At 66.2% G+C, this 194189-nt stretch carries 170 protein-coding genes, 6 tRNA genes and 1 pseudogene (1 of these 177 only partly in view); 107 read left to right on the top strand and 70 right to left on the bottom strand.

What is annotated here, in order from left to right; genetic code table 11:
- Positions 1-209: 209 nt before the first annotated feature.
- The 5 genes from gloA2 to ACUXVE_RS05275 all read right to left on the bottom strand — a co-directional run bounded on the left by gloA2 (position 210) and on the right by ACUXVE_RS05275 (position 5203).
- Positions 210-614 (bottom strand): SMU1112c/YaeR family gloxylase I-like metalloprotein, encoded by a 405-nt coding sequence (gene gloA2, locus ACUXVE_RS05295; protein WP_445513951.1) that lies wholly within the window; start codon positions 612-614, stop codon positions 210-212.
- Positions 611-1681, bottom strand: a complete 1071-nt coding sequence (locus ACUXVE_RS05290) for a serine hydrolase domain-containing protein (RefSeq protein WP_445513950.1) — start codon at positions 1679-1681, stop codon at positions 611-613. Before ACUXVE_RS05290 ends, gloA2 begins: the two co-directional genes overlap by 4 nt.
- Before the next feature lie 16 nt (positions 1682-1697).
- Positions 1698-3641: a DUF885 domain-containing protein gene (locus ACUXVE_RS05285; protein ID WP_222388615.1), complete on the bottom strand. Its 1944-nt coding sequence runs from the start codon at positions 3639-3641 to the stop codon at positions 1698-1700.
- Positions 3642-3737: 96 nt separating this feature from the next.
- A complete protein-coding gene (locus ACUXVE_RS05280) occupies positions 3738-4523 on the bottom strand; it encodes a queuosine precursor transporter (protein WP_025879090.1) in 786 nt (261 codons plus the stop codon).
- Positions 4520-5203 (bottom strand): DUF502 domain-containing protein, encoded by a 684-nt coding sequence (locus ACUXVE_RS05275; protein WP_132824507.1) that lies wholly within the window; start codon positions 5201-5203, stop codon positions 4520-4522. Before ACUXVE_RS05275 ends, ACUXVE_RS05280 begins: the two co-directional genes overlap by 4 nt.
- Before the next feature lie 84 nt (positions 5204-5287).
- Between ACUXVE_RS05275 and ACUXVE_RS05270 the strand changes: the two genes are divergently transcribed.
- Positions 5288-6559: a hypothetical protein gene (locus ACUXVE_RS05270; RefSeq protein ID WP_445513949.1), complete on the top strand. Its 1272-nt coding sequence runs from the start codon at positions 5288-5290 to the stop codon at positions 6557-6559.
- Between the two features lie 7 nt (positions 6560-6566).
- Here ACUXVE_RS05270 and ACUXVE_RS05265 read toward each other — a convergent pair whose 3' ends face one another.
- From ACUXVE_RS05265 to trxA, 5 genes are all read right to left on the bottom strand, one after another.
- Positions 6567-7286 carry a hypothetical protein gene (locus ACUXVE_RS05265; RefSeq protein WP_093821147.1) on the bottom strand — a complete coding sequence of 240 codons (720 nt, stop codon included), beginning with the start codon at positions 7284-7286 and terminating at the stop codon, positions 6567-6569.
- 53 nt (positions 7287-7339) lie between these two features.
- Positions 7340-7792: a DUF4442 domain-containing protein gene (locus ACUXVE_RS05260; protein WP_032975063.1), complete on the bottom strand. Its 453-nt coding sequence runs from the start codon at positions 7790-7792 to the stop codon at positions 7340-7342.
- An 89-nt stretch (positions 7793-7881) separates the two neighbouring features.
- A complete protein-coding gene (locus ACUXVE_RS05255) occupies positions 7882-9516 on the bottom strand; it encodes a CHASE2 domain-containing protein (RefSeq protein ID WP_093821151.1) in 1635 nt (544 codons plus the stop codon).
- Positions 9513-11213 carry a FecR domain-containing protein gene (locus tag ACUXVE_RS05250; RefSeq protein WP_445513948.1) on the bottom strand — a complete coding sequence of 567 codons (1701 nt, stop codon included), beginning with the start codon at positions 11211-11213 and terminating at the stop codon, positions 9513-9515. The genes ACUXVE_RS05255 and ACUXVE_RS05250 overlap by 4 nt, the downstream gene beginning before the upstream one ends.
- A 106-nt stretch (positions 11214-11319) precedes the next feature.
- Positions 11320-12177 (bottom strand): thioredoxin, encoded by an 858-nt coding sequence (gene trxA, locus ACUXVE_RS05245; protein WP_222388618.1) that lies wholly within the window; start codon positions 12175-12177, stop codon positions 11320-11322.
- Positions 12178-12330: 153 nt separating this feature from the next.
- Here trxA and ACUXVE_RS05240 point away from each other — a divergent pair, with 153 nt between their 5' ends.
- From ACUXVE_RS05240 to ACUXVE_RS05200, 9 genes are all read left to right on the top strand, one after another.
- Positions 12331-12939: a DUF998 domain-containing protein gene (locus ACUXVE_RS05240; RefSeq protein WP_445513947.1), complete on the top strand. Its 609-nt coding sequence runs from the start codon at positions 12331-12333 to the stop codon at positions 12937-12939.
- Positions 12940-13044: 105 nt separating this feature from the next.
- Positions 13045-15684, top strand: coding sequence for a leucine--tRNA ligase (leuS, locus tag ACUXVE_RS05235; RefSeq protein ID WP_093821193.1), 2640 nt, complete (start codon positions 13045-13047; stop codon positions 15682-15684).
- A gap of 139 nt (positions 15685-15823) precedes the next feature.
- Positions 15824-16384, top strand: coding sequence for an LPS-assembly lipoprotein LptE (locus tag ACUXVE_RS05230; RefSeq protein ID WP_445513946.1), 561 nt, complete (start codon positions 15824-15826; stop codon positions 16382-16384).
- 12 nt (positions 16385-16396) lie between these two features.
- Positions 16397-17434, top strand: coding sequence for a DNA polymerase III subunit delta (gene holA / locus ACUXVE_RS05225; RefSeq protein WP_222388620.1), 1038 nt, complete (start codon positions 16397-16399; stop codon positions 17432-17434).
- 3 nt (positions 17435-17437) lie between these two features.
- Positions 17438-18103, top strand: a complete 666-nt coding sequence (nadD, locus tag ACUXVE_RS05220) for a nicotinate-nucleotide adenylyltransferase (protein WP_222388621.1) — start codon at positions 17438-17440, stop codon at positions 18101-18103.
- A 58-nt stretch (positions 18104-18161) separates the two neighbouring features.
- Positions 18162-18575: a ribosome silencing factor gene (gene rsfS, locus ACUXVE_RS05215; protein ID WP_025879295.1), complete on the top strand. Its 414-nt coding sequence runs from the start codon at positions 18162-18164 to the stop codon at positions 18573-18575.
- Between the two features lie 63 nt (positions 18576-18638).
- A complete protein-coding gene (rlmH, locus tag ACUXVE_RS05210; RefSeq protein ID WP_025879294.1) occupies positions 18639-19109 on the top strand; it encodes a 23S rRNA (pseudouridine(1915)-N(3))-methyltransferase RlmH in 471 nt (156 codons plus the stop codon).
- Positions 19110-19131: 22 nt separating this feature from the next.
- Positions 19132-19208, top strand: a tRNA-Asn gene (locus tag ACUXVE_RS05205).
- Between the two features lie 159 nt (positions 19209-19367).
- On the top strand, positions 19368-20318 hold the full coding sequence (locus ACUXVE_RS05200) for an alpha/beta hydrolase (protein WP_445513945.1): 951 nt from the start codon (positions 19368-19370) through the stop codon (positions 20316-20318).
- Positions 20319-20337: 19 nt separating this feature from the next.
- Here the strand turns inward: ACUXVE_RS05200 and arcD are convergent, their stop codons facing one another.
- The 4 genes from arcD to ACUXVE_RS05180 all read right to left on the bottom strand — a co-directional run bounded on the left by arcD (position 20338) and on the right by ACUXVE_RS05180 (position 26490).
- Positions 20338-21759: an arginine-ornithine antiporter gene (gene arcD / locus ACUXVE_RS05195; protein WP_222388622.1), complete on the bottom strand. Its 1422-nt coding sequence runs from the start codon at positions 21757-21759 to the stop codon at positions 20338-20340.
- A 108-nt stretch (positions 21760-21867) separates the two neighbouring features.
- On the bottom strand, positions 21868-24660 hold the full coding sequence (locus ACUXVE_RS05190) for a TonB-dependent receptor (protein WP_445513944.1): 2793 nt from the start codon (positions 24658-24660) through the stop codon (positions 21868-21870).
- A gap of 216 nt (positions 24661-24876) precedes the next feature.
- Positions 24877-25533 carry an energy transducer TonB gene (locus tag ACUXVE_RS05185; RefSeq protein WP_222388624.1) on the bottom strand — a complete coding sequence of 219 codons (657 nt, stop codon included), beginning with the start codon at positions 25531-25533 and terminating at the stop codon, positions 24877-24879.
- 219 nt (positions 25534-25752) lie between these two features.
- A complete protein-coding gene (locus tag ACUXVE_RS05180) occupies positions 25753-26490 on the bottom strand; it encodes an SIMPL domain-containing protein (RefSeq protein WP_222388625.1) in 738 nt (245 codons plus the stop codon).
- Between the two features lie 130 nt (positions 26491-26620).
- Between ACUXVE_RS05180 and ACUXVE_RS05175 the strand changes: the two genes are divergently transcribed.
- The 4 genes from ACUXVE_RS05175 to tldD all read left to right on the top strand — a co-directional run bounded on the left by ACUXVE_RS05175 (position 26621) and on the right by tldD (position 34118).
- Complete coding sequence (locus tag ACUXVE_RS05175) at positions 26621-27229, top strand: Maf family nucleotide pyrophosphatase (protein WP_222388626.1); 609 nt, start codon at positions 26621-26623, stop codon at positions 27227-27229.
- The gene (gene rng, locus ACUXVE_RS05170) at positions 27222-28709 is read left to right on the top strand and encodes a ribonuclease G (protein ID WP_025879287.1); all 1488 of its coding nucleotides are present in this window, start codon (positions 27222-27224) and stop codon (positions 28707-28709) included. Before ACUXVE_RS05175 ends, rng begins: the two co-directional genes overlap by 8 nt.
- Before the next feature lie 30 nt (positions 28710-28739).
- Positions 28740-32609: a YhdP family protein gene (locus ACUXVE_RS05165; protein WP_222388627.1), complete on the top strand. Its 3870-nt coding sequence runs from the start codon at positions 28740-28742 to the stop codon at positions 32607-32609.
- Between the two features lie 63 nt (positions 32610-32672).
- Positions 32673-34118 (top strand): metalloprotease TldD, encoded by a 1446-nt coding sequence (tldD, locus tag ACUXVE_RS05160; protein ID WP_445513943.1) that lies wholly within the window; start codon positions 32673-32675, stop codon positions 34116-34118.
- A 41-nt stretch (positions 34119-34159) separates the two neighbouring features.
- On the opposite strand, the gene yjgA is transcribed toward tldD, so the two are convergent.
- Positions 34160-34750, bottom strand: coding sequence for a ribosome biogenesis factor YjgA (yjgA, locus tag ACUXVE_RS05155; RefSeq protein ID WP_093821183.1), 591 nt, complete (start codon positions 34748-34750; stop codon positions 34160-34162).
- A gap of 68 nt (positions 34751-34818) precedes the next feature.
- Between yjgA and pmbA the strand changes: the two genes are divergently transcribed.
- Positions 34819-36186 carry a metalloprotease PmbA gene (gene pmbA, locus ACUXVE_RS05150; RefSeq protein WP_445513942.1) on the top strand — a complete coding sequence of 456 codons (1368 nt, stop codon included), beginning with the start codon at positions 34819-34821 and terminating at the stop codon, positions 36184-36186.
- A gap of 88 nt (positions 36187-36274) precedes the next feature.
- Positions 36275-36637 carry a DUF4870 domain-containing protein gene (locus ACUXVE_RS05145; protein WP_445513941.1) on the top strand — a complete coding sequence of 121 codons (363 nt, stop codon included), beginning with the start codon at positions 36275-36277 and terminating at the stop codon, positions 36635-36637.
- Between the two features lie 123 nt (positions 36638-36760).
- Here ACUXVE_RS05145 and ACUXVE_RS05140 read toward each other — a convergent pair whose 3' ends face one another.
- The 5 genes from ACUXVE_RS05140 to ACUXVE_RS05120 form a co-directional block, all read right to left on the bottom strand.
- Positions 36761-37639, bottom strand: a complete 879-nt coding sequence (locus ACUXVE_RS05140) for a polyprenyl synthetase family protein (RefSeq protein ID WP_093821187.1) — start codon at positions 37637-37639, stop codon at positions 36761-36763.
- The gene (locus ACUXVE_RS05135; protein ID WP_006381978.1) at positions 37629-37889 is read right to left on the bottom strand and encodes an exodeoxyribonuclease VII small subunit; all 261 of its coding nucleotides are present in this window, start codon (positions 37887-37889) and stop codon (positions 37629-37631) included. Before ACUXVE_RS05135 ends, ACUXVE_RS05140 begins: the two co-directional genes overlap by 11 nt.
- 36 nt (positions 37890-37925) lie before the next feature.
- Positions 37926-39212, bottom strand: a complete 1287-nt coding sequence (tilS, locus tag ACUXVE_RS05130) for a tRNA lysidine(34) synthetase TilS (protein ID WP_445513940.1) — start codon at positions 39210-39212, stop codon at positions 37926-37928.
- Between the two features lie 459 nt (positions 39213-39671).
- Positions 39672-40217, bottom strand: a complete 546-nt coding sequence (locus ACUXVE_RS05125; RefSeq protein ID WP_222388631.1) for a WG repeat-containing protein — start codon at positions 40215-40217, stop codon at positions 39672-39674.
- Positions 40214-41920, bottom strand: a complete 1707-nt coding sequence (locus tag ACUXVE_RS05120; RefSeq protein ID WP_445513939.1) for an alkaline phosphatase — start codon at positions 41918-41920, stop codon at positions 40214-40216. Before ACUXVE_RS05120 ends, ACUXVE_RS05125 begins: the two co-directional genes overlap by 4 nt.
- 154 nt (positions 41921-42074) lie before the next feature.
- On the opposite strand from ACUXVE_RS05120, the gene ACUXVE_RS05115 reads away from it, so the two are divergent.
- From ACUXVE_RS05115 to ACUXVE_RS05085, 7 genes are all read left to right on the top strand, one after another.
- Positions 42075-43409, top strand: coding sequence for a dicarboxylate/amino acid:cation symporter (locus ACUXVE_RS05115; protein ID WP_093820690.1), 1335 nt, complete (start codon positions 42075-42077; stop codon positions 43407-43409).
- A 230-nt stretch (positions 43410-43639) separates the two neighbouring features.
- The gene (locus tag ACUXVE_RS05110; RefSeq protein ID WP_445513938.1) at positions 43640-44179 is read left to right on the top strand and encodes a hypothetical protein; all 540 of its coding nucleotides are present in this window, start codon (positions 43640-43642) and stop codon (positions 44177-44179) included.
- On the top strand, positions 44176-44790 hold the full coding sequence (locus ACUXVE_RS05105; protein WP_222388634.1) for a hypothetical protein: 615 nt from the start codon (positions 44176-44178) through the stop codon (positions 44788-44790). The genes ACUXVE_RS05110 and ACUXVE_RS05105 overlap by 4 nt, the downstream gene beginning before the upstream one ends.
- Positions 44791-44834: 44 nt before the next feature.
- Complete coding sequence (locus tag ACUXVE_RS05100; protein ID WP_093820684.1) at positions 44835-46217, top strand: adhesin; 1383 nt, start codon at positions 44835-44837, stop codon at positions 46215-46217.
- A gap of 140 nt (positions 46218-46357) precedes the next feature.
- Complete coding sequence (locus ACUXVE_RS05095; RefSeq protein WP_025876073.1) at positions 46358-47062, top strand: C39 family peptidase; 705 nt, start codon at positions 46358-46360, stop codon at positions 47060-47062.
- Between the two features lie 13 nt (positions 47063-47075).
- Entirely contained in the window at positions 47076-47828 is a 753-nt protein-coding gene (locus ACUXVE_RS05090) for a hypothetical protein (RefSeq protein ID WP_222388635.1), read from the top strand.
- Positions 47829-47873: 45 nt separating this feature from the next.
- Entirely contained in the window at positions 47874-49163 is a 1290-nt protein-coding gene (locus ACUXVE_RS05085; protein ID WP_093820680.1) for a transporter, read from the top strand.
- An 85-nt stretch (positions 49164-49248) separates the two neighbouring features.
- On the opposite strand, the gene ACUXVE_RS05080 is transcribed toward ACUXVE_RS05085, so the two are convergent.
- The 3 genes from ACUXVE_RS05080 to ACUXVE_RS05070 all read right to left on the bottom strand — a co-directional run bounded on the left by ACUXVE_RS05080 (position 49249) and on the right by ACUXVE_RS05070 (position 52281).
- On the bottom strand, positions 49249-50601 hold the full coding sequence (locus ACUXVE_RS05080; RefSeq protein ID WP_445513937.1) for a sigma-54 interaction domain-containing protein: 1353 nt from the start codon (positions 50599-50601) through the stop codon (positions 49249-49251).
- Between the two features lie 231 nt (positions 50602-50832).
- On the bottom strand, positions 50833-51609 hold the full coding sequence (locus ACUXVE_RS05075) for a C40 family peptidase (RefSeq protein WP_033831682.1): 777 nt from the start codon (positions 51607-51609) through the stop codon (positions 50833-50835).
- 132 nt (positions 51610-51741) lie between these two features.
- On the bottom strand, positions 51742-52281 hold the full coding sequence (locus ACUXVE_RS05070) for a C40 family peptidase (RefSeq protein WP_222391120.1): 540 nt from the start codon (positions 52279-52281) through the stop codon (positions 51742-51744).
- A gap of 111 nt (positions 52282-52392) precedes the next feature.
- On the opposite strand from ACUXVE_RS05070, the gene ACUXVE_RS05065 reads away from it, so the two are divergent.
- The 6 genes from ACUXVE_RS05065 to ACUXVE_RS05040 all read left to right on the top strand — a co-directional run bounded on the left by ACUXVE_RS05065 (position 52393) and on the right by ACUXVE_RS05040 (position 58059).
- A complete protein-coding gene (locus tag ACUXVE_RS05065; protein WP_093820710.1) occupies positions 52393-52875 on the top strand; it encodes an FKBP-type peptidyl-prolyl cis-trans isomerase in 483 nt (160 codons plus the stop codon).
- Positions 52876-52974: 99 nt separating this feature from the next.
- Entirely contained in the window at positions 52975-54219 is a 1245-nt protein-coding gene (locus tag ACUXVE_RS05060) for a DUF418 domain-containing protein (RefSeq protein WP_222388638.1), read from the top strand.
- Between the two features lie 171 nt (positions 54220-54390).
- Positions 54391-55749: a glutathione-disulfide reductase gene (gene gorA / locus ACUXVE_RS05055; protein WP_093820670.1), complete on the top strand. Its 1359-nt coding sequence runs from the start codon at positions 54391-54393 to the stop codon at positions 55747-55749.
- A gap of 286 nt (positions 55750-56035) precedes the next feature.
- Positions 56036-56956, top strand: coding sequence for a DMT family transporter (locus ACUXVE_RS05050; protein ID WP_059064791.1), 921 nt, complete (start codon positions 56036-56038; stop codon positions 56954-56956).
- On the top strand, positions 56863-57291 hold the full coding sequence (locus ACUXVE_RS05045; RefSeq protein WP_394122484.1) for an MGMT family protein: 429 nt from the start codon (positions 56863-56865) through the stop codon (positions 57289-57291). Before ACUXVE_RS05050 ends, ACUXVE_RS05045 begins: the two co-directional genes overlap by 94 nt.
- Positions 57292-57384: 93 nt before the next feature.
- Entirely contained in the window at positions 57385-58059 is a 675-nt protein-coding gene (locus ACUXVE_RS05040; protein WP_025876091.1) for a rhomboid family intramembrane serine protease, read from the top strand.
- A gap of 113 nt (positions 58060-58172) precedes the next feature.
- On the opposite strand, the gene ACUXVE_RS05035 is transcribed toward ACUXVE_RS05040, so the two are convergent.
- Both ACUXVE_RS05035 and ACUXVE_RS05030 read right to left on the bottom strand, forming a co-directional pair.
- Positions 58173-59759, bottom strand: a complete 1587-nt coding sequence (locus ACUXVE_RS05035; protein ID WP_445513936.1) for a phytoene desaturase family protein — start codon at positions 59757-59759, stop codon at positions 58173-58175.
- The gene (locus ACUXVE_RS05030) at positions 59756-60238 is read right to left on the bottom strand and encodes a VOC family protein (protein ID WP_080148336.1); all 483 of its coding nucleotides are present in this window, start codon (positions 60236-60238) and stop codon (positions 59756-59758) included. Before ACUXVE_RS05030 ends, ACUXVE_RS05035 begins: the two co-directional genes overlap by 4 nt.
- Positions 60239-60363: 125 nt before the next feature.
- Between ACUXVE_RS05030 and ACUXVE_RS05025 the strand changes: the two genes are divergently transcribed.
- Positions 60364-62019: a DUF4166 domain-containing protein gene (locus ACUXVE_RS05025; protein ID WP_445513935.1), complete on the top strand. Its 1656-nt coding sequence runs from the start codon at positions 60364-60366 to the stop codon at positions 62017-62019.
- Between the two features lie 93 nt (positions 62020-62112).
- Here ACUXVE_RS05025 and ACUXVE_RS05020 read toward each other — a convergent pair whose 3' ends face one another.
- Positions 62113-62403 carry a hypothetical protein gene (locus ACUXVE_RS05020; protein WP_222391145.1) on the bottom strand — a complete coding sequence of 97 codons (291 nt, stop codon included), beginning with the start codon at positions 62401-62403 and terminating at the stop codon, positions 62113-62115.
- Between ACUXVE_RS05020 and ACUXVE_RS05015 the strand changes: the two genes are divergently transcribed.
- Positions 62339-65368: a TonB-dependent receptor gene (locus ACUXVE_RS05015; RefSeq protein ID WP_222388641.1), complete on the top strand. Its 3030-nt coding sequence runs from the start codon at positions 62339-62341 to the stop codon at positions 65366-65368. The two genes, ACUXVE_RS05020 and ACUXVE_RS05015, sit on opposite strands and share 65 nt — an antisense overlap.
- Positions 65369-65500: 132 nt before the next feature.
- Here the strand turns inward: ACUXVE_RS05015 and ACUXVE_RS05010 are convergent, their stop codons facing one another.
- From ACUXVE_RS05010 to ACUXVE_RS04980, 7 genes are all read right to left on the bottom strand, one after another.
- The gene (locus ACUXVE_RS05010) at positions 65501-67507 is read right to left on the bottom strand and encodes a M13 family metallopeptidase (protein WP_117310950.1); all 2007 of its coding nucleotides are present in this window, start codon (positions 67505-67507) and stop codon (positions 65501-65503) included.
- A 282-nt stretch (positions 67508-67789) separates the two neighbouring features.
- A complete protein-coding gene (locus tag ACUXVE_RS05005) occupies positions 67790-69895 on the bottom strand; it encodes a M13 family metallopeptidase (RefSeq protein WP_080148338.1) in 2106 nt (701 codons plus the stop codon).
- Positions 69896-70083: 188 nt separating this feature from the next.
- Entirely contained in the window at positions 70084-73014 is a 2931-nt protein-coding gene (locus ACUXVE_RS05000; protein ID WP_445513953.1) for a TonB-dependent receptor domain-containing protein, read from the bottom strand.
- A gap of 523 nt (positions 73015-73537) precedes the next feature.
- A complete protein-coding gene (locus tag ACUXVE_RS04995; protein ID WP_222388644.1) occupies positions 73538-76390 on the bottom strand; it encodes a TonB-dependent receptor plug domain-containing protein in 2853 nt (950 codons plus the stop codon).
- Between the two features lie 183 nt (positions 76391-76573).
- Entirely contained in the window at positions 76574-78607 is a 2034-nt protein-coding gene (locus ACUXVE_RS04990) for an alpha/beta hydrolase family protein (protein WP_093820704.1), read from the bottom strand.
- 160 nt (positions 78608-78767) lie between these two features.
- A complete protein-coding gene (locus ACUXVE_RS04985; protein WP_445513934.1) occupies positions 78768-81572 on the bottom strand; it encodes a TonB-dependent receptor domain-containing protein in 2805 nt (934 codons plus the stop codon).
- 396 nt (positions 81573-81968) lie between these two features.
- A complete protein-coding gene (locus ACUXVE_RS04980; RefSeq protein WP_222388646.1) occupies positions 81969-84764 on the bottom strand; it encodes a TonB-dependent receptor plug domain-containing protein in 2796 nt (931 codons plus the stop codon).
- A 214-nt stretch (positions 84765-84978) separates the two neighbouring features.
- Here ACUXVE_RS04980 and apbC point away from each other — a divergent pair, with 214 nt between their 5' ends.
- Both apbC and dcd read left to right on the top strand, forming a co-directional pair.
- Positions 84979-85833, top strand: a complete 855-nt coding sequence (gene apbC / locus ACUXVE_RS04975; RefSeq protein WP_025876115.1) for an iron-sulfur cluster carrier protein ApbC — start codon at positions 84979-84981, stop codon at positions 85831-85833.
- A gap of 77 nt (positions 85834-85910) precedes the next feature.
- Entirely contained in the window at positions 85911-86477 is a 567-nt protein-coding gene (gene dcd / locus ACUXVE_RS04970; RefSeq protein WP_025876117.1) for a dCTP deaminase, read from the top strand.
- A 98-nt stretch (positions 86478-86575) separates the two neighbouring features.
- Here dcd and ACUXVE_RS04965 read toward each other — a convergent pair whose 3' ends face one another.
- Genes ACUXVE_RS04965 through ACUXVE_RS04955 form a run of 3 tightly spaced genes read right to left on the bottom strand, consistent with a single transcriptional unit; the run spans position 86576 to position 87849 of the window.
- Complete coding sequence (locus tag ACUXVE_RS04965; RefSeq protein WP_025876120.1) at positions 86576-86743, bottom strand: LiaI-LiaF-like domain-containing protein; 168 nt, start codon at positions 86741-86743, stop codon at positions 86576-86578.
- 15 nt (positions 86744-86758) lie between these two features.
- Positions 86759-87181: an HIT domain-containing protein gene (locus tag ACUXVE_RS04960; protein ID WP_032975033.1), complete on the bottom strand. Its 423-nt coding sequence runs from the start codon at positions 87179-87181 to the stop codon at positions 86759-86761.
- On the bottom strand, positions 87178-87849 hold the full coding sequence (locus ACUXVE_RS04955) for a dienelactone hydrolase family protein (protein WP_445513933.1): 672 nt from the start codon (positions 87847-87849) through the stop codon (positions 87178-87180). The genes ACUXVE_RS04960 and ACUXVE_RS04955 overlap by 4 nt, the downstream gene beginning before the upstream one ends.
- Positions 87850-88051: 202 nt before the next feature.
- Between ACUXVE_RS04955 and rimO the strand changes: the two genes are divergently transcribed.
- Together rimO and ACUXVE_RS04945 are read left to right on the top strand one after the other, a co-directional pair.
- Complete coding sequence (gene rimO, locus ACUXVE_RS04950) at positions 88052-89413, top strand: 30S ribosomal protein S12 methylthiotransferase RimO (RefSeq protein WP_025876127.1); 1362 nt, start codon at positions 88052-88054, stop codon at positions 89411-89413.
- Positions 89410-90237 carry a DUF3025 domain-containing protein gene (locus ACUXVE_RS04945; RefSeq protein ID WP_445513932.1) on the top strand — a complete coding sequence of 276 codons (828 nt, stop codon included), beginning with the start codon at positions 89410-89412 and terminating at the stop codon, positions 90235-90237. Before rimO ends, ACUXVE_RS04945 begins: the two co-directional genes overlap by 4 nt.
- Positions 90238-90280: 43 nt before the next feature.
- On the opposite strand, the gene greB is transcribed toward ACUXVE_RS04945, so the two are convergent.
- Entirely contained in the window at positions 90281-90796 is a 516-nt protein-coding gene (gene greB / locus ACUXVE_RS04940) for a transcription elongation factor GreB (RefSeq protein WP_445513931.1), read from the bottom strand.
- An 84-nt stretch (positions 90797-90880) separates the two neighbouring features.
- The gene (locus ACUXVE_RS04935) at positions 90881-92386 is read right to left on the bottom strand and encodes a helicase HerA-like domain-containing protein (RefSeq protein WP_445513930.1); all 1506 of its coding nucleotides are present in this window, start codon (positions 92384-92386) and stop codon (positions 90881-90883) included.
- A gap of 122 nt (positions 92387-92508) precedes the next feature.
- Here ACUXVE_RS04935 and ACUXVE_RS04930 point away from each other — a divergent pair, with 122 nt between their 5' ends.
- Together ACUXVE_RS04930 and ACUXVE_RS04925 are read left to right on the top strand one after the other, a co-directional pair.
- The gene (locus ACUXVE_RS04930; RefSeq protein ID WP_222388652.1) at positions 92509-94119 is read left to right on the top strand and encodes a transglycosylase SLT domain-containing protein; all 1611 of its coding nucleotides are present in this window, start codon (positions 92509-92511) and stop codon (positions 94117-94119) included.
- 23 nt (positions 94120-94142) lie between these two features.
- A complete protein-coding gene (locus ACUXVE_RS04925; protein WP_093820646.1) occupies positions 94143-94490 on the top strand; it encodes a ribonuclease E inhibitor RraB in 348 nt (115 codons plus the stop codon).
- A 92-nt stretch (positions 94491-94582) separates the two neighbouring features.
- Here ACUXVE_RS04925 and asd read toward each other — a convergent pair whose 3' ends face one another.
- Together asd and ACUXVE_RS04915 are read right to left on the bottom strand one after the other, a co-directional pair.
- On the bottom strand, positions 94583-95425 hold the full coding sequence (gene asd, locus ACUXVE_RS04920) for an archaetidylserine decarboxylase (protein ID WP_025876139.1): 843 nt from the start codon (positions 95423-95425) through the stop codon (positions 94583-94585).
- Complete coding sequence (locus ACUXVE_RS04915) at positions 95422-96072, bottom strand: SCO family protein (RefSeq protein ID WP_025876141.1); 651 nt, start codon at positions 96070-96072, stop codon at positions 95422-95424. Before ACUXVE_RS04915 ends, asd begins: the two co-directional genes overlap by 4 nt.
- A 123-nt stretch (positions 96073-96195) precedes the next feature.
- Between ACUXVE_RS04915 and prmB the strand changes: the two genes are divergently transcribed.
- From prmB to ACUXVE_RS04850, 13 genes are all read left to right on the top strand, one after another.
- A complete protein-coding gene (prmB, locus tag ACUXVE_RS04910) occupies positions 96196-97125 on the top strand; it encodes a 50S ribosomal protein L3 N(5)-glutamine methyltransferase (protein ID WP_025876143.1) in 930 nt (309 codons plus the stop codon).
- Complete coding sequence (aroC, locus tag ACUXVE_RS04905; protein WP_080148350.1) at positions 97122-98225, top strand: chorismate synthase; 1104 nt, start codon at positions 97122-97124, stop codon at positions 98223-98225. The genes prmB and aroC overlap by 4 nt, the downstream gene beginning before the upstream one ends.
- Positions 98218-99255 (top strand): 2-hydroxyacid dehydrogenase, encoded by a 1038-nt coding sequence (locus ACUXVE_RS04900; RefSeq protein ID WP_445513929.1) that lies wholly within the window; start codon positions 98218-98220, stop codon positions 99253-99255. The genes aroC and ACUXVE_RS04900 overlap by 8 nt, the downstream gene beginning before the upstream one ends.
- A 90-nt stretch (positions 99256-99345) precedes the next feature.
- Positions 99346-100374 (top strand): aspartate-semialdehyde dehydrogenase, encoded by a 1029-nt coding sequence (locus tag ACUXVE_RS04895; RefSeq protein WP_025876149.1) that lies wholly within the window; start codon positions 99346-99348, stop codon positions 100372-100374.
- 105 nt (positions 100375-100479) lie between these two features.
- Positions 100480-102468: a FimV/HubP family polar landmark protein gene (locus ACUXVE_RS04890; RefSeq protein WP_445513928.1), complete on the top strand. Its 1989-nt coding sequence runs from the start codon at positions 100480-100482 to the stop codon at positions 102466-102468.
- Positions 102469-102491: 23 nt separating this feature from the next.
- Positions 102492-102851 carry a VOC family protein gene (locus ACUXVE_RS04885; RefSeq protein ID WP_025876153.1) on the top strand — a complete coding sequence of 120 codons (360 nt, stop codon included), beginning with the start codon at positions 102492-102494 and terminating at the stop codon, positions 102849-102851.
- A 32-nt stretch (positions 102852-102883) separates the two neighbouring features.
- Entirely contained in the window at positions 102884-103654 is a 771-nt protein-coding gene (gene truA / locus ACUXVE_RS04880; RefSeq protein WP_025876154.1) for a tRNA pseudouridine(38-40) synthase TruA, read from the top strand.
- Positions 103651-104307, top strand: a complete 657-nt coding sequence (locus ACUXVE_RS04875) for a phosphoribosylanthranilate isomerase (RefSeq protein WP_025876155.1) — start codon at positions 103651-103653, stop codon at positions 104305-104307. Before truA ends, ACUXVE_RS04875 begins: the two co-directional genes overlap by 4 nt.
- A 168-nt stretch (positions 104308-104475) precedes the next feature.
- Complete coding sequence (locus ACUXVE_RS04870) at positions 104476-105150, top strand: YqiJ family protein (RefSeq protein ID WP_222388656.1); 675 nt, start codon at positions 104476-104478, stop codon at positions 105148-105150.
- A complete protein-coding gene (locus ACUXVE_RS04865; RefSeq protein ID WP_445513927.1) occupies positions 105147-107165 on the top strand; it encodes a hypothetical protein in 2019 nt (672 codons plus the stop codon). Before ACUXVE_RS04870 ends, ACUXVE_RS04865 begins: the two co-directional genes overlap by 4 nt.
- 82 nt (positions 107166-107247) lie before the next feature.
- Positions 107248-112629 (top strand): DNA repair ATPase, encoded by a 5382-nt coding sequence (locus tag ACUXVE_RS04860; protein ID WP_445513926.1) that lies wholly within the window; start codon positions 107248-107250, stop codon positions 112627-112629.
- A gap of 5 nt (positions 112630-112634) precedes the next feature.
- Positions 112635-113333: a hypothetical protein gene (locus ACUXVE_RS04855; RefSeq protein ID WP_445513925.1), complete on the top strand. Its 699-nt coding sequence runs from the start codon at positions 112635-112637 to the stop codon at positions 113331-113333.
- 43 nt (positions 113334-113376) lie between these two features.
- A complete protein-coding gene (locus tag ACUXVE_RS04850) occupies positions 113377-114486 on the top strand; it encodes a toxic anion resistance protein (protein WP_445513924.1) in 1110 nt (369 codons plus the stop codon).
- Positions 114487-114671: 185 nt separating this feature from the next.
- On the opposite strand, the gene ACUXVE_RS04845 is transcribed toward ACUXVE_RS04850, so the two are convergent.
- The gene (locus tag ACUXVE_RS04845) at positions 114672-115559 is read right to left on the bottom strand and encodes a LysR family transcriptional regulator (RefSeq protein WP_445513923.1); all 888 of its coding nucleotides are present in this window, start codon (positions 115557-115559) and stop codon (positions 114672-114674) included.
- A gap of 96 nt (positions 115560-115655) precedes the next feature.
- Between ACUXVE_RS04845 and trpB the strand changes: the two genes are divergently transcribed.
- The 5 genes from trpB (at position 115656) to glmM (ending at position 120810) form a co-directional block, all read left to right on the top strand.
- Positions 115656-116873 carry a tryptophan synthase subunit beta gene (gene trpB / locus ACUXVE_RS04840; RefSeq protein ID WP_032975005.1) on the top strand — a complete coding sequence of 406 codons (1218 nt, stop codon included), beginning with the start codon at positions 115656-115658 and terminating at the stop codon, positions 116871-116873.
- The gene (locus tag ACUXVE_RS04835; protein WP_445513922.1) at positions 116870-117550 is read left to right on the top strand and encodes a hypothetical protein; all 681 of its coding nucleotides are present in this window, start codon (positions 116870-116872) and stop codon (positions 117548-117550) included. The genes trpB and ACUXVE_RS04835 overlap by 4 nt, the downstream gene beginning before the upstream one ends.
- Position 117551: 1 nt before the next feature.
- Positions 117552-118361, top strand: coding sequence for a tryptophan synthase subunit alpha (gene trpA / locus ACUXVE_RS04830; RefSeq protein WP_445513921.1), 810 nt, complete (start codon positions 117552-117554; stop codon positions 118359-118361).
- 209 nt (positions 118362-118570) lie between these two features.
- The gene (gene accD, locus ACUXVE_RS04825) at positions 118571-119446 is read left to right on the top strand and encodes an acetyl-CoA carboxylase, carboxyltransferase subunit beta (RefSeq protein ID WP_093820622.1); all 876 of its coding nucleotides are present in this window, start codon (positions 118571-118573) and stop codon (positions 119444-119446) included.
- Entirely contained in the window at positions 119446-120810 is a 1365-nt protein-coding gene (glmM, locus tag ACUXVE_RS04820; protein WP_222388663.1) for a phosphoglucosamine mutase, read from the top strand. Before accD ends, glmM begins: the two co-directional genes overlap by 1 nt.
- A gap of 72 nt (positions 120811-120882) precedes the next feature.
- On the opposite strand, the gene galE is transcribed toward glmM, so the two are convergent.
- The 4 genes from galE to ACUXVE_RS04800 all read right to left on the bottom strand — a co-directional run bounded on the left by galE (position 120883) and on the right by ACUXVE_RS04800 (position 125854).
- Positions 120883-121890, bottom strand: coding sequence for a UDP-glucose 4-epimerase GalE (galE, locus tag ACUXVE_RS04815; protein ID WP_093820618.1), 1008 nt, complete (start codon positions 121888-121890; stop codon positions 120883-120885).
- 70 nt (positions 121891-121960) lie between these two features.
- Positions 121961-122818: a polysaccharide deacetylase family protein gene (locus ACUXVE_RS04810; RefSeq protein WP_093820616.1), complete on the bottom strand. Its 858-nt coding sequence runs from the start codon at positions 122816-122818 to the stop codon at positions 121961-121963.
- A complete protein-coding gene (locus tag ACUXVE_RS04805) occupies positions 122811-123950 on the bottom strand; it encodes a glycosyltransferase family 4 protein (protein WP_445513920.1) in 1140 nt (379 codons plus the stop codon). Before ACUXVE_RS04805 ends, ACUXVE_RS04810 begins: the two co-directional genes overlap by 8 nt.
- A 20-nt stretch (positions 123951-123970) precedes the next feature.
- Complete coding sequence (locus ACUXVE_RS04800) at positions 123971-125854, bottom strand: DUF3413 domain-containing protein (RefSeq protein WP_222388666.1); 1884 nt, start codon at positions 125852-125854, stop codon at positions 123971-123973.
- 154 nt (positions 125855-126008) lie between these two features.
- Here ACUXVE_RS04800 and ACUXVE_RS04795 point away from each other — a divergent pair, with 154 nt between their 5' ends.
- The 27 genes and pseudogenes from ACUXVE_RS04795 to ACUXVE_RS04665 all read left to right on the top strand — a co-directional run.
- A complete protein-coding gene (locus ACUXVE_RS04795; protein WP_445513919.1) occupies positions 126009-126986 on the top strand; it encodes an isopenicillin N synthase family dioxygenase in 978 nt (325 codons plus the stop codon).
- 822 nt (positions 126987-127808) lie between these two features.
- Positions 127809-128564: a triose-phosphate isomerase gene (tpiA, locus tag ACUXVE_RS04790; protein ID WP_140226407.1), complete on the top strand. Its 756-nt coding sequence runs from the start codon at positions 127809-127811 to the stop codon at positions 128562-128564.
- 50 nt (positions 128565-128614) lie between these two features.
- Positions 128615-129052, top strand: coding sequence for a preprotein translocase subunit SecG (secG, locus tag ACUXVE_RS04785; RefSeq protein ID WP_025876192.1), 438 nt, complete (start codon positions 128615-128617; stop codon positions 129050-129052).
- A gap of 51 nt (positions 129053-129103) precedes the next feature.
- Positions 129104-129188: transfer RNA gene (locus tag ACUXVE_RS04780), tRNA-Leu, on the top strand.
- A gap of 112 nt (positions 129189-129300) precedes the next feature.
- The gene (locus tag ACUXVE_RS04775; protein ID WP_005414075.1) at positions 129301-129657 is read left to right on the top strand and encodes an NADH-quinone oxidoreductase subunit A; all 357 of its coding nucleotides are present in this window, start codon (positions 129301-129303) and stop codon (positions 129655-129657) included.
- Positions 129648-130202: a NuoB/complex I 20 kDa subunit family protein gene (locus ACUXVE_RS04770; protein WP_025876198.1), complete on the top strand. Its 555-nt coding sequence runs from the start codon at positions 129648-129650 to the stop codon at positions 130200-130202. Before ACUXVE_RS04775 ends, ACUXVE_RS04770 begins: the two co-directional genes overlap by 10 nt.
- A 33-nt stretch (positions 130203-130235) precedes the next feature.
- A complete protein-coding gene (locus ACUXVE_RS04765; RefSeq protein WP_445513918.1) occupies positions 130236-130982 on the top strand; it encodes an NADH-quinone oxidoreductase subunit C in 747 nt (248 codons plus the stop codon).
- Positions 130979-132286 (top strand): NADH-quinone oxidoreductase subunit D, encoded by a 1308-nt coding sequence (locus ACUXVE_RS04760; protein ID WP_445513917.1) that lies wholly within the window; start codon positions 130979-130981, stop codon positions 132284-132286. The genes ACUXVE_RS04765 and ACUXVE_RS04760 overlap by 4 nt, the downstream gene beginning before the upstream one ends.
- 97 nt (positions 132287-132383) lie before the next feature.
- On the top strand, positions 132384-132911 hold the full coding sequence (nuoE, locus tag ACUXVE_RS04755; RefSeq protein ID WP_025876204.1) for an NADH-quinone oxidoreductase subunit NuoE: 528 nt from the start codon (positions 132384-132386) through the stop codon (positions 132909-132911).
- A 4-nt stretch (positions 132912-132915) separates the two neighbouring features.
- Positions 132916-134256, top strand: a complete 1341-nt coding sequence (nuoF, locus tag ACUXVE_RS04750) for an NADH-quinone oxidoreductase subunit NuoF (RefSeq protein ID WP_025876206.1) — start codon at positions 132916-132918, stop codon at positions 134254-134256.
- Positions 134253-136487 (top strand): NADH-quinone oxidoreductase subunit NuoG, encoded by a 2235-nt coding sequence (gene nuoG / locus ACUXVE_RS04745; RefSeq protein WP_445513916.1) that lies wholly within the window; start codon positions 134253-134255, stop codon positions 136485-136487. The genes nuoF and nuoG overlap by 4 nt, the downstream gene beginning before the upstream one ends.
- Complete coding sequence (gene nuoH / locus ACUXVE_RS04740) at positions 136484-137578, top strand: NADH-quinone oxidoreductase subunit NuoH (RefSeq protein ID WP_080148362.1); 1095 nt, start codon at positions 136484-136486, stop codon at positions 137576-137578. The genes nuoG and nuoH overlap by 4 nt, the downstream gene beginning before the upstream one ends.
- A 3-nt stretch (positions 137579-137581) precedes the next feature.
- Positions 137582-138070, top strand: coding sequence for an NADH-quinone oxidoreductase subunit NuoI (nuoI, locus tag ACUXVE_RS04735; protein WP_005417924.1), 489 nt, complete (start codon positions 137582-137584; stop codon positions 138068-138070).
- 9 nt (positions 138071-138079) lie between these two features.
- Positions 138080-138739 carry an NADH-quinone oxidoreductase subunit J gene (locus ACUXVE_RS04730; RefSeq protein WP_222388670.1) on the top strand — a complete coding sequence of 220 codons (660 nt, stop codon included), beginning with the start codon at positions 138080-138082 and terminating at the stop codon, positions 138737-138739.
- Positions 138736-139047 carry an NADH-quinone oxidoreductase subunit NuoK gene (nuoK, locus tag ACUXVE_RS04725; RefSeq protein WP_032951897.1) on the top strand — a complete coding sequence of 104 codons (312 nt, stop codon included), beginning with the start codon at positions 138736-138738 and terminating at the stop codon, positions 139045-139047. Before ACUXVE_RS04730 ends, nuoK begins: the two co-directional genes overlap by 4 nt.
- Positions 139048-139054: 7 nt before the next feature.
- Positions 139055-141214, top strand: a complete 2160-nt coding sequence (gene nuoL / locus ACUXVE_RS04720) for an NADH-quinone oxidoreductase subunit L (protein ID WP_445513915.1) — start codon at positions 139055-139057, stop codon at positions 141212-141214.
- A 23-nt stretch (positions 141215-141237) separates the two neighbouring features.
- Positions 141238-142746 (top strand): NADH-quinone oxidoreductase subunit M, encoded by a 1509-nt coding sequence (locus ACUXVE_RS04715; RefSeq protein WP_025876221.1) that lies wholly within the window; start codon positions 141238-141240, stop codon positions 142744-142746.
- Positions 142747-142761: 15 nt separating this feature from the next.
- Positions 142762-144222: an NADH-quinone oxidoreductase subunit NuoN gene (gene nuoN / locus ACUXVE_RS04710; RefSeq protein WP_445513914.1), complete on the top strand. Its 1461-nt coding sequence runs from the start codon at positions 142762-142764 to the stop codon at positions 144220-144222.
- A 128-nt stretch (positions 144223-144350) separates the two neighbouring features.
- Positions 144351-144427, top strand: a tRNA-Met gene (locus tag ACUXVE_RS04705).
- A gap of 400 nt (positions 144428-144827) precedes the next feature.
- Positions 144828-145418: a ribosome maturation factor RimP gene (gene rimP, locus ACUXVE_RS04700; RefSeq protein ID WP_093820596.1), complete on the top strand. Its 591-nt coding sequence runs from the start codon at positions 144828-144830 to the stop codon at positions 145416-145418.
- A gap of 4 nt (positions 145419-145422) precedes the next feature.
- The gene (gene nusA / locus ACUXVE_RS04695; RefSeq protein WP_093820594.1) at positions 145423-146934 is read left to right on the top strand and encodes a transcription termination factor NusA; all 1512 of its coding nucleotides are present in this window, start codon (positions 145423-145425) and stop codon (positions 146932-146934) included.
- Positions 146935-147026: 92 nt separating this feature from the next.
- Positions 147027-149669, top strand: a complete 2643-nt coding sequence (infB, locus tag ACUXVE_RS04690) for a translation initiation factor IF-2 (protein WP_093820592.1) — start codon at positions 147027-147029, stop codon at positions 149667-149669.
- A gap of 92 nt (positions 149670-149761) precedes the next feature.
- Positions 149762-150145 (top strand): 30S ribosome-binding factor RbfA, encoded by a 384-nt coding sequence (rbfA, locus tag ACUXVE_RS04685; RefSeq protein WP_025876229.1) that lies wholly within the window; start codon positions 149762-149764, stop codon positions 150143-150145.
- A 109-nt stretch (positions 150146-150254) separates the two neighbouring features.
- Complete coding sequence (gene truB / locus ACUXVE_RS04680; RefSeq protein ID WP_445513913.1) at positions 150255-151163, top strand: tRNA pseudouridine(55) synthase TruB; 909 nt, start codon at positions 150255-150257, stop codon at positions 151161-151163.
- Positions 151164-151340: 177 nt separating this feature from the next.
- Positions 151341-151601, top strand: a complete 261-nt coding sequence (gene rpsO, locus ACUXVE_RS04675; RefSeq protein WP_005410445.1) for a 30S ribosomal protein S15 — start codon at positions 151341-151343, stop codon at positions 151599-151601.
- A 147-nt stretch (positions 151602-151748) separates the two neighbouring features.
- Positions 151749-153857 carry a polyribonucleotide nucleotidyltransferase gene (gene pnp / locus ACUXVE_RS04670; RefSeq protein WP_093820588.1) on the top strand — a complete coding sequence of 703 codons (2109 nt, stop codon included), beginning with the start codon at positions 151749-151751 and terminating at the stop codon, positions 153855-153857.
- Positions 153858-153990: 133 nt separating this feature from the next.
- Positions 153991-155109, top strand: a pseudogene (locus ACUXVE_RS04665) (winged helix-turn-helix domain-containing protein); the annotation flags it as partial.
- Between the two features lie 417 nt (positions 155110-155526).
- On the opposite strand, the gene ACUXVE_RS04660 reads toward ACUXVE_RS04665, so the two are convergent.
- Both ACUXVE_RS04660 and ACUXVE_RS04655 read right to left on the bottom strand, forming a co-directional pair.
- Positions 155527-156591 carry a serine hydrolase domain-containing protein gene (locus ACUXVE_RS04660; protein ID WP_025876243.1) on the bottom strand — a complete coding sequence of 355 codons (1065 nt, stop codon included), beginning with the start codon at positions 156589-156591 and terminating at the stop codon, positions 155527-155529.
- A gap of 114 nt (positions 156592-156705) precedes the next feature.
- Positions 156706-157689, bottom strand: a complete 984-nt coding sequence (locus ACUXVE_RS04655; RefSeq protein WP_445513912.1) for a hypothetical protein — start codon at positions 157687-157689, stop codon at positions 156706-156708.
- Positions 157690-157894: 205 nt separating this feature from the next.
- On the opposite strand from ACUXVE_RS04655, the gene ACUXVE_RS04650 reads away from it, so the two are divergent.
- Positions 157895-159085, top strand: coding sequence for a glycoside hydrolase family 18 protein (locus ACUXVE_RS04650; protein ID WP_222388684.1), 1191 nt, complete (start codon positions 157895-157897; stop codon positions 159083-159085).
- 103 nt (positions 159086-159188) lie between these two features.
- Positions 159189-159581 (top strand): VOC family protein, encoded by a 393-nt coding sequence (locus ACUXVE_RS04645; protein ID WP_025876247.1) that lies wholly within the window; start codon positions 159189-159191, stop codon positions 159579-159581.
- A gap of 25 nt (positions 159582-159606) precedes the next feature.
- Here ACUXVE_RS04645 and ACUXVE_RS04640 read toward each other — a convergent pair whose 3' ends face one another.
- From ACUXVE_RS04640 to ACUXVE_RS04630, 3 genes are read right to left on the bottom strand one after another with little or no spacing between them, the layout of a single operon-like run.
- Positions 159607-161166, bottom strand: a complete 1560-nt coding sequence (locus ACUXVE_RS04640; protein ID WP_445513911.1) for a PepSY-associated TM helix domain-containing protein — start codon at positions 161164-161166, stop codon at positions 159607-159609.
- A 10-nt stretch (positions 161167-161176) separates the two neighbouring features.
- Complete coding sequence (locus tag ACUXVE_RS04635) at positions 161177-161440, bottom strand: hypothetical protein (protein WP_025876252.1); 264 nt, start codon at positions 161438-161440, stop codon at positions 161177-161179.
- Entirely contained in the window at positions 161440-161736 is a 297-nt protein-coding gene (locus ACUXVE_RS04630; protein ID WP_025876254.1) for a hypothetical protein, read from the bottom strand. Before ACUXVE_RS04630 ends, ACUXVE_RS04635 begins: the two co-directional genes overlap by 1 nt.
- Positions 161737-162155: 419 nt before the next feature.
- On the opposite strand from ACUXVE_RS04630, the gene thrS reads away from it, so the two are divergent.
- The 11 genes from thrS (at position 162156) to ACUXVE_RS04575 (ending at position 170610) form a co-directional block, all read left to right on the top strand.
- Positions 162156-164057 (top strand): threonine--tRNA ligase, encoded by a 1902-nt coding sequence (gene thrS, locus ACUXVE_RS04625; protein WP_093820576.1) that lies wholly within the window; start codon positions 162156-162158, stop codon positions 164055-164057.
- Positions 164058-164106: 49 nt separating this feature from the next.
- The gene (infC, locus tag ACUXVE_RS04620) at positions 164107-164649 is read left to right on the top strand and encodes a translation initiation factor IF-3 (protein ID WP_025876259.1); all 543 of its coding nucleotides are present in this window, start codon (positions 164107-164109) and stop codon (positions 164647-164649) included.
- Between the two features lie 273 nt (positions 164650-164922).
- Positions 164923-165120, top strand: a complete 198-nt coding sequence (gene rpmI, locus ACUXVE_RS04615; protein WP_002811096.1) for a 50S ribosomal protein L35 — start codon at positions 164923-164925, stop codon at positions 165118-165120.
- Positions 165121-165130: 10 nt separating this feature from the next.
- Entirely contained in the window at positions 165131-165490 is a 360-nt protein-coding gene (gene rplT, locus ACUXVE_RS04610) for a 50S ribosomal protein L20 (RefSeq protein WP_005410435.1), read from the top strand.
- 194 nt (positions 165491-165684) lie between these two features.
- On the top strand, positions 165685-166680 hold the full coding sequence (gene pheS / locus ACUXVE_RS04605) for a phenylalanine--tRNA ligase subunit alpha (protein WP_222388687.1): 996 nt from the start codon (positions 165685-165687) through the stop codon (positions 166678-166680).
- An 83-nt stretch (positions 166681-166763) separates the two neighbouring features.
- Positions 166764-169145, top strand: coding sequence for a phenylalanine--tRNA ligase subunit beta (gene pheT, locus ACUXVE_RS04600; RefSeq protein WP_445513910.1), 2382 nt, complete (start codon positions 166764-166766; stop codon positions 169143-169145).
- Between the two features lie 27 nt (positions 169146-169172).
- Positions 169173-169472, top strand: a complete 300-nt coding sequence (locus ACUXVE_RS04595) for an integration host factor subunit alpha (protein WP_005410432.1) — start codon at positions 169173-169175, stop codon at positions 169470-169472.
- Positions 169453-169809 (top strand): MerR family transcriptional regulator, encoded by a 357-nt coding sequence (locus ACUXVE_RS04590; protein ID WP_005410431.1) that lies wholly within the window; start codon positions 169453-169455, stop codon positions 169807-169809. The genes ACUXVE_RS04595 and ACUXVE_RS04590 overlap by 20 nt, the downstream gene beginning before the upstream one ends.
- Positions 169810-169876: 67 nt before the next feature.
- Positions 169877-169953 (top strand) — tRNA-Pro (locus tag ACUXVE_RS04585).
- A gap of 118 nt (positions 169954-170071) precedes the next feature.
- Complete coding sequence (locus tag ACUXVE_RS04580; RefSeq protein ID WP_025876303.1) at positions 170072-170275, top strand: hypothetical protein; 204 nt, start codon at positions 170072-170074, stop codon at positions 170273-170275.
- Positions 170269-170610: a low molecular weight protein tyrosine phosphatase family protein gene (locus ACUXVE_RS04575; RefSeq protein WP_093820570.1), complete on the top strand. Its 342-nt coding sequence runs from the start codon at positions 170269-170271 to the stop codon at positions 170608-170610. The genes ACUXVE_RS04580 and ACUXVE_RS04575 overlap by 7 nt, the downstream gene beginning before the upstream one ends.
- Here ACUXVE_RS04575 and ACUXVE_RS04570 read toward each other — a convergent pair.
- The 3 genes from ACUXVE_RS04570 to ACUXVE_RS04560 are packed head-to-tail and all read right to left on the bottom strand — an operon-like array spanning position 170580 to position 171948.
- Entirely contained in the window at positions 170580-171029 is a 450-nt protein-coding gene (locus ACUXVE_RS04570) for a GNAT family N-acetyltransferase (RefSeq protein ID WP_445513909.1), read from the bottom strand. The two genes, ACUXVE_RS04575 and ACUXVE_RS04570, sit on opposite strands and share 31 nt — an antisense overlap.
- On the bottom strand, positions 171026-171379 hold the full coding sequence (locus ACUXVE_RS04565; RefSeq protein ID WP_093820566.1) for a DUF6713 family protein: 354 nt from the start codon (positions 171377-171379) through the stop codon (positions 171026-171028). The genes ACUXVE_RS04570 and ACUXVE_RS04565 overlap by 4 nt, the downstream gene beginning before the upstream one ends.
- Positions 171380-171438: 59 nt before the next feature.
- Entirely contained in the window at positions 171439-171948 is a 510-nt protein-coding gene (locus tag ACUXVE_RS04560; protein ID WP_088101307.1) for a DUF3011 domain-containing protein, read from the bottom strand.
- Between the two features lie 273 nt (positions 171949-172221).
- Between ACUXVE_RS04560 and ACUXVE_RS04555 the strand changes: the two genes are divergently transcribed.
- On the top strand, positions 172222-172590 hold the full coding sequence (locus ACUXVE_RS04555; protein WP_258954381.1) for a hypothetical protein: 369 nt from the start codon (positions 172222-172224) through the stop codon (positions 172588-172590).
- 51 nt (positions 172591-172641) lie between these two features.
- On the opposite strand, the gene ACUXVE_RS04550 is transcribed toward ACUXVE_RS04555, so the two are convergent.
- Positions 172642-173334, bottom strand: a complete 693-nt coding sequence (locus tag ACUXVE_RS04550) for an aspartate/glutamate racemase family protein (RefSeq protein ID WP_445513908.1) — start codon at positions 173332-173334, stop codon at positions 172642-172644.
- A 137-nt stretch (positions 173335-173471) separates the two neighbouring features.
- On the opposite strand from ACUXVE_RS04550, the gene ACUXVE_RS04545 reads away from it, so the two are divergent.
- The 3 genes from ACUXVE_RS04545 to ACUXVE_RS04535 all read left to right on the top strand — a co-directional run bounded on the left by ACUXVE_RS04545 (position 173472) and on the right by ACUXVE_RS04535 (position 175123).
- Positions 173472-174104: a cation transporter gene (locus ACUXVE_RS04545; RefSeq protein ID WP_445513907.1), complete on the top strand. Its 633-nt coding sequence runs from the start codon at positions 173472-173474 to the stop codon at positions 174102-174104.
- Positions 174105-174203: 99 nt separating this feature from the next.
- A complete protein-coding gene (locus ACUXVE_RS04540) occupies positions 174204-174845 on the top strand; it encodes a LysE family translocator (protein WP_032978625.1) in 642 nt (213 codons plus the stop codon).
- 104 nt (positions 174846-174949) lie between these two features.
- Positions 174950-175123, top strand: coding sequence for a DUF1328 domain-containing protein (locus ACUXVE_RS04535; RefSeq protein ID WP_025876319.1), 174 nt, complete (start codon positions 174950-174952; stop codon positions 175121-175123).
- A 25-nt stretch (positions 175124-175148) separates the two neighbouring features.
- Here the strand turns inward: ACUXVE_RS04535 and ACUXVE_RS04530 are convergent, their stop codons facing one another.
- From ACUXVE_RS04530 to ACUXVE_RS04515, 4 genes are all read right to left on the bottom strand, one after another.
- Complete coding sequence (locus ACUXVE_RS04530) at positions 175149-175481, bottom strand: SMR family transporter (RefSeq protein WP_088101305.1); 333 nt, start codon at positions 175479-175481, stop codon at positions 175149-175151.
- A gap of 294 nt (positions 175482-175775) precedes the next feature.
- A complete protein-coding gene (locus ACUXVE_RS04525) occupies positions 175776-176531 on the bottom strand; it encodes a transporter (RefSeq protein WP_222388695.1) in 756 nt (251 codons plus the stop codon).
- A gap of 70 nt (positions 176532-176601) precedes the next feature.
- Positions 176602-176835, bottom strand: coding sequence for a DUF1653 domain-containing protein (locus tag ACUXVE_RS04520; protein ID WP_222388696.1), 234 nt, complete (start codon positions 176833-176835; stop codon positions 176602-176604).
- A gap of 11 nt (positions 176836-176846) precedes the next feature.
- On the bottom strand, positions 176847-177110 hold the full coding sequence (locus ACUXVE_RS04515) for a hypothetical protein (RefSeq protein WP_093820557.1): 264 nt from the start codon (positions 177108-177110) through the stop codon (positions 176847-176849).
- A 416-nt stretch (positions 177111-177526) separates the two neighbouring features.
- On the opposite strand from ACUXVE_RS04515, the gene ACUXVE_RS04510 reads away from it, so the two are divergent.
- The 3 genes from ACUXVE_RS04510 to ACUXVE_RS04500 all read left to right on the top strand — a co-directional run bounded on the left by ACUXVE_RS04510 (position 177527) and on the right by ACUXVE_RS04500 (position 178805).
- Positions 177527-177733 carry a hypothetical protein gene (locus ACUXVE_RS04510; RefSeq protein ID WP_093820553.1) on the top strand — a complete coding sequence of 69 codons (207 nt, stop codon included), beginning with the start codon at positions 177527-177529 and terminating at the stop codon, positions 177731-177733.
- A gap of 130 nt (positions 177734-177863) precedes the next feature.
- Positions 177864-178427 (top strand): DUF3011 domain-containing protein, encoded by a 564-nt coding sequence (locus ACUXVE_RS04505; protein WP_222391124.1) that lies wholly within the window; start codon positions 177864-177866, stop codon positions 178425-178427.
- Positions 178428-178601: 174 nt separating this feature from the next.
- Positions 178602-178805, top strand: a complete 204-nt coding sequence (locus tag ACUXVE_RS04500; protein ID WP_032978640.1) for a hypothetical protein — start codon at positions 178602-178604, stop codon at positions 178803-178805.
- 150 nt (positions 178806-178955) lie between these two features.
- Here ACUXVE_RS04500 and dxs read toward each other — a convergent pair whose 3' ends face one another.
- The 6 genes from dxs to ACUXVE_RS04470 form a co-directional block, all read right to left on the bottom strand.
- On the bottom strand, positions 178956-180863 hold the full coding sequence (gene dxs / locus ACUXVE_RS04495; protein ID WP_222391126.1) for a 1-deoxy-D-xylulose-5-phosphate synthase: 1908 nt from the start codon (positions 180861-180863) through the stop codon (positions 178956-178958).
- A gap of 105 nt (positions 180864-180968) precedes the next feature.
- A complete protein-coding gene (locus tag ACUXVE_RS04490) occupies positions 180969-181634 on the bottom strand; it encodes an HNH endonuclease (protein WP_025876340.1) in 666 nt (221 codons plus the stop codon).
- A 396-nt stretch (positions 181635-182030) separates the two neighbouring features.
- Positions 182031-183821: an acyl-CoA dehydrogenase C-terminal domain-containing protein gene (locus ACUXVE_RS04485; protein ID WP_445513906.1), complete on the bottom strand. Its 1791-nt coding sequence runs from the start codon at positions 183819-183821 to the stop codon at positions 182031-182033.
- Positions 183822-183886: 65 nt separating this feature from the next.
- Entirely contained in the window at positions 183887-184363 is a 477-nt protein-coding gene (locus ACUXVE_RS04480) for an NDR1/HIN1-like protein (RefSeq protein WP_025876342.1), read from the bottom strand.
- 163 nt (positions 184364-184526) lie between these two features.
- Positions 184527-185078, bottom strand: a complete 552-nt coding sequence (locus tag ACUXVE_RS04475) for a lipocalin family protein (RefSeq protein WP_088101752.1) — start codon at positions 185076-185078, stop codon at positions 184527-184529.
- Between the two features lie 173 nt (positions 185079-185251).
- Positions 185252-185327: transfer RNA gene (locus ACUXVE_RS04470), tRNA-Phe, on the bottom strand.
- Between the two features lie 336 nt (positions 185328-185663).
- Between ACUXVE_RS04470 and ACUXVE_RS04465 the strand changes: the two genes are divergently transcribed.
- Positions 185664-186683 (top strand): NADP-dependent oxidoreductase, encoded by a 1020-nt coding sequence (locus ACUXVE_RS04465; protein WP_445513905.1) that lies wholly within the window; start codon positions 185664-185666, stop codon positions 186681-186683.
- Between the two features lie 9 nt (positions 186684-186692).
- Here the strand turns inward: ACUXVE_RS04465 and ACUXVE_RS04460 are convergent, their stop codons facing one another.
- Entirely contained in the window at positions 186693-187535 is an 843-nt protein-coding gene (locus ACUXVE_RS04460) for a bifunctional transcriptional activator/DNA repair enzyme AdaA (RefSeq protein WP_093820543.1), read from the bottom strand.
- A gap of 131 nt (positions 187536-187666) precedes the next feature.
- Here ACUXVE_RS04460 and ACUXVE_RS04455 point away from each other — a divergent pair, with 131 nt between their 5' ends.
- Positions 187667-188428, top strand: a complete 762-nt coding sequence (locus ACUXVE_RS04455; RefSeq protein WP_222388701.1) for an SDR family oxidoreductase — start codon at positions 187667-187669, stop codon at positions 188426-188428.
- Positions 188429-188434: 6 nt separating this feature from the next.
- On the opposite strand, the gene ACUXVE_RS04450 is transcribed toward ACUXVE_RS04455, so the two are convergent.
- Positions 188435-188920: a hypothetical protein gene (locus ACUXVE_RS04450; RefSeq protein WP_093820539.1), complete on the bottom strand. Its 486-nt coding sequence runs from the start codon at positions 188918-188920 to the stop codon at positions 188435-188437.
- 199 nt (positions 188921-189119) lie between these two features.
- On the opposite strand from ACUXVE_RS04450, the gene ACUXVE_RS04445 reads away from it, so the two are divergent.
- A complete protein-coding gene (locus ACUXVE_RS04445; RefSeq protein ID WP_162887676.1) occupies positions 189120-189293 on the top strand; it encodes a hypothetical protein in 174 nt (57 codons plus the stop codon).
- Positions 189294-189347: 54 nt separating this feature from the next.
- Here the strand turns inward: ACUXVE_RS04445 and ACUXVE_RS04440 are convergent.
- The 4 genes from ACUXVE_RS04440 to ACUXVE_RS04425 form a co-directional block, all read right to left on the bottom strand.
- Positions 189348-189423, bottom strand: a tRNA-Ala gene (locus tag ACUXVE_RS04440).
- A gap of 137 nt (positions 189424-189560) precedes the next feature.
- Positions 189561-190475, bottom strand: coding sequence for an alpha/beta hydrolase (locus ACUXVE_RS04435; RefSeq protein WP_445513904.1), 915 nt, complete (start codon positions 190473-190475; stop codon positions 189561-189563).
- A complete protein-coding gene (locus ACUXVE_RS04430; protein ID WP_222388704.1) occupies positions 190465-191358 on the bottom strand; it encodes an alpha/beta fold hydrolase in 894 nt (297 codons plus the stop codon). The genes ACUXVE_RS04435 and ACUXVE_RS04430 overlap by 11 nt, the downstream gene beginning before the upstream one ends.
- Before the next feature lie 20 nt (positions 191359-191378).
- A complete protein-coding gene (locus ACUXVE_RS04425; RefSeq protein WP_059064684.1) occupies positions 191379-192434 on the bottom strand; it encodes a sugar phosphate isomerase/epimerase family protein in 1056 nt (351 codons plus the stop codon).
- 101 nt (positions 192435-192535) lie between these two features.
- Here ACUXVE_RS04425 and ACUXVE_RS04420 point away from each other — a divergent pair, with 101 nt between their 5' ends.
- Complete coding sequence (locus ACUXVE_RS04420; RefSeq protein ID WP_093820531.1) at positions 192536-193126, top strand: TetR/AcrR family transcriptional regulator; 591 nt, start codon at positions 192536-192538, stop codon at positions 193124-193126.
- 154 nt (positions 193127-193280) lie between these two features.
- A protein-coding gene (locus tag ACUXVE_RS04415) for a TonB-dependent receptor (RefSeq protein ID WP_033831598.1) crosses the window boundary here: on the top strand, positions 193281-194189 show its start. It continues 1422 nt past the right edge of the window; the window shows 909 of its 2331 coding nt (coding positions 1-909); it begins with the start codon at positions 193281-193283; the stop codon falls past the right edge of the window.

Raw genomic sequence — 194189 nt, 5'->3', positions numbered from 1 at the left:
AGTACGGTTGCGGGGGACGCTGCAAGTACGTCCCTGTAAGCTCGGTCGCGCCATCCATGGCGCTCACGCCCCCGCAACCGGACCCACCCCGCCTTCGACAGGTTCCCGCGATCGGTTGGAATGGCGTTGCCTGCTCTTGGTGGGTGTCGACCTTGGTCGACACGTAGATCCACGCCATGCGTGGATGAATTTCCGCGATTGAAAATCGCTCAACCGGTCTCGTACAGCTCCAGCGGCAGGTCGTCGGGGTCGGCGAAGAAGGTGAAGCGGCGGCCGGTGTATTCGTCCACGCGGATCGGTTCGCATTCCACGCCGTGGCGCGCCAGGCGTTCGATGAAGGGCTCCAGCGCGGCTACCCGGAACGCGAGATGGCGCAGGCCCTGGGCTTCGGGGCGGCTGGGCCGTGCGGGGGGCGAGGGGAAGGAGAACAGCTCCAGCTGGCCGCCATCGGGCAGGGCCAGGTCCAGTTTCCACGAGTCGCGTGCCGCGCGGTGGTTCTCGGCCAGTATGTGCAGGCCCAGCACGCGCACGTAGAAGTCTTTCGAGCGGGCGTAGTCGCTGCAGATCAGTGCGGCATGGTGGATGCCCAGCAGGCCGGTGGTCGTGGTGGTCATTGCAGGGTGTCCAGCCAGCGCTGGGCGATCTTCAGCGCCAGCGGATAGGGTTCGGGGGCGTTGCGGTTGCTCAGCACGATGACTGTCAGGTGCTTGTCCGGGTAGCGCAGGATCACGTTGCGGAAGCCGATGCTTTCGCCGCTGTGCCAGTGCATGCGGCCATTCAGGCGCCAGCCGAAGCCGTAGTGCGGTACGTCCGCTTCGGTGGTGGCGGTGGCCGGGCTGAACATGGCCTTGCGTGATGCGGTCGACAGCAGGCGGTCGTCGTACAGGGCCGCGTCCCAGCGGGCGAGGTCGTCCAGCGAGGAGTAGATGCCGCCGTCGCCGAGCACGGCGCTGGTGGTGCTCTGGTCGGTACGTTGCCAACGTCCGTCAACTTCGCTGTAGCCATAGGCACGCTGCGCGACCTGGTCGATCCCGTCCTGGTGGGCTACGGTATGCGCCATGCCCAGCGGCTGGAAAATGCGCTGCTGCAGGAAGCTGGCAAAGTCGCTGCCGGCGGCGCGGCCGACGATCAGCGCCAGCAGTGCGTAGCCGCTGTTGCTGTAGCGGTACTGGCTGCCGGGTGCGAAGGCGAGTCGATCTTCGCGGGCCAACAGCGCCAGCACATCGGTGTCGTGCACCTGCCGGCTGTCGGCAGGGTCCATCAGGTCTTCGTAGTCCAGCATGCCGCTGGTGTGCGACAGCAACTGGCGCAGGGTGATGCCGGCAGCAGCGGGTGGCAGCTCCGGCAGCCAGCGCCGCGCGGGCTGGTCCAGCGCCAGGCGGCCGTCCTCGACCAGCAACAGCACCGCCGCAGCGGTGAACTGCTTGCTGACCGAGGCCAGGCGGAAGTTGCTGGCCGGCGTCACTGCACTGCCATCTTCAACCACGGCCAGGCCGTAGCCGCGACGGAACACCGGCTGCCCGTCGTGCAGCACCAGCACCGCCGCGCCCGGCACCTGGCCGTCGTAGGCCTCCATCAGTCCATCGATGCCTGCATCCGGCGGTGCCAGCAGTGCCGCTGCCAATGCTATCGACGGCAGTAGAGCGAGAACCGTGGCACACAGCAGGGCGGCAGGGCGCATGGCAGCTCCGTGGCGGTCAGGGCGCGGGCGCAGGCGTTGCAGCGGCCGGCTGCGCCAGCCAGCGCTCGATCTTGTGGTCCAGTACATCCAGCGGCATCGAACCGTCCTTCAGCACTTCGGCATGGAAGCGGCGCAGGTCGAACGCAGCGCCCTGGCGTGCCTTGGCCTTGTCGCGCAGGGCGATGAGCGTGGTCAGGCCGGCGACGTTGGACAGCGCCTGCCCAGGCTGGGCCATGATCCGTTCCACTTCCGCGTTGGCATCGTCAGCGCTCATGTCCACGGTTTTCTGCAGATAGGTCACGGCCTGCTGCTTGCTCCAGCCCTGCGCATGCACGCCGGTATCGGCGACCACGCGCGCGGCGCGCAGCAGGCGCGAATACAGATAGCCGATGCGGTCGTACGGATCGGTGTACGCGCCGAGCTCGTCGCCCAGGGTTTCCGCGTACAGGCCCCAGCCTTCGACGAAGGCGAGGTCACCGCCGAGGCGGCGGAAGCGCGGCAGCTTGGTCAGTTCCTGCTGCAGGCCCAGCTGCACATGGTGGCCGGGAATGGCTTCGTGCAGGTACTGCACCGGCACGTTCCAGCGCTTGCGGCTGGGCAGGTCGCGGGTGTTGACGAACAGCACGCCGGGTTGTCCCGGCGGCGACGGCTGGTAGGAGGCTGCGGCGGCGGTCATGGCACGCTCCGGTTCCACTGCACGGATCTGCAGCGGCGCCTTCGGCAGGGTGTCCAGTACCTGCGGCAGGCGTGCATCGACCTGCTGCTGCACCTGCCGGTAACGGTTGAGCAGCGCGTTGGCATCGCTGTACTGGAACTGGCGGTCGTTGCGCATGCTGCGCAGCAGCTTGGCCTGCGAACTGCGCAGCTTGCCGTCGCGCATCACCGTGGTGATCTGCGCCTGCAGCTCCTGTACACGCTGCTCGCCCAGCGCATGCAGCTGCGCGGCGGTCTGCTGGCTGGCGGTGGTCTGCACGATCAGGTTGGCGTACCAGGCCTGGCCGTCGGGAAGTGCGCCAAGACCGCTGCTGCTGCGCGTGGCAGGCAGGTATTCGGTGGCGATGAAGCCACGCAGGGCGCGGTAGGCCGGCATGATGCGCAGTTCGATCATGCGCTTGTACTCGGCGCTGATGCGCGCCTTGTCTTCGGCGGAGATGGACTCGGGCATGGTCCGGATCGGCGACCAGAAGATGCTCTCTTCGGCGGTCGGCTTGATCACCGCGTCCAGCTGCGGCAGTACCTTTTCCATCAGGTCGCGCGGCTGCACCACGCCGGCCTTCATGCCCTGGCGCATGTTGTCGATGGCCTGCTCGAACAGGTCGGGGATGCCCAGCGAGCGTCGCGACCAGGTGTCGTAGTCCTTGGCCGTATTGAATGGCTGTGCGCCAGCACCGGCGCCGAGGATGGCCATGATGCTGCCGACGTTGTAGTACTGGCTGATCGGCATCATCCAGCTCGGATAACGCTCGGCGGCCAGCGATGCGCGGGCATCACGCACGAAGATCTCGTAGCTGAGCAGGTCCTGCCCCTGCAGGCCGTCGCTGCCGATCTTCTCGACCTTGCCCAGCCATTCGGTGGTGAAGTCGTGCGATTGCTGGCGCCACGCGGCGGACAGGATGTTGGGCAGCTGGTCGTTGTAGCGCGGCTCGCCCTGGAAGGTGGCCTGCAGCGGGTTCAACCGCATGGAGGCATCCCAGTATTCGTCGTACAGCCGCTCCAGCTGCACCTGCTTGGGCACCGCACGGGCAGGGGCGACCGGGCGCGGCGCGGCGCGGCGCGCCGAGCTGCCGCGGGCGGGCGTGGTGGCACGTGTGCCGGCGCGGGCCTTCGGCTTGGCCGCCTGGCGGGTCTGCGCGGCGGCGGGGCGGCTGCCCTTCTTCTTCGCTGCTTCGGCCGGCGGAACGGCGCTGAACAGGAACAACGCGGCGATGGCGGCGGCCAGGACGCGGGGGGAATACGGCATCAAGAAGCTTCCGTGGAACACAGACCGTGGAGCTTGCACGATCCGCGCGCGTACGGCCAGCGTGGGGGCGCAGTCAGCTTGCGCGTCGCTGGGGCTTCAGTCAGCCGCGGCCGCAGCGCGCAGGTCGGCGGCGCGGTGTTCGCCCAGATAGCGGGTGATTGCACGCCGCATCAGGTACAGCAACGGAATCAGGGCGATCGCAAAGCCCATCTTGTAGACGTAGTTGACGCTGCTCACTGCCAGGAACAGCGATGTCGGCCAGTGCTGCGGGCCGAGCACGAAGGCGATCCAGATCACCACGAAGCTGTCCACCAGCTGCGAGACCGCGGTGGAACCCGTGGCACGCAGCCATACATGGCGCTCGCCGGTTGCCTGGCGGATGCGGTGGAACACCGCCACGTCGATCAACTGGCCGAACAGGAACGCCACCAGCGAACCGGCGATGGTCCACATGCCCTGTCCGAACACCGCCGCGAACGCGGCCTGGTAATCGGGCACGCCGTGGGCATCCATCGAGGTCACCCACCAGCTGGCCGGTGCCAGCGAGATCGCCGCGAAGGCGAACAGGAAACCATAGGCGATCAGCACCACCGCCAGCCACGAGATGAAACGCACCCCGCGCTTGCCGAAGAATTCGTTGATGGTGTCGGTCATGATGAACACCACCGGCCACAGCAGCGTGCCGGCGGTGAAGCTCAACGAGCCGGTCTGGCCGAACAGGTTCCAGTTCAGCGGGTCGATGCCGAGGGTGTCTTCCAGGGCGAAGATCTTCACCCCGATCAGTTCGGCCAGCACCGCGTTGCCGCAGAAGAACGCAGCCAGCACGATGAACAGCAGGACCGCGCGGTCCTGCAGCGGGCGCGCGTGCGACGCCTCGCTCATCCGGAACGATCGCCGGCGCGGGTGAACGGAACGCTGGCTGGTGCCACTGCACCGCCGGAAATGATGAAGCTCATCGCCTGGTCCACCGTCCAGTCGGTCGGGGTGAGCAGTTCGACAGGCACGATCTCCAGATAGCCGGAGGTCGGGTTCGGCGTGGTCGGCACATAGACGGCCGCCAGTTCGCGGTCGGTGCCCTGTTCCTTGATGACCCGGGTGACCAGGCCCACCGACTTCATGTCGCGGTGCGGGAAGTCGATCAGCACCACGCGCTGGGTACTGCCCGGTTCGGTCTGCAGCATGTCCAGCAGCTTCTTGGCGCTGTCATAGATGATGCTGGCCAGCGGAATGCGCTTGATGACCGCGCCGACCCAGCGCAGCAGGCGCTGGCCGACCACGCGGCGGCTGGCCACGCCCACCGCCAGGATCACCAGCAGGGTGGCCAGCAGGGCAATGGTGTTCTGGATCCATTCGGCGCGGACCCAGCCGAGGTAGTGCGGGAAGCTGGTCGCGATCTGTTCGGACAGCGGCACCACCAGCGGGCTGGAGATGCCCGACAGCAGCACGAACACGAATTTGACCACCACCCAGGTCAGCCAGATCGGCAACAGGGTCAACAGGCCGGTCAGGAACAGGCGCTGCAGGGAGGGACGGGGAACCAGGGCGGGGGCATCGAGCGACATGCGCGCATTGTAGCGGTCGCGGCCGCTCGTTTACGCTGCCCGTTGGCGGCGCTGGCCATGCGGGGAAGGGATGCTGTGTTGAGGATGCTGCGGTGGTTGGGCTGGGCAATGCTGGGTCTGCTGGTGATCGCCATCGCGGCATGGCTGCTGTCGAGGTTCTGGCCGTTGTCGGCCGCCCAGCAGGAGGATGTCGGCCTGCTTGAAGCCGCGCATCGCAGCGAGGGCAGGAACGGCTTCGCTTTGCTGTGGACGCTGCCCTTCGATGGGCTGGACCTGGCCCAGCGTGAGGCGGTATTGGCCGAAGATCTGCAGCGCTGGCAGACGACGCCCACGCAGGCGTCGCATGCGTCGGTGCTGGCCGCCAGGCACGCGCCGTTGAATCTGGACCGGTCAGGTCGTTGTGCAGTCGGGCCGGTCGGCTGCCTGGCCCAGGTACGCGCTGATCCGCAGCGCTTCGCTGACGCCCACGCCGGGCATGCCGGCCTGCACGAGCGGCTGGCCCGGATGGCGGACTACGATCGCTTCGATTCCCCGTTCCGGCCCAGCGGAAACGAGCTGCTGCCTCTGCCGGCCTACGCGCCGCTGCTGGATGGGGCAAGTGCACAGGCATTGGCCTATCTGCAGGGCGATGTTGCCGGTGCCATCGAGGGCAGCTGCAGCGCGGTGCGGTTTGGCCGGCGGATGATGCGGACCGGCAGCACGCTGGTGGACAGCATGATGGGCGCCGCCGTGGTGCGGACCCATGCCGCACTGCTTGGCGAGATGCTGGTCGAGCAACCGCCGGATTACGCGCTGCCCGTCCCCTGCGAGGCGGCGCTGCAGCCACTGGACGCGGACGAACAGAGCCTGTGCCAGGCAATGCAGGGCGAATTTGCGATGAACAAGGCAGCGGTGGAAGCGTCCACGCAGACAACAGGCAGTCGTCTGCTGCTGGATCGCGACCACACCCTGGCCCGGATCGCCGGCAATTTCGGCTGGGCATGCCGGCCTGCTGCAGCCACGGCGCTGGCGGCCGACGTCCCGCTCCCTGTCTCGCCACCACTCGGATGGGATGTGCGCTGCATGGCCAATCCGCTGGGATGCACATTGAGTGCCATCGCCGGGCCGTCCTATGCGCCGTACGCGGCGCGCAGCCAGGATACGGCGGCGATGATCCGCCTGCTCGGCGCGCAGCGGTGGCTGCGGCAGCAGCCCGGGCCCGCCGACGAGGCGCTGGCGCGGTTGCCGGCGCAATGGCGTTCGCACGCCCGCACGCCCGAGGTGTCTGCCGATGGCCGCTACCTGCAGGTGCTGCGGCGCGGACCTGCGCGCGACGGCGAAGGCCCGCATCTGTCGATGCCGTTGCGGGCGGATTGACCCGCGCTCAGCCGCCGTCACCGAGCGGATTGAACGCCCAGCCATCGCCGACGCTGTCCAGCGTCCAGGGCTTGCGGTCACGCAGGGTCTGCCAGCGCACCTGTTCCTTGTCGTCCTGCATGCTGCCTTCGGTCAGCTTCACCTTGCCGGTGGAGTAGTTCACGCTGAGGCCCTCGGTCTGCCCGGAATTGCGCATCATCGTGTTGCGGTCGTAGCCGATCAGCGCGAAGTTGCCTTCCTGCCAGCGGAACGTGAACGTGGTGGTGCCCATCGACCAGCTGCCCGCGCTGGAGAACGAGTACAACCCAACCCGCAGTGCGCCGCGCTGGATCGACACGCCAGTGCCTTCGGCCAGCGCATCGCTGAGCACGGGCGAGTCCGGCCGCGGAATGAGCGTGTGGTTCTGCGCGGCCAGCACGTAACCGGACGGTCGCGCGAAGGCGATGGCGAGGATGCGCGGGTTGCTGTCATAAGGCGAAGGACCAAACCCATCGTGTTCGATGATGTTGCGCGGGTCCTGCTGGCGCAGCACCAGTGCGAGGTCTGCGCGCCCGTCCTGGTCGAGGTCGCCTTCGATCCTGTATTCCAGCGTCCAGCCGGCAGGTACGAAACCCTCGGCCGTGGCGGCCTGCGCGGGCACGGCGGGATAGCGCACCGGCGGCACGTCCAGTGCAGTGGCGGCGAAGGGCAGGGCGGTCAGTGCCGCAGCAAGAAAGAAAAGGCGCATTGCAGCCTCCATGGCAGGGCTGCAGAGGATAGCCGGGCGTGCGTCGGCCCGCTTTACCGTGCGTGTGGCTTCAGGCGCACGTAGACCTGCTTGCGTACCTGCGCAACCACCTCGCCGGCTTCGTCGACCACGTCGTTGCTGAACCAGCGCAGCACTTTTTCGCCACCGGCTGCCGCCGTGCGCAGTTCATCCAGCAGAGCGTCGTCGATGCGGAAAGACGTGCGCACCGTTCCACGACCGGGCTTGAGGAAATCGATCGCGCCGGCGCGATCCCAGACGTAGTAGTCGCGACCCAGCGTGTGCATCAGGCCCAGCATCCAGAACGGATCGGTCATCGCAAACAGGCTGCCACCGAAGTGGGTGCCGACGTAGTTGCGGTTCCAGGGGCGCAGACGCAGTTCCACGTCGATCTGCCGGTAGTCCGGGGTGATGCGGGTGACATGGATACCGGTGAACAGGAACGGTGGCCACAGGTTGATGCCGAAGCGGAAGGTGCTGGCTTTCATGCGGGAAACGGGCAGGGGACGGGGCGCCCAGTCTAACCATTCGCATGCGTATGCTGTAGCCCGCTGCGCCCCGACAGGCCTGCCGGGCGCTACGGCGCGGGCGTGCCGCCGTCGATCACATAGCCGTCGCGGCCATTGTCCTTGGCCCGGTACAGCGCGTTGTCGGCGCCTTCGACGAAATGATGCGGTTGCAGGTCGCCGTCAGGCACACGGGTGTAGACGCCGATGGTCAGGGTGACGCCTGTGTCGCTGCCATCGCCGGGCGGCGGCAAGGCACGGATGCAGGAGATCAGGTCTTCGATCACCTGCCGCGCGCCTTCAACCGGGGTGTCGGGCAGCACCAGTGCGAATTCGTCGCCGCCGTAGCGGGCAGCCATGTCGCGCGGGCGCCGGGCATGTGCCTGGATCAGGCGGGCCACTTCGCACAGCACGCGATCGCCGACCTGGTGGCCATGACGATCGTTGTGGTGCTTGAAGTGGTCGACGTCGATCAGGGCCAGGGTCAGTGGCTTGCCACTGCGGCGTGCCGCATCGCATTCCTGTTGCAGCGACTGTTCGAAGCGCAGGCGGTTGCCCAGTCCGGTCAGCGCATCACGGTTGGCCTGGCGGTGCCAGGAGGCGATGCGCCAGGTCGCCCACGCCGTCAGCACCAGCACGATGCCGAGCAGCGCGCTGGCCGGCGCCCACCAGAGGCTGCCGGTGCGCAGCAGCAGCCAGCTCAGCAGTGGCGCGGCCGGCAGCGAGCACAGCGCTACCACCCAGGGCAGGCGCAGCCCGAGCAGCAGCACGCACATGGCCACCAGCAGGCCGGCCAACGCGTCCTGCCAGGTGCGGGGCAACACGTCGATCTGCTTGTCCTGCAGCAGCATCGAGGCGATGTTGGCCTGGTACTCGCTGCCGCTCATCCAGTATTCGCGGGTGGTGGGGGTCAACAAGCGGGTGGAGATGCCGCTGGCCGTCATGCCCACCACGATGCGCCTGCCACGCAGCATCGAGGCATCCACGCGCCCTTCCAGCACATCGGCGTAGGACACCTGTGGCAGGCGTTCCGGTGGCCCGGCATAACGCACGCGCACGTAATCATTGCGGCGCCATTGATAGGGCGAGTCCAGCGCCGGGTCGGGGTCGGGCAGGCCCTGCGCGCGTTGCGGCGGCAGTCCGGTCAGCGCCAGGCCGAGCGCCGGCCAGTGCGCTTGGCCGATGCCGGCGTGCAGGTAGATCCCGCGGGCGACACCATCGCCGTCGACTTCAACGTCGCTGTGGCCGATGGCGGCTGCGCTGGCGGCAATCAGCGGGATCGGCAGCATTTCCTCGGCCATGCGGTCGCCGGCGGCCGGCGCGGCCAGCACCGGCAGCACCACGCGGCCATTGCGACGGATCGCCGCTGCCAGCTCGGCATCCTGCCGCGCATCGCGACGGTCGGGTTCGGACAGCATGAGGTCCAGCGCAACGCGCTCGGCACCGGCGTCGGTCAAGCGGTCAAGCAGGCGGGCATGCACCGAGCGCGGCCACGGCCACTGGCCCAGCCGCTGCAGGCTGCCTTCGTCGATGGCCACGATCAGCACGCTGGGGTCGGGGCGGTAATCCCAGCTGCCGACCATCAGGTCGTACGCGGTCTCGTCCTGCCGCCACAGCCACTGGCCATGGCTGACCACCGCCGTCGCTACACCTGCCAGCAGGGCCAGCAGGATCCGTCGCGACCACGGCAGCGGCGAGCGCCTCACAACAACAGCCACAGCAGCAGGGCCCCGCCGCTGGCGCCGTAGCACAGGCGACACGGCAGCTTGACCTGCTGGGCGGGCGAGAACGGGCCAGCATGGCCGTCGTCATCGATGTACTGCACGCGGATGTGCAGCGTGCCGCGCCACGGTCGCCTGAAGCTGACCTGTGGTTGGTCGACGGTGGTATCGAGCAGCGGCGCGCTGAAGTCGCCGCGACGATCGACCTGCACCCGGTAGCGCTGCCCATCGCTTCCCGCCTGCCAGCGCAGGGTCAGTTCGCCATCGGCGGCTTCGGGCGGCTGCAGGGCCGGGTCTACCGGTTCATCGGTCAGTTGCAGCGCCACGGCCTGGCCATAGCGACCCTGGTGGCCCTGGCCATCACGCGAAGCGATCCGCCAGTAGTACTGGCCGGGAGGCAGCGGCTCGCCCAGGCGCAGGTCGGTGCCGCCGGTGCTCTGCTCGAGCAGCGGCTGCAGGAACTGCGGCTCGTCGGCCACCTGCAGCACACTGCTGCTGGCACCGGGTGCCTGGCTCCAATGGAAGCGGGGACGGTCGCTGTTGACCGCCTGTCCCTGCAGCGGGGAAATGGTCAGCGGCGGTGGCGGCTGGTCGTTGAGGACGAAATCCTCGCTGGCATCCAGGCCTTCCACGCCCTGTGCATCCACCGCGCGCAGCAGCAGGCGTAGCGTTCCCGGCGGCAGCTCGCCGATCACCAGCCGGATGTCGGCGGTGTCGGCGGCAAACAACAGGATTTCCGGGGTGGCGGCCTGCACGACTTCCACCCGGTAGTGATCGGCGCCGGTCACCGGCTCCCATGCGAGCCGGGCCGGCAGGGCGCCCAGGCGGGTCGCATCGGCACGCAGGCGCGGTGCCGGCAGCAAGCCGGAAACCGCTTCGGGCGCCATGCCGTTGCCGGCGCTGCGGCTGGCCTGGCCAGGGTGCACCAGGCGCTGGCCATGCGGGTTGCCGACCTGCACTTTGCCTTCCAGCACTTCGGTGGCGCCGGCATGGGCATCATCGCCGGCACTGACCCGGAACACGGTGCCGCGCACGCTGCTGGTGGCCGTGGGGGCATCGATGATGTAGCGAGAGGCCGGCCCGCGCGCAGGGGTGACCCGGTTGCTGGCGCGCCCCTGCTGCAGGCGCAGGCGGGTATCGACCATGCCGGTACGGCCATAGCGGCTGAGCTGGTCCAGGCGCAGGCGAGAGTATTCGCGCAGCTGCAACCGCGACGCATCGGCGAACTCAAGGGTGATGCTGGAATCGGCCTTGGTCTGGATCGCATCGCCGATGTGCAGCTGTTCGCCTGCGCGCACGGCGCGGCTGCTGCTGCCATCGGCCGCGCTCAGTTCAACCTGCCCACGCACGGCCAGTACCCGCGCCGGGGCGGGCTCAACGCGCAGCCAGCCGATCGGGAAGCGCAGCAGTTCACCCGGCGGCAGCCGGTACGGGTTGTCGATGCGGTTGTGCTGCTGCAGCTGCTGCCAGCCGACGCTGGGCTTGAGGTAGGCCGCGCCGAGATCCCACAGGGTATCGCCGGGGCGGACCCGGTAGTTCCAGTCCTGCGCGCCGGCGAGCGCCGGCCACAGGCAGAGGGCACACAGCAGCGTGCGCAGGAAATACTTGATGAAAGACGACGAGCGGCCAACGGTCACGGATAGCTGTCCCGGCAAAGCGGGGGCGCAGCAGCAAGACCCCATGGCCCCGACCTCATCCCCCCGAACGGATCGTGGCGGCCCTGGGGCCACCATCGCGGGCATTATTGCCCGCGTTCAGTGCAGGGATTCTGAACGATGCCGGTGCCGTTCAGAACAGCAGGGAGGCCATCCGGCGCCGCGAACGGCCGACCAGGTCTTCATCAGAGATGACATTGAAGGCGTCGATCAGGGCCTTGCGCGGCAGTCCGTCCTGGAAACCGCGGTCGATCCGCAGCATCTCCAGGAACTGTTCCAGTGCCGCTTCGTCCTCGCCGGCCAGCAGCAGCTGCACACCGCGCAGGTGGCGTGCCTGCAGATCCTTGCCGTCGGCGGCGATGCGCGCATCCAGCTCCTCGGCTGGCGGCGCGTCCTTCAGCGCGGCGGCGAAGGTGAGCCGGGCGCGGCCACGCACGGCGCGGTCGTCGGTGGCCAGGTTGGCGGGCAGGGCATCGATCAGGGTGCCGGCTTCGTCCACGCCGCCGACCTGCAGCAGCGCCAGGGCCAGGTCGAGCTTCAGCTCATCCTTGTCCGGCTCGGCGGCGATCTGCGCACGCAGCACGTCCACCTGCGCCTGCGGGTCCAGCGGCGCTTCGTCTTCGGCGATGGTGTCGCCGACATCAGCCGGCACAACGCCGTGCTGGGCCAGGAATTCACGCAGCTGGCCTTCCGGCAGGGCGCCGGGGAAGCCGTCCACCAGCTGTCCACCCTTGACCAGGAATACGGTGGGCACCGAACGGATCTGGAAGGCCGCCGCGATCTGCTGTTCCTTGTCCACGTCGACCTTGGCCAGCTCGAACGCGCCGTTGTATTCGCCGGCCAGCTTCTCCAGCATCGGGCCGAGGGTCTTGCACGGTTCGCACCAGGTCGCCCAGAAATCCACCAGGACCGGCGTCTGCAGCGACTTCTGCAGCACTTCCGCCTCGAAGGTGGCAGTGGTGGCATCGAATACGTAGGTCGTCTCGGTCATGGGGCATCGTTCGGCATCTGGAGACCGATTCTATGGTGACGAACCTTGCCGGTCTCAACCCTGCGGCCGCGCCCACCATGAAATCGCGGACGGCTTGGCGCAGGTGCCGGCTGCCGTGACAATGGCCTGATGTTCTCCTGAAGAGTGGCTGCAATGTCCGTGGTTCGGCTGGATCGTTGGGTAGGCATGCTCGCCGCAGCCCTGTTCGTGCTGTCGGTGGCCGGCTTCGGTGCGGCCCTGCCGGACTATTCGCAGGCGATGCATCCGGTGACCTGGCTGGGCGCACGCGGCATCCCCCATGCGCTGGGCTTCAACCTGCTGGGCCTGGTGCTGCCGGGTGCACTGGCGGTGGTCGTGGCCGAGCGCCTGCGCCGGCAGCTGCCGGTGGACGCTGCCTGGACGGCACGCGTGGGCAGCCAGATGCTGCTGCTGGCCGGTCTCGCCTTCATCGCGATGGGCCTGCTGCCGCTGGATTTCGAAGACCAGATGGACATGCAGGGCCCGGCCAGCAAGCTGCACGCCAGCGTGTGGATGGTCTGGGCATTGGCGTTTGTCGCCGGCAGCGTGATGCTGGGTGCGGCGCGGCTGCGGCATTCCGGCGGGCGCAGGCTGGGCCTGCTGTCGCTGGCCTGCGGAGTCGGTGCCGGTCTGCTGGCGTTCGGCCTGCCGGGGGTACTGCCGGCGGCGCTGGCGCAGCGGTTGGCCTTTGCCTGCTGGGCGCTCTGGCTGGCCCTGGCCATGCCCCTGTCGCGCGGGCGCTGAGACGCTTCCCGCAGCCGCACCGCGCGCTGGTCCGGCAGGCAGGATTGGAGCCATTTGCCGCACTGCGGTACGCTGTACCGCTTTGCCGCCGCAACCGCGTGTTACATGACCAGCGTCGAACCCAACGTTTACGATCCGCAGCAGGTTGAATCCGCCGCCCAGCAGTACTGGGATGCTACCCGTGCCTTCGAGGTCGATGAAGCCTCGGACAAGCCGAAGTACTACTGCCTGTCGATGCTTCCGTATCCGTCCGGTGCGCTGCACATGGGCCACGTGCGCAACTACACGATCGGCGACGTGATCAGCCGCTACAAGCGCATGACCGGCCACAACGTCCTGCAGCCGATGGGCTGGGACGCGTTCGGCCTGCCGGCGGAAAACGCCGCGATCAAGAACAAGACCGCGCCGGCCGCCTGGACCTACAAGAACATCGACCACATGCGCAGCCAGCTGAAGTCGCTGGGCTATGCCATCGACTGGTCGCGCGAGTTCGCCACCTGCCGCCCGGACTACTACGTCCACGAGCAGCGCATGTTCACCCGCCTGATGCGCAAGGGCCTGGCCTACCGCCGCAACGCCGTGGTGAACTGGGACCCGGTCGACCAGACCGTGCTGGCCAACGAGCAGGTCATCGACGGCCGTGGCTGGCGCTCCGGCGCGCTGGTGGAAAAGCGCGAGATCCCGCAGTGGTTCCTGCGCATCACCGACTACGCCCAGGAACTGCTGGACGGCCTGGATGAACTGGACGGCTGGCCGGAGTCGGTCAAGACCATGCAGCGCAACTGGATCGGCCGCTCCGAGGGCCTGGAAATCCAGTTCGATGTGCGTGATGTCGATGGCACCGCACTGGATCCGCTGCGCGTGTTCACCACCCGTCCGGATACCGTGATGGGCGTGACCTTCGTGTCGATCGCGGCCGAGCACCCGCTGGCCCTGCATGCGGCGAAGAACAACCCGGAACTGGCTGCGCTGCTGTCGGAAATGAAGCAGGGCGGCGTGTCCGAGGCCGAGCTGGAGACCCAGGAAAAGCGCGGCATGGATACCGGCCTGCGCGCCATCCACCCGGTCACCGGCGAGAAGGTGCCGGTGTGGGTCGCCAACTTCGTGCTGATGGGCTATGGCACCGGCGCGGTGATGGCCGTACCGGGCCACGACCAGCGCGACAATGAATTCGCCAACAAGTACAACCTGCCGATCCGCCAGGTCATCGCGCTGAAGTCGCTGCGCAAGGACGAGGGCGCCTACGACGCGACGCGCTGGCAGGACTGGTACGGCGACAAGACCCGCGAGACCGAACTGGTCAACTCCGACGAATTCGACGGCCTGGACTTCCAGGGCGCCTTCGAAGCGCTGGCCGAGCGTTTCGAGCGCAAGGCCCAGGGCCAGCGCCGGGTGAACTACCGTCTGCGCGACTGGGGCGTGAGCCGCCAGCGCTACTGGGGTTGCCCGATTCCAGTGATCTACTGCGACAAGTGTGGTGCGGTGCCGGTGCCGGAAGACCAGTTGCCGGTGGTGCTGCCCGAAGACGTCAACTTCGTCGGCACCGGTTCGCCGATCAAGGCCGATCCGGAATGGCGCAAGACCACCTGCCCGGACTGCGGCGGCGCGGCCGAGCGTGAGACCGACACCTTCGACACCTTCATGGAGTCGAGCTGGTACTACGCCCGCTACACCTCCCCGGGCGCCCGCGATGCGGTCGACAAGCGTGGCAACTACTGGCTGCCGGTGGACCAGTACATCGGTGGCATCGAGCACGCGATCCTGCACCTGATGTATTTCCGCTTCTACCACAAGCTGCTGCGCGACGCGCGGATGGTGGACAGCAACGAGCCGGCGCGGAACCTGCTGTGCCAGGGCATGGTGATCGCCGAGACCTACTACCGCCCGAACCCGGACGGCTCGAAGGACTGGATCAACCCGGCCGATGTGGAAGTGCAGCGCGACGAGCGCGGCCGCATCACCGGCGCGACCCTGATCGCCGATGGTCAGCCGGTGGTGGTCGGTGGTACCGAGAAGATGTCCAAGTCGAAGAACAACGGCGTGGACCCGCAGGCGATGGTCGGCAAGTACGGTGCCGACACCGTGCGCCTGTTCTCGATGTTCGCTGCACCGCCGGAACAGTCGCTGGAATGGAATGAAGCCGGCGTTGACGGCATGGCCCGCTTCCTGCGTCGCCTGTGGGCGCAGGTGCACAAGCACGCTGCCGACGGCGCCGCACCGGCGCTGGACGCAGCCGCGCTGGATGCCAGCCAGAAGGCCCTGCGCCGCAAGACCCACGAGACCATCGGCAAGGTCGGTGACGACTACGGCCGTCGTCACAGCTTCAATACCGCGATTGCCGCAGTGATGGAGCTGATGAACGCGCTGGCCAAGTTCGAGGACGGCAGTGAACAGGGGCGCGCCGTGCGCCAGGAAGCGCTGCAGGCCATCGTGCTGCTGCTCAACCCGATCACCCCGCATGCCAGCCATGCCCTGTGGCAGGTGCTGGGCCATGGCGAAACGCTGCTGGAAGACCAGCCGTTCCCGCAGGCCGACGGCAGTGCGCTGGTTCGCGACGCGCTGACCCTGGCCGTGCAGGTCAATGGCAAGCTGCGCGGCACGATCGAGGTCGCCGCCGATGCCGCCCGCGAACAGGTTGAAGCGCTGGCGCTGGCCGAGCCGAACGCGGCCAAGTTCCTGGAAGGCCTGACGGTGCGCAAGATCATCATCGTCCCCGGCAAGATCGTGAACATCGTCGCCGCCTGATGTACCCGGCACCGGCCGCCACCATGGCGGCCGGTGCATTGTCGCCACGCCGGGCGCGCCCAGCCGATGGCCCTGCGTTCACGCGGCCTCGGGCACCCTGTCTGTTGCCGTGATCGCCCGGCTCCGCCAGACTGTCTCCATGACCCGAATCCTGCTTGCCCTCGTTCTCGTCCTCGGCCTCGCCGGCTGCGGTTTCCACCTGCGCAACAAGTTGATGCTGCCGACCGACACGGCCCCGGTGAAGGTGGTCTCCACCGCGCCCTACAGCGAGCTGGTCAAGCTGTTGAACCGCAGCCTGCTGGCATCCGGTGCACGCTTGGCCGATGAGGACAGCAAGGGCCCCAATGCCCAGCTGCAGGTGCTGTCCGAACGCTGGGGCGACCTGCCCATCGCGATCGACTCGCAGGGCCGCGCGCAGGAATACAGCCTGCGCTATGCGGTGATCTTCATCTTCCGCCGCGAAGACGGCAGCGAGCTGGTGCCGCAGCAGGTGATCGAACTGTCGCGCGACTACGTGTCGCCGCCGACCGACGCCACCGGTACCACCACCGAACGCGAGATCCTGGCCGATGAACTGCGCCGGGAAATGTCGGCCTCGATCATCCGCCGCATCGACAGCGTGGTCCGCGCCGAACTGGAAAAGGGCGGCAGCCTGTCGGCGCCGAAGCCGGTCGAGCCCGCACCCGCCGTCCAGCACTGAGCCGGGCGCCCGATGGAACTGCGACCGGAACAGTTGGCCGGCCAGGGCGCTGACACGGCGCTGGCGCCGGTCTACCTGATCGCCGGTCCGGAAACGCTGCGTGTGCTGGAGGCGGCTGATGCCGTGCGTGCCCGTGCACGTGCGGCCGGCATCGACGAGCGCGAAGTGTTCGATGCCGATGGCCGTGATTTCGACTGGAACCAGCTCGACGCCAGCTTCAATGCCCCCAGCCTGTTCAGTGCCCGCCGCCTGGTGGAAGTGCGCCTGCCCAGCGGGAAGCCGGGCAAGGATGGCAGTGAGGTGATCAGCCGGTTCTGCGCCAACCCGGCGCCGGACGTGATCCTGATGATCACCGCCAATGAATGGAGCAAGGCCCACCAGGGCAAATGGGCCGAGGCGGTGAACCGCGTCGGCGTGCTGTCGGTGGCCTGGGCCATCAAGCCGCATGAGCTGTCGGACTGGATCGAACGCCGCCTGCGCAGCAGGGGCCTGCGCGCCGAACCGGCGGCCGTGCAGCGCTTGGCCGAACGCGTGGAAGGCAACCTGCTGGCGGCTGCGCAGGAGATCGACAAGCTCGTATTGCTGGCCGACGGCCAGACCCTGGACGTGGAACGGATGGAGTCGCTGGTGGCCGATGCCGCCCGCTACGACGTGTTCCGGTTGGTGGAAGCCACCTTCTCCGGCCAGCCCCAAGCGGTATTGAGGATGCTGGCCGGGTTGCGCGGCGAAGGCGAGGCCGTCGCCGCGCTGATGCCTATCGTGATCCGCGAGCTGTTGGCCGGTGCCGGCCTGGCACGGGTACAGGCACGTGGCGGCAATCTGGCGGCGGAGATGAAATCCCGCGGTATCTGGGAATCGCGGCAGGCGCCCTACAAGCGCGCGCTGCAGCGGCACCCGGAAGGCAAGCGCTGGGAGCGTTTCGTGGCCGAAGCAGGGCTGGTTGACCGCATCGCCAAGGGCCGCGCAGACGGTGATGCCTGGCTTGCACTTGAGCGCCTGCTGGTGGCGGTGGCCGAGGCACGTGCGGTGCGCCTGCTCGCCCGGGCCTGATCCATGAGCCTGCGGATCTACTACGGGGGCACCTTCGACCCGGTGCATCTGGGCCATCTGGCAATCGCGCGCGCCGCACGGGATGAGCTGCAGGTGGCGGTGCGCATGTTGCCTGCTGCCGATCCGCCGCATCGGCCAGCGCCCGGCGCCAACGCCGAACAACGCTGCAACATGCTCGGCCTGGCCATCGGCGATGAGCCGGGCCTGCTGCTGGACCGGCGCGAGCTGGATCGGGCCGAGCGCTTCCCTGGCCGACCGTCCTATACCGTCGATACCCTGCGCGAACTGCGTGCCGAACTGGGCCCCAGCCGCCCGCTGGCGTGGCTGGTCGGGGCCGACAGCCTGCTGGGCCTGCCCAGCTGGCACGAGTGGCAGGCGCTGTTCGGTCTGGCTCATTTCATCGTTGCCGAGCGGCCCGGCAGCCCGCTGCGGGCCAGTGTCGACGGCGCGCTGGGCCAGGCCACCGAGGGGCGCTGGGCCGACAACGAGCAGGCCCTGTTCACCAGCCCGGCTGGCCGCATCCTGCGCCTGCACCATCCGTTGCGGGTGGAATCGGCCAGTGCCGTGCGCGCCCAGATCGCCGCGGGCGGCCCTTGGCGGGCCATGCTGGCGCCAGCGGTGGCCGACTATGTTTCTGGCCATGGCCTGTACCGCTCCCGCACCTCGTGAATACGGTTGCCGCGCTGTGCCCGTATAATCGCCCCCACGTTTATCGAGTCGACCCGCTTTGAGCAACCAGACCCAGCCCCAGACCATCAAGGTCGATCTGCCCAGCCCGCCGCCCTCCGTGCCGGAACTGCTGGCCAGCGTCCGTCAAGCCACCGAAGACCTGAAGGCCAAGGACCCGGTCGAGATCGACGTACGCGGCAAGTCCAGCGTCGCCGACTACATGGTGGTCGTGTCGGGTACTTCGACCCGCCATGTGAAGTCCATCGCCGACGAAGTCGTGCGCTTTGCCAAGAACATCGACGTCATGCCGCTGGGTGTTGAAGGCGAGCGTGAAGCCGAATGGGTGCTGGTCGACCTGGGCGACGTCATCGTGCACGTGATGCTGCCGCGCGTGCGAGAGTTCTATGCGCTCGAGCGCCTGTGGACCGTTGGCGACCAGCCGCCGTCCTACGATGACGACGAAGTGGCCTGAGCCATTCGTTGATGCGGTTTTCGACGGCGCCGATGGCGCCGTCGACGTTTTGGAGGAATGTGGATGAAAGCCCGCCTGATCGCCACCGGCGAACGCGCGCCCAGCTGGGTGGCGCAGGGGTTTGCCGAGTACCAGAAGCGGCTCTCGCACTGGCTGCCCTTTGAACTGGTGGAGATCGAGCCCGGCCTGCGTGGCAAAGGGCGCGATGCACGCCGCGCCACCGAGGACGAGGGCAAGCGGGTGATCGCTGCGTTGCCGAAGAATGCCTATGTCGTTGCGCTGGACGTACCGGGCCGCCAGCTCAGTTCCGAACAGCTGGCGCAGCGCCTGGAACACTGGCGTGGACAGGGCAGGGACCTGGCGTTCCTGATCGGCGGCCCGGAAGGGCACTCGCCGGAAGTGTCTGCGCTGGCCGACGAAAAGTGGTCGATCGGCCCGCTGACGCTGCCGCACATGCTGGTGCGGCTGGTGGTGGCCGAGCAGTTGTATCGCGCTGCTGCGATGTTGGCCAATCACCCCTACCATCGCGCGTGAAGAGTCGTTATACTGGCGGTCTGCCCGAATAGCTCAGCCGGTTAGAGCACTTGACTGTTAATCAGGGGGTCGTTGGTTCGAGTCCAACTTCGGGCGCCACATTCAAGAGGCCTGCATCGCAAGATGCAGGCCTTTTTTGTTGCGTCGTGCCGTGCAGCCGCGTGCGGCGGTGGATCCACGCCATGCGTGGATGCATTGCGCGCGATCTTTGGAGCGGACTCGACTCTACACTGCAGGTCCATCACGTGGATGTTGACGATGCGCGCTCGCTTTGCATTTCGCCTGCTGATGGCCCTGCTGCCATTTACCGCATCGGCCGCCGCGCCTGCCACCTGGCAACCGCCGGCCGGTACCACCGAATTCCCTCTGTGGCCCGATGGGCAGGTGATGGCGCCACCGAAGCTGAAAGGCCGCGAGCAGGTCAGCGAAACCGTGTCCAGGGCCAGTGGCGAGCGCTGGATGATGTTGCAGAATGTGGCCGTGCCCACGCTCACCGTGTTCCCGGCGAAAGGCTCGCCCAACGGCACGGCAGTGATGGTGATACCGGGTGGTGGCTACAACGTGCTGGCGATCGACCTGGAAGGCAGCGAGATCTGCGATTGGCTGACCGAGCAGGGCGTCACCTGCGCACTGCTGAAGTATCGCGTACCGGCGTCGGGACCGAACTGGGATCGCGAATGCAACTGCCGCGACATTCCGGCCGTGCCGATGGCCTTGCAGGATGCGCAGCGGGCAATGGGCCTGCTGCGTGCGCAGGCCGCGCGCTGGAAGATCGATCCACAACGGTTGGGCGTGATCGGCTTCTCGGCCGGCGGCCATGTGGTGGCGGGGGTGAGCACGCATGCGCAGCGCAGCTATGCACCGCTGGATGCGGCCGATGTGCAGTCCAGCCGGCCGGATTTCGCGATGCTGCTGTATCCAGGGCATCTCTGGGTACGCAAGGATGATTCGCTGGAAAAAGACATCGTGGTCGACGCAAAGGCGCCGCCGACGTTCATCGTGCAGGCCGCCGATGATCCGACGGACGATGTCCGTCACGCACTGGTCTATCACCGCGCACTGATCGGGGCCGGCGTGCCGGTTGAAATGCATCTGTTCGCGCACGGCGGCCACGCGTTCGGCCTGCGCCTGAAAGATGCACCGGTGTCGGCATGGCCCAGCCTGGCAGAACGCTGGATGCATGACATCGGCATGCTGACGAAGCACTAGCGTCGGGCGTGGCTCGGCCTTACAAGGTCAGCGCGTCACGGGCGAACGCCACCAGCGTCGCGATCGCCACCACCAGGATCGCACCGAACAACACCCCTTCCCACTGTGTGAAAACCCGCTCGCCACGCTGGCGCCGGGTCAATGCGTACAGCACTACGCCTGGCACATACAGCAGTACCGACAGCAGCAGGTTGTCCAGGCCACCGGCATACACCAGCCACAACGCATAGGCGCTGGCCAGCAGCGCGACGATGAAGTCGCGCCAGCGGGCACCGGCCGCGCTGGCGTATGCCTCGCCCCGCCAGGCCAGCTTCACGCCGAATGCGCTGGACAGGAAGTACGGCACCAGGCTCATCGACGCCGCCAGCAGCACCAGGCTGGTGTAGCTGCCCGAGTTGAACAGCACCAGCAGCAGGAACAACTGGATGAGGCCATTGCTCAACCACAGCGCATTGGCGGGCACGCCACGCGCGTTCTCGCGGCCGAGGAAGGCCGGCATCGTGCCATCGCCAGCGGCGGCAAACAGCACTTCGGCGCACAGCAGCACCCACGCCAGCAGCGCGCCCAGCACCGAGATGATCGAGCCGATGATGATCACCGTCGCGCCCCATTCGCCAACGATCGCGCGCAGCACATAGGCCATCGAGGGATTGGGCAGACCGGCCAGTTCGACCTGCGACAACACGCCCATCGACAGCAGGCTGACCAGCACCAGCAGCAGCCACACGCCGAGGAAGCCGATCACCGTGGCGCGGCCGACATCGGCGCGTCGTGCCGCGCGCCGCGAATAGATGCTGGCACCTTCAATGCCGATGAACACCCACACGGTGACCAGCATCATGCCGCGCAGCTGCTGGCCCATGTCGCCCAGCGCGGGGGCGCCAAAGAAGTCGGCGCGGAACACGTCCATGCGGAATGCGCCGGCTGCCAGGATCAGGAACAGCGCAATCGGCACCAGCTTGGCCACGGTGACCAGGCCATTGATGATCGCCGCGGTGCGCAGGCCACGCAGTACCAGCAAGTGCACGGTCCACAGCAACAGCGACGATGCGGCGATGGCGGCCGGTGTATTGCCTTCGCCGAACACCGGTGCGAAGTGGCCGAGACCGCTGAAGATCAGTACGAAGAAACTGGCGTTGCCGAGCACCGAAGCGACCCAGTAGCCCCAGGCGGCGGAGAAACCGATGTAGTTGCCGAAACCTTCGCGCGCATACGCATAGATGCCGGTGTCCAGGTCGGGGCGACGATTGGCCAGGGCCTGGAACACGAAGGCAAGCATCAGCATGCCGGCACCGCTTACCGCCCAGCCGATCAGCGCGGCGGCCGGGCCGGCGCTGCGCGCCACGTTCTGCGGCAGCGAGAAGATGCCGGCGCCGACCATCGAACCGACCACCAGTGCGGTCAGTGCGGCCAGGCCGAGGCGTTGGTTGGATGAGGGCATCACGTGCGGCGCAGGTGTCGGGATGCCCATGATGGACGCTGTCGCGTGTGGAAAAAAGCAAAGGCCCGGGCGTGAGCCCGGGCCTTTGCAGGTGAAGCGGCAGCGGTATTACTTGAAGGTGTACTTGAAGCCGACGGTGTAATAACGGCCCAGCGCACCGGAGAAGTGCATCGGGTTGTAGTTCACGCCGCCGTAGGTGGTCGGATCGAGCGGGGCGATGCGGTCGAACACGTTCGCCACCGAGGCGTTGAGTTCGAACGAATCGTTGATGCTCCAGCGACCGGACAGGTCCATCGTGGTGAACGAAGAAATCTTCTTCACCGGCTCGCCATCGGCGTAGAAGGCCAGGTAGTCGCCGCCACGCTTGTCCTTGTTCTCCATCTTGCTGATGTAGTTGGCAACGGCGCTGACGCTCCACGGCCCCTGCTTCCAGGTGGTGCCGAAGTTCACCTTGTCCTTCGGCGTGCCGATGCAGTTGGTGACATCGCAGTTGCCGTGGGTACCCACGTAGTCAACCGTGTCGCCACCTTCGGTACGCTCGAACTTCAGGATGTGGCTCCACTGCAGGTCCAGCTCCAGCTGGCCCGGGCCGATATCGAAGGTCTGGCGGATATCGGTATCGATACCGCGCACGCGCGACGAGCTGGCATTCACGTAGGCGGTGTTGACTGCCAGGATGGTGCCGCTGTTGGCCACGCCATTGAGATCGTTGCTGTCACGCAGGACGTTGCCGGCGAGGATCGCCGCCGAAGTGCTGCCCTGCACGATTTCGTTGGTGCGCTTGATCTGCCAGGCATCGACGGTCATCGAGGTGGACGAGGTCGGCTGCAGCACGATGCCGACCGAGTAGCTCTTGGACTCTTCCGGCTTCAGCAGCTTGTTCGGCTTGGTGATGATCGCCACCGAGTTTGCGCCGCACTCCGCTGCGTTGTTGCCGCTGATCTGGCAACGAATCGGGTCGACCGCGGTGGAGAAGGCCGCCAAGCCACCGTCACCGTTCTCGGCCGGGTTCGGCGCGCGGAAGCCTTCGGCGTAGCTGGCGCGCAGGGCGATCCAGTCGGCCGGGGTCCACTTCACGCCCAGCTTCGGCGTGGCCTTGCCTTCACCGCTCTCGTACTTGTCGTAACGCATGGCGGCCGACAGCTCCAACTGCTCCAGCACCGGTGCGGACAGTTCGACGTAGCCTGCGTACACGTTCTGGGTGCCGTCGTAGGCCGAATAGCCCAGGCCGATGATGTCGCCGGTGTCGGTGAAGGTCTGCGGGGTCAGGCTGTTGCTGGTCTTGCGCCATTCGGTGCCGAACGCCAGGCCCAGCGGGCCACCCTTCAGGTCCATCAGGCTGCGCGACATGGTGAAGTCGAACATGTCCAGGCTGGACTTGGCGCGTGCACTGATCATCGGCGAGATGAAGTCGTACAGTGCCTGCGAGTTCTGGCCGGCGTTGTCGCCGATGCGCCACACGCCACCGGCGCAGTTCGGGTTGGCCAATGCACAACGCACGTTGTCGTAGTTCAGGAAGCCGGTGCGCTTGTTGGTCAGGTCGGTGCCCGAGTGCAGGTAGGCGGTGTCGTAGCTCCAGTCACCCCAGTTGCCCTTCACGCCAACCAGGAAGCGGTTGAACTCGTTGGTGTTGTCGGTAACGCGCGGGCCGACGTCCCAGGCCGAGTAGCGCAGGCGCACCGGCGCACCGGTCGGGTTGTCCGGGTGGGTGGCACCGAGCGTAGTGGCGCCCGAGCCGCTGTTGGCGTTGACCGGACCGCCGGGATAGCCCCAGCCGCCGGATACGCCGGACGGGGTATTGCTGAAGATCGTCTGCTTCTTCGAGTAGCCGATCTCGGTGTAGACCTCGCCGCCTTCACCGAAGGCGAAGCTGGCGCGACCGAACACGTTGACGTATTTCTCTTCCGGAATCAGGTCGCGGTACTGCTGCGCCGGATCGAACAGGCAGCCGTCGGTGGCGATGCTGGCAGGGGTCTGGCCACCGATGGTGGTCAAGCCCGCGCAGCCCGGCAGCGGGACCAGATGACCGGTCGCGTCCAGGTAGGAGCCGTTCGGACCGGAACCGCCCGAGGTGCCGCCACGGGTGTACGCGCCGCCCAGGAACTGCGCGGTCTTGTCATAGCCCCACTGGCGGGTGTCGCCCGTGCCGATCCACTTGCGGTTCTTGCGGTCGCTGATCTTGATGGCGTCGGTCTTGCCGACGTCCAGGCTGAAGAATGCATTCCAGCCGTCGCTGGCCAGGTCGCCGGTACCCGCGGTCAGGGTCGCCTTCCTGGCGTCGCCGTCGCTGTCGCCGGACAGGCCGTAGGAACCGCGCAGGATCACGCCCTGGAAGTCGCTGCGCAGGATGATGTTGACCACGCCGGCGATGGCGTCGGAGCCGTAGATCGCCGAGGCGCCGTCCTTCAGCACTTCAACGCGTTCGACAGCGTCGAGCGGGATGGTGCTGAGGTCGGTGAACACCTTCTGGCCGTCATCGGCCAGGCCATAGGTGGCCATGCGGCGGCCGTTCAACAGCACCAGCGTGGAGCCGGCACCCAGGCCGCGCAGCGAAATGCCGGCGCCGCCACCGGCGAAGCCGTTGCCGAAGGTCTTGGGAATGGAGCCGGCACCATCAGCGGTGATGGTCTGCAGGTACTCGGCCAGCGAGGTCTTGCCGGTGCGATCGATTTCCTGGCGGGTCACCACCTGCACCGGCGACGGTGTCTCGGTGTTGGTGCGCGGGATGTTCGAACCGGTGACGGTGATCCGGTCAAGGTTGGTGGCCTGTTCCTGCGCGAAAGCAGAAGAGGAAGCCACGGCCCCGGCGAGCAGCAGGGCACCGCCGGTGAGGATATGGGTGATGGACGTTGCCAGGTGGTTGCGGCGGCGGCTGGCGGGCCGTTGGATCGGGTGTTTCACAGCTTCTCTCCTGACTGGAAAACTCGAGCATTGAGGGCTGTCTCCGGTGTGTCCCGGGACGCGTCAATCTAGGTTTCCGGCAGGTGACGAAGGTGTGAAGTTTTACTAAATTCGTAACGGTTTTCCAACGAAGTTCAAATAACCGGGCAGCTTGGCCCTGTTCGGGCCCATTCACCGTTGTGACCGGCCCGGCGTGCTGCCGGGCCGGTCCGTGGCTCAGTCGGGCAGGGAGAACTGCACGGGCACCATGCCGATGGCGGGAACGGCCATGCCATCACGCTCGGCCGGCACGAAACGCCAGTGGCGCAGCACCTGCTGGCGGGCGGCCTGGTCCAGGCTGCGCGAGCCGCTGCTGCGTTCGATGCTGACGTTCACCGGCTGGCCACTGGGGTCCACTTCCACCCGCAGCAGCACCGTGCCCTGCTCGTGATTGCGCAGGGCCTGGATCGGATAGCTGGGCGGCGGGTTGCTGCGGTACTGCAGCTGGGCGCCGGCCAGCGGCGTGGACGGGGCAATGGTCGGCGCAGCCTGCACTGCGGTCGGCTCGGCCGCCGGCAGGATGATGCCCTGGGCCTCCTCGACGGTCGCGGTGGGCGTCGGCAGCGTTGCAGGCACCGGCGTGGCCTGCCGCTTGTGCACCACCTCCACCTTTTCAGGCTTGGTCGGTACCGGCAGCGGCTCGATCGGCTTGGGCTCTTCCCTGGGAATGAACCGTACCGTGGTCTGATCGCGCGGCAGCGCGGTGATGGCCTGGTAGGTCGCCGGGATCAGCAACAACAGGAACGCGAGCAGATGCAGGGCGATGGCCGCACTCCAGGCGGCAACGCGGGCGGGATCGAAGTGCAGGGGTACTACGGGATACGTACGAACCATGGTCCACCTCCATGCCAGTGTCGAAGTCCTCAACGCACCAGGGCCGCCATCGGGGTTGCCGCACGCGGCTGGCAGTCAATCATTAGCGCGCCGCCTCCACCACTGCCTAGAGGCAGGGGCGGCAGCGTTGGGCTGCCCTTCATGTAACGCTGCCGGCACGGCGGCGGTGGAAACGAAAACGGCGCCCCGCAGGGCGCCGTCGGTTGAACGCAAGGCGCCTCAGCGGCCCAGTTCGAACACCACGTCCAGGTTCACCGAGACGGTCGACTCACCCGGGGCGACCGGGGTGGCCTTGTCCATTGCCATGCCGGCGGCCTGCGCACGCATCATCGGCATCGGGCGGAAACCGCCACCGGCGTTCTCGGAAATGCTGACAATGCGGCGCACCTGCAGGCCAAGCGACTTCGCATAGGTCTGCGCACGGGCCTGGGCCTTCTTCAGTGCCGCCAGGCGCGCTTCGTCATAGACCGGCTCGGGCTGGTCGATCTCGAACTGCGGGCCGTTGATCTGGTTGGCACCCTGCGCGGCCAGCGCGTCCAGCACCTTGCCGAGCTTGGCGATGTCGCGGACCTTCAGGCTGACGGTGTTGCTGGCCTGGTAGCCGGTGATCTTCGGGGCTTCGTTGTCGGCATAGCGGTACTGCGGGTTGAGGCTGACGCCGCTGGTCTGCACGTCGCGCTCGGCGATGCCGGCGGCCTTGATCGCAGCCAGTACCTTGTCCATCTGCTGGGCGTTCTGGCGCATGGCGCTGTTGCCGTCGGTGGCCTGGGTGACCACACCGGCCGACAGCGTGGCCACATCCGGCACCCGGGTGGCTTCGGCGTTGGCCGAGATGTTCAGCAGGGTGCCTTCGGCCGCGGCGGCGATCGACGGCGACGACGGGGCGGCATGGGCGGTCATCGAAGCTCCAAGAGCGAGGGACAGGGCAAGCAGCAGCGGGGTGGCGGTGCGGCGCATGGGATCTCCTTGTTGTGGCAGTGAGGGTGGTGTCGTAGCGATGAACGCGTTGTGAGTCCGTTCGGGGTTGCAGGCGCCCAGGGAGGATTGTCCGACGATTCAGGTACCGGCGTCAGGTTATGCTGTGTCGATGCTCTATCTTGCTTCCCGCTCCCCCCGACGCAACCAGCTGCTGGCCCGACTCGGACACCCTTTCCAGGCATTGGACCTGGAGGTCGCCGAGCAGCGCGCGGCCTCTGAAAGTGCCCAGGACTATGTCTGCCGGGTTGCCGCCGACAAGGCGCGCGCCGGCCTGGCGCGGGTGCTGGCCGATGACCCGCAGGCGCGGGTGCTGGGCTCGGATACCGAAGTGGTGCTCGATGGCGAAGTATTCGGCAAGCCGGCCGACGCGGCCGACGCGCGGGCGATGCTGGCACGGCTGGCCGGGCGCACCCATCAGGTGATGACCGCCGTGGTGGTGGTGGATGCGCGCGGGCTGGACAGCGAACTGGTTGTTTCCGAGGTCACCTTCGCCGCCATCGAGTCCGCCGACATCGCTGCCTACGTCGCCACCGGCGAGCCGCTGGACAAGGCGGGTGCCTATGCCATCCAGGGCGGTGCCGAGCGCTGGATCGAACACCTTTCCGGCAGCTACTCCGGTGTCATGGGGCTGCCGTTGCTGCATACCGATCGTCTGCTGGCCCGCTGCGGCGTGCTGGCCCCAACTGCTGATGCCGCCAGGGAGGCTGCCGATGTCTGAGGAAATCCTGGTCAATGTGACCCCGCGCGAAACCCGGGTCGCGGTGATCGAGAACGGCATGCTGCAGGAGCTGCACATCGAGCGCGGTTGGCGCCGGGGTGTGGTCGGCAACATCTACAAGGGCAAGGTGCAACGGGTCATGCCGGGCATGCAGGCGGCATTCGTCGAAGTGGGCCTGGAGCGCGCCGCGTTCCTGCACGCCAACGACGTGGTGCGGCCGGCGCCGGTGGCCAGCGCCGATACCGAGAACACGACCCTGCCGCCGCCATCCAGCGTGCCGATCGTGGAGCTGCTGCGCGACGGCCAGGACATCGTGGTGCAGGTGGTGAAGGATCCGATCGGGACCAAGGGCGCACGCCTGACCACCCAGATCAGCATTCCCTCGCGCTACATGGTGCTGCTGCCGCAGTCGAAGGTGGTGGGCGTGTCGGCGCGCATCGAGGACGAAGGTGAGCGCGCGCGGCTGAAGGCGCTGGTGACCGAGCTGTCGGCCCAGCACGGTGGCTACGGCTACATCGTGCGCACCAATGCCGAGGGCCAGCCGGCCGAGGCCATTGCCGAAGACATCGCCTACCTGTCACGGGTGTGGAACGTGGTCGAGCGCCGCGGCCGCGAGGCGGCGTCGTGCAGCAACATCTATGAAGACCTGAGCCTGCCGCTGCGTTCGGTGCGCGACCTGATCCGCAAGGACGTGGACAAGGTGAAGGTGGACTCGAAGGAGACCTTCGCCCAGCTGCAGGCGTTCGTGGCCAAGTACATGCCGGTGCTGGCAGAGAAGATCGAGCTTTACAGCGGCGATCGTCCGATCTTCGACATGTTCGGGGTCGAGGACGAGATCGGCCGTGCGCTGGACAAGCAGGTACCGCTGAAATCCGGTGGCTACCTGGTGATCGACCAGACCGAGGCGATGACCACCATCGACGTCAACACCGGCTCGTTCCTCGGCCAGCGCAACCTGGAAGAGACGGTGTTCCGCACCAACCTGGAGGCCGCGCAGGCGGTGGCCAGGCAGCTGCGCCTGCGCAACCTGGGCGGCATCATCATCATCGACTTCATCGACATGGATGACGCCGAGCATCGCCGCCAGGTACTGCGCACGCTGGAAAAGGCGCTGGCCCGCGACCATGCCAAGACCACGGTGTACGACTTCTCGCCGCTGGGCCTGGTGGAGATGACGCGCAAGCGCACGGTGGAAAGCCTGGAGCGCCAGCTGTCGGAAACCTGCCCGCAGTGCAGTGGCCGCGGCACCATCAAGACCACCGAAACGGTGACCTACGAGATCTTCCGCGAGATCACCCGCGCGGTGCGCCAGTTCGATGCCGCGCGCCTGCTGGTTATCGCGTCCAGCAAGGTGGTGGCGCGGATCACCGATGAAGAATCCACGGCCGTGGCCGAGCTGGAGGAGTTCCTCGGCAAGAGCATCCGCTTCCAGGCGGACGAGCAGTACCTGCAGGAGCAGTTCGATGTTGTTCTGCTCTGATCCAGGCCGACTGTCTGCTTTCGGTGGCCGATGAGCGCGCCGCCGCGCCTGCGACTGCGAAGGATCCGCCGTCATTTCATCGCCGCATGCGCGGTCGGCCTGGTCGGGCTTGCCCTGCTGGTCGGTACCCTCAGCCAGCTGTTGCCGCTGGCTGAGCGCCATCCGGACCGGATCGCAGCCTGGCTGAGCACGCGCGCCGGGCAACCGGTGCGCTTCGAACGCCTGGACACCGCCTGGACCCGACGTGGTCCACTGCTGCAGTTGAAGAGCCTGCGCATCGGCGCGGGCCAGGGCCTGGCCATCGGCGATGCCGAGGTGCTTGTGTCGATGTACAGCGGCCTGTTGCCGGGCCGCTCGCTGACCGAACTGCGCCTGCGCGGCCTGGCGCTGGACCTGCAGCAGGCCGCCGATGGCCGCTGGTCGGTGCGCGGCCTGCCGCAGTCCCGCGCTGGCGGCGATCCGCTGGATGCGTTGCGCCGGCTGGGCGAACTGCAGGTGATTGGTGGCCGCCTCGGCGTGCATGCGCCAGCGCTGGGGCTCGATGCCACCCTGCCACGTATCGACCTGCGCCTGCGCGTGGATGGCGACCGCCTGCGGGTGGGCGTGCGTGCCTGGGCACAGACCGACGCCTTGCCGCTGACGGCGGTGCTGGACCTGGATCGCCAGCGCGGCAACGGCCAGGCTTGGGTAGGCGCCGATCCGATCGATTTCCGTGCTTGGGCGCCGTTGCTGGCGGCCGGCGGCATGCGCCTGCGCGAGGGTAAGGGCGAGCTCAACCTGTGGTTGACGCTGCGTGATTTCGCCCCGGTGGCGCTGATCACCGATTCGGACCTGCGTGATCTGCGTGTCGAAGGCGCGCCGATGCCTGGCGTGGCGCGCCCGCAGATTCAATTGCAACGGCTGCAGGCGCGCCTGCGTTGGCAGCGGACGGCAGAAGGCTGGGCGCTGCAGGTGCCGCGCCTGCGCCTGCAGGCCGATGGCAGCCAGCAGCAGCTGGACGGGCTGCAACTGCGGGTGGGCAAGCAGATGCAGGTGCAGGCCGCAGCAGCGCAGGCGGGTACCGCGTTGCGCGCGCTGGCGCTCAGCGACCGCCTGGACGCGGGCCTGCGGCATTGGCTGTACCTGGCCAAGCCGCAGCTGGACGTGGCGCAGCTGCAGTTGCGCGGCCAGCAGGATGGCCCGTTGTGGGTGCAGGGCGAGCTGCAGTCGCTGGGCTTTGCCAGTGTTGGCAACTCGCCGGGCCTGCGCGGCCTGGGCGGCCGCTTCGAGGGCGATGCCGACGGCTTCAGCCTGCAGCTGCAGCCCCAGCGCCAGCTGCAGTTCGATTGGCCGACCGGTTTCGGCGTGCGTCACGACCTGCACCTGGCCGGGCAGATCGTCGGTTGGCGCGACGAGGCCGGTGGCTGGCGCATCGGCACCCCGGCAATGCGTGTGGAAGGCACCGACTACGCTGCCGACGTGCGCGGTGGTCTCTGGTTCCAGGGCGATGGCACCCGACCGTGGATGCAGCTGGCGGCCAAGCTGGACGACGTACCGATGACCGCGGCCAAGCGTTTCTGGATCCATTCCAGGATGAGCAAGGGCGCCACCGACTGGCTGGACATGGCCTTGGCCGGCGGCCAGGTGCGCAACGGCATCGGCCTGGTCAGTGGTGACCTGGACGACTGGCCGTTCGACAACAACGATGGCCGCTTCGAGGCCACCGGCCACATCAGCAACGGTGACATCCGCTTCCAGCACGATTGGCCGTTGATGGGCCAGGTCGATGCCGATGTCGCCTTCATCGGCCCGGGCTTCCACATGCAGGGAAGCGGCGATCTGGCCGGCGTGGCGGTACAGACGTTCGAAGCCGGCATCCAGGATTTCGGCCAGCAGCCACTGTACGTGCGCGCCGACAGCCAGGGCGACGCCGGCAAGCTGCTGGCGATGCTGCGGCAGAGCCCGCTGCACAAGGAATACGGCGACACCCTGGACAACCTGGCGGCAAGCGGGCCGACCAACGTGCATTTCGACCTGTTGCAGCCCCTGCATCATGACCAGGGCGGTGGCCACCTGCAGGGCACGGTGGACCTGGCCGGGCTGAAGCTGGTCGACAAGCGCTTCCAGCTGGAATTCGACAACATGCGCGGGCAGGCCCGCTACAGCAACGCCGGCTTCGCCGCCGAGGAACTGGCCGTGCGCCACCTCGGCCAGGACGGCCGGCTGAGCCTGCGCGCCGGTGGTTTCGTGCGTGACCCCAAGCTGGCCTTCGAATCGGAACTGGCCGCCACGCTCGATGCGGGCGTGCTGATCGACCGCGCACCGGAAATGGCCTGGCTGAAGCCCTACATCAACGGCACCTCGCCGTGGACCATCGCGGTGAACCTGCCGAAGGTCGCGCCGGGTACACCAGCGCCGCCCAGCGAGCTGCGCCTGCGCTCGGATCTGCTGGGCACCCGCCTGGACCTGCCGGCACCGCTGCAGAAGCCGGCCAACGAATCGCTGCCGACCACCGTGGCCGCACAGCTGCCGATGGGCGCCGGCCGAATCGACGTGGCGTTCGGCCAGCGCCTGGCGCTGGCCGCGCGCAGCCACAACAACCAGACCGGCGTGCAGGTCACCCTGGGCAGCGACCACGTTGACCGCGAACCACCGCCCAGCGGGCTGACCATCAATGGCCGCAGCCCGACCCTGGATGCGCTGGAATGGATCGGCCTGGCCCGTGGCGCCGGTGGCGATGGCGACCCGATGCCGCTGCGCGCGGTGGACGTGCAGGTCGGCCAGCTGATGCTGATCGGCGGCGTGTTCGAGCAGACCCGCCTGCAGCTGCACCCCGGCCCGCAGGCGCTGGACGTGCGCCTGGATGGCCCCTCGCTGGCCGGCAAGTTGACTGTACCCAACGCCGATGGCGGCACCATCAGCGGCCAGCTCGAGCGCGTGTACTGGCAATCGCTGCCGACCCTTCCCGGAGTCACGGCGGCACCGGCGCGGGTGCAGGCCGGTGCCGACGACATGGACCCGGCCAAGCTGCCGCCGTTCGCACTGGACATCGCCGACCTGAAGTTCGGCAAGGTCGTGCTGGGCCAGGCCGTGCTGCGTACGCGGCCGATCGCCAACGGCCTGAGCGTGGAACAACTGCAGTTCCGCGCCCCCAGCCAGGAGATCGACATCCGTGGCCGTTGGCTTGGCAAGGGGGGCGGTTCGCGAACCGCACTTGATGCGCAGGTGCGCAGTGAAGACCTGGGCGGGTTGTTGCAGAACCTCGACTACGGCGGCCAGCTGCGCGGTGGTTCCGGCCACGCCCAGCTGCAGGCCTCGTGGCCCGGCGGTCCGTCGGACTTCCAGCTGGGCAACCTGCAGGGCCAGCTCGATGTGAATGCCCGCAATGGCCAGCTGCTGGAGCTGGAGCCGGGGGCCGGCCGCGTGCTGGGCCTGCTCAGCGTCACCCAGCTGCCGCGGCGGCTGATGTTCGACTTCCGCGACTTCTTCTCCAAGGGCTTCGCGTTCAACCAGGTCGAGGGCAGCGTGCAGTTCGGCGAGGGCATGGCCCGTACCGACAAGGTGTTGATCGAAGGGCCGGCAGCGAACATCACCATCCGTGGCCAGGCCGACCTGCGGAAACAGCAGTTCGACCAGACCATCGACGTCAACCCGCGCGCCGGCAACCTGCTGACCGTGGTCGGCGCGGTGGCCGGCGGCCCGGTGGGCGCAGCGCTGGGTGCAGCCACCAATGCGGTATTGTCCAAGCCATTGGGCGAGATCGGTGCCCGCACCTACAAGGTGACCGGCCCCTGGAAGGAGCCCAAGGTGGAGGTGATCGAGCGCAGCCGCGAACGTGCGCCAGTGCCCGCACCGCCGCCGCGCCTGCCGCCGTTGCCGGCCGTGCCGCCGACGGTCACCGAACCTCCGCCACCGCGCTGAGCGCGGCCCTCGTTTCCCCAGGGCGGCCTTGCCTGGCCGCCTTCACACCCCCAGATCGAGACCATGACTGACAACGCCCTGACGCTTGCCCAAGATCGCCTGTTGCGCCCCGGTGGCCTGGATACCGCTGGCCTGGAGCGCACCTTCGGCCAACTGCTCGGCCCCGGTGTCGACTTCGGCGACCTGTATTTCCAGCACGCCCGGCGCGAAAGCTGGAGCGTGGAGAACGGCATCGTCAAGGACGGCGCCCATTCCATCGAGCAGGGCGTGGGCGTGCGCGCGATTGCCGGCGAGAAGACCGGCTTTGCCTATTCCGATGACATCCATGCCGGTGCATTGCTGACCGCAGCGCAGTCGGCACGTGCGATTTCGCGCGAAGGCGGCGCACAGACCGGGCGCTCGCTGCTGCGCGGCGATGCGCGCGTGCTGTATCCGGCGCTGGATCCGATCGACGGCATCGGCAACGAAGCCAAGGTCGAGGTGCTCAAGCGCCTGGATGGCTACCTGCGCGCGGCCGACCCGCGCGTGAAGCAGGTGATGGTCAGCCTGTCCGGTGGCGTCGATACCGTGCTGGTTGCCCGCACCGATGGTGTGCTGGGCGCCGACGTACGCCCGCTGGTGCGGTTGAACGTGCAGGTGATCGTCGAGCAGAACGGCCGCCGTGAGTCGGGTTATGCCGGCGGCGGCGGTCGCTACGGCTATGAAGCGCTGTTTGCCGATGGCCGCCCGGAAGCCTTTGCGCGCGAGGCGCTGCGGCAGGCCCTGGTGAACCTGGAAGCGGTACCGGCGCCGGCTGGGGTGATGCCGGTGGTGCTGGGCCCGGGCTGGCCGGGCGTGCTGCTGCACGAGGCGGTCGGCCATGGCCTGGAAGGTGACTTCAACCGCAAGGGCACCAGTGTCTACGCCGGCAGGATCGGCGAGCGCGTGGCCGCCCCGGGGGTGACCATCGTCGACGACGGCACCCTGGACGGGCGCCGTGGTTCACTCAACATCGATGATGAAGGCCACCCGACCCAGTGCACCACGCTGATCGAGGACGGCATCCTGGTCGGCTACATGCAGGACAGCCTCAACGCGCGGCTGATGGGCGTGGCGCCGACCGGCAACGGCCGTCGCGAGTCGTTCGCGCACATGACCATGCCGCGCATGACCAACACCTACATGCGCGCCGGCCAGCATGACCCGCAGGAAATGATCCGTTCGGTGAAGAAGGGCCTATACGCGGTCAATTTCGGCGGCGGCCAGGTCGACATCACCAGCGGCAAGTACGTGTTCTCGGCCACCGAGGCCTACCTGATCGAGGACGGCCGGATCACCGCGCCGGTGAAGGGCGCGACCCTGATCGGCAATGGCCCGGAAACCATGCAGAAGGTGCGCATGGTCGGCAACGACCTGGCCTTGGACGAGGGCGTGGGCATCTGTGGCAAGGACGGGCAGAGTGTGCCGGTCGGTGTCGGCCAGCCGTCGCTGCTGATCGAGGGCATCACCGTCGGCGGTACCCAGGCCTGAGCACGGCGATGGCCACAGCCACCGCCCTGCCCGACGGGGACTCAGTCCTCGTCGGCGTCGTCGACCGGTTCGTCTGCGTCGACGTCCTCAGCGGACGCCTTCAGGCCCAGCGCGGCCGGCAGCATCAGCGTGCGCAGCACCTGGAAGATCTCGCGGTAGGCGCGTGGCGGCTTGTTCTTGGCCTTTTCGGCCTGGGCATTGCGTACCAGCGTGCGCAGCTGCTGGCGGTCGGCCTGCGGATGGTCATCCAGCAGCGCGGCCAGCGCTTTGTCGCCTTCATTCATGAGGCGTTCGCGCCAGTCTTCGACACGGTGCATCATCGCCACTTCGCGGCGCCCGGTTTCGCTGTTGGCATCCAGCGCATCGCGGATCGCGTCCAGCGCGGCATCGTCCTCGCGGCGCATGTGCTTGGCCAGGAACGCCAGCTGCCGCTTGTGCGCGATATGGGCGGTGATGCGCTTGCACTCGGCGATGTGCGGCAGCAGGTCCTCCGGGATCGGCAGGCGCGCCAGCTGGGCCGGGGTCAGCGACACCAGCTTCTCGCCCAGGGCCAGGACATCGAGCGCATCGCGCCGGTTCTGGCTGCGGCTCTTGTCGTGGAATTCACCGGTTTCTTCGTCGCGTCCGCGCATCGTCCATACCTGATTTCAAAAAAAGTCGCCCGGCGTGATGCCGGGCCCAACCCGCACAGGATAAAGCATTGAACGTGATCGCCCCTGAAGTCGCCGTCGGCGACGACAGCCCGGCCCGGCTGGAACGGCTGGCCGACATCTCCCAGCAGCTGCTGCAGCGTGCCCGCGCTCTGGGTGCCAGCCAAGCCGAGGTCAGCTGCAGCGAAGACCGTGGGCTGGAGGTCAATATCCGTCTCGGCGAGGTCGAGACCGTGCAGTCAACCCGTGACCGCGGCATTGCCGTGACCGTCTACTTCGGCCAGCGCAAGGGCAGTGCCAGTACCGCCGACCTGCACGAGGCCAGCCTGCTGGCCACCGTCGAGCAGGCCTGCGCGATCGCTCGCCATACCGAGGACGATCCGGCAGCCGGCCTGGCCGAGGCCGACCTGATGGCCCGCGACTTCCCCGAACTGGATGGCTGGCACCCCTGGGAGCTGCAGGCCGACGACGCGGTGGACCTGGCGCTGGCCTGCGAGGCCGCGGGCCGCCAAGCCGATGCGCAGATCCGCAATTCCGATGGCGCCTCGGTGTCGAGCATGCAGAGCGTGTCGGTCTACGCCAATTCGCATGGGTTCATCGGCCGCGAGCGCGGAACCCATCATTCGATCGGCTGTGCGCTGATCGCCGGCACCGGCGATGGCATGCAGCGCGACGGCTGGTACACCGGCGCACTGGCCCGCGAGGACCTGGAAGATCCGGCCAGCGTCGGTCGCCGCGCCGCAGAGCGCACGATCGCCCGCCTGCAGCCGCGTTCGCTGCCGACCGGCAGCATGCCGGTGCTGTACGCGCCGGAAGTGGCGCGCAGCCTGGTGGGCCACCTGCTGTCGGCGGTCTCCGGCGGCGCACTGTACCGCCAGGCGAGCTTCCTGCTGGACAGCGTCGACCAGCAGCTGTTCCCCGACTGGATGCAGATTGAGGAGCTGCCGCACCTGCGCCGTGGCCTGCGCTCGGCCGCCTTCGACGGCGACGGCGTGGCCACGCGTGCCTCGGCCCTGGTGCGTGACGGCGTGCTGCAGCGTTACGTGCTGGGCAGCTATTCGGCGCGCAAGCTGGGCCTGCGGACCACCGCCAATGCCGGCGGCGTGCACAACCTGCAGCTGGCCGCCAATGCCGGTTCGCTGCAGGACATTGCCGCGCAGATGGGCAGCGGCCTGCTGGTGACCGAACTGATGGGGCAGGGGGTGAACGGGGTGACCGGCGACTACTCGCGCGGCGCCGGCGGCTTCCGCGTGGAGAATGGCCAGATCCAGTATCCGGTGGATGGCATCACCATCGCCGGCAACCTGCGGGACATGTTCATGGCCATCGAGGCGGTCGGCAGCGACGTCGATCCGCGCTCGCATATCCGCACCGGCTCGATCCTGGTGGGACGGATGACGATCGCCGGCAATGATTGATGCCATTGATGGCGTAAGCTAGGCCCGCCTGACGCGACCGGCTTGCCGCCGGTCGGTCAAGACCACCCAATAAAAAAGGAGTTTTGTCGTGAGCGAATTCGAGAACGTCCCGGCGGCGACCAGCGTACCCGCTGACCAGCGCACCATGGCCCTGGCAGCGCACCTGCTGGGCATCTTCACCGGTTTCATCGGCGCCCTGGTCATCTGGCTGATCAACAAGGATGACGCCAGCAAGGCCTTCGTCACCGATCAGTCGAGGGAGGCGCTGAACTTCCAGATCACCGTCGCCATCGCGATGTTCGCCTGCATCATCCTGACCTTCGTGGTCATCGGTGCGTTCCTGGCGCCGATCGTCGGCCTGCTCAGCCTGGTCTTCAGCATCATCGCTGCGGTGAAGGCGAACAATGGTGAAGCTTACCGTTACCCGTTCGCGCTGCGCCTGATCAAGTAAGCGGCAACGATCAACGACGTAAAAAGAAGCGCCCGGCAATGCCGGGCGTTTCCGTGTATGGCGCGTAGGGTAGCGCCGGGCCATGCCCGGCGAACGCGCAGCGCGGCAGATCCATGCCTGCAATCAGTGATCGCGTTCCACGGCCAGCGTGGCCAGCGCGCGCAGCGCATCGGCTTCTTCGTGATAGCCCGCCAGCGCCTGCTGCATGCGCGCGGACAGTTCGCGCAGCTGCGCCTTGGCACCGTCCATGCCGAGCAGGGCAGGGAAGGTGCTCTTGTCCTGGGCCTGGTCCTTGCCGGCGGTCTTGCCGAGCTGCTCGGAACTGGCTTCGACATCGAGGATGTCATCGCGGACCTGGAAGGCCAGGCCGAGCGCATCGGCGAAACCGTCGAGCTGGGCCAGCACGGGTTCGGGCGCATCACCGCACAACGCGCCCATGCGCACCGCAGCGCGGATCAGCGCACCGGTCTTCAGCGCATGCATGCGTGTAAGGGCTGCCAGCGACTGCTGCTGGCCGGTGGCATCGATGTCCAGCGCCTGGCCGCCGCACATGCCGGCCGCGCCGGAGGCATGGGCCAGGGTCTGCAGGCACGCCACGCGCAATGCCGCCGGCAGCGGTGCATCGGCGAGCAGGCCGAACGCACGGGTCTGCAGGGCGTCGCCGGCGAGGATCGCGGTGGCTTCGTCGAAGGCGATGTGGGTGGTCGGCTTGCCACGGCGCAGGGCATCGTCGTCCATCGCCGGCAGGTCGTCGTGCACCAGCGAGTAGGCGTGGATCAGCTCCACCGCCATCGCTGCGGCATCAAGCTTGTCCAGCTGGGCGCCGAACACCTGGCCGGCGGCATAGACCAGCAAGGGGCGCATGCGCTTGCCGCCACCGAGTACGGAATAGCGCATCGCCTGGTGCAGGCGTTGCGGTGCTTCGGCCGGAGAGGGCAGGGCGGCGTCGAGCTGGCTTTCAATACGGTCGCGCCAGCGCGCGAACAACGCCTCAGCCGTCATGGCTGGGCGGATCGAAGGGTTCGGCGGTTTCGGGCTGGGCCGGATCGCTGAGCAGGCGCACGCGCAGTTCGGCCTGCTCCAGCGCCTGCTGGCACTGGCGGTACAGACCGACGCCACGTTCGTAAGCACTGAGCGAAGCTTCCAGGCTCAGCTCGCCGGTTTCCATCTGCTCCACCAGCTGTTCCAGCGATTCGAGCGACTGCTCGAACTGGGCGACCGGGGAGGCGTTTTCGGGGGACTTCTTGGCCATGCGACAAGTGTGGACGGCGCGCGCGCAAGGGTCAATTCACCAGCCGCCCGGATGCCACTGCAACTGCGCATTGCGTGCCTGCAGCCAGGCCTGCAGCGGTGCGGCAATGACCACATCGGCGGCCGCCAGCAGCTGCCCCTGGTCGAACAGCAGGGGCAGCTGTGCGCGTCGCCAAGGCGCCAGGTGCTCGCGCTGCAGGCAATCCTTCAACGCGGATGAATGCGTACGGCCGGGCAGCACGATGCGCTCGCCGCCCTGGCGGGCGCGCAGGTCCAGCGGGTGTTCGAAGCGGTCCGTGCCGAGCAGGCGCAGCTGGCCGCCGTCGGGCAGCTGCAGCGGTACACGGCCGTCCCAGGCCGCGTGCCAGTCCTTCGGTAGGGCCGGCAACGCTGCCGGCAGCAGGTAGGCGTGCTGGCGCCACTGGCGGATGGCGTGCTGCTGCCAACGCACCTGCGACTGCCGATCGGCACCTGCCGCCATCAATTCGTTCTGTACTTGCCGCAGCACATGCGCCGGCAACGGGGCTGCGCCATGGCGGCGCACCCACGCACGCAGCACCCGCGCAGCACGCTCCGGTGCAACCTGGCGCAGCAGCTCCAGCGACAGCACCCGGGGTGCCACTTCCAGGTGAGCGAGCAGTTCGGCGTCTTCTTCATCGAGCAATGCACGGGTCTGCGCGCAATGCGCGGCGCTGCCGGCCAATGCGGCGGCGGCATGCGGCCAGCGCTGGCGCAGCAGTGGCAGCACCCGCAGGCGCAGGAAATTGCGGTCGGCGTGGTCTTCGCCGTTGCTGGGGTCTTCGATCCACTGCAGGCCGTGTGTCGTCGCGTAAGCCCGCAGCGCGCTGCGCGGCACATCGAGCAGTGGCCGCCACAGCCGATGGCCCTCAAGGCGGCTGTCAGCGGTCATCGCCGCCAGCCCATCGATGCCCGAACCGCGCAACGCGCGCAGCAGGAAGGTCTCGGCCTGGTCGTCCCGGTGCTGGGCCAGCGCCAGGGTTTCCCCGGCCTGCAGCTCGGCGCTGAATGCAGCGCGACGTGCCAGCCGGGCGGCCCCTTCGATGCCATGGCCGTCATCACGGCTGACCTGCACGTGGTGCACGGCCAGTTCGATGCCCAGCACCGCGCATTGCTGCTGGCAGTGCTGCACCCAGTCATCGGCAACCGGTTGCAGGCCATGGTGTACGTGCATGGCACGCAGCGGCGTGCCGGCCGCCTGTGCCGATCGCCACAGCCAGTGCAGCAGCACGGTGGAATCCAGGCCGCCGCTGTAGCCGACCAGCAGCGGTGCATCAAGCGGAACGAGGGCGGGGAAGGCGGTCACGGCGGCAAGTATAGGGTGGGTGGGTGAGTCGGCAGGGCTGCGCCCTGCACCCGCCGATGCAAGGGCAACAGCCAAGGCAACAGCGGGCATTCCGTGGGATGGCGGGGTGGGTCCGGTTGCGGGGGACGCTGCAAGTACGTCCATGTAAGCTCGGTCGCGCCATCCATGGCGCTCACGCCCCCGCAACCGGACCCACCCCGCCTTCGACAGTTGGCCGGTGGCCAGTAGATCCACGCCATGCGTGGATGAAATCTGTCAGATATCGAATGAAATTCTGGGCCATTCCCGTGTCGACCAAGGTCGACACCCACCAAGGGAAGGCCATCCCGTTCCGACAGAGCGCAGGAAACTGTCGAAGGCAGGGCCCACCCCGCCATCCCACGGAATGCCTGCTGTTGCTTTGGCCGTTGCCGTTGCCTGGCGTCGGCAGGTGCAGGGCGCAGCCCTGCCGAAAAACCCTTACTTCACTCGACGACCGGAACGATCGATGCGGAACCACTCACCGCCTTCCATCGGCGTATGCCCGTCGCCATCGGGCGTGCCGCGGCGGCAGCCGTTGCAGACCTCGGCCACGCCGTCCTGGAACGGCCAGGCAAAATCGAACGTGGCCGCAATCACCTGCTCGAAGGCAGCGTTGAAATAACCCACGCGATCGCCGACGCGGCCGCGGAACAGGCCTTCCTGCAGGGAGTCGGCGCCGTTGTCCCAGGCGATCACCGCCTGGCTGCGGCCGCGACGGTCGACGTAGTGGAAGCCATCGGCGGTCTGTACCAGCGCCAGGCCATCGCCGTCGTAGGGAAGATCCTGCAGGGTCTCCGCGCTGATCTGCGGCTTGTCATCGACGACCTCGCAGCCGGGCAGCATCCACAATCCGTGTTCTTCGGTCATGACCTTGCAGGCCGGCCCCTGCGCTGACGCACAGGTACTGGCCAGCACGCCCAGCAGGGCCAGCCAGCGCGCACGGCGGAGACTGCCCAGAGCAGGGCGTGCCGGCCGCGCCATCACTTGGCCTCGGCCTTGCGTTCGAAGGTGGCCGGTGCCGGCAGTTCCACCGGTACGCCCTTGTCATCGCAGGTGCCGGCCTGGCACAGGCGATCGCGCAGGGCCGGGGTGGCCTGCACGATCATGTGGTAGATCGCGTTCTGTTCCAGGGTGCCGCGGATCGCCTTGCTGCCCGGGCCACGTGCCCAGATGCCGACGTCCTCGCCACCATGCGATTCGGACTTCATCGGTACCAGCGCTTCCTGCATGTAGTCGGGATGCTCGGTATCGACGTCGTGCAGGTTCGGGCGGCCGTTGGCCGGCTCGAAGCTGCTGGGGTTGTGCGGGTAGCGCTTCGGACCGGCCGGTTGCTGGTTGCTGGTGCCGGTATGGCCGGGGCCGTTGGCGTAGCTCAGGGTGGTGTACGGCTGGCCGTTGCCATCCAGCGCGTAGTCGAGCTTGCCGGCGCCGTCTTCGCCACCCTTGTCCTTCACCTTGCCCAGGATCGGATTGCCGCGGGCGGGGTAGCCGACGAAGTTCAGGGTGTGTGAATGGTCGGCGGTGACGATGATCAGGGTGTCATCGGCCGAGGTCAGCTCGTTGGCCACGCGCACGGCATCGGACAGGGCCACGGTTTCGGTCAGCGCACGGTAGGCATTGCCGCTGTGGTTGGCGTGGTCGATGCGCGCGCCTTCGATCATCAGCACGTAGCCTTCCTGATGGCGCGACAGGTTCTTGATCGCCGCAGCGGTCAGCTCGGCCAGGCTCGGTTCACCGGCGGGGTCCTGCGGGCGTTCGTATTCGTAACGCATGTGGTCGGCCTCGAACAGGCCAAGAATCGCCGGTGCGTTGGCGGCGGCCTGCAGCTGCTTGCTGTTCCACACGTAGGCGCCCTGCGGGTGCGCCTGCTGCCATTCCTGCACCAGGCTGCGGCCGTCCAGGCGCTGGCCGACCTTGTCGTCGTACTCGGGGTCGCGCTCTTCCACGGTGGTGAACTCACCACGACCACCGCCCAGGGCGACCAGCGGGCCGCGGCCGTAACGCGAGGTCGACAGCAGCTGCTGGGCGATGTCCTTGCAGCCGGCGGCCTTGGCCGCCTCGGTCAGGTCGGTGTCGTTTTCCCAGTTGCGCTCGGGCGAATGCGCATAGGTCGCGGCCGGCGTGGCATGGGTCAGGCGCGCGGTGGAGACCACGCCAGTGGCCAGGCCGGCGCTGTCGGCCAGCTGCAGCCAGGTCAGCAGGCCCTTGGACAGGCTGTCGGCACAGTCGGTGCGGCTGCCGGCACTGACGCCGATCGCACCCATGTGGGTCTTCACGCCGGTGGTGATGGCGGTCATGGTGCCGGCCGAATCCGGGGTCTGCGAATCGGTGTTGTAGGTCTTGCTGAACGCGGTGGCGGGGAACCGCTCCCACGACAGCAGGTTTTCTTCACCGGAGCCGCCCTTCTGCTGGCCTTCGTAGATGCGCGAGGCGGCCACCGTGGTCAGGCTCATGCCGTCGCCCAGGAACAGGATGACGTTCTTGGCCTTGCCGGACATCGCGCCGTTCGCCGCTGCCTGCGCAGCGCCGCTGCGGTACCACCACTGCGGGGTTTCACCGGCAGGGTGGGCAACGGGGGCAACGCTGACCTTCAGGCCGGCTGGAGCGGACGCGGGGGCAGTGCTGGCGCAGGCGCCGAGCAGCAGGGTTGTGGCGCAGGCGGCCAACAGGGAGACGGAACGACGCATGGACGCTGGGATCTCACAAAGTGTAACGGGACGTTCATTATGCCCGGCCCTGCAAGGCACGCCGATGACACACTGATTTGCCATGCGGGCGGTCGTTCTGCGGCCCGCCTTGGGCTATCGTGCCAGCATCCCTTCCTACCCCCTTGGATTGCCTATGAAGCTGGTCTCTGCCTGGCTGCGGATTCCATTCTGGCAGCGCGTGGTCGGTGGCTTCGTGCTCGGTGCGCTGGCCGGCTGGGCGCTTGGCCCGGCTGCTGAAACCTGGTTCGGCCCGCTCGGCGAGCTCTACGTCACGCTGATCAAGATGATCGCGGTGCCGCTGGTGTTCTTCGCGGTGATCAACGCGATCTCTTCATTGCACGGCCAGAAATCGGTCGCCGCGCTCAGCGGGCGCACGTTCCTGTGGTTTGTGATCACTGCTGCGTTGGCGGTATGCGTGGGCCTTGGCGTGGGAACGGTGCTGCAGCCTGGCGCTGGTGGCCTGCAGCTGTCGATGGCCAGCAACTATGTACCGCGCGAAGTACCCAGCGTGGTGCAGGTGCTGCTGGATGTGGTGCCGTCCAACGTGTTCTACGCGCTGTCGGGTATCGGCACCAAGGTCAACGCCGCCGGTGAGACCGTGTTGGCCGCGGGCCGTGGTTCGATCCTGCCGGTGATCTTCTTCGCTGGCCTGGTCGGCTTTGCCATCGTCAAGCTTGGCGAGAAGGTGACCGAGGCGCGCAAGCTGGTCGGGCAGATGAGCGACATCATGATCCAGGTGACCCGCTTCGTGCTGGAAGTCACCCCGATCGGCACCTTCGGCCTGATTGCCGGCCTGGTCGGCAGCTACGGCTTCGAGAAGCTGCTGCCGCTGGGCCACTTCGTGCTGGCGCTGTACGTGGCCTGCGCGCTGCACATCGTGGTGGTGTACAGCGCGCTGCTGCTGGCGCATGGCCTGAACCCGCTGAAGTTCTTCCGCGGCGCGGCGCCGGGCATGCAGGTGGCCTTCGTCAGTTCCTCCAGCTTCGCGGCGATGCCGGTCGCGCTGCGCTCGATCACCCACAACCTGGGCGTGAACAAGGACTACGGTTCGTTCGCGGTGCCGCTGGGCGCAAGCATCAAGATGGACGGCTGCGGTGCGATCTATCCGGCGCTGTGCGCGGTGTTCATTGCCCAGTACAGCGGAGTGCCGCTGACGCCGGAGCAGTACGTGGTGGTGCTGATCGCTTCGGTGCTGGGCAGCTTCGGCACTGCCGGCGTGCCGGGTACGGCGGTGATCATGGCAACGGTGGTGCTGAGCGCGGCCAATCTGCCGCTGGAAACCATCGGCTATCTGTACGCGATCGACCGCATCCTGGACATGATGCGCACGATGACCAACGTGACCGGACAGATGCTGGTGCCGGTGCTGGTGGCCAAGGAAACGGGCCTGCTCGACCAGGCGGTGTACGACAACCCGTCCACCAATGTCGGCATCGATGACCCCGACCCGAGCCCGCCGCGCGCCTGAAGCGGCACTGCAACGGACTGTATCAGTACCTGTAACACTACTGATACAGCCCCGATGGCGCCTTGCGCAGTGGTGTTTCCTGCGCGTTAAGGCGAACGGAATCCGAACGAAGTTGTAACACTGTGGCGTCATGCCGCCGCGGTGTTACCCGTCAAACCCCCGCTGCGACGGACTTCCGGTGTTGGCACGAAAGCTGCTCTCTCCCTGCGCATATGCAACGGGAGAGCGGCATGGACGGCAGCACCACCCTTTTCACTGTTTCTGGCCGGCGGCTTGCGCTGCTGCTGATGCTGGCCGTTCCGCTGGCGGCTGCGGCCTCGGGTGCCCGTCAAGGGGTGAAGGTGCAGCCGGGTGAAATCGTCCTGCTGCGCGACGTGTCCACGCGCCCGGCCTATCGCATGGCGCCGCCCGGCGTGGCGTTGATCGCCGATCCGAAACCGCAGCATGAGATCACCGCCGCGCTCGGCAGCAGCGGCGCTGCCAGCGACATGGATGAACTCAGCGATGACGACTACGCCGGTCTCGGCGCTGGCCAGACCGGCAGCATGCACGCGCACGGCGTCACCACTGTCGAGCGGGTGACCCAGCAGGCCCTGGGCGGAACCCTTGGACGCTCGGGCGAGGGGATGATGAGCGGCAGCAGCCTCAGCGGTGCGATGAGCGGCCCGCTGGGGGCGGTTGGCAACACCACGCGCGGCATCGGCGATACCGTGCGTGGCGCGTTGTCGCAGTTCCCGTTGGGCGCTCCGGCGCAGGCGGGTGGCAAGTGAAGCGTGCAGTGCTGCTGGCAGCCTGGCTGGCACTGCCCGCCACAGCGCTGGGCGACGACTACAGCGGCATGCTGGCCTACCTCGACGTCACCCGCATCGACGGCCGCGCGCTGGCCGGTGCCAGTGGTGCCATCGCCATCAACCAGGCGGCCGGCGATCTCAACCTCCAGGCCAATCTGCATGGCATGGCCAGCGGCGACCGCGCCGACGTGGCCATCGCTGCGCGGCAACAGCACAGCAACGACGTCGTGCTGTCGGCACCACTGGAAGCCAGCGCACACATCGCCGGACAGGCCCTGGCAGGCGCCAGCGGCATTGCATCGATCAACCAGGCCAGCGGCATCGCCAACACGACGCTCAACGTCGTCAGCGCGACGCTGGCCCGGCAAGGAATACGCGAGTCCGATGACACGGCGTTGGCCGCCTCGGACATCGCGTCAGCAGGGGGGCAGGGCGATACCGGTGACGGTGTTGCGGCGGGTATCCGCAGTGTCGGCGTTGCGTCGACGGCACTGCGGGGCTTCGACGGTGTCCTGCAACTCAATCAGATCGCGGGAGCGCGAAACGATACGGCCAATGTTCTGGGCCTGGTCGTGCAGGGCAACCCGTGAGCACCACCCACCCGAACCAATCACCTGATGAGAGAGAGGGCACCATGAAAGCGACTGTCAAGAAGACCGTACTCGCCATGGCAATTGCCACTGCCTCGACCGCTGCTGCGGCCAATGGCTGGGACAACCAGAATGCCAATGCGAACATCAACCACAACCATGTCGTGACCGAGACCCGCAACGACACGCACAACCATACCGACAACGAAGTCCGCAACTGGACGCGCACCAATACCACGGTACGCAACAACACCGACACCTCGAACGTGAGCCGCACCCGCACGGTGAACGTCAACGAGCAGGTGCAGAAGAACAGCAACATCCAGGCCGACGAGCGCAAGGAAAAGAACAATCACGGCGTCGACGTGAACCTGGAGAAGGATCTGCGGTTGAGCTCGGACATCAACTTCTCCGGCGATCCGACCATCAGCGGTGACATCAATCTGGATTCGGCAGCCATCGCCGTGATCGACAACCGCCAGTCGATCAGCAACAACCTCGCCGGCAACAGCCTGGTCACCAACAGTGCATCGATCGCCGATGATGTCGGTGCGGGAGCCTCCGGCAACCTCGGCTTCAATGTGGTGGCCGGCGACAACAACGCGCAGGACAATGCTGCGTCACTGTCCGCTGCGGATGCGTCCTTCAGCTTCGGCATGGCCGACGCCGAGGTGTTCGTCAACCAGGCCGGCTTCGGCAACACCACCATGAACTCCGGCGTCACCAACGCCGCCGGCCTCGGTGGCAATGCCTTCGGCGGTGCCTCGGGCAACATCGGCGTGAACATCGCCTCGGGCAACAACAACGAGCAGAAGAACGCGCTCGCAGCCTCGGTGGCAACCAGTGCGATGGCGCAGTCGAGCATCAGCTCCAACCAGGTGTCCACCGGCAACACGGTGTCCAACGCCGGCTTCGTGCAGTCCTACACCGATACGGTGCAGGTCGGCCTGAGCGGTCGCGTCGCAGGCGGTACCCTGGCCGTGGGTGCCGGTACCTATCGCGGCACCGGCAATGCCTACCAGATGGCCAACTACTACCTCGATTCGTGGAGTGGCGATCTGCCGCATCCGGGTGGCAATGCGACCGGGCACATCGATCTGGACAACGAGATCCAGAATGCAACGATGAACCCGAACCGGCCGGGAGTGGGTGGCCTGGGCTTCGATACGCGTGAAAGCGGCACCAGCCAGTTCGTCGAGCTGGGCGTGGCCGACCTGTATGCCAGCCTCAGTGGCACGGTCAGCACCACCCGCTGGGTGAACGTCAACGCGACCAACACCTCGGCACTGTCCGGCAGCGCGTTCTCCGGCGCGTCCGGCAACATCGGCGTGAACGTGGCATCGGGTACCGGCAACCTGCAGGCCAACAGCCTGGCATTGGCCGTGGCGCAGCCGAGCACCGGTGGTGGGACCGGCGGCGGCGAGTGATCCACGGTGTGACCGCTTTCGCAGCGAACCTGCGTTGAGCGCAACAAGCCCGGCCATCCGCCAATGGCCGGGTTCCCCCGGGGGCCCCTGTCCCTCCTCCCCCTTGGGGCAGGGGCTCCTTCCTTCTCGTGGAGAATGGCATGGCCGGTCATCGCTGGTGGTTGCGTCTGCTGCCCTGCCTGCTGCTGCTGACCAGCGCGTGTGGCTGGGCAGGCGAGGTGGTGTTCAGCGGGGTGCTGCCCAATGGCGCGCTGCTGCAGCAGAAGGTGGAAAGCATGCAGGAGCGGCGTTATCGCAACCTGGTGCGGCAGCACACCGACTACAGCTGCGGGGCGGCCGCTCTGGCCACCATCCTGCGTTATGCCTACCACCTGGACACCACCGAGGCGACGGTGATCGAGGGAATGATGGGGGTATCGGATCCACAGCTGGTCAAGGAACGCGGTTTTTCATTGCTGGACATCAAACGCTATGTCGAATCGCTGGGCATGCGTGGACGCGGTTATCGCATCGATGAATCGCGCCTGCGCACGTTGCGGGTTCCTGGACTGGTGCTGATGGATGTACGCGGCTTCCGGCATTTCGTCGTGCTCAAGCAGGTGCGCGACGGGGTGGTGGAAGTGGCCGATCCGATCCTGGGCAACCGCAGCCTGTCACTGGCCGAGTTCAGTGCCGCCTGGCCGTCACGCGCCGTTTTCGTCGTGATCGGCAGCGACTTCGATCGCAATACGGTGCTGCTGCAACCCAGCGAACGGCCCAGTGCCCGCGCGTTGTATGCGCGGCAGGGACCGATCACCGATGCCGAACTGGTCGACTTCGGCTTCAGCCACGCCGACCTGTTCTGAAGGAGGCACGATCATGCAATGCCAACGTGTAGTACTCGCTCTGCTGCTGATGTTGCCGGTGTCGCCGTTGATGGCGGCAGACGGTGCACCGGGGCGAGGCCTGAAGGAAATACCCGATCCCGAACTGAACCTGATGCGCGGCCGCTACACCGTTGGCGGCAACAACGTGGCCTGGTTCGGGGTGACGATGATTTCGCAGTGGCAGGGACCCAACGGTGCGGTGGTGCAGGGCGCGCTGACCCTGGGCATGGATTTCCGCAATGGCGGCACACCCAGGCTGAGCTTCCAGCCAAGCGTGCAGGTTACCGCCGCTGACGCACCGTTGCCGGCAACGGCGGGGCGCAGCATCGACAGTACCGGCCTGGCCAATGCCAGCGGACTGGTGCAGAGCGTGCAGGTGGCCGGCGATGGCAACACCGCACGCAACGTGACCACCCTGACCGTGCGTGACGGCATGGTGCCGACCGCACTGAGTGATGACGGCAGCCGCATGGCACAGGCACAGCAGGGCGGGGCGACTGCCACCGCCATGCTCGATGGCAACCAGGCGCGCCTGCTGCTGCAGGTTGATGGGCAGAGCCTGGTACAGCAGTGGATCCGCAATGGCAGCGTGGGGCAGGGCATTGCCCTGGCCGGCGATGGACAGACCGCCAGCAACCGGCTGCAGCTGGAGCTGGTACGCAATACCGCGGCCAACAACCTGCCCTTGAGCCAGAACGTGGCCCAGGCGATCGGGATGAACCGCGGCATGGGCCCAGGCCAGTAACACGGCCTGGACGGGGGGAACCGACGTACAACGCAGGTCACCGACATGCACACTCTCTACCGGCTTACTCCGCTGGCGCTGGCGGCGCTGGCGGCCACTGCCTTCGCCCAGCAGCCTGCGCCCAGTGATGGCGCCGACATGCAGGCATTGATCGCGCAACTGGAACAGCTCAAGGCCAATTACGCACAGGAGGTACGACGCCTGCGCGAACTGGACATGCAGGTGCAGGCGATGCAGGCGCGGCTGAGCGGTCGCGCAGGCCCCGGTGCGACGCCCGCTGCGCCGTTGGCGCCGGCTGCGGCATCGGCGCTACCGCCCAGCAGCGAGGGCTATGCCAGCAGCGCGGCCGAGGCACAGCAGGCCAAGCAGGAGGCCCGGCGCAGCGTGGATGACGTCAAGCAGCAGCAGGCGGCATTGTTCTCGCGCCGGTTCACCATCGAAAACGGCCTCACCTATGCACGCTACGACCGCAAGCAGCTCACGCTCAACGGGTTCCTCGCCCTGGATGCGATCTTCCTTGGCAACATCGCGATCGAGAACGTCGAATCGGATTCATTGACCTACAACCTGGCCGCGCGCTGGGGCGTCAGCCCCAACCTTACCTTGAACATGGACGTGCCGTACCTGGCACGGCGCACGGTCTACCAGAAGGGCGGCGCCGGCGGTGCCGCGGCGGCGATCGCGCAGGAAGAAACCAACGGCAGCGGCATCGGCGATGTCAGCCTGAGTGCCAATTACCGGCTGTTCTCCGAACGCGGCTGGCGCCCGGAGACGGTGCTGACCGGTGGCGTTACCGCACCAACGGGCCGCGCGCCCTATGGGTTGGACTGGAAAGTAATCGAGCGCGATGACGATGACTACATCCGCTTCGCAGTGCCGCAGGAACAGCCGACGGGCAATGGCGTGTGGCAGGCCAACCTGGGCGTATCGATGGTGAAGACCGCCGATCCGGCGATCCTGTTCGCCAACGCCGGCTACATCCATTCGTTCCCGCGCGGTTTCAGCGATATCGACAGCAACCCGGATACGGTCAATCCCGGCGATGTGAAACTGGGCGGTTCGGTGTACTTCGGTGCCGGCGTGGCATTCGCGTTCAACGAGCGCACCAGCCTGAGCATTTCCTTCAGCGACAAGATCAGCACGCGTGCCTCGACCCGGTTCAAGGGCGGTGAATGGGTGAAGGTGATCGGCAGCGATGCCAATGCGGCCTCGCTCAATCTCGGCGTGACCTACGCGTTGAACCAGCACACCACGCTGGTGACGCTGCTGGGCATCGGCCTGACCCCGGATGCGCCGGACTTCACCCTGGCATTCAAGGTGCCGTACATGTTGTAAGCGCGGCTGCCCGGCATGGCGCGGCGCTGCACAGCCGCGCTTTGCCGGCGTCGGGCCATGCCCGGCAGTGCAGGTTCCTGCGTTGTCAGCGCTGCGCCGGCAGTTCCAGATGATGCTTGCGGCACAACCGGTATATCGTGACCCGCGAGATCTGCATGTGCCGCGCACACGCCGAGACGTTGTAGCCATGCTGGCGCAGGGCCTGCAGCAGCACATCGCGCTCCACCTGGCCACGCGCATCCTGCAGCAGCGCGCGCCGCGCAGGGGCGTCGGGCTCTGCCAGGTCCAGGTCAGCGGCGCTGATCAGCTCGCCTTCGGCCACGATCGCCGCCCGCTGCACGCGGTTCAACAACTCACGTACGTTGCCGGGCCAGTCGAACCCGCGCATGGCCTGGCGCGCGCCGGGATCAAACCCGCGTGCACGGCCGGGGTGGTGGTGGCGGAAACCGCGCAGGAAGTGCTCGGCCAACAGCAGGACATCGCTGCCGCGTTCGCGTAGTGCGGGCATCGGCAGGCGCAGGACATTGAGGCGGTAGTACAGGTCCCGGCGGAAGTGGCCTTGGGCCACCGCCTGTTCCAGTTCGACGTGGGTGGCTGCCAGCACGCGCACGTCCACACGCAGCGGCTGGTTGCTGCCGACCCGTTCCAGCGTCCCCTCCTGCAGCACCCGCAGCAGGCTGGTCTGTGCGTCGGCGGGCAGGTCGCCGACTTCATCGAGGAACACGGTGCCGCCGTGGGCACTTTCAAACAATCCGATGCGGCGTTGCGCGGCGCCGGTGAAGGCCCCGCGCTCGTGGCCGAACAGTTCGGACTGCACCAGATTGACAGGGATCGCGCCGCAGTTGATCGCCAGGAACGGCTTGCCGGCACGGCCGGACAAGGCATGCAGTGCCTGCGCGGCCAGCTCCTTGCCGGTGCCGGTCTCGCCGGTGACCAGCACCGGCAGGTCAACCGGAGCGAATTTATGCAGTGAGGCGCGCACCGACAGCAGGGCGGTGCTGTCGCCGATCAGCGTCGGCAGGCTGCCAGACGCGCGGACCGTGTGTGGCAGCGCGTCGTCGCCCTCGCACTGTCGCTGCATTGCCGACAGCAGATCGTGCAGTTCCAGCGGCAGCGCGAACTGGTCGCGGCAGGTCCGCAGCAGCGGCCCCCACGCGGGCGGAGCGCTGCCCAGTCCAGCGGGCAGCACGGCGAGCCAGGGCAGGTGATGATGCCGCTCGATCCACGGCAGCAGCAGCTGCACGGCATCGGCATCCAGGTGACGCAGATCGACGATGGCCACCAGGTGGTCGCGGCTGCGCAGGCCGATGGCCATGGCAGGGCCAGGACTGACGCAGCGCAGTTGCCAGCCGGCCGCCGCCAGCGCCCCCCGCTCGGCGGCCTGCGGTTGACCGAACCAGATTGCGCAACGCGATGGAATCTCCAGGCTTGCCGCCATTCCTTTCCCCCCAGGCAACACGGGCGGCCCAGCCGGGCACCCGGCGCGCCGCCCCGCGCCGGTATGCTGTGGCCGAACACGGTCGGCCTGTCGCGGTCACTGCAACCTCGACATCAAGGACCAACGCAGCCAGCGGCAGCCAGCGGCCAGCGGCCCAGGTTCGGCCAGCCGCCCAATGAAAAAGCCGCTGCAGGGCAGCGGCTTTTCAGGCAATGCGCAGATGACCCCTGATCAGAGGTCGACCCGGCGGGCCTGCATGAACTTGTTGCCCCAGTAGCCGGTGAGCAGGGTGTCGACGCGGACGTCCTTGCCGGTGCTTGGGGCGTGCAGGAAGCGGCCATCGCCCACGTAGATGCCGACGTGGTCGACCCGGCCCTTGCGGCCGAAGAACACCAGATCGCCTGCAGCCAGCGCGGCGCGGTCGTTGATCAGTTCGGCATTGGCGTCATGGGCCATTTCACGCGAGACGCGCGGCAGTTCGATGCCCAGGGCCGAGCGGAACACGTAACCGACCAGGCCACTGCAGTCGAAGCCGCTGTCCGGATTGCTGCCACCCCAACGGTACGGGGTACCGAGCAGGGTCATGGCCCGGCGCAGCAGCGACTGCACCTTGCCGTTGTCGGCAGCGTTGCCGACCACGACGCTGCCATTGGCGGCGCTGCTGGTGTCGTAATTGGCGAGGAGGCGGCTGAGGTCACCGGCCACCATGGCCGAGCGGTCCATCAGGGGAATGGTGTCATTGGCGGCCAGGTGCGGCAGCAGGGCGGCCAGGGTGGCGCTGGCGGCGGCATCGGCGCGGCTGCGCTGCGGAGCGGTGGCGTCGGCCTTGGCGGCTGCGCGGGGGGCGGTCTCGGCGGTGGCAGCCGGGGTCGCATCGGTACGGGTGGGAGCGGACTGCGACCAGGCCGGAAGGCTGGTCAGACACAATGCCAGGCCCAGCAGAAGCGGGCGGACACTACGCGAAGAAGCGGCGGTCTGGCCTTGGCACGTCGGGTCGTTTGTCGTCACGCGTCGGTCACAAGGAAAAAAACGATGGGGCATCATGCCCTGTAAAAGCAGTAATAAGTTAAAAATTCCGTTAATAAATCGTTATTTACATAGTGATACATGTCACACTTTTGAACATATCGCCTGTTCATTTTAGCGAAGGACGCGTTTGGCCCCTGTGTAGTGGTCCTTCCAATAGGGGCCACTGAGGGAATCCAGGCGGACCGTTCCGCCGGTGCTCGGGGCATGCACGAATCGACCTTCGCCCACGTAGATCCCGACGTGGCTGACACTGCCGCGACTGCCAAAAAAGACCAGGTCGCCGGTTGCCAGGCGCTTCGGGTCGATCTTCGGCCCCTGTACCGCTGCCAGGTCGCGTGAGGTCCGCGGCAGCTTCAGGTCCAGCATTTCCCGGTAGACGTAGGCCACCAGGCCGCTGCAGTCGAAGCCGGATTCGGGCGTGTTGCCACCGTAGCGATAGGGCGTGCCGACCAGGCTGATGGCACGCATCAGCACCGAATTGGCGGCCTCGGGGTTGTCCGGCGTGGTGCTGGGCCAGCTTGCCGCAGCCGGTGGCGGGGCGGAACGGACGGCCTTGCCGCCGCCACAGGCGGTCAGCAGCAGGGGCAGGGCCAGCAGCAGGGCGGGCGCGAGGAGCCGGCGCGTGCCGGACGAAACTGGCGTGATGTGCATGTTCTCCGGATAATGCGCGACCTTGGATTGGCCGTCATGATGGCGGCGTCCCCGCTGGGCGACAACCCGCCCCAACCCGCCTGCCTCCGGCAGATCCAGACAGAGTTGCGCATGAAGATCGAAAAAGACCGCGTTGTCCGCTTCCACTACACCGTCTCCGAGGCCGGCCAGGAGCCGATCGAATCGTCCAAGGACCGCGGCGAGCCGCTGGCGATCCTGATCGGCCACGGCAACATCATCCCGGGCCTGGAAAACGCCATGATGGACAAGGAAGCCGGCGCGACCTTCGAGGTCGACGTCAAGGCGGCCGACGCCTATGGCGAGCGCCGTGACGGCCTGTCCCAGCGCGTGCCGAAGAAGCACTTCGGTACCGCCAAGCTGGTCCCGGGCCAGCAGGTCGTGCTGCAGACCAACTTCGGCCCGCGTGCCGTGACCGTGCAGAAGGTCGGCATGAGCGTGGTCGACGTCGACCTGAACCATCCGATGGCCGGCAAGGACCTGCATTTCAACGTCGAGATCGTTGAAGTGCGCGAAGCCGGCAAGGAAGAGCTCGAACACGGCCACGTCCACGGTGACGGTGGTCACCAGCACTGATCGCACCGCGATCGTGATGGCAGCAACGGCCCGCTTCGGCGGGCCGTTGCGTATCTGGAACAGGGCGGGGCCATCCATGGCCCGCAGGCCGGCGGCATAATGACGGACCTGCACGCCGGATGCCCCGTGAATACCGCTTCCCCTTCCCTGCAACCGGTGGCTTCCGGCGAACGCATCGCCGTGCTGGACATACTGCGTGGCTTCGCCCTGCTGGGCATCCTGCTGATGAACATCGAGGCCCTCAGTGGGCCGCTGGACCTGGCCTTTACCGGCATCGACGCGCATTGGCAGGGCATCGACTACTGGGCCGATGCGTTCGTCTATGTGTTCGTGCAGGGAAAATTCTTCACCCTGTTCTCGCTGCTGTTCGGGGCGGGCTTTGCGGTGATGGCCCAGCGCGCCGAGGCGGCGGGCCGCCAGTTCACTCCGTTCTACCTGCGCCGCAGCGCCGGGCTGCTGCTGATCGGCCTGTGCCATGCACTGCTGGTCTGGTCGGGCGACATCCTGGTGCTGTATGCGCTGGCCTCGCTGCCATTGCTGGCCTGCCGTGAGGCACCGCGCAGCTGGCTGCCCTGGATGGGGTTGCTGGTGTATGCGCTGGGTGTTGCGCTGATGCTGCTGGTCGGCGCGATGGTGTCGATGGCCACCCCGCAGGACCTGCAGAAGATGCTGGTCGACGCGCAGCAGGGCATCGACCAGCAACGCCTGGTGTACGGCCAGGGTGACTGGATGCAGGCCAACGTGCAGCGCCTGCATGAGTTCGGCGCGTCGCTGGGTGGCATGTTCATTTCCGGGCCCGAAGTGCTGGGCATGTTCCTGCTGGGGGCCTGGTTCGCCGGCAGCGGCGCATTGACCGCGCCGGAGCGTTTCCCGCGGTTGTATGCCGGCCTGCGCTGGATCGCGTTGCCGCTGGGCCTGCTGGCCACCCTGGCAGGTGTGTTGTGGAGGCCGTATCTGGCGCCGGGTGTCTATGACCTGCCGACCACCACGGCAATGGCACTGGTGGCCGTGGGCGGTGTGCCGATGTGCCTGGGCTACCTGGCCTGGATCGTCCACTGGCGCGCGCGCATGGGCTGGCTGGCGCCGGTCGGTCGGATGGCGTTGACCCACTACCTTGCCCAATCGGTGGTCTGCACGCTGCTGTTCTATCACTACGGGCTGGGATGGTTCGACGTGCTGCCGCGTGCCTGGCAGCTGCTGTTGGCACTGCTGCTGTTTGCAGCGCAGGTGATCTTCAGCCATCTGTGGCTGCGCCGTTTCCGCTTTGGTCCGATGGAATGGCTGTGGCGTGCGATGACGTACCGGCAGTGGCCAGCACTGCGCCGTGGGGCCGGGCAGGCGTGATCGATGCCGGCCGCGCGCGTTTCGACCTGCGTGGCTGCATGCCCTCACGTCTGGCCTGCAGCGGGCCGTGGCATGCTCGCAGCAGCATGGGTGACGGCGCCAACCCGCTGCCTGCCGATCTTCGTTGCGGGCGCTCGCCCGCCATCTTCCCTGTCGATTCGAGCGATTGCGATGAATACTCCCTCTTATGATTACGATCTGATCGTCCTTGGCGGCGGTTCCGCTGGCCTGGCCGGTGCCATCCGCGCTGCGCAGCATGGCAAGCGGGTTGCCCTGCTGGAGCCGGGTGAACTGGGGGGGACCTGCGTGAATGTCGGGTGCGTGCCGAAGAAGGCGATGTGGCTGGCCGCCGATCTGGCCGAGCGCATCGGCCTGGCCAGCGCGATGGGCTTCGACGTGGCGCCGCGTCCGGCGCTGTCATGGAAGGAACTGGTGATTCATCGCCAGGCTTACATCAGCAACATCCACGCCAGCTATCACAAGCGCCTGGATGAAACCGGCGTGGTGCGCATCCCGGCCCGCGGCCATCTGCTGGATGCGCACACCGTGGCGTGCAGTGATGGCGTGCGTTACAGCGCTGCGCAGATCCTCATCGCCACCGGCGCCCATCCGCAGCGGCCGGACATTCCCGGCGCCGAACTGGGCCTGGTATCCGATGATTTCTTCGACCTGCGCGCGGCACCGGCCGAGGTCGCCATCATCGGCGGCGGCTACATCGCGGTGGAACTTGCCGGGCTGTTGCAGGCGCTGGGCAGCAAGGTGAGCCTGCTGGTACGTGGCAGCCGCCTGCTGGAGCGCTTCGACTACGAGCTGACCGCGCAGTTGGCCGAGAACCTGCGCCAGCAGGGCGTGCGCATCCACTTCGATTACCGTCTGCGTGAGTTGAAGCGCGACGGCGAACGCGTGCGCGCGTTCGGCCATGACGGCCCGATCGACAGCGTGTTCGACGCGGTGTTCTTCGCTACCGGCCGGCGCGGCAACAGCAAGGAGCTCGGCCTGGAAGCACTGGGCATCGGCATCGGCGAACACCAGCAGGTGGAGGTGGACGCGTGGCAGACCACGGCGGTGCCAAGCGTGCATGCGGTCGGTGACATCGCAGGCAAGGTCGGCCTGACGCCGGTCGCCGTGGCTGCAGCGCGACGCCTGATGGATCGTCTGTTTGGTGGCCGCCCGGAAGCGAAGATGGACTACGACAACGTGGCCAGCGTGGTGTTCTCGCACCCGCCGCTGGGCGCGGTAGGCATGAGCGAGGAAGATGCACGTGCGCGCTTCGAGCAGGTGACGGTGTACCACAGCCGGTTCCGGCCGATGCTGCAGGCGCTGGCCAACGGCACCCAGCGCAGCCTGTTCAAGATGGTCTGCGCCGGCCCGGAGGAGCGCGTGGTGGGGGTGCACCTGCTCGGCGAAGCGGCCGACGAGATCCTGCAGGGTTTCGCGGTGGCGGTGAAGATGGGTGCGACCAAGGCCCAGTTCGACGACACGGTGGCGATCCACCCGACATCTGCTGAAGAAGTGGTGTTGATGCGCTGAGCCGACACTCACGGTAGTGCCGGCCGCTGGCCGGCAACCTCAACCGCAGACACCCCCGCAACCGGACCCACCCCGCCTTCGACAGGTTCCTGCGATCTGTCGGAACTGCGTTCTGTGTTGCTGTTGGTGGGTGTCGACCTTGGTCGACACGTGGATCCACGCCATGCGTGGATCAGGAGTTGCAGTGAGCATGAACGGACATCGGATCGTTCGCCCGCAAGTGCCATGAGACAATTGGAAGCAATCCGGCTGCTTCCAGCCGCCCATGCGGCCCGTTTTTTTCCTGATGTCCACTTCTTCCCCCCGTATCGCCACCACGTCCCCGCGCATCGCTCTGGGCGGCATCGGCCTGGCTGCGATCGGCGCCATCGCCGCCTCTGGCAAGGCGATCATCGTCAAGCTGGGGCTGCGCCATGGCGTGGACGCGACCACGCTGCTGGCGCTGCGCATGCTGATGGCGCTGCCGCTGTTCGCGCTGATGGCGGTGTGGGCCTCGCGCCGTGCCGAGCGACTGTCCTGGGCCGACCGCGCGCGCGTGCTGTGGCTTGGCTTCACCGGCTACTACCTGTCCAGCCTGCTGGATTTCCAGGGCCTGCAGTACATCAGCGTGACCCTGGAACGGTTGATCCTGTACTTGAACCCGACCCTGGTGCTGCTGATCAACGTGCTGTTGGCGCGGCAGCGGCCGGGTCGGTGGCAGGTCGGCGCGCTGGTGCTCAGCTATCTCGGCGTGCTGATCGCGTTCGGCCATGACCTGCAGCGCGAGGGTGGGCAGATCATCCTCGGCAGCCTGCTGGTGCTGGGCAGTGCGCTCAGCTACGCGCTCTATCTGTTCGGCAGCGGCCAGGTGGTCGCCCGTATCGGCGCGGTGCGCCTGACTGCCTACGCCAGCTGCGTGGCCAGCGTACTGGTGCTGCTGCATTTCACCATTACCCATCCGCTGCCGTTGCTGTGGCAGGCCCCCGCTGCCGTGCAGTGGCTGTCGCTGATCAACGCGACGGTCTGCACCGTGCTGCCGGTGCTGGCGATCATGCTGGCGGTGCAGCGCGTCGGCTCGTCGCTGGCTGCGCAGGTGGGTATGCTGGGCCCGGTTTCCACCATCGTGATGAGCCTATGGCTGCTCGACGAACCGATGGGGCCGGCGCAGATCGCCGGCACCGTGCTGGTCCTGATCGGCGTGCTGCTGGTGACGCGGCTGCGCCGCTGACGCCGGAGCAGGCACGCGCCCGCATCCTGGCGGTGATCCATGCGATCCCGCCAGGGCAGGTGATGGGCTACGGGCAGGTCGCGATGCGCGCCGGCCTGCCCGGACGCGCCCGGCTGACCGCACGCATCCTCGGCCAGAATGACGACCCCTCGCTGCCCTGGCACCGGGTGCTGCGCTCGGACGGGCGCATCGCCATGGCTGAAGGTTCGGCCGGCTGGCGCGAACAATCGCAGCGGCTGCGCGCCGAGGGTGTCATCGTCGAAAACGGCCGGGTGCGGATGCCCGCGACCGACCCGGCGGCGGCGCTGGATGCGGCCGTATGGGGGCCGGGCTGATCGCTGCCTGCGACTGAACGGGCGACCGTCCGCTCTGGTCAAAAAGGGCCGGTGCTGCGGCTATGATGGAGGCCGTTCCATGCCGGTGTCCCCATGTTCCCGCGACTGCCAACCGTCACCAAGGCCCTGTTGATCGCCAACGCGATCCTGTTCCTGCTGCAGCAGCCGTTCCTGCTCGGCATGCAGACCTTCGAGCCGTTCATGCTGCAGCCGCTGCAGCAGGGGTTCGATGCGTTCTCGCCGGGCGGCAATTTCCAGCCCTGGCAGCTGCTGACCTACGGCTTCCTGCATGGCAGTTTCTTCCATCTGTTCTTCAACATGCTGGCCGTCTTCATGTTCGGCGCGCCGCTGGAACAGACCTGGGGTGAGAAGCGCTTTCTGACCTACTACCTGGTGTGCGTGGTCGGCGCCGGCCTGTGCCAGTTGCTGGTCGGTACGATGCTCGACAATCCGGCCACGGTGCTGGGTGCGTCCGGTGGTGTGTTCGGCCTGCTGCTGGCTTACGGCATGCTGTTCCCCAACCAGCGGGTGATGCTGCTGTTCCCGCCGATTCCGATGAAGGCGCGTACGTTCGTGATCCTGTTCGGCGTGGGCGAGCTGGTGCTGGGCATGACCGGCTGGCAGCCGGGCGTGGCCCATTTCGCGCATCTGGGCGGCATGCTGTTCGGCTGGCTGCTGATCCGCTACTGGCGTGGCCAACCGCCGTTCAACAAGCGTCGTCCGCCGGGCCCGCCGAAGCGCCCGAACCACCTGCGCAGCGTCAAGTGAGGCGCAGGTGGGTGCCGACCGTTGGTCGGCACACCTTGTCCCACGCAGGTAGATGCCAATCTTGATTGGCACGCCTTGACGCCGGTAGGTGCCAACCTTGGTTGGCGCGCATTTCATGCATCGGCCAGCACCACCTGCGCCGCGTTGTGCCCGGGCGCGCCGGTGACCCCGCCGCCCGGATGGGTACCCGCACCGCACAGGTACAGGCCGGGCAGGGCGCCGCGATAGCCTGCCTGGCCGACCATCGGCCGCGCCGAGAACAGCTGGTTGGCGCTGAGCGCACCGTGGAAGATGTCGCCACCGATCAGCCCGAACGTCCGTTCCAGATCCAAGGGTGACAGTGCCTGTCGACCAAGCACGCTGTCGGCGAAGCCGGGGGCGAAGTGATCGACGGTGGCGATCATCAGGTCGGCGACGGTATCGCGGTGATCATCCCAGTGTCGGCCATCGGGCAGCTCCGGCGCCACGTGCTGGCAGAACAGGCTGGCCACATGCTGCCCGGGTGGCGCCAGCGAATCATCCAGCGTGCTCGGAATCAGCATCTCCACGATGGGCTTGCGCGACCAGCCCTCGCGACGTGCGTCCAGCCAGGCACGGTCCATGTAATCCAGGCTGGGCGCCATGATGATGCCGGCACTGAGGTGATCGCCGGGACCGGGCAGGGCGCGGAAATCCGGCAGCCGCGACAGCGCGACGTTCATCCGGAACGTGCCCGAGCCGCAGCGCCAGTTCGCCATGCGTTCACGGGTGGTGGCGGGAACCTGGGCGGGCTGCAGCAGTTGTTCGTACAGCAGCTTCGGGTTGACGTTGGCCACCACGGCACGTGCGCGCAGGCTCTCGCCGCCGGACAGCGCGACGCCGACCACGCGCCCGTCCTCAACCAGCAGGCGTTGCACGCCGGCATCGACGCGCAGCTTGGCGCCGGCCGCACGCGCGGACGCGGCGATGGCCTGGCTGATCGCGCCCATGCCACCGATGGCGTGGCCCCACGCGCCCTTGACCCCGTTGCACTGGCCGAACACGTGATGCAGCAGTACGTAGGCGCTGCCTGGCGTGTACGGGCTGGCGTAGTTGCCAACAATGCCATCGAAACCAAACAGGGCCTTGATCGGCTCGCTTTCGAACCAGCGATCCAGGTACTCGGCGGCCGACAGCGTGAACAGGTCCAGCAGTTCCTGGCGCAGTGCAGGGTCCAGTGCGGCCAGCTCCCGTCCCAACCGGCCCATCTGCCACAACGCCGGCAACGCACGCCAGCCAGGCATCACCCCGAGGTCGGGCGGCGGGCGCAGCGCCCAGTCGCGCAGCACATTGGCAAATACCTCCAGGCGCGCTTCATAGGCGGGCAGCGCCTGCGCATCACGTTCGGAGAACTTCGCCACCTCGGCCTGGGTGCGGCCAGGTGCGGACAGCAGGTAGCGACCGTCAGGCAATGGCAGGAAGTTGTTGGCTGGCCGCGCGACGATGCGCAGCCCGTGCGCATGCAGCTGCAGCTCCTCGATCACCTTCGGCTGCAGCAGCGACACCGTGTACGAGGCCACCGAGTTGCGGAAGCCCGGGTGGAACTCCTCGGTGACAGCCGCGCCGCCAAGGATGCCGCGACGTTCCAGCACCAGCACCCGTTGCCCCGCGCGGGCCAGATACGCCGCGCACACCAGCCCGTTGTGGCCGCCACCAACGATGATCGTGTCCAACGTCGTCATGCGTTGCGGATCGCCGCTTCGATGGTGGCGATGTCGATCTTCTTCATCGGCATCATCGCGTTGAAGGCGCGCTTGGCCAGGGCCTTGTCCTTGCTGGTCACCGCGTCGATCAGCATGCGCGGACTGATCTGCCAGGACACGCCCCAGCGGTCCTTGCACCAGCCGCACTGGCTTTCCTGGCCACCGTTGCCGACGATGGCATTCCACAGGCGATCGGTCTCGGCCTGATCCTCGGTGGAAATCTGGAACGAGAACGCTTCGCTGTGCTTGAAGCTCGGGCCACCATTGAGGCCGACGCAGGGAATGCCGCAGACCGTGAATTCGACGGTGAGCACGTCCCCCTGCTTGCCGTCGGGGAAGTCGCCGGGCGCGTGATGCACAGCGGTTACTTCGCTGTCGGGAAAGGTCTTCGCATAGAACGTGGCGGCCTCGAGCGCACCGTTGTCATACCAGACGCAGATCGTGTTCTTGTGGGCCATGGCGGGGCTCCGCAGTGGACGAAGGCGCAGCGATAGCATGGGCGGTGTTAATGCCGGATCGTGCTGCACTGCGGGAGCTGCCGGCGCCGCGCTACCATGGCCAGACGACACGACAGGGATGATGCGTGAAGATCCTGATTCTGGGTGGCTATGGTGTATTCGGAGGGCGTCTGGTCCGCTTGCTGGCCGACCTGCCGATGCTGGAACTGCTGATCGGTGGCCGCAACCTGGCAGCGGCGCAGGCCTTCTGCGCAAGCTATGTGGGGCAATCGAGGCTGCGTCCACTGCAGGTCGAGCGGCAGCAGCTGGCCACGGCCCTGCAGGCCGAGCGACCGGAGCTGGTGGTGGATGCCTCCGGTCCTTTCCAGGACTATGGCGAACACCGCTATGGCGCGATCGAAGCCTGCATTGCCGCCGGCATTGATTATCTGGACTTCGCCGACGCGGCAGACTTCGTATTCGGCGTTTCGCAGTACGACGCGCAGGCCAGGGCGGCTGGCATCTACGCACTGTCCGGCGTCAGCAGTTTCCCGGTATTGACCGCGGCAGTGCTGCGCGAGATGGCCACGCACATGGATATCGTCAGCGTGGAAGGCGGCATCGCGCCATCGCCGTATGCCGGCATCGGCCTGAACGTGATGCGGGCGGTGGTCGGCTATGCCGGTTCGCCGGTGAAGCTGCGCCGCAGCGGTCGCGATGGGCACGGCATCGGCCTGGCCGAGAGTCGCCGCTTCACCGTCGCGGTGCCGGGGCGACTGCCGCTGCGCAACCTGCATTTCTCGCTGGTGGATGTGCCGGATCTACAGGTGTTGCCACCCGAACATCCGACGATGACCGACATCTGGATGGGGGCTGGCCCGGTGCCGGAGATCCTGCATCGCGTGCTCAATCTGCTGGCCAAGGCGCGCCTGCACCTGAAACTGCCATCGCTGGAGCCATGCTCGCGGTTGTTCTATACCGTGTTGAACCTGATGAAGTTCGGCGAGCATCGCGGCGGCATGATCGTGCGTGCCGTGGGCACCCGCGATGGTGCGCGTGTGGAACAGAGCTGGCACCTGCTGGCCGAGGCCGATGACGGCCCGTACATTCCGTCGATGGCGATCGAAGCGGTGATCCGCAAGCAGCTGGCCGGTGATCGGCCGTCACCGGGTGCACGCCCGGCCACGCATGCGCTGGAACTGTCCGACTACGACCGGCTGTTCGACGGACGCACGATCCATACCGGTTTCCGCCGCGACATGCCCGGTGCCAGCCTGTACCAGCGCCTGCTGGGCAGCGCGTACGCGCAGCTGCCGGCCAGCGTGCAGGCGTTGCATGCACCGTCTGCCGCCAAGCGCTGGAGCGGGACGGCATCGGTCGAACGCGGTGGTGGGGTGTTGTCGCGGTTGCTGGGGAACGTGTTCGGTTTTCCGGCAGCGGGCGAGGCAGTGCCGGTCAGCGTCGAGTTCACCGCAGAGGCGGGGGGGGAGCGCTGGACGCGGACCTTTGCCGGCCGTCGTTTCTCTTCGTTGCAGACGCAGGGGCAGGGGCGCAACGAAGCGCTGCTGGTCGAACGGTTCGGTGCGGTATCGGTAGCGTTGGCACTTCTGGTCGACAACGGGCGGCTGCAACTGGTGCCGAGACGCTGGTCGATCCTGGGCCTGCCGTTGCCGCAGTGGCTGTTGCCCGGGGAGAACAGTTTCGAGAGTGATGAGGATGGGCGCTTCGTCTTCGACGTGGAGATCGGCGCGCCGGTGGTGGGGCGGATCGTGCATTACCGCGGAACGTTGGAGGCGTTGTGATGGGTGTCGGTGCAGCGCTGGATACACCACGAGTGTCGGAACCAGAACGCGGGGCTGTCGTATTGAACGCTTAACAGAACCCATCAACCGTGTTCATGTGACGGATATAACCGCTGGTGCCCCGCTGCGGATGCCGTCGCGACGGTGCCACTGATTGGCTGAAATCCCCATGTTTTCAGCTGTATGTCCCGATTCAGAGGCGTCGCCGATGCCTGCTTGCTGACGCTTCTGCCCTGATTCATCGCGGGTTGCAGCACTGCCTTGCGAGGAACACCCGTGCCTATAAATCCCCGTCAGTTTCATTACGGGAGAGAGCTTCATGGCATTTGCATCCACGCATCGTGTGTTGAAGCGCAGCGCGCTTTCGGCAGTGTTGTTTTCCATCGTTGGTGCCGTTGCTGCACAGAGCACGACCGGCACGTTGTTCGGCACCGCAGCCGGTGCCGAAGGCGCTACCGTTGTCGCCCAGAGCGAAAGCGGTCTACGGCGGACGGTAGTCGTCGATGCACAGGGGCGCTACAGCTTCGGCGCATTGCCGGTGGGGCGCTACAGCGTCAGCGTACAGCGCGACGGCCGTGTCATCGAGCAGCAGGAGAACGTCCAGCTGCGCGTGGGCAGTGGTACCGATGTAAGTTTCGCTGCACATGGGCCGGCCACCACGCTGGACGCGGTCAACGTCACCGCAGCGAACCTGCCGAAAATCGATGTGACCCACACCGTGTCGAAGTCCGTCATCACGTCCGAACAACTGGATGTGCTGCCGCTGGGCCGAAGTGCCGAGGCCATCGCTTTGCTGGCCCCTGGGGTGGTCGCCGGTAGCGGTGAATTCTCCAACGGTTCGCGATCGGTGCTGTCGTTCGGTGGCGCCAGCGTCACCGAGAACGCCTACTACCTCAACGGCTTCAATGTCACCAACCCGCTGAATAACCTCGGTGGGATCAGCCTGCCCTATGGATCCATCGATCAGCAGGAGACCTTCACCGGTGGGTACGGTGCGGGTTATGGCCGTTCCACAGGCGGTGTCATCAACCAACTGGGAAAGCGCGGTACCAACAGGTGGCGGTTCGGTGCCCAGGTGGCGTGGACACCGGCGGAGCTTGCCGAGTCGCCGGAATCGGTCAACTACCCCGACATGGCCCTGCCGGATGGGTATGCCTACGAGAACGAGTCCAAGCCCGGCACTTTGTACCGTTACCGTCGAGGGGACAAGGCGACCACAACCACCTACAGCGGATATGTCAGCGGACCCCTGATTGAGGATCGCCTGTTCATTCACTTGGCCGCTGAATCCAACCGGCGTGAGGGCGTTTCAACCGCCAGCGAGGCATCTGCGCAGCAGGCACGCAACCATTACCGCGTGGATACACCGAAGTTCTACGGCAAAATCGACTGGAACATCAATGACAGCAACATTCTCGAGTACACCCGTTTCCAGGACACTGATCGTTCCGGTGGTTACTACACCGGGTTCGACTACGACACCTTGACCGAGGGGGATCGCACGGGCACGTTTCCCAATACGACCAAGGCCACGACGGACGTCGATATCTTCAAGTACACGGGGTATCTCAACGACGACCTGACCTTGAGCGCAGTGTGGGGGCGCACCCGCGTCGGCAACCTGGAATTCAACCCACTGGATTCGGGCAACCCCTTCATCAGTGGTGCCGGGAACCAGGATCCGTCCCTCACTGGCGGAGCCCCGGTTCGCAATGACCAGGCTGGCCTGTACACCAAGGCTTCTGATGCGGGGAGTACCACGCAGGGGCTGCGCATGGACCTGCAGTACCGCATCGGCAACCACGAGCTGACCGCTGGCGTCGACAACATGACCTATCGGGCGCACAACGAAGGGCAGTCCATGACCGGCCCGGGTCATGCCTGGATCTACTCCCGCGGCAATCCGGGTGCGTCGCCCAACCCCGGCTTCGGCATCGCACCGCCGGGCGGCAATGGCTATTTTGTGCAGAAATACATCTTCTCCACCACCACCAGCATGTCGGTGAAGCAGAAGGCCTACTACCTGGAAGACCGCTGGCAGCTGACGCCCGAGTGGTTGCTGACGCTGGGCCTGCGGAATGATCGTTTCACCAACTACAACAGCGATGGACGCGCGTATGTGGAAAGTGGCGACCAGTGGGCGCCACGGTTGGGCGCCAGTTGGGATGTGTTCGGTGACGCGTCGTTGAAGGTCTTCGCCAACCTGGGCCGCTACTACCTGGCATTGCCCAACAGTGTGGCCATCCGTGGTGCGTCCGCGTCGACCTACACCCGTGAGTATTTTACGTATACCGGCATTGATGCCGACGGCAACCCCACGGGCCTGACGCCTTTGGGCAATGGTCCAGTATCAACAAACAACGAGTACGGCCAGGCTCCGGATCCCCGTTCGGTGGCGCCCACAGACCTGCGTTCCCAGTACCAGGATGAGCTGATCTTGGGTTTCGAGAAAACCCTGGGCAGTAGCTGGAACAGTGGCGCAAAACTGACCTTCCGGCGGCTGCAGTCGGCCATTGACGACACCTGTGATTCCGATCGCTTCGCCGACCGGCTCGCTGGCATGGGGCTGGATACCGACGCGTACGAGCTCCCGGGCTGCGTGATCTTCAACCCGGGGCAGACCAATACGTTCCAGGTACGCCATCGCGATGGGTCCGGCTATACGCCGGTCAGCATGAGCACGTCCGATTGGGGCTACGACGGCAAGAAGGCCAAGCGCGAGTACGTGGCGGTCGATCTGTTCATCGAACACCCGATGTCCGAGCGCTGGTACGCGCGCCTGGACTACACCTGGTCACGTAGCTTCGGGAACACCGAAGGACAGGTGAAGTCCGATATCGGTCAGGATGATGTTTCCAAGACCCAGGACTGGGATGCGGTGTCGCTGATGGAGTACGCCGGTGGCTACCTCGCCAATGATCGCCGGCACCAGTTGAAGGCGTTCGGCGCCTACCAGATCAATGACGAATGGACGGCCTCGTCGACGGTTCGTGTGATGTCGGGCATGCCCAAGAGCTGCCTGGGTTACTACGGAAGCGACCAGAGCGATCCGGCGCATGGCTATGGATCGGCGTACCACTATTGCAACGGTGAGCCGTCACGGCCCGGTGATGCCGGCCGGCAGCCGTGGACGGCGCAGCTGGACATAGGCGTGATGTACCGGCCTGCGTCTGCCGACAACCGCCTTGGCCTGGGGTTGAATGTCTTCAACGTACTCAACCAGCGGCGCCAGCTGCAGTCGACGGCGAAGTATCAGACGGGTCCGGATACGGTCTCCAATCTCTACGGAATGGGCAGTTATTTCACGCCGCCGCGAACGGTTCGCTTGACCGCCTCGTACGACTTCTGACCTGCGCGCATAGCGGCTCACTCTCCGCATGGGTTGGCTTGGCCCTGATTCGTCAGGGTCCTTTTCCAGCAGAGCTCTCAACAAAAAAGGGCGCCCGAAGGCGCCCTTTCCGTTACCGCTGTTGCATGAACCTCAGCGCCAGACCTTGATCTGCTCGCCGTCGGTGCGCTGCATCGGCTGGCCCGGCTTGCAGCTGAAGCTGGCGCCGAAAGCCGGCAGGTTCGACAGCGGGCCGTTGGTGCGCCAGCGGCCCGGTGCACGGATGTCGGCGGTCAGGCGGCGTGCGGCCTCGTTCGGCGAAAGCTGCTGCGGCCACAGCGCGGCCCAGGCGCGGAAGAAGCCCTGCTGCTGTGCCGGCTTGGCCTTCGGCTCCTGCGCGGTGTACGCGGCCCAGGCCAGCTCCAGACCGGCGATGTCGGCCAGGTTCTCTTCCTGGGTCAGCGTGCCGTTGACCTTGGCTCCCTTCACGCCGGGGAACTCGTAGGCGCCGTACTGGGTGGCGACACGGGTGCCGAGCAGCGTCCAGGCGGTCTTGTCGGCCGGGGTCCACCAGCTGCGCAGTTCACCCTTGGCATCGACCAGCGCACCCTTGGCATCGATCGCACGGGTCAGCTCGTGGCCGACCAGGCCGCCGAAGCTGCCGAACTTGTCCGCGGCATCGGCCTTGGCGTTGAACACCGGGCCCTGCAGGATCGCCGCAGTGACGATCAGCCGGTTCTGCGCCAGGTCATAGGCCAGCGACGGCTGCTGCGGCAGCACGTCCCAGCGGCGGTCGGCGTTGCCCTTGCCGATGCGCTTCATTTCCTCGCGGTGGCGCCAGGTGGACGCGATCAGCATGTTGCCGCCGAACGAGCCACGGCCCATCGGCTGCACGCTGTAGTCCAGGTCGCGCAGCGGGGTGCCGATCTCGATCTTCAGCGCGGCCAGCTTGGCCTGTGCTTCGGTCTTGGCCTCGGCGCTCATCCAGCTGTTGTTCTTGACCGCTTCGATCTGCACTTCACGCACCTTGTCGACGATCCAGGCCGCCTGGCGGCGGTCTTCGGCGGACAGGTAACGGGCTGCGTATTCGCGGCCGACCATCGGGCCAGCGGCCACGTTGATCGCGTCCAGCACGCTTTCCCAGCGCTGCGGCGGCAGGGTCTCGCCACGCAGCACGCGGCCACGGAACTCGAACTCCGCGTCGCGGTACGCCTTGGACAGGTACGGCGCCATCGAGTCGCCCACGCGCCAGCGCAGGTAGGCCTTCCACTGGTCCGGCTTGAGCTTGGTGACCATGCCGTCGAGCTGCTTGAACAGCGCCGGATCGGCCAGCGACACCAAGTCATCGTTGACGCCCTGCGCCTTCAGGAACGCATCCAGCTGCAGGTTGCGGTAGCGGCTGTTGAGGTCCTTGGTGGAGATCGGCGCGTAGTTGTTGAACGGATTGTTGATGCCCGCCAGCGACTGCGCATTGCGGGCCAGTTCGGTTTCCAGCGCGATCACCGCCTGTGACTCGGCGTCCAGCTTGGCCGCCGGGGTGCCGGTCAGTGCGAGGATCTGCTTGACGTAGTTGCGGTAGCGGCCCATCAACGCGACGGTGTCGGCGTCGGTGCGGGTATAGAAGGCCGGATCAGGCAGGCCCATGCCACCCTGCATGAAGTAACCGATGTGGCGGTCCAGCGCCTTCAGGTCCACGTCCGGACCGAAGTTGAAGGCCACCGGGATGCCGACCTGGTGCAGCGCGGCGATCGAGGCCGGGACATCCTTGGCCTTCTTGATCGCGTTGATGCGGGTCAGCAGCGGTGCGATCGGGTTGGAGCCGTCGGCTTCCACGGCCGCTTCGTCCAGGCCGCTGGCCCAGAAGTCGCCCAGCAGCTTCTGCACGTTGCCCTGCGGCGCCTTCATCGAGGCGTCCAGCAGTTCACGCTGTTGCTGCCGGCTGCGGTCGACCAGCTGGCCCAGTGCGGTGGCGGCGCCGGCCTGCGGCACCGGGTTGGCCTTCAGCCAACCTGCATTGGTGGCGTCGTAGAAATCGCTGCACTGCGCACTGACGGCCGGGGCGCGTGCGGCCTTCTTCTTGGCGGCGAACGCATCGTGGGTCGGAACCAGGGTCGCCAGGCTGATGCCCAGGGCGATGGCAAGCGGACGGAAGTTGGGCATGTAGAACGAATCCGTGATGGATTGAGGGCGGGCGAACTATAGCAAGCCGCGCATGGGCAGGGGATGCACACCTCATGGTGCATCCGCCGGACATGGCCCGGCGCTACCGGGCGGGTGGCATGGGCAGGGGATGCGCGCATCACGGTGCATCCGCCGGGCATGGCCCGGCGCTACCGGGCGGGTGGGATGGCCACGCCATGCGTGGCTGCGGCCACCGCGCGAAAAAACAAAGGCCCGGGAAATCCCGGGCCTCTGCAGGCAAGCCGTGGCCTCAGCCGTGGCTTACCAGATCACCACCTGCGAGTCGCCGGTGCGCGACATCGGCGTACCCGGCTTGCACTGGAAGGCCGCGGTGAAGGTCGGCAGGTTCGACGGCGCACCGACGGCGCGGAACTGCGCCGGCGCGTGCGGGTCGGTTGCCAGGCGGACCTTGGCGTTCTCCGGGGTGTACTTGGTGCGCCACACGGTGGCCCAGTTGAAGAAGAAGCGCTGATCGCGGGTGAAGCCATCGATCTTCGCGTCTTCCTTACCGGCCGACGCCTTCTGCAATGCGTCGTAGGCGGTGGCCAGGCCACCCAGGTCGGCGATGTTCTCGCCCAGGGTCAGATGGCCGTTCACGGCCTGGCCGTCGACCTTGTACTGGTCGAACTGCTTGACCAGCTTGCCGGTCAGGCCAGCGAAGTTCTTCGAATCGGCTTCGGTCCACCAGTTCTCGAAGTTGCCGGTCGGCCCGAAGCGGCTGCCCTGGTCGTCGTAACCGTGGGTCATTTCGTGGCCGATGACCGCACCGATACCGCCGTAGTTCAGCGCGTCGTCGGCCTTCGGGTCGAAGAACGGCGGCTGCAGGATGGCGGCCGGGAACACGATCTCGTTCTGCAGCGGGTTGTAGTAGGCGTTGACCGTCTGCGGGGTCATGCCCCACTCGGTCTTGTCCACCGGCTTGCCGATCTTGGCCAGGTTGTACTGGTAGTTGAACGCGGTGGCCGCGCGCACGTTGCCCAGGTAGCTGTCACGGTTGGTCTGCAGGCCCGACCAGTCACGCCACTTGTCCGGGTAACCGATCTTCGGAGTGAAGGTTTCCCACTTGGCGATGGCCTTGGCCTTGGTCTCTTCGCTCATCCAGGACAGGCCCTGGATGCGTTCCTTCAGCGAGGCGGCCAGGTTCTTCACCAGCTCTTCCATCTTCGCCTTGGCTTCCGGCGAGAAGGCAACCTTCACGTACAGCTGGCCGAAGGCTTCGCCGGCATCGCTCTCGATGGTGCCCAGCACGCGCTTCCAGCGCGGCTTCTGTTCCTTCTGGCCATTGAGGGTCTTGCCGTAGAACTCGTAGTTCTCCTGCACGAACGCATCGGCCAGGTACGGCGAGGCACCGTCCACGGTGTGGAAGCGCAGGTAGGCGCGCCACACCGACGGATCGGTATCGCCCAGCGCCTTGCTCACTTCCTGGTGGAAGGCCGGGATGGCCAGCGAGAACTTCTCCGGCGCGGCCACGTTCTGCGACTTGAAGAACTCGGTCCAGCTGAAGTTCGGGGTCAGCGCATCGGCCTCGGCCAGGCTGACCGGGTGGTAGTACAGGGAAACGTCGCGCGACAGCTCGACGCTGGACTTGGACGCCTTGGCCAGGCGGGTCTCGAACTTGACGACTTCTTCAGCCTGCTTTGCGGCATCGGCAGCAGCCACGCCGGACAGTTCCAGCACCTTGGCGACGTGGGCCTGGTAGGCCTTCAGCTTGTCGGCCTTGGACGCATCGGTATAGAAGGTCTTGTCCGGCAGGCCCAGGCCGCCCTGGCTGGCGTAGGCCATGTTCACGGCCGAGTTCTTGAAGTCGGCTTCGGCGCCGAAGCCGAACAGCACGTTCTCGCCCTTGGCAGCGCTGGTGCGCAGGTAGTTGGCGATGGCGGCCTTGTCCTGCAGGCCGTCGATCGCGGCCAGGTCGGCCTTCAGCGGCTCGATGCCCTGGGCGTTGACCTTGGCTTCGTCCATGCCGGTGGCCCACAGGTCGCCGACGATCTTCTCGATGCCGGCCGGGTTCTTGACCTGCGCGACCTGCTCGGCCAGCTGATGCTGCACGGCCACCGAACGCTCATCGAGGATGGTGAAGGCGCCCCAGCTGGTGCGGTCGCCCGGAATCTCGTTGGCGGCCAGCCACTTGCCGTTGACGTAGTCGCCGAAGGCGGTGCAGGCGTCAAGGTTGCTGTCCAGATCGCTGGCCTGGAAGGCGTTGTAGGCCGGCAGCTTGCTCTCGTCGAGCTTGTAGGTGGTGGCGGCGTCGGCCGCGGCCGGCGTGGAGGCGGTGGCATCCTTTGCCGGGGTTTCGTTCTTGCCGCAGCCGACCAGCGCGGCCGAAACGGCCAGGGTCAGCAGCACGATCTTGGGAGTACGGGTCACTTGAATGGCCTCCAGGCCGAGTGAGTCAGGGAAGGGCCGGGGGAACGGCCGTGGGCCGAACGATACGCCGCCGGCCCACACTGCAAGGGTGTCGAAGGTCATGGCCGGGCGCAAGGGGGCCTTGCCGGCACCGGAAAAGACAGACCCGGCAAAAGCCGGGTCTGTCGGGTACTACATGTGTTGCTCGATCAGAACTTGTAGGTAGCGCCCATGTACATGTAACGGCCGATGTTGTCGTACATCGCCGAACCGACGTCGGAGCCGAAGTAGTTCACCGGCGGATCCTTGTCGAAGGCGTTGTCCACGCCCAGGTAGACGTCGATCTTGTCGCCCGGGAAGCGGTAGCCGAACTGGAAGTTGTGGTAGACGTACGAACCGTTGCGGATCGGGCTGCTCTGGCCCGGATTGGCCTGGTAGCTCTTGGGCTGCACGCGCAGGTTGCTGCTCACGTAGTTCAGGTCCCACGACGCGCGCCACTGACCCAGCGAGTACTTGGTCTGCAGCGAACCGCGCCAGCGCGGGTCGGTCACCCAGGTGACGTTCTCGTCGTACTCGTTCGGGAAGTCCTGGAAGGCCCATTCACGCGACTGCAGCAGGCGGGTACCTACCAGGCGGATCACCGTGTCGCCCTCGGCGAGCTTGAAGCGGTAGTCCATTTCCAGATCGACGCCGACGCGACGCGAGCGCGCCAGGTTTTCGTTCAGTGCAACCCAACGGCTGATCGAGTGTTCCGGGAAGGTGCGGCCGCCCGCATCGGTCTTGCCACCGACCGGTGCGCGCTCGATGAAGCCGCAGAAGCTGTTGTTGATGCCTCCCGGAGAATCCACGCAGCGGGTGGCATTGGTCTGCGCGGTCACTGCGCCGATTGCATCCTTCAGGCTGATCCACCAGTAGTCCACCGACATGCCGAAGCCCTGCAGGAAATCAGGCTGCCAGACCAGGCCATAGGTGAAGCTGCGCGCGCGCTCCGGCTTCAGGTTCGGGTTGCCGCCGCTGACACCCGGGCGGGTTGCGGTGTAGGTATCGACCCAACCCACCGGCACGCCCAGCGCCGAGCAGTTGGCCTGGCGCAGGGCCGGATCAGCTGCCGTATTGGGGCGGTTGGAATTGGTGGCCAGGTAGTTGCAGGGATCGTTGACGGTGGCGAAGTTCTCGCTCTGCGGGTTGTACAGTTCGCCGATGCTCGGCGCACGCACCGCCTGCGACAGGGTGCCGCGGGCACGCAGGGACGGAATGATGGTCCAGTCCAGGCCGACCTTCCAGGTGGTGGTCTTGCCGATGCTGCTGTAGTCGGACCAGCGACCGGCAGCGTCCATGGTCAGGTTGTAGATGCCCGGGATGTCGGCCAGCAACGGCACGGTGGCTTCGACGAACGCTTCGCGCACATCGTACTTGCCCATCCGGTTGGGGATCGCGTTGAGGAAGGTCAGGCCCTGCGCTGCCAGCGGATCGGTGATTTCGCGGCTCTTCTCGCGGCGGTATTCCACGCCACCGGCCACGCCGACGTCACCTGCCGGCAGGCTGAACAGCGAGGCGTTGGCCAGCGAGGCGCTGAACACCGACTGCTGCAGGCGCGAATAGTTGAACGAATCGACGTTCATCCAGTCGCGTGCTGCCTGGGTCACCGCGCCATTGCCGAACACCGAGAACGGCACGCAGCCTTCGCGGGCGAACTGCGAGTACACGCGGTTGCCGTTGTTGGGGTTGGTGGCGTTCGGGTTCAGCGTGGTGCGGCAGACGATCTGGCCGGTGGACGGATCGACCACGGTGTCCAGGCCTGCCTGCCAACGCTCGTTGATGCGGTTGTTGAGGTTCCAGCGCTTGACTTCGCTCTGGCCCCAGTTGCCGTACACGTCGTAGGTCCAGTTCTCGGTCAGGTTGCCTTCCACGCCGAGCACGAAGCGCTGGGTGTTGCGCTCCACGTGCTCGCCACGCTGGCCGGCATCGACGTTGAAGCGGCTCAGGGTCAACTGGCTGGCGCCGTTGGCGGCCATCAGCGCGCGCAGCTGCGGCGAAACGTAGGCATTGTCGCGCTGGATGCGCAGGGTCTGGTCGAACGACGGCTGGGCCAGGAAGTCCGAGACGGTCTCGGTGTACTTGCCTTCGAAGTACAGGCGGTGGTTGTCGGTCAGGTCGAAGTTGACGACCGCATTGACGCTCTTGCGGTCGAAGCCGGGCTGCAGATCGGCGACCGAATTGAGGTCGGCGAAGTCGCAGTTGACGCAGCTGGTGGTGCTCGGCATCACCCCGTCATAGCGCTGCGGGCGGTAGGTGCCATCCGGATTGAACTGGTAGCGGTTGCCCCAGGTCGCCTTGTTGGTGGGCGAGAACGCACCCAGCGTGAAGGTGCCGCCGAAGGAGATCGAGTGGTTGCCACCCGGACCGCTGAGCACGGTCTGCGGATTGGCTTCGTTGGAGGGCTTGGTCGGGTCGTAGTTGGGGTTCGGCACCGACACCAGGAATTCATTGCCGATCGCGCGGTCGCTGCGGACGAAGCGGTCCTGCTTGCTGTACTCCAGTGCGATCGCGGCGTTGCCGCGGCCGTTGGCGAAATCGGTGCCGGCCGAGGCACTGATGAAGGAGCGGTTGAAGCCGCCTTCACTGGCCATGCCGGTCTGGCCGCGCACTTCGGCGCCATCGAACGACTTCTTCATGATGAAGTTGACGACACCGGCCACGGCATCGGCACCGTACACGGCCGAGGCGCCACCGGTGATGACTTCAACGCGCTCGATCCACTCGACCGGAATCGTGTTGACGTCGACTGCCGAGGAGCCGGAGGTCGCGCCGACATGGCGGCGACCATTGACCAGCACCAGCGTACGCGAGGTGCCCATGCCGCGCAGGTCCATCAGGCCCACGCCGGCGGTGCCGATGAAGCGGGTGGAATTGCCCAGCGTATAGGTCGGGCTCAGCGCCGGCATGCGCGCCATCAGGTCGCCGATGTTGTTGGCGCCGGTGGCACGGATTTCTTCGGCCGTGATGGCGGTGACCGGCGAGGGGGTCACGAAGCCGGTACGCGCGATGCGCGAGCCGGTCACGCTGACGCGGTCCAGGTCGATGGGGTTGCTGCCGGAGCTGGCTTCCTGGGCCAGGGCCGGGGTTGCGGCCGCCATCATCAGGCCGGCGAGCAGGGCGTTGGTCAGCGGGTGGCGACCGAGCGTGCGGTGGTGCGTCATCAGGTAAATCCCCCTAGTGGAAAGAGATCGACCACCTCCCTGTGTCTGTTATGTCGTTGTTCATGTGTCTTCCTGACGTTCATCGAACCTAACATGCATTTAACGAAAAAAGCATGGGTTCGTCACATTTCCATGTCGTGCAAGGGGATTTCGATCATCAAATTGCAACAAATACAGTGTCTTAGTCTCATTTGTGATGCTTAAATTTTGTTTCTCCTGCAATTCATGAATGGGGTGTTAAGCGACACTTTGCGCAAATTGGCGGTTGAGTGCCTGCGCGCGCATCCCTCAAGGGCGAGCGGTACCCGGGGGCCAGGCAGCTCCGTTGAGGTTGTACTCCCGTCCTCCACGCTGCCAAGTCAGGCCGCCATCGGGCCACATATCAAGTCTAGGAGGGCGCAGGCCCGCAAAAAGGAAAGGGCGGCTTGCGCCGCCCTTCCCGGGTACTGCTGTTACTGCCGGATCAGAACTTGTACTTCAGACGCACGAACGGGGTGCGGCCGTAGTAGTCGTACTGGGTGGCGAAGGCCGGCACGTTACCGTAGCGGGAATCGGCGACGCCGGTGGAAACCAGCGGCGGGGTCTTGTTGAAGATGTTGCTGACGCCCACCAGGATTTCCCAATCGGCCTGCGCGTAGCTGACGGACGCGGTGTGGTAGATGCGCGAATCAGCCACGATGTCACGATAGGAGTTCGGACGGCCCTGGTAGGTGAACACCGGATCCAGATCGATGTCTTCGGTCTTGTGGATGTAGGTGGTCAGCCAGTTGTACGACCAGTCACCGCGGGTCAGGCTCAGCGCCAGGTTCCCCACCACCTTCGGACGGCCGATGTCGCCCAGCAGTTCCGACGAGGTCAGGCCGCTGGCCGCCGCGCTGGAGAACACCTGCTGGGTGTCTTCGATGGTGTAGGTGACCTGGGTCTCAGCCGAGAACTTGCCGAACGAGAAGTCGTGGTCGAAGTTCGCGGTCAGGTCATAACCACGGGTGCGCTGCTTGTTGATGTTGATGAACTTGTTCTGGATCTCGGTAACCGCATACGGCTGGGTAGCATTGGCCGGATTGCGGGTGAGCAGATCGCAGTAGCTGTTCGGGAACACCGAGCCGCCATAGCAGCCACGCAGGACGTTGGTGCTGCCCAGCTGCGCGATCTCATCGCTCACCTCATAGTCGAAGTAATCGATGGCCACGCTCAGGTTGGCGAAGGTCGGGGTGAACACGATGCCGGCGGTCTTCGCGCGCGAAGTTTCCGGAATCAGCGTGTTGCCACCGCCCTGGCCATATACGGTGCCACTGCTGCCACCACCGGCATAGTTGGCCGGAATGCCTGCGGCTGCGCAGTTGGCCTGGTAGTTGGTGTTGGAGCTCTCGCCCCAGCGTACGCACGGATCGTTTGCCTGCGAGAAGAAGCCGGTCTGGTTGCCCAGATACAGCTCGTACAGGCCAGGAGCGCGGTAGGAGGTGCCGATCGAGCCGCGCAGGCGCAGTGCCGGGATGATCTGCCAGTTCACGCCGACCTTCCAGACGTTGTCCGAGCCGGACACGGTGTCGTACTTGAACACGCGACCCGAGGCATTGACGCTCAGCGACTCGACGCCAGGCAGGCCCTTCAGCAGCGGCACGTCGAGTTCGACGAAGGCTTCCTTGACCTTGTCATTGCCCTTGGTCACGTCAGCCGAAGACGAACCCCAGATGTCGCCGGTACGGGACAGTTCGCTGGGCTGGTCGTTCAGCGAGTAGTAGCGGTATTCCAGACCAGCTGCCACGCCCACGGCGCCGGCAGGCATTTCAAACAGGTCGCCGCTGACGATCGCGTTGATCGTGGCCTGCTTGTAGATGGTCTTGCCCCAGTCCCACACGCCCAGCTTGTCGACCAGTTCGTCGACCTTGCGGCCGCTCAGATAGTCCGGGTCGAAGTAGTTCACCGCCGGCGGCGCGTCGGTGTAGTCCAGGTCGCCGCTCTTGGAGGCCTGGATGGCCAGGTTGCCGTACTTGCCCTTGGAGTGGCTGAAGTTCGCGTTGACTTCCCACGCCCAGGTGTCGGTGCCCTTGAACAGGCCATCGAGCTTGGTTGCGGCGTAGAAGTAATCGACCGTGACATCCTGCTGCGACTTGAACAGCATCACCGGGTTGGCAACGATCTGGGTGCCCGGAATGTACGCGTACGGGAAGAACTGGCGCCAGGAGAACGTCTCCGTTTCGCGGCGGTTGAACAGGAACTGGGTCTTCCAGTTGACCGAATCGAAGCCGAAGTCGGTGGCCAGGTAAGCAGTCTTCCGCTCCTGCTTGTTGATGATGTGGCCCTGGCCCCAGCGCGCGAAGTTCACCGGCTCATCGTAGAAGGCCTGGCCGCGCGTGTAGTTCTGGGTCTTGCGCGGGCGGTAGCCCGGCAGCGGGCCGACAGTGGTGCCATCACCCGATGGCACGTAGCGGGTGCTGCCGATGTCGACCACGTTGTGCAGCATGTTGTTGCAGTTGGCCAGCGGTGTACCGGCATTGAGCGAACGATCTTCGCGGTCGATGCGGTTGCCGTCGGCGTCCTTGATCAGGTCGTTGCTGCAGTTGAGGAAGTCGCGGTCGCCGCGGGTCAGTTCGTTGTGCTGATACCACTCGACGGCAGCGATGATGCTGCCCTTCTCGAAGTTCCAGCCATTGGCCAGCGACGCCGAGAACACTTCACCGCCGCCCTCGGTCGGCACGCGGCCGGTGACGGTCAGTTCCGGACGCTCGATGTTCTTCTTGGTGATCAGGTTGACCACACCAGCCACGGCATCGGAGCCGTAGATGGAGGACGAGCCGTCCTTCACGATCTCGGCGCGCTGCAGGATAGCGGTCGGAATGACGTTCAGGTCGAAGGCGCCCACGGCACCACGGGTACCGGCCGGGCCCGGACGCTGGCCGTCCAGCAGCACCAGGGTACGGTTGGCGCCCAGGCCGCGCAGCGACACGGTCTGCACGCCGGTGCCGCCGTCGACGACGAAGCCGCCGAACTGGTGGGTGATCTGCGTTTCAGCCGAGCCAATGGCCGACTTCTGCAGGAACTCGGCGACGTTGACCTGGCCCTGCTTGGCATTGGTCTCGGCGTTGATGGTGAACACCGGCGAGGTGGTTTCGTAGTCCGCACGGCGGATCAACGAGCCGGTGACGGTGACCTTGTCAAGGTCGGTCGCGCGCTGGGTGGAGGAAGAAGTGCTTGACGCCTTTGCTTCCTGCTGGGTGGTCTCCTGGGCCAGTGCCGGTGCGACCTGGAGGCAGGCCAGCACAGCGAGAGTCAGTGGTACGCGGCTTGGCTTGATGTGGCGGTTGGCGTTGCGCATTTCGTCGTGATCCCCACTTGTTATGCTTCGGTTAATGGAGTGTATGTGTGGCGTAAAGTAAATGCAACATGAATGGATATTTCCCGTAACCCGTTGTTGCTAAGGGAAAATTCAGTCATTCGGGCATTAAAAAACCCCGCCGGTTAAGCCGGCGGGGTTGTTGATCGGCCCCTCTGCTGGGGGTTACAGGCCGCCTGGCCCGCAGTCCTTGGCCAGGTAGTCGGCCATCAGGGTGAGGGTCGTCTGGAAGTGGCGCGGGTACCACGGCATGCTGTGCGGCATGTCGGGAATCAGCTCAAACCGGGCCGGAACCTTGCCCTGCACGGCGGAATAGAAGTTGCGGGCATGGAACGCCGGCGTGCGTACGTCGCGGTCGCCGACGAAGGTCAGCAGCGGGATGGTGGCCTTGGCGGTGTTCTGCATCGGGTCCATGCCCTTGACGGTGCGGCCCTGCAGGATGCGTTGCAGGCGGTTCTGGCTCCAGGACGTGCCCAGCCGGCCCAGGTCGGTGACCGGCGCGCCAGCAATGGCGCACTGGTACGGCGATGGGCTGCGTACGGTGGCTGCTGCCGCCGCGAAGCCACCATAGGAGTAGCCGAAGATCGCGATGCGATCCTTCGCCGCGATGCCCTGCGACACCAGCCAAGCGGCACCGTCGTCCTTGTCATCCTGCATCTTCTGGCCCCACTGGCCATCGCCGGCCAGCCACAGCTTGCGGCCCAGCCCGGAGCTGCCACGGTACTGGGGGCGCAGCACGGCATAGCCGCGCGAGGTGAAGAAGGGCACCCAGCCGGACACGTCCCAGCCCGTATAGTCACGCGCCCACGGTCCGCCATGCGGATGCACCAGTGCCGGCAGTGGGCCGTCGCCCTGCTTCCAGCCTGCCGGCAGATCGAGGATCGCCGGGATCTGCTGGCCATCACGGGCGGTGTAGGTCACCCAGCGCTGTTCGCCGATCTGCTTGCTGTCCACCCAGGGACGTTCGCTGCCCAGCGGCATCACGTCCTTGCGGTCGGCCAGGATGTAGTAGCTCTTCGGGTTGCGGTTGCTTTCCGTGGTGAACAGCACGCGCGAGAGATCGTCGTTGTAGCCGGTGATGTAGACGGTCAGGCCCGGATAGGCTTTCTGCAGGCCCTCCTGCAGGCCTTTCATCTGCGGGTCGACATAGATCGCCTGGCGCTGCGGTCCATCGATGTAGAAGCCCAGCACCTGGTTGAAGTTGCTCTTGCGCGTGCCCAGGATCAGCGAGCTGATGGAGAAGGTCGGGTGGGCCGCCAGCGGCTCCTTGTCGAATTCCTTCTTGACCGGGTCATACAGTCGCGCCTGTACCAGGTCGGAGAACTGGTCGGTCAGCACGTACAGCTTGCCGCTGTCATCGTCGATGCCGACCACGTCCACCGTGAAGCGCTCGCTCAGCTTGGTGGTCAGCGGCGCATGCACCTCGAACTGGCCGGCGCTGTTCTTGATCAGCACACGCTGTTCGAAATCCTCGGCCCCGCTGGATTCGATCTGGGTCTGGGTCACCACCTCGCCGGTGCGTGGGTGGAACAGGCCAGGGGTCGTGCGAGAGCTGCCCTTGAACAGCAGTTCGGTCTGCCCGGTGCGCAGGTTGAAGCGGTAGTAATTGGCCTGCAGGGTGGCTTCATTGAGCTGGTTGATGATGACCCGGTCCGGGTCCAGCGGCAGCAGGTGCACCAGCGAAGCGGTGCCGGCCAGTTCCAGGCAGCGCAGCGTATCGGCACTGACGCCCAGCGTTCGCGTGTTGCTGGCAAAGGCCTCGTCGAACTTCGCCTGGCTGGCGTCGGTCAGGTAGGCCTTGGTCAGGAAGGTCTTGGTGGCACCGGTACTGTTGCCTTCACCGCAGCCGCCCAGCTTGCCGGTCCACTCCTGGCGGCTGATGACCAGGTTGCGCCCGGCCTTGAGCGCGCTGGCGGCGATGAATTTCATCCGATCGCCGGACGGGGTGATGGCCACCGGCCCGGCGGTGAGGTTGTCCAGGTTCCAGTTGGCCAGGGCAGTGTCGGCGTTGTTGCTGCCGGGGGCGGCAATGATGGCGACCAGCTGCTTGCCGTCGGCACTCATCGTGACCGACTGCAGCGCGGGAATCTTGGCGAAATCCTCTGCGGGCAGAGGCGCGGCGGCGGCTTGGCCGACGCACAGGCCCAGCAGCATTGAAACGGCGGCACCCAGGCGGGCAGGCGTATATCGGAGTTGCATCATCAGCGGTTCCTTGTGGCGGGGCACGGCAACATGACCGGAAGATGAACGAAGCCCGGGTTCTCGTCAACTCCGCGTGAAGCCCATCCGCATGCGCACCATTGATGGAAGAGACCCCGCCGGAGCGGGGTCTTTTGCTGCAGGAAACGACGTCGACGGATCAGTTGTTGCCGAACTCGTACTTGGCCTGCACGTAGATGGCACGGCCATAAGCGTTGTACAGGTAGTTGTTGTACGGCTGGCCGCTGGTGCCGGCGAAGCTGTACCGCTGGTTGTCAGGCATCTTGTTGAACACGTTGTTGACCATCAGCGACAGGGTCAGGTTGTCCATCGCCCGATAGTTCACGCTCAGGTTGTAGGTGGTGTACGAACCCCACTTGCCGGCCTTGTAGCCGGAGCTGTGGACGTAGTCGTAGCCATTGCCCAGGTAGGCCATGTAGTTCGGCGTCTTGCCGATGTAGTTGGCATACAGGGTGGTGGTCCACTTGTCCTTGGCCCAGCCGATCGAACCGTCGGCGCGCACCTTGGCGTACGAGTCGTACACCCACATCGCATACGGGTCGCGCAGCAGGTCCAGGTACTCATCGCCCGGCTGCGGTTGCAGCTCGCGCTTGAGCATGTCGGTGTAGTTGCCGGAGAACTGCAGCGAACCGAAGCGGCCGATGTCCTGTACGTACTTGAAGCTGGCCGTCAGCGCCTGCAGGTTCTGGCTGGCCACGTTCATCTTCGGCGTATAGATTTCATCGAGTACGCCGGAGGCGTCGCGGGTGATCCAGTCGCTGACGTTCTGGCAGCTGGCCGAGGTGTTGTTGGTCTGGCCGTTGCGGCAGTAATACTCGGCCAGCAGCAACTGGTCGGAGCTGAGGGTGTTGACCTCGTTCTTGATCTTCCAGTTGTAGTAGTCCACCGACAGCGAGAGGTTGTTGATGGGCGCCCACACGATGCCGGCGTTCCAGACATCGGCGGTGATCGGCTCCAGGTCCGGGTTGCCGGATTGGGTGCCGAACACCGACACGCTGTCATACGGGCAGCCTGTGGTGTTGGCCGGGTCGTAGCCCAGCTGGCCGCAACGGTAGTAGTCGGTGGAGCCGTTGGCGTAGTAGCCGCTGACACCCTGGAAGGCATCGGACAGGGTGGGCGCGCGGAACGCGGTGCCGTACTTGCCACGGAACAGCAGGCTGTCGATCGGGCGGAATTCCAGGCCGATGCTGTAGGTCGCCTTGTCGATGGTGTTGCCACCGATCTTGAAGGCGTCGTAGCGGCCGGAGCCGGTCACCGTCAGTGATTCCAGCAACGGCATGCGCAGTTCGCTGGTCACCGCGTAGCTGCTGCGATGGCCGGCGCCGGAAACCGCGGTGGTGCCCCACACGCTGCCATCCACCAGGCGGGTATCGGGCGTGTAATCCCAGCCTTCGCTGCCGCCTTCAACCACCACTGCGAAGCCGGCGTCGCCGCCGGGCAGCTTGAACAGCGAACCATTGGTGACCTGCGCACGCAGCAGGTTCTGCCAGGTGCGGCTCTGGCTGTAGGTGTAGCCGGTGAAGCTCTGGAACTCACCGCTCGGCAATGGCGAGTAGAACGCTTCCCAGTCCGGGCTGTAGATGTTGTACCCGGTGCTGGTGGTGCCCAGCACCGGCCCCAGCACGCGCTGCTCGAAGTAGTCGTTGATCGGATCGTTCCAGCGCACGAAGTTGCGCTCGGTCAACTTGTATTCGCCGCGGGTGAAGCTCGCACTGTAATCCCAGCTGCCGGCCGTGCCGCGGCCGCCGAGCGTGACCTGGTAAGCCTTGTTGCGATCGGTGTTCATGATGTCGCGATAGCCGCCGGCGCCGATGTCCTCCGGCGCGAACACGCGCTGCAGGTTCATGTACTGGCCGCTGTCCTGATCGTAGAAGCGGCCCCAGCCGGAGGAGGTGCCCCACCAGGTGTAGTTCGAGCCGGTGGCGTACTTCACTTCTTCCAGGCTGTAGAGCGCGTCGCCGAACAACTGGAAGTTGTCGTTCACATCGAAGGTCATCGAGCTGTAGATCTGCCCGCTTTCCTTGCCGTTCTTGATGGTCTTGTAGCCGGTGCCATAGACCGAGCCGCAGGCCTGGCCGGTCGGCCGGGTGCCGAGCACGGTGGTGCCGTCGAACTGGCCCGCCACGTTGGCGCACAGGTTCGGGTCCATCATCGCGTAGCGGTTGCTGTTGGCCGGCAGCAGCACCAGGAAGTCGTTGGAGACATACTGGGGGCTGTAGCCGTCGGGATTGTTGACCTTGGTCAGGTCACGCTGATAGCCCCAGATCGGGCTGGTCTTTTCGTACTGCACGTTGACCAGCGCATGGAATCGATCGTCAACGCCGTTGAAGCCGCGCGCGGCACTGACGCGTACGCTGTTGCCGCCGCCCTCGGAGTAGGCACCGCCACGGACGTTGAGCACACCGCCATCCATGCGCTCCTTGAGGATGATGTTGACCACGCCGGCGATCGCATCCGAACCGTACAGCGAAGACTGGCCGCCGGGCAGGATCTCGATGCGCTCGACGATGTCGATCGGAATGCCGCTGATGTTGTTGAAACTGTCGCTGCCGTTGTACAGCGCCGGATACGAGAGCATCGGGCGGCCGTTGATCAGGTACTTGGTGTAGCCGGGGCTGAGCCCGAACATGCCGGCGGCCTCGGCACCCTGGGTGAACGACGCGGAGGTCTGCCCGCCCTGCAGGCCGCCGGTCGACAGCGAGGACTGCTGCAGGACGTCGGCGACGCTGGTGAAGCCGCGGGTCTGGATGTCCTCGGCGGTGACGGTCAGGACCGGCGTGTGGTTCTCGATCTGCGTCTGCGGGATCAGGGAACCGGTGACGGTGACGCGGTCAAGCTGGGTCGGGCCGGTGTCCTGCGCGTGGGCTGCGCCGGAGGCGATCAGGGTGCCGATCAGGGCAAGGGTCAGGGGGTGGCGCGAAGGCGTGCAGCGATGGCGAGACATGATGGATCCCCGTAATGAGCGATGTCGTCTGGCTGATGTCCTCCCTGACATCTTCATGATGTGTTCAGTTGCAATCCATTCAGCCGGAACGTAACACGACGTTCACGCGGTCAAAATGGTCCCGTCACGCGGGTGTGCTGCCCATCGGATAGAAATCCCTTTTAAATCAGTGCACAAACGCGATTGTCTGGGAATGTTTCAAAATGTTGCGCTGCGGTACGAAATTGGGCAGGGCGGAGATTTCGCATGCTGATCAACTAGTTGCCGCCTCCGTGAAGCATTTCTGAATATTTAATTTATGGGACGTGCGCGGCTGTTGCGTCTCAATCAACGGGCAAAAAAAAGGCCCCGCCGAAGCGGGGCCTGGTCCGGAATCAAACCCGGAAATCGACGGGATTACTTGCCGAAGTCGTACTTTGCCTGCACGTACACGGTGCGGCCGTAGACGTTGTACAGGTAGTTGTTGAACGGCGTGCCGGAGGTGCCCTGGTAGCTGTGGGCCTGCTGCTCGGGCATCTTGTTGAACACGTTGTTGACCATCAGCGACAGGGTCAGGTCATCCTGCACGCGGTAGTTCACGCTCAGGTTGTAAGTGGTGTACGAAGCCCACTTGCCTGCCTTGTAGCCCGACGCACCATGGGTGTACTCGTAGCCGTTCAGGCCCGCCAGGTAGTTCGGGGTGTGGCCGATGTAGTTCGCGTACAGCGTGGTGGTCCACTTGTCCAGCGACCAGGCCACCGACGCGTCGGAACGGACCTTGGCGTAGCTGTCGTAGTTCCACATCGACTTCGGGTTGCCCAGCAGGTCCTGGAAGTCCTCGCCCGGCTGCGCCTGCACTTCACGCTTCAGCATGTTGGTGTAGTTGCCCGAGAACTGCAGCGAACCGAAGCGGCCGATGTCCTGCAGGTACTTGAAGCCGACGGTCACGGCCTGCAGGTTCTGGCGGGCCACGTTCATCTTCGGGGTGTACAGCGAGCTCAGGTTGCCGGCCGAATCGCGCACGACCCAGTCGGCCACGTTCTGGCAGGTGGCCGAGGAACCGTTCGGCAGGCCGTTGCGGCAGTAGTACTCGGCCAGCAGCAGCTGGTCGGTGCTGGCCGTATCGACCTCGTTCTCGATCTTCCAGTTGTAGTAGTCGGCCGAGATCGACAGGTTCGCCATCGGCGCCCAGACGATGCCCGCGTTCCAGACGTCGGCGGTGATCGGCTCCAGGTCCGGGTTGCCGGCACGCTCGGAGTAGACCGAGACGCTGTCTGCGTAGCGGCAGGCGTCGGTGTTGCCCGGCGCGTAGCCCAGCTCACCGCAACGGTAGTAGTCGGTGGAGTTGGCGGCGTAATAGCCGCTGCGGCCCTGGAACGCATCCGGCAGGGTCGGCGCGCGGAACGCGGTGCCGTACTTGCCGCGGAACAGCAGGCTTTCGATCGGACGGAACTCGACACCCACGCTGTAGGTGGCCTTGTCGACGGTGTTGTCGGCGATCTTGAAGGCGTCATAGCGACCGGAAGCGGTCACCGTCAGCGACTCCAGCAGCGGCATGCGCAGCTCGCTGGTCACCGCGTAGTTGCTGCGATGACCGTTGCCGGCAACAGCCGACGAGCCCCACACGTCGCCGTCCAGCAGGCGCTGGTCGGGGCTGTAGTCCCAACCTTCGCTGCCGCCTTCGACGACCACGGCCAGGCCGGCATCACCGCCCGGCAGCGAGAACAGCGAGCCGTTGGTGACCTGCGCGCGTGCCAGGTTCTGCCAGGTGCGGCTGTGGTTGGTGGTGTAACCGGTGAAGCCAGCGAAATCTTCCGGCGAGATCGGCGAGTAGAACGCGCCCCAGTTGGTGTTGTAGATGCCGAAGCCATCCTTGGTGCCCAGCTGCGGGCCCAGCACCTTGTCGGCGAAGTAGCTGTTGATGGCATTGCCGAAGCGCTGGAACTTGCTCTCATCCAGGCGGTATTCGCCACGGGTGAAGCTCAGGCTGTAGTCCCAGTTGCCGACCGCACCCTTGCCGCCCAGGGTGATCTGGTAGGCACGGCTCTTGTCGTTGTTCAGGATGCCCTTGTAGCCTTCGCCGCCGATGTCTTCCGGAGCGAACGCGCGCTGCAGGTTGACCAGCTTGCCGGAGGCCTGGTCATAGAAGCCACCCATGGTGCTCTTGGTGCCCCACCAGAGGTAGTTCGAGCCCGAGGTGTATTCGGTCTTTTCCTTGCTGTACAGCACGTCGGCGAACAGCTGGAAGTTGTCGTTCACGTCGAAGGTCATCGACGAGTAGAACTGGCCGCTGTCCTTGCCGTTCTTCAGGGTCTTGTAGCCGGCGCCGAAGACCGAGCCGCAGGACTGGCCCGTCGGGCGGTTCGCCAGCACGGTGGTGCCGTCGAACTGGCCGGCCACGTTGGCGCAGTTGCTCGGGTCCATCATGTACAGCGCATTGGTCTTGGCGTCGATGACGGCGAAGTCGTTCGACGGCAGCTGCGCGGTGTAGCCGTTCGCGTTGTTCTGCTTGGTCAGGTCACGCTGGTAGCCCCAGATCGGGTTGCTGCTTTCGATCTGCACGTTGACCAGTGCATTGAAGCGGTCGTCCAGCGCCGAGAAGCCGTGTGCACCGCTGACGCGGAAGCTGCTGCCACCGCCTTCAGTGGAAGTGCCGCCACGCACGGACAGGCTACCGCCTTCCATGTGGTCCTTCAGGATGATGTTGACCACGCCGGCGATCGCATCCGAGCCGTACAGGGAGGACTGGCCACCCGGCAGGACTTCGATGCGCTCGACGATGTCGATCGGAATGCCGCTGATGTTGTTGAACGCGTCGCCGCCGTTGTACAGCGCCGGGTAGGACATCATCGGGCGGCCGTTGATCAGGTACTTGGTGTAACCCGGATTCAGGCCGAACATGCCAGCGGCTTCAGCGCCCTGGGTGAACGAAGCGGAGGTCTGGCCACCCTGGATGCCGCCGGTGGTCAGCGAGGACTGCTGCAGCACCTCGGCGACGCTGTTGAAGCCGCGCGACTGGATGGCTTCAGCGCTGATGGTCATGACCGGGGTCTGGGTCTCGACCTGGGTCTGCGGGATCAGCGAGCCGGTGACGGTGATCTTGTCCAGATTGGTGGCCTTGTCCTGGGCCATTGCCGGCGAGGCGGCAACCAGGGCGGAGATCAAGGCGACAGCGAGGGTGTTGCGACGTGCAGAATTGCGAAGGTCTTTCATGTAGTTCCGTTCAGAGAGCAAATACGAGTACGGCACTGCGCATGCGCCATCGTGCGTGCCGTAGATCAGCAACGCAGCCCAAAACCAGTGCTCAGCGAACGTAACATGAACTTAACAATCTTTGCACGAATCTGTAGCAATCCTGAATTTCAGTCAGCGTACGTCCAGCTAGTATGATGTTGGGTTCTTCTTGTCGATCCACCCGGAGCCCGCAGTGAACAGTTCTTCCCGTCGTCCGCATGCCAGCCAGGTGCAGAAGGGACTGGCGCCGCATGCGCGCATCCGCAACGTGATCGCGGTGGGCTCGGGAAAGGGTGGCGTGGGCAAGTCGACCACGGCGGTCAACCTGGCCGTCGCACTGCAGCAGCTGGGGGCGCGCGTAGGCGTGCTTGATGCCGATATCTACGGCCCCAGCGTGCCGGCGATGCTCGGCCTGTCCGGTCGCCCGGAAAGCCCGGACAACAAGAGCATCGAGCCGATGCGGGCCTTCGGCGTGGACACCATGTCGATTGGTTATCTGGTCGAGGACGAAACGCCGCTGATCATGCGCGCACCGCGCGCGACGGCGGCGTTGACCCAGCTGTTCGAAGACACGCTGTGGGACGACCTGGACTATCTGCTGATCGATCTGCCGCCGGGCACCGGCGACATCCAGCTGACCCTGGTGCAGAAGATCCCGCTGGCCGGCGCGGTGATCGTCACCACGCCGCAGGACATCGCTACGCTGGATGCGAAGAAGGCGCTGAAGATGTTCGAGAAGGTCGAGGTGCCGGTGCTGGGCGTGGTCGAAAACATGGCCGTGCATACCTGCAGCAACTGCGGGCATGTGGAGCACCTGTTCGGCGAAGGTGGTGGCGAGCGCATGGCGGCGCAGTATGGCGTGCCGCTGCTGGGGTCGCTGCCGCTGCAGATCGGCATCCGCGAGCAGGGCGATGCCGGTACCCCGATCACCGCCGCGCAGCCGGAATCGGCGGCGGCCCAGGCCTACCACCGTGCCGCTCAGCGTCTGGTCGAGGAAGTGGGCAAGCGTCCGCGCGCTTCGATCCCGATCCTGTCCTCGCTGCTGTAAGGGCCCGCTGGGGGCAGCGGCGGCGACGCCCGGCCCCCTGCTAGAATCCTCGCGCCCCCTCGCACCCAGGACAGAGCATGAGCATCAAGAGTGACCGTTGGATCCGCCGGATGTCCGAACAGCACGGCATGATCGAGCCGTATGAGGCCGGGCAGGTCAAGCAGGCCAACGGTGAGCGCATCGTCAGCTACGGCACTTCCAGCTACGGCTACGACGTGCGCTGCTCGCGCGAGTTCAAGGTGTTCACCAACATCAACTCGACGATCGTGGACCCCAAGCATTTCGATCCGGGCAGCTTCGTCGATATCGTCGGTGACGAGTGCATCATTCCGCCCAACAGCTTCGCGCTGGCACGCACGGTCGAGTATTTCCGCATCCCGCGCGACACCCTGGTGGTGTGCCTGGGAAAGAGCACCTATGCGCGCTGCGGCATCATCGTCAACGTGACCCCGCTGGAGCCGGAGTGGGAAGGCCACGTGACCTTGGAATTCAGCAACACCACGCCGCTGCCGGCGCGCATCTACGCCAACGAAGGCGTGGCGCAGATGCTGTTCTTCCAGTCCGATGAAGTGTGCGAGACCTCGTACAAGGATCGTGGGGGCAAGTACCAGGGCCAGACCGGCGTGACCCTGCCGCGCACCTGACGGCTTACCTCAGCGGGTATCGGTAGCGCCGGGCCATGCCCGGCGTTTCCGTTTGTGGGGCCGCGCGCTGCGTTCGCCGGGCATGGCCCGGCGCTACCTTATTTGCCGCGACCGAACAGGATCGCAATGCCCACGGCCACCAGGCCGAGTGGCCACCAGGTCAGCAGCAGGCGCGACAGGTTCAGGTTGGTCCAGCCCAGGTTGCTGGCCAGCATGAACAGGCCGATCAGGATCAGCAGGATGGCGGCGACGATATTGAATCGCATCGGGTCGGCACTGGCTCAGGAATGGGCTGGATATCCTAGCCGTTCCTTCCAGTAGGCGACATGCTGGTCCAGCGCGGCCGGCTCATAGCGGTGCGCCGGGCCACTGCCCCAGACCGGTCCCGGCCACGCCGGATCGCCGTCGTGGCGGCCGATCACGTGGAAATGCAGCTGGCGCACGATGTTGCCCAGCGCGCCGATGTTGATCTTCTCCACCCCGTCCGAACCGTGCAGGGCCTTGCAGGCGCGGTTGAGCTCGGTGCGCAGCTTGTCCTGCTGCTCGCCGTCCAGCTCGATCCACTCGGTCACCCCGGCCAGACGCGGCACCAAGACCAGCCAGGGGAATCGTTCGTCGTTCATCAGTCGCACTTGCGACAACGGGCCTTCGGCCACCAGCACGCTATCGGTGGCCAGGCGTGAATCGAGTTCGAAATCGCTCATCCAAGATGCTCCGAGAAGAAGTCCAGGGTGCGTTGCAGCGCCAGGGCGGCGCTGTCTGGATCATACGCATGTCCGACCTCGCGGTTGAAGGCATGGTCGGCCGGATACACGTAGGTCGCCATCTGCGGCAGCTTCTCACGGTGCGCCTGGACCGCCTCGGGCGGGATGCTCTTGTCCTGCGCGCCGAAGTGGAACATCACGGGGGCCTTCGGCGTCTCGTCCAGGAACTGCACGTTGCGTGCGCCGTAGTAGCTCACCGAGGGCAGGCCCAGGCGCAGCGCGGACAGCAGGGCGACGCTGCCACCCCAGCAGTAGCCGACCGTGCCGACCTTGCCATGCGGGGCCAGCCGGGTTGCCGCGGCGCGGACCACTTCCAGTGCCTTTTCCATGCCCAGCGCGGTGACCCGTTCCAGGCCATCCTTCACGCCTTCAGGGGTGTAGGGCAGGGCATCCGGGTCGGCCGTGGGGCCGTCGACCAGGTCGAAGAACGACGGCGCCAACACGGCGTAGCCCTCGGCCGCGAATCGCTCAGCGACACTGCGGATGTGCGGGTTGGCGCCGAAGATCTCCTGTACCACCACCAGGCTGCCGCGCGGGGCTCCTTCGGGCAGGGCCTGCCAGGCGCGGACCGGGCCGTAATGCGTATCCAGGGTGATCCATTCGGACATCGGGGGTACCTCGTTGCAGGGGCCAGGCCTGCATTGTCGATGCTGGGCGGGTTAGCGCGATGTCAGCGGCTGTGCGGAATCGGGCGGCTCATGATTCAGAGGCGGCCGTCCAACCCCGGTATACTGGCGCCCCTTCAGGCCCCGGCCCCCAGGTCCCCTGCCATGCGGGCAGGAGCCCAGGCCCCCAGAGTCCCGCGATTCCATGTCCCAGCTGAACCCCAAAGTCGGCTTCGTCAGCCTTGGCTGCCCGAAGGCCCTCGTCGATTCCGAGCGCATCCTCACCCAGCTGCGGTCGGAAGGCTACGACATCGTCCCGTCCTACGATTCGGCCGACGTGGTGGTGGTCAACACCTGTGGCTTCATCGATTCGGCGGTGACCGAATCGCTGGATGCCATCGGCGAGGCGATGAACCAGAACGGCAAGGTCATCGTCACCGGCTGCCTGGGCAAGCGCCCGGAGCAGATCCGCGAGGCGTACCCGAACGTGCTGGCGGTGTCCGGACCGCAGGATTACCAGAGCGTGATGGAAGCGGTGCATGCGGCGCTGCCGCCCAAGCACGATCCGTTCGTGGATCTGGTGCCGGACTACGGCATCAAGCTGACCCCGCGCCACTACGCATACCTGAAGATTTCCGAAGGCTGCAACCACCACTGCAGCTTCTGCATCATTCCGTCGATGCGCGGCAAGCTGGTCTCGCGTCCCGTGGACGAGGTGCTGCGCGAAGCCGAGCGCCTGGTGCGCGGCGGTGTGCGCGAGCTGCTGGTGGTTTCGCAGGACACCTCTGCCTACGGCGTGGATGTGAAGTACGCCGAGAAGATGTGGCGCGACAAGGCCTACCAGACCCGCCTGAAGGCACTGTGCGAAGGCCTGTCCGAACTGGATGCGTGGGTGCGCATGCACTACGTCTATCCGTATCCGCACGTCGATGACGTGGTGCCGCTGATGGCCGAGAACCGGATCCTGCCGTACCTGGACATCCCGTTCCAGCACGCCAGCCCGCGCATCCTGCGCCTGATGAAGCGCCCCGGCGCGGTCGAGAAGACCCTGGAGCGGGTGCAGAACTGGCGCCGCATCGCGCCGGACATCACCGTGCGTTCGACCTTCATCGTCGGTTTCCCGGGCGAGACCGAGGCCGAGTTCGAAGAGTTGCTGTCCTTCCTGGACGAAGCGCAGCTGGACCGCGTCGGTGCGTTCGCCTACTCGCCGGTGGAGGGCGCTACGGCCAACAACCTGCCGGACCCGGTGCCGGAAGAAGTGAAGCAGGAACGACTGGCGCGCTTCATGGAGAAGCAGGCGCAGATTTCGGCTTCGCGTCTGGAAGCCAAGATCGGCACGGTGCAGCAATGCCTGGTCGATGCCATCGAAGGCGATATCGCGGTGGCCCGTTCCAAGGCCGATGCGCCGGAGATCGACGGCCTGGTGCATATCCAGAACGCAGACCAGGTGGCATTGCGCGTGGGTGAGTTCGTCGACGTGGAAATCACCGAGAGCGACGAGCACGACCTCTACGGCGACGCCCTGCCGCCGACCACGCGCCCGGCATTCGACCTCAAGGTGCTGTGACCGGGGCGGAGGCTGCTGATGGCGGCCCCCGCCGCTTCGTGCCGCCGTTGCGTGCGGCGGTGGACAGGGCTGCGTTCGATCATCCGCTGTTTGCCGGTATCGCCGGTATCGCCGGGTTCGGTGATCTGCTGACGGCAGCGGACTGGCCACGCGTGGTCGATCTGGACGCGCGCCTGGCGCTGCCGGGCAAGCGCTTCGTTGAACAGGATGCGGCGTTGCTGGCCGACGGCCTGCACTACGAAACGCGCATTGCCGAAGGGCGCATCGCAACCCGCGCGGGCAACTGGCACGACCTGTTCAACGCCCTGGTCTGGGCACGCTACCTGCCGATCAAGTGCGCACTCAACGCGCAGCAATGCCGGCACATCGAGGGCAGGGCCGCAGGGCAGCGCAACCGCGCGCAGGCCGCGCTGACCCAGTTCGATGAAACCGGCGTGGTGGTGCGTGTGCGTGACCCGGCGTTGCTTGCAGCCTGGGATGCTCACCAGTGGCGCGTGCTGTTCGAACCGATCCATTGGCAGTCAGGACGGATCGCCATCGCCGCAGTATTCGGTCATGCCTTGATGGAACAGGCGCTGCTGCCGGGCCGGCTGCTGGTCGGCAAATGCGTGGTGCTGCAGGGCGATGACGATGCGGGCTGCATCGACACGGTCGCGCGCGCCATCGAGGAAGGCAGGGTGCTGCTCGATCCCTTGGAACTGCGTCCGCTGCCATTGGCGGGTATTCCCGGCTGGCACACCGACCAGGCGCCAGCCTTTTACGCGAACGACGATTACTTCCGTCCGCTGCGCGAAGGGCGCCGCTATCCGCCGCCGCTTCTGTAGAACCGGGCCCATGCCCGGCTGAGCGCCGCTGCTCGCCACAGGCTCAGCCGTTGGCCGCGGTCTCGTACTCCACACCGATCACCGCAAAGGTGTGGTTGCCACTGGGCAGTTCCACTGAAAACTCATCATCCAGGCGCTTCTTCAACAAGGCCCGCGCCAAGGGCGAATCGATGCTGATCCAGCCCAGCCCCGCATCGGTCTCATCCGGCCCGACGATGCGGTAGCGGCTGGTCTGCCCGCTGTCCACGTTCTCCAGTTCCACCCACGCACCGAAGAACACCGCTTGCGGATTGGTCGGCGTGGTGTCGACCACGCGCAGTGATTCCAGGCGCTTGGTCAGGTAGCGCACGCGACGATCGATCTCGCCCAGCTGTTTCTTGCGGTAGGTGTATTCGGCATTCTCCGAGCGATCGCCTTCGGCCGCGGCCGCCGCCAGCGCCTTGACCACCTCGGGTCGACGCACCCGCCACAACTCATCCAGCTCGGTTTTCAGGCGTGCATGGCCGGCGGCGGTGATCAGTGCGGTGCTCTTTTCTGCGGGGGGGCGCCAACGCGACATGTAATGCGGATTCTCGTGCGGAATGAAACAACTACGGCGCGCCGTCGCCGGCGCGCCGCGAAGGTGAAGGTACTATCGGAGCTCTCAGCGCTTGCCGCCGAAGATGCCACCGAGGATGCCGCGCACGATCTGGTTGCCCAGCTTGGTGCCAACCGTACGGGTGGTCTGCTTGGCCATCGTCTCGATCATGCCCTGGCGGCGCTTGGTGCCGAAAATGGCGTCCTTGATCGACTGCCCGAAACCGCCTTCCTGCGCCTCGTCCTGCTCACGGCTGCGCGCGGCCGGCGCATCGGCTTTCTCGACGGCCTTCTGCGCGCGCTGGGCCAGCAGTTCGGCTGCCGATTCGCGGTTGACGGCAGTGTCGTAGCGCGTGCCGACCGGGCTGCCGGCACGCACCTGCGTACGTTCGGTGTCGGTGGCCGGTCCCATGCGGCAGCGGGGTGGCGCGATCATCGTCTGCTGCACCGGCATCGGCACGCCCTTGTCCTGCAGCGTCGAGACCAGCGCTTCGCCGGTACCGAGCTGGCTGAGCACCTTCGCCACATCCAGCTTCGGGTTCGGCACGAAGGTCTCGGCGGCGGTCTTCACCGCCTTCTGGTCGCGCGGGGTGAATGCGCGCAGCGCGTGCTGTACACGGTTGCCGAGCTGGCCGAGGATGTTGGCCGGCACGTCGTCCGGGAACTGCGAGCAGAAGTACACGCCCACGCCCTTGGAACGGATCAGCCGCACCACTTGTTCGATGCGCTGTACCAGAGCGGGCGGTGCATCGTCGAACAGCAGGTGCGCTTCGTCGAAAATGAAAACCAGCTTCGGCTTGTCGAGGTCGCCCACTTCGGGCAGCTGCTCGAACAGCTCCGACAACAGCCACAGCAGGAACGTGGAGTACAGCTTGGGCTTGAGCACCAGCTGGTCGGCGGCAAGGATGCCGATGACACCACGGCCGTCATGGTTGACCCGCATGATGTCGGCCAGTTCCAGCGCCGGTTCGCCGAAGAAATGCTCGCCGCCGTCCTGGGCCAGCCGCAGCAGGGCGCGCTGGATGGCGGCCACCGACTGCGCACTGACCAGGCCGTACTCGGTGGAGATGTCCTTGCGCTCCTCGGCCACCAGGCCGAGCAGGGCGCGCAGGTCGTCCATGTCCAGCAGCAGCAGGCCGCGGTCGTCGGCCAGCTTGAACACGATGTCGAGCACGCCGGCCTGGGTGTCGTTCAATTCCAGGATGCGGGCCAGCAGGGTCGGGCCCATCTCGCTCACGGTGGTGCGCACCGGGTGGCCGAGCTTGCCGTACAGGTCCCAGAACACGGTGGGGCTGGCGGCCGGGGCATAGTCGCTCACGCCGATCTCGGCCGCGCGCTTGAGCAGGTTCTCGGCGCCGGTACCCGGCACGGCCAGGCCGGAGACATCGCCCTTCACATCGGCCAGGAACACCGGTACCCCGATCCGCGAGAAGCCCTCGGCCAGGGTCATCAGGGTCACGGTCTTGCCGGTGCCCGTGGCGCCGGCCACCAGCCCATGGCGGTTGCCGAGCTTCGGCAGCAGGGTGACAGCCACATCGTCGGTGATGCCTTTGCCGAGCAGAATCGGATCCATGGTCCAGCCCTTGTGATGAATGTGCCAATGTTAACCGCCGACAGTGACGGGCCGAAGGTCGGCTTGCCCCGACCTTGGCAGCGCCGCTACTCTGCCTGCCTGTTTCATACACAGTGCCACCAATGCCCGTTCCTGTCCTGATTTCCCGCACCTGGCCGCTGCTGGCCCTGGCTGGCCTGGTTTCCCTGGCACCGGAGGCCCACGCACAGCGGGTTTCGGCCCGGGACAAGGTGAAGGTGGATGCACTGCAGCAGCGCATGACTGCAGCCGAGAAGCGCTACAGCGATGCCGTTCTGCTGGTGGCCAACGCCGATCCGAAGGGGCGCAACGAGGCCGATGCCGCGCTGGAGGACATGGAAGATGTCATCAGTGAGTGCGTGAAGCAGAAGGGCTGCCAGATGAGCAACATGCTGGCCACCTACAAGCGCCTGCTCAAGCACGATGCCGATGCCGCTGCCGATGATGACGTGGCCGACGAAGTCGGCGACCGCCTGGAGGCCGACCCGGACCATGTCGGCCCGCTGGCTGCCGACGTGCCCGAGGCGGCCCGCGCAGCGGCGCTGCTGAACGACAAGCGCCATGCCTTCGACAACATGGTCGAGTACAACCCCGCGGTGCAGGCCGGCATCCGCCGCTGGCTGACCGACATGCGCCCGGCGCTGATGACCACCTACGAGAACTACCAGAACCTGCGCGCGGTGATGTGGCCGGAATGGGAGAAGCGCGGCCTGCCCGAGGCGCTGCTGTTCGGCATCATGGCCAAGGAATCCAACGGTCGCGTGCATGCGTCCTCGCGTGCGGGCGCCGCGGGCCTGATGCAGTTCATGCCAGCCACCGGCCGCCGCTTCGGCCTGGGCCCGGACGGTACCGGTTTCGATACCCGCTTCGATGCGCGCAGCGCCGCTGAAGCCAGCGCGACGTACCTCAACGAGCGGATGCGTGAGCTCAACAACAACGTCGAACTGTCGCTGGCCGGCTACAACGGCGGTGAGGGCCGCGCAGCGCGCGTCTACAAGCAGTACCCGGGCCAGAGCTTCTGGGTGGACAGCGTCTACAACCAGTTCCCGGGCGAAACCAAGGACTACGTGCCGATGGTGATCGCCGCGTCGTGGATTTTCCTGCACCCCCAGCAGTACGGCGTGGAGTTCCCGAAGATCAATGCGCAGCCGGCCACCATCCGCCTGGCCCGCTCGACCACGATCTATGAACTGACCATCTGCCTGGGCAGCCATGGCACCCGCGATGGCTACATGCGCGCATTGCGCAACCTCAACCCGCGCTATGAGGCCGATGGCTGGATTCCGGCAGGCACCCTCATCAACGCCACCAACCGCATCGCCGGCCTGTACGCGCGCAACTGCGTCAGCGGCCCGCGTGCCGATCTGGCCCGTACCCTGATCACCGCCGACCTCAATGCCGCGATCGTGCGCCCGAGCGCCGCCAGCTACACCGGCAGCGTGGCCGTGGGCGGGGTGGTGCCGGTGGTCGATCCCAATGCCGCCAGCAGCGTGCCGACCACGCCTGCCGCGCCGGTGGCTGCGCCGCGCCCGGCGCCGGCCCCGCGCGCCAAGCCGGCCCGCAGCTACAAGGTCGGCAAGGGCGAGACCCTGGGCCGGATCGCCGCGAAGTTCCAGTGCGATGTGCCGGTGCTGGCCCGCGCCAATGGCCTCAAGGCCCCCGGCTACAGCCTGCGCCACGGCCAGGTGCTGAAGCTGCAGGGCTGCGACAAATAATCTTTCCGCACTCTGGATATCGCATGGACCTCGAAGACACGCGCAACCTGTTCACCAACCTCCGCGAGAACACCGATTGGGACCTGGATGCTCCGCTGCTGTGGGGGTACTTCTTCGTGCACTCCAGTGCCGAGCCGCTGCACGCACTGGCCACCCACTTGCAGGCGCAGGGGTATGTGCTGGTGGAAGTGTTCGAGCAGGAGCCGGAAGACGGTGAGGCTGCATTCCACGTGCTGCATGTGGAGCGCGTGGAAGTGCACGACGAAACCTCGCTGGACAAGCGCAACCAGGAACTGAGCGCGCTGGCCACGCAGATGGGCGTGGAAGACTACGACGGCATGGACGTCGGCCCGGCGCCGACCCTGCAGTAACGCACCTGTCCGGTAGTGCCGGCCGCTGGCCGGCAACACTGGACGCGTTGGATCAACGGAGATGCCGGCCAGCGGCCGGCACTACCGCAGGATCAGCGCAGCTTGGCCAGTGCCTGGCCCAGCTGTACCGGATGCTCGGCATCCAGGTGCGGGGCGAATTCGGCCACGCCCGGCGGCAGCAGCACGATCACGGTCGAGCCGTAATTGAAGCGCGCCATCTCTTCGAAGCGCTGCAGGGTGATGCCGCGGCCCCGGTAATCCTTGCGGGTGATGCGGTCGCCGTAGTGCGGAATCTCTTCGCCGCTCCACACCGTTTCCACGCCCGACACCAGCAGCGCACCGACCATCACGCTGACCATCGGGCCGAAGCTGGTGTCGAAATGGCAGACCAGGCGTTCGTTGCGTGCGAACAGGCCGGGCACGTTGTTCACCGCGGCCGGGCCGACGCTGAACAGGCGACCGGGCACGTGCACGGTTTCGCGCAGGGTGCCGGTCCACGGCATGTGCACGCGGTGGTAGTCGCGCGGCGACAGGTACACCGTGGCATACAGGCCCTCGTTGAACGGCTTGGCGTCCTCGGCGCTGCCCAACAGCTCGGCGGCGGTGAACGACTGCCCCTTGGCCTGGAAGATGCGCCCGGCGTCGATCTTTCCGAGCTGGCTGATGCGGCCGTCCGCCGGCATCACCAGGCTGCGCGGATCGGCATCGGCCACGCGCGCGCCGGGTTTCAGCGCGCGGGTGAAGAACTGGTTGAAGGTCGGGTAGCTGCGCGGGTCCGGATTGGCCGCTTCATCCAGGTTGACGTTGAACTTGCGGGTGACCGTGTCGATCAGCCAGCGCGATACGCGCGGGTTGTCCGAGTACGCCAGCGAACGCGCCATCGAGGACAGCAGGCGGTGGGGCAGGACGTACGTCAGGGCGGTGGTCAGACTCATGGGGCGGATTTCTCGGTCAGCTTCTGCAGGTCGCGGGCGATCGCCGGCGCATTGAACGGGGGCCGCACCAGGCCGGCGAGCCGGCCCTGCGGATCGAGCACGGCCAGGCTGGCGGAGTGCTCGAGGGTGTAATCCTCGGGATTCTCGTCGAAGTGCTTGCCCGGCACCTTCTGGAACACGAAGCCCAGCGAGGTGGCAAAGCGCTCCAGCGAGGGGATGTCGGCAGTCGCCGCCAGGGTGTCCTTGTGGAAGCCATGGGCGTACTCGCCCAAGCGCGTGGCGGTGTCGCGCTCCGGGTCGACCGAGACGAACAGCACGCGCGGGCGCAGGCCATCGGGCAGCGCTTCCCACTGATTCTGCGCGCCGGCCAGCTCGGCCAGGGTGGTCGGGCAGACGTCCGGGCAGAACGTGAAGCCGAGGAACACCAGGGTCCAGTGGCCCTTCAGTTCGCCGGGAATCAGGCGCGTGCCGTCGGACTGGGCCAGGTTGTAGTCGGGCAGGGCGCGCGGCTGCGGGTACAGGGTGATCGCTTCGGTGGCCGGCTGCCCGGCCGGCGGCTTCGGCGCGAACACCTGCTGGGCGGCGAGCAGGCCAAGGCCCGCCGCCAGGGCGATCAGCAGGATGATGCCGACGTTGCGATTGAACATGGGATTCCGCCGCAGGAAGTGGCCACCATCATACCGGCTGCGGCTGGATCGTTTCTGCCGCAACGGATGCCGGCGCAGGCGGCAACCCCTATAATCGGGGGCCACTTTGCCCGCAGTACCGCCATGACCGCTGAAACGGCCGCCGAACTCCATACGATCATCGATCTGATCCGCTACGGCACCAGCCGTTTCAATGCTGCGGGCCTGACCTTCGGGCACAGCTACGACAATGCCCTGGACGAGGCCACCCAGCTGGTGCTGCACGGCCTGCACCTGCCGCACGATCTCGGCCCGGCCTACGGCCAGGCGCGCCTGCTGCGCGAAGAGAAGCTGGCGGTGCTGGAACTGTTCCAGCGCCGCATCGACGAGCGCATCCCGGCCGCCTACCTGACCGGTGAAGCCTGGTTTGCCGGCCTCAGTTTCAAGAGCGACACGCGCGCCCTGGTGCCGCGTTCGCCGATCGCCGAGCTGATCGAGTGCGGCTTCGAGCCGTGGCTGGCCGGCCGCGATGTCAACCGCGCGCTGGACCTGTGCACCGGTTCGGGCTGCATCGCCATCGCCATGGGCCACTACTACCCGAACTGGGAAGTGGACGGCGTGGACCTCAGCGATGAGGCGCTGTCACTGGCCGAAGAGAACAAGGAACGCCTGCAGGCGCACAACGTGACCCTGCTGAAGTCGGACCTGTTCAACGGCCTGACCGGTCGCCACTACGACCTGATCGTCACCAACCCGCCGTATGTCACCAACGACGAGACCGACGCCCTGCCGCAGGAATACTCCTACGAGCCGGAGATGGGCCTGCGTGCCGGCGACGATGGCCTGGACCTGGTGCTGAAGATCCTGCGCGACGCGCCGCTGCACCTGAGCGAGGACGGCCTGCTGATCTGTGAAGTGGGCGAATCCGAACAGCACCTGATCAAGCTGCTGCCGGAAGTGGATTTCGCCTGGGTCGAATTCAAGGTCGGCCAGATGGGCATCTTCGCGGTCGAGTGCCGCGAGCTGATCGCCCACAGCGCGCGCATCACCGAACTGGCGGCGCAGCGCCCGTGAGCTCCAATTCGTTCGGCAAGCTGTTCACCGTCACCACGTTCGGCGAATCGCACGGGCCGGCCATCGGCTGCGTGATCGATGGCTGCCCGCCGGGGCTGGCGCTGGACGCGGCCGAATTCAACCATGACCTGCAGCGTCGCGCCACCGGCAAGAGCCGGCATACGTCGGCGCGGCGCGAGGCCGACGAGGTCGAGATCCTGTCCGGGGTGTACGAGGGCCTGACCACCGGCACCCCGATCGCGCTGCTGATCCGCAACACCGACCAGCGCAGCAAGGACTACAGCAACATCGGCCAGCAGTTCCGTCCGGGGCATGCCGACTACAGCTACTGGCACAAGTACGGCATCCGCGACCCGCGCGGCGGTGGCCGCTCCTCGGCGCGCGAGACCACCATGCGCGTGGCTGCTGGCGTGGTCGCCAAGAAATGGCTGGCCGAGCGTTTCGGCATCACCGTGCGCGGCTACCTGTCGCAGCTGGGCGGGATCACTCCGGCCGGTTTCGACTGGTCGGTAGTCGAGGAAAATCCGTTCTTCTGGCCGCACGCGGCACAGGTGCCCGAGCTGGAGGCGTACATGGATGCGCTGCGCAAGTCCGGCGATTCGGTCGGTGCCTGCGTGGACGTGGTCGCCGACAATGTACCGCCGGGCTGGGGCGAGCCGATCTACGGCAAGCTTGATGGCGAGCTCGCGGCCGCACTGATGAGCATCAACGCGGTGAAGGGCGTGGAGATCGGCGACGGTTTCGCCAGTGCCATGCAGAAGGGCACCGAACACCGTGACCTGCTGACCCCGCAGGGTTTTGCCAGCAACCATGCAGGCGGCATTCTCGGTGGCATTTCCACCGGCCAGCCGGTGGTCGCCTCGATGGTGCTCAAGCCGACTTCCAGCCTGCGCCTGCCCGGTGAATCGCTGGATACGGCCGGCAATGTGGTGGAGGTGGTCACCACCGGCCGCCATGATCCCTGCGTCGGCATCCGCGCTACGCCCATCGCCGAGGCGATGATGGCCCTGGTGCTGATGGACCAGGCGCTGCGCCACCGCGCGCAGTGCGGCGATGTCGGCACCATCACCCCGCGCATTCCCGGCCAGCTTGATGGCTGATACGCGGCCGACGGTATGGGTGAGCCAGCCGCTGATCGACGCGGCCATCGCGCCGCTGCGCGATCGCGTGCAACTGCGCACCACCGATACCGTCACCGCCTGGTCGCCACAGCAGATCGCCGCGCAGCTGGCCGACGTTGACGGGGCGATCATCACCCTCAACGAGCGCATCGGCCCGACCCAGGTCGCCGATGCCGCGGAGTTGAAGGTAATCGCCAATGTCGGGGTCGGCTACAACAACCTGGATGTCGATGCGCTCAGTGCCGCCGGCATTCTCGCCAGCAACACCCCGGACGTCCTCACCGAAACCACCGCCGATCTCGGCTTTGCGCTGCTGATGGCCACCGCGCGCCGGATCACCGAATCCGAGCGCTGGCTGCGCGAGGGCCAGTGGGGGCAGTGGTCGTTCCAGACCATGCTGGGGGCCGACATCCATGGCAGCACGCTGGGCATCCTCGGCATGGGCCGCATCGGCCAGGGCATCGCCCGTCGCGGCGCGCACGGCTTCGGCATGAAGGTGCTCTACCACAACCGTTCGCGGCTGCCGGCCGATACCGAAGCCGCGCTCGGCGCCACCTACGTGGATCTGGACACGCTGCTGGCGCAGTCCGACCATCTGTTGACCGTGTTGCCATACACCGCCGCCTCGCACCACATCATCGACGGCGCCGCGCTGGCCAAGATGAAGCCGTCTGCCACCCTGGTGAACATCGCCCGCGGCGGCATCGTCGACGAACTGGCGCTGGCCGAAGCACTGGCCAACGGTCGCCTGGCGGCGGCCGGCCTGGATGTCTACGAAGGCGAACCCAACGTGCGGCCGGAACTGCTGGCCCTGCGCAACATCGTGCTGACCCCGCATATCGGCAGCGCGTCGCTGGCCACGCGCACGGCCATGGTGCAGCTGGCCGTGGACAATCTGCTGGCCGGGCTGGGTCTGGATGGCAGCCCGTCGCGCATGCCGAGCGCGATCAACGCCGACGCGGCCCTTGCCGCGCGCGCGACCTCGGAAAAAAAAAGCGGGAAACGATAGGGAACCTCCGCGCATCCATCCGAGGAGGCTCCCCGAACCCAGCTGTCGTGCGTGAGTTTTCCCCCTTCCCGTTTTCGTGAGAGTTCCCCCATGAGCAATGCACAACGCAGCTTCCACGTCGCCATCGTCGGCGCCACCGGCGCGGTCGGCGAGACCATGCTGGCCATCCTGGCCGAGCGCGATTTCCCGGTCGGCACCCTGAGCCTGCTCGCTTCCGAGCGCTCGGCCGGCGGCGAAGTCGAATACAACGGCAACAAGGTCAGGATCCAGGACCTGGCCACTTTCGATCCAAGTGGCGTGGATATCGCCCTGTTCTCGGCCGGTGGCAGCGTGTCCAAGGAATACGCCCCGAAGTTCGCTGCCGCTGGCGCGGTGGTGATCGACAACTCCTCGGCCTTCCGTTACGACGATGACGTGCCGCTGGTGGTGTCGGAGGTCAATCCGGACCAGGTCGCCAACCGTCCGCGCGGCATCATCGCCAACCCGAACTGCTCGACCATGCAGATGCTGGTCGCGCTGGCACCGCTGCACCGCAAGTACGGCATCGAGCGCATCAACGTGTCCACCTACCAGTCGGTATCCGGCGGTGGCCGTTCGGCACTGGAAGAACTGGGCAAGCAGACCGGCCAGCTGCTGAGCTTCCAGGAAATCGATCCGCAGCGTTTCCCGGTGCAGATCGCCTTCAACCTGATCCCGCACATCGACGACTTCCTGGACAACGGCTTCACCAAGGAAGAGATGAAGCTGGTCTGGGAGACCCGCAAGATCCTGGGCGACGACAGCATCCTCGTGAACCCGACCGCGGTGCGTGTGCCGGTGTTCTATGGCCATTCCGAATCGGTGGCGATCGAAACCCGTGACAAGGTGACCGTGGCCGAAGCGCGCGCGTTGCTGGAACAGTCGCCGGGCATCGAGGTGGTGGATCGTCACGAGGCCGGTGGCTACCCGACGCCGGTCACCCATGCCTCGGGCACCGACGCGGTGTACGTCGGCCGCATCCGCGAGGACCTGTCGCATCCGCGCGGCCTGAACCTGTGGATCGTGTCGGACAACGTGCGCAAGGGCGCAGCCCTCAACGCGGTGCAGCTGGCCGAGCTGGTCGCCGCCGAGAAGCGCTGATCCCCGCTGTTGCCTGACCGGTAGTGCCGGCAGCTGGCCGGCACTAGCGCGGTCCGCCTCCCCGGTGGGTGCGGACCGTGGTCCGCACGCTTTATAGTGTCGCCCATGAATAAACGAGCCAAGGGCGCACGGCGTCCGCTCACCTGTCTTTCCGCCGCGCTGCTGGCCCTGGTCAGCAGTTCGGCCATGGCCCTGGGCCTGGGCGACATCCGGGTCCTGTCCAAGCCGGGACAGCCGTTGCTGGCCGAGATCCCGGTGATCTCGGCCGATCCGTCCGAACTTGAGAACCTGCGCGTCGCGCTCGCTTCGCCGGTCACCTTCGAGCGCGTTGGCCTGCAGCGCCCGGTGGGTCTGGTCAGCGAACTGCAGTTCGAGCTGACCCGCAATGCGCAGGGCAGGGCGGTGGTACGGGTGACCTCGCAGACGCCAGTGGAAACTCCCTCGTTGAGCTTCCTGGTCGAGGCCGACTGGGGCCAGGGCCGGCTGGTGCGTGAGTACTCGGCGCTGGTCGATGCACCGGCCAGTGCACTGGCCGTGGCCGAACCGGAAATCGTCGCGCCAGCCGGTGTGCTGTCGGACACCATCGTCCGGGATGCGCCTGCCACCGCTGCAACCGCACCCGAGCCGGCACCGGTCACGGCGGCCGCCGCACCTGCCGCACCGCGTCCACGGGCTGCGTCACCTGCGCCAGCACCTGCACCTGCACCTGCACCAGCGCTCGCTGCAGACGGCAGTGTGACCGTGCAGCGCGGACAGACGCTTTCGCAGATCGCCGGCTCGCTGGCCCGTGGCAATCAGATCAGTCGCGACCGGGCGATGATCGCGCTGTTGCGTGCCAACCCCGAAGCCTTCATCCGTGGCAACGTCAACCTGCTCAAGCAGGGCGCGGTGCTGCGCATGCCGGGCGATACCGCACTGGCCGCGGTGGATGCGGCCGAGGCGGCCGCGCTGGTCCGCGAACATGCCGCGCAGTGGCGGCAGGCACGCACCGTGCCACAGCCGGCTGGCGCCGCGATGCCGGTGGCCAAGGCCGATGGCGCTGCTTCTTCCCCGGCTGCGGCCACAGGGGCACGACTTGAAATCGCTCCGGCGCTGGCATCCGACGCCGCGCACGCGGGCACAACCACCGGCACCAGTGCCGGCAGCGAGGGTGACATGCTGGGCAACGAACAACTGCGCCAGGCCAAGGAGGACATCGCCACCCGCGATGCCGAAATCGGCGATCTGAAGCAGCGCGTGGCGGAGCTGGAGAAGCTCAAGGAGCAGCAGCAGTCACTGATCGCGATGAAGGACAACGACCTGGCCGCCGCCCAGCAGCGTTTGGCCCAGGCGCCCGGTGCGCCCGGCGCTGGCACGCCGTGGTACTGGCTGGGCCTGCCGCTGCTCGTGCTGGTTGCCCTGGGCGCCTGGCTGCTGCGTCGTCGCAAGCCCTCGCCGCTGCCGCCGCTGCGCGAGGAACACGATGCCGCCGGCCTGGCAGCAGCGCTGCCGGCAGGTGCCGCGCTGGATACCCTGACCGAACAGGACGCCGGGGTGAACTTCGCCGCCGATGGCGGACGCCAGGAACCGGCGATGCCGGCCTGGGCTGCCACCGACCATGACGTGCCGGCTGCGGACATCCAAGTGGATGCCTCGCCGGCCGAGTGGCGGGCGGGTGAGCTTGATGAAGACCAACGGGTTGAACTGCCTGCTGCGGTGAACGATCTGCCGCGCTGGGACGATCCTGCCGGCGCTGCTGCGGTGGCGCCCATCGCGCCAGCCGAGGTGGCCGTGCCCGAATACGCGCTGCAGGCCGAACAGGAGCCGCAGTTCCGCGGTGTGTTCGATCTGCCGGCCGAACCGCATGAGCATGAGACGGCTGCACCGGTCGATCTGCACGACGACCGTGCTGCCGCCGAGGACGCCGTCGGGTCTGCTGCAGACAATGGCCATGACTGGGCACCGCGTATCGGCCAGGAACGGCTGGAACTGGCCATCGCCTATCTGGACCTGGGCGACGCGCAGACCGCGCGCACCCTGCTGCAGGAGGTTGCCGAAGGGGGTGACCTGCATTGCCAGGCGCAGGCCCGCGAACTGCTGGCCCGTCTGCCCTGACACCCTTTCGACAAGGGCCTGCGATGACCCGCGAACGCCGTCTCGACTACGTTGAATTCGCCTCGAGCGACCCGGCTGCGAGCCGCGCGTTCTTCGAGGTCGTGTTCGGCTGGTCGTTTGTCGATTACGGCAGCGACTACACCGCTTTCGATGATGGCCGCCTGCAGGGAGGCTTCTTCCGTGGCCAACCGCAACGTGCCAGCGAAGGCGCGCCACTGCTGGTGCTGTATGCCGACCAGCTGGCGCCGATGGAAGCGGCGGTGCGCGCGGCCGGTGGTCAGATCGTGCGGACCGTGTTCTCTTTCCCTGGCGGCAGCCGTTTCCAGTTCGTCGAGCCCGGTGGCAACGAACTGGCGGTCTGGTCCGAGCGCGACCCGGCCTGAGCGCCGCCCCACCCGCAATATCGAGGTAGCACATGCGTTACGCGCTCGGCGTCGAGTACGACGGCAGCGATTTCAGGGGCTGGCAGAACCTGGGCGAGGGCGGACCCAGCGTCCAGGCCAGCCTGGAACAGGCCCTGTCATCGGTGGCCGATACCCCGCTGCAGGTGGTCTGCGCCGGCCGCACCGATGCCGGTGTGCACGGCCAGTGCCAGGTCGTGCACTTCGACACCGACGTGGTGCGTGATCCGCGCGCGTGGATGCTCGGCACCACCACCCGCCTGCCGCGTTCTATCGCCGTGCGCTGGTGCGTGCCGGTGGCCGATGATTTCCATGCCCGTTTCTCCGCCCGCGCACGACGTTATCGCTACCGCCTGCTCAATCGCGAAGTGCGCCCGGCGCTGGGCCGGCAGACCCTGAGCTGGGAGCGGCGCCCGCTCGATGCCGAGCGCATGCACCTGGCCGGGCAGGCCCTGTTGGGCGAGAACGACTTCAGCGCCTTCCGCTCGGTCCAGTGCCAGGCCCTGCATGCGCGGCGCGAACTGCAGTCGCTGCAGGTCAGCCGCCACGACGACGTCATCGAGGTGGCGGTGCGCGGCAATGCATTCCTTCATCACATGGTCCGCAATATCGTCGGTTCGTTGATACTGGTCGGCAGTGGCGAGCAGCCGGTGGAGTGGATCGCCGAACTGCTGGCCGGGCGCGACCGCACCGTAGCCGGTCCCACCGCTCCTCCGCAGGGACTGGTGTTCCTGGGGCCGCTGTACCCCGACAACTGGCATCTGCCCGCCGAGGTAACGCTATGAGCCGCTCCTACTACCGTACCCGCATCAAGTTCTGTGGCATGACCCGTGCCGGCGACGTGCGCCTGGCCGGCGAGCTGGGCGTGGATGCGGTGGGCTTCATCTTCGCCCGCGAGAGCAGCCGCCGGGTCGCGCCGGCCGAAGCGCGCGCGATGCGCCAGGCCATCGCACCGATGGTCGACGTGGTGGCGCTGTTCCGCAACAACAGCAGGGAAGAAGTGCGCGAGGTGCTGCGTACCGTGCGGCCGACCCTGCTGCAGTTCCATGGCGAGGAAGACGAGAGCTTCTGCCGCAGCTTCAACATGCCTTACCTGAAGGCGATCGCCATGGGCGGGCGCGAGGAGATCAATGCGCGCACCCTGCAGCTGCGCTACCCCAGCGCCGCCGGCTTCCTGTTCGACAGCCATGCGCCGGGCGGCGGCGGCGGTACCGGCGTGGCCTTCGACTGGTCGCGTATCCCCACCGGCCTGCACCGGCCGTTCCTGCTGGCCGGAGGCCTGACGCCGGAGAACGTGCATGACGCCGTGCTGGCGACCCTGCCGTGGGGCGTGGATGTCTCCAGTGGCATCGAGTTGGAGCCGGGCATCAAGGACGGCTACAAGATGCGCACGTTCGTGGAAGAAGTCCGGCGCTCCGATTGCGCCGTGCTGGATTGAGACACGGTCACTTCCGAGGTGTCCGGTCTTCACATTTGAGCCTGCACACCCTCTTCACATAGGATGATCCCAAGCGTGCTGGCCATGAGGGCCGGCACGAGGATCGACGGAGCCGCTGGTGGCGTGCTCCGAACGGGCGCCTGGCGCCCCCGCCCAGGAAGGCAAGCGATGCAGGAATTCCTAACCGTCGTACTCGGTTATCCGACCCTCCCGTACAGCGTCGCGCTGGCGGTGGCGGTGCTGTATTGGGGGATTGCCGCCTTTGGCCTGGTCGATGACGGTTTCGGCGAGGCCGGTGCCGATGGCGCCCTTGAAGGCGATGCCCATCTCAGTGGCCTGTCAGCGCTGCTGGCGCGCTGGGGCCTGGGCGGCGTGCCGCTCATGGTGGTGGTGACGCTGCTGAGCCTGTTCGCCTGGACCCTCACCTACTTCATCCATCTGTACCTGCTGCTGCCGTTGCCCGACCTGCTGCGCTGGTCATTGGGCACCGTCGTGGCGGTGCTTGCACCCCTGCCGGCCGTGCCGGTCACCGCGATGCTGCTGCGTCCCATCCGCCGCTTCCTGCTGCGCCTGCGCCCGGTGCCGCAGGCCTCGCTGCTGGGCCGGGTCGGCGTGGTCGCTTCGCCCAAGGTCGACGCACGCAGTGGCCATGCCACCGTCGATGACGGCGGTGCCGGCCTGGTCCTGCAGATCCGCAGCGACATCGAACTGCAGCGCGGCGAGCGCATCGTGCTGGTCGAGCACGTGGCTGCACAACACCATTACCGGGTGGTCCGCGCCGACGCGGTCGCCCTCGACTTCCAGGACAACCTGCTTCCGGGCAACAAGGAGAAACATCAATGACGTTGGCATCCGTGCTCCCCTTCCTGATCATCGTGGGCGGCGTCCTCGCCCTCCTGCTCGGCGTGGCGGGCCTGTTCAAGGCGTTCTACCGCAAGGTCGACCAGGGCGTGGCCCTGATCGTCAACGACATGAGTTCCACCCCGAAAGTGCATTTCACCGGTGCGCTGATCATTCCCGTGCTGTACCGCGCCGAGCTGATGCGGATCAGCCTGATCACCCTGCAGATCGACCGCCGCGGCAAGGAAGGCCTGATCTGCCGCGACAACATGCGCGCCGACATCGCCGTGGCGTTCTACCTGCGCGTCAACGAGACCCAGGCCGACGTACTGCGCGTGGCCAAGGCGATCGGCGCCGACCGCGCGTCGGACAAGCATGCCGTCGATGAGCTGTTCAACGCCAAGTTCTCCGAAGCACTGAAGACGGTCGGCAAGAAGTTCGATTTCACCGAGCTGTTCGAGAAGCGCCAGGAATTCCGCGACGAGATCATCGCGGTGATCGGCAACGACCTCAATGGGTATGTGCTGGAAGACGTGGCCATCGACTACCTGGAGCAGACCCCGAAGTCGCTGCTGGACCAGTTCAACATCCTCGACGCGCAGGGCATCCGCAAGATCACCGAGCTGACCGCTGCGCAGAACGTGGTGACCAACGAACTGGAGCAGAACGAGAAGCTGGCCATCACCAAGAAGAACGTCGAAGCCCGCGAAGCACTGCTGGCCCTTGAACGGCAGCAGGCCGAAGCCGAGGCACGGCAGAAGCGCGAGATCGAGACCATCCGTGCGCGCGAGGAAGCCGAGACCGCCAAGGTGCAGGAAGAGCAGCGCCAGCTGTCCGAGAACGCCCGCATCGAAGCGCAGCAGCTGATCGACATCCGCGAGCAGAACCGCATGCGCGAAGTTGAAGTGGCCGAGCAGAACCGCCAGCGCGCCGTGGCCATCGAAGCCGAGCGCGTCGAGCGCGCACGCCAGCTGGAGCAGGTCACCACCGACCGCGAAGTGCAGCTGCAGGGCGTGGAGCGCGACAAGGTGGTCGAGCAGGGCAAGATGGACGTGGCCAACATCACCCGCGAACGCATCTCCATCGACAAGACCGTGGCGCAGGAAGAAGAGCGCATCAAGGAAGTGCGCGAAGTCTCCGAGGCCGACCGCCAGAAGCAGGTGTTGATCCTGGAAGCCGAGGCGAAGGCGCAGGAAGCGCTGGTGCGCGAAGTGAAGGAAGCCCAGGCCCGCGAGACCGCCTCCAAGCATCGCGCGGTGGAGCTGACCACGCTGGCGCAGGCCGAGCACGAAGCCGCCGGCAAGCAGGCCGAGGCCAAGCGCCTGCTGGCCGACGCCTTCCGCGCCGAGCAGGCCGCGCCCGGCCTGGCCGAAGCGCAGGTACGCGAAGCGTCGGCGCTGGCGATCGAGAAGGTCGGCATCGCCGAGGCGCGCGTGATCGAAGCCAAGGCCGAAGCGAACCTGAAGCAGGGCAGCAACGAGGCGCGCGTGCTGGCCGAGACGCTGCAGGCACAGGCGCAGGGCGAGGAGAAGATGGGCCTGGCCCGTGCCACCGCCACCGAATCGCTGGGCAACGCCGAAGCCGGCGTGGTGCAGAAGAAGCTGCTGGCCGAGGCCGAGGGCCTGGTCCGCAAGTTTGAAGCCATCGCTTCGCTGAGCGACCAGGCGCGCGGCCATGAAGAATTCCGCATGATGCTGGACAACAGCCTGAAGCAGGCGCTGGCCTCGATCGAAGCCGGCAAGGAAGTCTCGCGCGAGAACGCCGGCGTCATCGCCAGCGCGCTGCGCAACGCCGACATCGACCTGGTTGGCGGCGACGGCGGCATGTTCGAGAACCTGATCAAGGCGGTTTCGCTGGGCAAGTCGATCGAAGGCTTCGCCGGCAAAAGCCCGATCGTGCAGGACCTGATGCAGCGCTACCTGGGCGTCAACGTGGCCGACAATGCACCGCGGCAGATCGCCGAGGACGCAGAGACCGTGCCCGTCGCGGCGACCGTCGTGGTCGACAGCGCGCGCTGATCCACCCGGCGATGGCCATCGCCATCGCCCACCCGTGCCGGCCGCATCGACGGCCGGCCGTCCGTGAGCCGGAAACCTGCTGATGTCCGAAACCAAACCGTCCACCGAGTCCGTCGCACCAGAGGCTGCCGGCGATACCGTCGACCAGGCCGTAGCCCAGGGCGGCGCCTATGAAGTCCTGCGGCGCCGTCTCGGCGAACAGGGCCAGCGCCTGCAGGCCGTTGCCGAGCAGCTGAACCGCCAGCGCCTGGCCGAGTTCGGCGACAGCCGCCTGGAGGTGGTCGGCCGTTTCCGTATCCGCAGCGAGAACAACTGTGTCGGCCGCGACATCGTCCAGGTCGGCCCGGATCGCCTGCTGTTCGGCTACAACGTGTTCATCGGGCTCAAGACCCAGACCCGCATTGAAGATGTGTTCGGTCTGTACCGGCTGGTACAGGGCGCTGATGGCTACGACGTCGCTGCCCTTGAACTGAAGGGCAGTTTCCTCGACCAGCCCGGCTTCGTGCATGACTTCAACGAGCTGTACGCCTACTACAAGCATGCGCGCCTGCTGCAGCTGATCGTGGTGGGCGACAAGCTGCTGGCCTCGTTCCAGATCGGCGAGCGCAGCAGCGACGTGCGCGTGTTCCGCTGGGCGTTGTCACGCGAAGGCGAACTGACCTATCTCGATGCGCGCGGCGAGCGTGACATCGCCTTGCCGCCACCCTTCGATTTCGAATGGACCCGCGCCACGCGCGACCTTGCCGTCAACGGCCGCCATTCGCATCTGAACATCCTCGATACCCTGTTCGTGGAAACCACCGGTGGCGATCTCACCATCAAGGTGGAGAACAACACCGAAACCGGGCAGGGCATCTACAGCGAACCGGTGGAGGACAGCACGCAGTCGCTGGACGATGCCCAGTTCGAGTTCGCCCGGGTCGGCTCGCTGGTGCTGCTGAAAGTGCTGCCCTACCGCGAAACCGAATGGCGCGGACTGATCTACAACACGCTTACCGGCGACATCGTGCGCAACGATGCCATCGTCCAGGCCTGCGTGCAGCTGCCCGAAGACCACGGCATCATCTTCCCCGGCGGCTATTACCTGCAGGGTGGCGAGCACAAGGCGTTCGACGCCTCGATGGATGGCATGCAGTTCAAGCGCAGCATTCGTTCGCCCAACGGCGAGGACGTGCTGTACATCTTCTACGAGCGCGAAGGCGGGCGTTCGGCGCTGTTCGTCTACAACACCATCCAGCGCGTGCTGCAGAACCCCGTGTTCGGCCACGGCTATGCCTTCATGCAGGACGGGCGCATGGTGCTGTTCCATGCCGAAGGCACCGAGCCGACCCGCATCCATCCGATGCAGGTCTGGCAGACGCCCTTCAGCAGCGATGAGTTCGCCGCCAGCCGTCCGCCCGGCAATACCTTCATGGGGCGCATCGGCAACGCCGAGCTGGTTCGCGGCATCTCCAACCTGTTCAACCTGGCGCGCGAGATCGACGGCCAGGATGTATCGGTGCAGCGCTACCAGCGCCTGGTAGCCGATACCCGGCGGCTTTTCGATGCGCATCATTGGCTGGGTGACGAGGCCTGCGATGGCGCCGAAGCCCTGCTGCGGCAGATCAGCGCCACCGGCGAATCGGTGCTGGACGAATACGAAAAGGTGCAGTCGATCCGCCAGCAGTCGGCCCAGGCAATGGCCGAGGCCGAGGCCACGCACAAGGCGCTGCTGGGCCGGCTGCAGCCGGAAAACTGGAACGAGGTGCAGGCCTTCGTCGAAGCGCTCAACGCGATCACCGCACTGCGCGGTCGACTGCTGACCATCCGCGAACTGCGCTACATCGATACCGCGCGCATCGAGGCGATGGCCGCCGAACTGGTGCAGGCGCACGACCGTGTCGGCGCCGCCACCGGTACCTTCCTTGCCGGCGATGCAGCGCTGGCCCCCTTGACCGCCCGCATGCAGGCGCTGGACGAAGCCGCACAGCAGGCCGCCAGTGCACGCCAGCTGGATGAGCAGCTGGACGGCCTGCGCGGCATGGCCGGCGACCTGGACATGCTGTCCGAGCTGATGGCCGGGCTGAAGGTCGACGATGCGACTGCGCGCACCCGCGTGGTCGAATCCATCTCGCTGCTGTACGGGCGCCTGAACCAGGCACGCGCCCGCGCCGAACAGCGCCGCAAGTCGCTGGGTTCGGCCGAAGCCGTGGCCCAGTTCGCCGCCCAGTTCGCCCTGTTCTCGCAGTCGATCACCAGCGCGCTGGCGATGGCCAGCGACCCTGAGCGGGCCGACGAACAGTTGTCGCGCCTGCTGGTGCAGCTGGAAGAACTGGAAAGCCAGTTCGGCGAGCACGAGCAGTTCGTCGGCGACATCCTGAGCAAGCGCGAAGAGCTGGTCGAAGCCTTCGATACGCACAAGCAGGCCCTGCTGGATGATCGCCAGCGCAAGGCGCGCTCGGTGCTCGATGCCGCCAACCGCATCCTTGATGGCCTCGGAAAGCGTACCGAGCGGTTCGGCACGGCCGACGAGCTCAACGCGTTCTTCGCCGGCGATCCGCTGATCCTCAAGCTGCGTGAACTGGCCGAGCGCCTGCGTGCGCTGCGCGACAACGTCAAGGCTGACGATGTCGAGGCGCGCCTGAAGGGCGTGCGCGACCAGGCCGTGCGCCAGCTGCGCGACCGCAGCGACCTGTACGAGGCCGGCGGCAACGTGGTCCGCCTTGGTCCGCGCCATCGATTCAGCGTGAACACCCAGGCGCTGGACCTGACCCTGCTGCCACGGGGTGAAACCCTTGCCATCCACCTCACCGGCACCGATTTCCTGGAGACGCTGCACGATCCCGAGCTTGATGCGCTCAAGCCGTTCTGGCCGGTGACCCTGGATTCGGAATCGGCAGCGATCTACCGCGGCGAATACCTGGCCGGGTGCCTGTTGCTGGCTGCGGAGGAGGGCCGCGATGGCCTGGACATGGCCCAGCTGCAGCACGATGCAGCCGAACCGGAAGCGCTGGGCCAGCGGGTCCGCGCCTTTGCGGCACCGCGTTATCGCGAGGGCTACGAGCGCGGTATCCATGACCATGACGCCGCCCTGATCCTGCGCGCGCTGTTGCCGCTGCAGCAGGCCGCCGGACCGCTGCGGCATTCGTCCCATGTGCGTGCGTTGGCACTGCTGTTCTGGGCCGCGCGGCAACGCGATGAAGCCGTGGCGCAGTGGCCCGGCCGGCAGGCCGGTGCGGAGGCCATCGCGCGCCTGTTCGGTTCCGACGAGGGGCGCCAGGCCCTGCGTGCGGAAATGGCCAAGGCGCTGCATGACCATGCACTCGCGCATGCACTGCCGTTTGACGCCGCCGCCGCCGATGCAGCAGCGGCATACCTGGGCGAAGAACTGGTGGCCGGCGAGCCGGTGTTCAGCACCAGCCGGCACGCGCAGGCATTGCTGGACGCGCTGTCGCAGCAACTGGAGCAGGCGGGCCAGCGTGATGCGCTTGAACGTGCGCTGCAGCGCTCGCAGGATCCGCTGGCCATGCGTTGGGCATTGGCCGGGCAATGGCTGCGGGCGCTCGCCGGGCTGCCGACACAGTCGGCGCATGCCGGCTATGTCGAAGAAGCGGCGGCATTGCTGCTGGTGCAGCGACAGCTGCGCACCCGTGCCAGCGATGCACCGCTGCAGGCGGAGGTCAGCGGCCTGCTGGGCGAACACGCCCGCATCCACAACGGCAGCCTGACCGTGTCGCTGGACGATTTCCTGGCACGCCTGCAGCATCACCTGCAGGCGTTCGTACCGGCCTTCCATGCCTATCAGGCGGTGCGCCAGGGCATCATCGGTCGCGAACGCGAAACCCTGCGGCTGTCGGAGTTCAAGGCCCGGCCGTTGTCGTCCTTCGTGCGCAACAAGCTGATCAACGACGTATATCTCGGCGTGATCGGCGACAACCTGGCCAAGCAGATGGGCACCGTTGGCGAGAACAAGCGCAGCGACCTGATGGGCCTGCTGATGATGATCTCGCCGCCCGGCTACGGCAAAACCACGTTGATGGAGTACGTGGCACATCGCCTCGGCCTGGTCTTCATGAAGATCAACGGCCCGGCGCTGGGCCACGAAGTGCGGTCGCTGGATCCGCAGCAGGCACCGGACGCCACCTCGCGGCAGGAGCTGGAAAAGCTCAACCTGGCGCTGGAGATGGGCAACAACACCATGTTGTATGTCGATGACATCCAGCACACGCACCCCGAGTTCCTGCAGAAGTTCATCTCGTTGTGCGATGGCACGCGCCGCATCGAAGGCGTATGGCGCGGCCATACGCGCACCTACGACATGCGTGGCAAGAAGTTCTGCGTGGTCATGGCCGGCAACCCGTACACCGAATCCGGCGAAGTGTTCAAGATTCCGGACATGCTGGCCAACCGTGCCGACATCTACAACCTGGGCGATGTGCTCGGTGGCATGGAAGCAGCCTTCACGCTCAGCTACATCGAGAACAGCCTGACCTCCAACCCGGTATTGGCGCCACTGGCCACGCGCGAGATGGCCGACCTGTACCTGCTGGTCGACCGCGCGATGGGCAAGGATGTGTCCACCAACGGCCTGAGCCACGCCTACAGCGGCGCCGAGATCAACGAGATCACCGCCACCCTGCAGCGCATGCTGCAGGTCCGCGATGTGGTCTACAAGGTCAACCAGCAGTACATCGCCAGCGCTGCCCAGGATGACCGCTATCGCACCGAGCCGCCCTTCCGCCTGCAGGGCAGCTACCGCAACATGAACAAGCTGGCGGAGAAGATTTCGCCGGTGATGAATGACGACGAGCTGCAGCAGCTGATCTCCGACCACTACCTGGGCGAAGCGCAGCTGCTGACCACCGGTGCCGAAGAGAATCTGCTGAAGCTGGCCGAGCTGCGTGGCGTGCTCGATGAAGAACGCGCGCAACGCTGGGCGCAGATCAAGCGTGATTTCCTGCGCAACAAGGCAATGGGTGCCGGTGACAGTGATGTCGGTGGCCGCGTGGTCGCGCAGCTGGCCGACATCGCCAGTGCGTTGCAGCTGCCACCGCCGCCGCCGCCGCCGGCAGAGGTGGCCGTCGTACCGGAGCCTGCGCCATGGCCGGCCTTGCTGGCAGCGCTGCAGCGCCTGGCCGATGCACGTCCGGCCAGCGCGCCGGCTGCCGCCGTACCGCAGGCCGCAGCCACGCCATTGGCCGAAGACCTGCAGGCTGGTCTGGCACCGCTGCTGCAGCTGCTGGTCGCCTCGCAGGAACAGCAGGTGCAGTTGTCGCAGACGTTGGCGGCGTTTGCCGGGTGGGCCCGGCAGCAGGTAACGGCCGATGTGGCCACGACCGACACGCGTCGTCGCCCGCGGGTGCGTCGTGCAGCGACTCCGGAAGAACGTGCGCTGGACGAAGCGCTGATGCGCCACTTCTACGGTGAATCATTGCCGCCGGAAACGCTGGCTGATGACGGCCCACGGCCGCCGCCGCTGCCGTGACCTGTGTGCGCTCCCTGCCAGAACCCACGCTTCCGGCGCACGCCGATGTGGCCACGCTGGCAGCGTACGGCAGCTCCCTGCTGCAGGTGCTGGCCGAGCCGGCACCGTTGCGGGCTGGCGCGGAAGGCGAGCGACTGGTGGCTGCGCTGGCGCGGATCGCATTGGCGTTGCAGGCCAGCGATCCGGCGCGCCTGCGGCGGCAGGAGAGCTGGTGGGGGCGCCTGCTCGGCCGTGACGTTGAACGCCAGGCACAGGCGCAGGGGCTGCAGGCGCAGCTGGGCGTGCTGGCGCTGCAGGCGCGCGAGCAGGCGCAGGGTCTCGCGCAGCGTGTGCAGCAGCGTGCCCGGGCCATCATCGACAACGATGCGGCTGCCGCCGCGTTGGAGGCCTGGGCCACGTTCGGCGCCGCGCAGCTGGCGACACTGCAGGGAGCTGCGCAGGTCGCGCTGGCCCCACGCGTGGACCATCTGCAGCGGCTTGCCACGCTGCGACGCATCGAAAGCGGGCAGTGGCGGCTGCTGCAGGAGCAGGACGAAGCCCTGCTGCAGCGCTTCGTCCGCATCCACGATGTCCTGCTGCCGGCCTGGCGCCAGGCCGCATTGGCGCGCCAGGCACTGGCGCAGGCTGCACAGGCCGAGCAGGCAGCCACGCTGCAGGCCCAGATCGACGACGAAGTAGCCGCTGCTCAGGCTAGACTGCCCTGAGCCGGCCGCCGCTGCCGCTTATCCACCGCAAGGACACTGCCCGATGACCCAGGACAGCCAGAACTCCGGCACGCTCGTGCCCGCCACCACGCCCGCCCCTGAACTTGATGACAGCACGTTGAAGGCCCTCGGCCTGGTCCGCGACGACCTGCCGCGCATCGCCGAAATCGGCCGCGAACTGGAAGACCTGCGTCCGGGCAACCTGCAGGTGTTCGGCCGTGAGGCCGCCGCTCGGACAACGGCCTTCTCCAGCCAGCTGCTGGACCAGGTGCGCAACCGTGACCTCGATGCCAATGGCGAGAAACTCGGCGAAGTGGTGCGCATCGCGCGCGAGCTCAAGCTGGATGGTTTTTCCCAGCGCTCGAAGGTGCCGTTGATCGGTGGCCTCATCGATCGCCTGCGTTCTTCCAAGGGCGAGTTGGTGCAGAAGTTCAGCGATACCAATTCGCAGATCGAACAGCTGCTCGGCGACGTGGGTGCGCAACAGGCGCTGATGGGCAAGCGGGTAAGCGATTTCGACCGTATGCATGACATCGTCCGCGAGGAGCGTCATGCGCTGGGCCTGTATGCCGCCGCCGGCAAGCAGCGCCTGGCCCAGCTGCAGTCCGAGCAGTTGCTGGGGCAGGGCAGCGATGACCCGCAGCAGCGCATCCGCCAGAGCGAGATCGACAATGCGATCCGCCTGATCGAGAAGCGCGTCTCCGACCTGCAGCTGATGCAGCACGCGGCTGACCAGTCGCTGCCGATGATCCGCCTGATCCAGGCCAATGCGCTGCAGCTGATCGAGAAGTTCAACACCGTCCGCGACATCACCATCCCCTCGTGGAAGCGCCAGTTCGCGATCCAGTTGTCGCTGGGTGAACAGAAGAACGCCGCCGAACTGGCCAATGCCATCGACGATGCGACCAATGAGCTGATGCGAAGCAATGCCGACCTGATGCGCCAGGCGTCGGTGGACACCGCACGCAGCAACCAGCGCGGCGTGATCGATGTGGCTACGTTGCGCCACGTGCACGATCAGCTGATCGCTACCGTCGAGGAAGTGCGCAGCATCCATCGCGAGGGCATGCAGCAGCGGCAGCAGGCCGAAGTCGAGCTGTCGCGCCTGCGCGAGGACCTGCAGCAGCGCCTGGCGGCGCCGACGGCGCCGTAATCATGCTTCGCAGCGTCGAGCTTGCTCGATCGCTGCCGGTTGGCCTTGTGTAGAGCCGAGCCCACGCTCGGCTTCCGTGCGAAGCAAGGCGTGTTCTGCAGCTCAACGCAGCCAGGCACGGGTCCGGATCTACAGAAGCCACATCTGCGGCCATTCCCCGCAGCGGCAGGCCGGCAGAAACCGGTTCAATGCAACTGCCCTACCGCCCAATCGGCCAGCGCGTCCACGCGCGCATCGACAGGTCCGTCCGGCCGCGCCAGCACCCAGAACCCGCCGGTCGCGGCGAACCCCCATGGTGCGACCAGCCGCCCGGCTGCCAGATCCTCGGCCACCAGTGGCTCCGGCGCGATCGCCGGGCCCAGCCCCGCTACCGCTGCTTCCAGCAGGTAGTACAGGTGTTCGAAGCCGGTGCCGAGCTGCAGCTGGGCTGGGTCCAGCCCGTGCGACTGCGCCCATGCAGGCCACGCCTGCGGCCGCGAACGGGTGTGCAGCAGCGTTTCCCGCAGCAAGGCGGACGGGGGGACATGGCGCAACCGCTGCGCCGCCGGGTGCGAGGGCGCCACCACCACACCCACCCGTTCCGGTGCCAGCTCGCGCACCTGCCAGCCGCGTGGCCATGGTCCCTGTGCCAGCAGCAGCACCGCATCCAGCGTGGCCTGCGCCTCGGTGAAACTGCCATCCAGCGCCGACCACTGCAGGCGCACGCCGGGCAGGGCAGCCTGCAGTGCCGGCAGCCGCGGAATCATCCAGCGCGCCAGCACGCTGCCGCTGCAGCCCAGCACCAGGGCCGGCTCCGCGCTTGGCCGCCGCAGTTCGCGCACGCAGTCTTCAATGCCGCCGAACGCCTCGCTGCATGCCTGTTGCAGGCGGGTGCCGGCGGCGGTCAGGCGCAGTCCGCGGCCGGCGCGCTGGAACAGGGCCAGGCCCAGATGGTCTTCCAGCAGCTTCAGTTGCCGGCTGATCGCGCCATGGGTCACATGCAGCGCCTGGGCCGCGCGGCCAACGCCGCCCAGACGTGCGGTGGCCTCGAACGCCCGCAGGGCATTCAGGGGCGGCAGCAGTGATGTGCTCATGTGAGATTTCCTGACGGGATAGGCCAGATAATATCCATTTTCCGGACACAAACCGTGCGCTAGAGTATCCACCTGTCTGAACGACCGGTCGTCTCCATGCCTGACTCTCCCATCGCCGATTTCCATGCCTTCCCTGACGCCCAGGGCCACTTCGGCCGTTACGGTGGCAGCTTCGTCGCCGAAACCCTGGTCGGCCCGCTGCAGGAACTGGCCCAGGCCTATGACCAGGCCCGCCAGGATCCGGCGTTCCAGCTGGCCTATGACCGCGACCTGGCCCATTACGTGGGCCGGCCGAGCCCGATCTACCATGCTGAACGACTGAGTGACCACGTCGGTGGCGCGCAGATCCTGCTCAAGCGCGAGGACCTGAACCACACCGGCGCGCACAAGATCAACAACACCATCGGCCAGGCGCTGCTGGCGGCGCGGATGGGCAAGAAGCGCATCATCGCCGAGACCGGCGCCGGCCAGCATGGCGTGGCCAGTGCCACCGTCGCGGCGCGGCTGGGCCTGGAGTGCGTGGTGTACATGGGCGCCACCGACATCGAGCGGCAGAAGATCAACGTCTACCGCATGAAACTGCTCGGGGCGACGGTGGTGCCGGTCACCTCCGGCTCGGCCACTCTGAAGGACGCCCTCAACGAAGCGATGCGCGACTGGGTCACCAACGTGCAGGACACCTTCTACATCATCGGCACGGTAGCGGGTCCTGACCCGTACCCGCGCATGGTGCGCGACTTCAACGCCATCGTCGGCCGCGAGGCACGCGAGCAGATGCTGGCCGAGTACGGTCGCCTGCCTGATGCGATCACCGCCTGCGTCGGCGGCGGCAGCAACGCGATCGGCCTGTTCCATGCCTTCCTCAACGACCGCCAGGTCGAGATCGTCGGCGCTGAAGCGGCCGGTGATGGCATCCACACCGGCCGCCACGCAGCTTCCATCGCCGCCGGCCGCCCGGGCGTGCTGCACGGCAACCGCACCTATGTGCTGTGCGACGACGATGGCCAGATCATCGAGACCCATTCGGTGTCGGCCGGCCTGGATTACCCGGGTGTCGGCCCCGAGCATGCGTTCCTGGCCGACAGCGGCCGTGCGCGCTACGTCGGCATCACCGACGAAGAGGCGCTGCAGGCCTTCCATCTGCTGGCCCACACCGAAGGCATCCTGCCGGCGCTGGAGTCCAGCCACGCGCTTGCGCAGGCGATGAAGCTCGCGCGCGGACGTCCGCGCGACCAGATCGTGCTGTGCAACCTGTCAGGACGTGGCGACAAGGACGTGCATACCATCGCGGCGCGCGAAGGGCTGGTGCTGTGAGTGCGCTGATGCGCAACAGCAGCGTACTGCTGCTGGCATTCAGTCTGGGCGCCTGCCAGCCGCCGGAGCCGCCCGTGCTGGCGCCGGCGGCCAAGGCCGCTGCGCAACCGGCGCAGCCGATGGCGGCCAACGATGACGTCGACCCGATTGCGAGCACGCCCATCGATGATCCACCGGCCTCGGCTGTGGTCTCCAGCGATGACGCGCCCGCCGTGGCGTCGGTGGCGCTGGATCATGCCGGCGAGGTGCTGATCGGCCAGCACATGAGCGACCTGAAGGCCTTCGGGCCGTGGAAGGCAATGGGCGCGGTCGAAGCCATCGGCGGCAGCTGCGAGTACTACGACGGCAAGGGGCTGCCGCCCGGCGTGTCGATGATGACCGACGAAGACCGCGTGGTCCGCTTCGATCTCGGCCCGGGCGAGGACGCCACGGCGCCGGTCGACCAGCCGGGTCCGTTTGGCCTGCGCATCGGCATGACGCGGGCGCAGGCGGTGGCGCAGTTCCCCGGCGCGCCGGTCTCCAGTCCGCATGCGTACGACGGCGATCAGGGCGAGTACCTGACCTGGCAGGATCCGGGCTCGGACCTGGGCATCCGCCTGGAAGTGTTTGAAGGGAAGGTCATCCTGATGTACTGGGGGACCAGCGAAGCGATTGAACTGATTGAAGGATGTGCCTGAGATGCCTGTTTCCCGACTCGATGATTGTTTCCAGCGCCTGCGCCAGCAGCAGCGCAAGGCTCTGATCCCCTTCATCACCGCCGGTGATCCGTCGCTGGAAGCCACGGTGCCGGTCATGCACGCGCTGGTCCAGGCCGGTGCCGATGTGATCGAACTGGGCGTGCCGTTCTCCGATCCGATGGCCGACGGCCCGACCATCCAGCGCAGCTCCGAGCGCGCGCTGGCGCGCGGTGCCGGCAACCGTTACGTGCTGCAGGCGGTGGCGCAGTTCCGGCAACAGGATACGCAGACGCCGGTGGTGCTGATGGGCTATCTCAACCCGGTGGAGATCCACGGTTACGTCGCGTTCGCCGAAGCGGCGGTGGCCGCTGGCGTGGACGGCGTGCTGCTGGTCGACCTGCCGCCGGAAGAGGCCGGCGAAGCCCAGCAGGCCTTTGACGCTGCAGGCCTTGCGCTGGTTCTGCTGGCATCGCCGACCACCAGCGAGGCACGCGCCGACAAGCTGCTGGCGCTGGCCCGTGGCTATCTGTACTACGTCAGCTTTGCCGGGGTCACCGGCGCCTCCGAGCGATTGGACAGCGACGCGGCCAGCGCACGCCTGCAGGCGCTGCGGGCCAGGGCCAGCGTGCCGGTGGTGGCCGGCTTCGGCATCAAGGACGCAGCCAGTGCGGCAGCCATGGCCCGCCAGGCCGACGGCGTGGTGGTCGGCAGCGCGCTGGTGGCGGTGCTGGCCGAAGCGAGCTCCGCCGACGATGCGGCGCAGCGCGCCGCAGCCTTCCTGGCTCCGCTGCGGCAGGCGTTGGATCAGTAATGGTGGCGCCGGGCCATGCCCGGCGGTGGGGGCGCGCAAGAGTATCCGCCGGGCATGGCCCGGCGCTACCCAGCACCTAAACGTACGTCCCAGCATGGTTTTTTCCAGCGGGCCCAAGGCCGGGCAGGGGGTGCACGGGCGGGGAAAGCGGAGCTAGACTGTCCGCCTTTGCGGCCCCCGGGCCGCCCTGAACGGAAGTGTCCTCCCGCATGAGTTGGCTCAGCAAGTTGATGCCGTCTGGCATCCGCACCGACAACACCCCCAGCAAGAAGCGCAGCGTCCCCGAGGGCCTGTGGGAAAAGTGCAGCAACTGCGGCAGTGCGTTGTACCGTCCGGAGCTGGAAGAGAATCTGGAGGTCTGCCCGAAGTGCGGCCACCATATGGCCATCCGCGCGCGCGCCCGTCTGGCTGCACTGTTCGACGCCGACAGCACCACCGAGATCGCTGCCCGCCTGGGGCCGACCGACCTGCTGAAGTTCAAGGACCAGAAGAAGTACAGCGAGCGCATCAAGATCGCGCAGAAGAACACCGGTGAGTACGACGCGCTGATCGCCATGCGCGGCCTGCTCAAGGGCCGTCCCCTGGTGGCCTCGTCCTTCGATTTCGCCTTCATGGGGGGCTCGATGGGCTCGGTGGTCGGCGAGCGCTTCGCCCTTGCCGCCGAAACCGCCGCCGAGATCGGCGCACCGTACGTGTGCTTCTCCGCCAGTGGTGGCGCGCGCATGCAGGAAGGCCTGTTCTCGCTGATGCAGATGGCCAAGACCTCGGCCGCGCTGGGCAGACTGCGTGAAGCCGGACAGCCGTACATTTCGGTGCTGACCCACCCGACCACCGGCGGTGTGTCCGCATCGTTCGCGATGCTGGGTGACATCAACATCGCCGAGCCGCATGCGCTGATCGGCTTCGCCGGCCCACGCGTGATCGAACAGACCGTGCGCGAAAAGCTGCCGGAAGGGTTCCAGCGTTCGGAATTCCTGCTTGAGCACGGCGCCATCGACCAGATCTGTGACCGTCGTGAACTGCGCGACCGTCTGGCCGACCTGCTGGCGATGCTGCGTCGCGAGCCGGCACCGGAGGAAGCTTGATGGGGAGCCGCAAGTACTTCGGTACCGACGGCATCCGCGGTCGGGTCGGTCAAGGGCCGATCTCGGCTGATTTCGTGCTGCGCCTGGGCAACGCCCTGGGCCGTGTGCTGGTTGCCCAGCGTGGCCAGGAGGGGCGCCGCCCGATCGTGGTGATCGGCAAGGACACGCGGATCTCCGGTTACATGTTTGAAGCCGCGCTGGAAGCCGGGCTGGTTGCTGCGGGTGCTGACGTGCAGCTCCTCGGCCCGATGCCGACCCCGGCCGTTGCCTTCCTGACCCGTACTCTGGGCGTGGATGCGGGCATCGTCATCAGTGCTTCGCACAATCCGCATTACGACAACGGCATCAAGTTCTTCTCCGCCCAGGGCGAGAAGCTCGACGATGCCACCGAGCTGGCGCTGGAAGCCGCATTGGACGTGCCGTTCACCACGGCCGTTTCGGAGAAGCTTGGCAAGGCCTCGCGTGCACGCGAGGCCGTCGGCCGCTACATCGAGTTCTGCAAGTCCAGCGTGCCACGCGCGTTCGATCTGCGCGGTGTACGCCTGGTGCTCGACTGCGCGCATGGCGCCACCTACCAGATCGCGCCGCTGCTGTTCCGCGAACTGGGGGCGGAGGTCATCGGCATCGGTGCCGAACCCAATGGTGTCAACATCAACGACGGCGTCGGGTCGACCCACATCGACAACCTCGCTGCAAAGGTGCGTGAGACCCGCGCCGATCTGGGCATCGCCTTCGATGGTGATGGTGACCGGGTGTTGATGGCCGATGACCGCGGCAACCCGGTCGATGGCGATGACCTGGTGTACATCCTGGCGCGCGCATGGCAGGCCGACGGTCGCCTGCGCGGTCCGGTGGTCGGCACCCTGATGAGCAATTTCGGTCTGGAAAAAGCCTTGGCCGAACTGCAGATTCCGTTCCAGCGCAGTAACGTCGGCGACCGCTACGTGCATCAGGCACTGGTGGAGGGAGGCGGCGTACTCGGTGGCGAAGCGTCCGGCCATCTGCTGTGCCTGGACCGGGCCACCACCGGCGACGGCATCGTCAGTGCCCTGCAGGTACTGGTGGCGCTGAAGCAGCAGGGAAAGAGCCTGCGCGAAGCGCTGCAGCCGTTGTCCAAGGTGCCGCAGAAGACGGTCAACGTGCGCCTTGGCGATGTCTCGGCCAAGGCCACCGTGCAGGCCGAGAGCGTGCAGGCTGCGCTGCTCGAAGCGCAGCAGGCGGTATCCGGTCGCGGGCGTGCCTTCCTGCGTCCTTCCGGCACCGAACCGGTGGTGCGGGTCACGGTCGAGGCCGATGACGCGACGCTGATGCAGGACACCCTGGACCGGCTTTCGGCGGCGGTCAGGACGGCGGCTGCGGCCTGAACCCTGTCGCTGGATCGAACTGACAACATGGCCGCTTGTGCGGCCATGTTGCTGTCTGCCGCAAGCAAGGCGTCAGGCGCTGCGCGGCATCTCCGTCTGCCATTTCCAGGTGTCGCGGCACATGTCCGCCAGGCCATGGCGCGCGGTCCAGCCCAGCTCGCGCAGGGCCAGGGACGGGTCGGCAAAACTCACCGCGATGTCGCCGGTACGGCGACCGGTGATCCGGAACGGAATCGGCCGGCCGACGGTCTGCTCGAAGGCCTTGATCAGTTCCAGCACGCTGTGGCCCTGGCCGGTGCCCAGGTTCAGGGTGATGCTGCGGCGCTTGTCGCGCAGGTACTGCAGCGCCAGCACGTGGGCCCGCGCCACGTCCTGCACATGGATGTAGTCGCGTACGCCGGTGCCGTCACAGGTCGGATAGTCATCGCCGAATACCTGCACTTCGGGCAGCAGGCCGGCGGCCACCTGGGCGATGTAGGGCATCAGGTTGCTGGGCGTTCCGTGCGGCAGCTCGCCGATCAGCGCGCTTGAATGCGCACCCACCGGGTTGAAGTAGCGCAGCGTTGCCACATGCAGCGACGTGTCGGCGCCGACCAGGTCGGACAGCAGCTGCTCCACCACCAGCTTTGAACGGCCATAGGGCGTCATCGCGCAGGTCGAGGCCGTTTCGGCCACCGGGCAATGGTCCTGGTCGCCGTACACGGTTGCCGACGAGCTGAACACGAACGTTCCCACGCCGGCATCGCGCATGGCGCCGAGCAGGGCGAGGGTGCCGCTGATGTTGTTGTCGAAGTAGTCCAACGGCATCTGCCGCGATTCGCCAACCGATTTCAGCGCGGCAAAATGCAGTACCGCATCGATCGAATGCTCGCGCAGCACCGCGGTGATCCGCGCACGGTCACGCACGTCGGCCTGTACGAACAGCGGCGCGATGCCGGTGATGTCGCCGATCCGGCCGATCACCCCGGCGTCGCTGTTGCACAGTGAATCGACGACGACCACCGCATGGCCCTGCTGCTGCAGTTCCACACAGGTGTGGGAGCCGATGAATCCAGCGCCGCCGGTAACCAGAACGTTCATTTCCTGTAGTCCTTCCACTCAGTGGGAGCTTCCTTGCCGAAGCTGTGTCAGCCCAGTGCTGGCAGCGCCATCACGGCCCCGGCACCATCTTCTTCTGCCGTGCCTTGAAGCCGTTGAACAGCGGTGCGATCAGCGGGTTGTAGCTCCACGCGATACGCTTGCGCAGCCAGCTTGCCGGCCGGTTGCGGATGGCGAAGCGGTAGATGCGCTCGGGATCGCCGCCTACCACGTTGCGGCCGAACGGATGGGTGGTATGCAGGTAGCGGAACCCCTGCTCACGCGCCACTTCGATGTAGTCCTGGTCGAAATCGCCGTATGGCCAGCACAGGGTGTCGGACACTTCGCCCAGCTTCTCCAGCAGCACTTCCTTGGCCATCGACAGGTCGCCACTGATGCCGGCGCGGCGCTGGGCGCGATCCAGGTCCTGGCGGCGCAGCCAGCGCGTGTGGGTGTGGGTATGGCAATGGATCTCGAAGGTGCCTGCCTCGATGGCCGCACGTGCTTCGCTCCAGCGCATCATCACCTCATCGCTGCGGCCCTGCTTGTAGATCAGGTCTTCGCAGGCGCGATGCTCGGGCGTTTCCGGCAGCGTGGCGCCGGCGATGCCGGCATGTGGGCGTATCGGGCCCTCGTGCATCCAGCCGGTCACCACGAACACCACCGCGTGCATGCCGTACTTCTGCAGGATCGGATGGGCGTAGACCCAGTTGTCCAGGTAGCCATCATCGAAGGTGATCACGATCGACTTGCGCGGCACCGGCTTGCCGGCCAGGAAGCCGGCGTACTGGTCCAGCGTCAAGGACGTCCAGCCGGTGCGCGCCAGCCAGGCGATCTGGCTTTCGAAATTCTCCGGCGACACCGTGATCATGCCGGGCGAGTTGCTGACGTGATGATGCATCAGCACCGGTACGGTTCTGGCATTAGCCATGACTCAGCTCCTTCATCCATTGGTGGTAATAGTGTTCGGTGGCTTCAGCGTGGCCTTCGGGGCTGAAACGCGTGGCGCTGCGGATCCAGTCCCAGCCGGAACGTCCCATCTGCCGGCGGCGCTCGGGATCATCCACCAGCAGCCGCAGCGCGCCGGTGAGGGCAGCGCTGTCGCCAAGCCGGGTGAGGATGGCATTGCTGCCTTCCACCAGCATTTCAGGCACGCCGCCGACCCGATGCGACACGATCGGCAGGCCCGCCTGTGCCGCTTCCAGGAAGACCGTGCCCGATGCTTCCTTGTGGGTGGCCAGGGCGAAGATGTCAAAGCCGGGCATCAGCTGGCTGGCATCGCTGCGGAAGCCCAGCAGATGGACCTGGCGCTGCAGATCGTGTTCGGCGCAGGTGGCCTGCAGGCGCTGCATCACGGCCTGGCCATCGCCGACCACCACCAGATGCAGGTGCGGGTTGGCTTTGCACAGCGGCACCATGGCCTGCAGCAGCTCGGCGTGGCCCTTGGGTTCGCGCAGCACGGCCACGCAGCCTACGACGATGTCCTGTTCCTCGAATCCGAGCTCGGCGCGCACGCGTGCGCGCGTCTCCTGCAACGCCTGCCAGGAGGGCTCATGCGTGGCGTCGGTTGGCGCAACCGCCATCGGCGGCACGATACCGATGTGATCGGCGGGAATGCCACGGTCGGCCAGCAGTTGCTTGACGAAGTTGCTCACCGTGATGACCCGGTGCGGCAGGCCGGTATAGGTCAGCAATGAATTCACCGGGCTCATCAGGTGGCGTGAGCGCACCACCAGCGGCGTACCGCCCAGGCGTGCACCGGCCGCGGCGATCAACGCATCGCGACGGCTGGTGGTGTTGACCACGTCGTAGCGCTCGCGGCGGACCAGCCGTGACACCGACCAGATGCCGCGCAGCAGCCGGGCCATGCCACCCATGCGCAGCGTATGCACGGTGAAGCCATCGTCGCGCGCGCGCGTGGCCAGGCGCGCATCCGGCTGGCACAGCAGGGCGACATGATGGCCGCGCGCGCGCATCACCTGCATGTGGCGGAAAATATAGATCTCCTGCCCACCCATGCCTTTGGCGGCTTCGGTATGCAGGATGCGCAGCGGACGGTTCATGCGTGGATCGGTCCTTCGGTTCAGCGGTTGCGGAAGCGCGTCAGCGCTTCCCATGCCGCGCGGATGCTGGCGGCGTCGGGGGTCTGTTGCGGCAGGGGGCGGTAGCGCGCATCGAGCGCGGTGGCGTTGCCGAATTTGTCGAACACGTAGATCGCCTCGCCATTGCGTACTGCGCGCTGCGACCAGCTTTCCACCACCAGCGCACGCTTGCCGGTCGGTGCAGCCAGCAGGTCGTGGCCGGTGCTGTAGTCGGTCAATGCGTTCTCGCAGCCCAGGCCGTGGCGCATCAGCGTCGGCACCCAGTCTTCATGCGAACTGATCCGCGCGTCGCGGCCGCCACCCTGGCCGGGCCAATGCAGCACGAAGGGCACCTGCAGCTGGTAGTTGGAGAAGTTGCCGTTGTGGCCCCAGTAGTTCAGCTTGAGGTCGTTGAATTCCTCGGCGTGGTCACCGGTCACCAGCACGATCGTGTCCTGCTCCAGCCCCTGCGCGCGCAGGTCGTCCAGCAGCGATCCAATCAGGCTGTCGGCGTAATGCACCGCGGTGTGATAACGGTTCAATTCCGGCGTTGGATCGTGCCCGGGGCCGAACTTGAGGAAATCGATGGCATCGGCCATCGGCGTGGCGAGCGGCCGATAGCCGGCCGGCATGTGGTAGGGCGCGTGGGTGGAATCGAGGAACACGAAACCAAACCACGGGCGCTGCGCAGCCTGGCTGGCGCGGATGTCCTTCTGCAGTCCAGCGACGATGGCGGCATCGCGGCCATCGGAGGTCAGTTCGGACGGCCCCTGGTGCAACTGGTCGCGGACATCGGCGAACGCGGTGCGATCGAACTCCGGGCTGTACAGCGGTGCGCTGCCATACAGATGCAGGTCATAGCCCTGCTGTCCCAGCACCTTGAACAACTGCGAGCCGCGCTGCTCGTCGAGCATGCTCGGCCAATAGCCACCCGGCAGGCCGTACAGCAGCCCGAACAGGCCATAACGGGTGGCGTTGCCGGTGCTGAAATGATGCTCGTACACCCGCGAGGAACGGGCCAGTTGCGACACGTTGGGCATGAACTGCGCGGTGAGCACGTCATGGCGCAACGACTCCAGTACCACCATCAGCACGTTCGGCCGCTGGTGGCTCTGGCAGCGCAGGGGCTGCAACGGATAGTTGAGCTGGGCATGGCGCGGATCGGGCAGGCCGACCTGGTGCTGGCTGACCACGCCGAAGCGACGCATCGCGCTCTTGGCGGTGATCGGCTGCGCCCATGGCAGGTAGTTCCATTGGCTGATCACTGCGCGCTCGCCGAGCGCGTCGTAGTAGGCAGTGGCGACCTGGCCGCCGCCCATCAGCAGGGCAACCACCGCCCAGGCCTGCAGTACCCGCCGCCGCCGTGGCGCTGCAGGCAGCAGCTTCCAGCACGCCCAGGCCAGCAGGCCCTGCGCGGCGAAGATCGCCGATACCAGAACCGCCACTTGCAGCCAGGTCTTCCAGGACAGGCTGACCTGATCCTGCAGGGCGCCGCCGAACACCATGTTGGCGACCATCGCGTTGAGGTGGAAGCGATACAGCGCGAAGACCTTGGCATCCACCAGCAGCAGGCACAGCCACAGGCCCTGGCAGATCACCGCCGAGACGCTCAACGCGCGCGCGCTGCGCGGCCACAGGCCGATGGCCAGCGGCAGCAGGCCGGCCAGGGCACCGAACGCGAGCAGGTGGCCGGGCAGGGCGAATGCCAGGTAGGCCAGGCCGAGTGTGCCGCCAGGGTTGTCGCGCAGCGGCACGTTGCCCAGCGCGATGAGCGCGGCCAGCACGGCATTGGCCGCGATGAACAGCGACCACCACGCCAGCCTGCGCCAGCGTCGGGCGGGCCCGGGAAGAGCGGCGGTGGTGGCGTCGGGCGGGGCGGCGACCATGGAGGGGGGCGGGTTCAAGTGGGCGGCAAGGGCGTTTCCCGGCGTGACGAAGTCGTTAAACCGCGCGCGGGTGGCGCATTGTATCGGTTTGTTTCAGTGTGTCGGTGGCATGCCCCGATCTATCTGTCACAATGTTCAGATCGGTCGCCATGACATGGCGGGCCCGTACCGACTCAACGACAAGCCAGGAACCGCTGTGAGCCAGATCCCCACCCTCGACATCACCCGTTTCGACAGTGACCGCGACGCCTTCGTGGCCGAGCTGGGGGCGGCATATCGCCAATGGGGGTTTGCCGGCATCCGCAACCACGGCATTCCGCAGGCCGACATCGATGCGGCCTACGACGTCTTCAAGGCCTTCTTCGCACTGCCGGATGAGACCAAGCGGAAGTACCACGTGGCTGGCAGCGGCGGCGCCCGTGGCTATACCCCGTTCGGTGTGGAGACCGCCAAGGGCTCCAAGCACTTCGACCTGAAGGAGTTCTGGCACATCGGCCGCGAGATCGCCGACGACTCCAAGTACCGGGACGTGATGGCGCCGAATCTGTGGCCGTCCGAGGTCGAGGGCTTCCGTGAGCGTGGTTACGGCCTGTACCAGGCGTTGGACAACCTGGGGTCGCGCGTGCTTTCGGCCCTGGCCCTGCACATCGGCCTGCCGGAGCACTTCTTCGCCGACAAGACCAATTTCGGCAATTCGATCCTGCGCCCGATCCATTACCCGCCGATCACCACCGACGACATTCCCAACGTGCGCGCCGGTGCGCATGGCGACATCAACTTCATCACGCTGCTGGTCGGTGCCAGCGCGGCAGGCCTGGAAGTGCAGTCGCATGACGGGGACTGGGTGCCGTTCACCTCGGACGCGGACACCATCGTGGTCAACATCGGCGACATGCTGCAGCGCCTGACCAACCACGTGTATCCGTCGACCATCCACCGGGTGGTCAATCCCCCGGGTGAGCTGGCCCGCCAGCCGCGCTATTCGGTGCCGTTCTTCCTGCACCCGAACCCGGACTTCCTGATCGACGTGCTGCCCTCGTGCATCACCGGGGAGAACCCGAGCCGGTACCCGGAACCGATCACCGCGCACGGTTTCCTCGAAGAGCGCCTGCGCGAGATCAAGCTGAAGTAACAAAAAGGCCGCCGAAAGGCGGTCTTCTTGTTACGGGTAGCGCCGGGCCATGCCCGGCGAGCGCAGCGGAGGGGTTTCGGCAGGGTTGCACCCTGCACCCTGCGCCCGCAGAGGCCAAAGCCAAAGCCAAAGCCAAAGCCAAAGCGGCTCTGGGTTTCTGTGGGTTGGGCGGGGCGGTGTGGGCTGGCAGGACACGCCGTAAACCCGTCCATGGGGGCTCCAACGGTCCTGCCAACCCACACCGCCCCGCCTTCGACAGTTTCCCGGTGACGGTTGGATTACATCTGGCGGCGGCACGACGGTTCGGCTGCGTCTGGTAGATCCACGCCATGCGTGGATGAGATCTGTCAGGTCTCGAGGCAGGGAGGAGTTGAAGCTCTGCTTTCGCTTTCGCTTTCGCTTTCGCTTTTGCTTTTGCTTTTTGCTTTTGATCTTCTTTTTTCTTTCCGTGGCGGGCGGAACCGCCGGAATGTGTCAGGGGCCGGCCGGGTCGGCTGCGCAGGGGCGCAGGCGCCATGGATGGCGCCTACGAGCTTACAGGGGTGAGGGCGCTTTGCCTGCGAAGCACTGCTTCGCAAGCGCCCGAACGCACAGCCGCCAGCGGCTGGGCCGGGCCCCGGAGGGGGACTTGCAGCGACCCCTGCGCAGTCCCACCCGCCCGGCCAACCCCGCAAATCCACCCGGGGCTCTCCGCGACCAACCTAAACCCGCCACGAGGGGCTGCGCCGTTGGCTGAAAATCCATGTAACCGCTTACACGGAAACGGTTTTTTGCCGCAGCAGGTATCATGGGCGGCTGAGTTCACACAGGAGCCACCCGCTCATGCGCCGCAAGATCGTCGCTGGAAACTGGAAGCTGCACGGCAGCCGTCAATTCGCCACCGAACTGCTGGGGCAGGTCGCTGCCGGGCTGCCAAAGAGCGGGGTGGAGGTGGTCATCCTGCCGCCGATGCCCTACCTGGGTGAGCTGGTCGAAGACTTCGGCGAGACCGGCCTGGCCTTTGGTGCACAGGACGTCAGCAGCAACGAGAAGGGCGCCTACACCGGTGAGGTCTGTGCGGCCATGCTGCACGAGGTGGGCGCCCGCTACGGCTTGGTCGGCCACTCCGAGCGCCGCCAGTACCATAACGAGAGCAGCGAGCTGGTCGCGCGCAAGTTCGCCGCCGCCCTGCATGCCGGCCTGGTGCCGGTGCTGTGCGTCGGTGAAACCCTTGAGCAGCGCGAGGCCGGGCAGACCGAGGCGGTCATTGCCAGCCAGCTGGCCCCGGTGCTCGAGCTTGTCGGGGCCGAAGGCTTCGCCAATGCCGTGGTCGCCTATGAGCCGGTCTGGGCGATCGGAACCGGCCGTACCGCAACCAAGGAGCAGGCGCAGCAGGTGCACGCGTTCATTCGTGGCGAAGTCGCGCGCATCGATGCTAGAATTGCTGATTCACTGCCCATTGTTTACGGCGGTAGCGTGAAGCCCGACAATGCCGGGGAACTGTTCGCGCAGCCGGATGTCGATGGTGGGCTGGTTGGTGGTGCCTCCCTGGTGGCCGCCGACTTCCTGGCCATCGCAGAGGCGGCGGCAAACAATTAGTTACGGTTGCCGGCTAGTCGCCGGCACTCTAGTCCGAGGGCGGATTTCCAATGCTGATGTTGATCCTCAATGTCGTCTACGTGCTGGTTGCCGTGGCCATGGTCGCGCTGATCCTGATGCAGCGTGGCTCGGGTGCGGCGGCAGGTTCGGGCTTTGGCGCTGGCGCCTCGGGGACCGTGTTCGGCGCGCGTGGCGCGTCCAACTTCCTGTCCAAGTCGACCAAGTGGCTGGCCGTGGTGTTCTTCGGCATCAGCCTCTTCATGGCCTGGTACGCCGGCCATGGCAACCGCCCGGCCGCCGATCAGGATCTGGGTCTGATGTCCGCCCCGGCGGCCAGCGCTCCGGCCGCTCCGGCGGGCGAATTGCCGGCCGTTCCGAAGGCCGATGCGGTCCCTGCCGCCCCGGTTCCGGCCGCAACTGTGCCGGCTCAGGCGGAATCTTCGGTTTCTGGTGAAGAAAAGCCTTCGGAAGGCTCCCAGAAAGACTGAAGCCGGTTACAATACGCGGCGCATCGGGAAGATAGTCTGATGTGATCGTTTGCCCAGGTGGCGGAATTGGTAGACGCACTACCTTGAGGTGGTAGCGACTTAGGTCGTAGGGGTTCGAGTCCCCTCTTGGGCACCATTTAGTAAGTAAAGCGGGTTGGTCTGGCGCGCAAGGCGCCAGGCAGCTTCCCGTCCACTCCCCCATGCCAAAGCGCCTGCAGGCGCAGCGGCAGAGGCAAGAGAGAATCGCTGTGCTGGCCGAATATTTGCCGTCTCTGCTGTTTCTGATCGTTGCCACCGGTATCGGCATTACGCTGATGCTGGTTGGTCGATTCCTCGGTCCCCGCCGCCCCGATCTGGAAAAGCTGTCGCCGTACGAGTGCGGCTTCGAAGCCTTCGAAGACGCGCGTATGAAGTTCGACGTGCGCTACTACCTGATCGCGATCCAGTTCATCGTCTTCGACCTGGAAATCATCTTCATCGTGCCGTGGACGCAGGTCTTCATGGAGCTTGGCGCGCGTTCGCTCGTCACCATGGGTCTGTTCGTCGGCATGCTGTTCCTCGGTTTCATCTATGTCTGGAAGAAGGGAGCGCTGGAATGGGAGTGATTCAGACTCTCGATGGCCTGATGACCAATCCTGTCCCGGAAGGGCGGGTTGACGACATCCTGCGGCCGGAAGGCGACAACCCGCTGCTGGAAAAGGGCTTTGTCACCACCAGCGTCGATGCGCTGCTGAACTGGGCACGCACCGGCTCGATGTGGCCCATGACCTTCGGTCTGGCCTGCTGTGCGGTCGAAATGATGCACGCAGGTGCGGCGCGCCTGGACCTTGACCGCTACGGTGTGGTGTTCCGCCCGTCGCCGCGCCAGTCCGACGTGATGATCGTCGCCGGCACCCTGGTCAACAAAATGGCCCCGGCGCTGCGCAAGGTCTATGACCAGATGCCCGACCCCAAGTGGGTGATCTCCATGGGCAGCTGCGCCAATGGCGGTGGTTACTACCACTATTCCTATTCTGTGGTGCGCGGCTGTGATCGCGTGGTGCCGGTGGACGTCTACGTCCCGGGCTGCCCGCCGACCGCCGAGGCGCTGGTGTACGGGATCCTGCAGCTGCAGAAGAAGATCTGGCGTACACAGACCATCGCCCGCTGACCCCTTCACCTGACAAGAGCGCGCCAAGCCCCCATGGCAGAGCAAGCATCCTTCATCGACCGACTCTCCGCACGTTTCGCAGGTGCGAAGGTCATCTTGGTCGAACCCCGCGGCGAAGTGACGCTGGAAGTGCCTGCCGCTGAGTGGCACGCCACCGCCCTCGCGCTGCGTGACGAGTTTGGTTTCGAGCAGGCCGTGGACCTCTGCGGCGTCGATTACCTCGGTTATGGCTCCGACGAGTGGGACACCGCCGACGTGTCCTCCCAGGGCTTCAGCCGCGGTGTCGAGGGCAAGGCCCAGGGCCGCTTCGCCTGGGGCGAATTCCCCAGCGAAGAGAGCGCCGACGGTGCCCGTCCGCAGCACATGCCGACCCAGCGCTTCGCCGTGGTCGCACAGCTGCGTTCGTACCAGCACAACCTGATGATGCACCTGCGCTGCTTCGCTCCTGACGAAGCGCTGCCGGTGGTGTCCTCGCTGACCAGCATCTGGCCGGGCCTGAACTGGTTCGAGCGCGAAGCGTTCGATCTGTATGGCGTGATCTTCGAAGGTCACCCGGACCTGCGCCGGATCCTGACCGACTATGGTTTCGTCGGCCATCCGTTCCGCAAGGACTTCCCGCTGATCGGCAACGTCGAAGTCCGCTACGACGAAGAAAAGAAGCGTGTCATCTACGAACCGGTCACCTCGGTGGAGCCGCGCGTCGGCGTGCCGCGCGTGATCCGCGACGACGCCCGCCTGCAGACCGCTGCCGGCGAGCGCTCGCAGGAGGCAGTGAAGTGAGTCACGTACACCAGGCCGGCGAAGCATTCGCCAGCAACGCTGCCGAAAGCCGGCAGGAAATCCGCAACTACACCATGAACTTCGGCCCGCAGCATCCGGCCGCGCACGGTGTGCTGCGCCTGATCCTGGAGATGGACGGCGAGACCATCATGCGTGCCGACCCGCACGTGGGTCTGCTGCACCGGGGCACCGAGAAGCTGGCCGAGTCCAAGCCCTTCAACCAGTCGATCGGCTACATGGATCGTCTGGATTACGTGTCGATGATGTGCAACGAGCACGCCTACGTGCGCTCGATCGAGACCCTGATGGGCATCGAGACGCCGGAGCGTGCGCAGTACATCCGCACGATGTTCGACGAGATCACCCGCATCCTGAACCACCTGATGTGGCTGGGTTCCAATGCACTCGATCTGGGTGCGATGGCGGTGATGCTGTACGCCTTCCGCGAGCGCGAAGAGCTGATGGACTGCTACGAAGCGGTCTCCGGTGCGCGCATGCACGCGGCGTACTACCGTCCGGGCGGTGTCTACCGCGATCTGCCGGACCACATGCCGAAGTACAAGGAATCGCGCTGGCACAAGGGCAAGGCCCTGAAGAACCTCAACGCCTCGCGCGAAGGTTCGCTGCTGGACTTCCTGGAGAACTTCACCAATGAGTTCCCGGGCCGTGTCGACGAATACGAGACCCTGCTGACCGACAACCGTATCTGGAAGCAGCGTACCGTCGGCATCGGCGTGGTCACCCCGGAGCTGGCCCACCAGTGGGGCATGACCGGCGTGATGCTGCGTGGCTCGGGCGTCGCCTGGGATCTGCGCAAGAAGCGCCCCTATGCGAAGTACGATGCCGTCGATTTCGACATCCCGCTGGGCAAGGAAGGCGATTGCTACGATCGCTACCTGTGCCGCGTTGCCGAAATGCGTCAGTCCAACCGCATCATCAAGCAGTGCGTGGCATGGCTGAAGGCCAACCCCGGCCCGGTCATGGTCAAGAACTTCAAGGTTGCTCCGCCCAAGCGCGAGGACATGAAGGACGACATGGAAGCGCTGATCCATCACTTCAAGCTGTTCAGTGAAGGCTATTGCGTGCCGGCCGGCGAGACCTACGCCGCGGTTGAAGCGCCCAAGGGCGAATTCGGCTGCTACCTGGTTTCCGACGGCGCCAACAAGCCGTTCCGCGTACACCTTCGTGCGCCGGGCTTTGCCCACCTGTCCTCGATCGATTCGATCGTGCGCGGCCACATGCTGGCCGACGTGGTGGCGATGATCGGTACCTACGATCTGGTGTTCGGCGAGGTTGACCGGTAATGCCGTCCGCCACGCCAACGCCCGCTGCAGGTAGCCGGCGCAAGCCGGCGCCGCAGTTTCTGCAATTTCACGTTATGCATTTCGCTGAGGTCGGCCGATGAAGGCGACAGGTAATTTCGAGGCGGCGCGCGACGTCGACCCGATGGTGGTGTTGAGCGACAAAACCCGCGCTCACATCGATCACTGGCTGTCCAAGTTCCCGCCGGACCGCAAGCGCTCTGCCGTGTTGCAGGGTCTGCATGCTGCCCAGGAGCAGAACCAGGGCTGGCTGACCGACGAGCTGATCGCCGGCGTGGCCAAGTACCTGGACCTGCCGCCGGTGTGGGCCTACGAGGTTGCCAGCTTCTACTCGATGTTCGAGACCGAGAAGGTGGGCCGCAACAACGTGGCCATCTGCACGAACATCAGCTGCTGGCTCAATGGCGCCGAAGACATCGTGCGCCACTGCGAGAAGAAGCTGGGCATCAAGAACGGTCAGTCGACCGCTGACGGCCGCGTCTACCTCAAGCGCGAGGAAGAGTGCCTGGCCGGCTGCGCGGGTGCACCGATGATGGTCATCAATGGTCACTACCATGAGCGTCTGACCCTGGAAAAGGTCGACGAGCTTCTGGACGGGCTGGAGTAAGGGCATGGCACATCACCACGAATCCAAGGGTCCGGTCGGCCCCGCGCCGCTGCCGCACCAGGTGGTCTACACCACCCTGCATTACGACACCCCGTGGTCGTACGAAAGCTATCTGAAGACCGGTGGCTACGCTGCCCTGCGCAAGATCCTCGAAGAGAAGATCCCGCCGGAGCAGGTCATCGAGATGGTCAAGGCCTCGGGCCTGCGCGGCCGCGGCGGCGCAGGTTTCCCGACCGGCCTGAAGTGGTCCTTCATGCCCAAGGGCAACGTGCAGAAGTACATCCTCTGCAACTCGGATGAATCCGAGCCGGGCACCTGCAAGGATCGCGACATCCTGCGCTACAACCCGCATTCGGTGGTCGAAGGCATGGCGATTGCCTGCTACGCCACCGGTTCGACCGTGGGCTACAACTACCTGCGCGGTGAATTCCACCACGAGCCGTTCGAGCACTTCGAGCAGGCCCTGGCCGATGCCTATGCAAACGGCTGGCTGGGCAAGAACGTGCTGGGTTCGGGCGTGGATATCGACATCTACGGCGCCCTGGGTGCCGGCGCCTACATCTGCGGCGAAGAAACCGCGCTGATGGAATCGCTGGAAGGCAAGAAGGGCCAGCCGCGCTACAAGCCGCCGTTCCCGGCCAATTTCGGCCTGTATGGCAAGCCGTCGACGATCAACAACACCGAAACCTACGGTTCGGTGCCGGCGATCATCCGCAATGGTCCGGAGTGGTTCAAGGGCCTGAGCCTGACCGCCAATGGCGGCCCGAAGTGCTTCTCGGTGTCCGGCTGCGTGCAGAAGGGCGGCAATTTCGAAGTGCCGCTGGGCACCACCTTCGACGACCTGCTGGAAATGGCCGGCGGCCTCAAGCCGGGTCGCAAGCTGAAGGGCGCGATCCCGGGCGGCGTGTCCATGCCGGTGCTGACCGCGGCCGAACTGAAGGGCCTGCCGATGGACTACGACACCATCCGTGCGCTGGGCTCCGGCCTGGGCTCCGGTGCGGTCGTGGTCCTGGATGACAGCGTCTGCTGCGTCAAGTTCGCCTGCCGCATCAGCCAGTTCTTCCACAAGGAATCCTGTGGCCAGTGCACCCCGTGCCGCGAAGGTACCGGCTGGATGCACCGCGTGCTGGAGCGCATCGTCGCTGGCAAGGCCACCATGGAAGACCTGCACCAGTTGAAGACTGTGGCCGGCCAGATCGAAGGCCATACCATCTGTGCGTTCGGCGAAGCGGCGGCATGGCCCATCCAGGGCTTCCTGCGCCAGTTCTGGGACGAATTCGAGTACTACATCGTCAACGGTCATTCGATGGTTGACGGCAAGAAGGTGGAGGCAGCCGCTGCATGAGCGCGCAACCCATAAATCCCAGCGTGCCACCGGACCACGTCACCATCGAGATCGATGGCAGGTCACTGGTCGTGCCCAAGGGTTCGATGATCATCCAGGCCGCCGACAAGGCGGGCATTTCGATTCCGCGCTTCTGCTACCACGAGAAGCTGCCGATCGCTGCCAACTGCCGCATGTGCCTGGTGGATGTGGAAAAGTCGCCGAAGCCGGCACCGGCCTGCGCCACGCCGGTGATGGAAGGCATGAAGGTCGCCACCCGCAGTGAAAAGGCGCTGAAGTTCCAGCGCTCGGTGATGGAGTTCCTGCTGATCAACCACCCGCTGGATTGCCCGATCTGCGATCAGGGCGGCGAGTGCGAACTGCAGGACGTGTCGCTGGGCTACGGTCGTTCGGTCAGCCGCTTCAACGAGCGCAAGCGCGTGGTGGCCGACGAGGACATGGGCCCGCTGGTCGCCACCGAGATGACCCGCTGCATCCAGTGCACCCGTTGCGTCCGCTTCACCGCCGACGTTGCCGGTACCTATGAACTGGGTGGCATGTACCGCGGTGAGAACCTGCAGATCGGCACCTACGACGGCAAGCCGCTGACCACCGAGCTTTCGGGCAACGTCGTCGACGTGTGCCCGGTCGGGGCGCTGACCAACAAGGTGTTCCAGTTCCGCGCCCGTCCGTGGGAACTGACCGCGCGCGAATCGCTGGGCTACCACGACGCGATGGGCTCGAACCTGTTCCTGCACGTGCGTCGCGGCGAAGTGCTGCGTACCGTGCCGCGCGACAACGAGGCGGTCAACGAGTGCTGGCTGTCCGATCGTGACCGTTATTCGCACCAGGGCCTGTACAGCGAAGACCGTGCGGTCAAGCCGCTGCGCAAGGTCAATGGCGAGTGGAAGGAAGTGAGCTGGGCTGAAGGCCTGGCCGCGGCCGCCGGGATCCTCAAGGCCAACCAGGGCGACAACCTGGGCGTGCTGGTGCACCCGTCGACGTCGAACGAAGAGGGCGCACTGCTGGCCCGCCTGGCCACCGGCCTGGGTTCGGCCAACATCGACCACCGCATCAACAACCGCGACTTCTCCGACGCCGCCACTGCCGAAGTGTTCGGCCTGCCGCTGGCCGAGATCGAAGGCGCGGACCGCATCGTCGTGCTCGGCAGCAACATCCGCCACGAGCTGCCGTTGCTGCACGCCCGCCTGCGCAAGGCGCAGACCCAGAACGGCGCGAAGATCCACGTGGTCAACCCGGTCGACTTCGACTTCGCGTTCAGCGTTGCCGGCAAGCAGATCGTGGCTCCGTCGAAGTTCGCCGATGCGCTGGCCAACGCCGAGCTGCGTTCGGCGGTGCAGGGCGGTACCAATACGGTGCTGATCGTCGGTGGCATCGCCGAGAACCATCCGCAGGCTGCCGCGATCCGCGCCGCTGCGCGTGATTTCGCCGCCGCCACCGGTGCCAAGCTGTGCCGCATCCCGCAGGGTGCCAATGCGATCGGCCTGACCCGCGCCGGCGTGCTGCCGGCCGGCAAGGACGTCGCTGCGATGCTGGCCGATCCGCGCAAGGCCTACGTGGTCTATGGCCTGGAACCGGGCCTGGACTTCGCCGATGCTCCGGCCGCGCGCAAGGCGCTGGTCGGCGCACAGGTGGTGGCCTTCAGCCAGTTCGCCTGCGCCTCGACCCGCGACGTTGCCGACGTGATCCTGCCGATCGGTGCGCTGCCGGAAATCGACGCCACCCTGACCAACCTCGATGGTCGCGAGCAGTCGGCGCGTGCCGGCGGCAAGCTGCCGGGCGAAGCCCGCGAGGGCTGGCGCGTTCTGCGTGCGCTCGGCGGTGAGCTGGCCGTGGCCGGTTTCGAATTCATCGACCTGGCCGGCCTGCGCGCCAGCCTGGCACCGGTGGCCGTGCAGGTGTCCGCTTCGGCACAGCCGGTGCTGGCGGGCGAGGGCATGGAAGTGGCCTCGACCGCTGCGATCTACCGCACCGATGCGGTGGTCCGTCGCGCCCCGGCGCTGCAGTCGCATCCGCTCAACAACGCCCCGCGCATCGTGCTCAACGCTGACGATGCCGCCCGCCTGCAGCTGCAGGAAGGGCAGATGGCCAAGGTCGGCACCGATGCCGGCAAGGCCACCCTGCCGGTGGTGGTCGACGCCCGCGTCGCTGCGGGTTCGGTCTGGATTGAATCGGGCCACGGCGCAACCGCGCCGCTGGGTGCCGCTCGTGTTTCGGTGGTGGCTGCATGAACGAATTGCTGATTAACGCGGTCGATCCGCTGCACCAGTGGCTGCTTGGCCTGGGTGACATCGGCGCGCTGATCTGGATCATCCTGAAGATCCTGGTGATCACCGTTCCGGTGATCGTCTCGGTGGCCTTCTACGTGGTCTGGGAACGCAAGCTGATCGGCTGGATGCACGTCCGCCACGGCCCGATGTACGTGGGCATGGGCATCTTCCAGGCCTTCGCCGACGTCTTCAAGCTGCTGTTCAAGGAAGTGGTCCAGCCGAGCAGCGCCAACAAGGCGATCTACCTGCTGGCACCGCTGATCACCCTTGCCCCGGCCTTTGCGGCCTGGGCGGTGGTGCCCTTCGATTCGCAGCTGGTGCTGTCCAACGCCAACGCCGGCCTGCTGTACCTGCTGGCGATGACCTCGTTGGGCATCTACGGCATCATCCTCGCCGGTTGGGCGTCCAACTCGAAGTATGCGTTCCTGGGTGCCATGCGCGCCTCGGCGCAGATGATCAGCTACGAAATCGCGATGGGTTTCGCCCTGGTCGGCGTGATGATCGCTTCGGGCAGCCTCAATCTCAGCAACATCGTGATGGCCCAGGCCGGCAACTCCGGTTTCTTCGACTGGTTCCTGCTGCCGCTGTTCCCGCTGTTCATCGTGTACTGGGTGTCCGGCGTTGCCGAGACCAACCGCGCGCCGTTCGACGTGGTGGAAGGCGAGTCGGAAATCGTCGCCGGCCACATGGTCGAGTATTCCGGCGGTGCGTTCGCCCTGTTCTTCCTGGCCGAATACGCGAACATGATCCTGATCAGCTTCCTGATCTCGATCTTCTTCCTCGGCGGCTGGCTGAGCCCGATCCAGGGCTGGGTCAACCCGGGCGAGATCTCGCCGTTCATCGACTGGATCTGGAAGGGCGGCTGGCCGTGGCTGTTCGTCAAGGTCTTCTTCTTCGCCAGTGCCTACATCTGGTTCCGTGCAAGCTTCCCGCGCTTCCGCTATGACCAGATCATGCGCCTGGGCTGGAAGGTCTTCATCCCGCTGACCATTCTCTGGATCGCGGTTACCGCCGTCATGGTGTTCTTCGGCGTGATTCAAAAGGGCGTCTAAGTGATGAACAGGATTACCCATTACTTCAAGAGCCTGCTGCTGCTCGAACTGCTGGCCGGTCTCTGGCTGACGCTGAAGTACAGCTTCAAGCCGAAGTACACGATGATGTACCCGATGGAAAAGTTCCCGCAGTCGCCGCGCTTCCGCGGCCTGCACGCCCTGCGTCGTTATCCCAACGGTGAAGAGCGCTGCATCGCCTGCAAGCTGTGCGAAGCGGTGTGCCCGGCATTGGCCATCACCATCGATTCGGCCAAGCGCGAGGACGGCACCCGCCGTACCACGCGCTACGACATCGATCTGTTCAAGTGCATCTTCTGCGGCTTCTGTGAGGAAAGCTGCCCGGTGGACTCGATCGTCGAGACCCACATCCTCGAGTACCACTTCGAGAATCGTGGCGAAAACATCGTTACCAAGCCGCAGCTGCTGGCCCTGGGCGACCGTCTCGAATCCGAGATCGCCGAGCGTCGTGCCGCCGATGCCGCTTACCGCTGAGGTCGAGAGATGGATTGGGTAAATATCGCTTTCTGGGTCTTCGCCATCGCGGCAACGGTTTCGGCCGGTGCGGTGATCAGCGTGCGCAACCCCGTGCACGCCGTCCTGTGCCTGGTGCTGACCTTCTTCTCCATCGCCTGCGTGTGGCTGCTGGTCGGCGCCGAGTTCCTCGGCGTGGCCCTGGTGCTGGTCTACGTGGGTGCGGTGATGGTGTTGTTCCTGTTCGTGGTGATGATGCTCGACATCGATCCGGACAAGCTGCGTGAAGGCTGGGTGCGCTACCTGCCGGTCGGCCTGATCGTCGCCGTGGCGATGTTGGTGCAGATGCTGATCCTGATCGGCGTGAAGGGCAGGACGGTCAACCCGTTCCCGGCCGACAATGCCGCCGCGATGGCCGCCGACAGTTCCAATGTCACCTGGCTGGCACGCAGCCTGTTCACCGAATACCTGCTGCCGTTCGAGTTCGCCGCCGTCATCCTGACCGTGGCCGTGGTCGCCGCGGTGATGCTGACCCTGCGCCGTCGTGAAGGCCTGAAGACGCAGAACCCGTCGCAGCAGACCATGGTCAAGGCACACGACCGCCTGCGCATGGTCAAGATGGACGCCGAACAGCCGCAGATCCACAGCAACAGCACGCCGGCCGCGGGCGACGAGGAGACCAAGGCATGATCTCGATCACTCTGGGCCACATCCTGGCGCTGGGCGCGGTGCTGTTCTGCATCAGCCTCGCCGGCATCTTCCTCAACCGCAAGAACATCATCGTCCTGCTGATGTCCATCGAGTTGATGCTGCTGTCGGTCAACATCAATTTCGTCGGGTTCTCGCGGGAACTGGGGGACACGGCCGGCCAGCTGTTCGTGTTCTTCATCCTGACCGTGGCTGCTGCCGAGGCCGCCATCGGCCTGGCGATCCTGGTGACCCTGTTCCGTACACGCCGCACGATCAATGTCGGCGAAGTCGATTCGTTGAAGGGCTGATCCACAGATGGAAATCACTCTCTCCAAGAGTCTGTTGATCGCAGTGGTGCTTGCACCGCTGTTCGGCAGCATCATCGCCGGCCTGTTCGGTCGCCAGGTCAAGCGCTTCGGTGCGCAGACCATCACCATCCTCGGTGTCGCCGTTGCCTGCGGCCTGTCGATGCACACGCTCTACCAGCTGCTGTGGGGCGGGGCGCAGCCGTTCAACGAGAACCTGTACACGTTCTTCGAAGTCGGCCAGTACTCGGCCCACGTCGGCTTCATGGTCGACAAGCTGACCGCGATGATGATGGTGGTGGTGACCTTCGTGTCGCTGCTGGTCCACATCTACACGATCGGCTACATGCAGGACGATCCGGGCTACCAGCGGTTCTTCAGCTACATCTCGCTGTTCACCTTCTCGATGCTCACCCTGGTGATGAGCAACAACTTCCTGCAGCTGTTCTTCGGCTGGGAAGCGGTGGGCCTGGTGTCGTACCTGCTGATCGGCTTCTGGTTCAAGCGCCCGACCGCGATCTTCGCCAACATGAAGGCATTCCTGGTCAACCGCGTCGGCGACTTCGGCTTCCTGCTGGGCATCGCCGGCGTGCTGTGGGTGTTCGGTACCCTGGACTATTCGCAGGTGTTCTCGCAGGCCGGCATGCTCGCCGACCCGCGCGCCCAGCTGCAGATCTGGGACGGCACCATGTTCGGCATGCAGCTGCTGAACGAGCCGGTGATCTGGTCGATCGCCACCGTCATCTGCATCGGCCTGTTCATCGGTGCCATGGGCAAGTCGGCCCAGGTTCCGCTGCACGTCTGGCTGCCTGATTCGATGGAAGGCCCGACCCCGATCTCCGCGCTGATCCACGCCGCGACGATGGTGACCGCCGGTATCTTCATGGTCACCCGCATGTCGCCGCTGTTCGAGCTGTCGCAGACCGCGTTGAACTTCATCCTGTTCATCGGTGCCACCACCGCGTTCTTCACCGGCCTGATCGGCATCGTGCAGAACGACATCAAGCGTGTCGTCGCGTACTCCACGCTGTCGCAGCTGGGTTACATGACCGTGGCGCTGGGCGTGTCGGCGTACTCCGCCGCCGTGTTCCACCTGATGACCCACGCCTTCTTCAAGGCGCTGCTGTTCCTGGGTGCCGGCTCGGTCATCATCGCGATGCACCACGAGCAGGACATGCGCAAGATGGGCGGCCTGCGCAAGTACATGCCGATCACCTTCATCACCATGTGGATCGGCACCCTGGCCCTGGTCGGCACGCCGTTCTTCTCCGGCTTCTACTCGAAGGACACGATCATCGAGGCCGCCGAGATCCACGCCCACATGCAGGACAGCTGGGTGGCCACCTATGGCTACTGGGCGGTGCTGGGTGGCGTGCTGGTGACCAGCTTCTACAGCTTCCGCCTGCTGTTCCTGACTTTCCACGGCAAGGAACGCTTCCGCGACGCGCATGATGACCACGGTCATGGCCATGACGATCACCATGCTGCCGACACCCACCACGAAGATGCGCATGACGACCACGGCCATGGCCACGGTCCGCATGAGCCGCATGAAACGCCGTGGGTGGTGACGCTGCCGCTGATCCTGCTGGCCATCCCGTCGATCGCCATCGGTTTCTTCAGCATCGGTCCGATGCTGCACGGCACCGACTGGGCCGGTCACCACGCCCATGCGGCGATCAAGGGCCAGGTCAACACGTTCTTCACCGGCATCGTCGATTTCTACGATCCGGCCAAGAACACCGTGGCCTTCCTGGGCGAGGAGTTCCATGGTCCGGTGGCGTTCGCGCTGCACGGCATGATGCTGCCGCCGTTCTGGCTGACCCTGGCAGGCTTCCTGCTGGCTGCGTTGTTCTACCTGTGGAAGCCGGACCTGTCGGGCAAGGCACGCAAGACCTTCGCCCCGGTGGTGTCCGTGCTGGAAAACAAGTACGGCTTCGACAAGCTGTGGATCGATGGCTTTGCCGGTGGCAGCGTCAAGCTGGGCAAGGTCTCGCGCTGGATCGACAGCAACATCGTCGACGGCGTGGTCAATCTCTCGGCACGTGTTGTGGACGTCGCAGCCAGCGTGCTGCGCCGTACCCAATCCGGTTTCCTCTATCACTACGCCTTCGCGATGATCATCGGCCTGATTGCCCTCCTGGGCGTGCTGATGCATTACCTGCGTTGATGACCTGTACGGAATAAGAAGACGTGTCGAACTGGCCTCTACTCAGTGTCCTCATCTGGCTGCCGATCCTCGGCGGTGCCCTGATCCTTGCGATCCGTGATGCGCAGACCGCCCGCTGGGCGTCGCTGGGCGTCGCGGTGCTGACCTTCGTGGCGAGTCTGTCGCTGCTGGGCGGCTACAACCCGGGCATCGACGCGCTGCAGTTCGTCGAGACCCACGCCTGGATCCCGACCTACAACATCGGCTACAACCTGGGCGTGGACGGCATCGCCGTAGCGCTGATCCTGCTCACCACGCTGGTCAGCGTGCTCGCCCTGATCGGCGCCTGGAGCGCGATCGACAAGCGCGTGAACCAGTACGTGGCCGCCTTCCTGATCCTGGAAGGTGTCACCGTCGGCATCTTCGCCGCCACGGACGCGATGCTGTTCTACGTGTTCTTCGAGGCGATGCTGATCCCGATGTTCCTGATCATCGGTGTCTGGGGTGGCCCGCGTCGCATCTACGCCGCACTGAAGTTCTTCCTGTACACCTTCCTCGGCTCGGTGCTGATGCTGGTGGCGCTGATCTACCTGTACATGAAGGGCGGCAGCTTCCAGCTGGCCGACCTCTACGCACTGCAGCTGTCGGGCAAGGAACAGACCTGGATCTTCTTCGCCTTCCTGATCGCGTTCGCGGTCAAGGTGCCGATGTTCCCGGTGCATACCTGGCTGCCGGACGCACACGTGGAAGCGCCGACCGCCGGTTCGGTGATCCTGGCCGCCATTGCACTGAAGATCGGTGGCTACGGCTTCCTGCGCTTCAACCTGCCGATCGTTCCTGATGCCTCGCAGGAATGGGCATGGCTGGTCATCGCGCTGTCGCTGATCGCAGTGATCTACGTCGGCCTGGTCGCCCTGGTGCAGGACGACATGAAGAAGCTGATCGCCTATTCGTCGATCGCGCACATGGGCTTTGTCACCCTGGGTACCTTCATCGCCCTGTGGCTGGTGCGTGAAGCCGGCAACGTCGATGCGGCCCGCCTGGGCCTGCAGGGTGCGATGGTGCAGATGATCTCGCACGGCTTCGTCTCCGGCGCGATGTTCTCCTGCGTCGGCGTGCTGTACGACCGCATGCACAGCCGCCGCATCGCCGATTACGGCGGCGTGGTCAACGTGATGCCGTGGTTCGCCACGTTCGCCATGCTGTTCTTCATGGCCAACGCCGGCCTGCCGGGCACCAGCGGTTTCGTCGGTGAATTCATGGTCATCCTGTCGGCGTTCCAGCGGAACCCGTGGATCGCCCTGGGCGCAGCCACCACCCTGATCATCGGTGCTGCCTACACCCTGTGGCTGTACAAGCGCATCTTCTTCGGTGAGGTGGCCAACAGCCACGTCGCCGAACTGAAGGACATCAACGGCCGCGAATGGCTGGTGCTGGGCGTGTTCGCCATTGGCGTACTGGCCCTGGGCATCTACCCCAAGCCGCTGACCGACCTGATGGAGCCCTCGATCGCAAAGCTGGCGATGCAGATCGCATCCAGCAAGTTGCTGTAATTCCAGGATTTGATGATGACCACCTCGCCGCTGCTGCCACTGACCGCTGCTGACCTGCCACCGCTCGCTCCCGAGCTGGTGCTGATCGGCAGTGCCTTCGCCCTGATGATCCTCGACCTGTTCGTCAGCGAACGGAACAAGATCGTCACCCACCTGTTCTCGGTCGCCGCACTGGCCGTGGTGCTGTTCATGCTGGCCACCGGCGTGGGCGGGCAGGGGGAGGTCTTCCATGGCATGTTCGTGCGCGATACCGCCGCGGACGTGATGAAGACCGGGATCGTGCTGCTCAGTGGCCTGACCCTGATCTACGGCTGGGGCTACCTGCGCGAGCGCAAGCTGTTCCAGGGCGAGATTCCGGTCCTGATCCTGTTCGGCACCGCCGGCATGATGATCCTGGTGTCCGCCGGCAGCCTGCTGATGGTGTACCTGGGCCTGGAACTGCTGGCCCTATGCTCCTACGCACTGGTTGCCAGCAACCGTGACAACGGCCTGGCCTCGGAAGCGGCGATGAAGTACATCGTGCTCGGCTCGCTGGCCTCGGGCCTGCTGCTGTACGGCATGTCGCTGATCTACGGCGCCACCGGCAGCCTGCACCTGGATGCCATCCAGGCCGCCATCCCGCACTCGGAAGAGCGCGTGCTGCTGGTCACCGGCGCGGTGTTCATGATTGCCGGCGTCGCCTTCAAGCTGGGTGCCGCACCGTTCCACATGTGGCTGCCCGACGTGTACCAGGGTGCCCCGGCGCCGGTCGCGCTGTTCATCAGCTCGGCGCCGAAGCTTGCCGCTTTCGGCATGGCCTACCGCCTGCTGGAAATGGGCGTGGGCCCGCTGTCCACCGAACTGCAGCTGCTGATCGCTGGCCTGGCTGCGGTCTCGCTGGTGATCGGCAACCTGATGGCCATTGCGCAGAGCAACCTCAAGCGCATGCTGGCGTTCTCCACCGTCTCGCATATCGGCTTCCTGCTGATGGGCATCGCCGGCGGCGGTGCGCAGGGCTATGCGGCCGCGCTGTTCTACGCCCTGGCCTACGCGATCATGTCGACCGCGGCCTTCGGCGCGATCATCGCGCTGTCGCGTGCCGGTTTCGAGGCCGAGAACATCGAGGACTTCAAGGGCTTGAACGCCCGCAATCCGTGGATGGCCGGCCTGGTGCTGTGCATCATGGCGTCGCTGGCAGGCATTCCGCCGTTCCTCGGCTTCTGGACCAAGCTGGCCGTACTCGGCGCTGCCCTCAATGGCGGCCTGCTGTGGCTGGCGATCCTGGGCGTGCTGTGTGCCGTGGTCGGCTGCTTCTACTACCTGCGCGTCATCAAGGTCATGTACTTCGATGAGCCGGTGGGCGAGGTCATGCCGCGCAGCAAGGACCGCGTGCTGGGTGTCGTGCTGGGCGTGAACGCACTGGCGCTGCTGGCGCTCGGCCTGGCCTGGAACCCGATCATGGTCTGGTGCCAGCAGGCATTTGCGCATCTTGCATAAAAATTGACACAAAGCTGCGCGATTCGTGTAATATGCGCAGCCTGAGTTGTCACTGCAGCGGTTCAGCCAGAACTTCGTTGCGGAGAGCCTACCTCGCCAGGGTGGGGCAGCAGTTCAAACACTTCCGGTGCGGGGTGGAGCAGTCTGGCAGCTCGTCGGGCTCATAACCCGAAGGTCGCAGGTTCAAATCCTGCCCCCGCTACCAAGTAAAGAATGCGCCTTCGAAGCTCTGCTTCGAGGGCGTTTTTCTTTGCGGCTTCCGCCGATCCGTCGAGCATGGCCGCGGCGCCACCATCGCGCGGTCACCCGGTAGCGCCGCCCATGCCCGGCGAGTGCAGCGGACGGTTCCAGGACGGCCGCAGCCTTGCACCAGAGCGGTGCAGGGGCTATCATCAGCGGCCTAGAAGTACCCCTGACGGCGGCACTCCCCATCGGAGATCCACCCGGAAGGAGGGCCGCAGCACGCTTGTTCAGCGCGCTGCAACCGGAATCCAGTCACCGGAGTCTTTCCGGAAAAGGGGCCCAGCGGGCCCTTCGTCGTTTTCGGGGCGTCATGTTTCCATGCTGGCCACGGCCGGCACCCAACCAAGAGATCAAGGCAGGCTGTGAGCGACAAGGCAACCGACATCGCGAATCTGCTCGCCCCGACCGTTGTGTCGCTGGGCCTGGAGCTGCTGGGCGTTGAGTATCTGCCGGCCCCCGGCGGTGCGACCCTTCGCCTTTACATCGACGTGCCGCTGGCGGAACAGCCGGAGCGCATCATCAATGTGGACGACTGTGAGCGGGTAAGCCGCGAAGTGTCCGCACAGATGGACGTCGAAGACCCGATCAGCGGCAATTACACGCTGGAAGTGTCTTCGCCGGGCGTGGATCGCCCGCTGTTCAACCTGGAGCAGTTCGGTCGTCACCTCGGCGAATCGGCCAAGGTCACCCTGAAGCTGCCGCAGGAAAACCGTCGTCGCCTGCAGGGTCGCATCGAAGCGGTCGATGAGGCGCAGGGCAGCATCACCTTCATTGTCGACAACGCCGCACTGGTGGTGTCGGCCGACAACATCGACAAGGCGCGGATCATGCCTGACTGGGTGGCGCTGGGGCTGGCCCCGAGCAAGCCGACCGGTCCGGCGCCGAAGCGTCCGAAGCCGAACAAGAATTCTTCTTCCAACGAGCCGGCGGCAAAGAAGCCGCGCGCGGAGTGAGCCAATGAGCAAGGAACTGTTGCTGGTAGTGGACGCGGTCGCCAACGAGAAGGGCGTGCCGCGTGAAGTGATCTTCGATGCCATCGAGGCCGCCCTGGCCTCGGCAGCGAAGAAGCGCTATCCCGACGAGGAAGTGCTGACCCGCGTGGTCATCGACCACAAGGATGGCAACTACGAAACCTTCCGCCGCTGGGAAGTGGTGGCCGACGACGTAGTGATGGAATCGCCGGATCGCCAGATCCGCCTGATGGACGCCATCGACGAAGCCGAAGGCGTGGATGTCGGCGATTACATCGAAGAGCAGATCGAGAACCCCGACTTCGGTCGCATCGCCGCCCAGGCCGCCAAGCAGGTGATCGTGCAGCGTGTGCGCGAAGCCGAGCGCCAGCAGGTGGTCGATGCCTGGGCCGATCGCGTCGGTGAGCTGATCACCGGTGTGGTCAAGCGCGCCGAGCGCGGCAACATCTATGTCGACCTGGGCGGCAACGCCGAAGGTTTCATTCCGAAGGACAAGGGCATTCCGCGTGACGTCCTGCGTGCCGGCGACCGCGTCCGCGGCTACCTGGCCGAAGTGCGTTCGGAGCCGCGTGGCCCGCAGCTGTTCATCAGCCGCGCCGCACCGGAATTCATGATCGAGCTGTTCAAGCTGGAAGTGCCGGAAGTCGGCCAGGGCCTGGTGGAAATCAAGGCCTGTGCCCGAGATCCGGGCGACCGCGCCAAGATCGCCGTGCTCGCCCACGACCAGCGCACCGATCCGATCGGCGCCTGCATCGGCATGCGTGGTTCGCGCGTGCAGGCCGTGTCCAACGAGCTCAATGGCGAGCGCGTGGATATCGTCCTGTGGAACGAGAACCCGGCCAACTTCGTCATCAATGCGATGGCGCCGGCCGAGGTGCAGTCGATCATCGTCGATGAAGACAAGCATTCGATGGACCTGGCCGTTGCCGAAGACCGCTTGGCCCAGGCGATCGGCAAGGGTGGCCAGAACGTGCGCCTGGCCAGCCGCCTGACCGGCTGGCAGCTCAACGTGATGACCCAGGACCAGGTGACCGCCAAGTCGGAAGCCGAGCAGGCTTCGGCCCGCCAGCTGTTCATGGACAAGCTGGAAGTGGACGAGGAAATCGCTGGCATCCTGGTCAGCGAAGGCTTCGGCACGGTCGAGGAAATCGCATATGTACCGGTCGGCGAACTGCTGGCCGTGGAAGGTTTCGACGAAGACATCGTCGAAGAGCTGCGCGCACGTGCCCGCGATGCGCTGCTCAATGAGGCCCTGGCAGTCGAGGAAGGCCTGGAGGACGGCCAGCCGGCGCAGGACCTGCTGTCCCTGAAGGGCATGGACGAAGCCACCGCATATGCGTTGGCCGGCCACGGCGTGCGTACCAGCGAGGACTTGTCCGACCTGGCCGCCGACGAGGTCATGGACTTCGGCATCGAAGGGCTGGACCAGGAGCGCGCCGCGGCGCTGATCCTGGCCGCGCGTGCCGAGGAAATCGCCCGACTGGAACGCGGCGAATGAGCCGGCAATGAACAGGGCCCTGAGCCGATCAGGGCGTAGAATCCGCGCCACCTCCAGATGCGGGGGGGCGCCCACAAGATCATAGGATCCGAATGTCGCAGCAAACCACCATCCGCAAGCTTGCTGAACTGGTCAATACACCGGTCGAAAAACTGCTGGAACAGCTGGCTGGTGCCGGCATGAAGTTCAGCGGTCCCGACCAGGTCGTGACCAGCTCCGAGAAAGTGAAGCTCCTGGGCTTCCTTCGTCGCTCGCACGGCAAGCCCGAGCAGGCCCCGGAAGAGACTGATCAGTCTGCCAAGAAGATCACCCTCAACCGTCGCAAGCAACAGGAAGTGACGGTCAATTCCGGTCGCAGCAAGACAACCGTGAACGTGGAAGTGCGCCAGAAGCGTACCTACGTCAAGGCCGATGGTGGTCGCGCGATGACCCCGGACGAAGAGCGTGCCGACATCCTGCGCAAGCTGGAAGAATCGCGCGCACGCAACCTCGCCGAGCAGCAGGCACTGGCCGAGAAGGATCGCCTGCGTGACGAGGCGATCGTCCGTGCACGCGAGGAAGAAGTCGCCGCCAAGGAGCGTGCCGAGGCCGAGAAGAAGGCGGCCGAGGAAGCTGCGGTTGCCGCCAAGGCTGCCGAGGCGCTGGCTGCCAGCCAGCCCAAGGTGCGCGCACCGATCGACGAAACCGCGCCGCGCCCGCCGCGCACTCCTGCTGCGGCCCCGGCTGCTCCGCGCAGTGCACCGCCGCGCAGCGACGACCGCAACAACCGCAGCGCGCCACGCAACGAGCGTGGCCCGGGTGATCGCTTCGCCGGCCAGATGCATCTGTCGGCCGCCGATCGCGCGCGCCGTGGCAACAGCAACAACAGCAACAACCGTGGTCGCCCGGGCAGCCGCCCGACGTCCGGCCGTCGCGACATGTCGCGCGGCGGTGGCAACGCCGGCCCGCATGCCTTCGAGCGGCCGACCGCACCGGTCGTGCGTGAAGTGGCGATCGGCGACACCATCACCGTGGCCGACCTGGCGCAGAAGCTCGCGCTGAAGGGCGGCGAGGTGGTGAAGGCGCTGTTCAAGATGGGCGTGATGGCCACCATCACCCAGTCCATCGACCACGACACCGCGGCCCTGGTCACCGAAGAACTGGGTCACAAGGCGATCCGTGCCAGCGACAACGACGCCGAAGACGCGCTGCTGGCATCGGCCGGTGAGAACCAGGGCGAGGCCGTGCAGCGTCCGCCGGTGGTCACCATCATGGGTCACGTCGATCACGGCAAGACCTCGCTGCTGGATTACATCCGTCGCACCAAGGTCGCCACCGGCGAAGCCGGCGGCATCACCCAGCACATTGGTGCGTACCACGTTGAAACGCCGAAGGGCGTCATCAGCTTCCTGGACACCCCGGGCCACGCCGCGTTCACCTCGATGCGTGCCCGCGGTGCCAAGCTGACCGATATCGTGGTGCTGGTTGTGGCTGCCGATGACGGCGTCATGCCGCAGACCAAGGAAGCGATCCAGCACGCCCGTTCGGCGGGTGTGCCGCTGATCGTGGCGATCAACAAGATCGACAAGTCCGGCGCCGACCCGATGCGGGTCAAGAACGAACTGCTCTCCGAGCAGGTCGTGGCCGAAGACTTCGGTGGCGACACCCAGATGGTGGAGATCTCGGCCAAGACCGGCCTGGGCATCGACGATCTGCTGGAAGCTGTTTCGGTCCAGGCTGAACTGCTGGAACTGAAGGCGGTCGACGACGGCCGTGCCAACGGCGTGGTCATCGAATCGTCGCTGGACAAGGGCCGTGGCCCGATCGCGACGGTGCTGGTGCAGCAGGGCCGCCTGAAGAAGGGCGATTACCTGGTGTGCGGCATCCAGTACGGCCGCGTGCGTGCGCTGTTCGACGAAACCGGCAAGCAGCCGGAGTTCGCTGGCCCGTCCATCCCGGTACAGGTCCTGGGCTTGTCCGGCGTGCCGGAAGCCGGTGACGACTTCGTCGTCGTCGACGACGAGCGTCTGGCCAAGGACGTTGCCCAGCAGCGTGAGACCAAGCGTCGCGAATCGCGCCTGGTCGCCACCGCTGGCAGCCGCATGGAAGACATCATGGCGACCCTGGGCAAGGGCGAGGGCCAGCAGGTCCTCAACCTGGTCATCAAGGCCGACGTGCAGGGTTCGGTGCAGGCGTTGAGCCAGGCCCTGGTGGCGCTGTCCAACGACGACATCCGCATCAACGTGATCCACTCCGGCGTAGGCGGCATCACCGAGTCGGATGCCAATTCGGCTGCCGCTTCGAAGGCCACCGTCATCGGCTTCAACGTGCGTGCGGATGCTTCGGCCCGTCGCATCATCGAATCCAACGGCGTGGACCTGCGTTACTTCTCGATCATCTATGACGTGATCGACCAGGTGAAGCAGGTGGCCTCCGGTCTGCTGGGCGTGGAGATCCGCGAAGAGATCATCGGTATCGCCGAGGTCCGCGACGTCTTCCGCAGCTCCAAGCTGGGTGCCGTCGCCGGCAGCATGGTCATCGAGGGCGTGGTCAAGCGCAACAAGCCGATCCGCGTCCTGCGCGACAGCGTGGTGATCTTCGAAGGCGAGCTGGAATCGCTGCGCCGCTTCAAGGAGAACGTCGAGGAAGTCCGCAACGGTACCGAATGCGGTATCGCGGTGAAGGCCTACAACGACGTCAAGCCGGGTGACCAGATCGAGTGCTTCGAGCGTATCGAAGTGCCGCGCACCCTGTAATGCTGTGCGGTGGCCCGACCAACGGTCGGGCCCTACCATGTACATGTAGCGCCCGACCGTTGGTCGGGCGACACCTCAATCAAGAGTCCCTCGTGCCCAAGACTTTCCATCGAACCGACCGTGTCTCCGCCCAGCTGCGCCGTGAACTCGGCACCCTGGTGCACAACGCCGTGCGCGAACACGGGTTGCCCTCGGTGAGCGTGTCCGACGTGGAAATCACCCGCGACATGGCCCATGCCAAGGTGTTCGTCACCGCGCTGATGCCGGAACGTTCGGTTGAGGCAGTGAAGGGCCTGAAGGAACTGGCGTGGGGCCTGCGCATGGAGCTGGCCCGCGCGATGAAGCTGCGGCATGTGCCGGAGCTGCATTTCCACTACGACGACTCGGTCGATCGTGGCGAGCGCATCGACAACCTGCTGCGCGACCTGCCAGATACCGTCGCCGCCGAAAAGCGTCGCGAAGGCGACGAAGAATAACCGCGCGACGCCGGGCATGCCCGGCGTTGTCGCATTCCGGCTGCGCGATGTCTGATGCAGACCGCGCTGCGCGCTCGCCGGGCATCGCCCGGCGCTACCCGTACCTGTCATGACCCGAATTCAGTTCCGCCGCCTGGATGGCATCCTGCTGCTCGACAAGCCGACCGGCATGAGCTCCAACGCAGCCCTGCAGGTCGCCCGTCGCCTGTTCCGTGCGGAGAAGGGCGGCCACACCGGCAGCCTCGACCCGCTGGCTACCGGCCTGTTGCCGCTGTGCTTCGGCGAGGCGACCAAGATCGCCGGCCTGCTGCTGGGCTCGGCCAAGGCCTACGACGCCGAGATCGTGCTGGGCCAGACCACCGATACCGACGACGCCGAGGGCCAGGTGCTGCTTGAGCGGCCGGTGCCCGTGATCAGCCCCGAGGCCCTGCGGGCGGCGATCGCGCCGCTGCTTGGCGAGATCCTGCAGCGTGCGCCGATCTATTCCGCGCTCAAGCAGGGTGGGGAGCCGCTGTATGTGAAGGCCCGCCGCGGAGACGCCATCGAGGCGCCCCAGCGCCAGGTGGTGGTTCACGCCATCGAGATTCTGGAGCAGCAGCCCGGACGGCTGCGGCTGCGGGTCACCTGCGGCTCGGGCACCTATATCCGCAGTCTGGCCCGTGACCTGGGTGAAACGCTGGGCTGTGGCGCGCACATCAGCGCCCTGCGGCGCCTGTGGGTGGAACCGTTCCACGAACCGGCGATGGTCACCCTGGAGCAGCTGAGGGCCCTGGTGGAGGCGCAGGACGAAGCCGCCATGGACGCGCTGCTGCTGCCGCTGGCGGCGGGCCTGTCCGAATACCCCCGGGTCGACCTGGACGCCGGGCAGGCCCAGCGCTTCTGCGTGGGCCAGCGCCAGCGCGACCTCTCCTGGCCGCGCGGCCTGGTGGCGGTGTTCGGCCCTGGATCGGTGGTGCAGGGCCTGGGCCAGGTCGACGACAGCGGTCTGCTGGCCCCGCAGCGCCGCTTCAACCTCTGAACGGGGAGGCCCGGTTCAGCCCCGGACCTTGTTCCAGAAGCCCCTGGCCGTTACAATTCCGCGGCCGTTTTACGGCAGCCTGCCGCAGGCGGGTTTCATCCATTTGTTGGTTCACGGCGAGCCAGGCGGTGCGCGAAAGCGCGTTCCTGCCGGCCACGCATCACAGAGAAAAAAGACATGTCGATCGACACCCAGAAGGTCATTGAAGACAACAAGCGCAGCTCGGCTGACACCGGCTCTCCGGAAGTCCAGGTTGCACTGCTGACCGCCCGCATCGAACTGCTGACCGGCCACTTCAAGACCCACAAGAAGGATCACCACAGCCGCCGCGGCCTGCTGCAGATGGTCAACCGCCGCCGCAGCCTGCTCGACTACCTGAAGAAGAAGGACGTCGAGCGTTACAAGGCCCTGATCGAGAAGCTTGGCCTGCGTCGCTAAGCAACGAATCCCCCGCGGCGCAGCGATGCGCCGCGGTTTTGTTTTGTAGCACCGCAATACCTTTTTCAGACCGGAACGACCGGTCATCCGTTGGCGGCAAGGGTCGCCCGCGGTCCATTCGCAGACAGCATCCCAAGGACACCATCCGTGGCAAAAATCACCAAAACCTTCCAGTACGGCAAGCACACCGTCACGCTTGAGACTGGCGAAATCGCCCGTCAGGCCGGTGGCGCCGTCATCGTCAAGTTCGACGACACCGTGCTGCTGGTCTCCGCCGTTGCCGCCAAGAGCGCGCGTGAGGGCCAGGACTTCTTCCCGCTGACCGTCGATTATCAGGAGAAGTTCTACGCCGGTGGCCGTATCCCGGGTGGCTTCTTCAAGCGCGAAGGCCGCGCGACCGAGAAGGAAACCCTGATCTCGCGTCTGATCGACCGTCCGATCCGTCCGCTGTTCCCGGAAGACTACAAGAACGAAGTCCAGATCATCGCCACGGTGATGTCGCTGAACCCGGACATCGACGGTGACATTCCGGCCCTGATCGGCGCTTCGGCCGCCCTGTCGCTGGCCGGCACCCCGTTCATGGGCCCGATCGGCGCAGCCAAGGTCGGTTACAAGGATGGCCAGTACATCCTCAACCCGACCGTGACCGAGCTGAAGGATTCGCAGCTGGAGCTGGTCGTCGCCGGTACCTCCAACGCCGTGCTGATGGTGGAATCGGAAGCCGCACTGCTGTCCGAAGAAGTGATGCTGGGCGCCGTGACCTTCGGTCACCGCGAGATGCAGAAGGTCATCAACGCCATCAACGAGCTGACCGTCGAAGCCGGCACCAAGCCGTCGACCTGGGAAGCCCCGGCCAAGAACGAAGCGCTGATCAGCGCCCTGAAGGAAGCCATCGGCCCGCGTCTGGGTGAAGCCTTCCAGGTGCGCGACAAGCTGCAGCGTCGCGATGCCATCTCCGCGATCAAGAAGGACGTGCTCGAGACCCTGGCTGGCCGCGTGGCCGCCGAGGGCTGGAACCCGGCCGAGCTGTCGAAGGAGTTCGGCGAGCTGGAATACAGCACCATGCGCAACTCGGTGCTGGACACCAAGGTCCGCATCGACGGCCGTGCGCTGGACACCGTCCGCCCGATCGCCGTGAAGACCAGCGTGCTGCCGCGTACCCACGGTTCCTCGCTGTTCACCCGTGGTGAGACCCAGGCCATCGTGACCATCACCCTGGGCACCGCCCGTGACGGCCAGGTCATCGATGCCGTCTCCGGTGAGTACAAGGAAAACTTCCTGTTCCATTACAACTTCCCCCCCTACTCGGTGGGTGAGTGCGGCCGCATGATGGGCCCGAAGCGTCGCGAGATCGGCCACGGCCGTCTGGCCAAGCGCGGCGTGCTGGCAGTGATGCCGTCGCTGGAATCCTTCCCGTACACCATCCGCGTCGTCTCGGAAATCACCGAGTCGAACGGTTCCTCGTCGATGGCGTCGGTCTGCGGCTCGTCGCTGGCCCTGATGGACGCCGGCGTGCCGGTGAAGGCTCCGGTGGCGGGTATCGCCATGGGCCTGGTCAAGGAAGGCGATCGCTTCGTCGTCCTGTCCGACATCCTGGGTGACGAAGATCACCTGGGCGACATGGACTTCAAGGTTGCCGGTACCGCTGAGGGCATCTCCGCCCTGCAGATGGACATCAAGATCGAAGGCATCACCGAAGAGATCATGAAGCAGGCTCTGCAGCAGGCCAAGGCTGGCCGCCTGCACATCCTGGGCGAAATGGCCCACGGCCTGACCGCCCCGCGTGAGGAGCTGTCGGACTACGCGCCGCGCCTGCTGACCATCAAGATCCACCCGGACAAGATCCGCGAAGTGATCGGCAAGGGTGGTTCGACCATCCAGGCCATCACCAAGGAAACCGGCACCCAGATCGACATCCAGGATGACGGCACCATCGTCATCGCGTCGGTCAATGCCATCGCTGCCCAGGCCGCCAAGGCCCGCATCGAGCAGATCACCTCGGACGTCGAGCCGGGCCGCATCTACGAAGGCAAGGTCGCCAAGATCATGGACTTCGGTGCGTTCGTCACCATCCTGCCGGGCAAGGACGGCCTGGTCCACGTGTCGCAGATCTCCAGCGACCGCGTCGAGAAGGTCGGCGACGTGCTGAAGGAAGGCGATGTGGTCAAGGTCAAGGTGCTGGAAGTCGACAAGCAGGGCCGTATCCGCCTGTCGATGAAGGCCGTCGAGGAAGGCGAAGGCGCCACCGCCGAGTAATCGACCGCAGGTCGATGACGGTAGGTGTCACCCTTGGTTGACACGCCAGAATGAAAAAGCGGGCTTCGGCCCGCTTTTTCTTTGCCTGTCGTCCGGCCCTGCCGGCGTCGTACCGCGGCGCTATGCTTCACCCATGGACACCCTGCGCCTGCTTGACCTGCAGATCGACCGCCCCGCGCAGCGGGTCAGCCGCGACGGCGACGTGCTGCCGATCCAAGGGCTGAGCTGGCGCCTCTTCGACGTGCTGCTGGCACACGGCAACGACGTTGTCGACTTCGACACGCTGGCTGCACAGGTGTGGGCACCTGCAGTGGTTGGGGAGGATGCGATCAGCCAGCGGGTCAAGCTGTTGCGGCAGGCGCTGGGTGATGACAGCCGACGCCCGCGCTACATCCGTTCGGTACGCGGGCGCGGCTATCAGTTGTGTGCAGTGCCGACCATCGCACCGCCGGCAGCGGCGGTGCCCGTTACCGCGCACCGGAAGAAATGGCCATGGCTTGCAGGTGCCGGTGTCGTCGTTCTCGTCGCTGCCGCCTCGTTCTGGCCGCGCGCGCCGGCGGCCGGTGGCCCGCTGCCGTTGCTGCAGCGCGCCGACTATTACGCCAGCATCGGCCAGGCCAGCAACAACGAGCGCGCCATCGCCCTGTACCGGCAGGCATTGCAGGTGGACCCTGATTCCAGTCCGGCGCGCCGCGGCCTGTCACGAGCGTTGTCCGCGCAGGGCTGTCTGTTCAATGGATCGCCCGAGCAGGTCCGGGAAGGGCTGGCGCTGGCCACCATCGAACGTGAACTCGCGCCGCAGGAGGGTGCTGTGTACGCGCTTCGAGGTTATGCCTACGACTGCCTCGGGCAGATGCCGCAGGCCATTTCCGAATACGAGCGGGCGATCGCGCTGGATCCGGGCGACGAGCGCACCCGTGCCTCGCTCGCCTACCTGCACCAGGAGCGCGGCCACCTTGCCCTGGCCCTGCGTGCAAATCTTGCATTGACGACGCCCGAGCGCCTGCGCTTCCGTGATGTGCAGGTGGCGCGCGAACTGGAGCTGCTCGGTTTCACTCACGCGGCCGCGCAGCGCCACGCGCGTAATTTCCAGCTGTATCCGGACAACGTCTTCGCCAACATCGCCTGGCCGCGCAGTCTGTTCGCGGCAGGTGACCCGGGCCGGGCGAGGCAGGCGTTGACCGAGGCGCTGGCACGCGGCACGCCACATCCGCAGTTGCTGCGGCTGCAGGGCGAACTGGCGCTGCTGGCGGGCGATCACGCCGGTGCTGCCGATGCCTTCGAGCGCGGGCGGCAGCTGCGTCCACAGCAATCGCTCGGTCAATCGCTGGCGGCCCTGTACGCGCAGCCCGCGGCATCGCCGGAGTGGGTCGCTTCGCGTCTTGCAATGTTACAGGCGCAGCGCGGCGACGGTTGGTCCGATGCCGCGCTTGAGCGGGCCCTGCTGCTGCAGGCGCAAGGCGACCCGGAGGCTGCCGTCACCGCGCTGCAACAGGCGGTCGATGATGGCTTCCGCGATGCGGCGTGGTTGCGCTCCACGCCGCTGTTTGCGTCCCTGCACGAAGCGCGCGGCTGGGCGCCGCTGCTGGCGCGCATCGATGCCGATATCGGCCGCCAGCGTGCGCAGGTGCTGGCGACCGACTGGCGTCCCGCCGGGCTGGCCGCGATCTCAGCGCAGCGCCGGCAGCAGGAATTCGGTGAGAATGCGGCGCGACTGCGGGTGAGCGATGCTGCGGTTGTAGGCCTGGCTGGTCACCACCGCCACAGCGCGCTGTTGCGGCAGCAGGAACACGTAGTTGCCGCCGTTGCCGGACATCGCCCATACGGTCTGTGGCTGGCCACCGACAGTCAGTTTCAGGCCCCACCATTGATAGCCGTAATCGCTGCCGTCGCCGGCCGTTGCCTGCGGTGACAGCATCGCGGCGACGTAGTCGCGTGGAACCAGCTGGCGCCCCTGCCAACGACCGCCATCAAGCACGAGCTGGCCGAGGCGGGCCAGGTCCCGGCTGCGGTAGCGTGTGCCGCCTCCGCCCATGCCGATGCCCTCGGGGGAACGGTTCCACTGGCTGTGGGTGATGCCCAGTGGTCGTTCCAGTGCATGGGCTGCGTAATCGGCCAGCGGTTGTCCGGTCGCACGTTCCAGTACCGCGCCGAGCACGAACGAGTTGGCGGTGCAGTAGGCAAACGCGCGCCCGTGAGGACTGTCCTCCGGGCGCGCCATCCAGGGCGCGAAGCCCTTCACCGGCAGCGCCAGGGCGAAATCGAGCCAGCGCTCGCCGACGTACATGCGCTCCTCGTGGCCGGCCGAGAACGGGTTCTCGTCGTCGCACTCCCACAGCGTGCTCATCGCCAGCAGGTCCTCCACCGTGGTGCCACGCAGGCGGGGGTCCACGTCGTGGTGGGCGACGAAGGCCGGGAAGTAGTCGTACACCTTCGCGCGAACGCCCGGCAGCCGGCCGTCGCCGATCGCTGCGCCGACCAGCAGGGCGGTCACGCTTTTGCTGGCCGAGCGCACGTCGTGCAGGGTCTGCGCATCGGCACCGTTGAAATAGCCCTCGTACACGACCTGTCCATCAACCTGCAGCAGCACGCTGCGGATCTGTTTCAGCTCATCGCTGGCGATGGCCTGCTCCAGCGCGCGCATGCGGCCGGGATCAGGGTGGGCAGGCCCTGCGATGCAGGGGAGGGCATACAGGCACAGCAGCAGGGTGGACACAGGCAGGGGCGAACGCATGATCGGACTCCATCGAAAGGAGTGCCGATTCGGCCAGAGGGCTGGCTGAAGTGCAGGAAGGACGCCTGAAGAATTCTGAAAGTCTTGTGCCGCAAGGCCTGCAGCGCCCTGCCGTCATTCGTCCGCTTCTTCGTGACCCAGCCACCACACCTGGCCCGGCTGCGGACCCTGCTGCGGGTGCTCACGGTGTTCGATCGCATCGAGCGTGCGCCCGGTGCCTGCCGCGGCCCAGGCCGACATCAGTCTTTCGACCGCAGCGCGGCCCTGCGCGGCAATACCGAGATTGCGCTCGCGCACCCAGCCGCCGTCATCCTCGTGGCTGTCGTCATCGTGCTGGTGCGGTGCGCCATAGCTGCAACGCAGGCACAGGTGACGTACCGAATGGGTCCAGTCTTCGACCAGGCCGATGCCGGGCAACGTCATTGCGCGCAGCGCGGCGATGTCGTCCGGCGAACCGCATTGCACGAACACGGCGTAGGTCGCCATGTCCGACTGCTGCAGGCGCTGCATGGCATTGAACACCGGTACTTCGCGCTCGCCGTAGGTCCGGCGCCCGGTGGAGGCACCGTCGTGCAGCACGATGTCGCCGAAGCGGAACCCGCTCTCCGCAAGAGGCACGTTTTCCAGCCGCGCGCGCACCGGATCGAGCCGGCGCATGTACACGGTCTCGCCGCTGGACCACGGATTCAGGCGAACACAGGCAACGCCGAAATTGCCGTTGATCGGGCCTTCGCCCTCGGGGAGGGTGATGCCGCAGCGGGTCCATTGCCGGCGTGCCTCGGCCCAGTCGCCGGCGCCGGTGGCGGCAATTCCCGCATTCCACGCGGTCGCCTCATCGACTTCATCGCGCAGCTGCTCGGAGCGGAGATTGTCCTGCAGCGACAACGCCCACTCGCGCAGGTACTTGTGTGCCAGCCCGCGCATGTAGTGCAGGTGGGGGATGTCGGGTGTCCATTCGACGAGCTGGCCGAACAGGATTGCTGCGTCAGCCAGGTCGCCGGCATCAAAGGCCGCATAGGCGCGGGCCTCCAGCGCCTGCAGCTTTTCGAGGGTTTCGTCGTCCAGCAGTTCGCCGTCTGCGTCGTGGTCTGCGGTCATGTCCGTGTGCCAGTGAAGATCCAGCGCCACCTTAGCTCAGGCAGGTCGTGTGTTGTCCTGCAGCGAAGTGCTTTCGACGTTGTGCAGGCACGACCGTGTCAGCTTCCAGCGGCACGCCACTGTCCAGCGGACGACATGCACGGACATCCGCACCACGGGCCGATCTGTTTGCTAACGTGGCGGCGCCTTCGACCCGGGAGTTTCCATGTTCCGCCAGACCTTGGCCGTACTTGCAGTGCTGATCGCCGGCGCCCTGCCCATTGCCGCGCAGGCGCAACCGGCGCAACCGCCGATTTTCGGCGCGTATTACCCCGGCGGTTCGGCCGAGCGCTATCCGGTATCGAGCATCCCGGCCGAACGACTCACCCATCTGTTCTATGCGTTTTCCACCATCGAGGACGGACGCTGTGTGATCGGTGCCGAGGCGCCAGCCAACTTCGCCGCGTTGGCCGAGCTCAAGCGCAGGCATCCGCATCTGCGCACGTTGATTTCGATCGGGGGCTGGGGCGCGGGCGGATTCTCCGATGCGGCGCTGACCGAGACCAGCCGCAGGCGCCTGGTCGATTCGTGCATGGCGTTGTTCTTCGAGCGCCATGCCGGCAGCTTCGATGGCGTGGACATCGACTGGGAGTTCCCCGTCAGCGGTGGCCCGAAGGAACTGGCGCACCGGCCGCAGGACCGTGCCAACCTGACCAGGCTTGCGCAGGCATTCCGCCTGGCGCTGGATGCCCGCGGCAGGAAGGCGGGGCAGCCGATGCTGCTGACCGCCGCGCTGGCCGCTGGCCGTCTGCAGACCGATGGGCCGTACGACCCCGCCGCCAGCTACGATCTGCCGGCGTTGGCCAAGGTGTTCGATTTCATCAACCTGATGAGCTACGACATGGGCACTGGCTTCTCGGCGGTGTCGACTTTCAATGCACCGCTGCATGAAGTGCCTGCAGACCCGCTGGCGCCGGAACTGCGGCGCTGGAACAACGTGGCCGGTGCCGTGCAGTACTACCGCGAGCATGGCGTGCCAGCGGCCAAGCTGGTGCTGGGCGTGCCGTTCTACGGGCGCGGCTTCAAGGTCACCGGCGAGTCGGCGGACGGCCTGTACCAGGCCTACAGCGCGCCGGCCGACGCCGGTGACTGGCGGGTGATCAAGGCGCGCTATCTCGACCAGCCGGGTTGGACGGAGCATTGGCAGCCGCAGGCACAGAGTCCGTGGCTGTACAACCCGGCGCAGAAGATCTTCATCAGTTACGAGGATCCGCGCTCCATCGGCCTGCGTGCGCAGTTCGCGCGCGAGCAGGGCCTGGCCGGTGTCTTCATGTGGGAGCTGACCGGTGACGACGAGCAGGCCAGCCTGCTCAACGCCATGCTCGCTCCGTGGCAGAAGGCCCGCGTCGGCGACTGACCGGTTCGACATCTCCGGACCGGGGCTGGTACGGCGGTGACGGGCAAACGCTGTGGCCTGAAACCGCACATCGGCGCCATGCACGCAGCGCTAAGCTGCGTGCATGATCATCATCGACCGCCTGGACCATCTGGTGCTTACCGTTGCCGACATCGAGCGCAGCTGCGACTTCTACCAGCGCGTGCTGGGCATGCAGGTCGTGCGCTTCGGCGCCGGCCGCGTCGCCCTGCAGTTCGGCCAGCAGAAGATCAACCTGCACCCGGCCAGCGCGCCGTTGCAGCCCCACGCGCTGCTGCCGACCCGTGGCAGCGCCGATCTGTGCCTGATCACCCCGCTGGGCGTACAGGCGGTGCTGGCCCACCTGCAGGCCCAGCAGGTGACGATTGAAGAAGGACCGGTGCCGCGTACCGGAGCGCTTGGGCCGATCGAGTCGGTGTACTTCCGTGATCCGGATGGGAATCTGATCGAAGTGGCCCGCTACGTGGAAGCCATGTAAACCCGCGTGCTGCGAGCGGGCCCGGTCAGTTCGCCCACACGCTGTTGGGGTCACCGTTGCGGGCCCGCCGCTGGCTCGCATACGCCAAGCGGGCAAAGCCAAACGCCATCGCCAGTGCCATCGCATCGATCCAGAACAACGGCCAGTGGCCGCGTGCGGCGGCCAGCCACAGCCAGTCATCGTTGAGGGCGCCGTGCGCCAGCGGCACCAGCGCGGTGCTGATCGCCGCGGCCCACAGCAGTTCGCGCGCCGCCTGTGCCGGGCGGCGCAGGGCTGCCCACAGCGCACACGCCGCCCAGGTCACGAAGCAGGCCCAGCGGATGCCGTGGTCGACCTGGGCAGGCGCTACCCGCTCCAGCACCAGCGCGGCCACGAAGGCCACCGAGATCGCCACGCACAGGCCGATGCAGACGCCCACCGTGGCCCGCGCCATGTTGACGGCCGCGCGCGACTGCTGCAGCTGACGGCGCTTGCGACGCGACTCGATCCACAGCAGGTTGCCCGAATAGAACAGGAAGGCGCCGCCGAGGCCCAGCAGGAAGTACAGCCAGACCACCACGCCGTTGCCGAATTCGCCGAAATGCAGGGCATAGGCGGCACTGAGCGTGGCGTGATTGGCATCGCGCTGGCCAGGCAGCTGGCTGGCCAGCACGCGGCCGCTTTCGACATCCAGCGCGACAGCGCCGAGCGGGCCAAGCGTACCGCTGGCCTCGCCGGTGATTTCGATGGTCGCGTTGGCATCACCGCCATTGGCCAGTTTCAGGTAGGCCGGTTCGAAGTTGGCCACGCCCTGCGCGCGGGCCACTTCCAGCGCCCGCGCGTGCAGTTCGCGCAGGCTGCCCGGTGCGGCAGGGATGCCACTGGCTTCGCGCAGCGGCGCGGTATCCATCGCCGTCGGTACCGCCTGCAGCGCCTTGCCGTCGTAGATCAGGGGATCGAGTACCGCCATCTGCATGAACACCAGGCAGAGCAGGGCGCCGGTCACCGCGAACATCAGGTGGAACGGCAGGCTGAGCACGCCGATCACGTTGTGCGCGTCCTGCCACTGCTGTTTGAGATTGCGGCCCGGGCGCAGCGCGAACAGATCGCCCAGCAGCTTGGGCAGGTGGATCACCAGCCCGCTGAGCAGGGCCATGCCGTACAGCAGGCTGACGATGCCCATCACGTAGATCCCGGCCACCGGCAGGCCCAGGCTGTAATGCAGTTCGTTGACCAGTTCGGCCAGCCCGGTCTGCGGTGGCGTCGGACTGCCGCCGGTCTGTCCTGGCCATGCATAGCGCCAGCTGCCGTCTTCGGCCTGCCAGTAGGCCAGCGGCTGCGGATGATCGGCGCCCGGGAAGGTCATGCCGACGTGGCGACGCGCTTCCGCATGCGTGGCCAGCACGTCGTCGAGCAGGTACTGGGCGTCATCCAGGCCGGCCGGCAATGCGGTTGCCGCGCCAGGCGTCTGCCACAGCGGGAGGTCATGGTGGAACAGGGTCAGTGCGCCGGCATAGAACGCCACGAACAGCCCGAAGCCGGCGACCAGGCCGACCCAGGTGTGCAGGGTGGTGAACGTGCGCAGGGTCTGTGAACTGAATTTCATGCGGTCGATCTCATTGCACTGCGCCGGCCAGGCGCAGCAGGCCGAGTACGGCGAAGCCAAGGGCCGCGCAACCGGCCAGGGTCAGCCAAGCGCGCAACGGGCTGCGGAAACTGAAGGCCCACAGCGCGGCCAGCATCCACAACGGGACGAACGCGATCAGGCTCGGCACCAAGGCCTTCTGCCAGGGGCCCGGCGGCAGCCATGCGACCAGGCCGGTCGCCGCAGCGGCAAGGAAGAAGCCGGCGAAGATGCCGGCCAGTGCGCGCGACCACATCAGCGCGGCTCCACATCGGGGCGGTGCCACGCGGCCAGTGCCGGCAGCAGCATGGCGGCCAGCATCCAAGTGCACAGCATCGCCACCAGGCCGGCGGCAAAGCCCAGTTCGGCCATCCACAGCCACAGCGCAGCGACTGCAGCGACCAGGCCGATCTGCCGGCCCAGGCGCCCGGCACGGCGCAGGCGTGGCCAGCGGCAGTGCGGGGAGGCGGCATAGAAGGCCAGCGCGGAGAACATCGCCGACAGCATGCCGAGGCTGCAGAAGCCCAGGGTCGACAGGCCAACGGTGATCATCGGGGGCTCCGGGCCCGGCATATGGCCGGTGAACGCGGGGCACGGGCGGGACCGGCAGGCGCCGGTCGGGGCGGGTGGCGCATTGCAGGATCCTGGGGGGAAGCGGGCAGGCCGGCACGGGGCGGGCTGCGCGGACATGGTAATCATTGCGTTTTCACGCCGCCAGCCAGCGCCATTCAGGCACCGCTTGGGCTTTGTCCGCCGCTGGTTTAAGATCACGGGCAACCACATCCTGGAACCAAGGTGGCCCGCGCACTGCGCCGGCCGAGCGTGCGACATGAGCACTACCACCGCCCACTGTTGACCTGCCCCGAAGGCCCTGCATTCCAGGCGCCCTCGCGGCGCTTTTTTATTGCCCGGACGACAGCCCGGGAGCGCTTTCCAGCCCGCCACGACGGGCCCCGCATGAAGCCATTGCAATGATCACGATTACCCTTCCCGACGGCAGCCGCCGCGAATTCGAAAATCCCGTCAGCGTCATGGACGTCGCCCAGTCGATCGGCGCCGGCCTGGCCAAGGCCACCATCGCCGGTTCGGTGGATGGCGTGCTGGTCGATGCCAGTGACGTCATCGACCACGATGCGTCCCTGCGCATCATCACCGCCAAGGACGAGGAGGGCGTGGACATCATCCGCCACTCCAGCGCCCACCTGGTCGGCCACGCGGTCAAGCAGCTCTATCCGGACGTGAAGATGGTCATCGGCCCGGTGATCGCCGAGGGCTTTTACTACGACATCTACTCCGAGCGCCCGTTCACCCCGGACGACATGGCCGCGATTGAAAAGCGCATGGGCGAACTGATCGCGCAGGACTACGACGTCATCAAGAAGATGACGCCGCGTGCGGAAGTCATCGAGATCTTCAAGGCCCGTGGCGAGGACTACAAGCTGCGCCTGATCGAAGACATGTCCGACGACATCCAGGCGATGGGCATGTACTACCACCAGGAATACGTGGACATGTGCCGTGGTCCGCACGTGCCGAACACGCGCTTCCTGAAGGCCTTCAAGCTGACCCGCATTTCCGGCGCCTATTGGCGTGGCGATGCCAAGAACGAGCAGCTGCAGCGCATCTATGGCACCGCATGGGCCGACAAGAAGCAGCTCGAGGCTTACATCAAGCGCATCGAGGAAGCCGAGATGCGCGACCACCGTCGCATCGGCAAGCAGCAGGACCTGTTCCACCTGCAGGAAGAAGCACCGGGCCTGGTGTTCTGGCATCCCAAGGGCTGGGCGCTGTGGCAGGTGGTCGAGCAGTACATGCGCAAGGTCTACCGCAACAGCGGCTATGGCGAAGTGCGCTGCCCGCAGATCCTGGACGTGAGCCTGTGGAAGCAGTCCGGCCACTGGGACAACTACCAGGACAACATGTTCTTCACCGAATCGGAGAAGCGCACCTACGCGGTCAAGCCGATGAACTGCCCGGGCCACATCCAGGTGTTCAACCAGGGCCTGCACAGCTATCGCGACCTGCCGATCCGCTACGGTGAATTCGGTTCCTGCCACCGCAACGAGCCCTCCGGGGCGCTACACGGCATCCTGCGCGTGCGTGGCTTCACCCAGGACGACGGCCACGTGTTCTGCACCGAGGCGCAGATCGAATCGGAAGTGACCGCGTTCCACCAGCAGGCACTGGCGGTATACCAGCACTTCGGCTTCGACGAGATCCAGATCAAGATCGCCCTACGCCCGGAATCGCGCCTGGGTGACGATGCCACCTGGGACAAGGCCGAGGGCGCGCTGCGTTCGGCGCTGACCGCCTGTGGCGTGGAATGGCAGGAACTGCCGGGCGAGGGCGCCTTCTACGGCCCGAAGATCGAGTACCACCTGAAGGACGCCATCGGCCGCACCTGGCAGCTGGGCACCATGCAGGTCGATTTCATGATGCCCGGCCGTCTGGGCGCTGAATACGTGGACGAGAACAGCCAGAAGAAGCATCCGGTGATGCTGCACCGGGCCATCGTCGGCTCGATGGAGCGTTTCCTGGGCATCCTGATCGAGCACCATGCCGGCCAGTTCCCGGCCTGGCTGGCGCCGACCCAGGTGGTGGTGGCCAATATCACCGATGCGCAGGCTGAATACGTCTCTGCGGTGACCAAAAGCCTTGCGGATCAAGGCTTCCGCGTCAGCGCCGATTTGCGTAACGAGAAGATCGGCTATAAGATTCGCGAGCACACGCTGCAGCGCGTGCCGTACCTGCTGGTCATTGGTGACCGCGAGAAGGAAAACGGCGCTGTGGCGGTGCGTACGCGTTCTGGCGAAGATCTCGGCAGCATGAGCCTCCAGGCTTTCACCGAGCGGCTCCAGGCCGAGGGCGCGTAAACAAAGGTCCGGCCCGTGCGCATTGGCGCCCGGGCCGGGTTCGACACCCTTGGGAGATCGCAATATCAGTACCCCTGACAACAAACAGAACCGCAAGAATCAGGAAATCCGTGTGCCGCGCGTCCGCGTGATCGGCAGTGACGGAGAAATGATCGGCGTGTTGACGCGAGACGAAGCGTTGTCCATGGCCGAAGATGAAGGCCTGGACCTGGTCGAGATCCAGCCGCAGGCCGATCCGCCGGTGTGCAAGATCATGGACTTCGGCAAGTTCAAGTTCGAAGCCCAGAAGAAGGCCAGCGAGGCCAAGAAGAAGACCAAGCAGGTCGAGATCAAGGAAGTGAAGTTCCGTCCGGTCACGGACGAGGGCGACTACCAGATCAAGCTGCGCAAGATGCGCGGTTTCCTTGAAGAAGGCGACAAGATCAAGGTCAACATCCGTTTCCGTGGCCGTGAAATGAGCCATCAGGAACTGGGCCGCGAGATGGCTGGCCGGATCGAAGCCGATCTGGGCGAAGACATCGTCATCGAATCCCGTCCGCGCCTAGAAGGCCGTCAGATGGTGATGATGATCGCGCCGAAGAAGAAGACCTGACGCCTGACGGGCTGCCTCGCGGGGCGCCTGGCGGCTGAATGGATGAAGGTGAAGGGACGCCGCTGGCGTCCTTTTGCTTTTTGCGGGGCGGCAGGGCCGGACTCGGTGTGAAAACGGTGTGGGGGCTGGTTACAGGGCTGATTTGCCTGTATCATGCCCGGCTCGACCCACCCAGGACGGGTCGTACGCCGATCATGGCAGGACGGAAAGAGCGGCCCAGGCCGCCGCCAGATCAGTCAGAAACCAGGGTCATATCCCATCAAGGACATTGCAATGCCCAAGATCAAGACCAACCGGGCAGCGGCCAAGCGTTTCCGCAAGACCGCCTCGGGCAAGTACAAGTGCGGCCACGCCAACCGTAGCCACATCCTCACGAAGAAAGCGACCAAGCGTAAGCGTAACCTGCGTCAGACGAATCACGTCCGCGCAGAAGACGCAGGCCGTCTGGACCGCATGCTTCCCTACCTCTGAGGACTGATACATGGCACGAGTAAAGCGTGGCGTACAGGCGCGTCGCCGCCACAAGAAAATCCTTGATCTGGCGAAGGGCTACTACAATGCCCGTCGCAAGGTCTTCCGCGTCGCCAAGCAGGCGGTCATCAAGGCACAGCAGTACGCCTACATCGGCCGTAAGCAGAAGAAGCGCAACTTCCGTTCGCTGTGGATCACCCGCATCAACGCGGCTGCCCGCATCAACGGCCTGAGCTACAGCCGTTTCATGAACGGCCTGCTGAAGGCTGGCATCACCCTGGACCGCAAGGTTCTGGCTGACATCGCCGTGCACGACGCAGCTGGCTTTGCTGCACTGGCCGAAAAGGCCAAGGGCGCACTGGCGGCATAAGTCCTTCCCGATGCCGTTGCCGTTCACGGAGAACGGTGTCAGGTAGAGGCAATGCATGGGGAAGGGCGCAAGTCCTTCCCCATTCTTTTTTGTGCCGGGCGCAGCCGTGCAGATGGCGGGCGACCGGCAAGCGGTTGCGACGGCGCGGCCCTTCGCGCATCGCGATGGCAGACCGACTGGAGTTCCGGCTACCCATGAGCGACATCCAATCCCTCACTTCCCAGGCGCTGGCCGACGTGGCCGCCGCGCAGAGCCCGGACGCGCTGGAGCAGCTGCGCGTGGCCCTGCTTGGCAAGAGCGGCAGCATCACCTCGCAGCTCAAGCAGCTCGGTGCGCTGCCGGCCGACGAACGCAAGGCGGCCGGTGAGGCCATCAACCAGGCCCGCGACGCGCTGAGCAGCGCGCTGGGCGAGCGCAAGGCGGTGCTGGAAGATGCTGCGCTTGATGCGCGGCTGGCGGCCGAGGCGATCGACGTCACCTTGCCGGGCCGCAGTGGCGAACGCGCCGGCCTGCACCCGATCACCCGTACCCTCGAGCGCATCACCGGCATCTTCGGCCGGCTGGGCTACGAGTTGTCCGAAGGGCCGGAGATCGAGGACGACTGGCACAACTTCGAGGCGCTGAACTTCCCGCCGCACCATCCGGCGCGTGCCATGCATGACACCTTCTACTTCGGTGACGGCCGGCTGCTGCGCACGCATACCTCCGGTGTGCAGGTGCGCTACATGGGCGAGCACCAGCCGCCGCTGCGCATGATCGCCGCCGGCAAGGTCTACCGCAGCGACAGCGACCAGACCCACTCGCCGATGTTCCACCAGGTCGAAGGCCTGCTGGTCGACGAGCATTCGACCTTCGCCGACCTGAAGGGCACGCTGTCCGAGTTCGTGCGTGCGTTCTTCGAGCGCGATTTCGAGATGCGCTTCCGCCCCAGCTACTTCCCGTTCGTTGAACCCGGCGCGGAAGTGGACATCGCCTGGCAGCAGCCCGATGGCAGCACCCGCTGGCTGGAAGTGCTCGGCTGCGGCATGGTGCACCCGAACGTGCTGCGCAACGTCGGCATCGATCCGGAACGCTACACCGGCTTTGCCTTCGGCATGGGCGTGGAGCGTTTCGCGATGCTGCGCTACGGCGTCAACGACCTGCGCGCGTTCTTCGAGAACGACGTGCGCTTCCTCAAGCAGTTCGCGTAACGCATCAGGTAGCGCCGGGCCATGCCCGGCGGACTCAACAACGCAGGCCCAGGCGCAGGCGCCGGGCCCACCAGGGTAACCCCATGAAATTCTCCGAAAACTGGCTGCGCAGCCACGTCCCGACCACTGCCTCGCGCGATGAGCTCAGCGCGGTGCTGACCGCCATCGGCCTGGAAGTGGAAGAGGTGACCGCGCTTGGCGATGGCCTGCAGCACGTGGTCGTCGCGCGTATCGTCGAAGCCGAGCGCCATCCCGAAGCCGACCGCCTGCAGGTGTGCAGGGTTGATGCGGGGCAGGCCGAGCTGCTGCAGATCGTCTGTGGTGCGCCGAATGCACGACCGGGCCTGGTCGCGCCGCTGGCGATGGTCGGTGCGCAGATCGGTGAGTTGAAGATCAAGCCGGCCAAGCTGCGCGGCGTCGAATCCAACGGCATGCTGTGCTCGGCCAAGGAGCTGGGCCTGGACAGCGATGCCTCGGGCCTGCTGGAGCTGCCCGATGACGCCCCGGTCGGCCAGACCCTGGTGGAGTACCTCGGCCTGCCGGATGCCAGCATCGAGATCAAGCTGACCCCCAACCGCGCCGACTGCTTCAGCATCCGCGGCATCGCCTATGACGTTGCCGCGGCGACGCGCAGCGAGGTGCTGGATTTCATCGCAGCACCGATTGCTGCCCAGAGCAGCCGCGAGTTGGCGATCCAGCTTGACGCCGGTGCCGAAGCGCCGCGCTATCTGGGTCGTGTCATCGAAGGTGTCAACGCCGCGGCGAAGACCCCGTTGTGGATGGCCGAGCGCCTGCGCCGCAGCGGCGTGCGCCCGGTATCGCTGCTGGTCGACATCACCCAGTACGTGATGCTCGAGCTGGGCCAGCCGATGCACGCCTACGATCTCGGCACCCTGCAGGGCACGATCGGCGTGCGTCGTTCGCGCGCAGGCGAAAGCCTGAAGCTGCTGGATGGCCGCGATGCTGCGCTGGACGACAGCTTCCTGGTGATCACCGACGCTGATCGCGCGGTCGGCCTGGCCGGCCTGATGGGCGGCTTCGACACGCGCGTCACCGATGCCACCACCGCCGTGTTCCTGGAAGCGGCGCACTTCGCGCCGGCCGCGATCATGGGCCGCGGCCGCAAGCTGGGCCTGCACACCGATGCCGGCCACCGCTTCGAGCGTGGCGTTGACCCGGCGCTGCCGCGTACTGCCATCGAATACGCCACCCGCCTGGTGCTGGACCTGGCCGGCGGTACCCCCGCACCGGTTACCGAAGCGGTACGGGAGGCCGACCTGCCGCAGCCGGCGACGATCCTGCTGCGCCGCGCGCGCATCACCCGCGTGCTGGGCATCACCATCGAAGACGCCGAAGTCGAGCGCATCCTGCGCGCGCTGGGCATGCAGGTGGTGGACGCTGGCGAAGGCTGGCAGGTCACCGCGCCGAGCCGCCGCTTCGACATCGCCATCGAAGAAGACCTGATCGAGGAGCTGGCCCGGATCCACGGTTATGAGCAGATCCCGACCACGCTGCCGGGTGGCGCATCGCGTGTCGCGATGCCGTCCGAGACCCAGCTGGACGCGCTGAGCGTGCGCCGCCAGCTGATCGCACGCGATCTGCAGGAAACCGTCAATTTCGCCTTCGTCGACGATGGCCTGCTGGGCCAGTGGCAGCTGCGCGAGGATCTGGTGCCGCTGGCCAACCCGCTGTCGGCCGAACTGGCGGTGATGCGCCCGTCGCTGCTGCCGGGCCTGGTCGCCACACTGGGCCGCAACGCCGCCCGCCAGCTCGGCCGGGTGCGACTGTTCGAACTCGGCCGCGTATTCGCGCAGCAGGCCGGAGATGGCCAGCCGGCGCCGCTGGAAACCCCGCGCGTGGCCGCTGCGGTCTGCGGTGAAGCGCAGGCGGTGCAGTGGGGCCTGCCGACCCGCAAGGTTGATTTCCATGACCTGAAGGGCGACCTGGAATCGCTGGCCGCGGCCAGTGGCGCGGTCCTGGAGTTCCGCCCATCCTCGCGTGCCTACGGTCATCCGGTGCGTTCGGCCGAGGTGTTCCGCGACGGCCTGGCCATCGGCTGGATCGGCCAGATCCACCCGCGCCTGGCCAAGGCGATGGACATCGACGTGGACGTGTACGCCTTCGAGCTGGATCTGGAAGCGCTGTCGGCCCGTGCGCTGCCGCGCGCCGGTGAACTGTCGCGCTACCCGGCAGTGCGCCGCGACCTGGCCTTCCTGGTGCCTGAACAGGTGGTCTGGAGTGACCTGGCCGCGACCATCCGCCAGGCTGCCGGTCCGCTGCTGCGCGAGCTGAACCTGTTCGATCGCTATGTCGGCCAGGGCGTCGAGCCGGGATTCAAGAGTCTCGCTATGGGCTTGATTTTGCAGGACAAGTCGCGCACTCTGACGGACCGCGACGTGGAAGCGGTAGTGGCCGAGGCGGTCACTGCCATCGAGCGTGAACACCACGCCCGGATCCGCGGCTGAGCGGGCAGCACTCGGGGGTAGCAGGCAATGGCATTGACCAAGGCGGAGATGGCGGAAAAGCTGTTCGACGAAGTCGGTCTGAACAAGCGGGAAGCCAAGGAATTCGTCGACGCGTTCTTCGATGTGCTGCGTGAAGCATTGGAACAGGGACGTCAGGTGAAGCTGTCGGGCTTTGGCAATTTCGACCTGCGGCGCAAGAACCAGCGCCCGGGTCGCAACCCCAAGACCGGCGAGGAAATTCCGATTTCCGCCCGTACGGTGGTTACCTTCCGTCCGGGCCAGAAGCTCAAGGAGAGGGTGGAAGCTTATGCTGGATCCGGGCAGTAACCGCGAACTTCCGCCGATTCCGGCCAAGCGCTACTTCACCATTGGTGAAGTCAGCGAACTGTGCGACGTCAAGCCGCACGTGCTGCGCTACTGGGAAACCGAGTTTCCCAGTCTCGAGCCGGCCAAGCGCCGTGGCAACCGTCGTTACTACCAGCGCCACGACGTGCTGATGGTGCGGCAGATCCGCAGCCTGTTGTACGAACAGGGCTACACCATCGGTGGCGCGCGCCTGCGCCTGGATGGTCCGGATGCGCGCGAGGAATCGGCCTTGAGCAACCAGATCATCAAGCAGGTGCGGATGGAACTGGAAGAAGTGCTGCAACTGCTGCGTCGCTGACCCATTTCCGCCGTAATCCGCTATACTTCACGGCCCGCCGCACTGGCGGGCACATCGCAGCATCAGTCGGGGCGTAGCGCAGCCTGGTAGCGCATCTGCCTGGGGGGCAGAGGGTCGTCGGTTCGAATCCGGCCGTCCCGACCACTGTGATGTAACAGACAAGCCTGCGCAGCGATGCGTGGGCTTTTTTGTTGCGGCGTTGTATCCTGCGCGCACTCGTACTACCGCGGCTGCTGAACCCGGTACTCACGAGAACACGATCATGGAAACGCAAAGGAACCGCGCCTGGAGGCGCTCGCAGTCGCGCCACCACGCTGGCGACCACACGGCAGCACCGTCGATCTTCAAGCCGGAAAAGAACTGGAAGCTGATGTATACGCGCGGCGACAAGCTGCTGCGGGCGCGCCAGCTGGGTTTCACCTATCCAGTGCTCAGCCCGCGGCAACTGCTGGACCAGGAATGTTGAACCTGTTGTTTGTCTGCAGTCGCAACCAGCTGCGCAGCCCCACCGCTGAAGCGATGTGGCAGCGCCGGCCAGGTATCAGTGCGCGCTCGGCAGGCACCAGCCCGCATGCGCGCCGGCCCATCAGCCCAGCGGATATCCGCTGGGCTGATGTCATCTTCGTGATGGAGCCCAAGCACCAGCATCGGCTGCAGGCGAATTTTGCCCGCCTGCTTGAGCACACGCCGCTGCACTGCCTGGATATCCCCGACGACTATCGCTGCATGGATCCGGCGCTGATGGCGCTGCTGGAAGCGAAGGTCGCGCCTTACCTCACATCGTCAGCAGCGAAGCGGTAGATCAACTCCGGATCGCCTTCGTCGAGGCCGTGCACGATGCCGCACTGCTGGAAACCAGCGGCTGCCAGCAGCCGCTGCATGTGGGCGTTGGATTGGTTGGTGGAGGTGAAAAGCCTGGCACCTGCGCTGCACGAGGTGGCATGCAGAAGCAGCGCGCTGCCGACGCCGTTTCCGCGCAGTGGCGCGGTGACCATCAGCATCTCGATGAAGGCTTCACCGAAGAAGTGCCGGTGCTGGACCCGGTAGCCGGCCAGCGTGTCGTCGAGTTCGGCGACGTGCATGTGGCCGTTCGCCAGCCATTGGCCGATCTGCACGGCACGCCGTGGGTCATCGGCCGCAACGCTGTCCAGGGCGATCAGTGCCGGAAGATCCGTGCGCACGGCCGCGCGTATCCGAACTGCTGGAGCCCGCACGTTCATCGCCGACGGCTGCGCAGCAGCAAACCGCTGCCGCTGACCAGGCAGGCCAGAAGCGTGAGCAGCGACAGGGGCAGGTGGAATTCATCGCGACCGGCCGCAGCGAAGCCTGCATGGATGAGGGCTGTGCCGATACCCAGCGCGCCGCACAGCAGTGCGTAGCGGCGCGCAGAGCCCAGGCCGAGCACGACCTGACGGTAACCGTGCAGCAGTACGCCGATGGCAAGCAGATTGAAAAGCAGGAATCCCTGGATGCCGCCGGGCACCTGGAACATCCGCCACTCCTGCCAGAACGCGGCATCGATCTGATGCAGCAGCAAGGACATCATCGTTGCCAGGTACCAGCGTTCCATGCGGTGTTTCCTGCTGCGGGAGCTTCATTCTAGCGATGATGGGCCCGCAGCCATCGCACTCAGTAGACGCGGAATTCGGCGCGGCAGCCGTCGCTGACCCATACACCGCGTCGGTCCCAGCCCCAGTTGCGGTCCTCGGTGCAGGGGGTGACCGATTTCTGCTTGACCAGCCGCACGTCATGACGGACGCGGATGCGGCACTGTTTCTCCTTGTTTTCGTAGGATTCGCAGACCAGGCGCTCGCCATCGCGATCACGGTCACGCCCACGCCCGGGCCAGCGGCCACGCCCGCGTTCTTCGGCGACGAATTCGGCGCGGCAGCCGTCGGTAACCCACAGCATGCCGCGGCGCTGTCCCCAGTTGTCATCTTCAACGCATCGCGTCACCGACAGCTGCCGCGCCAGTCGCGCGCGTCCTTCGAACGGGCACTGCTGGGTCTTGTTGAAGTGCGATTCGCAGGTCGTGCGCGGTGACGATTCGCTGTCGTAATCCTGGGCCGAGACGGTCGTTGCGGCCAGCAGCAGGGCAAGTGCAGAGCCACCCAAGGGCAGTAGCAGGCGAAGGCTCATTGAAACCTCGGTTTGGGGATGGGACGCAAGAATGGCGCACGTATGGCGCTCTGCGACGACCGCGGGCTGCGCTGGCTCAGGACGGATTTATAAGTGTGCGACGGCGCATGCAGGGCGTTACATCCCGTATCATCCCGGGCACATCCGATTGCATCGGTTTACAGTTTTTTACACGTTCCAGCGCTTTCGGATGCGGCTTTCGGGCCTCGCCCGTGGCTGCTGGCACGGGTGCGGACAAGGATGTGCGGACCACGACGACCACAGGGGGTTGCGTTGATCAGCAGTATCGTCATTCATCGGTCGGCCGGCACAGGCGCGGCCGACGTGCAGGTCCTGGACACGACGTTCAAGGGCAAGCGTGTTTTTGTTGCCTGGGGCCTGCGTGGCCTGGAACTGACCCGCGAAGCCGAGCCGGAAGATACGGTTGCGGCCCGCGATGCCCTGCGCCGGGTTTCCCGCCAGGCCGACGGGCCGCGCAGCGGCGAGATCTTCATTGCCAGCCAATCGGGCGTGGCCATCAGTGTCTACCGGATGCTGACCGAAGCCCGCAGCGGCGACGCCGTGTTCTTCCTGTGCGATTCGCCACCGGTGGTGGAATGGCTGGTCACTTCGCTGGAAGTGCAACCCGAATCGCCTGCGTGACCGGACGCCTGACCGTGCAGTCGAGCCTGTTCGACTGCACCCCGCCGTGGGTTACGCCAACGCTGCGTCCACTGCCGCGCGCGCATGCAGGGTCGTGGTGTCGAACAGGGGCACCGGGCTGTCTTCGGCGCGTACCAGCAGCATGATCTCGGTACAGCCGAGGATGATCGCCTCGGCACCGCGGGCAACGAGGCGTTCAATCACTTCGACGTACACCTGCCGTGATCGCTCGTTGACCACCCCGGCGATCAACTCCTCGTAGATGATCGCATGTACCTCGCGGCGGTCATCGGCCTCCGGAACCAGTACGTCCAGGCCGAAGCGCTCGCTCAGGCGGCTACGGTAGAAGTCTTCCTCCATGGTGAAGGCGGTGCCGAGCAGGCCGACGCGCTGCAGACCGGCCTGCACGATCGCCGTGGCGGTCGGGTCGGCGATATGCAGCAAGGGCAGCGGGCAGGCCGCCTCGATCTCAGCAACGAGTTTGTGCATGGTGTTGGTGCAGATCAGCAGCAGGTCGGCGCCACCGGCTTGCAGCCGCTGTGCGGCACCGACCATTTCGTTGCCCAGGGCATTCCAGTCGCCGTCGTGCTGCAGCTGCTTGATGCGGGCGAAATCCAGTGACCACATCAGCAGCTGCGCCGAATGCGCGCCGCCCAGCCGCGCGCGTACCTCTTCGTTGATGAGGCGGTAGTACTGCGCCGAACTCTCCCAGCTCATGCCACCGATCAGGCCAAGCGTCTTCATGCGTGTCTCCGTGCCGGGGAAGCTCCATTGCAGCACAACATGGGCCAGGACGTGCAATTGTGGGTGGACCCGTCGCAGCAGCTGCCGACGGGCCTGATCGGCGTGATAATGGGGTACGACAGGCAGAGGGCAGGGCGATGGGCGAATGCTGTGGCTGCGGCAAGACGCTGGATGTGGCAGCCATGCAGGCGCGCCACCGGCGCGTGCTGTGGATCGTCCTGCTGATCAACCTGGCGACCTTCCTGATGATGGTCGGCGCGTCCTGGTACAGCCATTCGTCCTCGTTGCTCTCCGCTGCGCTGGACAACCTGGGCGATGCGGCCACATACCTGCTGAGCCTGCTGGTGGTGGGGGCCGGCGTGGCGGCCAAGGCGCGGGTTGCGTTGTTCAAGGGCGTGCTGATCCTGGCTGCGGCCGTGGCAGTGGCGGCACAGATCGGATGGCGGCTGGCGCATCCGCAGGTCCCCCTGTTCGAAAGCATGGGCCTGGCCGCGCTGTTGAACCTGGCTGCCAACGGTGTCTGCCTGTGGCTGCTGACGCCGTATCGCAATGATGACGTGAACCTGGCATCGGCCTGGGAATGCGCACGCAACGATATCTTCGAGGGCGTTTCGGTGGTGCTGGCGGCGGGACTGGTGGCGCTGTTCGGTGCCGGTTGGCCGGACCTGCTGGTCGCCATCGCGCTGCTGGTCGTGTTCCTGCGCTCGGCGCTGCGGGTGCTGCGCATCGCGATGACCGGGCTGCGCGCATCGCGCATTGCCACCGGCTGAGCCGCAGCAGCTGTAACCGTCGAATCGACCCCGGACTGTACATGGTGGTGACAGCCGCTGCGCACTATCCTTGCAGGGATTATTACGGTGGATGAAGTGATGGCCCTGCATACCTGGTGGTGGTTCCTGGCGACAGTCTTCGTGCTGTGTGGCACGCCGGGCCCGAACATGCTGCACATCCTGGGGCGCAGCGTCGGCCTGGGCTTCCGTCGCAGCGTGCCGGCCATGGCCGGTTGCCTGCTGGCGATGCTGCTGGTGCTTGCGGCGTCCGCGGCCGGCCTGAGCGCGGTGCTGCGATCATCGCCGATGCTGTTCGATGTGCTGCGCTACCTGGGTGTGGCCTACCTCGCCTGGCTGGGCATCAAGGCGTGGCGGGACAGCTACCGGCAGGCGCCGGTGGCGACAGACGTCGATGCAGCAGCGCTGGCGCCGGTGCACGGTGCCTGGGCAGTGTTCCGTGGTGGCCTGCTGGTGGGGTTGAGCAATCCCAAGCTGCTGCTGTTCGCCGCCGCGTTCCTGCCGCAGTTCGTCGACCCCGCGCGTGGCCAGGCCGTGCAGTACACGGTGCTGGTGGCGACCTTCGCCACCTGCGAACTGTTCTGGTACGTGATGTATGCCGCAGGCGGGCATGGGCTGCGCCGTTGGCTGGCAAAGCCATTTGCGCAACGCTGGTTCGAACGCCTGGTCGGCAGCGTGTTCCTCGCTTTCGCAGTGGCGCTGCTGCGCTTCCGGCCGCGCTGAGCGGGTTCGTTTCACGCCGCGCCTGCGACCTGTTCACGCGTGTGGCATCGCGGCGTACCTAACCTGATCCCACCTTCAGTATTCCCGCCAGGGAGAGGATCGACATGATCAAGTGGGCCATCATTTTCGCCATCATCGGCCTGATCGCAGGTGCGCTGGGTTTCGGCGGCATCGCCGGCGCTGCCGTGGGCATCGCCAAGTTCCTGTTCTGGGCCGGCATCATCATTGCTGTCGTACTTTTCGTGCTTGGCATGACCGTCGCCAAGAAGGTCGCCTAGCCCGGGTGTTCGTGCAGCAGCGCGTTCAATGCGTGCTGCTGTGCGAGAACAGGTTGATGACCAGCACGCCGGCACAGATCAGGCCGATGCCGATCAGCGCCGGAGCGTCCAGGCGCTGCTTGAACACCAGCAGTCCGATCAGCGAAATCAGCACGATGCCGACGCCGGACCAGATCGCATAGGCGATGCCGGTGGGGATCGACTTCATCGTCAGCGACAGCAGGTAGAAGCACACACCGTAACCGGCAAGCGCGCCCAGCGTGGGACCGAGCCGGGTCATGCCTTCCGATGCCTTGAGCAGGGACGTGGCGATCACCTCCAGCACGATCGCACCGGCCAGGTAGACATATGGGTTCATCGAATCCTCCTGCTCATGCCGGTTCGCACAGCTTAATTGCCTCGAGGGCCACAGCCTGGGCATTCTGGCGCTCGTTTTCATCCAGCGGCCGCCCATCGGCGGTGACCCGGTAGCCATCGGCAACGCGAGCGTGCCCCGTATCCACGTGCGCCAGTGGACCGGCAGCGCCTGCTCAAGCATGTTGCCCGATGTCGTTGCTCTGCTCCTGCAGCAGGGCATCGGAAACGAAACCGAAGGGACGCTTTGATTATGGTGCGAGGGGATGCGCCGGACTGCACCATCAGGCCACGAGGGTCATTGCAGATAGAACGCGATGCCGGTGCCGAGCTGCAGGTCGGGGCTGTTGCGATTGAGGCCCAGATCGAAAGAGGCGTCCAACTGCACGTTCGGTCGCAGCATCCAGGTCAGGCCTGCGCCGGCGATAGCCTGGTCGGGTTGCTGGTTGGCGTGGGTGAAACCGGCTTGGAGATAGGTGCCAAGCCGCTCGGTCACGCTCAACGAAAGGCTGGGCGACCAGGTGGTGCTGCGCTGGCCGGCGCCCCGCTGATGACTGCCATACAGCGCGCCGCTCCAGCGGTCGTTGAAGCTGTGCTCGGCGCTGGCGGCCAGCGCGTACTGGCGGCCGTCGCTGAAGGCTGCATCGCCACGCGCGATCACCCCGCTGGCCAGCAGCGCCCAGGCCGTGCGCTCGGTACTGCCGGGACCTGCCCATTTCACTCCGACGGTGCTGTCGCCGGCGCCGCGCTGCTGCGTGCGCGGCATGCCGGGGCCACGTTCTCGCTGGCGCTGCCATGGCGTGGACGCCAGTTGCAGTTCCCAGCCCGGCGCCAGCCCGGTGCGCAGCAGCAGGTCGCTGGACAGCGTCGTCGTGCGCAGGCCGTCGCGATCACGCTCACGTTGATAGCTGGGCAGGCCCAGTTCGACGGCAAGGCCGCCACGCGGCACCGTGTCGGTGCCGAAGCCGATGCCGGGACGATCGAAGCTGGGAGGTTCCGCGCCCAGCACCGGGGTACTGGCCAGCGACAGGGCGATCAACAGGGTGTGGCGCATGCGGGTTCCGTCTCGCAGGGGGCCTTCAGCATGCCCGGCGATACCGTGCGCGCGGCGTGAGCCGCACCGCTCAGTCGCTGATGCGGGCGAAACGCGCCTGCGGGCCGTGCTCGCCGGGCACCTGCTCGATGAACATCGAATAGGGGCGCACCCACAGGCCGCCCTCGCCATACAAAGCGCGATAGAGAACCATCGGCTGCAGCGTCTCACTGCTGCGGACGATGTCGATCACCTCGTACTCGCCACCTTTGAAGTGGCGGTAGCGGCCAGGTGCCAGCGCGGGCAGCGGGGTCAGGTTGGTCATTGGCGGGCCCGTTACCTGCGTGCCGGCGACGCCGGGGTGGCGCAGTAGGCATCGATGGCTTCGGCGGTGTTGGCCAGGCCCTGCGCCTGCGCCAGTTCCCACGGGCGCTCGCAGCGCTGGCTGTGTTCGCACCACTGATAGCCGGCCGAACCGATGCAACCGTGCGCATCGCGGTCGCCACCGACCACGGGTGTGGCGGCGTCATGGGTGACGGGTTTTTCCGGGCTGGCACACGCAGCAAGGGCCAGCAGCGGGATCAGCAACAGGACTTTCATGGGCGCGGCTCCGTGCCGTAAACCGACAGTCTGTTCGGTCCCGTCAGCAGCGGCAAGCATGGCTGGCCGATCCTCAACTCAGCGATGCGCGGATCAGTTCCTCGATCAGTACCACGTAGCTGGCGGCGAAATAGAACTTCAGCAGCGTCGAACGCTGCAGTGGAAGCGAGGTGCGCATGTGGAAGGGGCCCCTGTTGATGACGATAGTGTGAAGCGCGGCTGACTTCGTGACAAGGGTCACGGAACGGGTTTCCTAAATGGCCTCAGGGATGTGATGGGGGGCGCTTTCTGAGGCGATGGTGGGGAGTTTTCGGATAAATCCGATAGGTCTTCCCCGAGGCGCTGGCTAGGCTGGTCGGGCATCGGAGATCGGCCTTGTGCCGGTCCCCGATTTCCCAGAACCGCAGGAGCCCACCATGGTCATCACTGTCCAATGCAACGCCCAGCGCTGGTCCGTCCTGGATCCGCAGACACGCGCGACTGAAGACTTCAGCAGCGGTGCGGCCGCCTTCGACGCCGCCGTCTCGCGGGCCAGCGAACATCATTGCCGTACCGGCCAGCACAGCATCGTCCGCGTGGAAGCGCTGGGCACCGCGGTCGACGCGCTGCACTTCGGCCGCTGAGCCACCGCAGCCGCAGTCAGTTGCGGTTGGGTTGGTTGAATGGGGGAAAAACCACCGTCGCGGCTCCCTCTGTGCGCCACGCCGGGAATCCCTGATGCTTGCCTCCACCGTATTCACCTGGAGACAAGGGATGGGCAAGGGACTCACTTGGCGCACCGTGGCGTGCACCGTGTTGCCGATGATGGCTGCCGCTGGCGGCGTGCAGGCGCAGAACTATGGCTACGACGATCGCTACGACGATCGTGGTGGCAATGGCATCGTGCGCTGCGAATCGGTCAAGAACCGCAGCAACGAGTGCCGGCTGGAAGGGCGTGCGCGCATGATCCGCCAGTTGTCCGGCTCCCCCTGCGTGGAAGGTGAGACCTGGGGCCAGTCCCGTTACGGTGTCTGGGTTACCCAGGGCTGCCGTGCCGAATTCGTCGGTGAATACCGGCGGCCGGGCGGTGGCGGCGGTGGTTGGGGTGGCGGTGGTGGCAACGGCTGGGGCGGCAGCCAGTGGGGTGGTGGCGGCCAGGTGATTGCCTGCCATTCCAATGACCGGCGCCAGCAGTACTGCGACGCGCAGGTTCGTCGCGGCGTGCGGCTGGTACGACAGGAATCGCGCAGTGCCTGCATCGAAGGCCAGACCTGGGGCTGGGACCGCCGTGGCATCTGGGTCAGCAATGGCTGCAGGGCCCAGTTCCAGGTGAACTGAGCGGCTGTCGCAATCGGCTCAAGATCAGAAAAATCTGATAGCGATCACATTTCTTTCCTCGTATTGTCGACTCCCGGGACGCCTTGCGCGTCCCGGTTCGCACTGGCCATCCCTGTCGCGCCTGGTGCGGTCATTCTCTCGTCGTCGATACGCTGTTCAAGGAGTGAGCAACGCATGTTGATCCGACTGCAATGTGAGCAGCGCCAATGGCGCGTGCTGCACCCGGACAAGCCGGAGCCGATCGAGTTCCGCGATGGCGTCCGTGCCTTCGATTTCGCCGAAACCCTGGCCCGCCTGCATTTCACCGATACCGGCCAGCGCGCTTCGGTGCGGGTGGAGTCCAGCGGTGCTTTCGTCGAGGCGATCAGCTACGGCTGAGCACGCCGCGTGTCGGCACGGTCCGTGCCATCCAAGCATGGCGTGGATCTGCTTTTGCGCCACCAGCAACCTGGTAGATCCACGCCTTGCGTGGATGAGGAACCTGGGGAGCCACGCATGGCCTGGCCCCACCAGTCCCCTGCAACGCTCTCAGCCCGCCGCGCTCAACGGCGGGTTGCCGGCGGCCAGCTGCGGCCAGCGCCTGAGCAGGGCCGCACGGATGCCGGCCGCATCGATGCCGGCCTCGGCCAGCAGGTCCTCGCGGCTGGCGTGATGCTGGAAGGCATCGGGCAGGCCCAGGTGCAGGATCGGACGGAGCACGTCCTCGGCATTGAGCAGTTCGGCCACGGCCGAACCTGCGCCGCCCGCCACCACGTTGTCTTCGATCGTCACCAGGGCGTCGTGCTGGTTGGCCATCGCCAGCACCAGTTCGCGATCAAGTGGCTTGATGAAACGCATGTTGACCACGCTCAAACCCAGTTCGCGACCCACCTGTTCGGCGGCGGCAACGGTGCTGCCGAACGCGAGCAGGGCGACGCGGTTGCCTTGCAGGCGCAGCTCGCCCTTGCCGATCGGCAGGGTCGACAGATCGCTGCCGGCATCCACGCCGGTACCGCTGCCGCGCGGGTAGCGCACCGCAGCCGGGCCGGGGTGCTGCAGGCCGGTGCTGAGCATCTGCCGGCACTCGGCTTCGTTGGAGGGTGCCATCACCACCATGTTCGGCACGCAGCGCAGGAAGCTGAGGTCGAGGTTGCCGGCGTGGGTTGCACCATCCGGGCCGACCACGCCGGCGCGATCGATCGCAAACAGCACATCCAGGCCCTGGATGGCCACGTCATGCACCAACTGGTCGTACGCGCGCTGCAGGAAGGTGGAATAGATCGCCACCACCGGCTTGCCGCCCTGGGTGGCCATGCCTGCGGCCAGGGTCACCGCGTGCTGCTCTGCGATGGCCACATCGAAGTAGCGCTGCGGATACTCCCTGCTGAAGCGCACCAGGCCCGAGCCTTCGCGCATTGCCGGAGTGATGCCGTACAGACGCGGCTCGGCCGCGGCGGCGTCACACAGCCAGTCGCCAAACACATCGGTATAGGTGGGCTTCTTCGCGCCGGTCTTGGCCACCAGGCCCTTGTCCGGATCGAACGGGCCCACCGCGTGGTAACCGATCTGGTCGCCTTCGGCCGGCTCGTAACCCTTGCCCTTGGTGGTCATCACATGCAGCAGCTTCGGGCCCTTGGAGGCACGCAGCGTCTTCAGCGCGGACAGCAGCGCCGGCAGGTCATGGCCATCGATCGGGCCGGTGTAATGGAAGCCCATTTCCTCGAACATCGTGGACGGCACGAACATGCCCTTCCAGTGTTCTTCCCAGCGCTTGACGAAACGCGCGGGATTGTTCTTCTTGTCGCCGAGGATCTTCTTGCCGCCTTCGCGCAGCGCATTGAGCGTGCGGCTGCCGGTGGCGCGGCCGAGCATCTTGGTCAGTCCGCCCACTGCCTCGGAGATCGACATGTTGTTGTCGTTGAGGATCACCAGCAGGTTCGGTTCCGGTTCCATGCCGCCGGCGTGCATCAGCGCTTCGAACGCCATGCCGGCGGTCATCGCACCATCGCCGATCACGGCCACGACCTTGCGGTCGTCACCTTCGGTCTGGCGCGCGATGGCCATGCCCAGCGCCGCCGAGATCGAGGTCGAGGAGTGGCCGACACCGAAGGTGTCGTACTCGCTTTCCTCGCGCTTGGGGAACGGCGCGACGCCATCCTTCTGCTTGACGGTATGGATCTCGTCGCGGCGACCGGTGAGGATCTTGTGCGGATAGGTCTGGTGGCCGACGTCCCAGACCAGCTGGTCGACCGGGGTCTGGTACAGGTAGTGCAGGGCCACGGTGAGCTCGATCACGCCCAGGCCGGCGGCGAAATGGCCGCCGCTTTTGCCGACCGATTCGATCAGGTAGGCACGCAGTTCATCGGCGACCGCCGTCAGTTCGGATTCGTCGAACGTGCGCAGGTCATCCGGTGTCTGGATGCGCGCGAGGCGGGGATAGCGGGCAGAGTCGATCATCATGTTCGCACTTGTTCTGAACGCCCATTTTCGCCCTCAAACGGGGGTGGGGCAAGCAAACGCCGCCGCCCGTGACAGGACGGTGAGGGTTGCATTCCCCGATGTTCAGGTGCAGAGCTTGGAACGCTTGGGCAGCTGGGCCCTCAGGAACGCCATCTGGTCGGCCAGGATGTTGCGGTTGGACAGGATCAGGTGCTCGATCCAGCTCGGCCGGTACGGCACCGCCAGCAGCGGCATGCCGGCCTGTTGCGGGGTGCGGTCGCTCTTGCGCGAATTGCAGTGGAAGCAGGCGGTGACTACGTTTTCCCAGGTATCCAGGCCGCCTTTGGACAGGGGCATGACATGGTCGCGGGTCAGAGTCGGGCGTCCGAACTGCTGTCCACAGTAAAGACAGAGATGGGCATCGCGGGCGAACAGGGCCGGGTTGGTCAGGTTCGGTGTCGGGTCCAGTGCACGCGAGCGGGCATGGCCGCGCGCGGCGATGATCGGGTGCAGGTCCATTCCGCTCTGCATGCCACTGCGACGATTGGTCCCACCGTGGATGTGCAGGCAGGGATCGCCGAGGGTCCAGGCGACGGCATCGCGGGCGTAGAGGCAGGCCGCGTCCTGCCAGGTGATCCAGTCCAGGACCCGGCCATGACCATCCAGTGAGAGCAACCGGACCGTGCCGGGGCGATGCAGCGTCGTGGCGTTGGGCGATGCTTCGGCGCCCGGAGCAGAAAACGGAGCTCCGGCTTCGATCAGACCCAAGCGTGTAGTGTCTGTCTCCATCGGGAAAACAGCTTATACCTGAATGTTGACGATTTGTGTATCGCCCAGCGGGCGGTACACAAATCGTCAACATTCAGGTCCGCGCATTCTTCCTATCCCCCGCGCCGTCGGCGCGCCCCCCTTAACAAAGGGGGGCTTTTCTCCAGAGGGATTTCGGTGGTTTCCATCCACGCTTGGCGTGGATCTACCGGGAAATTGTCGAAGGGGGGGGGGGCCGGTTGCGGGGGCGTGAGCCACATGGATGCGGCGACCGAGCTTACATGGACGTAGTTGCAGCGTCCCCCGCAATTGGACCCGCCCCGCCATCCCGCAGGAAACCAGCTGTTGCTGTTGCTCCAGCTGTTGCGGTTGCCGGCCAGCGGCCGGCACCACCGTGGGTGCCGACCGCGGCCCGGCTCAGGCGCCGAAGCGTTCGTCGTCCATTGCCATCAGCGGTGCGGCGCCCGCCTGGATGGCGGCGGCGTGGCTGAGGGTGCGCGGCAGCACGCGGGCGAAGTAGAAGCGCGCCGTTTCACACTTGCCTTGGGCAAACGCCGCACCGTGTGCGCTGGCATCGGCGGCGGCAACGCTGCGGGCCCACCAGTAGGCCAGCACCACATAACCCGAATAGAACAGGTAGTCGTAGCTGGCCGCGCCCAGTTCGTCCGGATTGGCGGCCGAACGCTGCAGCACGTCCATCGTCAGCTTGCCCCATTCGGCGGCCTTGGCGCGCAGCGGGCCGATGAACTCGGCCAGGCTCTCGTTGCCTTCATTCGCCTTGGCGAACGCCTCGATCTCGGCCAGCATCAGTTTCAGGCCAGCGCCCTGGCTGGACGCGGTCTTGCGGCCGATCAGGTCCAGCGCCTGGATGCCGGTGGTGCCTTCATACAGCGTGGTGATGCGGGCATCGCGGGCCAGCTGTTCCATGCCGTGCTCGCGGATGTAGCCGTGGCCGCCGAAGCACTGCAGGGCGTTGTAGGTGTTCTCGATGCCCCATTCGGTCTGGCAGGCCTTGGAGATCGGGGTCAGGAAGCTCACCAGGGTGTCAGCGCGCTCACGTTCGCCGGCATCTTCCGCATGGTGGGCGACGTCGATCAGGGTGGCCGCATGCAGGGCCAGCAGGCGGCTGCCTTCCACCAGCGACTTGATGGTCAGCAGCATGCGGCGCACGTCCGGATGGACCAGGATCGGGTCAGCCGGCTTGTCCGGGAATTTGGCGCCGCTGAGCGAACGCGACTGCAGGCGCTCACGGCTGTACTTCAGCGCGTTCTGGTAGGCGCGCTCGGACAGGCCGATGCCCTGCAGGCCGACACCCAGGCGAGCAGTGTTCATCATGGTGAACATCGCCTGCAGGCCCTTGTGCGGCTGGCCGACCAGGTAGCCCTGGGCGCCATCGAAATTCATCACGCAGGTGACCGAGCCCTTTATGCCCATCTTGTGCTCGATCGAGCCACAGCGCAGCGCGTTGCGCTCACCGACGTTGCCGTCGCGGTCGACCTTGAACTTCGGGGTGACGAACAGCGAGATGCCCTTGGCGCCCGGGGGGGCATCGGGCAGCTTGGCCAGCACCAGGTGGACGATGTTGCCGGTCAGGTCGTGCTCGCCGGCGGTGATGAAGATCTTGGTGCCGGTGATCGAATAGCTGCCATCGGCGTTCGGCTCGGCCTTGGTCTTGAGCAGGCCCAGGTCGGTGCCGCAATGCGGTTCGGTCAGGCACATGGTGCCGGTCCAGCGGCCCTCGATCAGCGGCTTCAGGAAGGCCTCGTGCTGCCAGGCTTCGCCGTGTTGCTTCAGCGCTTCGATGGCGCCGTGCGACAGCAGCGGGAAGTTGCCCCAGGCCAGGTTGGCGGCGTTGATCATTTCATTGAGCGGCACGCCCAGCGTGTGCGGCAGGCCCTGGCCGCCCAGTTCCGGCGACGCGGTCAGGCCGGTCCAGCCGCCGTCGACGAACTGGTCGTAGGCCTGCTTGAAGCCGGGTGGCGTGGTCACTTCGCCGCTGGCCTGGTCGAGCACGCAGCCGATCTCGTCGCCCACGCTGTTGAGCGGGGCCAGTACGCTGGCGCTGAAGCGGCCGGCTTCTTCCAGCACGGCATCGACGACATCGGCGGTGGCGTCGGTGAAGCCCAGGCGGGCGAACAGCGGCTCGACCTTCAGCACATCGTGCAGGCCGAAACGAAGGTCGGAAAGCGGGGCGGTGTAGCTGCTCATCGGTGCGTCTCGATTTGATCAGTAACAGGGGGAGCGGCGCGATGCGTCGCGGCGGAAAGCGGAGATCAGCGCAGCACGCCGGGCAGGCCCGGGGCCTGGTTGAGCGTGCTGCGGCTGTTGATATCGAAGGTGCGCTGCTTCTTTTCCTGCGGCGTGGCCGACACCGTGCCCTTCAGGCTGTAGGCGAGGGTGCGGTTGCTGGCCAGTGCGTCGGCGATCACCAGGCGCGCGGCCGGGCTGGGCTTGAAGTTGACGTTGATGACATCGGCAGAGACGCCGCCGATGGAGATGCCCGGCTTGGCCGACAGCGGGCCGGCCTCGGTGTCGCCGATGGTCAGGGCCAGTGCGACGTCGTCGAAACTCATCGGCATCGAACTGTAGTTCTGCAGGCGCAGGGCGACAGTCCAGTCGCCATTGGCCTGCACGGTCAGCTGCTGCAGGCTCGCGGCCGGTTCCGAAACACGCTTGACGATGCCATCGCCGCAAGCGACCAGGGCCAGGGTGCACAGGACGATCAAGACGGTACGGAAGCGGTGGAACATGGGCGCAGGTCCTCTGAAGGCGGTGCGTGGGATAAGCATACTACGGCGTATGGTGGAAAGGGTCGCCCGCGGCGACCGGGCACAGAGGGTAGCGCGTGAAGATGCACGCCAGGCGTGCGCGATGCCGGATTGCGGACGTTGCGTGCGCCGGTCGGGCGGCGCCTCAGTCGGCGGGCGCGTCGCGCACGGGCGCCATCAGACGCAGCGGCGCCAGGTCGTAACCCATCGCTTGCGCCTTCGCCTTGAGCTGGTCGAACAGGGCGCGGTCCATCTCCGGCAGGCGCGCGAGGATCCACAGATACCTGCGGCCGGGCTCACCGACCATTGCCCACTGGTAGTCCGGGTCCAGCGCGATCACCCAGTAGTCGGCCCAGACCAGGGGCACCCAGCTCAGCCAGTCGGGAACGAAGCGTACCTGCAGTTGGCCGGGCTGCCCTGCAACGGGCCGCGCCACACCCTCGGCGACAATCCGCTCGCCATCAGCCTTGCGGCAGGCGTTGGTGACGCTGATCCGGCCATCGCGGCGCAGCCCGTAGTTGGCAGTGATCTCGCCCACGCATTGCTTCTGGAACGACACCGGCAGATGTGCGATCTCGTGCCACTGGCCGGCATAGCGATCGATGTCCAGTTCGCTGACCGCGCGCACGGGCTCGGCGGCGAGTGCCGGTGCGGCGAAAAGCAGCAGGCAGGCGAGCAGGGCAGGGTGCAAGCGCATTGGTCGGCTCCGGGCAGGACTCTGGAGCGTAGGGTGCACGGCACGTGGAGGTGTGAATGTTTCGTCAACCCACGTGCCGCATCAGTGCAGGATCGATGCGGCGCGATCCATGTCGTGCATGGAGGCAAAGTCACGGACAAAAAAAGACCTGCATTTCTGCAGGTCTTCGAACATGGTGGCCGAGGACGGAATCGAACCGCCGACACGGGGATTTTCAATCCCCTGCTCTACCAACTGAGCTACTCGGCCACTTGTTTCGTTGCAGCGATGTCGCTGCCGAGGACGCGCATATTACGGACGTAGGACAGGTTCGGCAAGCGTTTTGGAAAAAAACCTTCACATTGGTGTCTGCGGCCAGCGGAAGTACCTGCAAGTGATTGATCCTGCGTTGAGCCGGCCTGACCGGCAATGCCGGACGCGGAAAACAGCGGCCCGTCGCTGGCGCCAAAGATGACGGGGCAAGCGATGCAGCGGCGGAGCGGGGAAGGCACCGATGGAACGCTGTTTTCATGGCACTCACGAGGGCAGGGCGCGGCGTACTGTCGCGGTTCCCTCCCGACGCTGCCCGCAGCAGAGCCATTGGACATGTCCGATTCAACCACCCGCATCGTGCTTGCCTCGCGCCCGCAAGGTGCGCCGGTCGCCGCCAATTTCCGCCTCGAACAGGTGCCGCTGCCGGCATTGGCCCCGGGCCAGGTGCTGCTGCGCAACCGCTACCTGTCGCTGGACCCGTACATGCGCGGACGCATGGACGATGGCCCGTCGTACGCACCGCCGGTGGCAGTGGATGCGGTGATGGAGGGCCAGACCGTGGCCGAGGTGCTGCAGTCGCAGGCGCCTGGCCTGGCGGTGGGCGAGCTGGTGCTGGCCCCCGGCGGCTGGCAGACGCATGCCGTGGTGGCGGGTGATGCGATCAGCCGGCACCTGGATCCGGCCGGGCTGCCGCTGAGCACAGCGTTGGGCGTGTACGGCATGCCGGGGTTCACCGCGTACTCCAGCCTGATCGAAATCGGCAAGCTGCAACCCGGCGAGACCCTGGTGGTGGCCGCTGCCAGTGGACCGGTCGGCGCCACCGTGGCCCAGTTGGCCAAGCTGCAGGGCGCGCGGGTGGTTGCCATCGCCGGCGGTGAGGCCAAGCGTGCGTATCTGGAAACACTGGGCGTGGACGTGGCGCTGGACCATCGCGCCTCTGGTTTTGCCGAACAGCTGCGCGCTGCCGTGCCGGATGGCATCGACGTGTACTTCGAGAACGTGGGTGGGCATGTGCTCGATGCCGTGCTGCCGCTGCTCAACGATTTCGCGCGCATTCCGGTGTGCGGCACCATCGCCACCTACAACGCCCGCGGCGTCGCGCAGTCCGGGCCGGATCGGCTGCCGGCGCTGTTCAGCCAGATCCTGCGCCAGCGCCTGACCGTGCGTGGCTTCATCGTGCATGACTTCAAGCATCTGTGGCCGGATTTCGAGCGCGACATGCCGCAGTGGCTGCGCGATGGACGCATCCAGTATCGCGAGGACGTCGTGCAGGGCCTTGAAAATGCACCCGAGGCCTTCTTCGGCCTGCTGCAGGGGCGCAACTTCGGCAAGCTGGTGGTGAAGCTGGATTGAGCGATCGTGTCAGCGACGGGTGATCTTTTCCCGCCGCAGCAGTTCGCGCTTGCGTTCCACGCCCCAGGCATAGCCGGACAGATCTCCGTCGCGCCGCACCACGCGGTGGCAGGGCACCGCCACTGCGAGAGGATTGCTGGCACAGGCGCGGGCTACCGCGCGACTGGCACGCGGCGCGCCGATGCGCGCTGCGATGTCGGCGTAGGACGCGGTCTGCCCGTGCGGAATGCGCTGCAGTGCCTGCCATACCCGCTGCTGGAAGGCAGTGCCACGGATATCCAGCGGCAGCGTGGTGCCGCGCGTGGGCTCTTCGACCAGGCCGATGACCTGAGCGATGAGATGCTCGTAACCCCGATCGGCACCCACCAGTTCAGCCTGGCGAAAGCGCTGTTGCAGGGAGTGCAGCAACGCTTCTGGATCATCGCCCAGCAGGATCGCGACCACGCCGGTGCTGCTGCTTGCCACCAGTACGCTGCCCAGCGTGCTCTGTGCAATCGCGAACCGGATGACCTCGCCGCTGCCACCCGCGCGCCAGCGCTTGGGTGTCATCCCCAACAGGCGTGGCACATTTTCGTAGAAGCGCCCGCTGGAACCGAATCCCGCCTCGTGGAAGGCATCGGTGATCCGGTCCTGGTGCTGCAGGCCTTCGCGCAGGCGGTCGGCGCGCAGGGCAGTGGCGTACTGCTTCGGCGTCACGCCGGTGGCCTGCTTGAACAGGCGGTGCAGGCGGGTCGGGCTGCAGCCGGCGATGTCGGCCAGTTCCTGCAGCGATGGTTCGTCGACGCTGGCCTGCAGATGACGGCAGACCCGTTCGATACGGGCATCCAGAGCGATATCGGCGGTGCTGTCCATGGTGCGATTCTGGCATGCACCAGGGCAGTGGAAACTCCGTTTCCTGCACCCGCTGCCGAGTCCGGAAACGGAGTGTCGGCAGCGCTGCATGAACGCAGAGTAGCGGGCACATCCCAACCCGGAGCACATCCATGCGGCTGCACGACAAGATCATCCTCATCACCGGCGCCAGCGCCGGCATTGGCCGCGCCAGCGCGCTGCGTTGCGCTGCTGAGGGCGCGCGACTGGTCCTCAATGCGCGGCGCCCACAGCCGCTTCATGAACTGGCTGCACAGATCCGCGCAGGCGGCGGCGAAGTGGCCGTGCATGCGGGTGACGTGGCCGATCCTGCCACCGCGCAGGTGCTGGTCGATCTGGCCCAGGAGTCATTTGGCGGATTGGACGCCGCCATCAACAACGCCGGCATGCTGGGCCCCAGCCTGCCCACCGCAGAGCTACCTGCCGATGCCTGGCGCGAGGTGATGGCCACCAATCTGGATGCCGCTTTCCATGCGGCGCGCGCGCAGTTGCCGGCATTGCTGGCACGCGGCGGTGGCTCGCTGGTGTTCGTCGGCACGTTCGTCGGCCACACCGTGGGATTCCCGGGCATGGCGGCCTATGCAGCGAGCAAGGCCGGGCTGATCGGCCTGAGCCAGGTCATCGCCGCCGAGTACGGTGCGCGCGGCGTACGCAGCAACGTGCTGCTGCCTGGTGGCACCGACACCGAAATGGGCCGGCAGGCCGCGCCCACGGGCGATGCGCGTGATTTCGTCCGCTCGCTGCACGCCCTCAAGCGCATGGCTGAGCCGGAGGAGATCGCCAACGCGGCGTTGTTCCTGGCCAGCGATGAAAGCAGTTTCGTCACCGGCAGCGCGATGCGTGTCGAGGGAGGAGTATCGATTACCCGCACCTGAGCATGCTCACCGGCGTGGCCGGTAGCGGATGCCGCTGCTGGCCATGAACCCCTTCGGATCGAAACCGGCCCAGGCCTCGCCCCAGTCGAAGCGGGCGTGCCCACCTGCCAGCGTCCGCCCCAGTGCCGCGCCGAGCGTGCGCTTCATGAAGGCGACCTCGGCGTCGATGGCCGCCTGGGTCGGCCAGCCCTCCTGCAGCTCTGCACCAGGCAGTTCGACGCCCATCGTCACCATGTCCAGTTGCTGACCGCGGAAGCACAGGCTGATGCCTGCGCGGGCGCCGCCCAGGCTCAGCCCCTGCAGGCTCAGCCACAGATAGCCTGTGCCGACGTCGCGTTCGCCTTGGATCCACGCGGCAAACGCGATGCGCGCCTGGTCCAGTGACAGCGCGGGGCCGATGCAGATCGGCAGGTTGCCGATCTGGATGCGTCCATCGGCGGCGTCGATGGTCATTGGCGCTGCTGGCGAAGCGGACTGCGCACGAGAGGGCATGGCATATTCCGATAAACACGATGCTTTCTGATTCTGGGGGTGAGCCGATTGCGGTCGCAAGGCCGATTCTGGGGGTGAGCCGATTGCGGTCGCAAGGCCGAGGCTGCACGCGGTGTTGGCGCCGGACTGACCTGCGGCTCACGCCCCACGCTCTAGCGTTGCCGGGAGCATCGGTCCCCCGCCGATGACGGAGCTTTCGATGAGCGAGCGCGACAAGGACCAGGCTGACCCCAAGCAGGGCGTGCAGGAAAGCCGGCAGGACAAGCAGCAGGATGAAGTGGCCAAGCAGCGTCCCGGCCAGCAGGACCAGAAGGTGCGCGACGCACATTCACGTGCACCGGCGCGCAAGGACGGCGGGCAGGACCCGGCCTGAGCGCCTGGCCAGAACAGAAAGCCCCGGCAGTGCCGGGGCTTTCTGTTTTTCATATGGTGGAGCCAAGGAGGATCGAACTCCTGACCTCGTCATTGCGAACGACGCGCTCTCCCAGCTGAGCTATGGCCCCATGGGGGTGTTGCATCCCGTGGGCAGCGGAGCTGGCGCCACGTGACGGCCCTAGCATAGCGCCGTCACGTGGCGGCTGCCAAGGGGGCCGCAGACACGCAGCGGCGTCGCCGCTGCGTGCCAGTGCGGCCCGTCGTTTCAGGGCAGCAGGGCCGCCGCGCGCTGGATCGCGATGTCGGTCGCCGCCGACACACCATGCAGGTGGATGCAGGCGTGGATCATCCCCGGCAGGCGCTCCAGCGTGCAGTCCACACCGGCTTCCCGCAGGTTGACGGCGTACTGTTCAGCTTCATCGCGTAGCGGATCGAACTCACAGCTCAGCACCGTGGCCGCCGGCAGCCCGCGCAGATCATGGGCGTGCAGGGGCGAAGCCAGCGCCTGTCGACGGTCACCGTCGCCCAGGTAGGCCTGCCAGCAGCGCTGCATCAGTCCGGCGCTGAGGTAGTAGCCGTCGGCGAACTCGCGGTAGGAGCCGCCGGCCATGGTGGCATCCAGTGCCGGGTACAGCAGCAGTTGATGCGATGGCAACGGCAGTCCCTGATCGCGCAGCAGCAGGCAGCACGCGGCGGCGAGGTTGCCGCCGGCGCTGTCGCCGCCGATGACCAGCCGTGCCGGATCAAGACCCAGTGCGGCGGCATTGGCCTGCAGCCACAGCCAGGCGTCGGCGACGTCGTGCAGCGGCGTCGGGAACGGATGCTCCGGCGCCAGACGATAGCCGACGGCAGCGACGACATGGCCGCTGGCATTGGCCAGGGCCCGGCAGGGCCCGTCATAGACCGCCAGCGAGCACTGGAACCAACCACCGCCGTGGGCGAACAACAGGGCAGGGCGCAGCTCGGAGCCGTTGACTGCGGGCGTATACAGGCGCACGACCAGCGCATAACCGTCGCGCGCGCTGATGACGTGCTCCACGACATGCGATACCGCCTCGGTGGCACCCTGCAGCGTGGGCAGCGCCTGCTCGCTCAGTGCGCGCAGTTCGAGCAGATCGTCTGGCAGCGGTTGCGCCGCCACCGCATCGACGAAAGACTGCAACGCAGGTTCAAGCGGCATGGTCAGCCTCCTGCAGGAACGGCAGCAGCTGGGCGAGGAAGGCGTCCGGTGCTTCTTCCATGATGAAGTGGCCACAGCCCGGCACGACGCTGCCGCGCAGGTCATCGGCGTGCGGCTGCAGGGTCAGCATCGGGGCATTGCCGGTGGCGTGCTCGGCGCCGATGGCCAGCACCGGCATCCTCAACCGGCGTTGTGCGCGGAGCTGGTTCTGGCGGATGGTTTCCGGAATCGCGCGGTACCAGGCAAACCCTGCACGCAACGCGCCGGGGCGGCTGTAGGCGGCGATGTAGGTTTCGCTGGCCACCGCGTCGCGCCGGTACGACCAGCGGTCGAACATGAAGTCCAGGTAGGGACGTTCGCGACCGGTGATGAGGGCCTCGGGCAGATCGGCCACCTGGTTGAACATGAAGTGCCACAGGAAGATGTTGTCGGCCGGCGCGGCGAAGATGCCCGGCTCAGGCGCCAGCCCGGGAATCACCGCTTCGGTCACGGCCAGGCGCTGCACCGCCTGCGGCTGGTCGCTGGCCAGTGCATAGGCGATCCACATGCCGATGTCATGGCCGACTACCTGATAGCGCTCGTGGCCCAGCGCCTGCATGGTCTGGTGCAGTACTGCGGCGGCGCTGCCGGTGTCGTAGCCGTGCGCAGGGCGATCGGATTCGCCGATGCCGGGCGGGTCGACCGCGATCGCTTCGAAGCCGGCCTCGGCCAGGGCATGCAGCACGTGGCGCCAGGCGTACCAGGTCTGCGGCCAGCCGGGAATCAACAGCACCGGTTGACCGCTGCCGGCGGAGACGCAATGCACGCGCTGGCCGTCGATGCGCAGGTAGTGGTGGCGCAGGGTGTCGTCGCCGGGGGTACCAGCGGTGGAAAAATTCGTCATGGGGATGTTCCTGTGGGGGCTCAGGCGATGCCGAGCATGTGCTGCATCTGGGCGCTGCTGATCGGCGCGCCGGCGAAGTCGTCGAAGATCTTGTCGGTGACCGGGATGATGTGGTCGCGGATGAAGGCGGCACCTTCGCGCGCGCCGGCTTCCTGGTCCTTCAGGCAGCACTCCCATTCCAGCGTTGCCCAGCCGGCGTAGTCGTACTGTGCCAACTTGGAGAAGATCGACTTGAAATCGACCTGGCCATCGCCCAGCGAGCGGAAGCGGCCCGCGCGTTCGGTCCAGTCGGCGTAGCCACCGTAGATGCCCTGGCGACCATTGGGACGGAACTCCGCATCCTTGACGTGGAACATGCGGATCAGCGGATGGTAGATGTCCAGGAACTGCAGGTAATCCAGCTGCTGCAGCACGAAGTGGCTGGGATCGAACAGGATGCGGCAGCGCTCGTGCTGGCCCACACGCTCGAAGAAGCGTTCGAAGCTGGTGCCATCGTGCAGGTCTTCGCTGGGATGGATTTCGTAGCAGAGGTTGATGCCGTTGTCCTCGCAGGTATCGAGGATCGGCCGCCAGCGGCGCGCCAGCTCATCGAATGCGGCATCGATCAGGCCCGGCGGACGCTGCGGGAAGGGGAACAGGTAGGGCCAGGCGAACGAGCCGGAGAAGGTGCCCATGTCCTGCAGGCCGAGCCGGCGCGAGGCGCGGGCGGCAAGATGCAGCTGCTGCTGTGCCCATTCGCTGCGTGCCTGCGGATTGCCGCGCAGCGCTTCCGGTGCGAAGCCATCGCACAGTTCATCGTAGGCCGGATGCACCGCCACCAGCTGGCCCAGGATGTGGGTGGTCAGCTCGCTGACCTGCAGGCCGTGCTCGGCCAGGGTGCCACGCAGGTCATCGCAGTAGTCCTGGCTGTCGGCAGCGGTGGCCAGGTCGAACAGGCGCGCGTCCCATGCCGGAATCTGCAGGGCCTTGAAACCATGACCGGCCGCCCAGGCGGCGATGCCGGACAGGCTGTCGAACGGTGCCTGGTCGCCAGCGAACTGCGCCAGATGCAGGCTGGGGCCTTTGAGGGTTTGCATGTGCTGCTCCAATTGTTTGTCGGTCGACAAAGAATAGGCGCGTGCATCGGGATGGTCAACACCCGCGTTACACTGCGCGCCTCAGAACGGCAGGCAGGCAGATGGCAGGGCGACCGCGCGAATTCGACAGGGACCAGGCATTGCGCAAGGCGATGCTGCTGTTCTGGCAGCACGGCTATGAGGGCACCTCGATGTCGGCCCTGGTCGAGGCGCTTGGCATTGCCTCGGCGCGCATCTACGCCGCGTTCGGTAGCAAGGAGCAACTGTTCCGCGAAGCGGTGGCGCTGTACGAGGAAGGCGAGGGCGGCTTCGCGCCGCGCGCGCTGGAGCAGGCGTCACTGCGCGATGCGATCGGCAGCATGCTGCGGGATGCCGTGTTGACCTACACCCGTCGCGGTCGTCCGCATGGCTGCCTGGTGGTGTCCTCGGCCAGCAGCGTGTCACCGGATGGCGAGGGCGTGCGCGACTGGCTGGCCAGCCACCGCCGCCAGCGCACGGCGGCGATCATCGCGCGGCTGCAGCAGGCGCAGGCCGAGGGTGAGTTGGCCGACGACGCGGCGGTGCAGGCGCTGGGTGATCACTTCGCCACGGTGCTGCATGGCATCTCGGTGCAGGCGCGAGACGGCATCAGCCGCGAACGCCTGCTGGCGATGGTCGAGGTTGCGCTGGCGCCGTTACCGCAGCACGGCTGAGGCGGGGACTGTGCCGAAAGCGGCCTGATCCCCCTGCTGCCTGACGACGCAACGAAATTGTAACAATTTGGAGGATAATGGCCGCTTGCGCAGTTTTCCTCCTATTTGCCGCCCGGCCAGCGCAGGCCGCACGGACGCCTCCTCAGAGCTTTCGATGCCTTCCCATTCCGATTCCCGCCGTTCGTCGGGCATGTCGTCCTCCTTCGTTTCCTTCCGTCGCCATCCGCTGGCCCTGGCCTGTGCGGGCCTGGCGCTGGCTGCCAGCTTCGGTGCTGCTGCGCAGGACAGTGCGCCGACCCCGACCGGGCTGGACACCATCACCGTGACCGCCGAGCACCGCGAGCAGAACCTGCAGGAAGTGCCGGTGTCGGTCGGCGTGGTACAGGGCGAGCGCATGCGCGACTTCACCGCCGGCGGCGACGACACCCTGCTGGCGCTGTCCGGCCGCGTGCCGAGCCTGTATGCGGAAACCACCACCGGCCGCATCTTCCCGCGCTTCTACATCCGCGGCCTGGGCAACATCGATTTCTACCTCGGTGCCTCGCAGCCGGTGTCGATCATCCAGGACGACGTCGTGCTGGAGCACGTGGTGCTGAAGTCCAACCCGGTCTATGACGTGGACCAGGTGGAAGTGCTGCGCGGTCCGCAGGGCTCGCTGTTCGGCCGCAACACCACCGCCGGCATCGTCAAGTTCGACACCCTCAAGCCGACCCAGGACTACAGCGGCCGCGTCAGCGCCAGCTATGCCTCCTACAACAGCGTGTCGATCGACGGAGGCTTCGGCGGCCCGATCAACGACATCGCATCGTTCCGCGTGTCGGCGCTGTACCAGCACCGCGACGACTACGTCGACAACACCTACACCGGCCCCAGCGCCGACGGCACGGTCAGCCCGAAGAAAAACGCCATGGGCGGCTTCGACGACCGCAACGTGCGCGCGCAGCTGCTGCTGACGCCGAGCGACCAGTTCTCGATCCTTGCTTCGGCCCACGCCCGCGACTACGAAGGCACCTCGACCCTGTTCCTGCGCAACGCACTGACCAAGGGCTCGAACAAGACCGAC

The sequence above is a fragment of the Stenotrophomonas sp. 3(2025) genome (genome assembly GCF_052665395.1).
This window is presented reverse-complemented; position numbering and strand designations above follow the sequence as displayed.

What these genes read in the sequence shown, in the direction of transcription:
- ACUXVE_RS04805 (WP_445513920.1), bottom strand. Translation starts at nt 123,950, where the DNA reads ATGAACCGTCCGCTGCGCATCCTGCATACCGAAGCCGCCAAAGGCATG.
- ACUXVE_RS05090 (WP_222388635.1), top strand. Translation starts at nt 47,076, where the DNA reads ATGCAATGCCAACGTGTAGTACTCGCTCTGCTGCTGATGTTGCCGGTG.
- ACUXVE_RS04655 (WP_445513912.1), bottom strand. Translation starts at nt 157,689, where the DNA reads ATGACCGCAGACCACGACGCAGACGGCGAACTGCTGGACGACGAAACC.
- ACUXVE_RS04800 (WP_222388666.1), bottom strand. Translation starts at nt 125,854, where the DNA reads ATGGTCGCCGCCCCGCCCGACGCCACCACCGCCGCTCTTCCCGGGCCC.
- ACUXVE_RS04960 (WP_032975033.1), bottom strand. Translation starts at nt 87,181, where the DNA reads ATGAGCGATTTCGAACTCGATTCACGCCTGGCCACCGATAGCGTGCTG.
- thrS (WP_093820576.1), top strand. Translation starts at nt 162,156, where the DNA reads ATGATCACGATTACCCTTCCCGACGGCAGCCGCCGCGAATTCGAAAAT.
- ACUXVE_RS04645 (WP_025876247.1), top strand. Translation starts at nt 159,189, where the DNA reads ATGATCATCATCGACCGCCTGGACCATCTGGTGCTTACCGTTGCCGAC.
- ACUXVE_RS04525 (WP_222388695.1), bottom strand. Translation starts at nt 176,531, where the DNA reads ATGCGCCACACCCTGTTGATCGCCCTGTCGCTGGCCAGTACCCCGGTG.
- ACUXVE_RS04810 (WP_093820616.1), bottom strand. Translation starts at nt 122,818, where the DNA reads ATGGCTAATGCCAGAACCGTACCGGTGCTGATGCATCATCACGTCAGC.
- ACUXVE_RS04505 (WP_222391124.1), top strand. Translation starts at nt 177,864, where the DNA reads ATGGGCAAGGGACTCACTTGGCGCACCGTGGCGTGCACCGTGTTGCCG.
- ACUXVE_RS04500 (WP_032978640.1), top strand. Translation starts at nt 178,602, where the DNA reads ATGTTGATCCGACTGCAATGTGAGCAGCGCCAATGGCGCGTGCTGCAC.
- rimO (WP_025876127.1), top strand. Translation starts at nt 88,052, where the DNA reads ATGTCCCAGCTGAACCCCAAAGTCGGCTTCGTCAGCCTTGGCTGCCCG.
- infB (WP_093820592.1), top strand. Translation starts at nt 147,027, where the DNA reads ATGTCGCAGCAAACCACCATCCGCAAGCTTGCTGAACTGGTCAATACA.
- ACUXVE_RS05110 (WP_445513938.1), top strand. Translation starts at nt 43,640, where the DNA reads ATGGACGGCAGCACCACCCTTTTCACTGTTTCTGGCCGGCGGCTTGCG.
- ACUXVE_RS05240 (WP_445513947.1), top strand. Translation starts at nt 12,331, where the DNA reads ATGTCCGTGGTTCGGCTGGATCGTTGGGTAGGCATGCTCGCCGCAGCC.
- tpiA (WP_140226407.1), top strand. Translation starts at nt 127,809, where the DNA reads ATGCGCCGCAAGATCGTCGCTGGAAACTGGAAGCTGCACGGCAGCCGT.
- ACUXVE_RS04900 (WP_445513929.1), top strand. Translation starts at nt 98,218, where the DNA reads ATGGCTGATACGCGGCCGACGGTATGGGTGAGCCAGCCGCTGATCGAC.
- ACUXVE_RS04795 (WP_445513919.1), top strand. Translation starts at nt 126,009, where the DNA reads ATGGCGGGCCCGTACCGACTCAACGACAAGCCAGGAACCGCTGTGAGC.
- tldD (WP_445513943.1), top strand. Translation starts at nt 32,673, where the DNA reads ATGACTGACAACGCCCTGACGCTTGCCCAAGATCGCCTGTTGCGCCCC.
- ACUXVE_RS04580 (WP_025876303.1), top strand. Translation starts at nt 170,072, where the DNA reads ATGGAAACGCAAAGGAACCGCGCCTGGAGGCGCTCGCAGTCGCGCCAC.
- ACUXVE_RS04510 (WP_093820553.1), top strand. Translation starts at nt 177,527, where the DNA reads ATGGTCATCACTGTCCAATGCAACGCCCAGCGCTGGTCCGTCCTGGAT.
- prmB (WP_025876143.1), top strand. Translation starts at nt 96,196, where the DNA reads ATGACCGCTGAAACGGCCGCCGAACTCCATACGATCATCGATCTGATC.
- ACUXVE_RS05080 (WP_445513937.1), bottom strand. Translation starts at nt 50,601, where the DNA reads ATGGCGGCAAGCCTGGAGATTCCATCGCGTTGCGCAATCTGGTTCGGT.
- trpB (WP_032975005.1), top strand. Translation starts at nt 115,656, where the DNA reads ATGCCTGACTCTCCCATCGCCGATTTCCATGCCTTCCCTGACGCCCAG.
- ACUXVE_RS05275 (WP_132824507.1), bottom strand. Translation starts at nt 5,203, where the DNA reads ATGTCGCTCGATGCCCCCGCCCTGGTTCCCCGTCCCTCCCTGCAGCGC.
- trpA (WP_445513921.1), top strand. Translation starts at nt 117,552, where the DNA reads ATGCCTGTTTCCCGACTCGATGATTGTTTCCAGCGCCTGCGCCAGCAG.
- ACUXVE_RS05120 (WP_445513939.1), bottom strand. Translation starts at nt 41,920, where the DNA reads ATGCGTCGTTCCGTCTCCCTGTTGGCCGCCTGCGCCACAACCCTGCTG.
- ACUXVE_RS05070 (WP_222391120.1), bottom strand. Translation starts at nt 52,281, where the DNA reads ATGCACATCACGCCAGTTTCGTCCGGCACGCGCCGGCTCCTCGCGCCC.
- rplT (WP_005410435.1), top strand. Translation starts at nt 165,131, where the DNA reads ATGGCACGAGTAAAGCGTGGCGTACAGGCGCGTCGCCGCCACAAGAAA.
- ACUXVE_RS04475 (WP_088101752.1), bottom strand. Translation starts at nt 185,078, where the DNA reads ATGCGCTTGCACCCTGCCCTGCTCGCCTGCCTGCTGCTTTTCGCCGCA.
- ACUXVE_RS04630 (WP_025876254.1), bottom strand. Translation starts at nt 161,736, where the DNA reads ATGATCACCGTTGGCCTGTCGACCCTGGGCTTCTGCAGCCTCGGCATG.
- ACUXVE_RS04435 (WP_445513904.1), bottom strand. Translation starts at nt 190,475, where the DNA reads ATGCCGCTTGAACCTGCGTTGCAGTCTTTCGTCGATGCGGTGGCGGCG.
- nuoK (WP_032951897.1), top strand. Translation starts at nt 138,736, where the DNA reads ATGATCTCGATCACTCTGGGCCACATCCTGGCGCTGGGCGCGGTGCTG.
- ACUXVE_RS05165 (WP_222388627.1), top strand. Translation starts at nt 28,740, where the DNA reads ATGAGCGCGCCGCCGCGCCTGCGACTGCGAAGGATCCGCCGTCATTTC.
- ACUXVE_RS04650 (WP_222388684.1), top strand. Translation starts at nt 157,895, where the DNA reads ATGTTCCGCCAGACCTTGGCCGTACTTGCAGTGCTGATCGCCGGCGCC.
- arcD (WP_222388622.1), bottom strand. Translation starts at nt 21,759, where the DNA reads ATGCCCTCATCCAACCAACGCCTCGGCCTGGCCGCACTGACCGCACTG.
- rlmH (WP_025879294.1), top strand. Translation starts at nt 18,639, where the DNA reads ATGAAAGCCCGCCTGATCGCCACCGGCGAACGCGCGCCCAGCTGGGTG.
- ACUXVE_RS04545 (WP_445513907.1), top strand. Translation starts at nt 173,472, where the DNA reads ATGGGCGAATGCTGTGGCTGCGGCAAGACGCTGGATGTGGCAGCCATG.
- ACUXVE_RS05035 (WP_445513936.1), bottom strand. Translation starts at nt 59,759, where the DNA reads ATGACGACGTTGGACACGATCATCGTTGGTGGCGGCCACAACGGGCTG.
- ACUXVE_RS04480 (WP_025876342.1), bottom strand. Translation starts at nt 184,363, where the DNA reads ATGTTCCACCGCTTCCGTACCGTCTTGATCGTCCTGTGCACCCTGGCC.
- ACUXVE_RS04660 (WP_025876243.1), bottom strand. Translation starts at nt 156,591, where the DNA reads ATGCGTTCGCCCCTGCCTGTGTCCACCCTGCTGCTGTGCCTGTATGCC.
- ACUXVE_RS04985 (WP_445513934.1), bottom strand. Translation starts at nt 81,572, where the DNA reads ATGTCTCGCCATCGCTGCACGCCTTCGCGCCACCCCCTGACCCTTGCC.
- ACUXVE_RS05010 (WP_117310950.1), bottom strand. Translation starts at nt 67,507, where the DNA reads ATGCCCAACTTCCGTCCGCTTGCCATCGCCCTGGGCATCAGCCTGGCG.
- ACUXVE_RS04730 (WP_222388670.1), top strand. Translation starts at nt 138,080, where the DNA reads ATGGATTGGGTAAATATCGCTTTCTGGGTCTTCGCCATCGCGGCAACG.
- ACUXVE_RS05045 (WP_394122484.1), top strand. Translation starts at nt 56,863, where the DNA reads ATGGCTGCTCGACGAACCGATGGGGCCGGCGCAGATCGCCGGCACCGT.
- ACUXVE_RS04895 (WP_025876149.1), top strand. Translation starts at nt 99,346, where the DNA reads ATGAGCAATGCACAACGCAGCTTCCACGTCGCCATCGTCGGCGCCACC.
- ACUXVE_RS04530 (WP_088101305.1), bottom strand. Translation starts at nt 175,481, where the DNA reads ATGAACCCATATGTCTACCTGGCCGGTGCGATCGTGCTGGAGGTGATC.
- ACUXVE_RS04535 (WP_025876319.1), top strand. Translation starts at nt 174,950, where the DNA reads ATGATCAAGTGGGCCATCATTTTCGCCATCATCGGCCTGATCGCAGGT.
- ACUXVE_RS04765 (WP_445513918.1), top strand. Translation starts at nt 130,236, where the DNA reads ATGGCAGAGCAAGCATCCTTCATCGACCGACTCTCCGCACGTTTCGCA.
- dcd (WP_025876117.1), top strand. Translation starts at nt 85,911, where the DNA reads ATGAGCATCAAGAGTGACCGTTGGATCCGCCGGATGTCCGAACAGCAC.
- nuoE (WP_025876204.1), top strand. Translation starts at nt 132,384, where the DNA reads ATGAAGGCGACAGGTAATTTCGAGGCGGCGCGCGACGTCGACCCGATG.
- nuoH (WP_080148362.1), top strand. Translation starts at nt 136,484, where the DNA reads ATGAACGAATTGCTGATTAACGCGGTCGATCCGCTGCACCAGTGGCTG.
- nusA (WP_093820594.1), top strand. Translation starts at nt 145,423, where the DNA reads ATGAGCAAGGAACTGTTGCTGGTAGTGGACGCGGTCGCCAACGAGAAG.
- ACUXVE_RS04425 (WP_059064684.1), bottom strand. Translation starts at nt 192,434, where the DNA reads ATGCAAACCCTCAAAGGCCCCAGCCTGCATCTGGCGCAGTTCGCTGGC.
- asd (WP_025876139.1), bottom strand. Translation starts at nt 95,425, where the DNA reads ATGAGTCTGACCACCGCCCTGACGTACGTCCTGCCCCACCGCCTGCTG.
- nuoN (WP_445513914.1), top strand. Translation starts at nt 142,762, where the DNA reads ATGACCACCTCGCCGCTGCTGCCACTGACCGCTGCTGACCTGCCACCG.
- ACUXVE_RS04845 (WP_445513923.1), bottom strand. Translation starts at nt 115,559, where the DNA reads ATGAGCACATCACTGCTGCCGCCCCTGAATGCCCTGCGGGCGTTCGAG.
- nuoL (WP_445513915.1), top strand. Translation starts at nt 139,055, where the DNA reads ATGGAAATCACTCTCTCCAAGAGTCTGTTGATCGCAGTGGTGCTTGCA.
- ACUXVE_RS05250 (WP_445513948.1), bottom strand. Translation starts at nt 11,213, where the DNA reads ATGGGGTCTTGCTGCTGCGCCCCCGCTTTGCCGGGACAGCTATCCGTG.
- ACUXVE_RS04635 (WP_025876252.1), bottom strand. Translation starts at nt 161,440, where the DNA reads ATGTGGTCGCGCGCACTGGCCGGCATCTTCGCCGGCTTCTTCCTTGCC.
- ACUXVE_RS04485 (WP_445513906.1), bottom strand. Translation starts at nt 183,821, where the DNA reads ATGAGCAGCTACACCGCCCCGCTTTCCGACCTTCGTTTCGGCCTGCAC.
- ACUXVE_RS05285 (WP_222388615.1), bottom strand. Translation starts at nt 3,641, where the DNA reads ATGCCGTATTCCCCCCGCGTCCTGGCCGCCGCCATCGCCGCGTTGTTC.
- ACUXVE_RS05065 (WP_093820710.1), top strand. Translation starts at nt 52,393, where the DNA reads ATGAAGATCGAAAAAGACCGCGTTGTCCGCTTCCACTACACCGTCTCC.
- truA (WP_025876154.1), top strand. Translation starts at nt 102,884, where the DNA reads ATGCGTTACGCGCTCGGCGTCGAGTACGACGGCAGCGATTTCAGGGGC.
- ACUXVE_RS04915 (WP_025876141.1), bottom strand. Translation starts at nt 96,072, where the DNA reads ATGTTCAATCGCAACGTCGGCATCATCCTGCTGATCGCCCTGGCGGCG.
- dxs (WP_222391126.1), bottom strand. Translation starts at nt 180,863, where the DNA reads ATGATCGACTCTGCCCGCTATCCCCGCCTCGCGCGCATCCAGACACCG.
- ACUXVE_RS04885 (WP_025876153.1), top strand. Translation starts at nt 102,492, where the DNA reads ATGACCCGCGAACGCCGTCTCGACTACGTTGAATTCGCCTCGAGCGAC.
- ACUXVE_RS04575 (WP_093820570.1), top strand. Translation starts at nt 170,269, where the DNA reads ATGTTGAACCTGTTGTTTGTCTGCAGTCGCAACCAGCTGCGCAGCCCC.
- ACUXVE_RS04640 (WP_445513911.1), bottom strand. Translation starts at nt 161,166, where the DNA reads ATGAAATTCAGTTCACAGACCCTGCGCACGTTCACCACCCTGCACACC.
- ACUXVE_RS05230 (WP_445513946.1), top strand. Translation starts at nt 15,824, where the DNA reads ATGACCCGAATCCTGCTTGCCCTCGTTCTCGTCCTCGGCCTCGCCGGC.
- ACUXVE_RS04995 (WP_222388644.1), bottom strand. Translation starts at nt 76,390, where the DNA reads ATGCGCAACGCCAACCGCCACATCAAGCCAAGCCGCGTACCACTGACT.
- trxA (WP_222388618.1), bottom strand. Translation starts at nt 12,177, where the DNA reads ATGACCGAGACGACCTACGTATTCGATGCCACCACTGCCACCTTCGAG.
- ACUXVE_RS05180 (WP_222388625.1), bottom strand. Translation starts at nt 26,490, where the DNA reads ATGCGCCGCACCGCCACCCCGCTGCTGCTTGCCCTGTCCCTCGCTCTT.
- ACUXVE_RS04930 (WP_222388652.1), top strand. Translation starts at nt 92,509, where the DNA reads ATGCCCGTTCCTGTCCTGATTTCCCGCACCTGGCCGCTGCTGGCCCTG.
- ACUXVE_RS05175 (WP_222388626.1), top strand. Translation starts at nt 26,621, where the DNA reads ATGCTCTATCTTGCTTCCCGCTCCCCCCGACGCAACCAGCTGCTGGCC.
- ACUXVE_RS05185 (WP_222388624.1), bottom strand. Translation starts at nt 25,533, where the DNA reads ATGGTTCGTACGTATCCCGTAGTACCCCTGCACTTCGATCCCGCCCGC.
- ACUXVE_RS05260 (WP_032975063.1), bottom strand. Translation starts at nt 7,792, where the DNA reads ATGAAAGCCAGCACCTTCCGCTTCGGCATCAACCTGTGGCCACCGTTC.
- ACUXVE_RS04890 (WP_445513928.1), top strand. Translation starts at nt 100,480, where the DNA reads ATGAATAAACGAGCCAAGGGCGCACGGCGTCCGCTCACCTGTCTTTCC.
- ACUXVE_RS05270 (WP_445513949.1), top strand. Translation starts at nt 5,288, where the DNA reads ATGCTGCGGTGGTTGGGCTGGGCAATGCTGGGTCTGCTGGTGATCGCC.
- ACUXVE_RS05100 (WP_093820684.1), top strand. Translation starts at nt 44,835, where the DNA reads ATGAAAGCGACTGTCAAGAAGACCGTACTCGCCATGGCAATTGCCACT.
- pheS (WP_222388687.1), top strand. Translation starts at nt 165,685, where the DNA reads ATGAGCGACATCCAATCCCTCACTTCCCAGGCGCTGGCCGACGTGGCC.
- ACUXVE_RS04770 (WP_025876198.1), top strand. Translation starts at nt 129,648, where the DNA reads ATGGGAGTGATTCAGACTCTCGATGGCCTGATGACCAATCCTGTCCCG.
- ACUXVE_RS05115 (WP_093820690.1), top strand. Translation starts at nt 42,075, where the DNA reads ATGAAGCTGGTCTCTGCCTGGCTGCGGATTCCATTCTGGCAGCGCGTG.
- ACUXVE_RS05060 (WP_222388638.1), top strand. Translation starts at nt 52,975, where the DNA reads ATGACGGACCTGCACGCCGGATGCCCCGTGAATACCGCTTCCCCTTCC.
- ACUXVE_RS04460 (WP_093820543.1), bottom strand. Translation starts at nt 187,535, where the DNA reads ATGGACAGCACCGCCGATATCGCTCTGGATGCCCGTATCGAACGGGTC.
- ACUXVE_RS04590 (WP_005410431.1), top strand. Translation starts at nt 169,453, where the DNA reads ATGCTGGATCCGGGCAGTAACCGCGAACTTCCGCCGATTCCGGCCAAG.
- greB (WP_445513931.1), bottom strand. Translation starts at nt 90,796, where the DNA reads ATGTCGCGTTGGCGCCCCCCCGCAGAAAAGAGCACCGCACTGATCACC.
- galE (WP_093820618.1), bottom strand. Translation starts at nt 121,890, where the DNA reads ATGAACGTTCTGGTTACCGGCGGCGCTGGATTCATCGGCTCCCACACC.
- ACUXVE_RS04870 (WP_222388656.1), top strand. Translation starts at nt 104,476, where the DNA reads ATGCAGGAATTCCTAACCGTCGTACTCGGTTATCCGACCCTCCCGTAC.
- ACUXVE_RS04965 (WP_025876120.1), bottom strand. Translation starts at nt 86,743, where the DNA reads ATGCGATTCAATATCGTCGCCGCCATCCTGCTGATCCTGATCGGCCTG.
- ACUXVE_RS04560 (WP_088101307.1), bottom strand. Translation starts at nt 171,948, where the DNA reads ATGAGCCTTCGCCTGCTACTGCCCTTGGGTGGCTCTGCACTTGCCCTG.
- ACUXVE_RS05040 (WP_025876091.1), top strand. Translation starts at nt 57,385, where the DNA reads ATGTTCCCGCGACTGCCAACCGTCACCAAGGCCCTGTTGATCGCCAAC.
- pheT (WP_445513910.1), top strand. Translation starts at nt 166,764, where the DNA reads ATGAAATTCTCCGAAAACTGGCTGCGCAGCCACGTCCCGACCACTGCC.
- ACUXVE_RS04860 (WP_445513926.1), top strand. Translation starts at nt 107,248, where the DNA reads ATGTCCGAAACCAAACCGTCCACCGAGTCCGTCGCACCAGAGGCTGCC.
- ACUXVE_RS05085 (WP_093820680.1), top strand. Translation starts at nt 47,874, where the DNA reads ATGCACACTCTCTACCGGCTTACTCCGCTGGCGCTGGCGGCGCTGGCG.
- ACUXVE_RS05030 (WP_080148336.1), bottom strand. Translation starts at nt 60,238, where the DNA reads ATGGCCCACAAGAACACGATCTGCGTCTGGTATGACAACGGTGCGCTC.
- ACUXVE_RS05290 (WP_445513950.1), bottom strand. Translation starts at nt 1,681, where the DNA reads ATGCGCCCTGCCGCCCTGCTGTGTGCCACGGTTCTCGCTCTACTGCCG.
- ACUXVE_RS04990 (WP_093820704.1), bottom strand. Translation starts at nt 78,607, where the DNA reads ATGCAACTCCGATATACGCCTGCCCGCCTGGGTGCCGCCGTTTCAATG.
- ACUXVE_RS05280 (WP_025879090.1), bottom strand. Translation starts at nt 4,523, where the DNA reads ATGAGCGAGGCGTCGCACGCGCGCCCGCTGCAGGACCGCGCGGTCCTG.
- nadD (WP_222388621.1), top strand. Translation starts at nt 17,438, where the DNA reads ATGAGCCTGCGGATCTACTACGGGGGCACCTTCGACCCGGTGCATCTG.
- ACUXVE_RS04565 (WP_093820566.1), bottom strand. Translation starts at nt 171,379, where the DNA reads ATGGAACGCTGGTACCTGGCAACGATGATGTCCTTGCTGCTGCATCAG.
- glmM (WP_222388663.1), top strand. Translation starts at nt 119,446, where the DNA reads ATGGGGAGCCGCAAGTACTTCGGTACCGACGGCATCCGCGGTCGGGTC.
- ACUXVE_RS04445 (WP_162887676.1), top strand. Translation starts at nt 189,120, where the DNA reads ATGAGCGAGCGCGACAAGGACCAGGCTGACCCCAAGCAGGGCGTGCAG.
- ACUXVE_RS04595 (WP_005410432.1), top strand. Translation starts at nt 169,173, where the DNA reads ATGGCATTGACCAAGGCGGAGATGGCGGAAAAGCTGTTCGACGAAGTC.
- ACUXVE_RS04955 (WP_445513933.1), bottom strand. Translation starts at nt 87,849, where the DNA reads ATGTCCGAATGGATCACCCTGGATACGCATTACGGCCCGGTCCGCGCC.
- ACUXVE_RS05135 (WP_006381978.1), bottom strand. Translation starts at nt 37,889, where the DNA reads ATGGCCAAGAAGTCCCCCGAAAACGCCTCCCCGGTCGCCCAGTTCGAG.
- ACUXVE_RS04515 (WP_093820557.1), bottom strand. Translation starts at nt 177,110, where the DNA reads ATGAAAGTCCTGTTGCTGATCCCGCTGCTGGCCCTTGCTGCGTGTGCC.
- accD (WP_093820622.1), top strand. Translation starts at nt 118,571, where the DNA reads ATGAGTTGGCTCAGCAAGTTGATGCCGTCTGGCATCCGCACCGACAAC.
- leuS (WP_093821193.1), top strand. Translation starts at nt 13,045, where the DNA reads ATGACCAGCGTCGAACCCAACGTTTACGATCCGCAGCAGGTTGAATCC.
- ACUXVE_RS05140 (WP_093821187.1), bottom strand. Translation starts at nt 37,639, where the DNA reads ATGACGGCTGAGGCGTTGTTCGCGCGCTGGCGCGACCGTATTGAAAGC.
- ACUXVE_RS04455 (WP_222388701.1), top strand. Translation starts at nt 187,667, where the DNA reads ATGCGGCTGCACGACAAGATCATCCTCATCACCGGCGCCAGCGCCGGC.
- rng (WP_025879287.1), top strand. Translation starts at nt 27,222, where the DNA reads ATGTCTGAGGAAATCCTGGTCAATGTGACCCCGCGCGAAACCCGGGTC.
- ACUXVE_RS04925 (WP_093820646.1), top strand. Translation starts at nt 94,143, where the DNA reads ATGGACCTCGAAGACACGCGCAACCTGTTCACCAACCTCCGCGAGAAC.
- ACUXVE_RS04465 (WP_445513905.1), top strand. Translation starts at nt 185,664, where the DNA reads ATGTCCGATTCAACCACCCGCATCGTGCTTGCCTCGCGCCCGCAAGGT.
- ACUXVE_RS05015 (WP_222388641.1), top strand. Translation starts at nt 62,339, where the DNA reads ATGGCATTTGCATCCACGCATCGTGTGTTGAAGCGCAGCGCGCTTTCG.
- ACUXVE_RS05020 (WP_222391145.1), bottom strand. Translation starts at nt 62,403, where the DNA reads ATGGAAAACAACACTGCCGAAAGCGCGCTGCGCTTCAACACACGATGC.
- ACUXVE_RS05200 (WP_445513945.1), top strand. Translation starts at nt 19,368, where the DNA reads ATGCGCGCTCGCTTTGCATTTCGCCTGCTGATGGCCCTGCTGCCATTT.
- nuoI (WP_005417924.1), top strand. Translation starts at nt 137,582, where the DNA reads ATGAACAGGATTACCCATTACTTCAAGAGCCTGCTGCTGCTCGAACTG.
- ACUXVE_RS05000 (WP_445513953.1), bottom strand. Translation starts at nt 73,014, where the DNA reads ATGATGGCGGCCGCAACCCCGGCCCTGGCCCAGGAAGCCAGCTCCGGC.
- ACUXVE_RS05050 (WP_059064791.1), top strand. Translation starts at nt 56,036, where the DNA reads ATGTCCACTTCTTCCCCCCGTATCGCCACCACGTCCCCGCGCATCGCT.
- gloA2 (WP_445513951.1), bottom strand. Translation starts at nt 614, where the DNA reads ATGACCACCACGACCACCGGCCTGCTGGGCATCCACCATGCCGCACTG.
- rpmI (WP_002811096.1), top strand. Translation starts at nt 164,923, where the DNA reads ATGCCCAAGATCAAGACCAACCGGGCAGCGGCCAAGCGTTTCCGCAAG.
- ACUXVE_RS04550 (WP_445513908.1), bottom strand. Translation starts at nt 173,334, where the DNA reads ATGAAGACGCTTGGCCTGATCGGTGGCATGAGCTGGGAGAGTTCGGCG.
- ACUXVE_RS04490 (WP_025876340.1), bottom strand. Translation starts at nt 181,634, where the DNA reads ATGGAGACAGACACTACACGCTTGGGTCTGATCGAAGCCGGAGCTCCG.
- ACUXVE_RS04520 (WP_222388696.1), bottom strand. Translation starts at nt 176,835, where the DNA reads ATGACCAACCTGACCCCGCTGCCCGCGCTGGCACCTGGCCGCTACCGC.
- ACUXVE_RS04850 (WP_445513924.1), top strand. Translation starts at nt 113,377, where the DNA reads ATGACCCAGGACAGCCAGAACTCCGGCACGCTCGTGCCCGCCACCACG.
- secG (WP_025876192.1), top strand. Translation starts at nt 128,615, where the DNA reads ATGCTGATGTTGATCCTCAATGTCGTCTACGTGCTGGTTGCCGTGGCC.
- yjgA (WP_093821183.1), bottom strand. Translation starts at nt 34,750, where the DNA reads ATGCGCGGACGCGACGAAGAAACCGGTGAATTCCACGACAAGAGCCGC.
- nuoF (WP_025876206.1), top strand. Translation starts at nt 132,916, where the DNA reads ATGGCACATCACCACGAATCCAAGGGTCCGGTCGGCCCCGCGCCGCTG.
- ACUXVE_RS04570 (WP_445513909.1), bottom strand. Translation starts at nt 171,029, where the DNA reads ATGAACGTGCGGGCTCCAGCAGTTCGGATACGCGCGGCCGTGCGCACG.
- ACUXVE_RS04450 (WP_093820539.1), bottom strand. Translation starts at nt 188,920, where the DNA reads ATGCCCTCTCGTGCGCAGTCCGCTTCGCCAGCAGCGCCAATGACCATC.
- rpsO (WP_005410445.1), top strand. Translation starts at nt 151,341, where the DNA reads ATGTCGATCGACACCCAGAAGGTCATTGAAGACAACAAGCGCAGCTCG.
- ACUXVE_RS04935 (WP_445513930.1), bottom strand. Translation starts at nt 92,386, where the DNA reads ATGGATCCGATTCTGCTCGGCAAAGGCATCACCGACGATGTGGCTGTC.
- ACUXVE_RS04430 (WP_222388704.1), bottom strand. Translation starts at nt 191,358, where the DNA reads ATGACGAATTTTTCCACCGCTGGTACCCCCGGCGACGACACCCTGCGC.
- ACUXVE_RS04875 (WP_025876155.1), top strand. Translation starts at nt 103,651, where the DNA reads ATGAGCCGCTCCTACTACCGTACCCGCATCAAGTTCTGTGGCATGACC.
- ACUXVE_RS04540 (WP_032978625.1), top strand. Translation starts at nt 174,204, where the DNA reads ATGGCCCTGCATACCTGGTGGTGGTTCCTGGCGACAGTCTTCGTGCTG.
- holA (WP_222388620.1), top strand. Translation starts at nt 16,397, where the DNA reads ATGGAACTGCGACCGGAACAGTTGGCCGGCCAGGGCGCTGACACGGCG.
- truB (WP_445513913.1), top strand. Translation starts at nt 150,255, where the DNA reads ATGACCCGAATTCAGTTCCGCCGCCTGGATGGCATCCTGCTGCTCGAC.
- gorA (WP_093820670.1), top strand. Translation starts at nt 54,391, where the DNA reads ATGAATACTCCCTCTTATGATTACGATCTGATCGTCCTTGGCGGCGGT.
- ACUXVE_RS05095 (WP_025876073.1), top strand. Translation starts at nt 46,358, where the DNA reads ATGGCCGGTCATCGCTGGTGGTTGCGTCTGCTGCCCTGCCTGCTGCTG.
- ACUXVE_RS04980 (WP_222388646.1), bottom strand. Translation starts at nt 84,764, where the DNA reads ATGAAAGACCTTCGCAATTCTGCACGTCGCAACACCCTCGCTGTCGCC.
- ACUXVE_RS05265 (WP_093821147.1), bottom strand. Translation starts at nt 7,286, where the DNA reads ATGCGCCTTTTCTTTCTTGCTGCGGCACTGACCGCCCTGCCCTTCGCC.
- ACUXVE_RS04865 (WP_445513927.1), top strand. Translation starts at nt 105,147, where the DNA reads ATGACGTTGGCATCCGTGCTCCCCTTCCTGATCATCGTGGGCGGCGTC.
- nuoG (WP_445513916.1), top strand. Translation starts at nt 134,253, where the DNA reads ATGAGCGCGCAACCCATAAATCCCAGCGTGCCACCGGACCACGTCACC.
- ACUXVE_RS04420 (WP_093820531.1), top strand. Translation starts at nt 192,536, where the DNA reads ATGGCAGGGCGACCGCGCGAATTCGACAGGGACCAGGCATTGCGCAAG.